Below are 230,686 nucleotides of genomic sequence, written 5' to 3'. Positions count from 1 at the left end.
TGACTATCAAGAAAAATAGTATATAATATTAATTAATAATAATTATTTACTAGTTCGGTTTATTGTTTTTTTGATTTTATTCATGAAGGAGAGTGTATACTATGGATTTAAAAGGAAGTAAAACAGAGCAAAATTTATGGACAGCATTTGCAGGTGAGTCTCAAGCTCGCAATAAATATACTTTTTTTGCATCTAAAGCCAAAAAAGATGGATATGTTCAGATAGCAAAAATTTTTGAAGAAACAGCTGCAAATGAAAAAGAACATGCTAAAATTTGGTTTAAATTAGTAGATAAAATTGGTACTACTGAAGAAAACTTAAAAGCAGCAGCTGCTGGTGAACATGAAGAATGGACTTCTATGTATCCAGAATTCGCAAAAGTAGCACGTGAAGAAGGTTTCACTCGCATTGCTAACCTCTTTGAAATGGTTGCTAAAATTGAACAAGAACATGATGCTCGTTACAATTTATTATTAGCAAATATTCAAGAAGATAAAGTTTTCAAACGCAATGAAAAAATGATTTGGATGTGTTCAAACTGTGGTCATGTATATGAAGGTACAGAAGCTCCAGAAATTTGTCCTGTATGTGCTCATCCAAAAGCATTCTTTGAAATTAAAGCAAATAATTATTAATTCGGTTATAAAAAAGGCTAGTTAGATTATATCTAACTAGCCTTTTTGTTTTATATTTTATTTTAACCGAATATATAAGCAACTACTGTATATAAGAATAAAAGTAAAATAATACCCATAAAGAAAATCTGTGCCTTATAGAGCCATTCTCTAACATTATCAGACACTTTTGCATGACGATTTGCATACATAATTACTAAAGCAATTTCTAAAACTAAGTAAGTAGCAAAGCTTATTGGAGCTAAAATTAAACTTTCCCACATAGTTACTAATAATAAGAAGTTAATGACGATTAATAGGATTAACCAAATATCTTTACCGTACTTTTTCTGTTCTTTAGGTGCATTTTGTTGTTCTTTTGTTTTAGTAATTTTATTACTAATTCGTTTACTCATTCTAGCCATAGAAAAAACCATCCTCAACATTTTAATTTATGAATAAAGTATAACAAATATAATTTTAGCTCACAAGTTAACAAATAAACAATATTTTTTGTACAAATGTTATTATTTTTTTAGAAAATAATTGATAGTTTGTTACACACTTGTTAAAATAGTTAGTATCTTAAAGATTTTAGGCGACAAACTTTACAGAATAGAGGTTTATAAATATTATGATTAGAGAACATCGAAATCGAGAAAAATTAATAAATTATTACAAAATTTTTATAAATAAAGGTATAACTGACCCTAATGTACATCCATGGATAAAAGAATCATGGGAATTATCTAAGCAATATCAAGTTAATCCTAAAAAAATTCTAGCAACTGCTAGATTATCAGCATATGAATTAGCTCAATTACAAAGTAAACACAGTGATGCTATTGAGTATTTAGATAATTTTATTGACAGTATTGTGGACTTTTTACATGAATATAATCTATGTTTAACTATCATGGATTCAGAATGTACTGTACTAAAAAAATATGCCAATCCAACATCAAGACTTATTGATAGATTGGAAGGCGTAAGCTTAACTACGAAAAACGTAGGTACACTTAGTTGCAATATTGTAAAAGAGCATAAAGTACCATTTTGGGTATTTGGCCCAGAAATTTGGCTTGAAGAATTACATGAAATGAATAGTGGTTCTGTGCCAATTATGGTCAATGGGGAATTAACATATATCGTATCTTTAACTGTAATGGAATATGAAAAAATTCCTCAAGATGTAGTTTTAGCATTATTATTTACATTAAAAACTGCTTTAGAATTAAATATTAGACAATCTTTGAATATCAAAGCTCAAAAAGCTATTTTAGATGCAGCGCCATTTGCTGTATATCATATTATGTCTGAAGATAAAATCGTTTATGCAAATCGCATGGGTGAAGAACGTTTATCCGCTATTAATGCTATAAATGAAAATAAAGAAACAGCTCATTTAAAAGATATTGTATTAAATTATACACATACTCCTATTTATGATGGTTTCCAAGGTATTTCTTGCTATAATCGTGAAACTACATGGATTACTAATAATAAAACATATGAAGATATTACTACTGTTGTGCCATTGAAAAATTCTGAAGATGATGAAGATGTACAAAGTGTAGTTACAGTATCTATGCCAATTGAAGATTTACGTACTTTAGTAGCTCATGCTTCTGGTTATACAGCAAAATATAGCTTATCTTCTATGGTGGGAGAAAGCAAAGCTTTTGTACAGATGAAAGAACGCGCTTATCGTGTAGCTCGCAATAAAAATCATATTTTATTACAAGGTGAAGCTGGTATTGGTAAACAGCGTTTAGCTCATGGTATTCATATGGCTAGTATGCGTATGGCAGGTCCATTGATTTCTATAAATTGTGCAGATTCTACACCAGAATTATTGGAACAAGATATCTTTGGTGCAGCTACAGATTCTGATGTTAGTCATCCAGGTAAATTAGAATTAGCAAGTAAAGGTACTTTATTTATTGATGAAATCGAAAAATTACCAAGCTCTATTGCTAAAATGTTAGCTAAAGCTTTATCCGAAAAGAAAACTCATCGTATTGGTGAAAGCTTAGAACGCAGTATTGATGTACGCATTATTGCTGCAAGTGATGCAAATTTAAGACGTTTGACTGAAAAAGGTCAATTCGATGAAAAATTATTTAATATAATTTCTCGCAGTATTATACGTGTGCCATCACTTCGTTCTCGTAGAGATGATATTCCAATGTTAGCTATTAATATAATTGAAGAATTATCTAAACAACATCAAATGGAGCCAAAAGTTTTATTACCAGAGTCTTTAGAAGTGTTGAGAACTTATGATTGGCCAGGAAATATCAAACAATTACAAAGCGTATTAGAATATTCATTCTTCAATACAAGTGGACATGAAATCTATCCTACAGATATTAATTTAATGGGTAGTGTAAAACCAGATAATAAATGGAAAACAGATAAAGAAATATTCCTCAAAGCATGGAAAGCAGCTGGCGGAAATGTAAGCCGTTTATCTAATCTTTTGAGTGTAAGTCGTGTTACTTTATATCGTTATATTAAAAAATATGGATTGGAAAAATAAAAAAAAGCTTGGCTATCGCCAAGCTTTTTTATTATATAAATTTATCAATAACGTATGCTATACCATCTTCATCGCAATCTTTAGTAATGAATTGAGCAATATTTTTCACATCATCAATAGCGTTTTCCATAGCAACACCTAAACCGGCATATTCAATCATAGCTAAATCATTATCACCATCACCACAAGCCATGATTTCGCTTTTGTCTATTTGTAGATATTGAGCTAATTTACTTAGTCCTACTGCCTTATCAATGCCAGGAGGTGTTATATCCATAGTATATCCTGTATTTTGTTGTAGACCAATTCTATCTTTGAATATATCGGCTAATTCGTCTTGAATTTCTTGGATTTTTCCATTTAAGTTACAAACAACTAATTGAGTAACATTTTCTGTATATTTTTCAAAATCCTCGCCGACCTCTACTATATTTAATCCTTTTGTAGTTTTATAAGCAGGGAACATATCCATATCTACATAGCGAACATAAATTGTATCGCCAATATACCAACGAATATACCAATTTTTTTGATAACAAATAGATATTAATTCAGTTATAGTATCTTTAGAAAAATGAGCTTCATAGATGCTTTTTCCTGTATTTAAATCTTTAACAACACCACCATTACAAGATACTACAGGACAGTTCATATTTAATTGTTTAGCAAAATAAGAAGCAGATGCAGGCATACGACCAGTGGCTATAGTTACATAAATACCCTTATCCATAGCTTTTTTTATGGCTAAAGCATTTTTTTCAGGAACAAGTTTTTGTCGATTGAGTAAAGTACCATCCATGTCTAAGGCAATGAGTTTTATAGTCATAAAATATTTTCTCCTTTAACTTTATCATTGAAATCCCAAAATAGTGAACAATTAGCTTTAGCTAATGCTGTAACTATGGCTTTTGGTGGCATTTTTGTAGTCAAAACAATATCTACATCACTTAATTTACCAAATTTATAAGCAGGTTGTAGCAGAAATTTACCAGAATCTGCAAGTACACAAGTAAGTGTAGAATTTTTGGCAATCAAATGTTTGATAGCAGCATCTTCATTTTCAAAGGTGTAAAATCCATCTTCAGTAATGCTAGCAGCACCTAAAAAGGCGATATCAAAACGGATATTATCAAGTGTGGCCAATGTTTCACTGCCATAGAAATAGCGATTTACAGGATTGAGTTTGCCACCTAATAAGTGTAAATCTAAAGCAGCGTTATCTTTTAATTGTTCAATGATGTCAATGGAATTACTATATATAGTAGATTTTTCTTTGATGTATTTGCACATATATTGAACTGTTGTTGATGTATCTAAATAGCAAATAGCATTTTTTTTGATATATGATGAAGCTACTTTGCCTAATAAATCTTTATTGGAGTTTTTTAAATTTGCTCGTTCTTTGAAGCTTTGACGAAGTTGCACTGTAGGTAAGGTGATACCACCATGTGTGCGTAAAGCGATTTTTTGTTCTACTAAACAGATGATATCGCGTCTAGCTGTATCTCGAGATATATTGAATGTAGACATGATTTCTTGTTTAGATAGACTTTTTTTCTTGCGTAATAAATTCATGATTTGATATAAACGTTCTTCTTGATACATATAATCACCACAATTTCTTAGCTCGTTAAGTTAATTTTAAGCAAGTATAAGCATTATGTCAATTTGATATTTAATCCGTAATTTAGGTAAAATAATGAGAAGAAGGCTTTTATAATTTTGAATTTATAAAGGAGTTGATATAGTGAATAGTGTTGTTTGTATTACTAGTGCGGGCATTTTATGGGGAATTATTGCCATTTTCATCAGTTTATTAAAGGATTTAGGTTTTAATTCGTTGCAATGTGTAGCGATAAGAGGATTCTTTTCAGCTTTATGTTTAGTTATTTATTTAAGTATTTTTGATAGAAGTAAATTAAAAATTGAATTTAAGGATATAATTTATTTTTTAGGTACAGGTATTTTGAGTATTATCTTTTTTAATTATTGTTATTTTGAAGCGATTGAAGTCATTGGCGGTGTGGCAATTCCTGCACTTTTATTGTATATGGCACCTATATTTGTGATGATAATGTCTTTTTTCTTTTTTCATGAAAAATTGAATAAGCGAAAAGTATTGGCTTTATTTATAACTATTATTGGTTTATGTTTTATTACAGGAGCATTTTCTCAAGAAGTAACTTTGAGTGGCAAGGCTATATTATTGGGTTTAGGTGCAGGTTTTGGTTATGCGTTATATAGCATTTTTAGCAAGATGATAATAGATAAATATGAAGCAGTAACTATTATTACTCTATACTACAGGGCTAAAAAAATTAGAGGCAGGAAAAGCTTCAATATTAGCTACGATTGAACCTATTGTATCAGCTATAGTGGGATTGATATTTTTTCAAGAAGTATTTGATTTAACGAAGATATTGGGTATGATATGCATTATTTCGGCAATATTAATACTTAATTTAAATTTAGTAAAAGCTAAATCTGTAAATTAAGTTAATTTTAATGGAGTCAAGTTAAACAAAAAGCTTTTTCATTGCAGGCATTTTGTGAATATTGTAGAATGAAAATAATAAAAAGGAGGCTGATTATTTTGTTGAAAAAATGTTTAGAGAATGTGCGTAAAAATTCTCCATTAATACATAATATTACTAATTATGTTACTGTAAATGATTGTGCAAATATTTTATTAGCTTGTGGAGCATCACCTATTATGGCTGATGATATTAATGAAGTAGAAGAAATCACCAGCATTTGTAATGGTTTAAATATAAATATTGGTACGTTGAATTCAAGAACAATTAATTCTATGCATAAAGCAGGTTGGATGGCTAATAGATTAAGTCATGCAGTTTTATTAGACCCTGTAGGTGTAGGAGCGTCAGAACTTCGCACTCGCACTGCTGTTGAATTAGTAAAAAATATAAAATTTGATGTAATCCGCGGTAATATTTCTGAAATAAAAACTTTAGCAAATGGCAGTGGTTCAACTCGTGGTGTAGATGCTGATATAAGAGATAGCATTACTGAAGAGAATTTAACAGAATATGTAAAATTTGCTAAGCAATTATCTAAAAATATGGATGCTATTATTGCTATTAGTGGTGTCATTGATATTGTGGCTGATAGTAAAGATGCTTATGTGATTTACAATGGTCATAAAATCATGAGTAAAATCACAGGTAGTGGTTGTATGTTATCAGCATTTACTACAGCTTATTTAGCAGCGAATAAAGATAATAAATTAATGGCTACAGTAGCAGCTTTTTGTGCTATGGGTGTAGCAGGCGAAATCGCTCAAAAACGTATGAGTGAATTAGATGGCAATGCTAGCTTTAGAAATTATTTAATCGATGCTATTTATAATATGACTGGTGAACAGTTAGAAGCTATGGCTAAATATGAAAAGAGATGATAGAGATGAATGAAATGAAAAAAGTTTTGACAATAGCAGGTTCAGATTGTAGTGGTGGAGCAGGTATTCAAGCAGATATAAAGACAATTACTGCTCATAAAATGTATGCAATGAGTGCAATTACAGCTCTTACAGCTCAAAATACAACTGGTGTGTGCGGCATTTTAGATGCAGGGGCTGACTTTGTTGGCAGACAATTGGATTGTATTTTCCAGGATATTTATCCTGATGCAGTCAAAATCGGTATGGTGGCAAATAAAGAAATCATTGAAATGATTGCCCATAAATTAGTAGAATATAAAGCTAAAAATATCGTTGCTGACCCAGTAATGGTTTCTACAGCTGGTAGTCGTTTGATGGAAGAAGATGCGGCAAATACTTTAATTGAAAAATTATTGCCATTAGCTACAGTGATTACACCAAATTTAGCAGAAGCAGAAGTTTTATGTGGCTTTGCTATCAAGACAAAAGAAGATTGCATAAAAGCAGCACAGACTATTTCGCAAAAGATACCGACTGCTATTTTAATTAAAGGTGGTCATTTGGAAGATACAGCAGATGATTTGCTTTGGGACCATGGAGAAATTCATTGGTTTGAAGGTAAACGCATAGACAATCCAAATACTCATGGTACAGGCTGCACTTTATCATCAGCGATTGCTTCTAATTTAGCTGCTGGTCATGATTTAGTTACAAGTATTAAAAATGCTAAAGATTATATCACAGGAGCATTAAAAGCTAATTTAGATTTAGGAAAAGGCAGTGGCCCTTTAAATCATATGTATAATTTATAAATAAAAAAATCGCCTTAATCTAAGGCGATTTTTATTTTAATTTTAATCCAAAATGAAAGGAGTAAAAAGATTTTTCATGGACAAAAGTAAATTAAATTACCAGAAAAATTTGTTGTTGATAATAGTTGTACTATTTTGGTTTGCTCAATATGTATATGTGCCTTTTCAAACACCATATTTATCAACTATGCAGGTTTCTTCTAGTATGATTGGCATAATCATAGGCATATATGGTTTTTCACAAATGGTATTGAGAATGCCCATTGGCATTATGGCAGATAAAAATGGTCGTCATAAATTATTTATCATTTTAGGCGTTACAGCTTCAGCATTAGCTTCGGTATTTCGTATTATTTTAGAACCGCAAACAGGTTTTTTAGTGGGAAATATATTATCTGGTTTTGCTTCAGCTATGTGGATTTCTTTCATGGTTTTATATGCTAGTTATTTCACTTGTGAAAATCTACAGCGAGCAATGGGTCTTATCATGGCTGCTAATAATATAGGCGTTTTAGGTGGTTTTGTTTTAAGTACCTTGAGCTATAATCATTTAGGTATGAATTTTTTATGTTTATTGAGTATCTGTAGTGGTGTGCCAGCGATATTATTATCTTTTGGTATTAAAGAGCAAAAGACAAAGACAGTAAAAATAGTACCGAAAACATCAGATTTAATAAAAGTTTATGCAGATAAAAGATTGATTTTCTTTTCGATATTGGCATTAGTTCAACAAGGTATCTTAATGGCTACTTGTATGAGTTTTACAACGCAGATTGCTCATGAAATAAATGCGAGTGCATTTCAAATTGGTTTATTATCTATCGTATATATTATTGTAGCAGTGCTGGCTTCTTATTTTTCAGCAAGTAATTTTGCCAGACGATTAGGTTCATCACTTTGGATACCTTTTATTTTATTCGTTTTAGCTATATATTGTTTTGCTGTACCTAATATTTTTTCACCTAATTTATTGATTGCTATTCAAATATTAGCGGGATTATCTACAGGAATTGTTTTTTCTTTTTGTACTTCAGAAGCAATGAAGAATGTTCCTATCGAAAAACGTTCTACAGCTATGGGATATTATCAGGCTATTTATGCAGTGGGAATGACAATAGTTCCAATGATAGCTGGCAATATCGCAGAAATATATAGTCTAAATATAGCTTTTTATCTTGAAGGTATTATAGCTGTAATAGCTACTGTGGCAAGTATGATTTATTTTAAATACGATAATAGAAAAACAATTAAAGGATAATTGCTAAATAATAGAAGATAATTCCAGTATATTATGATATAATTTTATTGAAAATTGTTATCATTTATTTAATGAGGTGCAAAGTGGAATTATCATATAAAATTCTAATACGATATTTTTGGATAAGCTTAGGTTGTATAAGCTTTATATTAGGAACTATAGGGATTATATTGCCATTATTACCAACAGTGCCTTTTTATTTGTTAACTCTATATTGTTTTTCTAAAGGTTCACAGAGATTACATCAATGGTTTAGGCAAACTGATTTATATAAAAAACATTTGGCAGATTTTGTGCAAAAGCGAACAATGAGTATAAAGGCAAAATTCAAAGTGTTTTTTATGGTAACAGTAATAATGAGCATAGGTTATTATTTTATGCCAGCTGAATTCTTTTGGGTACAATATGTGATGATTACCGTTTGGATAATACATATTATTTATTTGTTTTGGGGTATAAAAACAGAAAAATATAGATGAAAATAAAAATAAGAGGCTAAAATTAGCCTCTTATTTTGCTTTAGCTAAGATAATACTGTACTTAAAATCAATACTGCTCCTATAAGTTCGATAGAGGAGAAAGTGACATTTAAGAAGATTAAAGAGAGAATAATAGAACAAAGTGGTTCGCCCACAGTTAAGATACTGGCTTCAGTTGGACTCAAGTAATCAAGGCTTTTTAAGTAAAAGCAAAATGCTAATACAGTGCCAAATAAAATCATGCTTAAAATTGCACTTAATGTATATAAATTTATTTCTCCTGGTATATCTAGCGGATTATTAAAACAAGAAATAAATATTCCACCAAAGAGCATACTCCAACCCATTACATTTGTAGAGGAGTATTTAGATAATACTTTGCGAGGTTGAAGTGTATAAAATACACAACAAAGTGCAGAAGTGATACCAGCCATAAGGGCTATAGGGGAAAGAATAATTGAAGAAAAATCTCCTTTAGTAACTATTAAAGATGTACCTGTTATAGCGAATAAAATAGAAATGAGTTCAAGACCGGAAGGTCGTTTATGTTTTACGTGTGAAATGTTCACTACTTATCAAATATTGAACTAAAATTCCTACAAGACCTCACATCGCAGTAGAAGATAATACCATTAAAATACCTTTTAAATGATTGCTCATTGCATACCTCCGTTGTTTTTCCTATTGTTAATATTTTGGTATAATAAAAATAATGATATTTAAATGAGAAAGAGGTGTAATTTATGGAGATTTTTCATAATGATTGGGCTGAATTTTTAAATCCAGAATTGAAGAAACCATATTATTTAGAACTTCGTAAATTTTTAGTAGATGAGTATAAAACAAGACAGATATTTCCAGACATGTATGATATTTTCAATGCTCTCCATTACACAAGTTATCATGATACAAAAGTCGTGATTTTAGGTCAAGACCCTTATCATGGTGATGGTCAGGCACATGGACTTAGTTTTTCTGTAAAACCTGGAGTAAAAGCTCCACCTTCACTTGTGAATATTTTCAAAGAGTTAAAAGAAGATTTAGGCTGTGAAATACCAAATAATGGTTGTTTAAAACCATGGACACAGCAAGGTGTATTATTACTAAACACTGTACTTACAGTGAGAGCACATCAAGCGAATTCTCATTGCAATATGGGTTGGGAAAAATTCACAGATAGAATTATTGAAATCTTAAATGAACGTGAAAAACCTATAGCTTTTATTTTATGGGGAGCACCTGCTCGCAAAAAGAAAAAAATGATTACTAATCCGAAACATTTCATCGTAGAGTCTGCACATCCAAGTCCATTATCTGCATTTAATGGATTTTTCGGCAGTAGACCATTTTCTAAGGTAAATGCTTTTTTAGAAGCTGTGGGGGAAAAACCTATAAATTGGCAAATCCCTAATCTATGATTAATTTTGCCATATCATCTGGCATGGGACTGGAGATACAAATTTCTTCATGGGTAAAAGGATGATTGAATTTTAATTTATAAGCATGAAGGGCATGGCGAGATATTAAATTTAATTTACCACCATAGAGGTCATCTCCTAATAATGGATGACCAAGATAAGACATATGCACACGTATTTGATGTGTTCGCCCTGTTTCTAGCCATAGCTTGATTAAAGAATAATTTTCAAATTCTTTGATTACGCGATAATTGGTGATGGCATATTTGCCTTCATCATTGACTTCATGCAGAATGATACTATCTTTTTTTCTGCCAATAGGTGCATTTATCTGCCCTTCTTTTTGTGAGAGTTTTCCATGAACTAATGCATAGTAATATCTTTGAAATTTTTGGTGGTTATTGGCTAATTGATGTTGTAATTGTGGCATTTTAGCAAAAACGACGAGGCCAGAAGTATTTCTATCAAGACGATAAAGTGGATGACAGCCTACATTTTGATTAGTTTTAGCAAAATGATACATCACGCCATTAGCTAGAGTTTGAGTATTTTCAAATGTCAATGGGTGAGTGAGCATACCAGCTATTTTATCCACGACTAAGAAATAATCATCTTCAAAGACAATATTTAAGGGTATTTGTATAGCTTCTACTTTGGAAGTTACAGGAAGATTGTATTCAATGATGTCGTTTGGTTTTACTATTGCCTGTGTAGCACGAACTTTTTGACCATTTACGAAAAATTCATCTTGTCGCTTGATTTTTTTCCATAATGTAGAAGATATATTTTCATGGCGTTTTAAGTAATCTTTAGCTAATTGCTCTTTGACATCTGCTTTGACGATATATTTAATCATAGATACTCCTTAAGATTTATTGACATCTTTGATTTTTCTATAAGCAGTGTAAACAGCGGTGATTACACCTAAGATGATGCCAATTAACGTGAAAATAGGTGTAGAGTCAAAGTAGATATCAGCTTTTTGCCCCAAGAAAATACAAACGCCAATAGTGATTACAAAGTGAAAACCAATGCCAGATACAAAGGTAAAAGTTTCCCAAGTTGATTTTGGTGCCATAAAATACCTCTTTTCTAAGTTAATAAATTTAAATAAAAGGTTGTGATTTTTAATGAATAAAACAATAAAAGTAATTTATTTATTGATGATGTTATTGATTGTAAATACTTGTGTAGCTTTCGCTCAAAGTGAAGAAAAGAATACACAAACATATAATTGGCAAGCCTTTGATATTGGACCTGCAGAAGATTATAATTATGCTTTTGATACAAATAGCATAAAATATGCAAGAAACGAAGACGGTTCTATCAATAAGAATATCATTATTTATCAGGAAAAGAAAATAAATAATGTGCCAATGTCTTCAGAATTTAATTATTATACAATCACTCAATGTAAGTTGAATATAGAACAGACTTCTATTTGTTTTGGTGATGAATCTTATTATACGAAAAAAGACAAATTCCGTTGGACTGATACACCAATGTATTTGACATGGATTACAGTTAGCCGTGATTCTATCGGTGGATTGCGCTTTATACAAATTGTGGAATATGCTAGAGCCCATGAGGATATTTTAACAAGTAGAGCATAGTTGTGAATTTATAATTTAATGATTAATAAAAAATAACCCTCAATAGTTGTTTTATTGATAACTGTTGAGGGTTATTTATTTTGAGTTATTTTACTTATTTAAAACAAATTTTTCAATGGCTTTAGCTACACCATCATTATCGTTTGTATCAGTTACATAATCGGCGATAGCTTTTACTTTATCAATGCCGTTTTCCATAGCAACGCCAAGACCGGCAGCTTTAATCATAGTGTAATCATTGCCTTGGTCGCCACATGCCATAGTTTCGGATTGTTTGATATTTAAATAATCAGCAAGATGTAATAATCCAGCACCTTTATCTACATCTTTATGAGTGATTTCTAAGAAGAAAGGAGCGCTTTTAAATACATTGAAATCTTCTTTAATCCATGTAGGAAGTTTAGCGATAGCTTCATCTAAAATTTCTGGTGGATCAATGAACATAACTTTGATGATATCTTCTTCATCTGTGATATCTGTTAAAGGATTGATGATATTGATATCAATTTGATTGATACTAGCTTCATGTTCTGTATATTGGCTAGTTTCGTTAGTGATTAAGCCACGACTAGGAGAGAAGGCTTGGCAATGCACACCTAATTCTTGAGCTAATTTAAATAATTTTTTATAATCTGAGCCTTTTAAAATACATTTAGATACTGCTTCACCAGTTTTTGCATCAACGATTAAAGCACCATTGAAGCTTAAAACATATTCGCCTTCATGAATTAAATCTAATTCTTGAAGTGGTGGTTGAAGTCCAGCAAGTGGTCTACCAGAAGCGAGGACAATTTTTACACCTAAAGCTCTAGCTTGAGCCAAAGTTTCTTTTGTTCTATCAGTGATTTGTTTGTCAGAATTAAATAAAGTGCCGTCCATATCAAGGGCTATTAATTTATACATTAAAAATCTCCTTTTATATGTTTATAGTTATTAGATTTAGTTAATTGTATAACTAAAGCTACATTTTTATCAAGCTAGCATCATGAAAAAGATAGAGATATTTTTCTTTAATCGGTTTTCGCATGATTTCACTGGCTGCTTGAGCATAAAGTTCTATTTGCATGGCATATTTTGCCTTAGCTTCTGTTTGTGTGCAATTATCTGTTTTATAGTCCAATAAAATCAAGCCATCATCTTCTTCTACTAATAAGTCGATAATACCTTGGATAAAGATAGTATCATTATCTTCGGCTTGAGGATAATAAATTTGAGCATTAATCATGCGGTTAAAAGCTAATTCTCTTTGCAGTGATTTTGCTTTTTGAATACGCATGCCTAGCGGTGAAAATAAAAATTCACGGATATTTTTGCGGTAGATTTTATTTATATGCTGTTTATCGATTATTTCTCTATCAGCTAAATTTTGGAGTTGGGCTAATATGCCTTTATCGGATAAATCTCCGTGGAAATCTAAATGTTGCATCACTGTATGCATCAAACTACCGTATTCTGTAGCAGTCATTTTTGTTTGTTTTTGTAAAAATTGTGGTCGTTTAAAACTAGTTTCCTCAAATAGCGTTTGAGCATTATCATCTTGAGGAGCATAATCGGTTGAAGCAAATTGCTGTTTGATTTCAGTAACGGATAACTTTGCTGGAATGGATAATGCCTCTTGATGAGGATAAGACCAATTCAATAATTTATCAATATTGTCTTTTTGCTTTGTAGCTGGCAATGGCTGTAATTTTTTTACTTTATTGATGATATCTTCGTTTACAGTGGAAATTATAGTTTTATCTGTGACATCTAATGAGTTGATTAGGGAAATTTGCCATTGTGAAGGATCATCTAATAAAACAGCACTTTCATTTGTAGCTGATTGACGTAAGACTAAGCCGTCTTTATGGCGAGCAATAGTAGGAGCTAGCCAATCTAAATATGATTTTGCCTGCATGATGAAATAATCAGGTAGAGTTTTTGTCGTTGTTTGCAATTGAGAACAAGCATATTGAGCAAATTTTTCCATATTGCGAACAGTACCAGTGAGTATGAGTTTTTCACGAGCTCTAGTCATAGCTACATATAATATACGCATTTCTTCTGCTTTATACTCTTTGACGATTTGTTGAATGATAGCCTGGCGAGATAAATTTTGATAGCGATAGTGATGTTTGACATCATTTACATAAAGACCTAAGCCGAGTTTTTTATGAAAGAGAACACTTTCTTGAACATCTTTGAGATTGAATTGTTTGCCGATATCAGCAAGAATTACTAAAGGAAATTCAAGACCTTTGCTCTTATGAATACTCATGATACGTACTACATCTTCACTATCACTTAGATTTCTAGCTACGGCTAAATCATTTCCCATATGTTGCATTTTATGGATAAAACGCAAGAAGCGGAAAAGACCGCGGAAAGAAGTTTGCTCATAATTGAAAGCTCGATCATAGAGCGCTCTTAAATTTGCTTGGCGTACAGAGCCTTCAGGTAAGCCACCTACATAATCATAATATCCTGTATCATTGAGCAATAACCAAATTAATTCAGGTACGCTATGACTGCGAGCATAATCTCGCCAATAATGCAATTTAGTTAGAAAATCATTTACTTTAATCTGCAATTTAGCAAATACTTTTTTATCTACAGGGAGTAATTGTTCTTGTAGCTCATTAATAGATGTCATGAATAATAAAGTTTCATACATATTTAATTGTGGATTGATGAGGCGGATATGAGCTAAATCTTCAACGGTGAAATTAAATATAGGTGAGTATAAAATCGCAGTCAGTGGTATATCTTGTTGCGGATTGTCGATTATTTGCAATAATGAAAGCATGATGCGAACTTCTGTTTCTTGGAAATATCCCGTTTCAATAGTGGCATATACAGGAATATTATCTTCGCGAAGTACATCAGCTAATATCTTAGCTTTATCTTGAACAGAACGCAGTAGGATAACGATATCTTTCCATTTTATAGGGCGATAAGTCTTTGTATGTTTATCAAAGACAAGGGGCTGTTTATTCATCAATTCTTTTATGCGAAGAGCAATATATTTAGCTTCAGCTTGAAAGCCTTGTACAGTGTCTTCATTATCACTATCGTCATTATCAGTTAAAGTTAATTTTTGCTGTTTGTCCAATAAAGTTAATTCAATCGGTGATTTTAAAGTCAAAAATTCACTTTGAGGATAATCAAAACCGCAGTATAAGGCTTCATCTTTACCATAAGATAATTCTCCAGCTTTTGTAGTCATGATTTGGGAAAAGATGAAATTGACACCATCAAGGATTTCCTTGCGACTGCGGAAGTTTTGGGCTAAATCAATGCGAAGACAATCTTCTTCATGAGGATATTGATGATATTTAGCTAAGAATAATTCTGGCTCAGCTAAACGGAATTTATAAATGCTTTGTTTTACATCGCCGACAAAAAATAAATTTGGTTTAGTGCGTGAAGCGATTAGATTTAAAATAGCTTCTTGAACTCCGTTTGTATCTTGGTATTCATCGACCATGATTTCTACATATTTTTCTTGTAGTGTCTGGGCGATTGATGAAGGTATCAGTTTTTCAGCAGTAGAATTTTCTTCAGTGAGCAATTTCAAAGTGAAATGTTCAAGGTCGGAAAAATCGACTAAAGAGCGTTCATTTTTAGCTTTACTAAAAGCTTGAGAAAATTCTATGGTTATATTACATAAACTATTGGCTTGTTTATACAATTGAGGCATATCAGAGAGTGTATCTTCAATAGTTTGCGTAAAATAATGCTCTTTTAATTGCTTGATGATTTTCTTAGTTTCATCACGAAGAGCGGAGATGGTAGCTTTATCTTCTTCATTTACAGAGAATTTTTTAGAAATTCGCAGAGCTTTAAATTTAAATTCATTGATTAAATTAAAAAATTCCTGCCATGAAGTGTCGATTAAGTTATTTAAATCATAAAGAAAAGCTAAATCTTCACTGGCGATATCTGCATAAGGTGGTAAGTTTAAGTCTGTAGCTAATTGATACATCTTTTGGCTATTGTCTATGGCTATATTTAAACCATCTTTGACATTGTCTTTGATTATCTGTAGCCATGGGCAATCATTGAGTTCATCAGCATTATTGATTTGAAAATATGAAGGTAGAGCTTTCAGCCATTGTAAAGGAAAAGGCTGACTGCGAGAGTATTCATATAGTTTTAAGATAATATCATAGGTGCTATCATCGCCACGTTCATTGCCATAGGTGTCAGTAAATTCTAGAAAGTCTTCATTATCATCTTTGTCATAATTCGTTTCAAAGAGTTCTTCAAGCACATCGAGTTTTAATAATTCAATTTCTTGAGGATTAGCAAGACGAAATTTAGGATCTAAACCTAATTGATGGAAATATTGGCGAATGATATTTTGACAAAAAGCATGAAGTGTGGAGATTGAAGAAGCGTTTAATAATACGAGTTGACGCTCTTTATCTTTATCGGATAATTTCTCTGTGATGGCACTGGCTATACGTTCACGCATTTCAGCTGCGGCTGCATTAGTGAAAGTAACGACAAGTATTTGATTGATGTCGCATGTTTTATTCACAATGCGTTGAATTACACGCTCTACTAATACAGAAGTTTTCCCTGAGCCAGCAGCTGCGGCTACGAGGATATTTTTATCATAAGTATTTATAGATTGTTGTTGCTGTGCTGACCAAGGCATGAAAATCCTTCTTTCTGTTTTAATTTTTCAATGATTTCTTCGTCATTGAGTTGATTTATCTCTCGATAATTATAGCCGGAGATATATTTATCAAAACGACAGATGGCGATATATGGACAGTATTTGCAAGCCGTTTCATCTTTTAATTTATACGGTGCGATATCAGCATTGCCCTTTAAAATTTCACTGCCAGCTTCTTTTAAAGTATTTTCGATATGTTTCATCAATAAATCGAATTCTTCTGCTGTTTTTACATAGGAACGACTTTGAGCGGAGACATCATCTTGATTTTTATTTAAACGCACTTTGATAAAATTAGAAGAGTCATCAATTTTTTTGATGATTTCTGGATCTGCTAGTACCCAGCCTGGCATACGCATTTTCTTTTCAATTTCTGTTTTAATTTGTTGAACGGATAATTTATTAGTACCTGTGATGACAGGTGTTTTTAAAAAGCAATATAAAATACCAGCAGGAATGGCATTTTCCATATTATATAATTGCAAAGTAGTATTTTGAGCTACTAAAAGATAAGTCAAAAGCTGTAATTTCAAGCCATAATATACTTGTAGTAGATTAATAAAAGCATTGCCTGATTTATAGTCAATGACTAGATAGTAATTATCATTAAAATCAATGCGGTCAATCTGTCCAATGATTTCTATTTTGTGATTATCTTCATCTGTGAATAATAAAGGAGGCATGGAGCTATTAGCACCGAAATCTTGCTCTAAAGCTTTAGGTGAAAATTCACTGTGTTTGGCAAATTCCACTAGACGCATCAAAGAATCAATGGATAATTGCTCAATTCTTTGCAAAAGATGTCTATAGCGATTGGAGCTTAAGAGAATTTCATTTTGCAATTTAGGAGCAATTGTCTTGATGATTTGTTTGCAGATTTGTTGACATTGTTCATGAGTTACATCTTGCCATGATATTTGTCGCTTCACGAGGATTTCTCCGAATTGGTGCATGATGGCATGGAGTAAAATTCCTAAATCTGGAGCGGCAAATTTAAATTCTTTGCGTTCTTGTAGATTTAGAGCATAATGAGCAAAATGTTTGAATGGGCAATTAAAGAATTGTTCAAAGCGTGTTACACTGCCACGAAGTGTTTTGCGTTTCGTATATAATTTACTAGCTAAATCAGATGGCAATACAGGTTTTGGTGCTTGGGCGAAAATACTTTGTAGTGCTGTAGATAAAGGCACATCAGCAGTTAAGAGATAATTATAGACATCTTGCCAAAATGACGCTAAATCTTCACCATCACGAGCTTGGCGAAGAGCGGAAGTCAAATGGCTAAGTGTCTTTCTTGTTGAAGATACTTGCATGGTCTTTATCGCAAATGAGCTATCTAAAGGATTTTCTTCTAGCGTAAAATCACTTGGATAAGAGATTATTTTATCTAGAGGAATGGCTGTGAACTTTGCTTTAGGCAAAATCTTTTGCAATCTAGTTATCAAGATGGATTTATTCAGTCCAGCTCCTTCACCGTCAGCTAGAGCATAGGATACCCAAAGATAATCTGTAGCTAAGGAAAAGCCTTTGTAGAGAAGATATCTTTCGGCAAAATTATCTTCCATTGTACCGCTAGAGATATTCAGCCCTAGACTTGCCATCAATAAACGTTCAGCATCACTTAAGATACCTTCTGTTTTACTATGGCGAGGCATGATTTTTTCATTAGCACCTAAAATATAAATAGCTTTCTTGTTGTTTAAAGTATTATGCTCAAATGGTGCAAGTGTAACATAATCATAGCCAGGTGGTATTAAAGCAATCTGGATACTATCTAAGCCATCATTGATTAATTTTAAATAATTTTCAAGATTGATATAATCTTTGCCACATGTCTGCACTAATTGATCCATCAATTCAATGATATTATCCCAGATTTGATGATGTTCTTTGGCAAGGGCAATATCATTTTGTTCTTGGGCTATTTTTTCCCATAATTGCAATTGAGTCGGTATTTGTAAATCAAGCAGAAAATCATATAGGGCAAGCGTATATTCTTCGATAGTCTGCGAATTTTGGCAAGCAGTGTAGAATTTTTCTAAAGGAGCGACTAAACTGCGTCTAGTTAGATTTATAGCAGTGAAATTAGCTTCTTCTTCCAGATCTGTACCCATAGAGTCAATCTGTTTATGATGAGAAAAACGCCAATCGCTTTCTTCACACCAGCGATTGCGACCGCGAATACCAAAAGCCAAGACGTAATTTTCTAATTTATCAATAGCTTTACGAGCGATAGCTTTTTGTTCTGTCAAATTTAAATTTATTTCATCTGTATTTTCTTCGAGATTTTTAAGCGTTTGCAAATATTTATCATTGAAGAAATCAGTCTTAAAAGCTCGAAATAATGGTTCATATTGCCATGTAGAAATAGATTCTAGACTAGAGCGGATTAATTCAGCTAGAGGATGATGAGCAGTTTGTCGCTTACTATCGCTGAAATAAGGAATATTAAAATCATTCAAGACAGCTTGCAATAATTCGCTATAATCTTCACTACTGCGGATTAAAATACCGATATCATAATGGCGATAATTTTCTTCGTGACATAGACGCAAAATATCACAGGCGACAGCTTCACATTCCAAACGGCGGTTAGGTGCTTCGACTATTTGAAGACCGCCAGTATAATTTCTTTTCGTCAAAGGAAATTTAAATAATTGCTCTTCGATAAAGGCTAAATCTTGTTGTTTATGGCGGTGATTTGCTGTAAGTGTAGTTATCTTTGTAGGTATAGCTAATTTTTTAGTCATATTATTTATCTGTTGAAATACATTGAATTGGCGATGAAATAAAGCAGTAGGTGCTTCATGTTCAATATCATTTAAATTATTGATGCATAACGTTAAATGAATATCACTGGCTAATGCTAATAATTGTTCGACTACGCGAAAATGTTGAGGATTGAAAGCATCAAAACCATCTATCCAGATTTCAGCATCTTGAAGCCATGTACATTCAGGTAATTTTTTGATCGCAAGTTCCATCATATCTTCGCTATCGTGATAACGACCAGCCATCTGTTCATCAAGACCAGCGTAAATAGAAGTCAAATCGCTCAATTTTTGTTTGAGTGAATCATTATCAATAAGCGCTAAAATATCTTGCAAAGTAGTAACGCTGATACCAGAAGTTTTGAATTCTTCAATGATTTGTGATACAGAAGCTGTGAAATGATGTTGGCGAGCAGCCTTGGCTAAGATAGAGAGTTTTGTAGAACTTAAAACTCTAGATAATAATAATTCCTTACCGATTTCATTGAGATGTGGATGGAGTATCCCACCGCAACGCATTAATACTTGATAGGCAAGTCTGCTCATGCCTAAGACATAAGCTCTAGTAAAACCGCCATAATCTTTTAATTCCAAAGCTAATTGACGTTCAATCGCAAAAGTCATATGGTCAGGCAATAATATAACTAGAGGTTTCCCTGTTGGTGAATGGATTAATTTTTCTTTAATGGCATTTAAACAAGCTGTGGTTTTACCACTTCCTGCTCTGCCAATGATGAATTCTAACATAAGATTACCTCACAAATTTATCAAAAATATATTGGCTTAATTATATCATAATCGAATAAAATCACCGCTTCATTTAGCAGTAAAAACGACTTCTTATTGACATGTGAAAAATATTTGTATATATTACTGTCTTGTCAGCTGTTAATAATTGATGTATAATATCAAAAAATATTCTGTGAAGGAGAAATCTTGATGTTGTCTTTAAAAGAAGAAATAGAGCAATTAAAAAAAGAAAAAAATGCTGTGATATTAGCACATTATTATGTTCCTGATGATGTTCAAGAAGTCGCAGATTATATAGGAGATTCTTTTTATTTAAGTAAGATTGCGAAAAATATTGGTGCTGATTTAATTGTATTTGCAGGAGTATCTTTCATGGGTGAAAGTGCAAAAATTTTAAATCCTAAAAAGAAAGTATTATTGCCAGATAGATATGCAGATTGTGCAATGGCACATATGGCAAGTGTTGCTAAAGTAAAAAAAATGCGTGAACAAATCGAAGATTTAGCAGTAGTTTGTTATATAAATTCTACAGCTGAATTAAAAGCAGTCTCTGATGTTTGTGTAACTTCTTCTAACGCAGTTGAGATTGTGAAAAAATTATCAAATAAAAATATTTTCTTCATTCCAGATGGTAACTTAGGAGCATATGTAGCGAGCAAAGTTCCTGAAAAGAATATTATCTGCAATGATGGTTATTGTCCAATACATAGAAAAATAAGTGTAAATTTAGTGATTGAAACGAAAAGAGCACATCCAAATGCGTTGTTTTTAGTTCATCCAGAGTGTAGTGAAGAAGTAACGAATTTAGCTGATTTTGTAGGCAGTACATCAGAAATTATAAAGTTTGCCACTAATTCTGAGGCAAAAGAGTTCATCATTGGTACAGAAAATGGTGTTATGTATGAATTGAAACAAAAAAATCCAGATAAGTTATTTTTGCCAGCAATACCTAGACAATATTGTGATGACATGAAAAAAGTTACTTTAACGAAAGTTAAAGATAGCTTAGTGAATGAAAGATATGTGGTAGAAGTTGATGAAGAGTTAAGTATCAAAGCGATGAAACCACTTGAAAAAATGTTAGAATTAGCAAAATAATGAAGGTGTAAATATGCAAAATTATAAAACAGATATATTGATTGTAGGTACTGGTGCTAGTGGCTTATTTGCAGCACTACATTGTCCTAGTGATAAAAATATATTGATGATAACAAAAGATGCTGTAGAAAATAGTGATTCTTTCTTAGCACAAGGTGGTATTTGTGTCTTAAGGGATGAAAATGATTATAATAGCTTCATGGAAGATACATTGAAAGCTGGTCATTATGAAAATAGAAGAGAGTCTGTAGATATAATGATACGTTCTTCTCGTGAAGTCATAAATGAATTGATTGGCTATGGTGTAGATTTTGCTAGACAAGAAAATGGTGAATTAAATTATACAAGAGAAGGTTGTCATTCTAAAGCTAGAATTTTATTTCATGAAGATATCACAGGTAAAGAAATCACTAGAAATTTATTAAAAGCAGTACAGAAATTACCTAATGTACATATTTTAGAATATGTCACTATGTTAGATTTAATTGAACAAGATAATACTTGTTTTGGTATTTTGGCTAAGGATAAAAATGATGAGTATTTGACCATTGAAGCAGATAATACAATTTTAGCTAGTGGTGGTATAGGTGGATTATATGAACATTCCACAAATTATCCTCATTTGACAGGTGATGCTATAGCGATAGCACTTCGCCATAATATAAAACTTGAAAATCCAGATTATGTGCAAATTCATCCAACTTCATTATATACAAATAAGCCAGGTAGAAGCTTTTTGATATCTGAATCGGTAAGAGGTGAAGGAGCAAAATTATATGGCAAAGATGGAAAACGTTTTGCAAATGAAGTTTTGCCTAGAGATTTAATGACAGCAGAAATCAAAAAACAAATGGCAAAAGACAATATGCCTTATGTTTGGTTAGATATGACAGTTCTTGGTAAAGATGTGATTTTAAATCATTTTCCTCATATCTATGAAAAATGTCTTGAAGAAGGTTTTGATGTAACTAAACAATGGATACCGATTGTACCAGCACAGCATTATTATATGGGTGGTATCCATGTAGATAAATACAGCAAAACTACAATGAACAATCTATATGCCGTTGGTGAAACAAGTTGTAATGGAGTTCATGGAGCAAATAGATTAGCTAGTAATTCATTATTAGAAGGATTGGTCTTTGCTAAAAGAGCAGTTAATAAAATCCATGATGATGAAAATGCACAACATAAAAAATACGATATAGATTTTGCTCAATTAGCAAATAATGTACAACAAAATATAGATAGAGAAAAAATAATCTTAGCTCAAGAATATAAAAAAGCTATTTTCAATGAAATGGATAAAGTGAGAAGTGCAAGATGAATGAAATAACAATGAAAATGAATGCAGATAAATTGATTTTGATGGCGTTGCAAGAAGATATTACTAGCGAGGATGTAACAACTAATGCCATTATGCCAGAAAAAGTTTTAGGTGAAGTGGATTTAATCTGCAAAGGTGAAGGTGTAATAGCAGGTTTAAATGTATTTGCTAGAACCTTTGAATTATTAGATAAAGATATCGAAATCACATTTATGGCTAAAGATGGCGATAAAGTAAACAAAGGCGATTTACTTGCCAAAGTAAAAGGCGATATCAGAGTATTATTGTCAGGAGAACGCGTGGCATTAAACTATTTGCAGAGAATGAGTGGAATTGCCACATATACAAATCAAGTAGTAAATTTATTAGCAGGCAGTAAAACAAAATTATTAGATACGAGAAAGACCACACCGAATATGCGTATTTTTGAAAAATATGCTGTTACAGTAGGTGGAGGAAATAATCATCGTTATAATCTATCTGATGGTATCTTATTAAAAGATAATCATATTGGAGCTGCTGGCAGTGTAAAAAAAGCTATAGAATTAGCTAGAGCATATGCTCCATTTGTACGCAAAATAGAAGTTGAAACAGAAAATTTAGATATGGTAAAAGAAGCTCTAGAAGCCAGAGCAGATATCATCATGCTTGACAATATGAGCATAGATATGATGGAAGAAGCCATAAAACTCATAGACGGAAAAGCTCAAACTGAATGTTCTGGAAATGTAACTAAAGAAAATATACAAGCATTAGCTAAAATCGGTGTGGACTTCATTTCTAGCGGTGCATTGACTCATTCAGCACCAATTTTAGATTTATCGTTAAAACATTTGCATAGAATTTGATTATAAATTAAGGAGTGTAAATAATGTTATTACAAAGATTGGAAGCTTTGCCAGTAGGTAGTTTCCATTATAAATTATTAGTTATCACAGGTCTTGGTTGGTTATTTGATGCTATGGATACAGGGCTTATCGCCTTCGTATTACCTGTACTTGGTAAAGAATGGGGCTTGTCCGCTGGACAGATGGGGGCTATCGGCTCTATCGGTCTTGTTGGTATGGCAATAGGGGCAGTAATCGCAGGCTCTATCGCTGATAAATTCGGTCGTAAAGCTGTATTTTCTGCAACAGTAATTTTATATAGTATAGCCACAGGACTTTGTGCAGTTTCATGGAGTTATGAATCCTTGTTGATTTTCCGCTTCTTCGTTGGTTTTGGTCTAGGCGGTGAACTTCCAGTAGCGGCGACACTTATGTCTGAATATGCACCAACTAATTTACGCGGTAGATTTATCGTCTTATTAGAAAGTTTTTGGGGTGTAGGCTGGATAGCAGCTGCTTGTATCGCTTACTTATTCATTCCTGTTTATGGTTGGCATTATGCTTTTATCATTGGTGCTTTACCTGCTATCTATGTATTTTTCATTCGTTTGCATATGCCTGAATCTGTAAGATATTTATTATCTAAAGGCAAAGTAGAAGAAGCTCAAAAAATCGTAGATGATTTGGAAATGCGTCTTGGTGTTAAATATAAAGGCGATTTAAAAGTAACAACTGATGATACACCTACAGAAAAACCAAAATTAAAAGATTTATGGTCTGGTAAATATTTAACAAGAACAATCATGCTTTGGATTGTATGGTTTGGTATCGTTTATAGTTATTATGGAATTTTCACATGGCTTCCTGCTATCGTTTATCAGCAAGGTTTTGCCTTTGTAAAAACTTTTGAATATGTGCTTTTAATTACCTTTGCTCAGCTTCCTGGATATTTCTGTGCAGCATGGCTCGTGGATAAATTAGGCAGAAAATATACATTATCTTTATTCTTATGTATGAGTGGTGTAGCAAGTTATTTCTTCGGACAAGCTCAAAGTGCAGAATTGATTATCTTCTGGGGCTGTGTGATGTCCTTCTTCAATCTTGGTGCATGGGGTGTTGTTTATACTTATACACCAGAACTTTATCCGACAGCTATCCGTGCTATGGGCAGTGGTTGGGCAGCAGGTGTCGGTCGTATCGGTGGTATGGCTGCTCCATTTGTTGTAGGTATGATGATAGAAGCTGGAAGAGATATGCATACTGTTTTCTATATGTTTGCTAGTGTATTTATCATTATTGCTGTAGCAGTATTTGCTTTAGGTGTAGAAACTAAACAGAAAAACTTGGAAAATATTTAAATATAGTCTAAATAAAAATAGCAAGTACAAATGTATCTACTATTTTTTTATTGGCAAATTAAAGATAATTACTAGATAAATTAGGTGTTGAAGCAGAAAGTGATAAAATTGCTTATGGTATCAGCTATGAATATCAAGATAGTGATTCCACAACAGCTAATAAATGGCTTGCGAATGTAACATTTAAATTCTAAAAAAATAATTTTTATTTAAAACTGCACTTTAAAGGTAAAAAGCCTTTAAAGTGCAGTTTTTTTATCTTAATACAATCTTAATATAGTAGCTATATTTCATAACACTATTTTTATTTTTCCTATAGTAAGATATAAAAATGCAAGGAGGAATAAAAATGGAAATTTGGATTTGGATAAGTGGCGTAGTCGCTATATTGTTGCTTATCTATTATTTTTACATACTTATGAAGGGAGATGAACAATAATGAGTGCAGATATCATCATACAATATCTTGTATTTTTAATTGTACTTGTTATTTTTTCTATTCCATTAGGTACTTATATGGCAAAAGTAATGAATGGAGAGCATGTATTTTTGTCTAAAATATTATCACCGATTGAAAATCTTATTTATAAAATTATAGGTGTAAAAAAAGATGAAGAAATGACTTGGAAAACATATTTATCATCTGTAATATGGTTTTTCTTTATTGGTTTAGGTTTTTTATATATTTTTCAATGTTTTCAGGATAAATTGCCATTTAATCCACAGAATATTGATGCTATGAGTTGGCACTTATCTTTTAATACAGCAGCAAGTTTCGCTACAAATACAAACTGGCAAGCATATAGTGGTGAAGCACAATTAAGTTATTTTTCTCAATTTATGGGACTTACTACGCAAAACTTTGTTTCAGCAGCAACTGGTATAGCAGTTTTATTCGCTTTAATCCGTGCATTTGTTAGAGCAAAATCAAAAACTATTGGTAATTTTTGGGTGGATTTAACACGTTCTATAATTTATATTTTATTACCATTAAGTGTAGTAGTTACTATGGCTTTAGCTTCTCAAGGTGTAGTACAGAATTTATCTCCAGGACAAGAAGTACAATTAGTTGAACCTATTGCTGTAGATAGTGAGGGGAATATTATTGAAAATGCAACGATTGATAGAAATAATAATGTAGTATTTGTTGATGGCGAAAAAGTAGAAGATGCGACAATTGTTACAAAACAATTTGTGCCAATGGGACCTGGTGCAAGTCAGATTGCTATTAAACAGTTAGGTACAAATGGTGGAGGTTTCTTTGGTGTAAATTCTGCGCATCCATTAGAAAACCCTAATTCACTTACAAATATGATAGAATGCACTGCTTTATTATTAATTCCAGCAGGATTATGTTTTACATTTGGTCGTAATATAAGAGATAAAAAACAAGGCATTGCTATTTTTACAGCTATGTATATTATGTTGATAGCATTTTTATCAGTAATAGCGATAAATGAACAGAACGGTACACCACAGCTTGCTCAAAATGGTGCTGTAGATATTGTTAGTACGGATTATCAAGCTGGAGGAAATATGGAAGGTAAAGAAGCTCGTTTTGGTATAGTTCAATCTTCTACTTGGGCAGCTTATACAACAGCTGCATCAAATGGTTCAGTAAACTCTATGCATGATAGTTATACACCTCTTGGCGGTTTAGTTACAATGCTTCAAATGCAATTAGGAGAAGTTATTTTTGGCGGTGTTGGTTGTGGTTTATATGGTATGTTAGCGTTTGCCATATTAACAGTATTCATTGCTGGGTTAATGGTTGGTCGTACACCAGAATATCTCTGTAAAAAAATAGAACCATTTGAAATGAAATGGGCTGTACTTGTATGTTTGGCAACACCAATTGGTATTTTAGTAGCAAGTGGCATTGCAGCTATAGTGCCTAGTGTAGCAGACAGTTTAAATAATGTAGGAGCTCATGGTTTTTCTGAAATGTTATATGCTTATTCTTCTGCTGGTGGCAATAATGGTTCTGCATTTGCTGGCTTTAATGCGAATACACCATTTTTAAATACTAGTATTGGTTTAACTATGATTTTTGCACGTTTATTACCTATTGTTGGTATTTTAGCTATAGCAGGTAGTTTAGTACAGAAGAAAAAAGTGGCAGTTACCGCAGGTACTTTATCTACAAGTAATGCAATGTTTGTGTTCTTGTTGATATTTATTGTAATTTTAGTAGGTGCGCTAAACTTTTTCCCAGCGTTATCTTTGGGACCTATTGCTGAATATTTCAGCATGATTTCATAAGGGGAGTGCTAAAAATAATGATAAAAACTAAATCAGCTCTCAGTGATAATCAAATGGTTGTAAGAGCTATTAAAGATTCATTTGTAAAATTAAGTCCAAAAGTGCAAGCTGAAAACCCTGTAATGTTATTAGTATATATTTCAGCAATTTTGACTTCTTTACTTTGGGTAGCATCACTTAGTGGTGTACAAGATGTTTCATCTGGTTATACTTTAGCAATTGCTATAATTTTATGGTTAACTTGTATTTTTGCTAATTTTGCTGAAGCTATTGCTGAAGGCAGGGGCAAGGCACAAGCTGATGCACTTCGTGCAGCTAAAAAAGATGTAGAAGCGTATAAACTTCATGATGTAAATAATAAAGAAAATTATGAGGTAGTAGTATCTTCTTCATTAAAAAAAGGAGACATTGTTATTGTTAAAGCAGGTCGACAAATTCCTGCTGATGGTGAAGTAATTGAAGGGGCAGCATCTGTTGATGAATCAGCAATAACAGGTGAATCTGCTCCAGTTATTAGAGAAAGTGGTGGCGACCGTAGTGCTGTAACAGGTGGTACGACTGTTACTTCTGATTGGCTTGTAGTTCGTGTTACTTGTGATAGTGGCGAATCTTTCTTGGACAAAATGATTTCTATGGTTGAAGGCGCTGCGAGAAAGAAAACTCCAAATGAAATGGCTTTGCAGATTTTTTTAATAGCTCTTTCTATTATTTTCATTTTAGTAACAATGTCTTTATATACTTACTCTGATTTTTCTGCTAAACAAGTAGGTATGGAAAATCCTTCTTCAATAACAACTTTAGTCGCTTTACTTGTGTGTTTAGCTCCTACGACAATTGGTGCTTTGCTTTCAGCTATTGGTATAGCTGGTATGAGTAGATTAAATCAAGCTAATGTATTAGCAATGAGCGGTCGTGCTATTGAAGCTGCTGGTGATGTTGATATTTTAATGCTTGATAAAACAGGCACAATAACACTTGGAAATCGTCAAGCTTCTGAATTTATTCCTGTAGATGGAATTGATGAAAAAACTTTGGCAAATGCAGCTCAATTATCTTCTTTAGCAGATGAAACACCTGAAGGTCGTAGTATTGTAATTTTGGCTAAAGAAAAATTTGGCATTCGTGGTAGAAATATTGAGGAAAATCATATGGAATTTATACCGTTCACTGCTAAAACTAGAATGAGTGGTGTAAATTATGATGGACATGAAATTAGAAAAGGTGCTGCTGATGCAGTAAAATCTTATGTAATAGAAAATGGTGGTATTTATTCTGCACAGTGTGAGGAAGCTGTGAAACGTGTAGCTCAAATAGGTGGTACACCATTGGTTGTAGCTCAAGATTATAAAATATTAGGTGTTATTAATTTAAAAGATATTGTAAAAGATGGTGTAGCAGAAAAATTTGCTGACCTTCGTAAAATGGGTATTAAAACTATTATGATTACAGGTGATAACCCATTAACAGCAGCAGCTATAGCCGCTGAAGCAGGTGTAGATGACTTTCTAGCAGAAGCTACACCAGAAGGTAAATTAGCCATGATACGTGATTTTCAAGCTAAAGGTCATTTAGTAGCAATGACTGGTGATGGTACAAATGATGCTCCAGCACTTGCTCAAGCAGATGTAGCAGTAGCAATGAATACAGGCACTCAGGCTGCTAAAGAAGCTGGTAACATGGTAGATTTAGATTCTTCACCTACAAAATTAATTGAAGTAGTTCGCATTGGTAAACAATTGTTAATGACTCGTGGTAGTTTAACTACATTTAGTATTGCTAATGATTTAGCAAAATATTTTGCGATAATACCATCATTATTTTTATCTTTATATCCTGGATTATCGGCATTAAATATCATGAATTTACACAGTCCTCAATCTGCAGTTTTATCAGCAATAATTTATAATGCACTTATCATTGTGGCATTAATTCCTTTGGCTTTAAAAGGTGTAAAATATCGTGAAGTACCCGCAGGGGAATTGTTAAAAAGAAATCTTTTGATTTATGGTTTAGGCGGTATTATAGTGCCATTTATATGTATAAAAATTATTGATGTTATATTAGTTGGTCTAGGTCTAGTTTAAGAAAGGTGAGTTTGTAATGGATAATTTCAAAAAAGCATTGCTATCAGTAATTACTTTCACTGTTTTTTGTGGATTTATTTATACAATGGTAATGACAGGTATTTGTCAGGTATTATTTCCAAACTCTGCAAACGGCAAAATTATCGAAGTAAATGGTGTAAAATATGGTAGTGAATTATTAGGTCAACAATATACAAGTGATAGATATATGTGGGGTCGTATAACAAAAATTGATGTTAGTACTTATAAAGATACTGAGGGAAATCAGTTAGCATATGCAGCTCCATCAAATTTAAGTCCTGCAAGTGAAGATTATGAAAAATTAATAGCACAGCGTGTAGAAAAAATTAGAAAAGCTAATCCAGAAAAAGGTAATGAGCCTATTCCTGTAGATTTGGTTACTAATTCTGGTAGCGGTTTAGATCCAGATATATCTGTAGCTGCAGCAAAATACCAAGTAGAAAGATTAGCTCGTGAAAATAATATGACTAAAGAAGAAGTAAATGCTATTATCGATAAATGTACTAATCATAAAGTATTAGGCTTCTTTGGTGAAGAAACAGTAAATGTTTTAAAAGTTAATTTAATGTTAGATAAGATAATTTAATATTTTAAAGGGATAACCTCCACGTCAAATATATATTAAATATATTTTGATGTGGAGGTATATTGGTTTATAACATATATGCAATTGGGAGGGGCTTATATGCCAATTATACGAAAATCGCCAGAGAAAATTTTGGAACAAATTCATATAGAAGAGCATGAATCAAAACGAGGAAAATTAAAAATATTTTTTGGCTATGCAGCAGGTGTTGGTAAAACTTATGCTATGTTAGAAGCTGCACATGAAGCCAAAAAGCAAGGAATTGATGTAGTAGCAGGCTATATAGAACCTCATGCAAGACCAGCAACTGCAGCTTTAGTTAATGGTTTAGAAGTAATTTCACCATTAGTGATTAATCATAAAGATATAACTTTAAATGAATTTAATTTAGATGCAGCTATAAAAAGAAATCCACAATTAATTTTGGTTGATGAATTAGCACATACAAATGCAGATGGTTGTCGTCATATCAAACGTTATCAGGATATTGAAGAATTATTAAAAGCAGGCATTGATGTATATACAACAATTAATGTACAACATATAGAAAGCTTAAATGATATTGTGGCTTCAATTACCAAAATAATTGTGAGAGAACGTATACCAGATAGAATTTTTGATGAAGCTGAGCAAGTGGAATTAGTAGATATAGAACCATCGGATTTAGTAACACGTTTATCAGAAGGAAAAATTTACCAAAAAGAACAAGCTGATAGGGCATTGGGGAATTTTTTTACTGTTGAAAATTTAACAGCGCTTAGAGAAATTGCACTTCGTCGCATGGCTGATAGAGTAAATAAAATATCTTTAAAGGTTAAAAATGAAAATAATAAAGATTATTATACGAATGAACATATTTTAGTATGTTTATCATCATCGCCATCAAATTCTAAGATTATTCGTACAGCGGCAAGAATGGCAAATGCTTTTAAAGCTCAATTTACAGCTTTATTTGTGCAGACATCAAGTTTTGAAAAAACTTCATTAGAAAATAAAAAAAGATTGAAGGAAAATATTCATTTAGCAGAGCAATTAGGAGCAAAAATTGAAATGGTAGTAGGAGAAGACATACCGTTTCAAATAGCAGAATTTGCAAGACTTGCTGGTGTATCAAAATTAGTCATAGGAAGAAGTATTGCTAGAAATGGATTTATGCGTTTAATGCGTAAATCTTTTACCGATAAATTAATTGAACAATTACCGAATTTAGATATACATGTAATTCCAGATAATAAAGCTTTATTTTATAAAAATTTTTGGAAGAAATCCGTAAATGAAAGAGAGATATGTAATACATCAGATATTATAACTATATTAGTTATTTTAATAATAACTAGTATGATTGGTATGTTATTTTATTCAATGAATTTAGGCGAAGCTAATATCATGACAGTATATATCTTAGGTGTATTAATTGCTGCCTTAAAAACATCGAAGAGATTATATAGTGTAGTATTATCTGTTTTGAATGTATTAGCATTTGATTTTTTATTTATTGAACCTAGATATACTTTTACGGCATATGACCCAGTATATATTATTACGTTCTCTGTAATGTTTGTATCAGCTTTTGTTACAGGAGGTCTTACTAATAAAATAAAAAAACAAGCTATACAGTCTGCTAAATTAGCTTATCGAACTAAAATATTATTAGAGACAAATCAATTATTGCAACAAGCAGGCAGTGATGCAGCTATAGCAACAGTTACATCTCATCAACTTTTAAAATTGTTAAACAAAACAATAGTGTATTATAGTGCGGATAAAAAAGGTTTATTGCCACCTGTTGTTTATAATGTAAAAAATGATGTTCATACAGAACAATTGATAAATAGTAATGAAAGAGCTGTAGCACAATGGGTTTATAAAAATAATAAACGAGCAGGTGTAAAAACAGGTACATTAAATAATGCTAAATGTCAGTATTTGGCAATTCGTTCTAAAGATAATGTATATGGTGTCGTAGGTATAGCTATTGATAATGAGGATTTAGATGTATTTGAAAATAATTTGGTCTTATCTATTTTAGGTGAATGTGCATTAGCTTTAGAAAAAGAAATATATAGTAAAAAGCGTCAAGAAATTTATTTACAAGCAAAAAATGAACAGCTTAGGTCAAATTTGTTGCGTTCAATTTCGCATGATTTAAGAACACCACTTACAAGTATTTCTGGTAATGCTGACTTTTTATTAAGTAATAGCGCTAAAATAGATGATGTTAAACGACAGGAATTATATAATAATATTTATGATGATTCAATGTGGTTGATTAATTTAGTAGAGAATATTTTATTTATTACGCGTATAGAAAATAAGACGATGAAGATTAACTTACAAACTGAGTTATTAGACGATATTATAAATGAAGCTTTAAAGCATTTATATCGTCGAGGAAAAAATCATCATATAGTTTTTGAAGAAACAAAAGATATAATGATGGTAAAAGTTGACGCACGTTTATTAGTACAAGTATTTATAAATATAATAGATAATGCCATAAAATATACCCCAAAAGACTCAACTATTACTATTAGTGCAAAAATAAAAAGTGATAAAATTGAAGTTTCTATTGCAGATAATGGTCAAGGCATTAGTGATGAAGCAAAAGATAAGCTTTTTGAAATGTTTTATACAGCAAATTCTACTGTAGCTGATAGTAGAAGAGGAATTGGTATAGGTCTTAGTTTGTGTAAATCTATTATTATGGCACATGGTGGAGAGATAAAGGTAAGAGATAATAAACCACAAGGAACAGTTTTTATATTTACGTTACCAAAAGAGGAGATTAATTTTAATGAATAAGCCAATGATATTAATTGTTGAAGATGATGCAGCAGTTAGAAATTTAATATCTACTACATTAAAAATGCAAAATTATAAATTTCACGTAGCAACTACAGGCTCACAGGCTTTATTAGAAGCAGTATCAAATCAACCAGATATTATGCTATTGGATTTGGGGCTTCCTGATATGGATGGGGTAGAAATTATAACAAAAGTTCGTTCGTGGTCAAATATGCCAATTATTGTAATTAGTGCTAGATGTGAAGATAGAGATAAAATTGAAGCTTTAGATGCTGGGGCAGATGATTATATAACAAAGCCTTTTTCTGTAGAAGAATTTTTAGCTAGACTTAGAGTTACTATTCGCAGGATAAATTGTGTACAAACTCCGCATAAGGAAAATAGTATATTTGTTAATGGCGAGTTAAAGATAGATTATGTATCTGGTTGTGCATATTGTAGAGGTAAAGAATTACATTTAACACCGATTGAATATAAATTATTATGTTTATTGGCTAAAAATATAGGCAAAGTATTAACGCATACTTATATAACACGAGAAGTATGGGGTAATGCTTGGGATAATAATGTAGCTTCTTTGCGTGTATTTATGGCAACATTGCGTAAGAAAATAGAAATAGATACAGCTAATCCAGAATATATTCAAACACATATAGGGATTGGCTATCGTATGTTAAAGCTTGATTGATAATATAATTATTGATAGTAGTTTAAAATTGGTTTTTATTTTTATCGGCAAAATAAAATTGAAAAATAATTGATATTTTTAGTTAATAACTTGCCGATAACGGCAAAAAGTTTAGAATGAAATTGTTTTTAGTATAAAATATGTAAGAAAGGATAGGGCATAAAGTCATATCCTTTTTTATTAATATTTTATATCATTTTAAAGTAATGTATAATAGAATAGTTTAGGTATTTTATATTAAGGAGGGAAAAGAATGTGGTGTAAAACATGTAATATAGAGACTAATGAAGATTATTGTCCAATTTGTAATACTAAGACAATAGAAGATATTCCAGCTAAAATATATTGGTGTCCTGATTGTAGAATACCTATAATACAAGATGAAACACAAGCAAACAAAGGAATATGTCCAGTTTGTAATACTAAAATAAAATATATGTCAGCAGATTTGAGACCTGTTTTTCCAGAAGAACGTTTATTAATAGAAATATTGTTGGAGAAAAAACCAAATCAATTTATAAAATCATCAGTTTGGGCGTCTAATAGTAGATATTATATTGATGGGAAATCATTTATTTTACCAAGTAAGTTATTTAATAAAATAAATGTTGATGATGTAATAAAAAAAATAGATAAATATATGGAACAGAATAATTATATATTTTTTGATAAATACATTGAGCGTTTTATTAAAGCTAATATATTACGATTAAATGCTTTGAAAGAAGAAGCTTTTTTATTTATAAAAAATGTTTCTAGTAAATATAAAATAGAAAATATAGTATTGTCTTTTTCTGGAGGAAAAGATTCAACAGTTACATCAGATATTGTAATAAAAGCTTTGAGTAATCCTAGATTAGTTCATATTTTTGGAGATACTACATTAGAATTTCCATTTACTCAAGATTATGTATCTAGATATAGAAAGGCACATATGATGTCAATCTTTAAAATTGCTAAAAATCGTGAACAAGATTTTTATAATGTATGTTCAGATATTGGTCCACCAGCAAGAATGATGAGATGGTGTTGTTCAATGTTTAAAACAGGACCAATAACTAGAATTATTAATAATCTGTATAGGAATCAACAAATTTTAACGTTTTATGGTGTTAGAAAATCAGAATCTGTTAGTAGAAGTAAATATAATAGAGTAGAAAATAATGCAGAATCAGTTAAAATACAACAACAAACGGTGGCTTCACCAATATTTTTTTGGAAAGATATTGATATTTGGTTGTATATTTTTAGTGAAAAAATTGATTTTAATGATGCCTATAGATTAGGGTATGATCGTGTAGGTTGTTGGTGTTGCCCAAATAATACACAAAGGGCACAATTCTTATCTAAAATATATATGCCAGAACAGTCTAAGAAATGGAGAGATTTTCTTATTGATTTTGCGAGAAAAATAGGAAAACCAGATCCAGAAGTATATGTTGATACAGGAAAATGGAAAGCTAGACAAGGTGGAAATGGTTTAGTATCTGCAAATGATGTAAAGATAAAATTTACAAATTGCACAACAGAAGATAATGCTAAAATATATAAATTAGTAAAACCTTTTGATGATGAATTAATAGGGATGTTTACACCATTAGGAAAAATATCTAGAGATTTAGGTCAAAAAATATTAAATGAAATTTTAATATTAGATGTAAAAACTAATGTACCAATTATATCCATTCAACCTTTTGGAGAAGAAAAATATGAGTATGCTGTAAAAATAAAAACTATGAATGTAGCAGATCATGAAAAATTACAACGTATGATTCAATATCAAGTAAGAAAGTTTAATGCATGCAGAAAATGTTTAAAATGTGAATCTTTATGTAAAGCAGGAGCTATTTCTATTATCGCTGGAACATATAACATAGATTCTAATAAATGTATTAGATGTAAAATGTGTGTTACAGCAAAATACTTAGAAGGTGGATGTATGATGGATAAGTATTTACGTACAAAATAAATTATTTGGGGGTATAATTTATGAAAATGAAGTTTCGAGCTCATGATACTTTTTTTATACGAAAAGGTTGGCTTAATAAGGGAATGAAATATGTTTATAGAAAACCTAATGTTTTTGTAGATAAAAATGAAAATCCTATGGATATATTAGGTATTGGAGCTAATATGGTGAAGTCATTAAGATATTGGTTGCAAGTAGTAGGATTAACAGAAGAAAATAAATCAGGACAACGTATACAGACACTTACAGAGCTAGGAAAAAGTGTTTTTGTTCATGATAGATATATTGAAGAGCTAGGAACATTACATTTGTTACAATATAAATTAGCTACTAATAAAGAAAATGCAACAGCATGGTATTTTTTCTTTAATGAATTTTTTATGTCTGAATTTACTAAAGAAGATTTTGTGAGAAGTTTAGAAAATTTTGTTTTAATGAATGATGAAAATTTTTCTGTTGCATTGAGATCCTTAAATGATGATTTTTTATGTATTGTTAATACGTATTTATCAAGATATAAGACACATACAGGTAAAATATCCCCTGAAAATAATATAGATTGTCCATTAGGTGAATTAGGATTAATTGATATTTTAAATAAAGAGAAAAAGATATATAGAAAAACTACACCAATAATAAAAGATTTTGATCCATGGATTATATTAGCGATAATTATTGAACAATCTAAAGGAAAAAGGGAAATTAATTTGAATGATTTATTGATAGCACCATGTAATATTGGAAGAATTTTTAATTTAGATTCGATTAGTTTATTAGAGTTATTGCATAAAGTAGAGAAAATAGGAGAAATTAAAATTATTAGAACAGCAGGGTTAGATGTTATTCGTATTAATAATGATAGAACTTTTCAAGAATGTATAGAAACATACTATAAAAATATTGAAATATAAACTAGGAGAATTATAGATGAGTAAAATGATATCGGTTGCATCAGGATTTCAGTATTCTGTTAATATTGCATATGATTTAAATGATGATAATAAATTAAGAAATTTTATACCAACAAAAGTTGCATTAGATTTATTAGAAGATATTTTATTAAGTACAAGAAACACTTCAACTGATAGAGCAAGGGTTTTAATAGGAGCTTATGGGAAAGGTAAATCACATATAGTATTGATGATTTTATCAATACTAATGAAGAAAGATATATCTTTATTTGAAAGATTATTACCTGAGATAGAAAGTAATTCTGACAGATATAAATATATAAAAAATTATTATGATACAAATAGTAAAATATTACCTGTCATAATATCTGGCAGTAATACAAGTATACCACAAGCTTTTTTGTTAGCTTTACAGAGAACTTTGTCTGAGTATGATTTATTAGATGCAATGCCAGAAACAAATTATAAAGCTGCTATTAGTGTTATTGACAGATGGAAAAAAGATTTTTCATTTACTTATAATGAATTTATAGAAAAGATAGATATGCCTATTAATAAATATATTGAGGCTCTTGAAAATTTTGATATTAGTATATATGAAAATTTTGAGAAAATATATCCATCTTTAACAGCGGGAAGTACATTTAATCCTTTTTTAGGTTTTGATGTGGTTGAGTTATATGAAAGTGCATTAAAAGGTATTAAGAAAAAAGGTTATACAGGTATTATAGTTGTTTATGATGAATTTAGTAAATTTTTAGAAGCCAATATAATGGAAGCATCTGTAAGTGATACAAAAATGCTACAAGATTTTGCAGAAAAATGTAATAGAAGTGGAGAAGAACAATTACATTTAATATTAATTTCACATAAAGAAATATCTAATTATATAGATAAACTACCCAAACAAAAGATTGATGGTTGGCGAGGTGTTTCTGAACGATTTACACATGTCCATTTAAATAATAATTTTTCACAAACTTATGAAGTTATAGCTAATGTTATAAAAAAAGATCAATTATTATGGAAGATTTTTAAAGATGAACATAAAAAATATTTTAAGAATTTAATAGATCAATATAAATTTCATGCAATTTTTTCTGAAATAGAGAAAAATGATATAAATAAAATAATTTATTCTTCTTATCCTTTACATCCAGTATCAACGTTTATTTTGCCTAGATTATCTGAAAGAATTGCTCAGAATGAACGAACTTTATTTACATTCCTTTCATCAAATGGAATTTCAACATTGCCATCATTTTTAGATAAATATAATGATGAAAGATTTGATGTAATAACTCCAGATGTTATATTTGATTATTTTGAACCATTATTAAAAAAAGAAATATATTCTGAGGTAACATATAATGTATATATTTTAACAGGTATTATTTTAGATAAAATAGGAAATGAATTATCATTAGAAAGTAAAATAATAAAAACGATTTCTTTAATGTATATTTTAGAGCAGTTTGAAAAATTAAAACCAACAAAAGATGAGATAATGAATATTTTTTCAATAAATTATGATCAAAAAGATATAGAATTAGCTATAGATAATTTAATTGAAAAAGAATATGTTATTTATTTAAAAAGAAGTAATAAATATCTACAATTAAAAAAATCTTCAGGAATAGATATAAAAGAACAGATAAAAAACAAAATAGCTTTACAAACTAATAAAAATTTAATAAAAGATACGTTAAATAACATAAATTTTGATAAATACATGTATCCATCTCGATATAATGATGATAAAGAGATGGTAAGATTTTTTTCTTTTGAATTTATCAACTCTAGTGAGATAAGTAATGATACAGATTGGAATATTAAAAGTGAGTTAATAGAGGCAGATGGTGTAATATATGCTATTATACTAAATAATAATGATGATATTAAACAAATTGAAGATAAAATAATTATTACTAGTAAAAATGCTCAACGATGTATATTTATATTATTGAAAAATTTTAATGATATAACGAATGTAGTTAAAGAGTTTAATGCTGTATCTATATTAAAAGATAATGCAATAAATGATAAAGTTTTATTTGAAGAATATGATATTATTTATGAAGATTTAAAGGATGTTTTAATAGATTATATATTAGAATATACACATCCTGAAAGGTTATCTGCTAAGTATATTTATTTGGGTAAAGAACAAAAAATAAATAGAAAAGCAACTTTAACAGAATTATTGTCAAGTATATGCGATAAATTGTATTTTAGAACACCTGTAATAAATAATGAATCTATTAATAGAAATGAATTAACATCTATTGCAAATAATAGTAGGCATAAAGTTATTGCAGCATTACTTCATAATGAATTAGATGAAAATTTAGGTCTAACAGGTAATGGACAAGAAGTATCTATAATGCGTAGTACATTACTTAGAACAAATATCTTAGTAAAAGAAAATAATATTGTTAAAATTAATATGTTTCCTAAAGATAAAAACATAGCTAATTTGTTAAAAGTTATTTCTGATTTTATATTGTTTGTTAAAAATAATGGAAAAACCTCTTTTGAATATTTATATGAACAGTTAATATCATATAAAATGCATATTGGATTAAGAAAAGGATTAATTCCTATTTTTATATCAATAGTTTTTCATGAATATAAAAAGTATTTGATTGTTACAAATCAAAAAGGACAAGTTAATATAAATGCAGATACTTTATTACAAATAAATGCCAAACCAAAAGAATTTTATTTACAATATGCTGATTGGAATGAAGATAAAGAAATATTTATAAAAATTTTGTCTAAAGCATTTTCTTCTTTTATAGTAAAAGAAGAGATAAATAATAATTCTTATGATTATCTTGTATCTGCAATTAAGAGATGGTATGTAAATCTTCCTAAATATTCAAGAGAATTAAAAGAGTTACCTTCTGGTAAAAGACTAGATAAACAATATATTTCTTTTATTAAAATTTTAAAATATAATGTAGGTAGTTATGAATTATTATTTGAAAAGATGCCATTAATATTAGGCTTTGAAAATAAAATTAATAGAGATTTAGCTAATAAAGTTATTAATTTAAAAAACTACTATGATAATCTTTTAGAAGATTTAAAGAATGAATTAATTTATATAGTAAAACAAAAATATATATTAAAAAATAATGAAAAATATATAAAACAAATATCATTAACATCAGTTATAAAAGATTGGTGTGAGACACTTAATCCTAAAATATATGAGCAGTTATTTAAAAATGGGACAGAACGATGTTTGAAATTATTTAAGGAAGTAACAAATGATGAAACAGAATGTATTTCTAAATTAGCTAAAATTGCTACAGATTTAAGAATTGAAGATTGGGATTATCAAACTATTACTCGTTTTAAGGAACAATTAGAGATTTATAAGAAGACCGCTGAAGAATATACATTTAAAGATGAATGTAATTTAGAAAAAAATAGTAGAGATGTGAACTCGTATCAATTAACTTTTATTGATAATGATGGAAATAATATTATAAAAAGATTTGAAAAAGTAGAATATGGTTCTTTAGGAAAATTGTTATATAATTCCATTTGGGGAGAAATAGATTCTATGGGACAATCTATTTCAGAGCAAGAAAAAAGACAAGTTTTAATAGAGGTTTTAAAAGAACTTTGTTAGGAGGTTTTATAATGGCTTATTTTGATAATGCAGCAACAACGTATCCAAAACCAGAAATAGTATATAGTTTTATGAATGATTTTTATCGTAATTATGGATTTAGTGTTGGAAGAGGTCAATATAGTTTATCTCAAAAGGCTAATAATTTAATAATAGATACTAGAAATAAATTAAAAAATTTGTTGCATTGTCCTAATAAGCAAGTAATATTTGAACCTACGGCAACGATATCATTAAATCTAATCATACAAGGAGTTATTTTAAATGGAGCTAAAAATATATACATTAGTCCATTTGAACACAATGCAGTAACTAGAGTATTAAATTATTATGAAAAGAAAAATGTTATAAAAGTTCATACATTAAATGTTTCGAAAGATATGGAATATGATTTAATACGTATAAAATATCAATTTGATAAAATTGCACCAGATTTTGTTATTGTTAGTCATGCTAGTAATTCTTTTGGGCTAATCGCACCTGTGGAAAAAATATTTGAACTTGCTAAATTATATGATGCTATTACTTTAGTAGATATGGCACAAACAGCTGGTTTAATAGATTGTAATGTAGGATTATCTATTTTTGATTTTGCTGTATTTGCAGGGCATAAAACTTTATATGGACCAACAGGTATATCTGGATTTGTTATGAATCCAGATATACAAATACCAACTATTATTTTTGGTGGAACAGGATTTGAATCTGCTAATCAAGATATGCCAAATAATTTACCAGAACATTTTGAAGCTGGAACATTAAATATCCTGGGAATAGCTGGATTAAATGCGGCATTAAGTTGGATAGACGAAAAAGGAATATCTACATTATTTAAAACAGAAACAGAAAAAAGAAAAAGATTAATTGAGATTTTAGAGCAATTCTGGTTTATAAAAATTATAGGAAATAGAGAATCAGCTGGATATGTTGGAATTGTATCTTGTTTAATTGATGGAATTAGTAGTGATAGTGCTAGTAATATTTTTAATAAATTTAATATAGCTGTTAGAACAGGTTTACATTGTGCTCCTTTAGCACATCAATTTATGGATACTTATCCATCTGGAACTATAAGGTTTAGTGTTAATTATTTTACATCAGATAAAGATTTTGAAGAACTGGAAAAAGCTTTAGAAGTTATAGAAGATAACATGTAGAGTGTGGTTAAAATGAGTTTAAAAGATTGTGTAATAAAAACAGAATATAGATCTTTAATTGATAATGTAATCACAGAATTTTATATTCCTTTATTAAGTGAAGCTAAAATATATAGAAGAGCAGTAGGATTTTTTTCATCGACTGCTTTAATAGAAATATCAAAAGGTATATCTAATTTGGTATTAAATGGAGGAAAAATATGTATTGTTGCTTCTCCGCATTTATCAGATGAAGATGTTATGGCTATAAAAAAAGGATATGATGAAAGAGATAAAATAATAGAAAATGCATTATTACGTCAAATAACAACTAAACCGGTAGATTATTATTCATTAGAACGATTAAATTTATTAGCACATTTAATTTCAGATAATATTTTAGATATAAAAATAGCTTATATGGAAAAAGATGGTATTATTGGAATGTATCATGAAAAAATGGGTATTATAGAAGATTTTGAAGGAAATAAAGTAGTTTTTTCTGGTTCTATGAATGAATCTGCAACAGCAATGTCTGCTAATTATGAAACAATAGATGTTTTTTGTAACTGGAAGCAAAGTGAAGTAGAAAGAGTAACTCTAAAAGAAAAAGCTTTTACATCTATTTGGAATAATAATGAACAAAATATTAAAGTAGTAGAGTTTCCTAAGCTTTCTAAATTAATAATTGAAAAATATAAGAAAAAAACAGTAGATTTCAAAATAGATGATAAAGAATATATTAATTTAAAAGATGTAAATAGAGATGAAAAAATAGATATACAAATTCCAAAAGATATTTCGTTATATAGTTATCAAAAAGAAGCTATTAATAATTGGAAGTTGAATAATTACTGTGGTATTTTTGATATGGCAACAGGAACAGGTAAAACATATACTGCTTTAGCAGCTATTGAAAATATATATAATAATCTTAATAGAAATATAGCTGTTATAATAGTTTGTCCTTATCAACATTTAGTTGAGCAATGGGTTGTAGATATAAAAAAATTTGGTGTAAATCCTATTGTTTGTTATTCAGCTTCTCAACAGAAAAATTGGAAAGATAATGTTAAAATTTCTATAAAAAATTATAATTTAAATCTTTTAAACTTTTTTTGTATAGTAACAACAAATGCAACATTTTCTAGCAATTTTTTACAAAAGCAAATAAAATCTTTAAAGGGAAATATTTTATTAGTTATAGATGAAGCTCATAATTTTGGAGCTAAAAATTTAAATAGAGCTTTACTTGATAACATACCATATAGATTAGCTCTGTCTGCCACATTAGAAAGACATGGTGATATAGAAGGAACAGAAAGATTATATGCTTATTTTGGAAAAAAATGTATTGAGTACACTTTAAAAGAAGCTATTAATAATAATATGCTTACACCATATTATTATTATCCTATAGTAATTACTTTAGACGAATCAGAATTATCTAGTTATATTGAGTTAACAAAGAAATTAGTAACATCTATAAATCAACATAGAAGTAAAGATAAAAAATATATTAAGTTAAGTGATTATGAAAAAATGTTATTAATAAAGAGAGCTAGATTGGTTGCAGGAGCTAAGAATAAGTTAATAGAATTAAAGAAAATAATGTTAGATTATAAAAATAATAATCATATATTAGTGTATTGTGGAGCGACAACCATAAATGATTTTGATTATGACGAGAATACTATAGATGCAGAAGAGGTGCGTCAAATTGATGCAGTAACTAATATATTAGGTAATACATTAGATATGAAAGTATGTCAGTTTACATCTAAAGAAACAATAAAAGATAGAGAAAATATAAAAAAAGCTTTTGAAGATGGGGATTTTATTCAGGCTTTAGTAGCTATTAGATGTTTAGATGAAGGCGTAAATATTCCTAGTATTGAAACGGCATTTATATTAGCTAGTAGTACGAATCCTAAAGAATATATACAAAGAAGAGGAAGAGTACTTAGAAAATTTAAAGGAAAAAAATTTGCTAAAATATATGATTTTATTACCTTACCAATATCATTAGAAGAAGTAAATATATACTCTAATGATATTGTTAATAATGTGAAAGGTTTAGTAAAAAGAGAAATTATTCGTATGCAAGATTTTAATAATCTTTCAGAAAATCCATACATTAATGATGAATTAATATATGATATTTTAGCTTCATATGATATTAGGTTAAATGAAGAGGAGGTAGATAAAAATGTCATTTGAAAATAAGGAAGATGTAGATATTAATAAATTAAATCAGTTAAAATTAAAAGTTTTGTTTGAAGAAAAAAGAAATTTGAGAACAAGAAAAAAAACAAAAAATGAAATGATAGAATATATTCGTCGAGCAATTATAGATATAGTAAATGAATGAGGTGATAATATGTTAATAAAGTCTCTTAAATTAAAAAATTTTAGACAATTTAAAGGAGATATAAATATAAATTTTTCATATGATCCGCAAAAAAATGTAACTATTATTTTGGGTGATAATACATACGGAAAAACTACATTATTACAAGCATTTAGTTGGTGTTTTTATAAAACAGTAAATTTTGATCATAATCCTAAATTTTTATTAAATTATGAGCTTAGTGAAGAAATGCTTAATGGATCAACAAACATTGTAAGTGTAGAAATTATTATTATACATGAAAATACTGAATATGGAATTATTAGAAAGCAAGAATATAAAAAGATTAATGGAAAAACTGTATTAGTTAATGAGTTTCCTTTAAAAGTATGGTATAAAAATGAAACAGGTAATCAAGTGTCATTAGATGATTCTCCGGAAACATGGATAAATGATATTTTACCAAAAGATTTATCTACATATTTCTTTTTTGATACAGAACGTGTTAATAGTATTAGCCATAAGGAAAATGTTACAGAAGCAGTAAAAGGATTATTAGGTTTATCGGCATTATCAAAAACAATAGAACACTTAGGAACGAAGAATAGAAGAGATTCTGTTATAGGTAAATTTCAGCAGGAATTAGATACAGATAATGAACAAGATAGTGCTGAAATAGAACAAAAAATTCAAGATAATGAATTAAAGTTACAAAATATTGATGAACAGATAAAAGAAACAAAAAAAAATAAAGAAAAATATGAGAATAGAAAGGAAGAATTAGATAAAATCATTCATGCTAATGCAGATACAAAAAGAATGCAAGAAGATGAAAAAAGATTAGAAAATGAAATTAAAAATAATGAGAAGAATTTAGAAGAAAATAAAACAGAAATATATAATTATTTTCATAGATTAACAAAAGCATACTTTGAAAAACCTTTAATGAAAGAAAGCTTATCTTATATAAATACTTTGAATTTAAAAGATGATAGAATATCTGGTTTATCGGAACATATCTTAAGAAAGATATTAGATAGAGGAATATGCATATGTGGTAATTCTGTAAAAAAAGATTCATCAGAGTATAATTATATTTTAAAAGAGATACAAAAAATTTCAGGAGATAATCTTTATGATGAAATAAAAAAATTTAAATATGAATTAGAAATAAGAGAAAAAAATATTTATGCTAATATTGAAGAATTTGAAAAGAAGTATGAAAATAGATTAAGGTTACAAAAAAATATTGAAGATAAGATATGTAGGATAGAAGAAATACGTAAAACAATAAGAGATAAAGATGATATGCGAAAATATGAATTTGAGAGGGATGAATGTCGTTCAAAAATAAGATATTTGCAAGAAAAGATAGATATATTAAAAGAAAATAAAGGGAAATGTGAAAAAAGTAAAGAAATATTAGAAAAACAACAATCAAAATTAATAAGTAAAACTGATCATAATAGAAAAATATATAGATATATAAATTATGCTGAAGCTTTATTAGAATGGATTGAAGAAAATCAAAAAGAAAAAGCAAAAGAAATAAAAGAAAGATTAGAAAAAAAGGTAAATGATATTTTTAATCAAATTTATTCTGGCGAAAGAATAGTTAAGATTGATGATAAATATAAAGTGAATTTAATAACTAAGGTATTAGATAATGAATATGATACAGGAAAATCAGAGGGACTAGATAGGGTTAAAAATTTTGCATTTATTGGCGGATTAGTATCTTTAGCAAAAGAAAAAATAGTTAGTAAGGCAGGAGATGATTTTATAGATTTATCATCAGAGCCTTATCCGTTAGTAATGGATGCACCTTTTTCAAATGCAGATGAAGGTCATACGGCGAAGATTTCAAAAGTTTTACCAGATGTTGCAGAACAAGTGATTATGTTTGTTATGCAGAAGGATTATAAATATGCAGAAGCTTATTTAGAAAAAAGAATTGGAAGAAAATATAAGCTAGAAAAATATTCAGAAATAAAGACATCATTGATTGAATTAAATAATTTATAGAGGAATAATTATGGAAAGAATATGTTGGTTTAAAGAACAAACTGTTATAAAAGGAAAACATGCACAATATATGAAAGAACTAAAAGAGAAAAAAGTTTTTGGAAGATTATATGATGTATATTTACAATGTGCATTATATGGTGCGTGTTTTGATTTAAAAAGTGAAAAAGATGTTAGTGTAAGGGAAACTCAAAGTATATTTACAGATATGTTCAGTAATAATAGTGAATACTGTTTAAATATTTTAAAAATGGTTCTTTTACTAGATAATAGTTTAAATTTATCTAAAGAAGAGAAAATAAAAAGAGTTTTTTCTTTTAAAAATGGATATTATGCAGAAGAAAAAGCAAATGAAATGAAAGAGAATATAGAAATATTTAATTCATATTTTTATGGTGGAATAGAAGAAATTTATTCTCGATATTTTAAAAATTGTATAAATGATGATGATGTTATTGTGAAAATGAAAGCTTTAATAAAAGATTTTTATTTATTAAAAATAAAATTTGATGAGAAACAACTTTTAAAAGAAATATCTGATTGAATTTTCATACAATAGATTTATATTTTTTGTATACTATAGTGATAAAATTTTCTAATTAATATAATTAATAGGCTCTAGCTACCTACTAGAGCTTTTTCTTTTATTTAATAATTTTAAAATGATAAAATAGTTTTAATATAAAAGCTTATAAGGAGATGAGATATTTTGATAAAGATAATGTTTGTATGTCATGGTAATATCTGTCGTTCAACTATGGCTGAATTTGTGATGAAGGATTTAGTGCGAAAAGCGGGTTTAGCTGATAAATTTATAATCAATTCTTCAGCCACAAGTCGTGAAGAAATTGGCTGTGATACTCACTATGGTACAAAAGCAAAACTTCGTGAAATGAATATTCCATTTAGCAAGCGAAAAGCTGTGCAGATAACAAAACAAGATTATGATATGTATGATTATATTATCGTGATGGATAATAATAATTTACACAATCTAAGCTATATTATCGGTGAAGATACGGAGCATAAAGTATATAAGATGATGTCTTTTGTCGGTGAAAATCGTGATGTAAAAGACCCATGGTATACAGATAATTTTGATGAAACTTATGAAGATGTAGATAAAGCTTGTAGAGCGTTACTTGCTAAATTAATAAAAGAATATAATTTGGCATAAAAAAATAGGAATGATATTTTTGTATCATTCCTATTTTTAAGTTAAAGCTTATTTTTTAGCGATTACTTCTATTTCAATCAAGGCACCTTTTGGTAATTTACTTACTTCTACACAGGAGCGAGCAGGATATGGTTGTGTAAAGTAAGTGGCATAGATTTCATTTACTTTAGCAAAATCATCAATATTTGTAATGAATACAGTTGTTTTGATTACATTTTCCCATTTTGCGCCAGAAGCGTTGATTACTGCTTGAGCATTTTTTAAAGCTTGATGAGCTTGAGCTTCGATACCTTCAGCCATTTCGCCAGTAGCAGGGTCTAAAGCGATTTGACCAGAAGCGAAAACAAGATTGTCGATTTCGATAGCTTGGGAATAAGGTCCTACAGCACCAGGTGCATTAGTTGTTTTAATTACTTTCATAAAACTCACCTCAATAGATTTTAGTAAATGTAAATATGTATACTTATATACAATTAATATTTTATCATTAAATGGATTGTTTGCCTATGAAATAATTTTTTAGATAATTCAAGGTTAGAAATATATCTTTATAGTAAAATTTGATATAATTAGAGTTATGTTTAAGGAAAGTGAGGTATTTTATCGTAGGTCTTTAGGCTAAGAAGATTATGGATAAAAATAGTGGACAAAATAAAAAGATAGTAAAAAAAGTAAATAAAGTGCAAATGCATATAATTTATTTATTCATAGGATTGCTCGTTTTTATTATTGGCGTTATGGCTAGATATGCTTGGGTGCAAATAGTTCGTGGAGATGAAATGTTATCTCGTTTGGAGTCGCAAGTTCAAGAGTCATCTGTGCTTCATGTGCCTCGTGGTACTATCTATGATGCGGAAATGAAAGAGCTAGCGATAAGTACAATGGTTAGCTCTTTATATATTGACCCTAATCATGTAGAAGATCCAGAACAAACGGCAAGAGATGTAGCTCCTTTGATAGGGCTTACAGAAAAAGATATTTTAGATGATATCGCTCAAGGTGGTGGTTTCGTCTGGGTAAAAAGACAGATGGAACCGGAAGAAACGAAGGCTTTGAAAAATTTAATGAAGGAAAAGCCTGAATATGTAGCTTGTCTTGGTTTTATTCAAGAAAGTAAAAGATATTATCCAAATGATATGTTAGCTGCCAATGTAATCGGTTTTGTGGGTACAGATGATAAAGGTTTAGATGGTATTGAGCAACAATTTGATGGTATGATAAAAGGTGAAGAACAAACTTCTTCTATTTTTACAGATGCTTTGGCTAGGCCAATTATGGACTCTGTATTTTTGAAAAATTCACCTGTAGATGCTAATTGTAAAAATATCCAGCTGACTATCAATGCACAGTATCAATTTATCATTGAGAAAGCTTTGGATAAGGCGATGATGGATCATGGTGCTGAATCAGTAACAGCTATAGTAATGAACCCGAAAAATGGCGATATCTTGGCTATGGCATCTCGACCATCATATGACCCAAATAATTTCCATAAATACGATCCTAATGTTTGGAAAAATAGAGCTGTATCAGATATCTATGAACCAGGCTCTACATTTAAATCTATTGTAGCGGCTGCTGGTTTTCAGGAAAAATTAGTATCACCAACAGATATTTTTGTTGATCCAGGAACTATTGAAGTTTCAGGTAGAACTATTCAAAACTGGAGTGGCGATAGCTTTGGTACAGTTACATTCCTTGATGTCGTAAAAAATTCTATCAATACAGGTTTTGCTCAATTAGGTTTGGAATTAGGTGGCGAGCGCTTGATGAATTATGCTCGTAAATTTGGTTTTGGCGAACGTACAGGTATTGAGCTTCCAGGTGAAGAATCTGGGATTTTATTCAATCCAAAAGATATGGTTGCTTCTGACGTAGCGACTTCTTCTATTGGGCAAAGTATCGCGGTAACACCACTTCAGATGATCACTGCTATGTCTGCTATAGCAAATGATGGTGTATTGTTAAAACCTCATATTGTGAAGGCTATTTATAATGCTGATGGCACAGTATATCAGCAAATGGAACGCGAAGAAGTTCGCCGTTGTATTGACTCTGATGTGGATAAGACTTTGAAATCTGTATTAGAACAAGTAGTTTCCACAGGTGGTGGTTCTAAAGCAAGTATTGAAGGTTATCATATTGCTGGTAAAACAGGTACAGCACAAAAAATTGATATGGTAAATGGTGGATATTTGCCAGGACATTATATCGCTTCATTTTGTGGTTTTGGACCAGTGGAAGACCCTCAATTCACAGTGCTTGTAATCATCAATGACCCAGCTGGTGGCGAGTACTATGGTGGTCAAGTAGCAGCACCAATAGCGCATGATATATTTTTACAATTATTTAGATATGCTAATGTAAAACCAATAAATGGCAATCAAAGTTTATTAGATGATATCAAGGGAACAGAAGCTAAAAACTAATAAATATTGATGGATTTTGAAATATATATCCATAGAAAATGAAATAATTATGTGGTAAACTTTTAATTTAATGGATTATGTTGTAAAATTAAGATTACTACATATTTAGTTACAAAAAAAGGTAGGTTAAAATAATGCTCGATATAAAATTTGTCAGAGATAATCCTGAATTAGTATTACAGAATTTAAAAAACAGAAATAATCCAATGAATCTTGACCGTTTCATGGAACTTGAAAAACAACGTCGTGAAATCATTGCTGAAACAGAAAATTTAAAAAGCCAGAAAAATGCTGTTTCTAAAAAAATCAGCGAAATGAAAAAGAATAAAGAAAATGCTGATGCTGTGATTTTAGAAATGCGTCAAGTTGGTGAAAAAATTAGCCAATTAGATAAACAGCTTCGTGAAGTTCAAGATGAATTACATGATATTTTACTTCGTATTCCAAATATGTGCCATGAATCTGTACCAGTAGGTAAAGATGATAGCGATAATCCAGAAGTTCGCCGTTGGGGTACTCCTCGTGAATTCGATTTTGAACCAAAAGCTCATTGGGATATCGGTGCAGACCTTGATATTTTAGATCCTGAAAGAGCTGCAAAAGTTACAGGTACACGTTTTACTTTCTATAAAGGTTTAGGTGCAAGACTTGAACGTGCTTTGATTAACTTCATGATGGATTTACATGTAGATAAACAAGGCTATACAGAAATGCTTGCACCATTTATCGCTAATAAAGATAGCATGACTGGTACAGGTCAGTTGCCTAAGTTCTCTGAAGATATGTTCAAACTTGAAGGCTTAGATTATTATCTCGTACCAACAGGTGAAGTTCCAGCTACTAACTTCCATAGAGATGAAATCTTAGATGGCGATAAATTACCAGAATACTACAGCGTTTATACTGCTTGCTTTAGAGCAGAAGCAGGTAGTGCTGGTCGCGATACTCGTGGTCTTATTCGTCAACATCAGTTCAACAAAGTTGAAATGATTAAATTCGTTAAACCTGAAACATCTTATGATGAATTAGAAAAAATGGTTAATAACGCAGAAGAAGTTTTACAGCTCTTAGAAATCCCTTACCATGTAGTAAAACTTTGCACAGGTGATATTGGTTTCACAGCTGCTATGACTTACGATATCGAAGTATGGCTTCCAAGCTATAATACTTATCGTGAAATTTCTTCTTGCTCTAATGTTTGCGATTATCAGGCTCGCCGTGCAAATATAAAATTCCGTCGCAGTGCAGGTGCAAAACCTGAATTTGTACACACATTGAACGGTTCTGGTCTTGCAGTAGGACGTACTGTAGCTGCTGTATTAGAAAACTATCAGCAAGCAGATGGTTCTGTAGTAATTCCAAAAGTGCTTCGTCCATACATGGGTGGCATTGAAGTAATTAAAAAACCAGAATAATTTTAGTGCTAAAATAATAAGATAAATAAAAGCTCATCAATTTTGATGAGCTTTTGTCATATTAAATATAAGAGGTGATAAAATGAAAAAATTAAAAGTATTTTTAGCAGTAGGTTTATTATGTTGTGGCTTATCTATGTCTATGGCAGAGGCAAAAACTATGACTTTAGATAAGACGAAAGTATTAGTTCCTCAAGGTTTTAGCGTGGCAAATGATGATTTGAAATTCAAAAAAGGTACAGTAGTGGAATTAAATGAGAATAATGAAGTGATAACAGGTGTATTAAATCGTGATATTGCACTTCGTCCTACTGGCTGGAGAAATGTAATCAATGATTATTATGAGGAAAGTAATAATAGTATTTTCTATCCTCGTATTTTCCATCCGTTTACAAGTGTTTCTATTCCTTTCCCAACTTATGCTCATGTACGCTATAAAGGCAATAAGCCTGTAACTTTTGCGACCGATGGTACTGTATTATCTGGTACTATTGATGAAGAAGTAACTGTAAGTGTAAATAAAGATAAATATGGTCTGATTACATTTGAAGACCAATATGAATTAGGTTTTTATCCTGATGGTTCAGTGAAAAATGGTCGCTTGAGAGATAATGCTCTTTTAAGACCATATGGTTTTAAAACAGGTTTAGCTGGCGATGAAATGGCTGGATTTGTAGAATTTGCAGGTGGTAAAGATATAAGCTTTTCTAAGGAAGGATATGTAACTTCTGGAGTATTGAAAAAATCTATTTCTTGGCAACAACCCGATGGTACAATGGTAACTTTGCCAGCTAAAACAATGATTTCTTTTATTAACGGACAAGCTAGATATTGATTAAAATTTCATAAATAAAATACGAAAAAAGCACCTTAAGCTCATAGATTTAAGCCTAAGGTGCTTTATTTAGTTATCTTTAGGAATGATTAAAATAATTGTTGTTCCTTTATTTAATTTGCTAGATAATCTGATTTCGATATCATGGGCATCAGCTATCCATTTGGCAATGGAAAGACCAAGACCTGTACCACCGACGCCGTTTCTTGTTCTAGCACTATCTACGCGATAAAAACGCTCAAAGATTTTATCTTGTTTATCTTTAGCGATACCGATACCAGTATCTGAGATTTTTACAATCATATGTTTGACTTTATTTTCTGAGGAAATGGTGATTTTTCCGCCATCTGGCGTGTATTTTATACTATTATCTAAAAAGATACGAAGCATTTGACGCATCACTAATTCATCAGCAAAGATATATCCATCATCATTATGAGTGCAAGTGATAGTATGTTGAGGTGCGATTAATTGCGTATCTTTGGCAATATCGGCAATTAAAGGTTTTAAATTCAATGACTCTTTATGCAATACTTGACGTTTTTGGTCTGCTCTAGCCAAGAATAAGAGCTTTTCAATTAAACGTTGCATATTGATGGCTTCAGAATGAATAGCTGTGATACATTCATCAGCAGTTTGAGGGTCATCTTTACCCCAACGAGCAAGCATATCTGAATAACCGCAAATTACAGTGGCAGGCGTGCGAAGCTCATGAGAGGCGTCGGATATGAATTGACGCTGTTGCTCAAAACCTTTTTGTAAACGCTCTAACATTAAATTAAAGGTATTAGAAAGTTCTTCTAATTCATCTCTAGTTGGCTGTACTTTGATGCGTTGATTTAAATCTTGGATTTCAATATTTTTTACAGTCGTGGTAATATCTCTTAATGGTTTTAATAATCTTCTACTGAGGAGAAAACCACAGATAATGGAGATTATTACCCCTGCAATTCCAGCATAAAAAATAGTTTCGGATAATTCTTCTAAAAATACTTTTTCTGCTGTAATCGTTCGCAAGAAATGAAGTGTATACGTTTCATCATTTTTGACAATAGTTCTTTGTGTATAGAAAATCCAAAAATGTTTAAAATTGACAAATTTTAAATCTGAAGGTAAAAGAGCGTTGCGAATGTAATCTTCAATTTGAGGATGTTTTTCTTGTCTAGCAAGTGAGTCCTGAACGTGATTGATAGATATATACATTGGCAAACTATCATAAACTATATTATTATTGCTATCTGTTACACGCATGACAACGCCAGGGATAAGGGCAGAACTTTTTACATCTTGTAGTAATTCTGGCACTGTTTCATTATTAGCTTTTTTCTCTACATAATTAGCAGATAAATTGATGGATACTTCAGCTTCATGAAAGAGAACGTAATGTATGCCAATCAAGGTACTGCTTAAAGTTACAATTAAAATTAAGCAGAGCATGATGCTGTAGATAAAAGCTAATTTTAGGGAAATAGGCATATATTTTAAACGAGGGTGAATACACATATTTAAATAAGTTTTAAGTTTTGATAACATAGCCGATGCCTCTTACTGTATGAATGTATTTTTCATTGAAATAATCATCAATTTTGGCGCGTAAATAGCGAATATAAACATCGACTACATTGGTATCACCCATATATTCATAACCCCAGATGGATTGGAGGATTTGCTCTCTAGATAAAACATGGTCATGATTGTGTAATAAATATAAAAGTAAATCATATTCTTTTTTAGTGAGTTCAACTAATTGGTTATGAACTTTTACTTCATGACGGTCAAGATATACATGGATATTTTTAAATTTGAACACTGAAGGTTCTTCTGCAGGTTTAGTAGTAGAATTATTATGCTTGCGAAGGGTAGCACGTATTCTAGCTAGAAGTTCTTGAATAGCAAATGGTTTAGTAATATAGTCATCAGCACCGATATCAAGACCTGTTACTTTATCATTTATTTCATCTTTTGCTGTGAGCATGATGATAGGGATATCGGATAATTTGCGCACATTTTGGCAGATGGTCAATCCGTCCATATCTGGTAGCATAATATCTAGTAAGACTAAATCATAATCTTCCTGAATAATACGCTCGTATGCTCGTAGCCCATTACTCTCACTGGCAGTTGAAAAACCTTCATGCTCTAGTTCCATTTGTAAAAAACGAGCAATGCGGTGTTCATCTTCTACAATTAAAATTTTGCTCATAAAAATTCCTCCTAAAAATACTTCTTACATATATAAAACCATTTTTTTTAGTAAATAAAAAGTCCTAGCGTCTATTTTTAATCTAATTTTAATTTGGATATAATTATTCTTTAATAATAATTGTTTATTATATAAGTGTAAAATGTTGGAGTTTATTTACCTGATAAAAATAATAAATAAGGATTTTATTTTTAATAAATATATAGGAGTGATAATATGAAAAAAATGTTAGCGGTAGTATTGAGTTTAGTAACTGTTTTTGTTTTAGGTACAGCTGTTGTATTCGCAGCTAAGCACCACAATAGTGCTCAAGTAACGACAATTGCAGATATTAAAGCTAACGGTTGGGACGAACAACGTGTATTAGTAGATGGCGAATTCACTGAACATATCTACAAAGATTTATATACATTTACTGATAATGAAGGAAATTCTATGACAGTAGAAGTTGATGATGATATATGGTATCAATTATCCATGGATACACCTGTACGCATTTATGCTGAAGTAGATAAAGATTGGCATGGCGGTATCGAATTAGAAGTTAAAAATATTGAAAAACGTTAAAAATAAAATATAAATTTCACGAAGAAAAGCTATTAGTTCTTATAACTGATGGCTTTTTTTGTTAAAATAATTGTATATTAGTTTGATTTAATGATATAATTAATATAAATAATTTAGTACTAAAACCATAGAGGTGAATTATATGTCAAATACAGCTGATGTAGGATACGAGACAAATGGCTATACGCTTAGAGAAGCTATTGTTGAAGCAAAACGTTGCTTGAACTGTAAAAAGCCAATGTGTCGTACGGGGTGCCCAATTAGTAATAATATTCCAGAATTTATAGATGCATTATCGCATGGTGATTTAGGTAAGGCTAGTATGATTATTGCTCAGCGTAGTAATTTACCAGCAGTTTGTGGTAGAGTTTGCCCGCATGAACGTCAGTGTGAAGGTTCTTGTATTTTGGGACGTAAAGGTCAAGGAATAAAAATTGGTAAATTAGAGCGATTCATTGCCGACATGGACGGAGAACTTGAATTAGTGGCTCCAAATGTGGCGAAATCTCAGCCTGGAAATATTGCAGTAATTGGTTCAGGCCCTGCTGGTCTTACAGTAGCTGGGGATTTAGCTAAAATGGGATTTAAGGTAACAGTATTTGATTCTCAGCCAGAAGCTGGTGGAGTATTGATGTACGGTATTCCTGAATTTCGCTTACCAAAACAAGTAGTTCGTCGTGAAGTAAAACGCATTAAAAAATTAGGCGTAGATTTTAAATTAAATATCATGGTAGGCACAGAAATTACAGTAGATGAATTATTTAATCAGGGCTTTGATGCTATTTTTATTGGTACTGGTAATGCTTTATCTAAATCTTTACCAATAGATGGTGCTAAATTAAAAGGTGTAATTCAAGCAACATATTTCTTGCAGATGGTGGAATTATCCAATAGCAATAGCGTTGACCCTAATGAAGTGCCAATCAAAGAAGGCGATGAAGTAGTGGTAATTGGTGGTGGTAATACTGCTATGGACGCTGCGCGTACAGCTATGCGTTGCGGTGCAAAATCTGTAAAAGTTGTAAATCGTCGTCGTGAAGAAGATATGGCAGCTTTAAAATCTGAAATAGATGCAGCTAAAGAAGAAGGTGTAGAAATACACGCTTTAAGAGGTCCTGTAGAAATCATAGGAGAAGATGCAGTAACAGGTATAAAATGTTCGGTACGTGAATTTGATGAAGCATTAGACAAAGTCGTAGATACAGATGGACGTGAATATTTCTCTGCAAATAAAATAATCATTGCTATAGGACAAAAACCTGCTAGCAGAATTGTAGACTCTACAAGCGGTATTGATGTAGATGAAAATGGGTTTGTGAAAACTCGTGAAAAACCATATGGTATGACTATGCGACATGGAGTTTTCTCTGGTGGAGATGTAGTTAATGGACCAGCTACTGTAGTTGTAGCTATGAAAGATGCTCAAAAAGTAGCTCAAGGTATAGCTCAATATGTAGAAGCCAAGAAACTCATGGAAGAATGTGGCATGAAAATGGTTGATTAATATATTGTAATTTAATCTATTTTGATGAAATAAAAAAAGATGTTTTGAGATATATATTCTCAAAGCATCTTTTTTATTTAAAATTTAGTGTATAAAGCGATAGCTTTTCCTAGTATGCGGAAATTATCGCAATTATTTTTTGAGAAAACCATCGGTTTATATTTAGGATTTTCAGAGCGTAGTTGCACTGTATCATCTACGAAATAAACACGCTTTAGAGTAGCACTATCATTGACTAAGACAGCAGCGATTTCTCCATTTTCTACAGTTGATTGTTGTTTGATAAAAACGATATCACCATCATTGATGCGAGCGTTAATCATGCTATCACCATGGATACGTAGACAAAAATCAGCATCATTATCATCATAAGGCAAATAACCTTCAATATTTTCTTGAGCTAAGATGGGAATACCAGCAGCGATTTTGCCTAAGATAGGAAGTCGTTTAATATTTTCTTCGCTAGAAGTATCTTCCAAGAAAATATTTGGAGATACATTTAAGACTTCAGCTATTTTTAGGATATTTTTATATTTGGGCTGATAATTTCCCGATAAGTATTCGCTGATAGAAGATTTATTAATTTTAGTTAAACGTGCTAGTTCATTTTGTTTCATGTTTTTTTCTTGAAGTAATTTTTTTAAAGTAATCGCAAATGTTGACATAGCTTCACCACCTGTATTATTCAGCCTTTAAAGGTCGCATGAATAAATTTAATAATTCTTCTTTAGGATTTTTATGATTGATTACAATTTCATTGATGACAGCGCAAATTGGTAATTCTATATGATGTTTATCAGCAAGTTTTAAGAGAGCTTGCATAGTGTAAATACCTTCGGCTAATTTGCTGAATGGTTTGTTTAAGACAAAATCTTCACCGAAACAACGATTATTGCTATATGCTGAAAATAAAGTGGCTTCATAATCGCCAAGATGGCTAAGACCATATACTGTCATATTATTTCCGCCTAAAGCTTTGATTAAATTGGATAATTCATAAGTACCACGTGCCATTAGTGCGCCTTTTAAGCTAGTGTAGTGCATACCGTCGAGCATACCGGCAGCAATACCTACTACATTTTTGGCAGCAGCTCCAATCTCTGTACCGATTAAATCTTCGCTATAGTAAAAACGAATTAAATCACTGCTAAAAATATTGATAATATGTTTACTGATATCTGTATTTTTGGCTGAAATGACCATGCAATTAGGAATGCCTTTTAAGAAATCTTGAACATGACCAGGACCTACCCAAACACCTACATTGCAATCTTCGCCAATTTCTTCAGTGAATACTTCAGATAGACGCTTTCCTGTTGAAATTTCAAGACCTTTCATACATAGAATAAATGTTTTTTGCATATATAAATCAGTCTTTTTGATTTCCTTAGCTAGGTTTCGCAATTGTTGAGAGCTGATGGAGATGATGATTGTATCAGCAAAATTTAATGCGAGTTTCAAATCATTTGTATAAGTAATATCAGGAGATAGACTAAGGTATTCATTTTGATGTGTAGTTTGTAGATGTTCTAGATGTTTAGAGCCTTCTCTACCCCAGATTTTTACATTATGACCAATATGATTGGCATACCAAGCATGAAAGCTTGCCCAACGACCACAGCCAAGAACAGATATATTCATAAAAAAGCCTCCTAGAATTTTATTTTTTGTATTAATTAATCTTCTCAAGAATATGTCATTTTTGTGATTTATTTCATAACTATTAATTATATCATAGCAAAAAAAGTAGAAGATATATATTGGAAATAGTGATTTTATTTTATTTTTATGTAGGCAAAGCGTATTTGTTCAACTTTCTAATCTATGCTAAAATAAGATATAAAAAGATCAATAGATATGGGGTGTGGGTATGAATTTCAAATTTTTGCATAGTAATATATATGTTTTAGATTTAGAAAAATCAATTGATTTTTATAATAAAGCCTTAGGCTTGAAAGAAGTAGACTGTTTAGATACACCAGAATTTACTTTAGTTTATATGGGCGATGATGAAACAACTCATCAATTAGAATTATCATGGATAAAAGGTCAAAAAGAAGCTTATAATTTAGGTGATAATACATTCCATATAGCTTTTGAAGTAGACGATTATGAAAAAGCGCATGAACTCCATGAAAAAATGGGCTGCATTTGCTATGAAAATAAAGAAATGGGTATTTATTTTATCAATGACCCAGATGGAAACTGGATGGAAGTAATTCCTAAAGGAAGATTTTAATTTAATGGGCGAAAATCGCCTAATTTATGCAAAATATTGATAAATAAAATGTAAATCATTATATAAATTCAGGTTAGGGACTAGCCGTAGTGCTTGGCAGATATAGTTAGATTGCTAATTATTTCCCAAGAAGCTCTCATTTACAAATGAAGAGTAGTTCACTTTTAGATAAAAAAGGGGCAAAATAATTCGATGGATAACAAAAAATTTCAAGAAATGATTGATGAATTTACACTTGATAGCGATGCCATAAAAGATGTAGCAGCATCTTTTCGCTATGATATAGAACATGGCGTAAAAGAAACAGGAGAATCTTCTTTACGTATGTTACCATCTTATATCGGTTTACCTACTGGTAAAGAAACAGGAGAATACTTAGCACTTGATTTTGGTGGCACAAATCTTCGTGTAGTTTTAATTCGTTTAGATGGTGAAGGCAAATTCGAAGTTATTAAAAAAGTTGCTAAACCATTAGTAGTGCCAGGCGAATATGATTTTATTTGCGCTGATGCAAATGCTGATGAATTATTTGATTTTATTGCTGATATGATAGAAGAAGCTGTTGATGGCAATCGCGATAAAAAATATTTATTAGGACATACTTTCTCTTTCCCTTCTTCTCAGACAAATATTTATAATGCACGTCTTATCATTTGGACTAAAGAATTTGCAACAAAAGGTGTTGAAGGTGAAGTTGTAAATGATTTATTAAAAGCAGCTTTAGCTCGTAAAAATCTTACAAATGTTGAACCAACAGCAGTTATCAATGATACAGTAGCAGTTTTATTAGCAGCTGCATACAAATTAGGTAATGTAAATATTGGTTCTATCTATGCTACAGGTCATAATACATGCTATTATGAAACATTCACTGGTATGGGCAAACCTGCAATGGTTATAAATATGGAATCTGGCGGATTTAATAAACTCGCTATCAATAAATATGATTACAAATTAGATATGGAATCTGAAAAACAATATGAACAACGTTTAGAAAAAATGGTTTCTGGTCGTTATATGGGTGAATTATTATCTTATTGCTTAGATGATGCTTGGAATATTGGCAAAGTAGAATTCACAAGTATTGATATATCCACTATTTTAGCTGATAACAGCGATAGTTTAGATGGAGTATGTGATTTATTAAAAGCAAAAACCAATGCAGATATAACTACAGATGATGCTATTTGGGTAAAAGCTTTAGCTGAAACAATCGCTAGCCGTTCTGCAAGATTAGTAGTTGCTACTTATTGCGGTATTATGTGGCATTTATATCCAAATGGTGGTATTCCAAAACAATTTGTAGCTGTAGATGGTTCTGTATATGAAAAAATGCCTACAATAAAAGACAATATGCAAAAAGCTATTTATGAAATTTTAGGCGAAGAAGCTGACAAATTAGAACTTGTATTAGAAAATGGTGGTTCTGCACTTGGTGCAGCACTCGCTGCAGCTATGGAACCTGTTGAATGCTAATTTAAAGAGGAAAAAACAATGAAGCAGTCATTATCGTTAAATTTAAAACAAAAATTGTTAATGACACCAAAACTTCAGCAATCCATAAATATTTTACAATTATCTGCCCATGAATTAGGCGAACTCATCGAAAAAGAATATATGGAAAATCCGACTTTAGAAATAGACTCAAGCTCAGAACATGAGCTTGAGCCTGCTTCTAACTTTGATAAAACTATGGATTTTTTAGAATACTTAAACAAAGATGATGAAAAGCCTGAACCTGTAGCAAATGACGATGATTTTAAAGTAAAAGAGTTCACGAGAAATAATCAGACATTAGAAGAATATTTATCAGAACAAGTGGATTTTACTTTTAACGATAAACAAGAGATAAAAGTAGCTAGATATATCATTGGATTATTAGATGCAGCAGGATATTTAAGAGTGAGTACAGCTGAAATATCATCATTATTGAAAATAAATGAAAAGATAATAGAAAATGTTTTGGCAAAAATTCAAATATTAGAACCAATAGGAATTGCGGCGAGAGATTTACCAGAGTGTTTAGCTATACAGGCAAAGAAAATTAATGTATATGACGGAATTATGAAAGCTATTATAGATAAATATTTACCAAAAGTAGCTGAGGGAAAAATAAAAGAGATAGCTACATTAGAAAATGTAGAACCTATACAAGTACAAGAAGCGATAGATATAATTCGCACTTTTAACCCAAAACCAGGAGCATCTTTTGGTAAAGAAAATTTAGAATATATTGTACCTGATGTAGTAGTTAGGGATATTAACGGACAGTTAGAAGTAATTATAAATGAAACGAATGTACCTAAATTACGAGTAAACAGTCTTTGCTATAAAAGAGATATATTAGATACGCATAGTAAAAAATATATTGAACAACATGTAAATTCTGCCATTTGGTTGATTAAAAGTATAGAACAAAGACGTATAACTTTATTGAAAGTAGTAAATGAGATTGTAAAACAACAAGAAATGGTATTTTATAAAGGCTTATCCTATATGAAGCCTTTACTTATGAAAACTGTTGCTGAAAATATTGGTGTACATGAATCAACTGTTAGTAGAACAGTTGCTAATAAATATATGGAAATGCCTTATGGTATAGTGGCTTTAAAGAAGTTTTTTGCAGGTAGTGTAAGCAAACAAAACGGAGAAGAAGACATAATCGCTGATAAGGTAAAAGCAAAAATAAAAGAACTCATTGAAAATGAAAATAAAGCAAAACCGCTTAGTGACCAACAATTAACAAATATTTTGAATGAAAATGGTATGAAAATATCACGAAGAACAGTTATGAAATATAGGGAACAATTGGGTTTTGCTTCTTCATCTAAACGCAAAAGATATTAGAACTTAAAAATATTTTAAACAGATAGAAGATTGAAGAATTTTCTATCTGTTTTATTTAGTAGGGAGAATAAAGTGAAATTAAAAAAATTTTTTATAAGAACTGTGTTAGCTGTAAGCATTTTAAATTTTATGAATGTAAATTTAACCTTTGCACAAGTTCCTTCTAAACAAGCTTTAGTGCAAACAAAAGAGGCTAAAATAAAAACAGATAAAATGGATAATACAGGTAATATTGATAAAAATACGGATAAAAAAGAAAAAACTACAATATTAGCTAAAGAAGAAAATATCATACCAAGTAAAACTTTAGATAATGCTACTGAAAATAAAGTCGAAAATGTAGAGTTTAAGTCAGCTATTTTAAATTGGCCAGAAATCCCAAATGCTGTTATGTATGAATTAATTGTAAAAAATATAGATACGCAAGAAGTATTATTTACAAAATACAATATCTATGCATCTGGCTATCAATTAGATAATAGTGAAGTGAATTTATCACAGAATTTAAAATGGCAAGTCAGAGGTTTAGATGAAAATAAAGTGCCAGTATCAGATTATACAAAACCTAGATTATTACACAAGGGGGAAATGTATAAACTCAATTGGCAAAACAAGGGTGATGAATATAAATTAGAAGATTTTACTAGACGTGAATATGCTACATATTTGGTGGCAAAAGATGTAGAAATATCACCGCTAAAAATCACTACTCATTTTGATAAAATGGATTATATGCCAGTTTATCCTGTATATTCATGGGTGCCTGTAAAAAATGCAGACCATTATAAAATAGATGTATTTTATGTGCCTAAATATGATTTTAATAATATAGAAAAAATAGCATCATATACTTGCCCACAAGGCATGGATTATTATGATAATAAAGCTTATACAAAAAAAGGACTTTATTTTTTCAATGTACAGGCATATGACAAGAATAACCATAAATTAGCTGAAGCTAAAAATAGTTATTTCACTGTAAAACAAGATAATGTAAAAGTGGCAGCATTAGGCGATAGTATCACTCATGGAGGGGGAGCTGTAAGCACTCCACCTAGTGCGACTTTATATAATTGGGAAACTTATGCTAATTTACCTGTATTAAATATTGGTTTTAGTGGAAATTTAACCTCAAATATGTTAAATCGTTTTGATAATGATGTATTATCATTTAATCCTAAGATATTGGTTGTTATGGGGGGTGTAAATGATATACGTACAGGGGTGAAAGCGGAAACTGTAATTAATAATTTAACATCGATAAAACAAAAATGTCAGCAACATAATATTATTCCTGTATTTTTAACAGTAACTTCTGTAAATCCACCAAGAATGAAATCTGTTATAAATTTAGATATCAGTGAAGGGTGGGATAAAGAACGTCTAAAAATAAATGAATGGATAGAAAAACAACCGTATCATGTAGATGTGGCATCAGGTTTGATGGACGAGCAAGGTTATTTAGCAGATAATATGACAACTGATGGTCTGCATCCTGATTTTGAAGGTAAAAAACATATCGGAGAATTAGTAGGTGATTATTTACGAGCTAATTTTCCAGATATTGTAAATAATTGATGGAAATTTAATTTAGGAGCAAATATATGGCAACTGTAGAACAAGTAAAAAAAGCTTTAGTAGCTGTAGAAGAATTATGCGGAAAATGTCCAGTTTGTACGCCTGATTGCCCTGTAGCAATAGCGAAAAGAGCTTTGTCTGGTCTAAAATATGATATAGAAGCGTATGAACAATATCAAAGTGAATTGGATAATGAAATGAATAATGAATTAAAATGATGGTGAGGATTTTATGAAGAAAATTTGTTGGTTAGCAACAGGCGGTACTATAGCTTCACGTCCTAGTGAAAATGGACTTGTGCCAGGATTTACAGCTAAAGAAATGTTAGATATGGTACCGAATTTAAAAGATTATGCTCATATAGATTGTTATGATATCATGCAGTTAGATAGCACGAATTTACAACCAGAAGATTGGCAATATATCGCAGGTTATATTGAAAAATTATATGAACAATATGATGGTTTTGTAATAACTCATGGTACAGATACATTGAATTGGACATGTTGTGCACTTCATTATATGTTGGAGAATTTAGCAAAACCTGTAGTAGTAATTGGTTCACAATTAACTATTGAAGAAGAAAATACTGATGCAAAATTTAATTTAAACGCAGCTTTTGCGATGGCAAGTTCAGAAAAAATAGGTGTATTTGCTGTTTGTGGCGGTCAAATAATAGAAGGTTTATGGGCTAAAAAATTATACAGTAAAGATATGCGTTCAATTCAAAGTATAAATAAAATGCCAGTAGCTACTTTTGAAGGAAATAATATAAAATGGAATGAATATGAAAATCCTCAAGTGAATGGAAGTTTTAAAGTTCATAGTGATTTAGAATTAAAAGTAGCACAAATAAAAATCATGCCAGGATTAGATAGTGAACTTTTATTTAATTTAGCTAAAATGGGTTATAAAGGTATAGTTATCGAAGCATATGGTGCAGGTGGAATACCTTTTGCTAAAGAGAAACAAAGAGATATTGTAGGCGCTATTGAAGAACTTAGTAAACAAGGTGTAAAAATTGTTTGTACTACACAATGTTTATTTGATGGAGTGCATATGGATAGATATGAAGTTGGTATAAAAGCTTGTAAGGCAGGCGTAATACCAGCAGGAAAATTATCAGTAGAAGCAGCTACAGTAAAATTAATGGTAGATTTAGCAAAAAAATAAGAGCTATAAAAGACAAATAAAAAAAGGAGAAATTGAATTTAAATTCAATTTCTCCTTTTTTATACGATTATTAAATAAATCGTTTTTCAATGTAACGGAGTCTAAAAAATAATAATACAGCAGAAGTAGCAACACCAAGTACCATACTTTGCCAATAAGCAAATGCTCCTTGAGTCATGAAATAATCAAGAAACATACCTAAAGGTAAGCAAATACCCCAATAAGCAAGCATACTTACATAAAAGGCAGCTTTTACATCTTTGTAACCACGCAAGATACCTTGGATTGGACAAGCAATCGCATCGAATAATTGCCATGCTGCCGTATAAATTAAGAAATGAGCAATATATGTTAATAAAGTAGTATCTGTAGCATATAAAAGTGCTATATAATCACGGAAGTAAAATACTAAGCCGACAATTGATAATACGCAAAGGAAGGATACAATCAAACCTAGATAAGCATATTTTTTAGCCTCTAAGTATCGCTTAGCCCCTACTTCAATACCAATAATGATTGTTAAAGCTAGAGAAAAGCTCAATGGCAACATATATAAAACACTAGAAAAACTCATAGCCGCTTGATGAGCTGCTATATAATTTGTACCGAATTTACTGATGAAGATGATGATGAAACCAAATAAACTAGCTTCCATAAAAATACCCATGCCATTAGGAATACCAATGCCTAAGTATTCTTTGATACTTTTTAAGGAAAATTTAAAATTGAATAAAGCTAGATTTTTAAATTGAGGATTATTGATAATTATAGCGATAAAAATAAATAGTAAAATATAATAAGTGATAGCAGTTGCTACACCTGCACCGATACCACCTAATTTAGGGGCACCAAAATTACCATAGATGAAACAATAGTTTAAAAAGGCATTGATAGGTAATGCTAATAGATAAATTTTCATGGAAACAGCAGTGCCTGCTACAGTATCTGTTAAAGAACGAAGTGGGAAAGTCAATAAGCCACCACTTAAACCAATGATTAAAGCTAACATATAGTATTTAGCTATATAATATACATCAGGTTCAAGTGTTAAGATAGCTAAAATATCATCAATAAAGAAGAAATAAGCTAAAAGTAAAATCAATTCGATAATAATAGATAAAATCAGTCCGGAATGAATAACGGTAGCTATGCTATCTTTTTCATTTTTACCAATCAAATGGGCAATTATAGGCGTAGCAGCCATTAAAATACCTGTAGAACTTGCAATAATAGGCATCATAAGGCTTCCACCGATAGATGAACCAGCAAGTTGTTCTGCACCAGCATGACCAGACATTGTAGCATCAAAAAAGTTCATGCCAATGATTGCTAATTGCGTAGCTAATACAGGTAACATAACATTAATAAGTCGGCGTAATCTATACATTGTACGTAAGTTTAACATAGAAAAAACCTCGGTTTGAAATATTTTTTTCTATTATAAAGTATAGTGTCGCCCTATAGTCAATCTGTTTTTAGAAAAAGATTTTATCTATTTTTGTACAATAAGTTTAATTCTATAATTAATGATTGTATTATATAAATTATTAAATGATAAGAGTCTGTTAAAAAAAGGGGCAAACTTTTTAAAAGCAATAAAAAAAGGAAATACTTCAAACTACTAAAAAGCCTTTAAATACTAGATTTATCAAGACTTTGAAACACTTTGAAATATTTCCCTGTATCATTTAATTTAATGGCGGAGAGGGTGGGATTCGAACCCACGGTCCCTTTCGGAATCACTGGTTTTCAAGACCAGCTCCTTAAACCACTCGGACACCTCTCCATTAGTTGCTATATAAGTATAGCAAGTTTTTTTTATAGTTGTCAACTATTAATTTAAAAAGTTAAGTGAGAGGAAAAACTATAGTTATTGATATGCTTGATAAGTTATATCATATGAATTATACTTAATTATGCAATATCTTAAATTATAAAGGTTGGTGAATAATTATGGACGAGTATCCGGAGAGTAACAAGTTAAATTATCAAGAAAATAAATATAGAGGATACCTACCCGATTATTTATCAAAGATATTACAAAATTTTTAGTTAAATAATAAATTGTGGTAGGTTTTTTAGAGAAGGGAGAAATCTATCGCAATGTTGAAAATCTATAAATCCATGGAAACAGGTCCTTTAAAGGAATTGACATTAAAATCATTGGAAAAAGGAGCATGGATAAATATAGTGGCGCCTACTCCTTATGAATTGAAAGTAGTAGGTAATTTAACTCAAGTAGAACCAGATTTTTTGCGTTCAGCACTAGATAATGAGGAACGTTCACATACAGATATAGAAGATAATTCGATTATGATTTTGACTAATGTGCCAGTGATGAGAACATTTGAATCTTATGATACTTTGCCATTAGCGATTATCTTGACTCCAGATTATATTATCACTGTATGCTTAGAAGATACGCCTGTGATTTCAGATTTTAATGAAAGAACATATCGTTCTTTTCGCACCTTCAAGAAAACACGCTTTTTATTTCAAATTTTGTACAAATCTGTTACATATTATTTGAAATATCTTCGTCAAATAGATAAACTTTCTGATGAAATTGAAGCTAGATTGCGTGAGTCCACTGAAAATAGAGAGATTTTACGTTTATTGGAATTACAAAAAGCACTTACTTATTTTAATGCTTCTTTGCGTTCTAATGGTGCAGTGCTTGAAAAACTCATGCGTTTGCGCTCTAATCATAGTTTGCAAAATATTATAAAGTTATACGAAGAAGATGAAGATTTACTAGAAGATGTAATTATTGAAAATAAACAGGCTCGAGAAATGGTTGAGATGTATAGTACAATTTTGGCTAGGCTTGCTGATACCTTTTCTTCGATAATGTCGAATAACTTGAACTTAGTAATGCGTTTTTTAGCTGCTATGACAATTATTTTAGCTATACCGACTGTAATCTCTAGCTTTTTTGGCATGAATGTGGAAGTGCCTATGTCAGAAAATCCATTGGCATTTTTGGATATTTGTATTTTAGCCGTGCTTTTAGCTGGTATCTGTGCGACAGTATTGTGGCGAAAGAATATGTTTTAGAGTAAAGAGGTTTTTATGAGAACTTTGATTGAAGCTAATTTATGTGATGGTGTTATCTATGGAGATAATGTCAATTTAGAATATGTATATATGCCAGCTTCAGAGATAGGTGTGAAAAATCCTATTTGTGTTTTTGAAGAAAATTCTTCACGAGAAGATATTTCCATGAGTGAGGCTTTAACGATTATTCGTAAACGCAGTTTAAAACCTGTGAAGCACCCTAGATTGGGAATTTCTTCTTGTTAATATAAATTGTGTTATATTTTATTATTTTAGTTGGAAAGGATGTGATATATATGATGGCTATATCATCTTCTGATTTATTAAATGAATTTACTATTTATGCTGATAAAGTTGTTGATGAAAAAGAAACATTGATTGTACAGCGCAGTAGTGGTAAAAACATTGTAGTAATGTCTATGGAACAATTTAACGAATTACAAAAAGAGATTTTTTTGGCAAAGAATGCTCAAGAAAAAAAGTGAGGTTTTTGCTAAATGGAAATAAATGATAATGATAAGGAAATAAATTCAGCTTGGCATGTTCATGAAGACGGAACGGTACATGCTCATCATGGACATACACACACGCATACGCAGACAAAAGCTGTATTAAATCGCTTATCAAGAGCTATTGGTCATTTAAGTGCAGTAAAACGTATGGTGGAGCAAAATAGAGATTGTAGTGATGTATTAATCCAATTATCAGCTGTTAATTCAGCGATAAAAAATGTCTCTAAGATAATTTTGCAAGACCATATAGAACATTGTTTAGTAGAAGCGGTAAAGGAAAATGACCAAGAGGCAATTGATAAATTAAAAGAAGCGATTGATAAATTTGTAAAATAATGAAGGGCAAGTATTTATGAAGGTAAATATTTGCCTTTTGTACTTTTAGTACATTCGTGTACAAGTAGAAAAAAGATTTTTGAATTGATAGAATTAACAATAATATATGAGATAGTAGACTTTTTATTGATAGAATGATAAAATCTTTTAAGAATGAGTAATGTATTTTAAGTACAAGATATTGATAGGATGAATAAGATGGTAACAATAAATGCAAATGCGAAAATAAATCTTACTTTGGATATTTTAGGCAAAAGAACAGATGGTTATCATGAAGTTAGTATGGTTATGCAATCTATTAATTTATTTGATACATTGACTTTTACTAAACTTGATGCAGAAGAAGGTATTATACTTCATGGTGATGTCAAAGGTGTAGCAAAGCCAGAAGATAATTTAATTTATAAAGCAGCAAAATTATTTTTAGATACATATAAGATAAACAGTGGTGTAGAAATTAATTTAATCAAAAGAATACCTGTAGCTGCTGGATTAGCTGGTGGTAGCACAGATGCTGCTGCTGTATTTAGAGGATTAAATGAATTATTTGAAATGAATTTAGGCATTAATGCTTTATGTAAGATGGCAGAACAATTAGGTTCAGATATATCATTTTGCTTGATGGGTGGAACAATGTTAGCGACTGGTAGAGGTGAGATTTTACAAGAAATTTCAGCTATGCCAAAAACAAATATTGTTTTAGTAAAACCAAAAGTAGATGTATCTACAGCATGGGTATATAAAAATTATCATAAAGTGCAAGATAGTGTAATTCATCCTGATAATAAAGCAATGCGCAAATCTTTAATAAAAAAAGATTTACAAGGTATTTGTAAAGCTTTAGGCAATGTCTTAGAATATGTAACTATCCCAGAATATCCTGAGATAGCTAAAATAAAACAAAAACTTTCTGATTATGGAGCAATGGCTGCAATGATGTCTGGCAGTGGTCCAACAGTTTTTGCCATTGTAGAAGATAGTCAAAAAGCAAAAGATATAGTAAGTAAAATACAGTTGGATTTTGATGCAGATGTATTTGCTGTAGAAACAGCAGAAAAAAATTTTTAATGGAGGAATAAACATGAGCAATAAACTTACACCGATAAAGTTAGATAGTTATCAACCTTTACGTGAAGTAGTTTTTGAAACTTTGCGTGATGCTATAAGAAAAGGTATTTTAAAACCAGGCGAACGCTTAATGGAAATTCATTTAGCTGAACAACTAGGTGTTAGTCGTACTCCTGTTAGAGAGGCAATTCGTAAATTGGAATTAGAAGGCTATGTAATTATGATGCCTCGCCGTGGTACATATGTATCCAATTTATCCATTAAAGATATTAATGAAGTTTTTGAAATTAGAACTTCACTAGATTCTTTAGCTAGTGGACTTGCTGCTGAACGTATCACTGATGAAGAACTTGAACATTTACAAAGATTATTAGTTGTCATTGGTGAAGCTATAAAAGAAAAAAATATGGAAAAAATCGTTGAAGCTGATACGAAATTCCATGATATTTTATATCAAGCAAGCAGAAATAATCGTTTAGTAGGTATTATTTATAATTTACGCGAACAATTGACAAGTTTCCGTGCAAAATCCATGGCTTATCCTGGTCGTTTGGAAGAAACTTTAGAAGAACATCGTCGTATTGTAGATACTATTGCTCAAGGTGATGCAGTTGCTGCACAAAAAGCTTCTGAATATCACATGGAACGTTCTGAACATACTTTATTGCTTAGTATGGAAGATAAAGATGGCAATATGTAAAATAAAAAATAAATGCTAAAGATTTTTTTTAGATATGATTTATATATGATATAATAAACTTAGATAAGTTTTTATTTGATATACAGTATAAGATTTTTTGCTAAGATAATAGCAAAATGAATTTTATAGATAATAAACCATGGGATGCATGGGGTTTGCTTGATATGAAAACATCAAGAAGTTTCTATTTTATAATTATAAATGAAATGAGATAGAAATACATCACATATACAATAAAGGAAAGTGAATTTTAAGGTGAAATCAGAAGGATTAATTACCATAATTTTAGCCGCAGGTAAAGGCACTCGCATGAAATCTAAATTACCAAAAGTACTCCATTGTGCAGGTGGAAAGCCAATGGTAGAACATGTACTTGATGCTGCTAAAAGTGCTGGTTCCACACGTAATATAGTCGTAGTAGGCTTTGGTCGTGAACAAGTACAAGCTGTTTTAGGCGATAAAGCTGAAATCGTTTTACAAGAAGAACAATTAGGTACAGGTCATGCTGTAATGCAGGCAGAACCATTAATCAAAGATAAAAATACTGCTATAATGGTTTTATGTGGCGATACTCCACTTGTTACAGGTGCTACATTAAAAAATTTCTATGAAGAACATGTACAATCAGGAGCTAAAGCTTCTGTACTTACAACATTTATGCCAGATCCATTTGGCTATGGACGTGTAATTCGTTTAGTAGATGGTTCTGTAGAAAAAATCGTAGAACAAAAAGATGCTAGCGAACGTGAACTTGCAATCAATGAAATCAATACAGGAATTTATTGTTTTGATGCTGAAGCTTTATTTGCTAGCTTGAAAAAAGTAAATAACAATAACGCTCAAGGCGAATATTATTTACCAGATGTTTTATCTATTTTACGTAAAGAAAAACAGAAAATAAATGCTTCTATTGCTGATAATTATGAAGAAACATTAGGTATAAATTCTCGTGAACAATTAGCAAATGCTGAAAAAATCATTCGTCAGCGTAAAAATAAAGAATTAATGGCTCAAGGGGTAACTTTAATGGACCCTAATAGCACTTATGTAGATGTTGACGTTGAAATTGGACAAGATACTATAATCTATCCATCTACTTGGATTGAAGGAAATAGTAAAATTGGTGAAGGTTGCAAACTTGGACCAAATTCACATTTCAAAAATACAGTTATGGGCGATAATGTAGAAGCTATGTTTAGTTTTACTGAAGACTGTGAAATCGCAGATGATGTAAAAATGGGACCATATGTACACATTCGTCCAAATACAAAACTTGCACATAAAGTAAAAATTGGTAACTTCGTAGAAGTTAAAAATTCTAATATTGGTGAAGGCTCTAAATTACCTCACTTGAGCTATATTGGAGATACTGATATGGGCTCTGGTGTAAATATGGGTTGTGGTACAATCACTGTAAATTATGATGGAAAAAATAAATTCCGTACTATAATAGGTGATGATTGCTTTATTGGTTGCAACTCAAATCTTGTAGCTCCAGTTAAAGTAAATAATGGTGCTTATGTAGGTGCAGGCTCTACAATTACTAAAGAAGTTCCAGAAAACGCACTTGCAATCGCACGTGAAAGACAGAAAAATATTGAAGGCTGGAAAGACAAAAGAAAATAACTAAGAAATTTAGTTAGTATAATAGTTTAATTTATATTTTATTTTGGTAGCAATGTAGCATAACTACATTTCTATATATATTATTATTATTTATTATATTTTTAACAGATTTCAGGAGGAGTAAAATGAACTTCGATACCTCAAAATTATGTATTCTCACTGGTAATGCAAATCCAAAATTAGCAGAAGAAGTAGCACAGTATATCGGTGTGGAATTATGTCATGCTTTTGTAGGTCACTTCAATAATGGTGAAACTCAAGTAATGATTAGTGACAGTATTCGTGGTAAGGATGTATTTATTATTCAGCCAACTAGCCAACCAGTAAATGACAATCTTATGGAATTACTCGTTATGGCTGATGCTTGCCGTCGTGCATCTGCACAGAGTATTAATGCGGTTGTACCATATTATGCTTATTCTCGTCAAGACCGTAAAACTCGTGGTCGCGAACCTATTTCTGCAAAATTAGTAGCTAATCTTATGACTACAGCTGGTATTGACCGTGTAATCACTGTTGATTTACATGCAGGTCAAATCCAAGGTTTCTTTGATATCCCAGTAGACCATCTTGCAGCAGCTCCACTTCTTGCAGCTTATATCCAAGCTAAAAATCTTGAAGATGTAGTAGTTGTTTCTCCTGACCTTGGTGGTGTAACACGCGCTCGTGCTTTAGCAGACCGTTTAAAAGCACCTATTGCTATTATTGAAAAACGCCGTCCAATGCCAGGTTGCGCTAAAGTTATGAATTTAATTGGTGAAGTAAAAGATAAGAATTGCGTTATCATTGATGATATCGTAGATACAGCAGGTTCTTTATGTGAAGGTGCTAAAGCACTTGTTAAACATGGTGCAAAATCTGTTTATGCTTGTTGTACTCATGGTATCTTAAGTGATCCAGCAGTTCAGCGTATTGAAGATTCTCCAATGGAAGAGTTAATTATTACAAATACTATTCCATTACCTGAAGAAAAACATTCTAGCAAAATTGTTTCTGTATCTATGGCTCCACCTATAGGTGAAGTAATTTCCCGTATTTATCAGAAAAAATCTGTAAGTAAACTTTTCGATGCAATTGATATCGTAAAAGGTAAAGGCTGATAATCAAATAAAAATATAAAAGAGGTCTCTACAAAGAGACCTCTTTTGCGAATTAGAATAAATTTTTTTATTAATTGTTTCAGCTTAAATTCAGTTTTAAATTTTATATTGGAAAAATAATAAACAAATAGGAGGGATTTTATAATTTATGTTTACCCTAGAAATTATAAAAGCTATTGTTTTAGGGATTGTTGAAGGTCTAACAGAATGGTTACCTGTAAGTAGTACAGGTCATATGATTTTAGTTGATGAATTTATGTCTTTAAATGTAAGTAAAGCATTTATGGATATGTTCTTAGTAGTTATTCAGTTAGGTGCAATTTTAGCTGTAGTTGCTTTAAATTTTGATAGACTAAATCCATTTTCAAAAAGAAAAACATATTTGAAAAAAAGACAAACCATTTCTTTATGGGGAAAAGTAATCGTTGGCTGTATTCCTGCTGCTGTAATTGGTTTAGCTTTTAATGATTATATGGAAGAGCATTTTATGAATGCACAAGTAGTAGCATTCACTTTGATTTTATATGGGGTATTATTTATTATAGTTGAAAATTATAATAAACATAGAACACCAAGCATCAAAGATATTGACTATTTAGATTATAAAACAGCATTGATAATAGGTTTCTTTCAGGTATTGTCTTTAGTGCCAGGTACATCTCGTTCTGGTTCCACTATTTTAGGTGGTATTTTATTTGGAACTTCTCGTGTGGTAGCCACAGAATATACATTCTTTTTAGCTATTCCTGTTATGTTTGGTGCTAGTGCGTTAAAACTATTTAAATTCGGTTTAAATTATACTTTTGAAGAAGTTATTCTATTATTAGTGGGTATGGTAGTAGCTTTTATAGTTTCTATTATTTCTATTAAATTCTTACTTCGTTATGTGAGAACAAATGACTTTAAAGCGTTTGGCTGGTATCGTATAATTTTAGGTCTAATCGTATTTGTATATTTTTATTTCCAAGGATAAAAGGATAATTTCTTTTTAAGCATAAGAGTGAATATAAATAAAAGGATAAGAGTTGAAATAAATCAATTCTTATCCTTTTTATTTTGTCATTATTTATTATTTAATGGTAAGAGAAGCCTTTACCATTTACTTCAGAAGCATTAGAGATAATAAAGAAGGCTTTTTTATCTATATTTAAAGCTATTTCTTTAATTTTACTTAATTGCGTAAGATTTACTACGATATAAAGTATTTTCTTTTTAGTATGTGTATAGCCACCTTCACCATTGATTAAGGTAACACCACGTCCTAATTCAAGCATGATAAGCCCTGCAATTTGTTCAGACTTATCGGAAATAATCATGATGGATTTTCGTTTATTGAAACCAGTAACAATGCGGTTATCAACTTCACCCATGATGTACATGTAGATTAAAGTGTAAATAGCTACTTCAAAATTGAATAGACAAAGACCACAAAGTACGATGATACAATTTAAAGCGAAAATCATTGTACCGATATTATAAGAATAAAGTTTCTTGATTAAAGCTGCAATTACATCGGCACCACCAGTATTAGCATTTGCACGTAAGATAAGACCAAAGCCAATACCAGAAACTACACCAGCAACGATAGCTGACAACATAGGATTATTATGTAGTGGAGTATATGGTGTTAAGAATGATGTTAAATCAATGAAGAATGAGTATAGACTTGTACCTAATATTGTGTTGAAAAAATATAGTCTTCCAAAAAAATGATAGGCAATATATAAAATTGGAATGTTGAAGATGATATTTTGAATACCGATAGGTAAATCAAATAAATAGTGGAGAATAATGGCAATCCCTGTAAGTCCGCCAGAGAGAAAATGATTAGGAATTAGGAACAAATTACATGATATGGCAGAAATAAGAGCACCAATGACGATCATTGCATACTGGATAATATATTTTTTCATAAAATACCTCTAAAATAATATAAAATCTAAATCAATATTCAACATTATATAGCAAAATAGGTATTTAGCAAGTAGTTTTTTTATTATTTTACATATTTTATAAAATTTTTTAGAAAAAAGTGTAAGTAAATGTACATTATAATCTGCGTTTAGCTATAGCATTACGCATTTTTTTGATATTAGTGAAGTTTTTTGTAACATTTTTTTGATATACACCCATATATAGAATATCTACTATGGCCATGTGTATTAATCGTGAAGCAACAGCTTCAGATTTATAGGCGATTTCGCGACCCATACCATGCAATACAACATCAGATAATTTACAAAGTGGAGAGTTCATATAACTTGTTATGGCAATTATAGGAACATTATTATTGTGAGCTAATTCTATAGCTTGTAGAAGGTCAATATTGGCTCCTGTATGAGATACACAGATGATTAAATCTTTTTCTGTGAGTAGAGAAGAAGCTGTAACTTGCATATGCAAATCATTATAGGCTTTTATAGGAATGCCAAAACGCATAAAACGTGTTTCGATATCTTGGCAGACTGTAAAAGAATTGCCAAAGCCATATACACAGATTTGATGAGCATTTTTTATTAACTGAACAGCTTTTTCTAATTGTTCAAAATCAATTAATTTTAAAGTGTCTTGCAGTCCATCAGTGATGGAAGAAAAAAGTTTTTCAGCAATTAATTTATAGGAATCATTGGGATTTATTTCTTGAGATACTAATTCATCTTGGCTATATACTTCACTAGCTAAGGCTATTTTTAAACTTTGTAGACCGCTAAAACCTAATTTTTTACAAAAACGAGAAATAGTAATTTCCGAACTTTGAGTATTGCTGGCTAAATCGGAGATAGTTTGACTCATGACAGTTTTTAAATTGGCAAGGATATAATCTATGATGCGTTTTTCTGATTTTGTCATATTATTATAATTGCTACGCATTAATGTTAAGATAGATGTATTTGTCTCCATGATATTCACCTCAAAATCTTTCTTAATGTAATTATAACAACAAAATATAGTGATAGTATAGAATAAGATTGATAAAAATGATATAAAAATATCAAAAATAAAAAATAAAATGAAAAATATATTGCATAATAAAGTTTTATTTGTTATAATTTGCTTGTGTTAGTAAATAAAGAAATTACATAAATTAATGATTTTTCAGTTTATTTATAATGATTTAGGGAAAGGGCGGTTTTAATGTTGGATTTTAGTAATACAAGAAGTTGTATTTGGATTGGGGTAGATGTAGGTACTACAGGAGTTAGAGCGATTGCTTATCAAAAAGATGGATTGAGTTTATGTAGTGCAGATGAATTTTATCCGTTAGAAACACCATATCCAGATTGGGCTGAGCAAAATCCTGAGATTATCTATAAAGCAATTGAAAAAGTTGTACGTGAAGTAGCTAATACTTTAATTTATAAAGGTAAAAATGTATCTGGTATAGCTATTAGTACTGTTATGCATAGCTTTGCACCGGCTAATGAAAATCGTGAATTATTGAGCAATATGATAACTTGGGCAGATAGTCGTTCAGTAGGTATTGTTAATGAATTAAAAAAAGATGAAGCCTTAGTAAAAGGTTTTTATGAAAGGACATGTTGTCCAACTCATTCTTGTTATCCATTTTTGAAAATTTTATGGGTGAGAAAAAATTATCCTGATGTATTTGCCAAAATGAGATATATCTATTCTTTAAAAGATTATATTTTTGAAAAAATGACAGGTGAGTGGGTAGTTGATAAATCTTCAGCTTCTGCAAGTGGTTTATATAATGCGCATAAAATGGATTGGGACGAAGAAATTTTAAATTATGCGGGAATAACAAGAGAACAATTACCACCTGTTGTATCTACAACTTATCAGAGTAAATTGACAGATAGTGCAGCGCAAAGATTGAATTTACCAGAAAATTTACCTGTAGTTATTGGTGCTACTGATGGTGTATTGGTAAATGTGGGAATTGGTGCTATTGAAGATGGTCAGTTAAGTGCGACAATCGGTACAAGCGGAGCGATTAGAATGCTCACCAAAACACCAAAGGTGGATAGTTTGGGACGCACATGGTGTTATAACTTGACTGATGATATGTGGGTTGCAGGTGGTGCTATAAATAATGGTGGCATCATCATGAGATGGCTTCGCGATAAAGTTTGCCATTATAGCAATCATCGTTTAGAAGATATTGATATTGATCCATATGATTTAATGACGCTTAAAGCTTCTAAAATTCCAGCTGGAGCAGAAGGATTATTGTTGTTGCCATTTTTTACAGGCGAACGTGCACCATATTGGAATTCTGAACTTCGTGGAATGTTTTTTGGCTTATCTTTAAATCACAGTCGTTCGCATATGATTAGAGCTGGCATGGAAGGTATATGTTTTAGTTTAAACTGTGTATTAAGTGCTTTAAAAGATTTTGGTCAGGTAAAAGATATTCGCGTCAGTGGTAGTTTTACAAAATCACCATTATGGTTACAAATTATGGCTGATATCTTTGGCGAACATATAACTTTACCTCAAAATAGTGAGGGAGCAGCTTTTGGGGCAGCTGTTTTAGGTTTCATAGCTAGTGGTGAGATGAAAGATATATCAGATACTGCAAATTTAATTAAACCGAAGAAAGTATATAAACCACAAGCAGAAAATAAAGAAGTCTATGAAGAACTTTTTGATATCTATAGCAGTTTATATGAAAAATTACAACCTGATTTTGCACGCATAACTACGTATCAAAATAAAATGTATAAATAATAAAAATATATAAAGAGAGAGGGTTTTGATTATGCCATTAGCTATATTGGCTGTGGGGATTATTATTTTATTTATACTTATTGTAAAGTGTAAATTAAATAGTTTTTTATCTTTAATTTTTGTAGCAATTTTTATGGGCTTTGCTTTAGGTTTACCAGTAGATGCTATCGTACCATCTATAACTAAGGGGTTAGGCGGTACATTAGGAGGTCTGGCAATAGTCGTAAGTTTTGGGGCTATGCTTGGTAAATTGATGGCTGATAGTGGGGGAGCACAAAGAATTGCCACTACATTGATTTCTATGTTCGGGGTAAAAAATGTTCGTTGGGCTGTTTGCTTAACAGGTTTTGTCGTAGGTATTGCACTTTTTTATGAAATCGGCTTTGTACTTTTAATTCCATTAGTATTTACGATTGCAGCGGAAGCAAAGGTTAATCTTTTAGAAGTTGGTATTCCGATGGCAGCTTCTTTATCTGTAGCACATGGATTTTTACCACCACATCCAGGGCCAACAGCGATTGCAGTTATTTTTAATGCAGATTTAGGGACTACTTTGATTTATGGCTTTATCATTGCAGTGCCAACAGTTATCTTAGCAGGACCACTTTATTATAATTTTGTTAAAGATTTGAAACCGGAAATTCCAAAAGGTTTATACAATCCTAAAATTTTCAAAGAAGATGAAATGCCTTCTTTTGCAATTAGTATTTTTACTGCATTAGTACCAGTAGTATTGATGGCAGCTTCTGCTATTGTAAAGATGACTTTAGATGATACGTATAATATTTACCATATTTTAGTATTTTTAGGAAATCCAGATATAGCGCTTACTATTTCTGTAATCATTGCCATTTTTACTTTTGGCTTAAATCGTGGAAAATCCATGAAAGAAATAATGACAAGCGTAGAAGATGCAGTAAAAACTATTGCGATGATTTTACTTGTTGTTGCAGGTGGCGGTGTTTTAAAACAGATTTTAATTGATAGTGGATTGGGAACATATATCGGTAGTTTAATTCATGGTTCAGATATGTCTCCATTATTGATGGCATGGTTGATTGCTGCTGTTATCAGAACTTCTGTTGGGTCTGCAACTGTAGCAGCACTCACAGCAGGTGGTATCGTAGCACCTTTAATTCCACTCACTGGTGTAAGTCCAGAACTTATGGTATTGGCAGTTGGTGCAGGTAGTGTAATTTTCAGTCCACCAAATGACCCAGGATTTTGGTTATTTAAAGAGTTCTTTGGTTTAACTATAAAGGGAACAATTCGCACATGGTGTGCTTTAGAAACTATTATTTCCGTTGCAGGTATTATTGGTGTAATGATTTTAAATGCAATCTTATTTTGATAGTTTTTGAAGATTTTATGCAAATAAATTATAAATAAAGAAGATAATTGTATTTTATGAATAATTTAGTAGCTGAATTTTAGACATGCGATAATATATTGTACGAGAAAAATAAAAAAGCTACCTTATTGGTAGCTTTTTTTGATAGACAGTTGTACAATATAGATATATTTTTTTAATTTTTAATGGGGGAAAATAAAATTTATGAAATCAAATATAGCAGTTATTGGTATGGGTGTAATGGGAAGCTGTTTAGCTTTAAATATGGCAAATCATAATTTCAAAGTAGCCGTATATAATTACACTCCAGATTTAACAGAAGCTTTTGTTAAAAATCATCCACATGATAATATAACAGCTTTTTATGATGTAAAATCTTTAGTGGAAGGTATGACTCGTCCTCGTAAATTCTTTATCATGGTAACAGCAGGTAAAGCAGTAGATAGTGTAATTGAAAGTCTTTTACCTTATTTAGATAAAGAAGATATCATCATGGACGGTGGTAATTCCTTCTTTAAAGATACACAAAGAAGATATGAATATGTAACTTCTAAAGGATTTAAATATTTTGGTGTTGGTGTATCTGGCGGTGAAGAGGGAGCACTCAATGGCCCAGCATTAATGCCAGGTGGTAATAAAGAAAGCTATAAAGAAATCAAAGAAGTTTTAGAAGCTATCTCCGCTAAAGCTGAAGATGGTAAACCTTGTTGCACATATATTGGTGAAAATGGTGCAGGTCATTATGTAAAAATGGTGCATAACGGTATTGAATATGCAGATATGCAACTTATTGCTGAAGCTTATTTATTATTAAAACATGTTAGTGGATATGAAAATTTTCAGATTGCAGATATTTTCAATGAATGGAACCAAGGTGAATTAAATAGCTTCTTAATTGGTATTACAGCAGATATCTTTAAAGAAAAAGATGATTTAGGCGAAGGCGAATTAGTAGATAAAATCTTAGATAGTGCAGGGCAAAAAGGTACAGGTCGTTGGACAAGTTTAGCTGCTTTAGAACAAGGTGTGAATACATCTATTATGACAAGTGCTTGCAATGCTAGAAATATCAGTTCTTTCTATGAAAAACGTCAACAATTAGCAGAAAGTGGTTTGAAAAAAGTATTACCTGTAGAAATTGATGCAGATTTTGTAGAAGATGTAAGACGCTCTTTATATACAGCTAAAATTGCAGCATATGCTCAAGGTCTTGCTCTTTATAAAAGTGCTTCTGAAACATATGATTGGAATTTAAACTTAGGTGATATTGCTTCTATTTTCAGAGCTGGTTGTATCATTCAAGCGAGATTTTTAAATAATATAACTAATGCTTATCAGCAAGAACCTAATTTAGATAATTTAATTGAAAATGAATTCTTTGCTGAAAAAGTAAAAAATAATCAGCAATGTTTAAGAAAAATTGTAGCTAAAGCTATTTTAGCAGGTGTACCAGTACCAGCTTTTGCCAATGCAATTTCTTATATTGATGGTTTGAGTACAAAAGTTGTAGGTGCAAATCTTATTCAAGCTCAAAGAGATTATTTTGGTGCTCATACGTATAAACGCATTGATAGAGAAGGTTCTTTCCATCATCAATGGCAAAAACATTTTGATAGATAAAATATAAAAAGAAAAAGCAGACTTTTGTCTGCTTTTTTTTTATAATATAAAGTATTGGAATGAATTAAAAGTGAGGCGTTTTTAGTGAAGATTGCATTTAGTGATTTTGATGGGACATTATATTTTCACCATGAAGATATCATACCGCAAATAAATATAGAAGCTGTAAATGAATGGAGATGCAAAGGCAATATCTTTGTTTTATGTAGTGGTAGAGATGTTCATTCTTTAATGCATGAAGTAAATAATCAAGAGCTTACTTATGATTTTGTAATTTGTAATAATGGTGGAACAATTTTTGATAAGAATTTAAAATTAATAAAATCATTTCCTCTAGATAAAATACAATTAGAAAAACTTGTTCATAGTGATATTGCCAAAGAAAGTTGGCATATTTTATTTTCATCAACAGAAAAAATGAGAACAACGATAAATAGCCCTAAATCACAGTTATTAAAGTATTTTGAGTCTGAAAAATATAAAAATCAAGATATCATTCAAAAAATAACTGTAGAACAAGCTTTATCTGAAATGAATGTAATACAAATTAGTTTAGCCTATGAGACAGAAGAAATTGCTAACAATTATGCTAAACGTATAAATAATGAATTTGAAGGAGCTTTCTTAGCTAATATGAATTTAAATTGTATAGATATATGTGCTAAGGGAATAAATAAAGCTCAAGGAGTCAAAGAATTATTGAATTTACAAAAAGATAAATGCTTTGAACAGGTTTTAACAATAGGCGATGCTCAAAATGATGTGCCTATGATAAAAGAATTTGAAGGATATAGTTTAAATTCAGCAACTATGCATGCTAAAAATGTTGCAACAAAGTTGTATGATAGCGTAGGTGAAATGTTATTAGATAATATGTAGTAATAAAAGTTGTATTTTAGGATATTAGTTGTATTATATAGAGGTTATTTGGTAAACTATATAGATACACATATAAATATAAAAAAAGAAGTTGTTATATTTATAAAAGGAAGGACGGTGTGGAAATGGCAACGGCAGATGCTCCGAAATATATAGATTTAATGAATTGGATAAGAGAGCAAATTTTAAGCGGAGAATTTAGTGTAGGCATGAGATTGCCTTCTGAAAATGAGTTGGGAAAAAAATTCTCAATTAGTCGTCAAACAGTAAGACAGGCAACTAGTGTACTAGAAAGCGAAGGATTGCTAGAGAGAAGACGTGGTAGCGGAACATATGTATGTGCTTCAAAATCAGCAATAAAGAAAAAAACAAGAAATATAGGTGTTGTTCTAACTTATTTAGATGATTATATTTTCCCAAGTATTGTACAAGGAATAGAGAAAGTATTGACTAAAAACGGCTATTTCATGCAGTTAGCTTTTACCTATAATAGAGTGGAAAAAGAAGCATATATTTTAGATACTATGTTGAAAAACAATATTGATGGCTTAATTATTGAGCCATCAAAAAGTGGTATACCATATATCAATACAGATTTTTATCAAAAAATAAAATCAGCAGGAATACCATGTGTGTTTATCCATGCTGATACTAATCCGCCAATGAATATACCAAGTGTGCGTATGGACGATTATCTAGCAGGGCAATCTGCTGGTGAATATCTCATAAAACATGGTCATGAAAAAATTGCTGGTATTTTTAAATCTGATGATATGCAAGGTCAATTGCGTTATTCAGGTGCGATTAATGCTTTGAAAAAACATAATTTATTGCAATCAGAAAAAAATATGTTTTGGTATACAACAGAGGATATCAAACTTATTATGAATGGTGAATTAGACCGTGAAATCTTAAGACGTCTAAATGATGCTACAGCCATTATTTGTTATAATGACCAGATAGCAAGATATTTAGTCGATTTATTTACTAAGATTGATAAAAAAATACCAGATGATATTTCGATCATAAGTTTTGATGATTTGGAATTAGAGTCAGCTATTGGTTTAACAACTTTTGCTCATCCTAAGAAAGAAATGGGAAAAACAGTGGCTATACAACTTTTAAAACTGATGGAAAATCCAAGTTTGAATGTCAGTGTGAAATTCCCACCAAATCTAGTAGAAAGAGAATCTGTAAAAACATTTTAAGCGAGTCATATGACTCGCTTTTTTTATAGAAAAATATTATAGAAAAATAAAAGAAAATAAATAAGATATAGGGAAAATAATGACAAGAGCAGGCAAGATATTAACAATGCTGACAATAGAAATGCCAATCATATTCAAGCTTAAAATAATAGTCAATAATCCACCGATAGAGATAAAATCTAAAATCATAGTATTAGAGATAAATACCATTAAAAATTGCGAACAAAAGAAAAGACCGCCCATGATGATAAATTGAGGTATAGTAATCAAAAGCATAGGATAGCCCAATCTAGTGGCAAATATGATAGAGGCGAAAATATCAATTACAGCTTTGGAAAATAAAATCGTAGCATCACCAGATAGACCTTCATTAAATGCACCAAAGATATTAGTGCCACTAGCGCAAAAAGTAGCAGCGACTAATAAGTAAAAATCCATATATAGATTTTTTTTCTTCATTTTTAAATTTATGCTTAAAATTTAATTTATAGATTATTTTAGCTAGTAAATTTTTTAATTTAGTATCTAAATCGAAAAATTCTCCTAATATAAATCCTAAAATTAAAGCTAAAATAACACAAGGTAAACAATTTACCTTAATAAAAGATACAATACCGATAGCTAAAGCACTTATGCCGAAAATTTTAATTAGAGGTTCTCTATACTTATATGTAATTTTAATATTCAAATTAGGACCGATAATACCTCTAAGAATAATGCAAAAAATATCAGCTAGGACACCATAAGGCATAAAAAACACTCCTTTTATGAAAAAGATATGATACTTTAACATAAAAGGAGTGTTGATGTCAAGCAAGATTATTTAGGATTATTAGCAACGTATTCTTTAATAACTTTTACAGCACCTTCAATGCCTGTACGAGCTATATTGATTATTAAATCATAATCTTTAGGTTCGCCCCAGTTAAGTCCTGTATAGTAATTATAGTAAGAAGCACGTTTTTGGTCTTCTTTTTTTAATTCAGATAAAGATTTATGATAAACAAGTTGACCTCTAGTAGTTCTGAAATCATCGTCAGCAACGATAAAGAAGCTATAAGCATTATAGTCATTTAAGATATAATTAGCACAACGACCTACAAAAATACCAGATTTATAGTAATCAGCTAATTGTTTTATAGCGTTAGATTGAGGTTTAAACATAAACATATCATCATTTTGAACAACATTATCAAAGATATGTTCATATGGAGATTCATCACCATAAAGATTAGTATAAGTGAGATTTAATTCTTCTAATTTACAACCTTTTTCAAGATGTTCAGCAATCAAAGCAACTAATTTTCTATCATAAAGAGGGATTTGAAGTTCTTTAGCTAGAATTTCTGCTACTTCGCGTCCGCCAGCACCATATTGACGACCTATTGTAATTAACATAATATTTTCCTCCTTGAACTTATCTCATTATTAGCAACATTAGCAACCAATATCGCGAAGTTTTTTACCTTCCATAAGATTGCTTTCAATTTTTTCAAGAGAAACACCTTTTGTTTCTGGAACAATGTAGATTGTGCAGAAAATGAAGATTACGTTCAAAATACCATATAACCAGAATGTTTGAGCGGAACCAATACCTTCGAGAAGGGAAAGGAATGTAGCACCGATAATCATATTGGATACCCAGTTTGTAGTAGTAGAGCAAGCTATACCGAAGTCACGGCTCTTAAGAGGTTGAATTTCAGAGCATAAAATCCAGATAACAGGTGCAGCACTCATAGCATAACCAGCAATAGAAAGAATTGTCATACCAACAGCAGTGTAAGAAATCCATTGAGCTGTATTTCCGCCTTCAAACTGCATGAGGCACCAGCCAAGAACGATAAGAGCTAAAGCCATGATACCGAAACCAATTTTAAGTGCGATTTTACGACCAGTTTTATCAATGAACTGCATGGAAATCCAAGTGAAGATAACGAATGTCATACCATCTAAGATAGTAGCGAACATTTGGTCTGTGTGGCTTTCAAAACCAGCAAGACTGAAGATTTTTGGAGCATAATACATGATGATGTTCTGACCAGTGAATTGTTGCATGAACTGTAAGAACATACCAAGGAAAACAACACGACGAACATTTTTATTTGCTCTGAATAAAGAGAAACCAGCTTGTTTAACTTTTAAGCTATCTGTGATATCTTGGAGTTCTTCATGAGCTTTTTCTTTGTTACCACGAAGAACGTTAAGTACTTTTTGAGCTTCAGTTGTAAAACCTTTAGAAGCGAGCCAACGTGGGCTATCTGGTAATTTAGCAACAGCGATTATTAATAAGAATGCAGGGATACTGATGATACCAAGCATAAGTCTCCAGCTTTCTGTTGGAGCAAGAAGTGTATCAGAGATGAATGCGATAACGATACCGAAGTTAATCATGAGCTGATACATAGAAATCAAACGACCACGATGTTCTTTTTCACTCATTTCAGAAAGATAAAGTGGTGCTACATAAGAAGCAACCCCAATGGAGAAACCTAAGATTATACGAGAGATTAATAAAATTTCATAATTAGGAGCGAATGAAGAACCAAAACAACCAATAATAAATAAGAGACCTGCTGTTAAAATAGATTTTTTACGACCTAATTTAGATGAAATCCATAAAGTAATAATAGAACCAATAGCCGCACCAAACATCATAGAACTTACGATCCATTCTTGCATTTGGCTTGTGAGTGATAATTGGTCTGTAATGAATGGCAATGCACCAGCGATTACCCCAATATCAAGACCAAACAACAAACCAGCCATACCGGCTGCAACAGATACTAATTTGCGCATATGTTTACTTTGTTGAAGCGCTTCAGTGTCAATAGCTGTGGACATGAGATAAAACCTACCTTTTCTTTATTATAGAATTAACAGACAATTATAAATATCATACTAATTTAAACAATTTAATGAAGTTGTATGATATGTTGACAAAAAGAATTGTACTATAGTTTTTTTTATTTGACAAGTGCTTATTGCAAATAATTTTAAATTTTTTTGAATTTTTTTATTTAGGAAAAAGATTGGCAAAAAAATAATTTCCTTTATATAGATAAAGATGACTATAAAAATTATTTATATAGTGGAATTGTTGAAAAGATTGAAAAAATTTTTATAAATTTTATGTTTTTGCCTATTGAAATTTGTATAACATACATGCTATAATAAAACCATGTTGTATGACAATTATATATTACAATTTTCAAACAAATGGTAATATTAAATATACAACAGATTATAATAGAATTATTTGCAAGTAATAATATAAGTTATATTTTTAAGGAAAGAAGTTGTTTTTTTATGAAAAAATTACAAGACTACAAATTTTGGTTTATCGTAGGTAGCCAGTTCTTATATGGCCCAGAAGCTTTAAAAGCTGTTGAAGAAGACGCTAAAAAAATGGTAGAAGGCTTAAATGCTTCTGGCAAACTTCCTGCAAAAATTGAATTTAAAGCTGTAGGTACTACTGCTGAAGTAATCGATAGATTTGTAATGGATGCAAACTATGATGATACTTGTGCTGGTATTATCACATGGATGCATACTTTCTCCCCATCCAAAATGTGGATTAGAGGTCTTAAAAAATTACAAAAACCATATCTTCACCTTCATACACAATATAATAGAGAAATTCCAAATGAAGAAATCGATATGGATTTCATGAACTTAAATCAGTCTGCACATGGTGACCGTGAACATGGTTTCATTGGTACTCGTATGCGTCTTGCTCGTAAAATTGTTGTTGGTTATTGGGAAACAGAAGCTGTTCAAAACAAAATCGCAACTTGGATGCGTACTGCAATTGGCGTAATCGCTAGTGCTGATTTAAAAGTTATTCGCTTTGGCGATAACATGAGAAATGTTGCTGTTACTGAAGGCGATAAAGTAGAAGCAGAAATCAAATTTGGTTGGTCTGTAAATACTCATGCAGTAGGAGATTTAGTACAGTACATCAACGCAGTAACTGAAGAACAAATTGATGCTCAAGTTGCTGAATATCAAACTAAATATGAAATGAATACAGATAACATTGCATCTGTACGTTATCAAGCAAAAGTTGAAGTTGCTATCAAAAAATTCTTAGAAGATAACAAAGCAGATGGTTTTGTAAATACATTTGAAGACCTTTATGGTATGGATCAACTTCCAGGTCTTGCAACTCAAGATTTAACAGGTCAAGGATATGGTTTCGGTCCAGAAGGTGATTGGAAAATTGCTTGCCTCACTGCAGTTATGAAAACTATGGCACAGGGCGTTGATAAAGGTACTGCTTTAATGGAAGACTACACTTATCATTTCGGTAAAGATGGCGAAGATAGCTATAACCTTGGTGCACATATGCTCGAAGTTTGCCCTAGCGTTGCAGAAGGAACTCCAAAAATTGAAGTTCATGAACTTGGAATTGGTGGCAAAGATGCTCCAGCTCGTCTTGTATTTGAAGGTAAAGCAGGCGGTGCTATTGTAGCTACTCTTGTAGATATGGGTGGTAGAATGCGTCTTATCGTTAACGATGTAGAATGCGTAAAACCTATTATGCCAATGCCAAATCTTCCTGTAGCTCGTGTAATGTGGAAACCAATGCCAAGCCTTGAAGAAGCTGGTGAAGCTTGGATTTTAGCAGGTGGTGCACATCATAGCGTTATCAGCTACACTGTAACTGCTGAACAACTTCGCGATTGGGCTAATATGATGGGTATTGAATTCGTTCATATCACTAAAGACTTAGATATGGATAAATTTAAAGATCAGCTCATGCTTTCCGACATTATGTGGAAATTAAAATAATTTGTTAACTCTCTCTCTTTCCCCCATAACTTTATATATTTTCCCTTAACTGAGGGGGAAAGAATATTTTTTAAAACAACAGCGTATAACTATTATAGTTATACGCTGTTTTTGCTTATTATGTCAGATATAGTTGTAGCAGAAATAGTTTCGTTAGAGATTAAAGCATGAATTAATACATGATATTTTGGTAATTTATCTAAGCCCCAAAGTAATTTTATATTAAATATATCTTCCATTACTTTTCCTAAATCTACGCCAAAAGAATCAAGAGAATGACGCATTTTATCTGGTTTTTTACAAGGTTGATTAACAGTTCTACTGCATTTGCAACAGTAACTACAGCCACCAGAAGATAAGGAAATTGTATTATCATTTTCTAAATTTAGTAGAGCAGTAGCTATTTCATTTTTTAGTTTGCGCAAAGTTTTGCGAGTAAATGTACTAATTTCTTCTTTAGTAGTTAAGCTATTTATAGTATCTTCACTGTAATTTATTTGTACAGCCACTAAATAAATAGATTTATATTGGCTCAAATAAGTTTTAGGATTAAAGCTAAGTGGTGGACAAGACCATTTATGATTATAATTATTACATTGTTGGCAATAAGTCAAAAATTTGTCTATGTCTTGATAATTAGAAATAAAATCCTGCATATCATGATGGGCGACTTGGACTTTTGTAGTAAACATAAAAGCACTTCCTTAATTGTTAATTTTTTTGATTTTAGGTTTGACAGCTATATTTGATAAGCTTATTATTAGTATGAATAAATTATAATACAAGAAGTGAGATTTTTATAGGAGGTCTTTTCATGGACTTATTGATGCAAGGTGTAGAGTATTTTCATAAGGGCGGATTAGTAATGTACATATTATTAATATGCTCAATTTTTATTATCACTATTGGTATAGAACGTTTATTATATTTTATGAAAGCTGATTCAGGAAGAGCTTTTGCACAGAATTTTTATAAATTGATGATTAATAATAAAATTGAAGAAGCTAGAAATTTAGCACAAAATAGCAAGGGGGATTTAGCTTCTTTAGTCGATTTTGCTTTCAATAAAATGCAAAATAAAAATATTAATTTGATGATGTTGTTGGAAGTTCAATCAGGGATAAGTATTTCTAAATTTAGAGAAAGACTTTATTATTTAAATGTAATTGTCACTATGGCTCCTTTGTTAGGTTTATTGGGGACAATAATTGGTATGATTTCAGCTTTTAGCGTATTTAATTTAGAAGAAGGTCAAGCTATTGCTATCACTGGGGGTGTAGGTGAAGCATTAATCGCAACAGCTACAGGACTTTGTGTAGCTATTGTTTCTTTGGCTATTCATGCATATTTTGTGCAGAGAATAGACCGTATCGTAACTGATATGGAACAGGTTTTTTCACTAATTGAAGGTTATATAACTAGAGGTGAATAACAATGCGTTTAAAAGATAGAAGAGCGTTTTCTAAGCCTGAAGTCATGATTATACCAATGATTGATATTATGTTTTTCTTATTGGTATTTTTTATGCTCAGCACGCTATACATGGTGGATTTAAAAACTATTCCTGTAAATATGCCTAAGGTGCAAAATGCCCAAAGTCAGACAAATGTTAATTATTTAGTCACTATGAAAGCTGATGGCACTTTGTATTTAGAAAATAAATTGATAGATGAAGATACATTACTTCAAGGTGCAAAAGAAAAATATGAAGAAAATAATAATTTTGCTGTAGTAATTCGTGCTGATGAAAATGTAGATTATGGAAAAATTATGGTATTATTAGATAAATTTAAAGCTGCGGGGATAACTAAATTTGGTTTGGCTACAGAGACTATGGTAGATGAACATAAATAATGTCTTGACAGATATATTCTTAAGTGTTATTGTAAAAATGAAATTATTTTTCTAACAATTTTATATTTATTGAGTGGAATAGGTGCCCCTTTTGGGCTTAATAGAGAAAGCAGTAAAAGCTGCTACGGTCCCGCCGCTGTGAAAGTGAGCAACTTCAAATTTATGTCACTGAGATATTTCTTGGGAAGGCTTGAAGAAGCGATGAACTTGAGTCAGAAGAACTGCCTATTTGTCAATCACCGTTATGACCTGCGAGAGATAGGTAGGAGATTTATTATAGTAAACACTATCTCTACAAGAATATTTATTTTGTAGAGATTTTTTTTATCTATAAGCCATAATATTCTCATGGAAATAAGTGATACTCAATAATGACTTTATAATCGAATAGATGAAGTATTTAATATTTATTTAAATATCAAATTTAGGACATTATAAATAAATTAAGAGAGGAACGATATTATGAAATCTAATTGGAAAAAAATGTTAATCGCATCTATGGCATGTGTAGCTTTAACAGGAGTATCTGCAACATCTTTTGCAGCAGGATATAGTTTAAATCCAGAAGTAAAAACAGCAACTCCTGCACTTTTACAAGCTTCTGAAATCGGTGTACGTACATATAATACAACTGATGCAGAACTTCAAAAAGCTCCAAATAAAGATGCTATTGTAGTAATGAGCTTTGGTACAACATACAAAGATACTCGTGCAAAAACAATTGAAGCTACTGTAGAAGAAATTCAAAAAGCACATCCAAATACAAAAGTTGTATTAGCATTTACTTCTCATATTATTATTGACCGTGTAAAAGCAAATGAAGGTATTACTATTCCTACACCAGAAGAAGCATTAGCTCAATTAAAAGCTGAAGGCTATAATCGTATAGCACTTACTTCCTTAGATATCATTCCTGGTATGGAATATGCTTATAAAACAGCTGTATATGATATCTATAAAACACAATTCAAAAAAATGACTATTGGTACACCTCTTATGTATTGGATGGGTCAAGAAGGTCAAAGAGATGACGTTGAAGCAGTAATGCAAGCAATTGGTTCTCAAATGCCAAAATTAGGTAAAAAAGATGCAGTATTAGTGATGGCACATGGTACACCAGATCCATCTAATGCTTATTATTCTGTAATGCAAGATCGTTTAAATAAACTTTATGATGGTAAAGTAATGATTTATACAGTTGAAGGCTGGCCATCTCTTGAAGATATTATTCCTCAATTAAAAGCAAAAGGTATCAATCATGTTACAATGATGCCTCTTATGATGGTTGCAGGTGATCATGCAAATAATGATATGGCTGGTGCAGAAGAAGATTCTCATAAATCCATCTTAGAAAAAGAAGGTATTAAAGTAGACGCATACATTCATGGTCTTGGTGAAAACCAAAACGTTCGTCAATTATTTGTAGATAGAGCAAATGAAGCATGGAACGCTCTTGAAGCAGAAAAATAATAGATTTTGAATAAATCCTGTATGCTTGACGCTTTTATATGCCAAGTGTAAAATAAATAAGAGCATTATTTTATTAAGTAATTTAGTTTCTACTAAAATATGCAAAATGTAATACAGTAAGGTATGTGGCAAATTTTGTCACATACCTTTTTATGCAGGAGGATTTTTAATCATGGCAGGAACTTTTTATGGTATTGGTGTAGGTCCTGGAGACCCAGAATTATTGACAATGAAAGCTATTAAAGCTATTGAAAAAGCTGATGTACTCATTGCACCAAAAACAGAAAAAAAAGATGGTAGCGTAGCTTTAAGCATAGCTAAACCTTATTTAAAAGATGATATTGAAATTGTATATCAAGTTTTTCCAATGGTAGTTAATTTTGAAACTACTGATGCATGGCAGAAAAATAAAGAAGAGATTTTAGCTTTATTACAAGCTGGAAAAAATGTAGTATTTTTAACATTAGGCGATCCAATGTTTTACAGTACATATATTTATGTATATCGTCTTTTAGCAAAAGAAAAAGATATAAATATTGAAACTATCCCAGGTGTGCCAGCATTTTGTGCGATTGGTAGTAAATTAGGTTATCCTTTAGTTGAAGGCAATGATATCATCAGTGTAATTCCAGCAACTGCTGATAAAGAAACTATTGATAAAGCTTTAGCTGTTTCTAATAATGTGGTAATGATGAAAGTTTATAAAAATTATCCTGAAGTAGTAGATGCTTTAGCTGAAAATGATATGGTGGATAATGCTGTACTTGTAAGCCGTTGTGGTCTTCCAGATGAAGAAATTATAAATGACTTACAAGCTCAAAAAGATAAAAAATTAAATTATTTATCAACTATTTTGACTAGAAGGAGTAAAGGTATTTAATTGCCTTAGATAATGTTACTATGAAAAAATTAAATGGTTTGTTTTGTATATTAGCTTTAGTAATATGTTTTTCAGTAATATTAGTTGGTTGTGGTAGTCAAACAGAGGAAAAAAATGCTTCGAGTGGAACTGATAGTTATTTAACTATTACAGATGATGCTGATAGACAAGTAGTTTTGACGAAAAAACCAGAAAGAATAGTACCATTATCAGCATCTTTTTTAGAGCCACTTCATGCTGTTGATGGAAAAATAGTGGCTAGGGTATCAGCAAAAACAGGTATTCCCAAAGAAGATGAAAATCTACCACAAGTAGGAAATGTCTATAATATTAATATTGAGAAAGTAATAGAAGCTCAACCAGATTTAGTAATTGCTTATAAGGGTATGAATGATAAATTTGTATCTACATTTGAAGAAAATGGTATTCCTGTAGTTGTTCTTGAAATGCGTACGTATGACCAAGTAAAACATACTGTAGATGTTTTAGGACAGATTGCAGGAAATACCGATAAAGCCAAAACTTTGATACAAGATATGGATAATAAAATAGCAGAAATAAAAGCCAAATTGCCAAATGAACATAAACGTATAGCGATACTACATAGTACAGCTCAAAATGTAACTGTACAATTAGAAGGTAGTATTGCAGGTTCAACGGCAGAGATTTTGGAATTTGAAAATATTGCTAAGGGATTGACTCCACTGGAAAGCAATCCAACTTCTGCGCCATATAGTTTGGAAACATTAGTATCAGCAAATCCAGATGTTATCTTTGTTACAAGTATGGGAAAACTAGAAACTATAAAGAAATCTATGATGGAGAATGTAGAAAATAATCCAGCATGGCAGACTCTTCCAGCAGTAAAAGAAAAGAAAGTATATTTCTTGCCACAGGAATTATTTTTACTAAGTCCAGGCATTCATTATCCAGAAGCGGTTGAAGCTATGGCTAAGCTTGTTTATCCAGATAAATTTAATTGATGGTGAATTGATATGACTATGCAAAAACAAGAAGTTTTACAAACCACAAAATTTGGCATAGCGATTAATAAATGGCGAATACTAATGATGATAGTATTCGCCATTTTAGCTTGCTCGGGCATTATATGCAGTATAATAAGTGGAGCAGTAGCTATTCCAATAAGTGAATTGAAAAATATTTTTATCGATGGTGTAAATAGTCCTCATCAGCAGATTTTATATAATATTAGATTGCCAAGAACGATAGTAGCAGGATTAGTAGGCATGAATTTGGCTATGGCAGGAGCTATTTTACAAGCTGTGATGAAAAATCCTTTAGCTGATCCACATATCATAGGGATTTCTTCTGGGGCAGGGCTTACAGGTATTTTAGTGATTGTATTATTTCCTGCTATGGAATATCTAATAACGCCTATAGCTTTTGTTGGTGCTATGATTGCAGCTATTTGCATTTATTTATTGGCATGGAAAAATGGTATAAGACCGTTGCGTATTATTTTAGCAGGGGTGGCAGTATCAGCATTTTTAGGTGCAGGTATTTCCGCTATTTTAGTTTTATATAGTGATAGAATACATGGTGCTTTGATGTGGATGGTAGGGGGCTTATCGGCTCGTTCATGGCCACATGTAGATATTATTTGGCCTTATGCTTTAATTGGATTTATTTTAGCAATGTTGGGTTCACGCCATTTAAATATTTTGCAATTGGGTGATGATATAGCAAAGGCTCTAGGGGTTAATGTAGAATTAACACGCATTTATTTGACTGCTATAGGAGCATTATTGGCAGCAAGTGCTGTATCTGTAGCAGGTTTATTAGGTTTTGTAGGACTTATAGTGCCACATACAGCTCGTTTGCTTGTAGGTTCAGATTATCGCTATTTGATACCTTCGTCGGCACTTTTGGGAATAGCTGTAGTTACTTATAGTGATACTTTCGCCCGTGTAGCATTTGCTCCACTGGAATTGCCTGTGGGAATTTTCATGGCGATATTAGGAGCTCCATTCTTTTTATTTTTACTTAGAAAGGAGCTTTGATATGGTTAATTTAAAAGTATCTGATTTAATGATAAAAATATATGATAAATTGATTTTAGATGGAATTAATATTGATTTTAAAGCTGAAAAAAAGACAGCTATCATAGGGCCAAACGGTTGTGGTAAATCGACTTTATTAAAAGCTATCTCAGGATTAAATCGTCAATATAAAGGCGAAATCTTGATTGATGGAGAAAATATTTTGCATTTATCCAGAAAAAATCTAGCGAAGAAAATGGCAATATTACCACAGGGAGCGACAACACCAACAGATTTGACGGTAAAAGAGCTTGTGAGTTATGGCAGATTTCCTTATCGCTCCATGTTTAAATCATTGAATAGTAGAAAAGAGCAAGCGGTTATTGAAGAAGCAATGGAAAAAACGCATATTACATCTTTTTCTCATCGCTTAGTCAGCACTTTATCTGGCGGTGAAAGACAGCGTACATGGATTGCAATGGCACTTGCTCAACAGCCAAAGATTTTATTATTAGATGAGCCAACTACTTATTTAGATATTGCTCATCAAATAGAAGTCATGCAGATAGTAGATGAATTGAATAAACGCGAAAAAATGACAGTGATTATGGTCTTACACGATATAAATCATGCTCGTATGTATGCTGATGATATAGTTATCTTGAAAGATAAACATGTATTTGAGCAAGGTGAGCCAAATACTGTACTTGATGTAGAAAATTTAGCTAAAGTATTTGGTGTGAATGCTAAGATGTATCAAAACTGTCAAAATCCAGAAGATAAAATAATTTTTCCAGTATCTTTAGTTAAAAATTAATATAATAAGGGGAATAAATATGCTTGAAATAAAATCCCTAAAGAAAAATTTTGTTTCTAAAAATAAACAAGGTAAAAATATAGAAAAAACGGCTGTAAGAGATTTAAATTTGACGATTGATGAAGGTGAAATCTTTGGGCTTTTAGGGCCAAATGGAGCAGGTAAGACGACAACTATTCGCATGCTTACCATGCTTACAAAGCCTACAGCTGGAGAAATTTTATATAAGGGAAAAGATATATTCAGCGATGAATTAAATGTAAAAAAATATATAGGAGTAGTACCGCAACATATAAATTTCGATCAGGATTTGACTGTTTGGGAAAATATGGAATTGCATGGAAGATTGCATCACATTCCCAAAAGTGAGCGCCATGCTCGCATTGAAGAATTATTAAATTATGTAGAGCTTCAAGATAGAGTTAATGATAAAGTAAAAAGTTTATCTGGTGGTATGAAAAGACGTTTATTGATTGTGCGAGCTTTGATGCATAATCCTAAAATCTTATTTTTAGATGAGCCAACGGTGGCTTTAGACCCACAGGTGCGCCGACGTATTTGGGATTTAATACGTCGATTGCCAAAAGATGGTGTTACTGTAGTTTTGACTACACATTACATTGAAGAAGCAGAAAATCTATGTAATAGAGTGGCTATTTTAAATAAAGGTAGTTTAATAAAATTGGATACGCCAAAGGCTCTTTGTGAGCAAATTGGCAAATATGTTGTAGAATGGGATAGCGAAGAGTCTAGAGAGTATAAATTCTTTAATTCTCGTAAAGAATGCGCAGATTTTGCTGGAACTTTAGATGTAGCGACAACTATACGTCATTCTAATTTAGAAGATGTCTTCGTAGAATTGACAGGAAGGACGGTGAGCTGATTATGCTATATGATATTTGGACTGTTTTTTGGCGAGACTGGGTAGTCTTGAAACATCGTATGATAAAATTCATCTTAAGCCGTATGGTAGCACCTATTTTATATATGGTGGCTTTTGGCTGGGGCTTAGGTAGAAGTATTAATACAGGGACTGGTTCGTATTTAGATTTTTTAGTTCCAGGGATTTTGGCTTTGAATTCCATGAATATAGCTTTTAATAGTTTAACTCCTGTACATGCAGAGCGCATATATCATAAATCTTTAGAGGAATATTTAGTATCACCTATTCGACCAATAGCTTTTGTAGCAGGAAAGATTTTGGCTGCTGTGCTTCGTGGCATGATTTCTTCGGCTATTATCGTTGTTTTAGCTTATTTATTTGGTGCAAAATTTGCGATTACGCCATTATTTATAATCATATTGATTATAAATTGTATCATCTTTGCTGAAATTGGTTTTTCAGCAGCAATGACAGTACAGACTTTTGAAGATATGGCAAGATTTAATACGTATATTTTATTGCCGATGTCATTTTTATGTGGCACATTTTTCTCTACGGATAAATTGCCATTATTACTGCATTATTTTATTGAAGCTTTGCCATTGACGCATACATCGACTTTGTTGCGTGCTATCACACATAATCAAGAGATTTCCATATTATCTATTGGTATTTTATGCTTATATATGATTGTATTATTTATTATTTGCAATCGCATTTTAGGTAAGATAAAAAATTAAAAAATGCACTCCAATGGGAAAATTTTTCCTTGGAGTGCATTTTTATTTAAATTTAAAATTCAATACCTTTTTGGGCTTTGATGCCTTCTTTATAAGGGTGTTTGATTTCTTTCATTTCCGTTACTAAATTAGCCTTTTGAATGATTTCTTCTTTAGCGTTTCGTCCAGTCATAACGAGATGTAAATCAGCAGGTTTTTCGGCGATTAAATCTAAGACATCTTTTAAATCGACTAAATTAAAATCAATAGCATAATTTATTTCATCTAAGATAATCATATCCCATTTATTACTTATCATTTCCATTTTGGCTTCTTGAAGTGCTTTTTTAGCAGCTTCTTGATGGATTTTTATATCTGTATTGCCTCGGCGAGTAAAACCTTCACCGCATTGTTTCACTGTGATATCTGGAGCAAATTTGGCTAAGGCTTTTAATTCGCCATATTTCCAACTGCCTTTGATGAATTGGAGAATTAAAACTTTTAAGCCTTCGCCCCATGCACGGATTGCAAGCCCTAAAGCTGCTGTAGTTTTTCCTTTTCCGTTTCCAGTGTGAACGATTACTAATCCTTTTTTATATTGAGTATCTTGCATTATCTATTATTCACCTACTTATGATTTAGAGACTAAGTTCTTGATATTTTGTGATTATGATATAACCAATGCACATAATGATTAAAAATAAAGTAGAAACATTGTACATTAATTTTATGGTTTGTTGAATATGTTGAGCATTTAACTCATTGATAGCTTCGCCCATATAAGCTCGGAAAGATTGACGACCAAAATAATAGTTTATACCGCCTAGGCGAATATCTAGTGCGCCAGCTACTGTAGCTTCTGTATAACCACCATTAGGGCTAGGATGTTTTTTAGCATCACGCATCATCATTTTTAAAGCGCCTTTGGCATTTAATTTTGAATAAAAAGCTACAATGATTAATAAAAGTCCTGTTATGCGCGCAGGAATGAAATTCAAAACATCATCAATGCGGGCAGCTGTTCTGCCAAAATAAAGATATTTATCATTTTTATAGCCAATCATAGCGTCCATGGTATTGCTCATGCGGTAAAGTACAGCGAGTGGTAGTCCACCGATAAAGAAATAAAATAAAGGTGAGATAATACCATCTACAATATTTTCCGCTACCGTTTCTACAGTGGCACGAGTGATATCTTGTTCATTCATGCGATTGGCATCGCGACTTACGATATAATTTACTTTTTTGCGAGCTTCATCAAGATTGTGATTGATTAATTCATCATAAATATCTTTGCCTGCTTTAGCTAGAGATTTTGGTGAAATCATAAAGCTTAAGATTACAGCCTGGATAAAGATATTGAGCCAACTAGGACAATTAAATATATCAAGAAGTGTGATTATGCCATAAGTTATGCCATAGCTGAAGCACAATAATATAGCCACCAAAATAAAGCCACAGACTAATTTTGTAGGTTCAGTAGCATTATCTTTACGCAATAATTTATCGAGGATATCAATTAATTTTCCCATCAAAGCTACAGGATGATATTTAGAATTAGGGTCGCCAATTATGCAATCAATGACGAAGGCTAAAAAAGCAATTAAAGCTATTTCCATTACATTCAACTCACATTTTTAAAATTTTTCTATGCATATTAATTATAGAAGCTAGATATTTTAAAATCAATAAATTACTACAAAAAAATAAAGTGCTATGGTATGATAAAATATAATCTAAAGATTTTATTATTGAGGTGAGAAAATGAGTGTAGAATTATTACATTACACAAGAGGAAAATATGTAGAAAATATTCATCGAGGCGATGCTGTTTGTGTTGGCGTTGATGGCAATATTATTGATAAAGTAGGCAATGCTCACCTACCAATGTTTTGGCGCAGTGCAGCGAAACCTTTTCAATTATTACAGTTCGTAAAATTAGGTGGCGTTGAACAATATAATTTAACACAACAAGAATTAGCAATACTTGCTTCTTCTCATAGCGGTGAAGATATTCATGTAGAAACAGTAAAATCTATTTTGCATAAATTAGGTTTAACTGAAGAAGTATTAAACTGTGGTTCTGCTCGTCCTATGAGTGGAAAAGCTTTCAAAGAATTAGTAAAAAATAATTTAAAACCATCAGCATTGCATAATCCTTGTTCTGGTAAACATTCAGCAATCATAGCTCTTTGTCAGTTGTTGAATATACCGGTGGAAGATTATATAAAACCAGACCATGAAGCTCAAAAAATCATTCATCAAATAGTAGCTATGTCAGCTGGTATTCCTGAAGATGAATTGGATATTGGTATTGATGGTTGTGGTGTGCCTGTATTTTATTTACCACTTGATAAAATGGCATATGCTTATGCTCGTTTGATGAATGCAGAGGAAGGAAATTGGGGCGAATACACAGAAGCTGCAATAAAAATTCGTGATGCTATGTGTGCATATCCGCAGATGGTTTCTGGAACAGGTAGAATTGATAAAGCAGTAGCAGAAGTAACAAATGGACGAGTATTGGCTAAAATTGGTGCAGATGCAGTATATTGCTTAGCTTCTCGTGAATTAAAATCTGGTATGGCTTTTAAAATCGAAGATGGAAGCTATGCAGCAGTAACTCCAATGGTAATTGCAATGCTCAAACATTTTAATTATATTAATGAAGAAGAATATAATAAATTATTGTCAATGTATCCACCTGTATTGAAAAATCATCGTGGTGATATCATTGGTGAAATTAAAGCTGTTTTTTAAATAGTATTTTAAGTTAATTTGAAATCACTATTATTGTATATTCAATCGATAATAGTGATTTCTTTATTTTATGTAAAAGGAATGTTGAAATGGAAAAGGCAGAGAATTTTTATTGGAAATTATTTAAATCCACATTTATTATCAGTGCTTTTACTGTGGGTGGCGGTTTTGTAATCATACCGCTATTGAAGGCAAAATATGTCGATGAATATAAATGGATAAAAGAAAAAGATGCCTTAGACTTAGTAGCTATAGCTCAATCTATGCCAGGGGTAGTGGCGATTAATTCTGCTGTAATTTTAGGATATAAAATGCGTGGCGTAAAAGGAACTTTGACAGCTTTACTAGCTACTGTATTGCCACCGCTTATCACTTTATCTTTAATTTGTATTTTTTATAATTTATTTGCTACAAATCCATATGTGAAATTGCTATTAAAAGGTATGCAATGTGGTGCTACAGCATTGATTATCAATGTAGCCTACGATTTATTGAAAAAAGAATTAAAGAAAAAATATATATTATCCTTATTTATTATTTGTTTTACCTTTGGCATGAGTTTTTTTACGGATATAAATGTAATGTATTTAATCGTTATTGATGGAATTATTGGTTTAATTTTAATGAGGGATAAAAAATATAATTAAAATAATTAATTTAGTGATAGAAAAATAGCAAAGGATTTTTACCATGATTTATTTAGAATTATTTTGGAGCTTTGTTCAAGTAGGTTTATTTTGTGTTGGTGGTGGATATGCTTCCATGCCATTAATCCAAGCACAAGTAATAGATGTACATGGCTGGCTTAGCATGAGTGAATTTATAGATATTTTTACAATTTCTCAGATGACTCCTGGCCCTATTGGTATTAATGCAGCGACTTTTGTCGGCATGAAAGTAGCAGGGTTTTTAGGTGCTATTGTGGCAACATTGGGATTTGTAACGCCATCGTTTATTTTAGGTATTATTTTAGCAAAATTATTTTTTAAATATGGAAATATTGGGGTGATTAAAGGTATATTAAATGGCTTAAGACCAGCTGTAGTAGCATTAATTTGTTCTGCTGGTATGAGTTTTATATTTTTAGCTTTGTTCAATACAGAAAAAATGCCAATAAATGTAGCAGATATTGATTATTTAGGTTTATTTGTATTAATTGTAGCTTTTATTGCTGTTAGAAAAAAAGTGGGAATTATAAAAATTTTGGCTGGTTCTGGTGTATTAGGACTTATTTTAGGACTAATTGGAAAATTTTAGGGGGATTTTTTAGCATAATATATTGAATTTATCAATGGTATATATTATGATTATAAATAAGATATATACATATGAAAGAGGCGAAATGAATTGGCAGCAAAAGTATTTACCGAAGAACAAAGAAAAATTCTCAGTAAAAACCCTAATGTAGAGTCAGTAGAAAAAACAAGAATTATTTATACAGAAGCATTTAAATCTTATTATGTAAAAAATTATTTAGCAGGGAAAAAACCTACAGAAATTTTTATTGAAGCAGGTTTTGACCCATCAATTTTAGGCAATAAACGCATAGAAAGAGCTTCAGCAAGATGGAGAAAATTATATGCTGATGGTCAATTAATCATAGATACTAAAGAAAATATATCAGTAGAAACAAAGGAAGAAAAAATAATGAATAGTGAACCAACAAAAAAAAGAAGAGGTCGTCCTCGTAAAAATCCTGTGGTAGAAACAGTAGTAGAAACAAAAAAAGAAGAATATACAGTGGATATGCCAAAGAAAAAAAGCGGTCGTCCTCGTAAAAATCCAGAAGTTGTATCACAAGTAGAAGCTACAGAAAATAAAGCAAAAACAGTTAAAAAACGTGTAAATAAAATTGCTGCTATGGCGCAAAATATAAAATTAGCTGAACCTGTGGTTAAAAAAGAAGTAAAAGAAGAAGAAGCACCACAGAAAAAAAGAAGAGGCCGTCCACCAAAAAATGCACAAAAAGCAGTAGAAACAAAAGTGGAAACTAAGGTAGAAAAAGTAGAAACACAAGTAAAAACAAATGAACAAGTAGCAAAGAAAAGAAGAGGTCGTCCTCGTAAAATTGTACAAAATGTAGATGAAACACCAGTACAGAAAAAAGAAAATATCGAAGTAAAACCAGTAGTTAAAGCAAAAGAAGAAAGCATTTCTAAAGTAGAAAAAGTGGAAAAAGTAGAAACTGTAGAACAAGCAAATCCAGTAGCTGCTTTAGTAAAAGCTATCAATAGACTTACACGTGAAGTAAATTCTTTAAAACGTTTAGTCGCTGGTAAAAAAAGAATAAATTATTAAGATGTAAATATCTTTTTATCTCTGTAGAATATATGGGGATAAAAAGATATTTTTTTGGTCAAAATAGAAAAATTATTATAAAAGCTTTTTATTGACCTTTAACCTTTATATTGTTATTATAAATATATTGTAAATGTGAATGTCGTTCATAATTACTTATACATATATTGAATATATAAATATTTGCTTGTATAAACTAGAATTAAAATAAGGAATAGGTGAAATAACTTGATAAGCGTAACGAAATTATTATTTGCAACAGAATATTTTGGAGACTCTCTTCGTTATACAGATAATGCTCATAAAGCAAGAAATGGCGTAAGAGAAGGCATGGGACCAGTAGTAGTTTGGAACTCTACACGTACATGTAATTTAAAATGTCGCCATTGTTATATGAGTTCTGATGCTAAAAAATATCAAAATGAATTGACTACAGCAGAAGCAAAACAATTCATTGATGATTTAGCAGATTTCAATGTGCCAGTATTATTATTTTCTGGTGGAGAACCATTAATTCGTCCAGATTTCTTTGAACTTGCAGACTATGCAGCGAAAAAAGGTGTACGTCCTACATTATCTACTAATGGTACTTTGATTACACCAGAAGTAGCTCGCAAAATCAAAGATATTGGTGTAGGTTATGTGGGCATTTCCTTAGATGGTCTTCGTGAAGTAAATGATAAATTTCGCGGAAAAGCTGGAGCTTTTGAAGCTGCTATGAATGGTATTAAAAACTGTGTAGCAGTTGACCAACGCGTAGGGCTTCGCTTCACTATCAATCATCATAATATCCAAGAATTAGAAAATATCTTTGATTTCATTGAAGAAGAAAATATCAATCGTGTGTGCTTCTATCATTTAGTATATTCTGGTCGTGGCAATCAAATGATGGATGAAGATGTAACAGCTGAAGAATCTCGCCGTGCTATGGATATAATCATTCGTCGCACTCGTGATTTTGAAGAACGTGGTTTGAAAAAAGAAATCTTGACTGTAGATAATCATTGCGATGGTGTATATATGTATTTAAAAGCACTTCAAGAAGGCAAAGATGAACTTGCTCAGCAGATTAAAAAATATATCGCAATGAATGGTGGTAACCGTTCTGGTATGGCTTTTGCCGAAGTTGACCCACTTGGATATGTACATCCTGACCAATTTACACAACACCATACTTTTGGCAATGTTCGTGAACGTAAATTTGGTGATATTTGGCAAGATACAACAAATCCTATTATGGCAGGATTGAAAGATAGAAAACCATTATTAAAAGGTCGTTGCAGTAAATGCAAATTCTTAGATAATTGTAATGGTAATTTTAGAACACGTGCTGAAGCTCGCACTGGAGATTTTTGGGAATCAGACCCTTCTTGTTATTTAACTGATGAAGAAATTGGTATTACAGGAGCTGAAAAATAATGATTATTTCATGGAATACAACAAATGCTTGTAATATGTTTTGCGACCATTGTTATCGTGATGCTGGTTGTAAAGCAGATGAAGAATTAAATACGCAAGAAGCGAAAACGCTTTTAGAGCAGATTGCAAAAGCTGGCTTTAAAATCATGATTTTTTCTGGTGGAGAGCCACTTATGCGTCCAGATATCGTAGAACTTGTGGAATACGCTACAAAATTAGGTCTTCGCTCTGTATTTGGTACAAATGGCACGCTTATCACAGAAGAAATGGCTTTAAAATTAAAAAATGCTGGCGCTATGGGCATGGGAATTTCTCTTGACTCCATGGACGCAGAAAAACATAATAATTTCCGTAAATTTCCTAATGCTTGGGAAGGCGCTGTTCGTGGTATGAGAAATTGTCGTAAAGTAGGATTGCCATTTCAAATTCATACAACAGTGATGGATTGGAACCAACATGAATTGGAAGCTTTAACAGATTTTGCCGTTAAAGAAGGCGCTGTGGCTCACCATATTTTCTTTTTAGTGCCAACAGGTAGAGGAAAAAATATCGAAGCAGAAACACTTCGCGCTAAAGAATATGAAGATGTTATCACAAGAATTATGAAAAAACAGCAAGAAGTGGATATCGAATTAAAACCTACTTGTGCACCTCAATTTATGCGTATAGCTGATCAGATGGGTATGAAACTTCGTTTCCGTCGTGGTTGCTTGGCTGGCACATCTTATTGCATTATCAGCCCTCGCGGAAAAGTACAGCCATGTGCTTATTTAAATATGGAACTTGGCGATGTTCGCAAAACTCCATTTGATGAAATCTGGAAAAACAGCGAAGTATTGAATAAATTGCGTACTTTTGAATTTGAAGGTAATTGTGGTAAATGTAAATATAAATTCAGCTGTGGTGGCTGTAGAGCTAGAGCTGCTTATTATAATGATGGCAATTATATGGCAGAAGAACCATGGTGTTTATATAGTCATAAATAATAAAAGTGTTGTATATGGTCTAGGCTATATACAACACTTTTTTAGTTGATTTTAATTTAAAATTGTATGCTCATCATTGAATTTTATAATGCGACTATGAGGTAGGGATAATAATTCTTGTTCATGCGTAGAAATCAAAATAGTCTTATTAGCTTTGATAAAATCTATGAGAAAATCTTTAAACCATTGTCTAGTTTTATTATCAAGCCCATTTAAAGGCTCATCAATCATAAGTATATCTGGATTTAGAGCTAAGATTGCAGCAAGAGCCACTTTTTTCTGTTCGCCACCACTTAGATGATAAGATGGTCTATTTTGTAAATGTTGTATATTTAAATAAATTAAAAGCTCATTTACACGTTGATGAATGATGTCTTCATCTAAATTCATTTGCCTTGGGGCAAAGGCGATTTCATCATATACTGTAGCATTGAATAATTGCACATCTGGATTTTGAAAAATATAGCCAATGCGTTTATGAAAGTTTTTAGCAAATATATTATCTTGCAAAGTATTTTTATCGATTTTCTTATTATCAAAGTAATATTCACCTTTAGTGGGAAAGATTAGACCATTTAAAAGTTTAAATAAAGTGGATTTACCACAACCATTAGGACCCGTAAAAAAGATTAATTCTCCAGCATAAATTTCAAGAGAGATATCATTTAAAGCAGAAACTTCTTCATAGTTATAGCTTATATGAGATAGATTTATAATTGGTGTCATAGAAAATATCCTTCACTGAAAAAATAAAATAATAGATAGATGATAATTACGATAATATGCCAAATATATTTTAATTTAAATTTATGTTTAATAACTGGCGTGTAATTTTCATCAAAACAACGACATATCATAGCATGATAAGTTTCTTTAGTATAAATCTGTGATTTTAGAAATGTAGTGCCTGATATAGAGGCTAGACTTTGATACTTAAAATTATTTTTACCTACAGAGCGCAATTTTAGAGAAATTAATAAATTGGTAATGGTATCTCCTAAAATCACGATATATTTTAGTGTTAAATCTAAGGTTAAAATAAATATCGCAGGAATATGAAATAGGCGAAGAATTTTACTTAGTCTATAAAAAGGGATAGTTTGAGCGATATAAGCTAAAAGAAGAACAGTTATAAAAATTTTAAAAGGCAGATAGAAAAGGCGAGTATTATTTAGTAATAGAGAAGGTAAAATTATTATCAAAGAGAATAAAGTTGATATCAAAGTCGGTTTTAATATAGAAATGATGAGTTTAGTATTTAAAGTCGATAAATAAATTAGACTAAAAGCTAAGAGAATTAAAGGAAAAAATATTTTTTGTGCAGAATTTATTAAAATTATGGTGAGAAAAATGAGTAATAATTTTTCACTGGGATTTAGCCAACTGTTTTTATGGGGATAATTATGATGGCGAAGAAAAATTAATTTAGTAGTAATGGAAAATAAAGTTTTTTGCCAAAATTTATCTTTATCCTTTGGGGGTGTGTACTCATCTGTAGTTAAAAGCCATTTAGGAATTTTAGCAGAATTATCAAAGTGATTGTTTTTTTGCATAAATAATACTTCCAAGTATTTTAAAGATAATGATTAAAAGAGCGACACCAATAATAGCTGAAGCTATATAAGCTAAAATATCAGTTGTCCCACTCATAGTATAATCAGGGAAAAAAGCTTCATAATTAAATCCATTTAATAATTTTTCTGGAATAAATCCAAGAGAAACCCCTGAAGAAGTATCATTTAAAATTTCTTCTGGAGCCCATTCACCCCATGCAGTACCTTCAGCTATGAGTCCAATTGGAGAAATGATAATTAAAAATGCTAATAAAGAAAAAATAGAATTTAATTTTATTTGTTGGCTGTCATAAATTATATTTGGAGATGTCTTGAGGATAAAAAGATATAAAGATAAAGTAAATAAACCTTCTGCTATGCCGGCAATTGTCAAATGAGATAAAGCCATGGCAGGTATGGATATCCAAAGAGGATACGGACAATAAAGCGGTTGAGCTAAATTATCTACAAATAATAATGGCTGAATACCAAGTTCTAAAGCTGTGAAAAAAGCAGCTAAATTTATACTGATATAGGCAGATAGAAAAATAGTGCATTTATGATAAAACGGAGATAAATGAATTTTATTTAAAATTTTATAAATAAAAAAGCCTGTGAAAGGTAAAATAAATGCTATATTAAAACAATTAGCCCCAAAAGATAAAATACCACCATCACCAAAGATTATAGCTTGAATGAAAAGTGCTACACTGATAGCTATACAGGCAGCATAGGGTCCTAGCAGTAAAGCAATGAGTGTTCCACCGACAGCGTGGGCTGTAGTGCCATCAGGAATGGGCAGATTAAACATCATTAAAATAAAAGCAAATGCGCCACCTATACCAATTAAAGGGATTTTATCAGCAGATAAAGTTTTATTTATCTTGCGGATAGAATAGTACCAGATAGGTGTCATAGCTACAAATAAAGTAGCACAAGTGGAAGGGCTTAAATAATTATCAGGAATATGCATGATGAAATCCTCCTTATAAATAATATTATTTGCCATCATTATATTATTTATAAATGATAAATATAAGCCTATGTATAGGATAGAAATAAAAATTAAAATAAAATCATGGATATCAAAGCATTAAGCTATAATTTAGGAAAGTAAAAATATTTTTATATGGGGGTATGGGGGAATATGATAATTAAAAATGAAAGAGGTGTATTTTATGAAATACGATTTAGAAAATATTAATGCTCGCTTTGGCATTGGCAGTCAAAAATGGCAGGAAATGAAAAATAATCCTTTAGTAGATGAAAAAGTAATTCCTTTTTCTGTAGCTGATATGGAATTTAAACTTGCCCCAGAAATCACAGAAGGATTAAAGAAATTTATAGATGATAATATCTTAGGCTATGCAGGCACGAATAAAAAATATCGTGAAAACGTTTGTAAATGGCAACAAAAACATCATGATTTTACAGTTGATGAAAAATGGCTTGTAGAAACACATAGTGTAGTAAATGCTTTTTTCACTGCTGTAAAAGCATTTACGCAAAAAGGCGATGGTGTGATGTTATTTACACCTGTTTATTATCCTATGTATAAAGCTATAGAAATCAATCAAAGAAAATTAGTGGAAATACCTTTGATTAATAATGGTATGACATATGATATTGATTGGGACTTATTTACAAAAAAAGCTAAAGCAATAGATACAAAAATGTTGATACTTTGTAGTCCACATAATCCTTGCGGTCGTATTTGGACAAGAGAAGAATTAACTAAAATCAGTGAAATTTGTTTAGCAAATGATATTTTAGTAGTAGCAGATGAAATTCATGCAGATTTAATCATGCCGGGATTTAAACATGTTTCCTATGGTACGATTTCTAAAGAAGCATTAGAACATTCAATTATTTGCACAGCACCAAGTAAAACATTTAATTTAGCAGGTATGCAACTTTCTAATGTATTTATAGCTAATGAAAATTATCGCAATTTATTTAAAGCAGAACAAGCAACTGATGCAGATTTTGCTTGTAGTATTTTGAGTTATGAAGCTTGTCGCCTAGCTTATGAATATGGTGAAGAATGGTTGACAGAGGTCATAAATATCATTGATACAAATAAAAAAACAATTATGGATTTTATGCAAGAGTATTTTCCACAAGTGAAAATAACACAGCTTCAAGCGACATATTTATTATGGCTTGATTTTAGAGCATTTAATTTAACTAATGAAGAATTAGAAATGCGTAATCGCCAAAAAGCGTGCCTTTATTTTGATGAAGGTTATATATTTGGTAAAGCAGGTAGTGGGTTTGAGCGTTGGAATTTGGCTTGTCCAACAAAATATATTTATTGGGCATTAGAGCGTTTATATCAGGCTTATAAAGAGTTTGCTGTGAAATAAATTTATAGATAAAAAAAGAAAAACCTTCTATGTTAGGGCTATACATAGAAGGTTTTTCTTATGCAGTTTGAAGAGTTGTTATCATCAGTTTATCCAAATTAGGAATAATTTTGTTGATAACATGAAAAAGAAGGTGTTCATCACAGCTTACGCCGATGATGTCTGCTACTTGTTTAAGGTTTTGCGTAGCATTTTGAGCAGCAATGCCGTAGTCGGCAAAGAGAAGCATTTCTATATCATTGTCAAAATCACCAACAGCGATAAATATTTTATCCTTGTACATAGGCATTTTGCGTAAATTATCCAACATAATACCTTTAGAAGCATTTTTAGGAATTAATTCAAAATAACTATACCAAGAAGTAAAATATTTGGCAATTTTATCCATCTCCATAGATTTGGCGAAATTATGGAGCCATGATATCGTATGAGTATTTGTTGTATAGAATTGGACTTTTAAGATATCTAAATCATAAAGGTCATCTAGATTACTTCTGATATAAGATAAATTTTCACGTTTGATAACAGGGTCATCAAATTCTTCTTTAGTGATGATGTAAAAAGTATCTTTAGTATGAAGTTCTATACAAGTGTTAGGACAATGAATTAAACATTGTTTGAGAAAATTGAAAAGAATTTTTGTTTGCAGTGATAATGTTTTTAAGACTACATTATTATTCGTATCTTGCAAGATTGTGCCATTATAAAATATGCTAGGTGCATTTATAGGAAGCTCTGGAATATATTGTTTACAACTGTGGAGGGTTCTTCCAGTAGCTACTGCAAATGTACCACCGGCTTTAGTGAATTCATTTAAAGCATATTTGTTAATAGTGGAAATTTGCGATTTAGAATTAATTAATGTGCCATCCATATCACTGATTAAGAAAACATTACTAAAATCTGTCATAATTATTACCTCAAAATGGAGTTAATTTTGTAGAAGATAGAAGCTACCACGCATAGCAAGTCTTCTTCTTCTATAAATGTATCTAATAACCAGAGGTGCTATTTCCTAACTGATATGCTTTTATTATAAATGGTATATTTTAAAGGATAATGAAGTAAATGTAAAAAAATAATAAAAATTTCTAAAAAATATTGATATTTTATAGAAGTGTTGATGCAGTATTAATGGATAAAGATTATTGATTAATAAAAATTACAAAGAAAGTGTTATTTATGAGAAGTATTACAAAACTTGATTTACAGTATGCACATCGTTTTTATGGTTTCAAGGGCGAAGCTCAATATCTTCATGGGCATACAGGTGTTCTTACTATTGAAGTAGAAGGTTCTATTAATTCTGGCGTAAATATGGTATTCCCTTGTAATGAAATTCAAAAAACTGCATGGGAAGTTTTTTGAATTTTGATCATGCTTTAATTTTGCGTGAAGATGATCCATTACTTATAGCCAAAAAGTAGTCAATCTAAAAATATATTAAATTTCCCCTTTCCGTTTAATATATTTTAGTTGACTACTTTTTCTTTTTATCTACATAATTATTTTAAATTTTATATCTAAGACATTATATTAATTCTTGTAAACAATTCATTATTTTAACATGAGGAAATTTTGCAAAATCTGCTTTAATATTATTTCCTGTTAATACCCCTGCAAAATCCACCTGCGCATTTTGAGCAGCTTGAGCATCTACAATATTATCACCAATGTAAATTACATCTTTTTTATCTACATTTAAACGCTTAACAGCTTCTAAAATTCCATCTGGAGCAGGTTTATACGCATATTTATCCTCACTACCGATAATAAACTCTACCAAATCATCTATTTTATCCCTAGTCAAAGTCTGCATAATACGACGACGTGTTTTACTAGAGATAATTGCTATTTTAGCCCCACGTTCTTTTAAAGTCTTCAATACCATTTTTGTATCATTATATAAATATGTATTCTCTGTCATATATAAATCAGCAAAAACAGTATATTTATCTTTTAATTCCTGTATTTTTGCTTCATCAACCTCTCCAGTCAATATAGACAAAGCCTCACTCATAGGCAGACCAATAGTTCTTTTTATCTCATCTTTAGGACGAAGTGGATACCCCTCCTGCTCCATAAGCAACTCAAAACACTTCACAATACCAACTTCTGAATTTGCCAAAGTGTAATCAAAATCAAATAAATAAACCTTATAGGACATAAAAATTTCTCCTCAATATGTGCAATGTTTGTCTTCTTTTAAATAAAAATGTAAAAAAAGAAAATCGCCCTATGATACTGATTTTACTCTGATAAAAACAATTTTTTATTGCTGTAAAATCCACTAATAGGTACAACATTTCACATAATTTTTCTTATTCATAAACTAATATAAACATTAATTACAATTAAATAATACGTATTTTTATTTCCCGCATTATAAAATTTTAAAGGTAACCGCAAGGTTATTGAAAATAATTATCGCTGAATACGGTTTTAGTCTGAATGTTTGAGCGTAGCGAGTTTCTAAGCGTTGTATGAAGCGATAATTATTTTCAAAATTAAAATTTTATCTGCGGTGATTTCTTTGGTTCGTTTCTTTGTCATCAAAGAAATGAACAAAAACTTACGATAATAATACCATATATATTGGAATTGTAATTATAGATAATAATGTAGTCGCAGAAACTACTAATGTTGCATATTCTGTATCTGTATTATAAAGACTAGATAATACTACTGTTTGAATCATCGCAGGTAATGACGCCATGATTACAAATACTTTAAACATCAATTCTGGTATAGGGAAGATAAAAGACAATAAGTACATGCTAAGCGGTGCAATTATAAATCTACCTAAACATATACCTATTAAACCTAAATCAAAACGAATTTTTTTCAAACCCATGGAATAAAGTGTTACACCTATAAAAATCAAAGCAAGTGGTGTTGTTAAATTCCCCATATATTGAGCTGTATCCATAAAAAATTTAGGTAAAGGAATGTCTAAAATTAAAATAATCAATGAAGCTAAAAACCCTAAAATCGGTGGAGAAAAAATTCTTCTCAATGTTTTTAAAGTAAACATTTGCTGATAAGAAAATTCTTTTGAATCAGCCTGAATACAAGCATTTCCTAAAGTCCAAAAGAATGTAGTATTAGCAAAAAAATACAATAAAGTATAAGGTATTGCTTCCTCACCAAATAATGCCATAGTTACTGGTAAACCTACAAAAATAGTATTTGAAGTTGTAAATGTAGATTGAAAAATTCCTCTATGACCTTTTTTAGACATAAATCTTGCCAAAAACACACTTAAAATAAAACATACACCAATAGAAATAAATGGCACGATAGAACCAGTTATTAAATGCAATAATTGGTCATGACTAAAAGCATGTGTAATATTATAGATAAAAAACAAAGGCAATGATATATTTGTTACCAATTTCGGCAATAGAGCTTTATTATCTTTGTTTATCCAACCAATCTTAGCTAGATAGCAACCTATCAGCCCCATAAAAATCAAAGTCAAAACACCACTGATAGCGTGTAGTAATGCTTGCATATTATCATTCCCTTCATTTATTAAGTTTTCTCTTTATTAACTAAAAAATAATTTGTGTAAAAAACCTAAAAGATTAAATCCTTCTGTTACTTCTTCTGTCGTTACCATATCTACACTACCAACAACATTTCCCTGATATAATAAATCAACTGTTCCCACTTTAGCACCTTGTTTTAATGGAGCATCTATATATGCTGGTAAATTCATTTTCCAGGAAAAATCATCTACATTATCTGTATCCATGACTAAATAAGTAAAAGGCTGTATAGGTTTTACTGTAGTCTTATAATTAGTGCTATTATGCGTATATATACTAGAAATTAATTTCTGTTCATCAACAGTTTTCATTTCTTTTATATGTTTAAATCCATAATCCAATAAAGCTCTGCCTTCAACAAAACGAGCTCTACTATCTGATGTTTTCAATACTACGGCAATAAGTGTAACACCATTTTTTTGTGCAGAAGCTACTAAACAGCCACCAGCAGCATCAGTATACCCTGTTTTTATACCAGTTACATCATCATAATTCCACAATAAACGATTTGTACTACCATAGATATCTTTTCGTTCCGCTGGATTTACCCACTGTATCTCTTGTTCTTTTGTTGATACTATCTTACGGAATTTTTCATTTTGATATGTATATCTTGCAATCTTAGCTAAATCTCTAGCTGTTGTATAATGATTTGGGTCTGTCAATCCATGAGGATTATTAAAATGTGTATTAGTAGCGCCAATTTCTTTTGCTTTATCATTCATCATTTGCACAAAAGTTTCTAGGGAACCTTTTCCTACATAATAAGCAATAGCAGCAGCACCATCATTACCAGAGGCTAGCATTGTAGCTTGCAACAGTTCTGACATTTTTATTTTATCGCCTTCATTTATATAAATGGCAGAACCTTCTACACCTACAGCACGTTTATCAACTTCAACAATGTCATCATCATTTGCATTTTCCAGTCCAAGTATGCAAGTCATCATCTTAGTCGTACTTGCAGGCATTGCCTTAGCGTCTGGATTTTTTTCATAAAGAACTCTACCTGTAGTTGCATCTATCAAAATTGCAGCTTGAGCAGTCATATCTTGTAGATTATCTGCTGTAACAGGAATATATGGTTTTGATTCATCTACTGGTGGAGCATCATCTACTATGCTATCCATAGCCCTTGCTGGGTTAAATGCTATAAAAATTTGTACAAAAACTATACTAAAAATTATAAGTCGTTTAAAAATCATCTCATTCACTAGCTAATCGTCCTATCACAAAAAATGTACCACGAGCTTTGGCACATAATTTATTATCTTTATTAAAAACTTCACATTCAGCAACTACTGTACTTCTTCCATTATGAATAATCATTCCTTTTACAATAGCCACATCTTCCATATCAATAGATTTTAAAATATTAATATTAAAATCCAAAGTTACTACTTTTTTTCCCACACTAAGACAGGCTGCGCCCATAGCCATATCGCAAAGGGACATAATCACACCACCATGAGCTATGCCATAAACATTTGTATGTTCATGTTTAATTGTCAGACTAACACATACATTACCCTTATCAATCGAAACAATATCCACACCTAAATGTTTTGTAAAGGGATTATCTTCATAAAAATTGTTGATATAATCACTTATACTTTTCATATTATCTTGATTAAATTGTTTCACACTTTTTCACCTGCCTTTATAGATAAATTTTATTATAATTTACGTTTTTTTTGATTTCAAGAAAAAGCTAACTTTTTTATTTATTTCTTAATATAAAAATAAACCAACCAAAAATTTTTCTATGAATAAAATTCTATAAGTTAAAATAAACAGCATTTAACATTATATATTGAGAGATTTTCAGATATAATTTACTTTAACAAATAAAAATTTATCCATTATTATAAGACTTTCACTTCGTAATAAAACCGATATTTAAAAATAACATTTCTTTTGATTTATTATGTTTTAGTTATGGAAATGACAGAAATGATGTTCAATTAAAGTTTTTTTAGAAAATTTCTTATTTTTTTCCAAAATGCACTAGTCATTTTTGCAATTTTTAGTTATAATTAACAAAGACATAATTTTCAAACGATAATGTTAAATATACAATTATGTTCTATGATGTATTAAGAGAGGGGTTTATTTATAATGGAAACTACACTTATTATTGAAAACAAAACTGGCTTACATGCACGTCCTGCATCTATGTTTGTACAGGAAGCTAACAAATTCAGCTCCAAAATCAAACTTACTGCTAAAGGTAAAACTGTTGATGCTAAAAGCATTCTTATGATCATGAGCCTTGGTCTTACTCAGGGTACTGAACTCACTATCAATGCTGAAGGTGACGACGCTCAAGCAGCTCTTGATGCTCTTACTGGTCTCATCAAAAACAAATTCGGTGAAGAATAATTTCTAAACTGAGAGTTAATGAGAGAGGGGGATTTGTACTTTGCCGTACGAATTAAGAGGAAAAGGAGTTATTACTGGTATTTCTATTGCCAAAGTAATGAAACTCGGAGAAGATTTACAATCTTATATTGATGCTTACACTCCAGGAACTGCTGAAGAAGAAGTATCAAAAATTAAAGAAGCTTTAGCTTATGCAGCTGAAGTACTTCAAACAAATATTAAAACACTTCGTGATAAAGGCATGCTTGAACAAGCAGGCATTATGGAAGCACATCGTATGATGGTACAAGACCCTATGCTCGAAGAAAATGCTATGTTAAAACTCGGCGCTTGTGGAAGTGCACCAAAAGCTGTACTTGAAGCGTCTGAAGAAAATGCATCTATCTTTGAACAAATGGACGACACTTATTTCCGTGAACGTGCTGTAGATATCCGCGATGTTGGTAAACGCGTAACAAGACGTATTTTAGGTCTTAAAGAAAAAACAGTTGATGGTGGTGCTGTAATTCTCTGCGGAGAAGAAATTGAACCATCTGTTATCGCTAACATTCCTACTGAAAAAATTGCTGGTGTAATTTTAGGTAATGGTAGTACTACTTGCCATGCTGTAATCATTGCTAAAGCAAGAGCTATCCCTACTGTTGCAGGTCTTGGCGATAAAATTAAAGATATTCCTGATAATGCTGAAGTTATCTTAAATGGTGAAACTGGTGAAATCTTTGTTGAACCAACTGAAGATTTAATCGCTTCCTATCAGGTAAAATTAGAAGAACAACGCCGCTTAAAAGAACATTATGCTCAGCTTTCCAAACTTCCTACAGTAACTAAAGATGGTGTAGAAGTTGACCTTATGGCTAACATCAGCACTCATTTAGATGTTGAAGCTGCTATGAAATTTGGTGCTAAAGGCGTTGGTTTATTCCGTTCTGAATTCTTATTCATGGGTAGAGATACTATTCCTGATGAAGAAACTCAATTTAAAGCATATAAAGAAGCTATTGAAAAATGCAATGGTCATTTATGTGTAATTCGCACAATGGATATCGGTGGCGATAAACCACTCCCTTACTTAAATATCCCAGAAGAAGAAAATCCTTTCTTAGGTTACCGTGCAATTCGTATTTGTTTAAACCGTCGTGAAGTATTTATGCCACAGGTTAAAGCTATTTTACGTGCTGGTCTTTATGGTAAAGCAGCAATGATGCTCCCAATGGTTATCAACGTAGAAGAAGTAAAACAAGTACGTGCAATTATCGAAGAAGCTAAATCACAGCTTGCTCATGAAGAAAAACCATTCTCCAATAATGTTCAACTTGGTATCATGGTTGAAACTCCAGCAGCTGCTGTAATGACTCCTGTACTTGCTAAATACCTTGATTTCTTTAGCATTGGTACTAATGACCTTGTTCAATATACACTTGCTGTTGACCGTGTTAACACTAATGTAAGTTATCTTTATAATCACTTTAATCCAGCTGTTCTTCGCCTCATTAAACTCACTATTGAGTCTGCTCGTAATAATAATATTTGGGTAGGTATGTGCGGTGAAATGGCTAGTGACCCTAATGCTGCTGCTATTTTAATGGCAATGGGTATCAACGAACTTTCCATGAGTGCTCCATCTATTCCACGCGTAAAAGAAAAAATCCGTTCCATAACATCTGCTCAAGCTAAAGCAGCTTTAGACACTGTTATGACTATGGAAGATGGAAACGCTATTAAAGAATATCTTCAAACAGCATTATAATAATGACAGATAATATTAATTCTGCTCATGGTAAAGAGCAAAATATCAAGATGAATTTGTTAAAATGGCTAAATGAAGGAAAAGATCCTTATAGTATCATTTATGAATTAGCAAAATATCTTGAAACTGTATCATCTGAACCAGGTTATGCTGATATTATATTGAATGATATCAGAACTGTTTATGGCATTGGTTTAAATGAAAAAACCATATTAAGTGATGAACTTCTTGAAGTTAGGACTCGCCTAGCTAAACTAGAAGAAGCTTTTAAACAGGCTACTAGCGATGAAGTTCAAAGTCATTTAAAATTTGCCATTGAACATCATAAAAAGAAAATACAAGAACTTGAACATAAATTAATGTAGTTTAAGCTACTTATAGAAAAGGACTTAGTTTTATAAAACTAAGTCCTTTTTATTTTAAATAAAAGTAAAAATAAGAGCGACATTAAAAGCAATTAAAGCTTAAAATGTCGCCTATTATCATTTATAAATTATTATCAAGCTCTATTTTGTGGAACCATATCTTTTACATCAAGAGTTCCTTCTTTAGAACGAGCAGCAAATTCTGCTGTTGCTGTGAATAATACATCACTAGAACTATTTAAAGCTGTTTCACAAGAGTCTTGGAGCACACCAATAATAAAGCCTACACCTACAACTTGCATTGCGATATCATTACTAATACCAAAAGATGCACATGCTACTGGAATGAGTAACAATGAACCACCAGCTACACCTGAAGCACCACAAGCGCCAACTGTAGCGATTATAGATAATAATAATGCCATCAAAATATCAACTTCAATACCAAGTGTATGAGCAGCTGCCAGGGAAAGAATAGCAATTGTAATAGCAGCACCAGACATATTGATTGTTGCACCAAGTGGAATAGAGATAGAATAAGTATCTTCATTTAACCCAAGACGTTTACATAAAGAAAGGTTTACTGGAATATTAGCAGCAGAACTACGAGTGAAAAATGCATATAAACCACTTTCACGAAGAGTAGCAAATACTAATGGATAAGGATTACGACGAATGTGTAAGAATACGATTAATGGATTCATAACAAGCGCAACGATGAAGAATGCTCCAAGCAATACAACAAGTAAATGAGCATAACCTAAAAGAGCACCAATACCACTTGTTCCTACTGCATTTGCTACTAAGCCCATAATACCAAATGGAGCAAAACGAATAATCCATTTTACAATTTTTGTAACAGCACTAGCTAAATCAGCAATCATAGTTTTAGTTTTATCGGAAGAAGCATGTAAAGCTACACCTGCTAAAATAGCCCAAGCTAAAATACCAATATAATTTGCATTAACTAAAGCATTAACAGGATTATCAACGATACTCATAAGTAAATTATGTAAAACTTCTACGATACCACTTGGTGGTGCTATTGTAGCATCTGCAACTTGTAATTGTAATGTTGTAGGGAATAAAAATGACATAGATACGCCTACTAAAGAAGCAAAAAATGTTCCGAGTACATACAATTTAACAATAGGTTTCATAGATGCACTAGCTTCTGCATTTTTTTGTGCCATAGCGTTCATTACTAAAATAAATACCAAAATAGGTGCAATACCTTTTAAAGCTTTAACGAATAAATCCCCTAAGATAGCTACGGCAGGTACAGCTGTCGGCACAGCCACTGCAATGAAAATACCAATTATAAGCCCTAAAACTATTAGTTTTAATAAAGCCATTTCTTGATATTTTTTTCCAATACGACTTAACAAAATAATACATCTCCTTTAAAATTGCACAATATAAAGACAAATATTTTCTCATAGTATACATCATTTTTACCAAAATGACAAGTATTATGCACTCTTGAAACTCAGATAAATATTTTTTCTTCTATATAATATAGACATAATAAAAAAAGGATTAAGAATTTTGTCATTCCTAATCCTTGTGATGTACTCCCACCACTTTCGCTATCGCTTAGAAGTGGGGCTTCTTGTTCGATACAACTTTTGTTGTAAGCATAAGCAAGCTATCCCCGTGCATCCCACGGTTCTTTATTTTTTATTTTATCCTAAGACTATTCTCATGCCTTCATTTCTTATATTTATCGCTGCATTTATGTCTCTATCATGCACTACTTTACAATTTGGGCATTTCCATTGTCTTATAGACAAATCTTTTACTTCTTTATTTTTATATCCACAATTACTACAAATTTGCGAACTTGCAAAATATTTCCCTACTTTTACTAATTTCTTTCCTACTTCTTTACTCTTATAATCTAAAAAATTTACAAACATTCCCCAACCATTATCCATTACTGATTTTCCAAAATTTAATACTTGACTTAATGCCTTCATATTTAAGTCTTCTATACAAACACAATCAAATTTTTCTATAAGTTTTTTGGATAATTTATGTAGAAAATCTTTTCTTTGGTTTGCTACTTTTTCATGAACTATCGCTAGTTTTATTCGTTGTTTTTCTCTATTCTTACTTCCTTTTTCCATTTTAGAAAATTTTCTTTGTTCTCTTGCTAGTTTTAGCTGTTCTTGTCTGTAGTATTTAGGATAATTTGCATATATTCCTTCTGAATCAACATATAATTCGTGCATGGAAAAATCTAATCCTACAAAAGTTTTTGACTTCTTTTCGATTACTTGGTTTTCATATTCGAAAAGAATACTTGCAAAATACTTTCCACTTGCGGATTGACTTATTGTTACAGATTTTAATTTGTAATTATCTGGAATATTACGATGTATTTTTATTTTAATTAGTGATTTTATCTTAGGTATTTTTAGATAATTATTCACTATTTTTATATTATTATTTACATTATTAGTGGTATATGCTTTTTTTGTTTTTCTTTTTGCTTTGAATTTTGGAAATCCTATTTTAGTATTTTTGAAAAAATTATCATACGCAGTCTCTAAATTTTTCTGTGCATTAGTTAATGCTAAACTATCTACTTCTTTAAGCCAAAGATATTTTTTTTTATATTGAGCAGGAGTATTATGGAGCATTCCTTTCGTTTTTTCATAATAAGATATTTTATCTGCAAGCATTTGATTATAAATAAAACGAGTACAACCAAATGTTTTAGCAAAGAAAATCTTTTGTTCTTCACTAGGATATATTCTAAATTTGTATGCTTTTTTAGATAAACTATCTGACTTAGCTTTTCTTACCATTTTTTATACCCTGACTTTCAATATATTTCTTAAGAATATTTATTGGCGCACCGCCTGTAGTGAGCAAACAAAAACTTTGACTCCAAAAATATTCTTTCCATAATTTTTTACGAATACTTGGAAACTCTTTTTTTATAAGTCTACTACTAGCACTTTTATAAGCATTTATAAATTTACTTATTTCACTTTTAGGATGAGCTCTAAATAATATATGAACATGATCTTCATCATGGTTCCATTCTTGCAAAGTTATATTATATTTAGGAGATATATACTCAAATATTTCTTTAGCTCGTGAAGAAATGTTGTCATCAAAAACTTTTCTTCTATATTTTATGACTAATACTAAATGATAATTTAGCAAAAATACTGAATGAGCATTGTTGTCTAAATTCATTATAATCACCACATTTTTTTATATTCGACCAATAAGATTATCTCATAAAACATATATCCAGTCAATCTCCTAAGGAGCAATTCATCTCACTACCTTAGAGGTAGGAGACTTCTTGCTCAGTATGGTTAAATTTTATTATACTAAATATCACTGTTTTTATCTCTAATTTACTTTTTAATTAAATTTTAATTTGATTTTAATAAATCACATATTCCGATATTTTATTTCTTAATATTGATTTATTTGCACCAAAAACCATTCATATTTATTAAATTTTATTTCATTTATTTTAAAATTTTACTATTTTTCATAAATAAAATAACCTCTTTCGTCAATATTATTTAATAATTTAAAATAATCTTTCTGTTACAAAGTTGCATTTTTTTTATCTTTATGCTATCATTTTAGTAGTTCAAGAAAAGATATATTGAGCAGAGGAAAAAAAGTTGAGGAAACGTGGATACTCATACACAATCATTTCTCCTAACAATATATTTTCTATTGAACAAAAAATATATTTTATAGGAGGAGTTTTATTATGTCTAAAAAAACTCTTGTTTCTGCAATTACTGCTGCTCTCGTAGTTGGCGCTGCTAGCACAACTTTTGCTGCTGCAAATCCTTTCAGCGATGTTCCTGCTGATAGCTGGGCTTATGATGCTGTTACTACTCTTGCTGCTGATGGTGTTATCGATGGTTACCCAGATGGCACTTACAAAGGCCAAAACACTATGACTCGTTATGAAATGGCTCAGATCGTAGCTCGCGCTATGGCTAAAACAGATCTTGAAAAAGCTGATAAAGCTCTCGTTGACAAATTAGCTGCTGAATTCGCTGAAGAACTTGATAACCTTGGCGTTCGCGTTGCTGACCTTGAAAAGAAATCCGACAACGTTAAATGGGGCGGAGAACTCCGTTATCGTTATTATGACATTGATCGTGATTCTAAAGCTGGTGATGAAACTCATAACAAAGTTTTATTCCGTCTTGAACCAAAAGCTTATATCGGTAACTCCGGTTGGACAGCTAATGCTCGTTTAGACTATGAAATGAATCTTTCTACAGATGAAAATAATGATGGTGTTGTTGTTGACCGTGCTTATGTTGAAGGTCCTCTCTTCGGTGCTACAGTTACTGCTGGTCGTACTCCAGTATTCACTGCTCAAGGTTTACTCTTTGATGATCGTATCTCTGGTGGTACAGTTGCATTTGGTAGCGATGAATTCAAAACTACTTTAGCTGCTGGTCGTTATAGTGAAGATGATCATTCTGTAGACTATAAAGGCAATGCTAAAGATATTACTGCTGAATATTATGGTGTACAATTTGACTACACTCCAAATGATAATTTAGCTCTTAACGCTGGTTATACTGCATTAACTGGTATTGATGCTAAATATAAGGCAGACTATGTATTAAATGCTGATGATAATACTGCTAACTTCTGGTATGCTGGCGGTAAATATGCATTTGATAAAAATGTAGCATTTGTTGGTGAATACGCTCAAAATACTGAAGCTAATACTGAAGACCAAGCATGGACTGCTGAACTTCAATACAAAGGTGCTAATCCTGCAGACGCTGGTTCTTGGGGTATGTATGCTGGTTACCGTCAAATTGAAACATTTGCTTCTATCGCTCCAACTTATGATGATATCATCGGTACTGGTTACAAAGGTGCAGTAGTAGGTGCTTCTTATGTTCCTGCTGAAAACATCCTTGCTACTATTCAGTACTTCGATGGTGAAGAAACTGTATCTGGTCAAGATGCAAGCAAATTCTTCGCTAATGTTGACTTCTTCTTCTGATAAACACTCAGTAAGACTGAAATTTAATAGTAATATACAAAGAGCAGACTTAATGTCTGCTCTTTTTTATATTTACTTTTGCTTTTAATTTTACTTATAAGTTTTTATTTATTTATAAAAAAATTTTTTATATTATTTTTTCTATAAAACGAAATATATCATCATAAAAATGAAATATTATTGATTAAATTAATAAGTAATGTCATTTTTACGAAATAAATTAAATAATATTTCTTTATATTTAATTTTATAAAAATTTTTATTTATATAAAATATTGAAATTTATTTCATATTATGATAAAATTCAAACAGATAAAGAAATTGACTTTCATATTTATAGCATTGAACCTTAGAGGAAACTTGGACACTCTATATTTTCTTTAATTTATATTATGAAAGTTAATTATTTATAATATAATTTATCGCGTTTGGAGGAAAATATTAATGTCTAAAAAAACTCTTGTCTCTGCAATTACTGCTGCTTTAGTTGTTGGTGCAGCTAGTACTACTTTTGCTGCTAATAATCCATTTAGTGATGTTCCTGCTGATAGCTGGGCTTATGATGCTGTTTCTACTCTTGCTGCTGATGGTGTTATTGATGGTTATCCAGATGGTACATATCAAGGTCAAAATACTATGACTCGCTATGAAATGGCTCAAATTGTAGCTCGTGCTATGGCAAAAACAGATCTTGAAAAAGCTGATAAAGCTCTCGTTGATAAATTAGCTGCTGAATTTGCAGATGAACTTGATAACCTTGGCGTTCGTGTTGCTGATCTTGAAAAGAAATCCGATAATGTTGTTTGGAAAGGTGAATTGCGTTACCGTTATGTTGATGCTTCAAGTGATGCCACAGATAGAATGAGCGGACATACTAAAAAATATAATGATAATGACACTAGCCAAGTAATGTTCCGTCTTGAACCAAAAGCTTATATTGGCGATACAGGATGGACTGCTAATGTTCGTGTCGATTATGAAATGAAAGCTGATGAAGATGCTAATGGTAAAACAGTAGTAGCTCGTGCTTATGCTAAAGGACCTATTGGACATAATACTACCGTTACTGCTGGTAGAATTCCTCTTCTTGATACTTATGGTATGCTTCTTGATGAACATATGTCTGGTGCTCAAATTGATATTGCAAGTGGTAGCGATAAAAACTTCACTACTTCTCTTTTAGCAGGTCGTTACAATCCTGGTCATGATAATCCAGATATTTTACCTGGTCAAACATTAAAAGATTTCACTGCTGATTTCTATGCAACTCAATTTAATTATAAAAGCGAAAAATTCGATGCTAATGCTATGTATGCTGTAATGACTAATATTGAACCAGGCTCTACAAATTGGGGTACATGGGCAGGTCAAACAGTATATGATTATGACAAAATGAATATCTGGTCTGTAGGTGGTTTATATCGCTTCGATAATAATTGGGGCTTACTCGGTCAATATGCTGTAAATACTGAATCTGATAATTCCGATGACAAACAAGCTTATATGGCAGAACTTCAATACAAAAATGCTAATATTGCTGACCCTGGTTCTTGGGGAGCTTATGTTGCTTATCGTCATTTCGGTAAAGATGTTACTATTGCTACAACATATAAAGATGTATTTAACAATCAAAAAGGTTTTGCTATAGGTGCTAGCTACGTTCCTGTAGAAAATCTCTTAGCAAGTGTTAAATATTTCGATGGTAAAGATATCGATTCCGATACAGATGCAGATAGATTCTACCTCAACCTTGATTTCTTCTATTAATAAATTATAAATTAAATGATAAATATTTCTCTCTTAATAAAATAAAAATTAACCCCTAAAAGACAGGTTTTTTACCTGTCTTTTTTTTTATAAATTAATAAAATATCACTTAATTACTATCCATAAAATTTTTATATATTATATATGTAAAACTTTTATGTCAATGGAAAAATATTATTTATTTGTATAAAAATTCATAGGTAATTAAATATAGTACATTTTTTATTTAGTCAATACAAACTCAAACTACTGTCAATACCTATTTTAAAATTGTATATAAATTTATTTTACTACACATACTATATATTGTGGTTAGTTTGACACTCATACGTGTATATAGTATAATCGTTGTCAGCGATAAAAAGAAAATGAATTAAAACCATGGCATAGTATATTTTGCTCATGGTCAAATATACTAGGAGTGTCAGCTTACAATGATAAAAACAATCAAGAAACGCACTGGAGATATTGTGAAATTTAATGCACAAAAAATCACAGATGCTATAAAAAAAGCTAATATGGAATCTATAGATGAGACATTTTCCCAAGAGCAATTATCTACTATTACTAATAATGTTATTAAAGCATTAAAAAATTTAAAAACACCTGGTGTTGAACAAATACAAGATGCTGTAGAAAAAGTTCTCATCGCTGGTAATTTTGCTAGCACAGCTAAAGCTTATATTTTATATCGTGCAGAACATACAAAACTTCGTCAAGCTAAAGCTGATTTAATGGATATCTATGATGAACTTACTTTTACCAAAGCAAAAGATGCTGATATCAAACGTGAAAATGCTAATATTGATGCTGATACAGCTATGGGTACTATGTTAAAATATGGCTCTGAAGGTTCTAAATACTTTATTACTAGTCATATTTTGCCAAAAGATATTGCAGTAGCACATATGGACGGCGATATTCATATTCATGATATGGATTTTTATATGCTCACTGAAACTTGTTGCCAAATAGATTTATTAAAATTATTTAAAAATGGTTTTTCAACAGGTCATGGTTATTTACGTGAACCAAATGATATTCGTTCCTATGCTGCATTAGCTTGTATTGCTATTCAGGCTAACCAAAATGAAATGCATGGTGGTCAAGCTGTACCAATGTTTGATTATTGCATGGCTCCAGGCGTTGCTAAGACTTATCGTAAACAATACTACAAAGCTCTCGGCTATTATTTCAATGCTATGCTTGATATGAAACTTGAAGATGCTAGCCTACTTTGTAAAAAAATCGAACAAAGTCTTCCTATAAAAATCAGTATGAGCACTGCTGATAAATTTGGTAAACTTCTTGTAGATTTCTTACCAAAACATCAACATGAACATAACTATCAAGAAATAAATGAACAAACAACTCAAATGGCTCATAAATTTGCTATAAATACTGCATGGAATGAAACTAATGCAGCTACTTATCAGGCAATGGAAGCATTTATCCATAACTTGAACACTATGAATTCTCGTGCTGGTGCTCAGGTGCCATTTAGTTCTATCAACTATGGTACAGATACATCTCCTGAAGGTCGCATGGCTATGAGAAACCTCTTATTAGCTACAGATGCTGGTCTTGGCGATGGAGAAACTCCTATTTTCCCTGTACAAATTTTCAAAGTAAAAGAAGGGGTTAACTATGAAAAAGATGACCCTAACTACGATTTATTCCGTTTAGCAATGAAAACATCTGCGAAACGCTTATTCCCTAACTTTAGTTTCTTAGATGCTCCATTCAATAAAAAATACTATAAACCTAACGATTACAACAGTGAAGTAGCTTATATGGGTTGTCGTACTCGTGTAATGGGTAATGTTTATGATCCTACTCGTGAAGTTACATGTGGTCGTGGAAATTTAAGTTTCACAAGTATTAACTTACCACGCTTAGCAATTGAAGCTAAAGGTGATATAAATAAATTCTATAAATCCTTAGATGATATGATTGATTTAGTCATTCGTCAATTATTACACCGTTTCAAAATTCAATGTGCTAAAATCGGTAAAAACTACCCATTCTTAATGGGACAAAATATCTGGCTTGACTCTGATAATATTGGTGAATATGACACTGTAAGTGAAGTACTTCGTCATGGTACTTTAACTGTTGGTTTTATCGGTCTTGCTGAAACATTAAAAGCTTTAATTGATAAGCATCATGGTGAATCTGCTGAAGCTCAAAAATTAGGGCTTGCTATCATTGGTCATATGCGTAAACGTATGGACGATGAAGCTCAAAAAACAAAATTAAACTTCTCTTTGATTGCTACACCAGCAGAAGGTTTAAGTGGTCGTTTTGTAAAAATTGACCGCAAAATCTATGGTTCAATTCCTGGTGTTACTGATAGAGAATACTATACAAATTCCTTCCATATTCCAGTATATTATCCAATTAGTGCTTACAAAAAAATACAACTTGAAGCACCTTACCATAATTTAACAAATGGTGGTCATATAAGTTATATTGAAATGGATGGAGACCCTACAAAGAATTTAACAGCTTTTGAAGCTATTATCCGTTGCATGCATGATAACGGTATTGGTTACGGTTCTGTAAATCACCCTGTAGACCGTGATCCAGTTTGCGGATATACAGGTATTATCAATGGAGTATGTCCAAAATGTGGTAGAAGTGAAGCTGCTCATAAACGCCATGTTATTTTAAAACGTATGCGTGATAATTGTTGCAGTGCAACTTCCATTTAATTTAAATTTATAAATCAACAAAAATATTCGATAGAAAGAGTGATACAAATGTTAGTTAATGGTGTAGAAGTAAAAGTTAATGGTTTAACAGATATTACAGAAAAAGAAATCGTAAATTATATCAATTATATTAAAGAAAATTCTAGTGAAACTCTCGCTAGCCTCACTATTTCCGATGCTGGTGATGGAGAAGTCGCTCTTGACTATCGCACTCAACCTGCTCAATTTGAACGTATTCGCCGTATTACAGGTTATTTAGTAGGTACTGTAGACCGCTTCAACAATGCAAAACGTGCTGAAGAACATGACCGCGTAAAACATGGCCTTAATTAAGATTGCAGGAGTTGTCAATGATTCTATTGTAGATGGTGAAGGTTTTCGCTTCACCATCTTCACTCAAGGTTGCTATCACAATTGTCCTCAGTGTCATAATCCTCAAACTCATGATGTAAATGGCGGCCATGAAGTCGATACTGATGATTTACTTTCACAAATCTGTGAAAACCCATTATTAAATGGTGTTACCTTTAGTGGAGGAGAACCTTTTCTCCAAGCAAAACCATTGGCACAATTAGCCAAAGAAGTTCATAAACGTGGTCTTAATATCACCACATTTACAGGTTATACATTAGAACAATTACAAAATATGCACAATCCTGATATCGATGAGTTACTCAATCAAACAGATGTACTCATTGATGGACCTTTCCTCATAGAAAAAAAAGACCTAACTTTACAATTTCGTGGCAGTAGCAATCAACGTATTATTGATATGCAAAAAACACGCGAAAGTGGTCAAATTGTTTTAATTGAATATTAATTTTTCAGCAATAATCTAGATATATACTTAGATTATTGCTTTTTTATATCATAATAACCTCTTAAATAAAATAAATATTTTTATCGAGAAAACTTGTATGACATATTGTTATTTTAAAGCAAAATATGTATAATAAATATTAAAGATGCTGAACGGCATTAAATCAAAAAGAGGTGTATATAAATGTTAGAAGATTTGAAAAAAATTGTTTTTGAAGCTAACTTAATGTTGCCAAAATATCATATGGTAACTTTTACTTGGGGTAATGTATCTGGTATTGACCGTGAAAAAGGCTTAATGGTTATCAAACCATCTGGTGTAGAATACGATACTATGAAAGCTGAAGATATGGTAGTTGTTGACATCAATACTGGAAAAGTAGTTGAAGGTAATTATAATCCATCTTCCGATACAGATACTCATATCAAAATTTATCAAGCTTGCCCTGAAATTGGTGGCGTTGTACATACACATTCCCGTTATGCTACGTCTTGGGCACAAGCTCGCTGTGATATCCCTGCACTAGGTACAACTCACGCCGATGATTTCTATGGACCTATTCCTTGCACACGTCCTATGACTGCTGAAGAAATCGCAGGCTCTTATGAAGCTGAAACTGGTAATGTTATCGTTGAAACATTCAAAGAACGCGGTATCAAAATGATGGACGTTCCTGGCGTTATCGTATATTCTCATGGTCCTTTCACTTGGGAAAAAGACCCTATCAAAGCTGTAAAAAAAGCTGTTGTTCTTGAAGAAGTAGCTATGATGGCTTATCATGCTGTAACTATTGGCAATAATTTTGAACCAATGCAACAAGAATTATTAGATAAACATTATCTCCGCAAACATGGTGCTAATGCTTATTATGGTCAAAAAAAGAAATAGTATATAATAAATAATAATATATAAAGTAAAAACCACTTGTTAAATAATACGATTTATCAAGTGGTTTTTATTTTGTCATTTTTTCCAAAACTATATTCAAATTAAATGTTATAATATATTTATTTCTAAAAAAAATTATTTTTCAAGGAAGTGTTTTTGTGATTGGTCTTGGAACAATTGCCAACACTATCGCTGTTATTATCGGTGGTGGTATTGGTTTATTTTTGAAAAAAGGCATAAAAAAATCTCTACAAGATTCGCTATTACAGGCTATGGGAATAGCTGTTTTATTCATTGGCATAGGTGGCACACTTTCTCAAATGTTTGTATTTAAAGATGGTCATTTAGAAACTACAGGTACTATGCTGATGATATTTTCTTTATTAATCGGTACTTTCATTAATAGTAATTTGTATTGGCGCTATGGCTATTATTGGAGCACTCCAAGATGGTTTATCTGGTGATTATAGTTTACTTTTGACTAAAGCCATTTTAGATGGTGTCATTTGTATGGTTTTTGCTTCAACTATGGGAGCTGGCGTTTTACTTGCGGTTTTACCTTTATTTATCTATCAAGGGTTGATTACTTTATGTGCTAGTTTTATATCACCTTATCTTGCGACTGCTATAATTAATGATATCTGCTATATTGGCAATATTTTAATCACTATTATTGGTATAAATTTAACATTTAATAATATAATTCATATTCGTGTTGGTAATATGCTTCTTGCTCTTATAGTGCCAGTAGTTTATCATATATTTAGTTAATAATTTATATTGGAGGAAAATTTGTGGAAAAAATAAATAAAATTAAAGGGGCTTTATATGGTGCAATTATTGGTGATGCTCTCGGTGCACCACTTGAATTCATGCCTCAAGAACAAATCAAATCTCAATTCGGCAAGATTACAGAAATGATTGGTGGCGGTTGGTTACAAGTTCAACCAGGCGAAGGAACTGATGAAACAGCTCTACTTCTTGCTACTGCTTATGGAATTATGAAAAATCCTGAAAATCCATTTGCTGAAATCGGCAAGAATTTCATAAAATGGGCTATCAGCAGACCAAAAGATATCAGTGATACAACTCTTCGCAGTATTGATAAAACAATGTCTAAAGGTCATGGTAAACATCTTATTCCTAAAGCTCGTTGGCAAGAGTCCGCTGGACAAGTGGATTTATTCAGCAATCGCGGTAGTGTAGATAATGGTGCTATATTAAATACTTTATATCCTGCACTTTATTATACTGATGAATTCAATGCTGTTACTACTGCTCTTGATATCACTAATATGACTCATGTAAATACCCAGTCTGATAATGCTTGCCGTATTTACGCTCAATTGATTTTCCGTATTTTGAATAACAATATCACTAAAGATGATATGGATAAAATGATTGATAATACTATGTATTATGATTATAAAAATGAAGAAATTCAACCAACAGCTTCTGCTTACGATAGCATTATAGCTATGCTTCATGCTTTTATGCCTACAGATAATTTTGAAGACGCTGTACTGACTGCTATTAACTTTGGCGGTGATAGTGATACTATTGGTGCTATTACAGGTGGATTAGCAGGCTGTTACTATGGTTATGATAATATCCCAACTCGTTTTGTTGAAGCTATTCCTTCTGATATCAAAAAAATGCTCGATACTATTATTGAAGCTATTCCAAACTAAAAAAAATATCCTTATAGATAGAAATTCTATTTATAAGGATATTTTTTATTTTATTTCTTAACTTTATAAACTCTTACTTCATAAGAACGCAATAATGTTGCTTCACGATTTCCATAAGTAGATGCTAGTAATGTTGCACCTTTTAATTCTGGTATTTTATAACCGCGAATTTTTGCTGTTGTATTAGCGATAACAATAATGCGTTCTGATTTATCTTTAGTTGTACGTGCATAAGCATATATACCTGGACTATATGATAATAATTCTTCATAATCGCCTTCAATTAATGCTGGATATTGCTTACGTAATTTTATTAAATTTTTATAATAATTAAGTACAGAATTTTCATCTTCTGTTTCTGTTTCCACATTCAATTTAGGATATTCATCATTGAGTGGTAACCATGGTCTACCAGTAGTAAAACCTGCTTTAGAGCCACTATTCCATGTCATTGGACTGCGTGCATTATCTCTACTGTATTTCCAAACACCTTTCATAGCTTCTTTTGGTGTCAATTTATCTTTTAGTGCCAATTCATATTGACCAATAGATGAAATATCATTATACATTTTAATTGATGGCCATTTTATATTTGTCACACCTAATTCTTGACCTTCATAGATAAATGGTGTTCCTCTCATAGTCAATAAAATTGTAGCAATAAATTTAGCTGCTAATTTTGTATCTGTTCCCTGTGGGAAGAAATAATTTGTGCAACGTGGTAAATCATGATTTTCAAAATAAACAGGTACCCAGCCATTATCTTTTGTAGCTTCTTCATCTTCTGTGAAACATTTTCTAATATCGATTAATTTCCATGATTTGCGTTTATGCCATGTGCAATCTTCATCAAAACCTAAGCGAATATGGCTAAAATCAAAGGACATATCAAATGCACCATTTTCGCCAATCCATTTATCAAAATCACTTGGATAAACACCATCTGCTTCTGCTACTGTAAATATATCTGCTCTATCAAAAACTTTTTCTCTAAATTCATGTAGAAAATCTAATATACCATCTTGATAAGTTGTAGCTTTAGCGATACTAGCTAAATTATCTGCTCCATCTACTGGTAAATCTTTAAATTCACTAGGTTTTTTAATATATACAATCGCATCAATTCTAAAACCACGAACACCTTTATCTAACCAGAAATTAGCTGCATCAAATAAAGCTTGTCTAACTTCTTTATTTTCCCAGTTTAAATCTGGCTGAGCACTAGCAAAAGTATGCAAATAATATTGATTTGTTTTTTCATCAAGAGTCCATGCTGAACCGCCAAAAATACTACGCCAATTTGTAGGAGCAGAGCCATCTTCTTTACCATCACGCCAAATATACCAATCACGTTTAGGATTATCTTTGGAGCTTCTAGACTCTTCAAACCATTTATGTTTATCTGATGTATGGTTAAATACTAAATCCATTACGATTTTTATATTGCGTTTATCTGCTTCCGAAATGAGTCTTTCCATATCTTCCATAGTCCCATATTCTTTAGCTACACTACAATAATCAGAAATATCATATCCATTATCAACAAGTGGTGAAGGATAAATCGGACAAAGCCAAATAGCACCCACACCTAAATCTTGCAAATAATCTAATTTACTAATAATACCTGGAATATCTCCAATACCATCGCCGTTACTATCACAGAAAGATTTAGGATAAATCTGATATACAACTGTTTTTTGCCACCATTTTAATTCACCCATCATTTCCACCTCTATTTTTAATTAATCTAAGAAAAGCAGGTACTATTTGTACCTGCTTATTTTTATAAAATATCAATTATTTTGCAGCATTTAAAACTTCTTCTGTAATATCAACAGCAGTAAATAAAGCTACATCAGAAGTAATAACTACGCTATATCCATGTTCTTGAGCTACTTGTTTAATTGCATTATTAATTTTTTCCTGTACTGGTTTTACTAAATTAATCTGTTTTTGTCTTAAATCAGTAGCTACTCTTGCACGAACTTTTTGAATATCTGCAGGACTCATTTTTTCGTTAACAGATTTCTCAAATTCTTTTTGTGCTTCTTCAGTAAGTTTATTCATATTTTCCTGAATGGATTTACTTTCTGGAATATTAGCTAATACGTACTGATAATTAATAGTAGCAACACTTGCTGTTGTAGCTGGCTGATATACTTCAGCAGCAGAAGCAGTTCCTCCTATTCCTAGCATAAATAATGCCGAACAAATCATTGCTAAAAGTTGCTTTTTCATTTAAATGCCTCCTAATATGAACATTAAGTCATTAGTGTTATTATAGCATAAATATATCTAAATCGTTATATATTATTTATTATAAATTAATTAAAAATATTACTAAAAATTTCATTAGCTTTTTACAATTGTACGATTTACAGCAAAACATTTCTTATGATATCTTATACCAAATATCAAACATTAAGAAAGGATTTATTATGTATAACTTTATCCGAAGATAAAATCAAAGCAAATCAAGGTAAAAAATCGTCAAACAAAAGAAAAAGCTACTATTGAAGCTGAAAAAGTTTTATATTTATGTCTAGAACAAGGATTGAGCTTTAAAATATCTCAAGGTTGTGTACTCACCTTAGCACCACCATTAATTATTTCTCCTGAGGAGTTAAACCTTGCTATGGATAAATTAGAATATGCTCTAACACAAGTTTTTAGACATAATATTTAAATAAAAAAACTACTATAGAATTTAGAAATTAAATCTATAGTAGTTTTTATTTTATTAAATTGTTGTATTCTCACCGATTAAGCCAATAAAGCCGCCATCTTTATCTACGCCACTTTCACTATGTCCAATAAGCCATTTATTAGCAGCAAAAAGTAATTGATTTTCACCTTTATTTTCAACTGGTTTTACCTGCAATGGAAGATTAGTTCCTTTTGGTAAAACTACACCACAACGAAATTCTTCATTATTTTCTTTGCATGGTGCATAGTGAAGAGTTGTCGCATAAAGTTCTACTGCTGTACCTGCTGGTACAAAGAAGCACTCTATATTTTTAGTTTCATAAGTATTATTTGTGTAATCGATATCTTGCTGACGACCAAGCATCAAAATTAAATCTGTAGCTGCAATATCGATTTCAGAAGAACGATGATATTCTACTGCATTTAATTTATTGTTATAGCCACTGCAAAAACCAAATTCCACTTCTAATCCGCCATAAACTTCATCTTGCATCTGTTTAAATAAAGGCAATGCTTCTAAATCCGCATCAGAAGGTTCATATACTACACCTTCTTTAATAGCTTCTTTTGCTTTCATTGTTGCTACAAATTCAGCAGTATCAACGTCTAAAACTCTACCATATTGCTTGAATTCAATATCATGTACACTTTTCATTATCTTTACCGTTGCCAAAAATCTATAAAAATATAAAAATTTGTTTATTTCCTTCTTCATTGAATCCGATTTTGCCGTAGCTACTTTCGTTTGATATGATTCTCCAAAGGCTTAAATTCGGATACAACGAATCCTACATATTAGCATTTTCTTGCTTGTGAAACTATGCTAATTTATACATAGATAAATTTAGTGAAGCATTTAAATCCCTATCAATTACTGCTCCACAATGTGGACATCTATAAACTCTATCTTTTAGTTTTAAATCTTTCTTTATAAATCCACACTTGCTACAAGTTTTTGATGATGGATAAAATCTATCCGCTACTACTAATTCAATTCCATTTAATTCAGATTTATATGTTATATACTGTCTAAATTTATGAAAACATTGTTTTTTTACTGAATCAGATAAATGTTTATTTTTCATCATTCCAGAAACATTCAAATCTTCTATTACAATTCTATATGGTTTGGTTTTCACTATACTTGTTGTAACTTGATGAATATAATTGTTTCTAATATTAGCTAATTTTCTATATATTAGTTTTGTTGTATTCTCTAATTTTTTTATATTTTTAGTTTTGATAAATTGGCAACGTTCACCTCCTTCTTTTTTGATTTTATTTATTTCATATTTTCTACTTATTTGTCTTTGCTTTTGTTTTAATCTTTTTTCTAATTTTTTTACTTTTTTAGTCTTATTAATGTTTTTAAATATTTTTCCATCGGAACAAATAGCCAACTCTTTCAATCCTAAATCTATACCTAATGAAATATTTGTTAATTCTTCTTGTTTTTTATCTACCTCTATTCCAACAGATAGATACCAATATTTATTATCATAAGTTATTCTAGGATTATTATATTTAACATTAATTGGTATTTGTTCATTTATTTTTATCCAACCTACTTTTTCTATTAAAACTTTTTTCTCTTTAATTTTTAATTTAATCGGGTCGTTATAAAAACTAGGTTTACTTTTTTTCCTACTTTTAAATTTGGGTTTGTTAGCTAAGCTTTTAAAAAATCTTTTATAAGCCTTACAAGCATCTTTTACAGATTGTTTAGTGATATTATTTGATACTTCATTTAACCAAGTTAGTTCAGACTTTTTAAGTTGAGTTAATTCTTTTCTGATAACTCCGTCGTTAATAAATTTACCACCATTTTTATAATTTTCTTCCTGTTTTGCGAGAGTATAATTATAGATGAATCTAGCAGTTCCTACAGATTGCCACAGTTTTTGTTCTTGCTCTTTTGTTGGATAAATTCTAACTTTTTTCGCAAGTATCATCTTCTATTAACTCCTTAATCATTTTTTTAGCTTTATTAGCTCTTTTTCCTTGAAGTCTACAACTAAATACAGTAACTATTTGAATTAAATCTTCTACTAACTCTTGTTCTTCAGTTCTCTCTGTATTATCAATAATTTCAATTGTTGTTCCATATTTTTCACAAAGATTTTCTATCAATTCATATCCAAATCTAATTAATCTATCTTTATAAAGAATTACTACTTTCTCAATCTCTGAATTAGTAATCATATCAATTAATTGATTCAGTCCTTTTTTATTATAGTTAATTCCGCTTCCAATATCCGTTATTATCTCAAATTGATAACCTTTTGCAATCATATATGTCCTTACATTTTCAATTTGCCTTTCAAGGTCATCTTTTTGCTTAGTTGAACTAACTCTGCAATAACCAACAATTTTTTTATTTATTTTAGTTTTTATCTTCAAACCTAAAAAATTATTAAGTTGTTCTTGAGAATAATATCTTGTACCACCAGTAGTTACATAAGCAGGTTTAAAAGTATTATTTTTATCCCAATTTCTAAGAGTTTGAATTGTTTTCCCTATTTTGTCTGCAAATTCTCCTATTGAGTAATATTTCATATTATCACCTCAATAGTATTATATCATAATCTTTAAATAATTTATAGATTTTTATATAAAATTATATATTATTTATAACAGCTTTAAGCCTCATAAATTTTCTAATATTTTTATTTCATTTTTCATTATATGTCTACTTTTATCAGGGCTAATACCATTTACTAGATATTCAAAAACAATTTGCATAGCTCTTTGACCTTGTCTATAAGGGTGTTGATAAATCACTGCTTTAATTACATTTTTCTTCATCATTTCCACTGTAGTTGGCACTGTATCAAAAGCAATTATCGTTAAATCATTCTGTTTTTTTAATGATAATACCGCTCTACAAGCACCATATACACCAGCTGCTACAATAAATATTGCATTTATTTCTTTATGTTTTGTCAACATCATCTTAGTCTTATCATATGAAGATATATCATCATCATCATTTTCTTGAATATCTACTATTTTAAATTTAGGATTTTTATTTATATTTTCTTCAAATCCAGCTAAACGTTGCTTATGACCTAATACCTTTGATGAACCCATGACTATACCTATATTAGCCCCATTTGGTATAATCATCTGCAATAATGCACCTGCTGTTTCACCGCCATTAGTATAATCACTACCTACATAACATTGACGTTTGGAATTATCTACATCATTATTTATTGTTACTACAAAAATTCCAGCATCTACAAATTCATTGATTTCATTTATAATTACAGGGTCATTTACTGGATTAATAATCAAGGCATTTACTTTATCTTTAAGCTCTTCCATGATTTCATGTTGAGACTTTACATCATAGCCTCTCATATTTTTCCAAATGACTTTCAATCCATAAATTTCATATTTTTCCGTAGCTAATTTTATACCTCTGATAACATCATCAAAGAAAGGATTACCTTCTGATGAAATCACAACTCCCACCACTGGATTTTTCTTTCTAGCAGATAGTGCTTTTCCTGCTGGATTTGGCTTATAACCTAATTCTTTTGCCATAGATAACACAAGTTCTTTCGTCTCTGGCTTTACATTGCCACGTTCGTTTATAACTCTATCCACTGTTCCTCGTGAGACACCACAAAGGTCCGCAATTTGTTTTATCGTAACCACCAAAAGTACCTCCTATAATGCTGTTAAAATCTCTTAGTAAAGTTACACTATTATATACATATAATAACACAGCATTATAGGATAACTCATCAAAATTTAATTAACAACCGATATCTTTTAATTTTTTACCTTCCATAAGGTTCTGTTCAATTTTTTCTAATGTTACACCTTTTGTTTCAGGTACATAACGCATTGTTAAATATACAAATAAAGCATTCAATGCTGCATAGAGCCAGAAAGTCATTGTAGAACCTAATGTATCAAGTAAAGTTAAGAATGTAGCACCGATTAAAGTACAAGATAACCAGTTAGTCATTGTAGAGCAAGCAATACCAAAATCACGGCTCTTAAGTGGTTGAATTTCAGAACATAAAATCCATACAACAGGACCTGCACCAAAACCAAAGCCAATAATTGCTAAAATTACCATACCAGCAGATAAGTAAGGAATCCATGTAGATGTATTTCCACTTTCTAAACCAAAGAAGCAAAGACCTAAAACAAATAAGGAAACAGCCATTATAGCAAAACATCTAGATAATGCTGGTTTACGACCAGATTTATCAACAGTACCTACAGCAATAAATGTTGCTAAAACGAATACAAGACCATTGACTACAGTACCTATCATCTGTTCTTCTGTAGAAGAGAAACCTGCAATACTTAAAATTTTTGGAGAATAATACATAATGATATTGAAGCCTGTGAGCTGTTGCATAAATTGAAGTAATACACCTAAAAATACTGCACGACGAACATTTTTATTAGCTTTGAATAATTCCCAACCAGCTTGTTTTACTTTTAAATTTTCTTTAATATCATGTAATTCAGTTTTTGCAATTTCAACATTAGTATGCATGGAACTTAATACATTAGCAGATTCTTGGAAACGACCTTTAGAAGCAAGCCAACGAGGACTTTCGGGCAATGCTAATACACATAAAATAAGTGCTACTGCTGGAATAGCAATGACCATGAGCATAGCTCTCCAATCACCAGTATAACTAAAATAAGTATCAGATAAGAAAGCTACTAAAATACCTACTGTAACCATTAATTGATAGCCAGAAATAATACTTCCACGAGCATCTTTGTCTGACATTTCAGCTAAATATAATGGAGCTGTATAAGATGCTATACCTACAGAAAGACCTAAAATCAAACGAGCACCAATGAGCATTTCTACACTTGTTGCCATACCAGAACCAAGACAACCTACAATAAATAATGCAGCACCAATCATCAAAGATTTTTTACGGCCAATTCCAGAAGATAATTTTGAAGCAATAATTGCCCCAATAGCTGCACCTACCATCATAGAACTTACTACCCATTCTTGTAGACGACTTGTAAGTTCCCATTCTTTGGCAATAAATGGTAAAGCTCCAGAAATAACCCCTTGGTCAAGACCAAATAATAAACCTGCCATACCAGCAACCACAAATACGAAAATTCTCACAAATTTTACACGACTTGCTGATGTCGTTTGAAATGCTACTTCAGATTTTATTGTTCCCATTATTTACTCTCCTCTTAAATATATAAAATTTATAACTTAGCTAAATCCTGATAACAATCCTTTAATTGCGCATATACTTTCTTGTATAAAGCATGTCCTTGTTTATAATATTCACTTTCTTCTTTTATTGGACTGCAATTTGTTCCTGTTTTGATAAATTCATCACAAGCAGATACTACATCTTTGAAAATTCCAGCTCCTACACCAGCTAAAATAGCTACCCCTAATGCTGGACCTTCTTCAGAAGTCAATGTTTTTACTTCACATTCAAACATATCTGCAAGCATCTGGCGCCATACTGGGCTTTTGCCACCACCACCACATGCCATCATTTCATCTACTGTTACACCCATTTCTTTCAAAATGTCATAACAATCGCTAAGTGAATATGCTACACCTTCCATGACTGCTCTCATCATATTTTCTTTTGTATGAATTGCAGATAAACCAAAGAATACACCTCTGCAATTTGGATCAAGATGTGGTGTTCTTTCGCCCATCAAATATGGTAAATACATCAATCTATCACTGCCACATGGAATTTTTGCTACTGCTTCATTCATGAGTACATATGGATCTTTTCCCAATTCTTCTGCTTTTACTTTATAATTATCAGCTATATTATCGCGGAACCATTTAAGTGATAAACCTGCTGCAAGTGTTACCCCCATTACATGCCAGCAACCTGGTACTGCACAACAAAAAGTATGAACTCTACCTTTTGGATCAATACTTAATTTATCTGTATGTGCAAATACTACACCACTTGTACCAATTGTAGTGAATGCTTTACCGTCTTTTACAATACCAGTACCAATAGCTGCTGCCGCATTATCTCCTGCACCACCTACAACTACTGTATCAGTGCTAAGTCCTGATAATTTAGCAAATTCATCATTAATATGTCCTGTTACTTCTGGAGATTCATATACTTTTGCCAATAAATTTTTGTCTATATCAAGTTTTTCTAAAATCTCATCTGACCATTGACGTTTTGGAATATCTAATAATTGCATTCCACTTGCATCAGATACTTCTGTTGCATACTCACCTGTCATGCAAAAACGTACATAATCTTTTGGCAATAAAATATGTTTACATCTTGCATAATTTTCTGGTTCATTATTTCTAACCCATAAAATTTTTGATGCTGTAAATCCTGTCAATGCTGGATTTGCTGTAATTTCTATCAATCTTTCAGCTCCAACCTTAGCAGTGATTTCTTCACATTCTTTTACTGTTCTTTGGTCACACCAAATAATTGAAGGACGAATTACTTCATTATTTTCATCAAGCATTACTAGCCCATGCATTTGACCAGATAAACCTACGCCTTTTACATCTTCAGGATTAATTTTAGATTTTGCCAAAACTTCTTGAATTGTATGTAAGGAAGCATTATACCAATCTTTTGGATTTTGTTCTGCCCAACCATTTTGTGGTTGATACATTGGATATTCTTCTGAAACTGAAGCTATAACTTTCATAGTTTCATCAAATAATACTGTCTTTGTCGCTGAAGTTCCTATATCTAAACCTAATAAATATTTCATCATTTACCGCCTCTCCTTTGTGCTTAAGCACATTTGTTGTTTTTAATATATCATCTTTGAATTTATCCGTCAATATTTATTTTTATAATTTTTCAGATTTTTTTAATATGTTTTTCTATTTTATTATAAATAAGTAAAAATATTATTTTTTCAATATTTTACACAGAAACATTTCTTTTATAAAAAGACGATTTTTTTATTAAACTATTATTATAAATTTTCTAAAAAATTTTTATTGACAAAAACATCACTACATGGTATTCTTTAATTGTTCTTGATTGTGCCTAAGCACAAAAACAAAATAATAAAATAGTAAATATATTAGTGTATATATAAAAGGAGAGTATATTCATGTTTAATAATATTCCTGATGTAAAACTTGGTATCATTGCTGTAAGTCGTGATTGCTTTATCGTTTCTCTTTCTGAAAATCGTAGAAAAGCAATTGTTGAAACTTACACTAAACAATATGGTGAAATTTTCGAAGCTCAAACTGTAGTAGAAAATGAAATCGATATGCTCAAAGCAGTTGAAGAAGTTAAAACTGCTGGCTGTAATGCTTTAGTTGTTTTCTTAGGTAACTTTGGTCCAGAAACTCCTGAAACTTTAATTGCTCAAAAATTCGATGGCCCTGTAATGTATGTAGCTGCTGCTGAAGAAACAGGCAAAGACCTCATCAATGGTCGTGGCGATGCTTATTGCGGTATGCTCAACTGCTCTTACAATCTCGGTCTTAGAAAAATCAAAGCATTCATTCCAGAATATCCTGTAGGTACTGCTGATGAAATCGCTGAAATGATCAACGAATTTAATCCTGTTGCACGTGCTTTAATCGGTGTAGCAAATCTAAAAATCATCACTTTTGGCCCTCGTCCACAAGATTTCTTTGCTTGCAATGCTCCAATCAAACCACTTTATGATTTAGGCGTAGAAATCGAAGAAAACTCCGAACTTGATTTACTTGTTTCTTATAAAGAACATGCTGATGACCCACGTATTGATGATATCGTTAAAGATATGGCTGAAGAAATGGGCACATCTAATCCATATCCAGATCTTTTAAAACGCATGGCTCAATATGAATTAACATTACTTGATTGGGCTGAAAAACATAAAGGTTCTAGAAAATATGTAGTATTTGCTAATAAATGCTGGCCTGCATTCCCATCTCAATTCGGTTTTGAACCATGCTATGTAAATAGCCGTCTTGTATCTCGTGGTATTCCTGTTGCTTGTGAAGTAGATATCTATGGCGCACTCAGCGAATATATTGGTACTTGCGTAAGTGGCGATGCTGTAACTCTTCTCGATATCAACAACTCTGTACCAAAAGATTTATTCGAAGAAGATATTGCTCCAAAATATAAAAACTACACCCTCAAAGATACATTCATGGGCTTCCATTGCGGTAATACTCCTATGTGCAAACTCGCTAAAGGTGCTATCAAATATCAGCTTATCCAAAATCGTTTACTTGAAAATGGTGGCACTCCAGATATCACTCGTGGTACTTTGGAAGGCGATATTGCTCCAGGTAAAATCACATTCTATCGTCTCCAAAGCAATGCAGCTGGACAATTACGCTCTTATATAGCTCAAGGTGAAGTATTACCTGTTGCTACTCGTTCCTTCGGTGGTATCGGTATCTTCGCTATTCCTGAAATGGGTCGTTTCTATCGTCATGTACTCATTGAAAAACAATATCCACATCATGGTGCTGTAGCATTCGGTCATTATGGTAAAGCTTTATTCAGTATCTTCAAATTCTTAGGTGTTGAAGATGTAGCTTTCAATCAGCCAAAAACTATGATGTACCCAACAGAAAATCCTTTTGCTTAATTAAAGATAAATATAATAAATAATAATAAAGAGCATCTACTTTTGTAGGTGCTCTCTTATAAATAGGAGGATTATTTCATGAGTAATTGTATTATTACTATTGGTCGTCAATATGGTGCTGGTGGTCGTGAAATCGCTGAAAAATTAGCTAAACAATTACAAATACCTTTATATGACCGCAAACTTGTAGCATTTATTTCTGCTCATCTTGAAAAAGGTGTTTCTCTTAATGAATTAGATTTAACATATGACAATCTCTATGGCAGTGTTTCTCCATATGAAACTATGTTTGCTGATTTGAATGTAGAAGACGATAATTATTTATTCACTCCACAATCAAAAGCTATCAAAGCACTCGCTGAAAAAAATTCTGGTATTTTTATCGGTCGCTGTGCTAATTTCATTTTGAAAGATGTAAAAAATGCTCATCACTTCTTTATTTGTGCAGATGATGAATTCCGCAAAATACGAGGCACTAATGTTTATCATAAAGATTTAGCTACATTAAAAAAAGAAGATGCTAAACGTGCTTCTTACTATAATTATTATACAGGTTCTACATGGGGTGATTGTGCAGATTATGATATGATAATCAATGTAGGTCGCTGTGGCATAGATAAAGCTGTAGAATTAATCGCTAATTACATTAAATAATTAAATAACCAACAACTTTCTTTAAAAATATAACTTATCTTAAGAAAAGGCATAAGAAAAAATTCTTATGCCTTTTCTATTTATAAAATTAAAATACTCAAATATTAAATTCTACTTTGCCACTTATTCTAGCTTGTTCTAATACTTTCATTACATTTAAACTATGTTCTAATGTTTTATAACAAGTAATTAAATCTTGTTGTTTAAAGATTTCTATGAAGGCTACAAATTCATTGACCATGCGATGATTATATTTTTCTTTATTTATCAAGATTTCTTCTTCACCTTTTTTATGAACTTTGACTAACGCACAAGCATTTGGCGCACCTACTAATTCCATATAGCCTTTTTCACCTTGAAATACAATTCCGCTGATACTTTCGGAGTCTTTAGCTGCACTACATACTACTGTATAATCATCATAATCTAATAATGCTGTACCTGAAATATCTATGCCATTAAAACCGAGGTTTGGTCGATAAATAACTTCTTTTGGTATACCTAATACGCCCATGACAAAATGTAAATTATAAATATTTAAATCATATAAAGCACCCCCTGCATGTTCAGGGCTAAATGCTGGTGCTACATCTTTGTTTAAATATCTATCATAACGGCTAGAATATTGTGCATAATTAGCATGAACATAACGCAATTGACCGATTTGATTTAAATTTTCTTTTATATATTGATAATTTGGCGCATATAAAATAGTGATAGCTTCAAATAAAAATAGATTTTTAGCTTTAGCTAAATCTATTAATTCTTGTGTCTGTTTTGCTGTGATGGTAAAAGGTTTTTCACAAATGACGTTTTTCCCTGCCTCTAGTGCTTTTTTTGTATATTCATAATGCACACTGTTGGCTACAGCTACATAAATAAAATCTATTTCGCCATCTTCTAGCATTTGATTATAATCTGTATATATTTTAGCGATATTAAATTTATCTGCTATTTCTTCTGCTTTTTGTCTGCTCTGTGGTCGACTACATATAGCTACAATTTCTAAATCTTGAATATTTTTTGTAGCTCCTATCATTTCATGTACAATTTTGCCGTTTCCAGCAATACCTATTTTCATAAGTATTCCCCCTTTAAGATTTAGTTATATTTTGAATTATTTTTATCCCTGTATTTATTTCTGCCAAAGACAAAGTGGCAAAACTCAAACGTATCTGTTTATTAGGGGCATTGCGCACAAAAAATGGTGCACCATCGCAAATTATTACCCCTTCATTTCTAGCTTTTTCAATTATCTCACTTGCATTCAATCTATCCGGCAAATTCAACCACAAAGACAATCCCCCTTGTGGTTTTAAATAATCTATATCTTTAGGCAAATATTTTTTTGCCATTCTAAGAGCAAATTCAAATTGTGTTTTATACACACTGCGAATAGAATTTAAATGTTCTTGCCATAATCCTTCACGCAAATAATAATCAAAAACTCTCTGTGTAAGTCCAGAAGTCGCTATATCTGAAATATGTTTTACATTTAATAAAGTCTGTGCCAATACTTGGGGCATGATTAAATAAGCAAGTCTTAATCCTGGCATAAAAATCTTTGATAAACTGCGAATATAAATCACTCGATCATCTGTATCATACGCTTTTAAAGGTATAGGCGATTTTTCTTGATAACAAAGACCACTTATATAATCATCTTCCAAAATATAAGCATTATAAAAACGAGCCAATCCCATTAAACGACGACAATTAGCTTTTGTATAAGATATGCCTGTAGGATTTTGAATATTAGGCATCACATATATCAATTTAGGTCTAAATTTCCTTAATTTATTTTCGAGGTCAACTAAGTCAATACCTTCTTTTGTCAATTTAATATCTATAATTTTTGCCCCACAAGAACGAAAAGCCGCTATCGCACCTGGATAAGTTGGATTTTCTACAAATACAATATCTCCATGTTTTAAAATAGCACGTGCCACTATATCTATGCCTTGTTGTGCACCTGAAATAATCTGAATGTATTCTGGCGTTGTATTTATCCTTTTTTTCGCTAATTCTTGAGTAATCGATTGGCGAAGTGACAAATAGCCTTGACTGTCTTGATATGTAAATGCATATCCTTTGTCTCTTTCCAAAATTTTATTTACCACTTGCTTAAAAGTCTCTATGGAAATCATATCCGGATTTAAGGATATCGTACTCATATTTATCACATTTTTTTGACCCTGCAAAATTTTTAAATCATCAGTTAAATCAATGGGAATGTGATTATTCTCTTCTAATTCATCAATAGTATTAATCACTTGTTCAGCCACATAACTTCCGCTACCACGCTTACTAAAAATAAAACCATTTTTTTCTAATTCTTTGTAAGCATTAACTACTGTACTTGGATTTACTTGCAAATTTTGAGCTAGACTTCGTACAGCTGGTAACTTATACCCTGGTGATAATAAATGCTGTTTTATCATTAATTTTATTTGCTCATATAATTGTACATATAAAGGCTCTTTTAAATCTTTGTCTAATTGTATCGATACAAATTCAATTAATTTATCCTTCATTCTTGCTATTTTTTTCTCCTTTATCTATAATTTATAAAATTTAATTTGCAAATTTAAATATTGTATTGATACAATTTTATCATTTTAATTAATATACTACAATCAAAGGAGCCTATCATGAATAATCGTTACAATTTAAATAAAAATCTTGCACAAATGCTCAAAGGCGGAGTTATTATGGATGTTACCAACGTAGAGCAAGCAAAAATAGCTCAAGAAGCTGGTGCTGTTGCAGTTATGGCACTTGAACGCGTACCTGCTGATATACGTCGTGAAGGTGGAGTTGCTCGCATGTCAGATCCTAAAATGATACGAGAAATTAAAGAAGCTGTTTCTATCCCTGTTATGGCAAAAGCTCGCATTGGTCACTTTGTTGAAGCTCAAATATTACAAGCTATCGGCATTGATTATATTGATGAATCAGAAGTTTTAACACCAGCTGATGACGAAAATCATATCTATAAACAAGATTTTGATATTCCTTTTGTTTGTGGTGCTAGAAATTTAGGTGAAGCACTTCGTCGAATTGGTGAAGGTGCTAGTATGATTAGAACAAAAGGTGAAGCAGGTACTGGAAATGTCATTGAAGCTGTTCGTCATTTTAGAACTATGCAAAAAGATATCAATAGAGTAAAATCTGCCACATCTAGTGAGTTAATGCATATCGCTAAAGAAATAGGTGCTCCTTTTGATTTAGTTTGTTATGTACATGAATATGGAAAACTTCCTGTTGTTAATTTTGCAGCTGGTGGTATTGCCACTCCTGCTGATGCTGCCTTAATGATGCAATTAGGTGTTGATGGTGTATTTGTAGGCTCTGGCATCTTCAAATCCGGTGATCCACAAAAACGAGCAAAAGCTATTGTCGAAGCTACTACTTTTTACAATGATCCTGAAAAACTAGCTAAAATATCAGAAAATCTCGGTGAAGCTATGGTCGGTATAGAAATAGATACTATTCCTCAAGAACAACAAATGGCAAAACGTGGCTGGTAATGTGATATGAATAAAATAATTGGTATTTTAGGTATGCAAGGGGCTATTGCTGAACATCAAGAAATCTTATTGCAAATACCACATACAAAAATTCGTATAGTAAAAACAGCCAAAGATTTAGATTGTATTGATGGGCTTATTTTACCTGGTGGCGAGTCTACAGCTATAGGAAAACTTCTTGATTATTTTAGCTTAAAAGAAATTTTACGGCAAAAAATCATTTCAGGTTTACCTGTATTTGGCACTTGTGCTGGCTTAATCTTGCTTGCTAAAAATATTGAAAATCAAACAAATACGCATCTTGCAACTATGGATATAACAGTTAAACGCAATGGCTATGGCTCTCAATTAGATAGTTTTTCTACTAATTTATTAATTCCTACCATAGATAAAAATATGCCTATTCCTTTAGTATTTATTCGTGCTCCCTACATCACTAAAACAGATAAAGATGTACAAATTTTAGCTACTTTAGATAATAAAATCATAGCTGCACGACAAAAAAATATGCTTGTAAGCTCTTTTCACCCGGAATTAACTTGTGATTTAAGATTTCATCAATATTTCCTATCAATGATTTAAATCTATAATAAAAAATTCAATGAAATTTTCTAATAAAAAAGCAGGATATCTCCTGCTTTTTATTTATTATAAACTTGCCCTAAATAATGTGTTACAAACTGTTGTGCTATTCTGCCGGAGCGTCCAGAATGTTCTTTTTCCCATGCCCCTGCTTTTACGCGCAATTCTTCTTTAGATAATTCTATGCCATGCTGTTTTAATAAACCATCTACAATATCTAAATATTCTTGTTGGTTTGGTGCCATATAATAGATGATTAAACCAAATCTATCAGAAAGTGAAATAGTTTCATTCAATGTATCACTGCGGTGCATATCATCATCATTTGCCCCTCTATCTTTATAACTTTCTTTAATCAAATGACGACGATTTGATGTAGCATAAATAAGTACATTTTCAGGTTTTGCCGAAGCACCACCTTCAATTGCTGATTTTAAATATTTATATTCCACTTCAAATTCTTCAAAAGATAAATCATCTAAGAAAATGATGAATTTCTTACTGCTAAAATCTCGCAAACGCTCCATAATAACAGGTAAATCTATTAATTGCTCTTTAGTTAATTGAACTAAACGCAAACCCTTATCAAAGAAAGAATTAACCACTGCTTTTACACCTGAAGATTTTCCTGTACCTCTTGCCCCTACAAGTAAAACATTATTTGCTGGCTTATCTTCTACAAAGGCTTTCGTATTGGCTAATAATTCTTGTTTTTGATATTCATAGCCGATTAAATCTTGAAGTTTCATAGTTTCAAAATGTTTAATACCAACTAAACTATCCTCATCTCTATCCCAACGGAAAGCTCGATAATCTGCCATATCTCCACTGCCAAATATTCTATAATAATTGATAAAAACATCTGCCTTATCCTTGCTAGTTTGTGCTTTATCTAGATTTTCTACTAATAAATTGAACGCTGTAGATTGATTAATATTTGTCGGTTCATAATCATCTAATAAATCGCAATCTAAAAGTAAACTAGGTTTTAGAAGCAATAATTTTTCTATTAATTCAATATCATGACAAAAAGCTTGATACAAACTTTTACCGATTTTACCACCAGATTTTTCTACTGCATAAGACACACAATTACTTTGATGAGCCACAGTATAAATCATATATGAACGTATAATATTTCCAGATAAACCCAACTGCTCCGCCTTATTAATCAACTTAGCAGCAACAGCCCCTTTATTTAAATTTTCTCGAGAAATAGTTTTTTCGATATCTCTAAAAACATCATCATTGAATAAATCTTGAAATACCAATAAATTATGTAAATCCATAAAAATACTCCTTTCAAATGCGTTTCCTTATAGTTTACAACATTTCAACCAAAAAATAAAATACACCCTAAAAGATTATTTTATAAACTATGTAAAAGTATCTATAGAGAAAACAAATACAAAACAAAAACCTCGAGAAACATAAAACTACCCTTCTCGAGGTTTTTATTATTGATAATATAAACTTCTGCTATTTTCCGCTATATTATTATTTATCAAATACAGAGATATCTAATTGGTCAAAACCACTTAATAATTCTTTCATCATAGCTGTGATTTTTGCACAATCGCCTTCGCCATTACCTTCTACATTAAGTGGCATATTAGGATCATGTAAAGATTGACGAAGCAATGCCCAACCATTTGCTTCACCTTTAAAGCTAATGCGTACACCTTCATAATTTGGTGTTACAATATGATATCCTTTTTCTTTTGCACGAGCAGTAAATATTTCTAAAACTTTTGCCCCATAAGCTTTGAAATCTTCACCTTTTAATTTTAAGCGATATTCTGCTGTTTCAAATTGTGGTTCAAGTTTTTCAATCAAGCTATTTAAAGTTTTACCTTCTGCTTTAGTTTTAGCTGCAGCAATTAAGAGTTTAACTGCCATATATGCACCATCATCAAGATAATAATTTTCTTTAAGTGCACCATGACCACTTGTTTCAATAGCGAGTGGAGATACTACGCCTTCTTCATTTAAGCGTTTGCATTCATTGATTACATTTTTATAACCACGTTGGAAACGATGATGTTTTAACTGTAATTCACCTTCCAAAAATGCAGTCAATTTATCAGAAGTTACAGAGTCAGTAACAATAGTGGAATTTGGATAATCTTTCACTAAGATAGCAGCCATCATAGCAATGAGTGCATCACGATTTACTTCTTGACCATCGCTAAATACAGCAGACATTCTATCTACGTCAGTGTCAAAAATCAAACCTAAATCAGCTTTATTATTAAGCACTGCACCGCGAATAGCGTCCATAGCTTCTTTATTTTCTGGATTTGGAATATGATTTGGGAAATGTCCATCTGGATCTAAGTATAAACTACCTGTAGTATCTGCACCTAACTGAGCTAAAACTTTTTGTGCAAAAAATCCTCCAGCACCATTACCTGCATCTACTACGATATGATTGCCTGTAAGTGGTTTATCATAATTGTCTTTGCTGTTGATACCTTCACGGATTTTTGTGCAAAGATTTTCAGCATAAAGAGAAACTAAATCAAATTTTTCTACACTGCTGATATCTGCTATCTGTTCAGTCAATTCGCAAGCAATTTTGAGCATATCAGTGAGGTCTTTCTTTTCCATACCGCCATTTTCTGGTTCAAAGAATTTAATACCATTGCGATTAAATGGAAGATGGCTTGCAGTAATCATCATAGAACCATCATATTTTGTTTCTTCATATACTAAAGACATAAACATAGCTGGAGTTGTAGCCATGGAACAATCAACAGCTGTTGCTCCTTGAGCTACAATTGCCATTAAAGCTTGTTGTTTTAACATTGGTGCAGAAATACGAGAATCATGACCTACAGCGATTTTTAATTCACTTGCTTTTTTGCCACTTTTTTTGCTGAGCCATAAAACGAAAGCTTGCACAATGCGATTAGCATATTCTGGTGTCAAAGTAACAGGTTCATCAGCTACACCTTCAACTGCTACACCTCTGACATCACTGCCATTTTGTAATTTTAAAATTGGATCCATAAAATCTACCCCTTTTTCTCTTAATCTATACTAAATATCTTTACGATATGTAGCTCTTTATCACTGTTAAAAATTCCTCACCATATTTTTGTAATTTAAATTCACCTACACCGCGAATATTTTTCATCAATTCTAAATCAGTCGGTTTATCTGTTGCCATCTGTGTAAGTGTAGCATCAGAAAAAATCATATATGGTGGTAATTTTTCTTTTGTCGCTAATTCTTTACGCAAACTGCGCAAAGCTTCAAATAATTCACCTTTAGCCTTGGCTTTTTTAACAATTACCATCTTTTGCCAAACCTTTTTTTGACCGCGAAGCACTTGCCATGACAATTCATTTAAAGTAACCACTGGATATTGGCTTTCTGTGATATCTAAGTATTGCATAGCACTAAGTCTTAAAATTAAATCACTGATATCTTTTAGCTTTCGCTCTTTCATCAAGCCATACGTAGATAAACGCTCAAAATTAAATTGTTTTATCTTCGCACTTTTTGAACCTTTTAAGACTTCAGCTATCATTTTCACGCCGAAGCGTTCATGCATACGATAGACACACGATAAAACCTTTTGTGCATCAATTGTAATATCTATTAATTCGCCTTCTAATTTGCAATTACTACAATTATCACAATGTTCTTCTACATCAAATTCACCAAAATAATGCAAGATAAATGCTCTTAGACATTGCGGTGTATGACAATAATCCACCATTGACTGCAATCTTTTATATTCTAATTGTTGACGAATTTCACTTTCTGTAGATTTACTTATCAAAAACTTTTGAAGCTGTGTATCTTGCGGACTATACAATAAAATACAATTTCCTGAAAGTCCATCACGACCTGCTCTACCTGCTTCTTGATAATACGCTTCCATATTTTTGGGCATATTATAATGAATAACATAGCGAACATTTGGCTTATCTATGCCCATACCAAAAGCATTTGTCGCCACCATAACAGAAAGATTATCATAGAGAAAATCTTCTTGCATTTGATTTCTTTCCTCATCTGTCATACCGGCATGGTATCTACCTGCTTTAATGCCCTTTATTTCCAATAAAACTTGCAAAGCATCTACATCTTTTCTAGTGCCCACATAGATAATTCCAGCTTCATCTTGATGTTTTTTTACATAATCTATGACAAATTTATCTTTTACTTCTCCTCTTAATACGGAAAAATATAAATTTGGTCTATCAAAACCAGTTACAAATACATTAGGTTGTTTAAGTCCCAATAAATTTATAATATCTGTTTTTACCTCTGGTGTAGCTGTTGCTGTAAAAGCACTGATAATCGGCTTAATGCGCAATGAATTAGTAAAATTTAAGATATTGCGATAACTAGGACGAAAATCATGTCCCCATTGCGATAAACAATGCGCTTCATCAACTGCTACCATACTAATATTTAAATTTTTAAAACTATCTGGTAAATATTCAGATGTCAATCGCTCTGGTGCTATATAAATAATTTTATAAAAACCAGCAGATATATCTTGTAAATCCTTATATAATTGAGCCTTACTGACAGAACTATTAATATATACTGCCGCTATCCCTAGCTGACGTAAACTATCAACTTGGTCTTTCATCAAAGAAATAAGTGGCGATATAACAAGTGTTACCCCTTCAAATAATAATGCAGGGATTTGAAAACAAATAGATTTTCCCGCACCTGTAGGCATAATCGCCACTGTATCATTTTTATTTAATAAACTTTCAACTACTTTTTTCTGCCCTGGTCGAAAGTCTTCATATCCATAAAATTTTTGTAGTATTTGTCTTGCTTTATTCAGCATCATAATATTTCAATAAGGCTTGAGTGCCATTATTTTCATAACCTTCTTTGGCTAATTTTTCATATAGAGATTTTGCCAATTTCAATCCTGGTAAATCTAAATTCATTTCATCAGCTGACTCTATAGCTATTTTCATATCTTTAATAAAATGTTTAATGAAAAATCCTGGTGCAAAATCACCTTTTAACATTCTTGGTGCTAAATTGCTAATCGACCATGAACCTGCTGCTCCTGTAGAGATTACATCTAATAAATCCTGAGGATTTAATCCACATTTTTTCGCATAAGCAACAGCTTCACAAACACCCATCATATTAGAAGCAATAGCTATTTGATTGCTCATTTTTGCATATTGACCAGAACCTGCTTTGCCAAAATAGCAAATAGTTTTTCCCATAGCTTCAAAAATCGGCAAAACTTCTTCATAAACTTCTTTATCGCCACCAACCATAATGGCAAGTGTACCATTTTTTGCTCCTACATCTCCACCAGATACAGGTGCATCTAAAGATTTTATTTCATATTTTTGAGCTTCTTGATAAATCTCTTGAGCCAGTTTTGGACTAGAAGTAGTCATATCTATAATTATGCTTTGTGGTTTCAAATTTTTAATTACACCATTTTCACCTAAATAGATTTCTGCTACATCTTGAGGATAACCCACCATAGAGATGATTACATCTACATTTTGGGCTAAAGCTTTGGCACTATCAAACCATTTTGCACCTTTAGTTAATAAACTTTCAGCTTTTTGCTTTGTACGCGTATAAACCATGACTTCATATCCAGCTTTTAAGAGATTATTTGCCATGGATTTTCCCATTACACCAATGCCAATAAAACCAATTTTTAGTTTTTGCATATATTTCACCACTTTCTTTTACCTGAAACTTATTACAACATAAATTTATAATATAAAGCAGCTACACAAATCGTATAACTTATAAAATATTCCCATGAACTGCCCACGCGAAATAATTTTATACCTATTTTTCGCTTTCGCCAGATAAGTGGCACCTTGCCACAAATTCCATCTTCAATAATATGAAGTAAAGCACCTACACAGACAAATATCGGAATTTGTGCTATTTCCCAAAATAAATCTTTTAATACACCAACTTCATGTAAATAAAATAAAATAGCGATTATCGCTAAATAAGGCACTGTCCAATGTGTATTTTGGCGATGTTTTGAACGCCATTTCCAATAAGCTTTACTTTCTTTTGGTGGTTTACCTTCCAATCTATCTGGCAATACACTGCCAAAAAAACTATATGCTGCATATAAAAAATTTCCTGTTCCTGCAAATACAACTACAGTCGTTACTAATTTATGATTAGCCCACTTCACAAAAATTCTCCTTAAAATTATTATCTATGCCATAAAGGATAATCTCTATGTAAAATAAATCTATTATAGACTATAGCAATAAAAACTAATAAACAAATTCCTGGTATTACATCAAATAAAAAATAATTGATAATACCTTGTTCATTCGCTTTTAATAATATAATCGGCATAGCAGCAGATGGTGGGTGAATTGCTTTAAACCACGATTTCACTAACATGGCTATAGCTACACCTAAAGCATAAACAATCCAATCATGCCCTAAAATATAAGCCATTAAAATACCTACAATACTTGTAATAATATAGCCTAAGATAATATTTCTCGGCTGAGCATATTCACTGTCATATAACAAAAAAGCGATTATACTTGTCGCTCCAAATGGTGCTAATAATAAATTGTTATCAATAGATTTAGATACTAAAGCTACAATACCAATGCCGAAAAAAATACCAATAGCTGATAGTATTTCATCTTTTTTCATAAAATTGAAATCCTTTATATTTTTTCCTTAAATCTAATTGCAATTATATCAAAAAATAACATTAATTTATAGCATACTATTGAAAAACTATTACGGTTTGAGAAAAAAGATAAATGCCATTATAATATATTTTAAAGAAAACGAACCGCATTCATTTTTATAAAATATAAATAAACAGGTGATTATTTTGGAACATACACTTAGTAAACGTGAAGCAAAAAAAATAAAATCAAAAAAAAACATCATTCAATCCGCTATCGTATTATTTGCTCAAAAAGGTTTGAAAGATACTTCTATTGCTGATATCATGCAAAAAGCTAATTTAGGTATTGGCACATTTTATAATTATTTTCAATCTAAAGATGATTTACTCCGTAGTCTACTCATTCAATTAGCTATGGATATTCGTCAACATTATCTTGAATCTATAAATAAAGAAAAAACTCAAGCTCAAGTATTAGAAGGACTCGTTTTATATACTGCTAATCTACTAGACCAAAATCGTTTTATTTTGCCATTATTCATGCGCGCTGTAGATAGAAGTGCATTGACCATACAGCCACATGTTTCGATAAAAAAACCACTTCCATTCAAAGATATTTTTGATGAAATCATTAAAACTGGTCAAGATAATGGCGAATTTCGCAGTGATATTCCAGCTGAAATTATCACAGAAATGTTTCATTCTCTATTTCAATCTGCTTCTTTTAGTAGCCTACCACTTAAATATCAAGAAAACATTCGCTATAAATTAAATTTAGTGCTTTCAGGTATTATTTTAAAATAAAATTTGTACGTATACAAAAAACAAATAAACATTTTAAAAGATATTTTGTGCGTATTTTTTCTAAAAGCTACAGTATAGTTGTAAATTCACTCCAAAAAGAGTATAATTTCGTTATGTTATTTTTATATAATATACAAATATATCTTTAGGAGGTCTTTTATAATGACAGCAAAAATGATCATTAATAAGCTCGGTACGCTTATTCTCATTGCCATGATTTTAGGCATTGCTGTTGGTTTGGCTTTAGGTGAAACAGCACAAATCTTTGCGCCAATCGGCGACTTATTTATGCAATTAATCAAAATGGTCGTAGTACCTATGGTTTTATTCTCACTAATTGGTGGTGCGGCTTCACTAGGAAATTCTAGTTCTGCTGGGAAAATCGGTCTTTTAACATTTATTTATTATACAATTACTACTATCATTGCTACTGTTATAGGTCTTATTTTCAGTGTAGTATTTAAACCAGGTGAAGGAATTAGTTTAGCTAGTTTAGGAGTTCAAGCTTCTAGTGAATATGCTGATAAAGGTGGTATTCCTGGATTTTGGGAAACTTTAATCGGTTTTGTTCCTGCAAATCCTTTTGAAGCTCTCGTTTCTGGTAATATTTTACAAATCATTGTATTTAGCTTATTTATCGGTTTTGCTATCGCTAACTTAAGCGGTGAAAAGAAAGAATTCTTACTTAAATTTTTCAATTATATGACTGAAGTTACTGTAAATATTATGACTGCTATTATGTGTATTGCACCTCTTGGTGTATTCGGCTTAATGGCAGGTTCTATTGGTAAATTCGGTTCAGAAATTTTAGTAAAACTAGCTTATCTTGTAGTATTATATATTATCGTTCTCCTCATCGTTAATTATGGTGTTATTGGCGGTAGTGTTGCTATGTTCTCTAAATGTACTACATTTAAACAATTCTTTAAATCTATGTACAAAGTTCAATTATTCGCTTTCACTACTGCATCTTCCATGGCTACATTACCTCTCAATATGAAAACAACTATTGAAGAATTGCATGTTTCTAAAGAAACTACTTCTTTTGCACTTCCTCTCGGTGCCACTATCAATATGAATGGTAATGCTGCTTATTATGCTATGGCTGCTATCTTCTTTGCTCAAATGTTTGGTATTGAACTCACTATTACACAATATATAGCCATTATATTTACTTCTACAGTTGGTGCTGTAGGTCAAGCAGGTGTTCCTGGCCCTACACTTTTAGTAGTAGCCGTTCTCATGTCTGCTAATATTCCAATCGAAGCACTTCCAATTTTATTCGGTGTTGACCGTATTTTCGATATGCTTCGTACTGCTGTAAATATCACAGGCGATGCTGCTTGTGCAACTATCGTTGATAGATTTAGAGAATAATAATTAAACTGTTCATTTCTTTGATGACAAAGAAACGAACCAAAGAAATCACCGCAGATAAAATTTTAGTTTTGAAAATAATTATCGCTTCATACAACGCTTAGAAACTCGCTTCGCTCAAACATTCAGACTAAAACCGTATTCAACGATAATTATTTTCAATAACCTCACGGTTACCACTAAAATTTTATAATGCGGAAAAATAAATATTACCAAATATTATTAAGGTAGATTATAGAATTACTCTTATTTATTATTCGTTTTTATAATCTCCACATTTTAGCATCTTTTTACAGTATCCACGAACTATTAATAAAAAAGGAACAATATTTTGATGTATATCAAAATATTGTTCCTTTTTATTTATATTTCATTTTCTTCCATTAATTTTAGTTTTTTTCGCCAATAACGTGAATAAACTACACCAAGTGGATTGTGAGCAAGTACTCTATCTTTTGCAACTAATGTAGTTACAGGACCATTACAATTTTTGTTAAATATAGCATCATGACCTACACATAAACCACAGGAAATAAATAAATCGCAACCTGCTTGATTTAAAAATTCAGCTTGATATTTAGGATTACACATACTTTCTGTTGCACTTTGGGGATTTATTTTTTTCAAACCTAATTTATCCTTTGCTATCGCACAATTTTTACAGCAAATAGATACTACTTCAAATTCACGTGCTAAAAATTTATTAATTAAATAAGCTTCTTTATTTAAACCGATACAAAAAGCTAAACCTAATTTTTTATAGCCCATTTGTTTGGCAAATTCTACAGTTTCCTCCAAACGTGTAAGCTCACTATAATATGTGGCTTCCACAAAAGCTGCTGCTTTCATAATTTTTTTCTCTTCATCTGTATATAAATCAAGCACTTCATCTTGATTTATTTTCTTGCAACTAATACCTCTGCCTGCACAAATATGACTTTTACAATTCGCACAATCACCAATCATATTAACACCTCCAAATAAGTATATATTTATTTTATTATACAACAAAACCCTAAAAGTATTAAAACTCTTAGGGTCTTAATCAAGATAATCCCAAAATTTAATTATATGTAAATAAATCTAAACAAAACATATATAATAAATTTAATCCATATAAAAACAAAATGATAGCACAAATAAGATTAATATATTTAACAAATCTATATAATTTATTTATAAATTTATGTGCTATAAAAGCTAATGAAGAAAACCATAAACAAGAAGCGATACAAACTCCTATAATAAAATATATAGAACTATCTCCTGCTAAAGATGTTCTAAAGCTACCTAAAATCAACGAACCATCAATAATAGCTTGAGGATTTAACCATGCGACAGAAAAAGCCGAAACAATTATTTTTGACAATCTATAATCATGAGTTGATTTTATTTCTAATTTGCTATTCGTTCTCCATAAATCAAAAGCAATATAGAAAATAACCATAGCTCCAATAAACATCACGAAATCACGTAAAAATTGATATTTATCTAATAAAATTCCAATACCTAAATAACAACTAATAGCTAACGAAATATCAAATATAATTACAAATATCGTAGTCAGATAAATTATTTTTACATTTCTTTGCATAGCAGAATTAATAACATACATATTTTGTATGCCAATAGGCATAACATAAGCCAATCCAAATAATAAGCCCTGCATAAAATATATCATTTTTATATCCTTAATAGTTAATAATTTATTTTCAATTTAAATAAAAAGCTATAGCAAAATAAATTCTTTGCTATAGCTTTTATGTTATATTTTATTGTTCACCAATCATTTTTACTTCTGGATAAAGTTTCACGCCATGAGCTTTATAAACTCTATCTTGTACTTCTTTGATTAAATCAAGTACATCTTGAGCTGTTGCTCCGCCGATATTAACTACAAAACCAGCATGTTTTTTAGAAACTTGCGCACCACCAACAGTGAGTCCTTTTAAACCTGTTTGGTCAATTAAAGTCCCTGCAAAATATCCAGGTGGGCGTTTAAAAGTACTACCTGCACTTGGATATTCAAGTGGTTGTTTTGTTTCTCTACGATTAGTCAAATCTGCCATTTTAGCTAAAATCTCATCTTGATTTCCTTCTTGTAATTCTAATTCAACTTCTAAAATCAAATTATCATTATCTTGGAAAATACTATGACGATAAGAAAATTGAGCTTCTTCATTTGTATAGTATACGAGGTTTCCTTCTTTATCAATAGCACTAACACGATGAACTACATTTTTTATTTCACCATCATAAGCACCAGCATTCATAAAGATACAACCACCGATACTACCTGGAATACCCACTGCAAATTCAAGACCTGTAAGTGAAGCTTCACCTGCAAATTTAGAAACATCAACCATTAAAGCACCACATTGAGCTTTAATGAAATTACCATCTCTTGTAATTTTAGCAAAACGTTCATTTAAATTTACAACAATACCACGAATACCTTTATCCATGACTAACAAATTAGAGCCATTGCCAAGCATTGTTAGTGGTACATCATATTCTTTTACTATTTTTATAACAGCGATAGCTTCTTCAACTGTTGAAGGCATTACAAAGCAATCAGCTGGACCGCCAATTTGAAATGTAGTATGTTTAGACATTGGCTCATCTATTAACACACTATCTTCTGGCAAAATTTGTTTTAATTTAGCTATACATTCATTTAATTTTTGCATTATTTATGCTCCTATCAATCTAAATGATCAAAACCAACTTGTTTTAAATTTGCATAATCAAGTTGTCGCATAGCCTCATAGGCAATTACAGCCACAGAATTAGATAAATTTAAAGAACGTGATTCACTTATCATCGGTATACGAATGCAATCGTCCCAATGTTCTTTTAAAATACTTTCAGGAATACCTGCTGTTTCTTTACCAAAAACAAGCATATCATCCATGCCATAAGTTACATCACTGTGTACATGATTGGCTTTTGTTGTAGCATAATGAAATTTATGACCTTTATATTTTTCTAAAACTTCATCAAAGTTTTCATGATAATGCACTTTTACTAAATGCCAATAATCAAGACCTGCTCTTTTTAAATATTTATCATCAGTAGAAAAACCAAGTGGTTTTACTAAATGAAGTTCAATACCTGTATTTGCACAAAGACGTGCAATATTACCAGTATTTGCTGGAATTTCAGGTTCAATCAAAACAATATGCACTTATTTTCACCAGCCTTATTAAAGAAGCACTTTATGAGAAAGATTTACTCTACCTTGACGGTCAATTTCTGTAACTTTTACTTCTAATTCATCGCCAATGTTTACAACATCTTCTACTTTTCCTACGCGTTCTTTTGCTAATTGAGAAATATGGCACAAGCCTTCTTTACCTGGTAAGATTTCTACAAATGCACCGAAATTCATAATGCGTGTAACTTTACCTTTATAAACTGCACCAACTTCAACTTCAGCAGTTAAAGCATTGATCATATCTTGAGCTTTCTGTGCAGATTCAGCACCTACTGCTGTGATAAATACATTACCATCATCATGAATATCGATTTGTACACCAGTTTCATCAATTATTTTTTTAATTGTTTTTCCGCCTGGTCCAATTACATCGCGAATTTTATCAGTAGGGATTTTCATGCTATTTACGCGTGGAGCGTATGGAGATAATTCTTTATTTGGTTCACTGATACATTCAAGCATTTTGCTTAAGATAAATTCACGGCCACGTTTTGCTTGAGCAAGAGCAGCTGCTAAAATTTCTCTGCTAAGACCATCTACTTTGATATCCATTTGAATAGCTGTGATACCATCTGGAGTACCTGCTACTTTGAAGTCCATATCACCAAGAGCATCTTCCATACCTTGGATATCTGTTAAAATTGTATAAGCATCGCCATCTTTTACTAAGCCCATTGCACAACCAGATACTGGTTTTTTAATAGGTACACCAGCATGCATTAAGGAAAGTGTACTACCGCATACGCTACCCATGGAGCTAGAACCATTGGATTCTAAAACTTCAGATACAAGGCGAAGTGTATAAGGGAATTCTTCTACAGAAGGAATAACTGGCACTAATGCACGTTCTGCAAGCGCACCATGACCGATTTCACGACGACCTGGGCTACGCATTGGACGAGCTTCACCAACGGAATAACCAGGGAAATTATAATGATGAATATAACGTTTAGATGTATCATCACCGATACCATCAATTACTTGTTCATCACCTAAAGCGCCAAGTGTAGTAACATTTAAAATCTGAGTCTGTCCACGAGTGAAAAGTGCACTACCATGTGTACGAGGTAAAATACCTACTTCACAGCTAATAGGACGAACTTCTTCTAAGCCACGACCATCTGGACGAATTTTTTCATGAGTGATCATATGACGTACAATACCTTTTAAAGTTTTGTAGAGCACATAATCTATTTCCATATCCATTTCTGGGTAAAGTTCTAAGAAATGTTCTTTTGCTTCTGCTTTTACTTCTGCTACATGTTCATCACGGCGAAGTTTATCAGCATCACGAACAGCAGCATCAAATTTATCATAAGTGTATTCATGAATAGCATTTACAAGTTCTTCTGGAACAGTAAATAATTTTGGCTGATGTTTTTCTTTACCGCATTTTTCCATCATTTCTTGCTGGAATTTTACTAAGCGTTTGATTTCTTCATGACCAAATAAAATAGCATCAAGAACTACTTCTTCGGATAATTCATTTGCACCAGCTTCAACCATCATTACAGCATCATAAGAACCTGCTACAGTCAAGTTTAAATCAGATTTTTCACGCTGTTCAACTGTTGGATTGATAACAAATTCGCCATCAATACGACCAACACGAACACCAGCGATTGGTCCTAAAAATGGAATATCAGAAATAGAAAGTGCACAAGATGCACCAATCATACCAGCGATTTCTGGAGCATTATCTTGTTCTACAGATAAAACTGTAGCTACAATCTGAACATCATTTCTATAACCTTCTGGGAATAATGGGCGAATAGGTCTGTCGATTAAACGGCTATTTAAGATAGCAGATTCAGCAGGACGACCTTCTCTTTTTATAAAACCGCCAGGTATTTTACCAACAGCGTACATTTTTTCTTCATAATCAACTGTTAAAGGGAAAAAATCTACTCCCTCACGTGGCTCAGCAGAAGCTGTTGCTGTTACTAAAACTACAGTTTCACCATATCTAACTAATACAGCGCCATTTGCTTGTTTCGCCATTTTGCCTGTTTCTACAACAAAACTGCGACCGCCAAGTGTTGTTTCAAAAGTATACATAACTTACCTCCTATTTATGTATTTATCAATATTTTAATCTTTGTGTCTATATCTATTTTAACTTAAAATCAAGCAAACTAAAAGAAAAAGCGGGAAAGGCTCCCGCTTTTTCAATTAATTATTTACGTAAATTTAATTTTGCAATAAGAGCACGATAACGTTCTACATCGATATCATATAAATAGCTTAAAAGTCTTCTACGATGACCAACCATTTTTAATAAGCCACGACGGGAATGATGGTCTTTTTTATTGTTTTTAAGATGTTCAGTAAGATATGCGATACGTGCAGTTAATAAAGCAACCTGTACTTCTGGGGATCCAGTGTCACCTTCATGAGTAGCGTTATCTTGAATGATTTGTAATTTTTGTTCTTGAGTTAACATTAAAATATCCTCCTAAATTTTATTTCTCCCGAATCCACGACAGCGTTGGAGTTTCGCTTACCCTAGAATGGGAATGTCTTTTGCATACAAAAATTAATATATCATAAATAAATATCACTGTAAAGAAAAAGATTAGTGCTTTTATTTTAATGATAAATATATATTCCAACTTTTTTAGATAATTGCTACAATATACCTAAACCATTTTATTGTCAGAAAGGAATTTTGTCATGCTAAAAAATAAAAAATTTGCTTTTTTTGATATGGACGGCACTTTAATTGACTCTGTTGGCATCTGGAACCAAATTGACCAAAAACTCATTGAAAAATTAGCCAATAAAACAATTGATGAAACAACTGTGCAAAACGACCGTGATACACAATTAAAAAAATTCAATGCACAACCAAATCCTTATTTATGTTATTGCCAATATATCAAGGATAAATATTCAGCTCAAATTTCAGCTGAGGAAATCATCAAATTGCGTTATGAAATAGCTCAAGATTTTCTCCAAAATATAATCGATTATAAACCACAAGCTGACTTAGTCATCAAAAAATTAAAAGCAAAGAATTTTACACTTGCTATAACAACAACTACAAAACGCACAAATATGGATATATATCGCACTTTAAATAAAAATATCAACGCCAAAGCTCCACTTGATGAATATTTTGATTTAATCTACACACGTGAAGATGTCAGCAAAATCAAACCAGACCCTGAGGTTTATCAAAAAGCTATGCAAAAATTTAATGCCAAACCAGAAGAATGTATCATCTTTGAAGATTCATTAATCGGTATTGAAGCTGCTAAAAAAGCTGGTATTGAAACCATTGCTATTTATGACAAATATTCTGATGCTGATACAGAGGCAATAAAAGCACAAGCTGATTTTTATCTCCACAATTATACAGAGCTTCTATCCTCTATTGATGAATTATAAACAAAAAAGGTTATGCAAAAGCATAACCTTTTTTATTAATCGATTTCTATACCTTTTGTTTCTGGAACAGTGAACCACATAAAAATAAGTGCTATTGGATAAATAACAAATACAAGACTCATTGCTCCTATCAAACTTCCGCCTGTTGCCAAATAACCAATTATAGCAGGGCCAAAACCAGATAAACCACGACCTGTACCAAAAATTATATTTTCTGCAGTAGAACGTGCTTCAGATGGATAATTTTCAGCAATAACTGCACCATAACCACCCATCATACCATTTACAGTAAAACCTAATAAGAAACTTCCCCATAATAAACTTGCTTGACTTGTAAAGAAAAAGAAATAAATTACACAGTAAATTGTTCCACCAATATACCAAAGTGCAAAAGTCTTTTTACGTCCAATTTTATCTGCCAAGATACCAAATAAGATTATACCTAAAACCATACCAGCAATAGATATTACCATCCAACCACTTGTCTGCGCTAAACTATAGCCATATTTTTGAGATAAAATTGTTGGCATCCAGCTAAATATCGCATAATAGCCAAAGTTTTGCACTAAACACATAACTGTAAGCCCTATTGTTGTTGCTGTTATTCTCTTTGTAGTGAATAATTTTTTAAGTGGCATACCTGCCAAATAATAATATTCTTTTTGTTCTTTTTCAGTGATAGTTCCATTTTCTTTTTTAGCAATCAATTCTTGCTGACGCTGTTTTTTACGTTGCCACAAAATCGGTTCTTTAAGATGCATACGTACATAAATTGCGATGAGTGCAGGAACTAAGCCTACAAGAAATACTGCACGCCAGCCAAACATTGGCACAATTATAGCTGGTATAACTGCTGCTAATAATACACCGCCTTGCCAACCAAGTGCTACCCATGAAGTAGCTCTTGCTCGCATATCAGGTGCCCATGTTTCAGTAACAATCGCCATACCAATACCAAATTCACCACCGATACCAAGACCAATGATAAAACGTAAAACAAGCAATACTGTATAATTATCAACAAAATACATCAAGAATGTGGCTACCGCAAATAAAATTATCGAAAAAGATAATATCTTTGTACGTCCATATTTATCTGCTAGCAATCCAAAAATATATGAACCAATCCACATACCAATCGTTGTTGCTAAAGTTAAATTCCCAGCTTCTGCTGTAGTAAGTCCAAAATCTTTAATAATAAAAACTAAAATAAATGATAATAAAAACATATCCAGACCATCAGCTGCATATCCTAATACAGCACCTATTAATGTCTTAATATAATGGTCTGCTTCTCCTTCTACATGTTTTTCCTTCGCCATAAAAATTCTCCTCTTATTATCTATACTATCTTTGTCCAAATATATATATGTACAAAAATACATATATAACTAATACTTAATGTCATATATGTATTTTTTGCAAACTTAAATATCCCAATGAATTTTTTCTGGTGAAGGGCAAGCATGGTCAATCGTATTTAAAATCCATGCGACATTATTATGAGTAGCACTAAAAGCTTTTTCTATAGCAGGCTTATATTTTTCAGGAATATCCATAAAAGATAAAGCCTTTCTCATATAATTTAAAGCTTCCTCTTTCATCAGACCGGTAGCCATTAATTGAGCTTTAAAACGATAACCATAATATAAATAACTATTATGTTTCACGTCTAAATTCTCAAATACGCGAATTTTTTCATCAATTTCATTTTCAGCTGTTTCAATATCTTGCTTATTATATAATAAATTCCAGCGGTCAGCCCAAACTTCTCCACGTAGAATATATTTATATAAATAATCTGTAGACTCTACTAATTGCACAGCTAAATTTATATAGTGAAGAGCATCATCATATTTTTTATCTTCACGAAGGCAAGAAGATAATCTTTGCAAAGCATAAACTTTTTCTTCTACCTGTTCAGGATTTTCTTCATCTATTTCTACTTCAACAACAGAACGAAACAACTCTATTGCTTCATCATGTTTTTTTAATTCTGGCATTGCCAAAAAATGAGCTAAACGTGCTCTACTTCTCCAATCATCAAAACCGCCAGCAAATAAACTAGCAGGTGGACTCGCAGGTGAATCCATTACATAATGTGTAAGTTCATGAAACTCATGACTGTTCATGTAAAAACCTCCTAATATTCATCCTATTTCTCAATATTGACTTTATATATAATCTAATATATGTTGAATATATTAGATATATTTTATCATATATTACTTATAAGGCAAAAGAGAGGTTTTTTTCATGAAAATAGGTTTTATTGGTATTGGTTTAATGGGTGGTCCTTTAGCTCGAAATCTTATTCGTGCCGGCAAAGAAGTTTATATTTATGGCAGAAATCAACAACATATAAATAAAGTATTAAGTGCTGGCACTACAGGAAAAACTGTAAAAAATATTAACGATTTAGCTATTTGCGATATTATTTTTACATGTTTGCCACTTCCACAAACAGTAAAATCAATCATGATAGAAAATAATGGCTTACTCAATCAATTAAAATCTGGCTCTATCTATATTGATACTAGTACTATCGACCCTAGTACTGCTATAGAAATAGAACAATATGCTATTCATCATAATGTCCATTATATAGCTTGTACTTTAGGATTAGGTCCTGCACAAGCTGAAACAGCTTCTGAACCATTATTTGTTGGTGGCAATAAAGAAATATTTACAAAAATAATGCCTATTTTAAACTTAATTGGTTCTCCTGTTCATTACTTAGGTGGTGTAGTTCAGGCTTATGCTTTCAAAATAATCAGTAACATGATTGGTATGACTAATCTTGCAATACTTGCTGAAGGTATTCATTTAGCACAAAAAGCTAATATAGATATTGAACAATTTTTAACATTATTAGCACAAACAGGAGGAGATTCTAATCAATTAAGTCGCAGAGGTCCAGCCATAGCTAATAATGATTTTAGCAATCGCTTTGCTGTTGATTTAACTTTAAAAGATTTAACTCTTGGTTGTAATATGGCTAAAGATTTTAATTATCCTCCTATATTTAGTCAAAAATCCCGTGAACTTTATCAAAAAGCTTCTGAACAAGGTTATGGTGCAGAAGATTGTTGTGCTATTTATAAAGTCCTTGAATAAAATAATTCTAAAAACTAAAAGAGATTATGGTTTATTATCCAAACCATAATCTCTTTTTTATTCTCAAAACAATATACATTCTTATTTTTTGTTTTCTAAATAATGAGGAAGCCATGCAGAAAATAATGCTACTATTGGCACTGTTAAAATAACGCCAAAGCTACCAGATATCCCTTGCATGATTTCTATACCAATAGAATTTGAATTTATTAATTGCAAATATGGTAAATCATATACATAATCTAATACCCATACACCAAGAGAGCCACCAAAGAAAGCTAAAATAAGTGTTGTTGACATTGTACCCATAATATCTCGTCCAACATTCATACCGCTTTTAAATAATTCTTTAGGTGTTAATGCTGGATTTTTAACATGCAATTCTTGCACTGCTGAAGATACATCCATTGCTATATCCATTACAGCACCTAAACTTGCAAATAAAACACCAGCAAAAAGTAATTGACCTACATCAATTAAAGTATTCTGTCCAATAAATAATAATGCTTCAATATTGGATACATTATAACCTGAAAGTGATGTGAAATAGCCAAAAATATCTGCTGTCAAACCTGCAATCAATAAACCAAAAAAAGTTGCCAAAATAGCAGATAAAGCTTTTATCGTAAAACCATTAATCAAGCAAATGGTCATTGCTGTAACAATTGTCGCTGTAAAAATAGCAGCTAAAGATGGAGAAGTTCCCTTCATTATCATAGGGAAAAATACAAATACAAAACAAATGAAACTAAAAATAAGTGCAATTGCCGATTTTACACCTTTTTTCCCACCAATAATACAAAGTGAAATCAAGAAAATAGCTATAAAAATATATATTGGCATAGAACGGTCTACATTATATACAGTAGTAACATGTAATTGCCCCACTACACTAGAAATAGTGATTACTTCTAATCCTGGCTTACATGCTGTTCCAAATAATAATCCATTAGGACTATTTGCCTCCAAAATCTGCCCTTTTTGTGGTCCAGTTTCCATCTGTAATAATACAACTTGGTCGCCCACACGAGAACCATCTTCTTGTATATTATCTTTTAAAACTTCCACTACTGTTGCTTTTTCAAAAGCGCGCCCTTGTGTATTTACTAAAGTTGGTTTTTCTACCTGATTATATGATTGTAAAAAGAAAAATCCACCTATTAATATGCAAATAATTATAATCCCACGAACCCAAATATTTTTTAACAAATTCATAAAAAATTCCTCTCTTATTATCATTATATTAATTTCTTTAATGTAAAAACTGCGGTAAAGCATATACTTTACCGCAGTTAGAGAAAAATTAAATCTTACTTATTATCTCTTAATAATGCTATAAGCTTCATCGATTGGTGTGCCTGTTTGAGCATCATATGTGTTAATAGTAAATTTATCATCAGTAATATTGATTACAGAATATGTTGGTCTCCAAGTCTGGCTACGAGCAGCTACATAATCTTGTTGCTGTTCAATTAAATTATAGAATTTAGAACCAGTTGCAGAGTTAGAAGTCATGTAGAATACACCTTCTGGATTTACTAAAGTGCCTTGTTTCATATCAGCAATAGTGTAGCAACGATTTTGAGAAGTATAGTATTCTTTGAAAGCACTGTCAGATTTTAATTTATTATCAAGTACTTTATGGTCTTGTCCATGTTGACCTACTTTATATTCTGCAAAATCATCATATTGTTTACCATCACTTGTAAGCTGATAAGTACGAGCATAAGTATGGTCATGACCTTGTAATACTACGTCGATATCATTTGCATCAAAGATAGGTGTTAATTGGTTACGTAAAATAATACCATCAGAGTCAGAGTGGTCTAAACCTGAACCGTAGATATCTTGATGCATTACAACAATACGCCATTTTGCATTTGGATTTTCTTTTACTGCTTTTTCTACTAAAGCTTTATGGTCAGCTGCATTATAGTTATTAGCATTGATGACAATGAATAAAGCACTGCCATAAGTATAATAATATCCATGACCTGCAACTGTAGAATTAGTTTCTGCTGTAAATGGATTTGGCACATTGAAGTGATTTTGATAGCTAGTAGTCAAGCAATCATGGTTACCAATAGCTACTGCTTGTGGTAAATTGCGGAAAGCTGTTGCAGATAAATATCCGGAGTATTCATATTCCTGTAATAAATGTTTTTCAGCGTTATTACCAGCTGGTTCATTAATTTGGTCACCAGGAGATACTAAGAAATTAATTTCTGGATGTTGTGCTAAAGCACTATTTAATGTTTTATTCCAGTTATAAGCATCATTTCTAGCTGCAACATCTTCACTTTGTTCTACAGCACTTTCATTTGGAACTTGACCTTTAGAAGCACCAATCTGTGGGTCACCTACATACATAAATGAGAAATTATGTGGATCGCCTGTTTTATATTCATGAGCTTGTTGCCATTTACCATTTAATTTTACCTGATAATAATATGTAGTATTTGGTTCAAAGCCATCAGCTGTTACTTTATTGCTATAATACTGCACACCATTGATTACAGTACCTTCTGTACAAGTACCTTTAAATTCTTTAGCGTTTTTCATATCTTTATTATCAGCAATACGCACTACAGCTTCATTTGCTTTTTCTTTAGAATACCAACCAAAATTTAATTTAGAAAAATCGGAGCCTGGAATTAAAGCAACTTGTTCATAATTTGTTTTAATTTTATCCCAGTTAGCTTTCCAATCTGCCCAATCTGTATGTTCTGATACAGCTGTTTTAGTAGTAAAAGCTGGTGTTAAAGAAGCATCATTCCATTGTTCTGTTGCCGCATAAACAGTTAAAGAGCCTACACTAAGTGCTGCACTTAAGCATAAAGCTAACATTCTTTTTTTATTTTTTTTCAAATAAAACACAAAAGTCACTCTCCTTAGTTCTAATCAAAAATAAGATAATTTCTATATCTTTTGTAGATATATTTATTCTATATTTTATTTTTAAAAATACTGTAAACGTAACGTAAAATTTAAATAAATATATACAAAAATAACTGTAAAATAGCTGAAAGTGATAAGAAAAATTCTTATCACTTTTATATCAAATCATCATTTATTTTTTTACAATTGTATAGGAGCTATCTATTGCTTCGCCTGTTTCTACATCATAAGTATTAACAGTGAAACTATCTTTTGTAATGTTGATTACAGAATAAGACGGTCTCCAATTTTGACTACGAGCTGCTACATAATCTTGTTGTTCTGGAATTAAATTATAGAATTTAGAACCAGTTGCAGAGTTAGAAGTCAAATAAAATACACCTTCTGGGTTTACAACTGTACCTTGTGATTTATCGGCTATATTGTAGCAAAGATTTTGAGATTTATAATATGCTCTAAATACGCCATCTTTTTCAAAGCGTTCATCAAAATTATCGTGGTTAAATCCACCTTGATCTTGTTTGTATTCTAAGAATTCATCATGTGCCTGTCCATCACTTGTAAGCTGATAAGTACGTGCATAGCTATGATCATGACCTTGTAATACTACATCAATATCATTTGCATCAAAAATTGGTGTCAATTGTGTACGCAAGATAATGCCATCAGAATCTGAATGGTCTAAACCTGAACCATAAATATCTTGGTGCATTACAACAATACGCCATTTTGCATTTGGATTTTCTTTGATAGCTTTTTCAATCAAAGCTTTATGGTCTGCTGCATTATAGTTATTAGCATTAATAACAATGAATAAAGCATTACCATAACTATAAAAATATCCGTTACCAGCAGGTGTTGGTGTAGATTCTTCAAGGAATGGATTTGGATTATTGAAGTGATTTTGATAGCTTGCAGAGCTACAATCATGGTTACCAATAGCTACTGCCTGTGGTAAATTGCGAAGTACAGAGGCGGAAAGATATCCAGAATATTGGTCTTCTTGTTCTTTTAAATCTTTTGCGTCTTCATTACCTTTTACACTTACCTGGTCACCAGGGGATACTAAAAAGTCAATTTCTGGATGTTGTTCCATTGCTTTATTTAAAGTTACATTCCAGTTATAAGAGTCATTTCTAGCAGCTAAATCGTTACCTAATTTTTTACCATTAGATTCTGCATTTTTTTGTTTATATGAAGAACCAATCTGTGGGTCACCTACAAACATAAAGCTGAAATTATCTGGATCACCTGTTTTATATTCTTGAGCTTGTTGCCATTCACCATTTAATTTTACTTGATAATAATATGTGCTATTTGGTTTAAAACCATCAGCTGTTACTTTATTGCTATAATACTGCACACCATTGATTACAGTACCTTCTGTACAAGTACCTTTAAATTCTTTGGCATTTTTCATTTCTTTATTATCAGCAATACGTACCATTGCTTTATCTGTTTTTTCTTTAGAATACCAACCAAAATTTAATTTAGAAAAATCAGCGCCTGGTGTAAGTGCTACCTGTTCATAATTTGTTTTTAAATTATCCCAGCCAGCTTTCCACTGTTCCCAATTAGTATTATCAGAAATAGGTGTTTTAGTTTCTACCATTGGTTTTGTAGAAGCATCATTCCAATATTCTGTTGCCGCATAAGCTGTTAAAGAGCCTACACTTAAAGCTGCACTTAAACAAAGTGCAATCATTTGCTTTCTTCTTTTTTTTAAATAAAACATTCTCATTGCTCCAAATCTCTAATAAATAATATTCTCTTTAAGTGATATACTTCCACCACTTTCGCTAATAACTACAAGTGAAAGTTTCTTGCTCTATAAGGTTAAAATTTAAATTTTAAGCTAGTATATACAGTATTAGCATCTGTATCTGTCTTTAAATCCTTACCGTCAAAATATAAAAGTGAACCTATTACATTTTGAGTAAATACATATTCTACACCAGCTACAAGTCCTTTTTGACCTTCTGCAGCCTCATCATAACCTGTTTCAATAGTTACATTTTCACCGAGATGACGATATCCTATATATGCTCCCCAAGAACCTGCATCTTTTGCATTTGCGCCTTTATACTGTACTTCTACACTACCTGCTTTATCATAGCTATTAGCATCAGCATTTTGTAAATATTGACCAACTAATGCTACATTTTTATCAAAATTATATTTGCCACCTGCATACCATAAATTAGCTTTATTATCATCAACGTCTAAATCTAATTCAACATCTTTATCTAATCCACTCAATAAAATATAACCTGCATTGAGTGCTAAATTATCGTTTGGTGTGTAATCAAATTGTACACCATAGTAATCAGCAGTGATATCTTTTGCTGTTTTACCATCAGGGATTTCACCATCATGATCATTTTCACTGTAGCGACCAATAGCTATATTTGTATTAAATACATTACTACCAAAATTTGCTGTCATACCAGAAATTTCATCATCAAAAATCATACCCTGACAAATATCTAAAGAAGTTCTACCAGCTGTTACTGTTGCACCAAATAAAGGTCCTTCTACATATGCCTTACTTACTTTTACACCATCTGCATTGCTATCTGTTTCTGGATACATTGTATATTCAATTTTAGCATTAGCAGTCCAATCACTATCACCAATATAAGCTTTTGGTTCAAGTTTAAATTCTAATTTATTAGAGCGTTTATCTTTTCCTTCATCATGATTTTCCTGCGAATATTTATATTTTAATTCGCCTTTCCATTTTATATTGTCGGATTTTTTCTCTAAATCTGCAACGCGCACACCTAAATTATCCAATTCATCAGCAAATTCAACAGCCAATTTATCAACAATTGCTTTGTCTGCTTTTTCAAGATCAGTTCTTGCCATAGCTCGTGCTACAATCTGTGCCATTTCATAACGAGTCATAGTATTTTGACCTTGATATGTACCATCTGGATAGCCATCAATCACGCCATCATTAGCAAGTGTAGTAACTGCATCATATGCCCAACTATCAGCTGGCACATCACTAAATGGATTAGTTGCTGCAAAAGATGTACTTGCTATTCCCATCATTAAACTTGCGGTGATTGCACTTGTAATAAGCTTTTTCTTAAACATTAAATATTCCTCCAAAAATGATTAATATACTTTACCTAAAAAAAGTAAAAACAAATTTGCTCAAAATAACTCCGATTAATTTTTCAGAGAAATATTTCAAAACGGTTACTATTATAAAAAGATTTTTTTAAATCAAAATTAATAGTTTGTAAAAACCATATTAAAGATATGTAAAAAATATGTAACAAAATATATTTAAATAAAATAAAAGTAAAATTTCACGCTATATTTATTTTTATATGCCAATACTATAAAATATTAAATATCATATACTTCATAATATTAAATTAGAAAAGTAGGTGTTTCTATGCGAATATTATTTGCTGAAGATGATAAAAGACTATCTAAAATGATTGATTTTCTTCTAAAAAAAGAAAATTACATTGTAGATTGTGTATATAATGGACAAGATGCTATTGATTATGCTAATTTATCCGACTATGATATCATCATTTTAGATTGGATGATGCCTTTAAAATCCGGTATCGAAGTATGTAGATATCTGCGAGCCAAAAATAATCAAACTGCTATTTTAATGCTGACAGCTAGGGATTCTCTTGAAGATAAAATCGATGGTCTAGATAGTGGAGCCGATGACTATTTAGCCAAACCATTTGAATTTCCAGAGTTACTAGCTAGAATAAGAGCTCTATCTCGTCGCATCAACAAAACATTTTATAATGATATCATTGAATATAAAAATCTAAAATTAAATTGTTGTAATGCTATTTTGACTTATAAACAAATAGAAGTATCTTTAAGCCCTAGAGAAAATCAACTCATGGAACTATTAATTAGAAATATACATCAAATTCTACCTCGTGAACAAATTATTGATAAAATCTGGGGATACGATACTAATATAAATTCCAATACTTTAGATGTAACAATAAAATCTCTACGTCAAAAATTAACTAAATTATCATTAAGTGATTGTATCCATACCATTCGTGGTATCGGTTATAAATTTGAAATGGATATATAATATGTTTACAAAATTCAAAGAAAAAATCGTTAAAGATTATTGCTATCTTACTATATTACTATTATTATTTGTATCATTTTCTTTATATATTGTAGGTTTTTCTATATCGTATAAAAGCCAATTATCTCATATAAAAATGCTCGCTATTGAAGAAAGTGAAGACTTATTTTATAAAATCAATACTAAGGATTTAAAAAATTTTCCTAAAGATGATGATAACTCACCTGAAGAAGATAATTATTTCAATAAAATTTTCATCTATGGATATACTAAAGACCATCAATTAGTATTTGAACATAATAATATGGAATGGTCTGAAAAATCTATCACTAAAATTATTAATGATAATTCACTTTCTTTTCATAAGGTATATTTTGATTTTAATTTAGTTGATAATCGCCATTTGAAATATTTAATTTATATGCGCTATCCACTCTTAGAAAATAATATATTTTTAGGTGAAGTCTATGTTGGCATAGAAATAACTCATTGGGTGCGTGAACAAATTCGCATATTCTTCATTTTATTAATAATTATTTCTCTATCCTTATTTTTTGTGCGCTATGTCGCTTATAAAATGGCAAATAAAGCTATGCAACCTGTCGTTCAATCATTTGAACAACAAAAACAGTTTATTGCCAATGCCTCTCATGAATTACGAACACCTTTAAGCATTATAATGTCTGGACTAACTGTATTAAAAACAGATGATGAAAATAATCTCTCTAAATTTTCCATAGATACTATTGATGATATTAATGATGAAAGCTTAAAGATGAAAAAGCTCATTGACAATTTATTATTATCTGCAAGAAATACTAATAATACATTAACTGTGCATAGCACTAAATTTAACCTCAATAATCTCATCAATAAAATCTACACTAAATTTTCTTTATTAGCTAAAAATAAACAAATAACCCTCAAAATTTCTAACCCTCCAGATATTTTTATAACAGCTGATATGTCTCATATTGAACAAATATTAGCCATCTTAGTGGATAATGCTATTAAATACAGTGATGAAAATAGTTCTATTTTTATCACTATAACAGAAGATAAACAATGCATAAAAATTGCCATCAAAGATAGTGGTCCTGGCATATCCATTGAAGACTTACCGCATATATTTAAGCCATTTTATCGTGCTAATAATACTCGCACTTATTATGGTAATGGTCTTGGTTTATCAATAGCCCAAATACTCGCTCAAAAAAATCACAGTAATATTCTCGTTGAAAATAATAAAGAAAAAGGTTCTTGTTTTACTTTAATAATCTCTAAAAATTAATATTGTACTTTTTATTTTCACTTCAGCTTTTTTTCAGAATGCTCCTTTATGATTTTCTTAAATTAATCATAAAGGAGTTATTTTTATGAAATCGCAGCAAACTTCATCTCAATTATTCGACTTTAAAAATCTCGACAAAACTTCTATTTTTACTATAGCTATAATCTTCATAATTTTATACCTCTGGCATCTTGGTCTATACCCCTTGATAAACCCTGACGAAGGCAGATATGCTGAAATTCCTCGCGAAATGCTTGTTAATAAAAATTTCATTACTCCATATTTAAATGGCGTAGAGTATTTTGAAAAGCCAGCTCTTCAATACTGGATTACAGCTTTTTTTATGTATATATTTGGCGAAAATGAATTTGCCATGCGTTTATTTCCTGCTCTATGTGCTTTAGGGGGTATATATTTAACAGGATATTTAGCTACTAAGATGTTTAATCGCCAAACAGGTTTTCTAGCTAGTATTATAATTGGCAGTTCCTTTCTTTATTTAATTATAGGCTCTTTAAATATCTTAGATATGGCAATATCTTTTTTCATCACCCTATCTATGGTGAGTTATTATCAATTTAGTACTACATTAAAATCAAAATATCTATATATATTTTACGCTTCTATGGCTTTTGGTACTTTAACAAAAGGTCTAATCGCTATTGTTTTAACCTTTGCCATTATATTTTGTTATTGTTTGCTTACTAAAAATTTAAAACTACTATTGAAAAGTATTTCTCTTATCGGTATATTAATTTTTCTCGTGATTTGTGTGCCATGGTTTTATTTAGTTTGCAAAGATAATCCAGACTTCTTCTATTTCTTTTTTATCCATGAACATTTCTTACGCTATTTAACCAAAGTTCATGACCGTTATCAACCTTTTTATTTCTTCATACCTTGTATCATTTTAGGAATTTTTCCATGGACTGGATTTTTTATCTCCTCTTTATTATCCAAATCACCAAAAAGAACATGGTATAAATTTATAACTAATCCTCATAGACATAAATATATTTATTTATGTCTATGGTTTAGTATAATTTTTGTTTTTTACTCCATGTCTGACTCTAAACTCGTACCTTATATAGTTCCTTGTTTGATGCCTATTGCTATATTGATTAGTCGTCATTTAAATCACATTTCTTATCAGACAACTAAAATAAAAATCGCTCTATTCATTAACGCTTTTATTTCCCTGCTCATCATTGTTGCTTTAATCGTAACAGCTATTAAAAGCGATTTTATCAGTTTAGAGGAATTTATTTTTTCTGGCAGTTTCATCATTTTAGTACTATTTATCTCTAATCTAATAATATTTATATCTTGGTATAAATATAAAAATTTCTCACAAATAATCGCAATTTATGCTATATCTGCTATTTTATTTAGCTTTTCTTTACAACCTGTAATCACACAAGTAGCTCAACATCGCACAGGAAAAGAAATTGCTCAAGTAGTAAATATTTTAAAAACAAAAGATACGCTAATAATCTCCTATAAAGATTATCTTCAAGATTTACCATTTTATACAAAATCACGCATTGCCATTTATGATTATCTAGGTGAATTAGAATTTGGCTCTAAGCACGATAGCGGACAGGGCTGGTTCTTTAACAAAGAAGAATTTTTATCCACATGGCAACAAAATCCTCATGCGATATTAGTCGTTCCTCAAAAATATAAACAAGAATGTTTAACTGAATTAAATGATGAAAATGCTGTTATTTACTTTGAAACTAATAAATATTTAATTATCACTCATAACTAAATAAAAAAGCATGTTAAAGATTACGAAATTCAACATAACCTTTAACATGCTATTTTTTATTTAAAACTCAAATTTTTCTACTGCACCATCATGAGTTAAGATAAATTTTTCCTGTTGAGGAATATTTCCTCTTTTATCCTTAGGTGGAATAATTTCATATTTTTCTAAAGCTTGTATACATGCTGTATTTAAATCTTGATATTCTTCTTCACTTAAACCTAAATCAGATTTTTCAGCAGGTAACACAGGATAAGCCTGTATTATTTTGCCCTGTTCGTCCATGATATATTCCACTACTATGATAATAGCTTCGCCTTCTGGTACTAAATTATAATCATAAACAGGTTTTTCTTTATGTTTATAAGTTGGCATTAAATCCTTAGAATCTTTTACATCGCTAAAATTCAATACAAGATTTTCTTTTGATATCTCTTTAACTACGATTTTTGTATCTTTATATGTGCGAAATTTGTGTCTAGGTTCTTTTTTTACTACAGGTTCTGGCTTTTTTTCTTCTGGTGGATTAATTGTTTCTATTGGTGGTTTTTGTTTTTCTAATTCTTCTTCATCAACAACTATTTCCGATTGAGCATTGATGTCTTCTGCCTCTTCAACTACTATATCATTTGACTCGTCCTCTTGAGTTATTCCAATATCTACATACGTAATATCTTCATCAGCAGAGGATTGTAGCATTGATTTTTCGTTTAATTCTTTTGTTATATTATTCATAACATATCCACCTAGAGCAAAAATCGCTACATGCAAAACGATAGATATTACTAATCCTACTTTTACATAATTTTTAGCTTTCATCATAAAATCCTTCTATGTTCAAATTAATAATATAATTTTATCAAGAACGATATAATAAAAATACTCCCAAGCAAATGATGATGATACCACCTATTTTATTCAAAGTCATTGACTCGCCAAAATAAAAATAACCCACAAAAGCAGCTATGATATAACCTATGCTTAAAAATGGATAAGCATAACTTACTTCTACTCGCGAAAGTACCATAAGCCAAACAACAAAACTTATCACATAGAAAATAAGCCCAGACCATACATAAATATTTGTGCTAGCTTTTAAAACCATGGTCAATATAGAATTAATATCTACTTGTATGCTTCCTATCTGCGACATTCCTTTTTTTAAAACCAATTGAGCAGCTGCATTTAACAATACACCTGTTAATATCAATAATAAATTTGTCAAAATTTCATCTCCCTTTATTTATCAATTATTAATCTTAACACATCTAGTACAATCTTACAGCAAAAATCAAAAAAATCTTCGCTATCTTATATTATTCTTTCAGGAAAAAATCTTCGCTATCTTATATTATTCTTTCAGGAAAAAATCATTTTAGATATCTATACTATATCTTGATTGTAGAGAAATATAAAAAATAGTATAATTATATAGTTTAAACATATTTTTAAAATCATTTATCTAGGAGGTTTTTTCTTGCGTGATTTTTGTCTAAAAAATAAAAAATTACTGTTGGGAATATTTGTTTTAGCTATTTTTTATCTCTATTTAGCCCATTTAGGCTCTTATCATTTAATGGACCCTGATGAAGGTCGTTACAATCAAATACCTCGTGAAATGTTACTTAGTGGCGATTTTATCACTCCACATTTAAACGGTGTAGAATACTTTGAAAAACCTGCTTTTCAATATTGGTTTACTGCCATCATGATGAAAATTTTCGGTGTTACAGAATTTGCCGGACGTATCTTGCCTGCATTATCAGCTATCGGTTGCGTTGGTCTTGCTGGATTTTTAGGCACAATGATGTATTCTCGCAAAGTAGGTCTACTCGCTAGTGCTATTCTAGCCACATCTTGTTTAAATTTAATCGTTGCCTCTATTAATATTTTAGATATGGCTCTGACTTTATTTATGACAGCCTGCATGGTATTTTTCTATGCTTTTGAACGCTCAGAAAAGAAAAAATGGCTTGTTGCCTTTTATATCGCCATGGGCTTTGGTGTTTTAACTAAGGGCTTAGTTGCCATAATCTTACCATTTGGTATTTTATTTTGGTACACAATTTTAACAAAAAGACCTCGTTTATTCTTAAAATTATTTTATCTACCTGGAATTTTAGCTTTTCTCATCGTTACTATTCCATGGTTTTATCTTGTTTGCCAAGCAAACCATGATTTCTTTTATTTCTTCTTTGTTCGTGAGCATTTCTTGCGTTTTACAACTAAAATGCACGATAGATTCCAGCCTTGGTGGTTCTTCATTCCATTTGTAATCATCGGCATGTTACCTTGGACTGGATTTTTATTATCTTTATTTAGTAAAAAAGGTGTTATTCGTAAAACAACATCTCAGCGCAATCGCTTTGATATCATCTTCTTATTATTATGGTTCTTTATCATTTTCATTTTTTACTCTATTTCTGATTCTAAATTAGTACCATATATTATGCCTTGCTGGATGCCACTTGCTATTTTAATTGCAGCTTCCATCAAACGTTTTGAAGATGAAAATTCTTGGCTTAGTCATAGCTTTTTAATCAATAGCATCTTATGCTTAGCTTTTGTCGGAGCTTTAGTCGGCTATGTCTTAAGTTCTAATTATTTGACAATTGATGAATTCATTGCCGAAGGTGGTTTACTCACAGCAGCATTATTCATCGGTACTATTGCCTCTATTTTTGTTTGGATAAAAACAAAAAGATTTCGTTGCACTGTAAGTGTTCTTTGTGTCATGGGATTTTTCTTTGGTTTAGGTCTTCATGATGTTCAACAACAAGTACACAATAATCAATCTGCATATTATGTAAGCCAAAAAATCAATGAATTAAATCCACAAGACGCTTTAATTGTAAATTATGGCGATTTTTATCACGGCATACCATATTACACTAATCAACGAGTTGCCCTTGCTGATTTCAAAGGTGAACTTGAGTTTGGCTCTGAACATCCAAGTGGTGCAGGTTGGTTTTTCAATGGCAAAGAGTTAAATGATTTGTGGAACAGTCAAAAGCGTATTATAATTGTGGTTAAAGAACGTTATAAAGATAAATGTCTCAATGTATTGACTTCTCCAGCGAAACAAGTATTAACTGAAGGGTCATATACTATTTTGATTAATAAATAATTAATAGTTAAATGATTTGGAGGAATATTTCAATGCGTAAAGAATTTTTACCTTTTGCTAAACCTATGGTTAGCGAAGAAGCTATTGCTGATGTAGCAGACTCTATTCGTAAAGGTTGGCTCGCTATGGGCCCTAAAACAGTAGATTTTGAACAAAAATTTGCTGATTATGTAGGTTGCAAATTTGGTATCTCCGTAAACTCTGCTACTGCCGGTTTACACCTCGCTGTAATGGCACTTATCGAGCCTGGTGATGAAGTCATTACTACACCTATGACATTTGCTAGCACTGTAAATGCAATCGTATTTGCTGGTGGTAAACCTGTCTTAGTAGATATTGACCCTCATACATTCAATATTGATATAAATAAAATTGAAGAAGCTATCACACCAAAAACAAAAGCTATCATTCCTGTTCATTTTGCAGGTCGCCCTTGCGATATGGATGCACTTGAAGCTCTTGCACAAAAATATAATCTTGGCATTATCGAAGACTCCGCTCATGCTCTTGGTGCAGAATATAAAGGTAAAAAAATCGGCTTTGGTCGTGGTGCTCGTCATATTGCTGTATTTAGCTTCCACCCAACAAAAAATATCACAACTGGTGAAGGTGGCATGATTTGCACAAATGATGAAGAAGCAGCTGAACTCATGTCTATGCAACGTCAAAATGGTATGAGTAAAGGGGCTTGGAACCGTTATCAAGCAAATGGTAAAGCTCATTATGATATTTTCCGTCCAGGTTTAAAATATCAAATGATGGATATTCAAGCTGCTATCGGTCGCGACCAGCTCACTCATCTTGAAGAATTCAATAATCGTCGTCGTGAAATCGTAGCTCGCTATCAAAGAGAATTAAAAGACATACGTGGTTTAATCCTTCCTCCAAAAATCGAAGAAGGCAATGTTCATTCTTGGCATATATACACACCTCTAATTGATATTGATGAACTCGGTTTTAGTCGTGATGATTTCATGGCAAAAATGAGTGCTAAAAATATCGGTACAGCTTACCATTATCAAGCACTTCATTTATTTACTTGCTTTGGCGAACTCACTGGTCTTAAAGCTGGCGATTTACCAAACTCTGAATATGTATCTGAACGTATTGTTTCTTTACCACTCTTCCCTGCAATGACTGATGAAGATGTAACAGATGTTATCGAAGCAATCAAAGAAATCTGTGGTATGAAAGGCTGATAACTAAAAAATGCTAGGAAGTCCTGAAATTTCCATTGTAATTCCAGTTTACAATGAAGAAGAATCTCTCCCTCAATTATTTAAAGAACTCTATCCTGTAATGGAAAATTTACAGCGTAGTTTTGAAATAATCTTTATCAATGATGGCAGTCGTGATAAATCATTTGCCATGCTCTATGACTTTCAAAAAGAGCATGAAAAAACTGTTCGCGTCATTGATTTAAATGGTAATTTTGGTCAGCATATGGCAATCACTTCTGGTTTTGCTAATGTTCGTGGAAAATACATCATTACTTTAGATGCTGACCTTCAAAATCCGCCAGAAGAAATCCCTAAAATCATTGCCAAAATGGATGAAGGCTATGATGTAGTCGGCACATGTCGTCAAAATCGTCATGACCCTTTATTTAGAAAAGTAGCCTCTCGCTTTGTAAACAGAATGACTAATCGCATCAGTGGTTTGCATATCAGCGATTATGGCTGTATGCTCCGCGGATATAGTCGTCGCATTGTCGATATCATCGTTCAAAGTCGTGAAAGCACTACTTTCATTCCTGCTTTAGGTCAAAAATTTGCAGTAAATCCTATAGAAATCCCAGTCAGTCATCGCGAACGCGAATTTGGCGAATCTAAATATAGCTTTTTCCGTTTGCTTCGCCTAAATTTTGACTTAATGACAAGCTTTTCTATAGCTCCACTACAAATGGTTACAATGAGCGGTATGGGTATCTCCCTTTTAAGTATTATCTTTTTCTTATATTTGATTTTACGCCGTATTATTGTCGGACCAGAAGCTGATGGTGTCTTCACTTTAATGGCTATAAACTTCTTCTTGATCGGTGCAACTATTATGGCACTTGGTATCATTGGCGAATATACTGGTAGAATTTATAAACAAATTCAGCAACGACCACATTATATAATCAGAAAAATATATGAGGACGGTGCTAAAGAAGATGAATAGACCTTCTATTGTAGTATTTGCCTATAGTGAACCTGGATATACTTGTCTTAAAGCTTTAATAGAAGCTAAAGCTAATATTTTAGCTGTATATACCCATCAAGATGACCCTGATGAAGAAATATGGTTTCATTCTGTATATGATTTAGCTAAGGCTAATAATATCCCTGTATTTAGACCAAAAAAAATAGATGAAGAAGCTACTAATTATATCTTAAATTTAAATCCAGATATCATCTTCTCTTTCTATTTTCGCCGTTTAATTCCTAATGAAATCATTTTAAAACCACGTTTAGGTGCTTATAATCTTCATGGTGCTCTATTGCCTAAATATCGCGGTCAAACATGTATCAATTGGGCTGTAGTAAATGGTGAAACACACACTGGTGCCACACTTCATCTTATGACAGAAAAAGCTGATGAAGGAGATATTGTAGACCAACGTGGATTTGATATAGCATTTACAGATACATCTTTAGATGTTTTCATCAAAGTTAGTAAAATCGCTAGTGAAATCATCAAAGATTGTTTGCCAAAAATAGAGGCAGGTACTATTACTTTGACACCACAAGATGATACACAAGCCACAAAATTTGGCAGACGTCGCCCTAAAGATGGTTTATTGGATTTTTCTAAAGACGCCATTAGTTTATATAATCTCATTCGTGGCGTTACACATCCTTTTCCTGGAGCTTTCACCTATGTGAATAATAAAAAATTATTCATCTGGTGGGCAAAACCAATCGAAGGAACAGGAAATATCGGTGAAATTGTAAGCACTAATCCACTTTGCATTGGCACTGGAAAAGGTCTACTTCAACTAGAAAAATTACAATTTGAAAATGAAGCTGAATTAGATGCTAAAGCATTTACTGATTTATTGCCAATCGGTACTAAATTCGAACTTGAATAAACTATTATAAATAAAGATAGAAAGAAGTATTTATCATATGAAAATTTTTGTTACTGGTGTAAACGGTTTTATTGGCTCTCATTTCCTTGAAATGGCACTTGCTCAAACAGACTGGGAAATTCAGGGTTTTGACTTAGCAGATAATAATATCACTCAATTCTTGGATAATCCTCGCTTTTCTATGAAAAAAGGCGATATCTTCAAAGAAGAAGCTTGGCTCAATGAGCAAATTAAAGAATGTGATGTTCTTTTACCATTAATCGGTATCGCTCGCCCAGCTTATTATATAACTCGTCCACTTTGGACATTCGAACTTGATTTTGAACAAAACTTAAAAATGGTTCGTAAATGTGCTGAATATGGTAAACGCGTTATCTTCCCTTCAACTTCTGAAGTATATGGTATGCCTGATCCTAACAATAAAGTCATGGATGAAGATAATAGTAATTTAATCTTAGGTCCTGTATCTAAGAGTCGTTGGATTTATAGTTGCAGTAAACAAATGATGGATAGAGTAATCTTCGCTTTTGGTCAAGAAATGGGGCTTAAATTCACTTTATTCCGTCCATTTAACTGGGTAGGACCTCGTCTTGATAGCTTCAAAGATGCAAGTGAACATAAAGGTCGTTCCATCACTCAATTCATCTATGATGTTTTGTACACTGGCAAAATAACACTTGTAAATGGTGGTGCTCAACGTCGTAGCTTTACTTGGGTAGGCGATGGTGTACAAGGTTTAATCGATATCATCACTAATAAAGATGACCAAGCAGAAGGACAAATCTTCAATATTGGTAATCCAGAAAACAATTATTCCATCAAAGAAATGGCTGAAATCGTTGTTGATGAAATGAAAAAATTCCCTAAATTCAAAGATAAAGCCGATAAAGTAGAATTTATCGTTATGGACTCCGATAAATATTACGGTAAAAATTATGATGATATGCAAGATAGATTGCCATCTGTGAAAAAAATGGAAACACGCCTCGGTTGGAAACCAAAAGCTACACTTCGCGAAGCAATCCACTATACACTTGAATGGTATGCTAAAAATTTAGATAAAGCTTAATTATTATTTATAAAAATCAAAGCCATTGCCTCAGCATTTGCTAGTGGCGATGGCTTTTTAACTAAAATATAAAATTTGGAGGATATTATGGCTAAAAAAATTGCTATAAAAATTGATGTAGATACAAAACGTGGCTATGATGAAGGTGTACCTCGCATGCTTGATGTTTTTAAACAAGAAAATATCAAAGCTACTTTCTTTTTCTCCATGGGTACTGACAATTCTGGTAAAGCTATTCGCCGTATCTTTCGCAAAGGTTTTTTAACTAAAATGCTACGCACTAAAGCGCCTAGCACCTATGGTTTTAAAACTATGATGTACGGTACAATTTTGCCTGCACCTCATATCGTCGAACCAAATCCTATGCCATTTCTTCGTGCTATCAAAGAAAATCACGAATGTGGTATTCATTGTTGGGACCATGTTTATTGGCAAGATAAATTGCCTTTCTTATCTGAAGATACTATAAAAGACGAATTGACCAAAGCCATCAATCTCTTTGAAAAAATCGCTGGCTTTAAAGCTAAAGCTTGTGCTGCTCCTGGCTGGCAAGTAACACCTCGCAGCTTAAAAGTTCAACAAGAATTAGGTTTTGATTATTGCAGTGATGTTCGCGGATATTACCCATTTTATCCTGTCATGAATGATAAAAAATATTTGCCATTACAAATTCCAGGAACATTGCTCACCATGGATGAATGTTTAGGTAGCACTTTAGATAATAAATTAATCACTGAAGAAAATATCAATGATTATTGGTTAAGTCATTGCGATCAAGAATTTAATGTTTTAACTATCCATTCAGAAATGGAAGGCTTAAAACAATTACCTATTCTTCACGATTTCATCAAAAAAGCCAAAAAACTTGGTTATGAATTTGTAAAACTAGAAGAAGGTAAACATGTTCCTAATATTAAAGAATGTGAAATTTATCATGGATATTTACCAGGTAGAGCAGGAACAGTTGCTTGTCAACGATAATTAAATAAAAAAGCCACAGCAATATGAACTGCACCCCAAAAGTTGGACACAAAACAACTTTTGGAGGTGCAGTTTTTTTATGACTAAATACTCAAATGAATTTAAAGTTAAAGCAATTAAAATGGTTTTAAAAGGAAATTCTATTTCTCATGTAGCTAAAATTCTAAACATGCCAGATATAGCTCCTCTTTGCAGATGGATATCTCATTATGAACATGGTGGTATTCCACAACTTCTTCATAAAAATCGTAAATATACTCCTATCTTTAAGCAAAAAGTTATTGAATATAAATGGCTACATCATTTATCATTAAATCAAACAGCAGCCAAATTTTCCATTCCTAATACTGGTACAATTTCTACATGGGAAAAGTTGTATCATTCTTATGGCTTTTCTGGCTTACTTGCTAAGAAACGAGGTAGACCATCTATGAAAAAATCTAAATCTACATACAAAGTTAACAAACCTAAAAAAGAACTTTCTTATGTTGAAAAATTGGAACAAGAAGTTTATCAATTAAGGATGGAAAATGACCTATTAAAAAAGTGGCATGCCTTAATGAAGCAATGGGAAAAGGAAGGAAGACACTAGTTTTAGTAATTGCTAAATTAAGGAAAAAATATATTCTAAAAGCCCTATTAAACTATACAAAATTAGCTAAAAGCACATATTATGATGCATTAAAAAAATTATCTAGAGAAGATAAATATAAAGGATTAAAAACATTAATTCATAATATTTGTAATAAAAATCATGGAAGATATGGATATAGAAGAGTAACTATGCAGCTGCATAAACAAAGGATAAAAATCAATCATAAAGTTGTTATAAGATTGATGAAAGAAGAAAATTTAACATGCAAAGTAAGAGCAAAGAAATACAAATCGTATAGAGGACAAGAAGGAAAAATAGCTAAAAATATATTAAATAGAAATTTCAAAGCAGAAAAACCAAACGAAAAATGGGCAACAGATGTAACAGAATTTGCATTATGTAATGAAAAAATATACTTATCACCAATAATAGATTTATATAACGGAGAAATAATAAGTTATAAAATATCGAAAAGACCAGTACTAAAGCAAGTATTAGATATGGTAGAAGATGCAACAAGAAAGATAAAAGAAACAAAAGGGATAATTCTACATTCAGACCAAGGATGGCAATATCAAAATAAGAGGTATCAGAAGTTATTAAAAGAAAAAGGCATTATCCAAAGCATGAGCCGAAAAGGCAATTGCTTAGATAATGCCGTAATAGAAAATTTCTTTGGTTTGCTAAAAAGCGAAGTATTCTATTTAAAAAAATTCAAATCCGTTGAAGATTTTATAAAAGAGTTAAAATCTTATATAAAATATTATAATACAAAACGGATAAAGATAAAACTAAAAGGACTTAGTCCTGTAGAATACAGAATTAAGTTTCAATTAGTAGCCTAATTAATATGTCCAATATTTTGGGTGCACATCATCAATATGCTGTGGCTTTTTTATTTATAAATATTTAATTATGGTTTTTTATAACCGCATTTTGGACAAACGCCATCTTCATTCAATGCAATACCACATAATGGACAACGATCAACTTCAAGATGTGGTTCATATTCTTCAGATGCCAAATTAACTCCACTAGAGAAAGTGAGTTTTACAATATTTAATTTATCTTTTAAAAGCTCATAAACTATTTTTATCATACCTTCAACTGTCATTGTTTCTTTTTTGACATACTCCCCATGCCTAAAGGCAGGGGATTCTTGAATAGCAGGTCTTACTATATCTCTCCAAAGAAGGTTGATGTCCCAACCTTCCATATATTTATAGCAGCATTTCTATCTCTATCGTGGCTGGTTTTGCACTTTGCGCAAATCCACTCACGAACTGCCAAATTTTTAGTTTCAGGATTTTTTGTACCACAAACATGGCAAATTTGCGAACTTGGATAGTATCTATCTATCTTTTGCACTATTGAGCCAATTTCTCTCGCTTTATATTCAAGAATTTTTATAAATTCACTAAATCCATAGTCAGATATTTTTCTACCCCAACGTTTTTGCATTCCTTTTATATTCAAATCTTCTATGCAGATTAAAGCATATTCACTACAAATTTTATTTGCTAATTTAAAATGAAAATCTTTACGTTGATTAGATATTTTCTTATACAATCTAGCAAGAGCTATTTTTGCTAATCTACGATGATTTGAACCTTTCTTTTTTCTAGATAAAATTCTATTAGCTTTTTTTATATCATTAGCATTTTGCTTAAAAAATAAAGGTGCTTTTATATCTTCATTATCTGAAGCTGTTAAAAACTGTTTTAGTCCAAAGTCATAGCCGACGCTTTTACCTGTTCTTGCTAAAACTTTATTCTCGTTAGTTTCACAAACAAAATAAAGATATATATCACCTAAAGTATCACGTTTAATTGTTATTGTTTTAACTATTCCTTCAATATCTCTACTTTTAAAATATTTGTATTTTTGTTTATTAATTTCTATAATATTACCCTTTAAAAGCTTCCAACCAGCTTGTTTGAGCGTGAATGATTTATATTTTCGTATCTTTTTAAAAGATGGTGGTGCTGTACGAATTTTATGTTTTAAATTTCTAAAAAACAATTTACAAGCACGGTCTATTCTTTGAGTTATGTCTTGAATAGCTTGCGAACCTACTTCTTTAAAATAGCTAAATTTACCTATTTTCTTAAGTTTAGTTAAATGTTTTTGAAGCTTATAGATATTAAGAGATTTTTTAAATAAACGATAATATCTTTTATGCAAAGCAATACAGTGATTGTAGATAATTCCAGCTATATTAATAACTTTATGAAGTTTTCTATTTCTTTTTGCCTTATACAGTTTAAAACAATATGTTTTCACTACAATCATCTGCCTTTTTATCATTTATTTATTCTGAACGCTTTTGACTTTTATCTTGATGATAACAAAGACCATTAGGGTCATTAACTAATCCCTTAGGCATTTCCAAATGAAATTTGTTATGCCATTGCATAAATGAAAGTCCTCCTTCATTAAATATTATTTTATATTTTTGCTAAGCGTGTGCTTTCACGTATGATTAAATTCATATTGTGGTCGTATTCAGAAGTTACAGGTTGATTTTGAAGCATAGATAATAATTTTTCTGCTGTTTTTATGCCTAGATGTTTATAATCAAAGGCTAGGCTAGTCAATGATGGATAAGATATACTGCCTACAGGATAACCACCAAAGCCAGCAAGTGAAATATCTTGGGGAACATGGATTTTCTTTTCATGAAAATAACGCAATAATCCTAAAGCGATATTATCTGTAGCACAGACGACTGCGCTAGGTTCAAAAGATACTACAGTATCGCCTGAATTATAGGCTTGTTCAAGACTACAATCAGTTTGGACAAAAGATATTTTACCTTGCGGATTATTAGCAAGGAAACCTTGTCTAAAGCCTTTATAGCGGTCTACGCCTACAGCGTTATCTTGAGGGGATACTCCTAAAAATACCACTTGTTGATGATTTAAAGAGGCGATATATTCACCCATCAATTTGCCTGCATTGATATCATCTACTTTGATAAAATTTACTTTATCGTGGCTTTGCCCTGTAAAAATAATGGGGATATTAGCTTGATTGATTAGTTTTAAATGATTGTCATTGATATTGATGGAGTCGACGATAATTCCATCTACACCTTGTTGAATTAATTGAGAGATATTATCTAGTTCTTTTTGCGAATTTAATTCACTGATTAAAATCAAAGCTTGATATCCCATTTGTTGTAAAATTATATTAAAACCTGTCAATAATTTGCCCGCAGAAAAAGAGTCTAAACGAGGCATGACAATGCCGATTAATTTACTTTGTTTAGTTTTTAAACGCTTGGCGAAAAAATTGGATTTATAACCTGTTTCACGTATGACTTTATCAATTAACATAGCTTTTTCCTTGCTTACGTAACCATTATTTAGATAGCGAGAAACTGTACTTTTAGCTACTCCAGCTAGATTAGCAATATCTTGTATAGTGAGTTTTTGAGTCATGATAAAGTCATCCTTTGCAATAATTATTCTTCTGGTTTAAAGCATACCATAGTTAGAGCAAAAGCGACAGCTAAACCAATAAAATTGACGAGTAAATAAGCTGGTAATCTATCCATATATAAAAGCATACCAGGGATAACAGTAATACCCATACCTGTTCCGGCTAATTGCATGATACTAGCTGTAGCACCAGCACAAGCACCACCGATTAATCCGCAGATAAAAGGTTTAACAAAACGAAGATTGATACCAAAAATAACAGGTTCAGTAATACCTAAAAATGCAGGAATAATTGAAGAAATATACATTGCACGTTTTTTTTTATTTTGAGTGCGTAAAGCAACAGCGATAGCTGCTTCACCTTGAGCTACTATAGCACCAGTGATGATATCATTAAACATATCTCTACTTTGTCCAAGGCAATTAATTTTTCAGGAATAGGACTTGTTAGAATAAGATTTTTCATTTATGTACACTCCCTTAATTATGGAATTGGTTCCATTAATATGGTATCAGTTCCATAATTCTAAGTCAAGATTTAAATTTTGTATTGTGTTTTGAAAAAGAGTATATATAATAAAAATAGAGCAAGAATGGTATAAATTTTATTTGGGTGGGATTTTTTATGGAAATAAGAAAAATTTATAGTGAATTTAATACACCTGTTTATTTAAGTAAAGCATTAAATTTATATTATGGAGGCTGGGAAATTTGTTGTCCTATGCATACATTTGGGCCAGCAATACGACAGCATTACTTAGTTCATTATGTAACGAGAGGCAAAGGAAGATTTTGGATGAATGATACTTGTTATGTAATAGAAAAAGATACTATGTTTCTTATTCGTCCAGGAATAACATGTGTTTATCAAGCAGATAAAGATGATCCATGGGAATATTGTTGGATTTGTATCGATGGCTATGATGTAGAAAATATGTTAAATAATAGCGGTTTTGACAAGGTAAATCTATTATTTTTTGATAAGAGTAATGGTGAAGTCAGAGATGCTATGTTGAATTTTATATTTTATTTTTCTAAGTATAAAAATAATGAATATATGTTGCTTAGTCGTTTATATAATATTTTTGGACATATGAAAATTCAAATGAAAAAACAGCAAGCAAAATCTATTCATGTAGAGAGAGCTATTGATTATATATATGAAAATTACAGTAAAAATATCAGTGTTACCGATATAGCAGAATATTTAGGAATAGATAGAACGTATTTATATCGTTTATTTAAAGAAGAATATAATATGTCGCCACAAAAATATCTTTTAAATTTCCGCTTGAAGACAGCTATGAATAAATTAGAAGGTGGAAATATGTCTATAGCTGATATAGCTTATAATTGTGGGTTTAATGATGCATCAGCATTTTGTCATCAGTTTAAAAAAGTATATAAAGATACTCCACTTAATTATCGAAGATATCCTCAATTAGCTATTCGCGAATGAGTAAATTTTATAAAAAAGTATAAAGAAAAACCCCCTAGTTATGCACTAGGGGGTGAGTAAAGAATGTATATAAGTCCTAACACAAGAATTATATTAAAAGATAAGTTAATTGTCAATAAAATTTTTTAATAAGTTTATAGATAAAATATATATTAAATATTGTTTAATACAGCTTCAGTCATAGTTTTTGTATCTGCTTTGATGAAGCCTTCTTTATATAAATCAGGTGTGCGATATCCTTGAGCTAAAGCTTTATCTACAGCTTGTTCAATGCAAGTAGCAGCTTCTTGTTCATCAAGAGAATAACGAAGAAGCATAGCAGCAGAAAGTATAGTAGCTAATGGATTAGCAATGCCTTTGCCTGCGATATCAGGAGCAGAGCCATGAATTGGTTCATAAAGGCTAGTGGATTCACCGATACTAGCAGATGGAAGCATACCTATAGAACCACTTAAAACTGCAGCTTCATCACTTAAAATATCGCCAAAGAGATTGCCTGTTACAATGACATCAAATTGGCTTGGGTTGATGGCAAGTTGCATAGCACAGTTATCTACATAGAGATTTTCTAAAGTGATTTCAGGATATTTTTCCGCTACTTTAGCAGTTGTTCTACGCCATAATCTAGAAGTTGCTAAAACGTTGGATTTATCTACGGAAGTCACTTTATTTTTGCGTTTTTTAGAAGCTTGCATAGCGAATTCTACAATGCGATTGACTTCAGGAACGGAATAATTTTCTAAATCCCAAGCACGTTCATTGCCTTCATAGATTTCACTTTCACATTTATCGCCGAAATAGATACCACCGATTAATTCACGTACGATTAATACATCAGTACCTTTTACGATTTCTTCTTTGAGTGGAGAATATTCAACAAGAGCATCTGCTACTTTGATAGGACGAAGATTAGCATATAATCCGAGTCCTTTTCTAAGCCCTAAAACTGCTTTTTCAGGGCGAAGTGTAGGTTCTACATTATCCCATTTTGGACCACCAACAGCACCGAAAAGTACAGCATCAGCATTTTGTGCTGCTTCAAGTGTTGTTTGTGGAAGTGGGGTGCCACATAAATCATAAGCAGTACCACCAGCAGGATGACTTTCAAATTCAAGATTTAAATTATATTTATCAGAAACTTTTTTTAAAACGGCAACAGCACTATCAGTTATTTCTTGACCGATACCATCGCCAGGAATGACTACAATTTTTTTACTCATAGATAATCTTAACCCTTCTGTTTAATGTAGTTAATGAGTCCGCCAGCTTTGGCAATATCTTGGATAAATCCAGGAAGTGGCACAGCATGGAATGTATCACCAGTTGTGAGATTTTCAATAGTACCAGTGGATAAATCAACGCGTAATTTATCATTAGCATGGATTTTTTCTACATCATCACCAATTTCAAGTAATGGTAAACCAGTATTGATAGCATTGCGATAGAAAATACGAGCAAAACTGCTAGCGATTACAACAGGGACACCAGAAGCTTTGATGGCGATTGGAGCATGTTCACGAGAAGAACCACAGCCGAAGTTTTTACCGCCGACCATGATATCACCTTCTACTACATTTTGAGCAAAAGTTTCGTCGATGTCTACCATACAATGACTAGCTAATTCTTTTGGGTCAAAAGAATTTAAATAACGAGCAGGGATAATTACATCTGTATCAATATTGTCGCCATAGCGCCAAACTTTTCCTTCTAATTTTTCAGCCATATTATTCTACCTCCTCAGGAGTTGCGATTTTTCCAAGAATTGCACTAGCTGCAGCTACATAAGGGCTAGCGAGATATACTTCACTATCTACATGTCCCATACGACCACGGAAGTTACGATTTGTAGTAGAAACGCAACGTTCACCAGCAGTCATAATACCCATATGAGCACCAAGACAAGGTCCACAAGTTGGTGTACTTACAGCAGCACCAGCTTCAATAAATGTATCTACATAACCATTATGAATAGCATCAAGATATACTTGTTGGCTACCAGGAATGATGATACAACGAACATTAGGATGTACTTTATGACCTTTTAAGATAGAAGCAGCAATTGCTAAATCTTCTAAACGTCCATTAGTACAAGAGCCGATAACTACCTGATCAATAGTGATAGGTTCTTTGATGGATTCAACAGTATGAGTATTTTCAGGAAGATGAGGGAATGCTACTACAGGTTTTAATTCAGAGAGATTGATTTCTACAGTTTGACAATAAGTAGCATCACTGTCTGCTTCAACGATTTCATATGGTTTAGTTACACGGTCTTTAATATAATTGAGAGTTTCATCATCTACAGGGAAGATACCATTTTTAGCGCCAGCTTCGATAGCCATATTGGCAATTGTTAAACGGTCAGTCATGTTGAGTTCTTTGACACCTTCGCCAGCAAATTCTAATGCTTTATATAAAGCTCCGTCTACACCGATCATGCCGATTAAAGTGAGCATAACATCTTTACCACAGATATATTTAGGTTTTTTACCAGTGATATTGACTTTGATAGTTTCAGGAACTTTGAACCATGCTTCACCAGTAGCAAGGGCAACGCCTAAATCTGTAGAACCAACACCTGTGGAAAATCCACCTAAGGCACCATATGTACAAGTATGAGAATCTGCACCAATAGTTACCATACCAGGAGCTACAATACCTTTTTCTGGTAAAATTACATGTTCAATACCTACACGACCAATTTCAAAGTAGTTTACAATATTATGTTTATGTGCAAAATCACGAACAATTTTAGCAAGTCCAGCGGATTTGATATCTTTATTTGGTGTAAAATGGTCAGGCACAAGAGCTATTTTTGTATTATCAAAAACAGGTTTGCCAATTTTTTCAAATTCTTTAATCGCAGGTGGAGCAGTTACATCATTTGCAAGTACCATATCAAGTTTGCAATTGATGAGCTGTCCAGGTTTTACCACATCAATTCCAGCATGTTTAGCCAAAATTTTTTCGGTCATAGTCATACCCATGAAAATCACTCCAATATCGTTTATTTTAAGTTAACAAATTAACAATGTCATTAAAAGATATGATATTACAAGTGGAAAAATTTTGTCAAGAGTAATATTTTAGCGAGAAAAACGGTAAAATTTTGGGTAAAAGTATATTACTAGGGAGATTTTTTCTTTTTCTAGGAAAGTAAAAACGGACTTTTGATTTTTAGTATAGGAAATTTGTTTTTGCTAAAAGTATAAAAAGGTTTTATTTTCATTGATATTAATATTTGATTTTAATAATAATTATGATAAAATTTACCTATCAATAAAATAAATTTCTATAAAGGAGATGGAATAATGAAAAAGTATTTGAGTTCAGTTTTGATTATGTTATGTATTTTATTATCAGCAGTAGTGGCAAGTGCTGAAAAAGCTGAATGGAAAGCAGACAATTATGATTTAAGTAAAGTACAAAAAATTTACGTTGAAGATGATGTAGAAAAAGACGAAAGTGTTTCTTTTTCTGATTTAGAAGCTTTGAAAGTACGTCAATCTTTGGACGAAAATGAAAAATATATAAAAAAATATAGAATTGTAAATAATAAAAATATAGCAGATGCTGTTTTATCTGTGAAAATGTTGACATGGGGAACTAAGAAATATTGGGTAGATGAACAAACTGTTACAGAAAACCAAACTATTACGCATACAGGCAAAGATGGGAAGACTTCTTCAGTAACAATTCCTGTAACAGTAACAAAACCAGGTTATTATTATTATACTCAGTATTTTTCCGCTAAATTTGTCTTAACTGATAAAGACGGCAAGACAATATTTGAAAGAATTGATAAAAGAGAAGATGAGAAAAAAGCCTATGATATGTTTAATAGAGCAGTAAAAGATTTCTATAAAGACGTCAATTCTTTAAAATAAAATGTAAATTTGTATACAAAACACTTGCAAAAAATTATGCTATATGATAAGGTATTAAACAGCAATATTAAACAATTATAAATATAAAAATATGAAGAAAAGGAATAGTAAAATTATTTTCTTTTACAGAGAGCTGTTGATTGGTGCAAAACAGTAAGGAAGATTTTTTGAACTCGCCTTGGAATAGCTGGCTGAACATCTTAGATTATAGATAATTAGGTTAAGTCGGAACTCGACCGTTATATTGAGTTTAAAAATGAGTGCATGTAGATATTTTTACATGAATAAGAGTGGTAACGCGTAAGTACAGCTTTCGTCTCTAGTTTTAGAGATGAAAGCTTTTTTTATAAATTGTTATTGGAGGAATACATAATGATGAATGTTAATAAATATACTAAAGGTTATTTTATGCCACCAACAGTAGACATGAGTTGGACTCAAAAAGAATATGTGGATAAAGCTCCTACATGGTGTAGCGTAGACCTTCGTGATGGTAATCAATCTTTGATTATTCCTATGAGCTTAGAGGAAAAAATCGAATTTTATAAACGCCTTGTAGAAATCGGATTTAAAGAAATTGAAGTAGGTTTTCCAGCAGCTTCCGAAACTGAATTTGAATTTTTGCGTACATTGGTAGAACAAGATTTAATTCCTGATGATGTAACGGTACAGGTATTGACTCAAGCTCGTGAACATATTATCAAAAGAACTTTTGAAGCTTTAAAAGGTGTAAAAAATGCTATAGTTCATGTGTATAATTCCACTTCTGTAGCACAGCGCCAACAAGTATTTAGAAAATCAAAAGAAGAAATCAAACAAATCGCTATTGATGGTGCAAAATTACTTAAAGATTTAACTGAACAAGCAGGAGCAAATTATCGTTTTGAATATTCTCCAGAAAGTTTCACAGGAACAGAACCAGAATTTGCTTTAGAAGTATGTAATGCTGTTTTAGATGTATGGCAACCAACAAGCGATCGAAAAGCTATCATTAATTTACCTGCAACAGTGCAGATGTCCATGCCTCATGTATATGCAAGTCAGATAGCATATATTTCTCAAAATCTTAAATATCGTGAAAATGTAGTATTATCACTTCACCCACATAATGACCGTGGCACAGGCGTTGCAGATTCTGAAATGGGCTTACTCGCTGGTGCTGACCGTATTGAAGGTACACTCTTTGGTAATGGTGAACGTACAGGTAATGCCGATATTATCACTATCGCTATGAATATGTTTGCCTTAGGCGTTGACCCTAAACTTGATTTTTCCAATATGCCAGAAATCATTGAAATGTATGAACGCGTAACTCGTATGCATGTATATGAACGTCAACCATATGCTGGTAAACTCGTATTTGCAGCATTCTCTGGTTCTCACCAAGATGCTATCGCTAAAGGTATGAAATGGCGTGAAGAAAATGATGAACCACATTGGACTGTTCCATATCTTTTAATTGACCCACAAGATGTTGGTCGTCAATATGATGCAGATGTTATTCGCATCAATAGCCAATCTGGTAAGGGTGGTGTAGCTTATGTTATGGAACAAAAATATGGTCTTAACATGCCTAAGAAAATGCGTGAAGACTTCGGTTATTGCGTAAAAGGTGTATCTGACCATAAACATAAAGAACTTATGCCAGAAGAAATTTATCAGATTTTCCAAGACAATTATGTAAATGTTGAAGAACCATATAAATTGATTGATTTTGTCTTGAATAAACAAGCAGATGGCACATTTAAAGGTAATGTACATTTGATGGAACATGGTTATGAAGTTGTAGTAGAAACACAGGGTAATGGTCGCTTTGATGCTGCAAGTAATGCTATACAAAAAGAATTTGGCATCAAATATGATAATTTGATTTATAGTGAACATGCTATGGAAATCGGTGCTACTTCAAGAGCTATGGCATACGTAGGTATTACAGCAGAAAATGGTAAAACATACTGGGGTGCTGGTATGGATACAGATATCATCACTGCTTCCATAAAAGCTTTAATCAGTGCAGTTAATCGCATGGATTAAAAGAAATTTATTTGTATATATGATTAATATGTTAGTATAATAAATTTATTGTTTATATATTATATGTAGATAGAAAAGGTGGTTTGTTCATGAGAAGTGATTTAGTAAAAAAAGGTGCAACTCGTTCAGCACATCGTGCTTTATTTAATGCTATGGGATATGGCCCAGAAGATTTGAAAAAACCATTAGTTGGTATTGTAAATGCATTTAATGAAATAATTCCAGGTCATATTCATTTACGTACAATCGCTGATGCAGCAAAACTCGGCGTAGCTGCTGCTGGCGGTACACCTATTGAATTCCCAGCTATTGGTGTATGCGATGGTATTGCTATGGGACACCCTGGTATGAAATTCTCCTTGGCTAGTCGTGAATTAATTGCTGATTCTATCGAAGCTGTAGCAACAGCTCATGCTTTTGATGGTTTGGTACTTATTCCAAACTGCGATAAAATCGTTCCAGGTATGCTCATGGCGGCTGCTCGTTTGAATATTCCTTGCGTAGTAGTAAGTGGTGGTCCTATGCTTGCTGGTCGTTATCAAGGTAAAGATGTCAGTGTAAGCACAACTTTTGAAGCTGCTGGTAAATTTACAGCTGGCAAAATCACAGAAGATGAAATGTATGATTTAGAAGCAAAAGCTTGCCCAGGTTGCGGTTCTTGCTCTGGATTATTTACAGCTAATACAATGAATACTTTAACAGAAGTATTAGGTATGGGACTTCCTGGCAATGGTACAATTCCAGCTGCTTATACTGGTGCTAGAATTTCACTTGCAAAACAAGCTGGTCATGTAATCATGGATTTAATTGCAAAAGATATTAAACCTCGTGATATTTTAACTCAAAAAGCATTTGAAAATGCAATCACTGTAGATATGGGTATTGGTGGTTCTTCTAATACTGTACTTCATCTTACAGCAATTGCACATGAAGCAGGTATTAAACTTCCAGCTCCATTATTTGATGAAATCAGTGCAAAAACACCTTATATCACAAAATTAAGTCCAGCTGGTACTCATCATATGCAAGATTTAAATGAAGCTGGCGGTGTTTGTGCAGTAATGCATGAACTCAGCAAAAAAGGTCTTATTCATTTAGACGCACTCACAGTAACAGGAACTGTTGAAGATAGAATAAAAAATAGCGAAATTCAGCGTGCTGATGTAATCAAAACAGTAGAAGCACCATATCGTCCAACAGGTGGTATCGCTATATTACAAGGTAATTTAGCTCCAGATTATGCAGTAGTAAAAGCTAGTGCAGTAACAGAAGATATGCTTTGCTATAAAGGTACAGCAAAATGCTTTAATTCTGAAGAAGAAGCTATCGAAGCTATTACTGGTGGCAAAATCAAAGATGGCGATGTAGTAGTAATCCGCTATGAAGGTCCAAAAGGTGGCCCTGGTATGCGTGAAATGCTCAATCCAACTGCTGTTATCGCAGGTATGGGCTTAAAAGTAGCTCTTATCACAGATGGTCGTTTCTCTGGTGCTACTCGTGGTGCTTGTATCGGTCACGTATCTCCAGAAGCTATGGCTGGCGGTCCAATCGCATATCTTGAAGATGGTGATATCATTGATATCGATATTCCAAATCGTAAATTAAATGTATTAATCAGCGATGAAGAAATGGCTAAACGTAAAGCTAACTGGGTAAAACCTGAACCAAAGGTAAAAACAGGATATCTTTCCCGTTATGCAAAACTTACAACATCTGCTAGCACAGGAGCTGTTTTAGAGTAAGTGAATAAACAAAAAAGAATTGCTTTAATAAATGATATAACAGGTTTTGGTCGCTGTTCTGTAACAGTACAATTGCCGTTGATTTCAGCTTTAAAGATACAAGCTTGTCCGCTTCCTACTGCAATTTTAGCAGCGCATACTGGTTTTCCTGTACATTATATGGACGATTATACTCGTCATATGAAAGCTCATATGGATAATTGGCAAGCTTTGAATTTAGAATTTGATGGTATTTTGACAGGTTTTTTAGGTTCTAAAGACCAGATTGAACTTGTATTAGAATTTGCAAGACGCTTTAAAAAAGAAAATACTTTGTTTGTCGTTGACCCAGTGATGGGCGATGGCGGAAAATTGTATTCTTCTTATAATGAAGAACTTTGTTTAAAGATGCGACAATTATTGAATGTGGCTGATGTTTTAACGCCGAATTTAACGGAGGTTTGTCAATTATTGGATATAGAATATCCAGATAAAATGCCAACTGAAGCTGAGTTATTAAAAATGGCACAAGCTATAGCTACTAAAGGCGTAAAGCAAATTGTAATCACAGGTCTTGTCAATGAAACAGCTGACAAAGTTTATAATTATATTTATGAGCAAGGTAAAAATCCATGTATGCAAGAGAATAATCGCATACCAGAAGAACATTCAGGTACAGGAGATGCTTTTGTGGCTATCTTGACAGCTTGTTTAGTTCGTGAAGAAGCTTTACCGAAAGCAGTGCAAAAAGCAGCTGATTTTGTAGGAAAAGCAATGGCATATACTAATTCTTTAAATGTGCCATGGAATTATGGCCTATGTTTTGAAGAATATTTAACTGATTTAAAATAATAGCGTACAAAAATAAGCTTTAATTTTACTAAACAATGTAGTTGGTAGAATTAAAGCTTATTTATTACCAAATGCGAGCGTAAAGCCCCTAAATTTATTTATGGGGATATAAGCTCGCTAAAAAACAATGATTCGATATCATTGTTTTTTATTGTATTATATTTTTAATAGTTATATAATACTTTTATGAAATATAAATCAAATAATAATATAGTATATTTTTGTAAATATCATGTAGTATTTTGTCCTAAATATCGTAGAAAAGTGTTGAACAATGGTGTTGATGAACGATTAAAGGAGTTGATTAATAATATTTGTCAGGAGCTTCACGTCGATTTAATCGAGATGGAAGTAATGCCAGACCATGTTCATTTGCTTTTAGAAGTTGCTCCACAATTTGGTATACATAAAGTTGTTAAACGAATAAAAGGAATATCTTCAAGAATACTTCGAGAAGAATTTTCATGGTTAAAATCAAGGCTACCAACATTGTGGACAAATTCATATTTTGTATCTACAGTTGGTGGAGCACCAATATCAATTATTAAACAGTATATAGAAAGTCAAAAGCGTTCAGAATAAATAAATGATAAAAAGGCAGGTGATTGTAGTGAAGACATATTGTTTTAAATTGTATAAGGCAAAAAGGAATAAAAAACTTCATAAAGTTATTAATATAGCTGGAATTATCTACAATCACTGTATTGCTTTGCATAAAAGATATTATCGTTTATTTAAAAAATCTCTTAATATCTATAAGCTTCAAAAACATTTAACTAAACTTAAGAAAATAGGTAAATTTAGCTATTTTAAAGAAGTAGGTTCGCAAGCTATTCAAGATATAACTCAAAGAATAGACCGTGCTTATAAATCGTTTTTTAGAAATTTAAAACATAAAATTCGTACAGCACCACCATCTTTTAAAAAGATACGAAAATATAAATCATTCACGCTCAAGCAAGCTGGTTGGAAGCTTTTAAAGGGTAATATTATAGAAATTAATAAACAAAAATACAAATATTTTAAAAGTAGAGATATTGAAGGAATAGTTAAAACAATAACAATTAAACGTGATACTTTAGGTGATATATATCTTTATTTTGTTTGTGAAACTAACGAGAATAAAGTTTTAGCAAGAACAGGTAAAAGCGTCGGCTATGACTTTGGACTTAAACAGTTTTTAACTGCATCGGATAATGAAGATATAAAAGCACCTTTATTTTTTAAACAAAATGCTAATGATATAAAAAAAGCTAATAGAATATTATCTAGAAAAAAGAAGACTTCTAATCATCGTAGATTAGCAAAAATAGCTCTTGCCAGATTGCATAAGAAAATATCTAATCAACGTAAAGATTTTCATTTTAAATTAGCAAATAAAATTTGTAGTGAATATGCTTTAATCTGCATAGAAGATTTGAATATAAAAGGAATGCAAAAACGTTGGGGTAGAAAAATATCTGACTATGGATTTAGTGAATTTATAAAAATTCTTGAATATAAAGCGAGAGAAATTGGCTCAATAGTGCAAAAGATAGATAGATACTATCCAAGTTCGCAAATTTGCCATGTTTGTGGTACAAAAAATCCTGAAACTAAAAATTGGGCAGTTCGTGAGTGGATTTGCGCAAAGTGCAAAACCAGCCACGATAGAGATAGAAATGCTGCTATAAATATATGGAAGGTTGGGGCATCAACCTTCTTTGGAGAGATATAGTAAGACCTGCTATTTTAGTAGGCAAGTATCGTTTGTATCCAAGAATCCCCTGCATTTAGGCATGGGGAGTATGTCAATTATAAATATGATTTTATATTGAAGTTTAGAAGCTAAAAGGCTATAATTTTTATGTTATATTGTAACAAGGAAAAGGTGATTAAATGATATTATATACATTACATAATAATGGATATATTGATTTTAGTGAAAAAGTTAAATTATTTCCTAAAGAAAAATTCAATATGTATGTAAATTTTACCAATAGATGTAATTGTAATTGCACATTTTGTTTGCGTCATTTAAAGAATGACCATAAGTTATGGTTAAAAGATGGCGAACCTTCTTTAGAAGAGATTAAACAAGCATTTTTGAATGCACCTATGGAAAATGTAGCAGATATCGTCATCTGTGGTTTTGGTGAGCCAACTATGCGTTTAGATGACTTGGTAAAATTATTGACTTTTATCCATCAAACATATCCTAAATTTAAAGTTAGAATGAATACAAATGGTTTAAGCGATTTAGAATATGGTAAAAAAACAGCTATGTTATTTAAAGGCTTATTAAATACCATTTCTATTAGTTTGAATGAATCTACGTCAGAAAAATATTTAGAAGTTACACGCAGTCGTTTTGGCATAAAATCTTATAAAGCTATGCTTGATTTTGCAGTGGATTGCAAAAATTATATTCCAAATGTAGTAGTAACTATAGTGGATATTATCGGCGAAGATGAAATCAATGCTTGTAAAAAGGTTTGTGAAGAATATAGCTTGAATTTGCGTATTCGTCGTTATGAAGCAAATTAAAAAATAGTATTTGTAAATTGAAATGTACTAGAATGATTAAGAATGGAAGCGAATAGATTGTGGAGTCCGAAATGATAAGATTATTGTGGACAGAAATTGATTTAGATGTAATTGCACAGAATATGCAAATTATACGAAAGATGGCAAAATCAAAAGAAGTGGCAGCTGTAATCAAAGCAGATGCTTATGGTCATGGTTCTGTAACTTTAGCTAAAACTTTATTGGAAAATGGTGCTGATAGATTGGCTGTAGCACGTTTAGATGAAGGGCTAGAACTTCGTCATCAAGGTATTATAGCTCCTATTTTTATCTTGGGTTATACAAATCCAGTGAGAGCTAGTGAAGCTATTGCTTATGGAATTGATGTATGTATCTTTGATTATGAACAGGCAAGACTTTTTTCTGAGGAAGCTGTAAAACAACAAAGTGAAGTGGTATTTCATATAGCTATAGATAGCGGTATGCAACGCATTGGCTATCAACCAACAAAAGAAGCTGTAGAAGAAATTGTAAAAATAAGTAAGTTACCTAATGTAAAAATAGAAGGTATGTTCACTCATTTTTGTTTAGCTGATTGTGCAGATAAAACTTTTACACATACTCAATATAAACGTTTTAAATGGGTTTGTGATGAAGTGGCCAAAGCTGGAGTGAAGGCCAATGTATATCATTGTGCTAATAGTGCTACTATTATTGATTTACCAGAATATCATTATGATATGGTACGTGCTGGAGTGATATTATATGGCATGGCACCATCAGATGAAGTTGATATCAGCAATACTGGCTTAAAACCAGCTATGAGTTTTAAATGTGAAGTAACACATGTAAAAACTATACATGCTGGCGAAGGTGTAAGTTATGGTCATAAATTTATAGCTAAAGATACTCGCGTGATTGCCACTATACCTGTAGGTTATGCTGATGGCTATACTAGATTATTATCTGGAAAAGCAGAAGTATTGATACATGGTAAGCGTGCAAAAGTAGTAGGTAATATCTGCATGGACCAGTGCATGGTTGATGTTACAGATATCGAAAATGTACAAGTAGGCGATGAAGTAGTTCTCTTTGGTAAACAAGGTGATGAATGTATTTTAGCTGATGAATTGGCTGAAAAATTGGGAACTATAAATTATGAAATAACTTGCATGATTTCTCGTCGTGTACCTAGATTTTATATACAAAATAATAAGATGAAATTTTATAAATCATATTTAAGTGATTTAGCTATTAGTATGTATAATATTTAAAATTTATTTAAATAGATTTTAAATGATTATAAATATCTTTTAGGAAAGAAAGTGATTATTGATGGATAGTAGTGCTTATATAGCTATAGCTGTATTTGTCATTGCCTATATGTTGATTATTTCAGAGAAAATACATCGTACTATAGTGGCTTTGACAGGTGCTATGGTTATGATTATTATGGGCATATTATCACAAGACCAAGCAATCCATCACATTGATTTTAATACGATTGGTTTGCTTACTGGTATGATGATTATGGTTAATATTACCAGTGAAACAGGATTGTTTAATTATTTGGCTATTTGGGCAGCAAAAAAAGTAAAAGCCAACCCAGTGAAATTATTAGTAGCATTATCTGCACTTACAGCTGTTTGTTCTGCTTTTTTAGACAATGTAACTACTGTTCTATTGACAGTACCTGTAACTTTTAGTATTACAGCACAGCTAAAAATACCAGTACAGCCATTTTTGATTGCACAGATTATGTCTTCTAATATCGGTGGTACAGCAACACTTATCGGTGACCCACCAAATATTATGATCGGTAGTGCTGTTCCTGAAATGGATTTTATGGCATTTTTGACTAATTTAGGTGATATTTGTATAGTTATTTTTGCTATCACTATAGCCATAATAATTGCTATATATCATAAAAAATTGCATACTACAACTGCATTACAAGAACAAGTAATGGGAATGAATGAAAAAGAAGAATTAAAAGATACATTGTTATTGAAAAAATGTTTAACAGTGTTATTCTTGACTATCATTACTTTTATGTTCCATTCTCAACTTGGTTTAGAATCAGCAACAGTAGCTCTGGCAGGCGCATCTTTATTGATGTTAATCACTGTAAGTAGACGTGAAAAAAGAATTGCCAATATCTTAAGTCGTTTGGAATGGCTTGCTATTTTCTTCTTTGTTGGTTTGTTTATTTTAGTTGGCGGTTTAGTAGAAACTGGCGTTATCAAGGCTATGGCAGCAGAAGCTATAAAAATAACATCTGGAAATGTTACAGCTTCCACAATGCTTATCTTATGGCTCAGTGCTATTGCTTCAGCATTTATTGATAACATTCCTTTTGTAGCTACGCTTATTCCTATGATTAAGGAAATGGGCGCTATGGGTATGACTAATCTTGAACCACTTTGGTGGGCATTGTCTTTAGGTGCTTGTCTTGGTGGTAATGGTACACTTATTGGTGCAAGTGCCAATGTAGTAGTAGCAGGTATGGCAAGTGCTCATGGTGAAAAATTATCCTTTATCAGCTATTTGAAAATAGCTTTTCCACTCATGATTTTATCTATTATTGTAGCAAGTATATATGTGTATATTAGATATCTATAATAGTTATATAATTTTAATGAAAAAGCCTAGAGATTAGAATTCTCTAGGCTTTTTTATTTAATCTTGAATTTTATGTTGTAATTTATTTTTTACAGCATCTTTGAAAGTAGAAAAGATTTCTTGTAGTCTTTCTGTGGAGATACCTGTTCCTTCAGAAATTTTAGCTAAACGCTGTTCATCAGTTAATTGACGATAATCGTCTAAATATTCATGACGTTCCTCTTTAGTCATATTAGCTAATTTATCTCTACCGGATTGCATATATTCATCGAGAATATCTACTTCTTGTTGAGTGATTTTGCCTTCAACTACTAATTGATTAGTGAATTTAGCGAGTCTTTCGGATAAATCATCACGATCTTTAGGTGCTTTAGGGTTTGGTTTAAATAAAATGCGTTTTAATGTATCTACAGGGATAGTAGTGCTTTCGGAGATATCTGCTATATTAGCACGTAAGGAGAAATGTTCACGATTTTCTTGACGATATTCTCTAGCATCTCTGCGGTCTAATTTACGAGCTTTATCTTCATATTTTTGTCTGTCTTTATAAAAACTGATGATTTCTTTTTTCAATTTAGTAGCTTGATTAGTGGAAATAGTATTGCGTTCTAAGGCTTTATCTACAGACACAAAATCTTTTGCAGCATCTTTACGAGTAGATAGATACATCCAAGAATAATCACTTTCAAATTGTGTGCAATAATTTTGTACTTCTTCGTTGTGTACAAATGGTCTAGATGGAGGCGGTGGTAGTTGCGGAGGATTAGCTAAAGCTACACCACTTAATATAAATGTACTACAGCCAGCTAAAATAGCAGCTGTAAGTTTTTTCTTTAAAGTAGCTTTCATGAGATACACACCCTTTCGGCTATTGATTTATATAAATATCGCATGTTTTTTATTTGTACATTTAGTATATCATTGAAAAAAAATAATCATATTAAAATTTAATTAACTTTAGATTAAAAAAAAGAGCCTATATATAGGCTCTTTTCATATTTATATTTTATTTTACAACTAAAGCAGGACATGGAGCATGTTCTACTACATATTGGCTTACAGAGCCTAAAAGTACACCTTTTACAAGACCAAGTCCACGACTGCCAATTACTACTAAGTCAGCTTTGATTTCATCAGCAAAATCTGTGATAGTAACAGATGGAGAACCAGTTTCTGAAGTTGTAATTACATTGATTTTTTCAGGAACTTTATTAGCAGCTTTTTCTAGTATTTCATTACCAGCTTTTGTTACTGCTTCTAAGATTGCATCAGAGAGGCAAGCATTGATTGCTAGTTGGTTGATATTTGCTACATAAAGAATGTGAATATCTGAATTATATACTTCGGCAATTTTAATAGCTTCTTCAATAGCTCTATCAGAAGTTTCAGAGCCATCTACTGGTACTAAAATACGTTTAATATCTGTCATAAGGAATCCCTCCAAAGATTATTTTACAATGATTACAGGACAAGTTGATTTTTCAAGAATTTGGCGACTTGTACTACCATTTAAAATACTGCTAAATAAATTCAATTTACGGCAACCCATGATGATTAAATCTGTATTATGAGCTTTGGTAAATTCTAAAATTTTTGAAGCAGGTTGTCCACTTAAATGATGTGTGCTGATATCAATATTTGCAGGCAATAAATCTTTTGCCCTAAGAAAAACACTTTCAGCATAACGAGAAACTGAACCAGTCAACGGAGTGGCTAACCAAGAAGAATATGTTGATTTATCATCAGTTTCTGTGGAAAAGTATGTAACTAATAATAAACAAATCTGTGCTTGGTATATTTTTGCTAAATCTGAAGCTAAAGATAAAGCTTTGAATGATTCTGCTGTGCCATTTATAGGAACGACAATTTGTTGTATATTTGGCATATATTACCACCTAATTCTTGAACTATTTGTATGTATATTTTATTTCGCTAAAAAAAGTGAAAATCCCTTTAATTTTGTAAAATTTTTCTAAAAATAAAATTTTGTTTGCTAGAGAAACCTCAATTGTGATTTTGACGTCTAGTTTGAAAGAATTTTTTTACTAGTAAAGAGCATTCATCTTCGAGTACGCCAGCTCGTATTTGCGTTTGATGATTTAGCCAATGATTATTTACGATATTAAATACAGATTCACAACCACCAGCGCGCCAATCAGTAGCACCGTAGACTAAGCGCTTTAATCTACTAGAGAAGATAGCGCCAGCACACATAGGGCATGGCTCAATTGTTACATATAAAGTTAAATCAGAAAGTCGCCAATTTTGAAGTTTAGTGCAAGCTTTGCGAATAGCTACAATTTCTGCATGAGCTGTCGCATCAAATGTTTTTTCGCGAAGATTATGACCGCGAGCGATGATATTGCCCTTATCATCACAGATTATAGCTCCTATAGGAATTTCACCGATAGCAAAAGCTTTTTTAGCTTCAATTAGTGCTTCTTGCATACCTTCAATATCATTTTTTATCTGTAAACGTTCCATGATATCACCACATTTATATTTGTATTTTAATATTGTCTATACTATAATAAATAAGCTATAGTCTTGGCAAGAACAACTGACAATTAATTTGCAGTTGATTTTTGAGGAATGTTTTTGTCTGCAAATAGCAATAAACCTTGATTTTTAGGTTATTGACTTAGGCGAAAGAGTGGAGGCTTATAATGAACTGGTATCTTATGGTAATTGCCCTTTATGCTGTGTTATTAATCGCTGTTGGTGTGATAATATCACGAAAAGTAAAAGGAGCAGATGATTTCTTTGTTGGTGGACGTAAAATGGCACCATTTTTATTATTCATCACTTTGGTAGCACCAAATATTGGTGCAGGCTCAACCGTTGGCGTAGCAGGTATGGGCTTTACATCAGGTATCTCTGCTGCATGGTGGATTATCGCTTCAGCTGTGGGTACATTTATTTTGGCATTTGTCATTGGCCCTAAAATTTGGGAAATAGCCAAAAATCATGGTTTTTATACTTTAGGTGATTATTTAGAATATCGCTATAATCGTTATTTTAGAGGTCTTATATCATTGATGATGGCAATTGGCACTTTAGCTATTTTTGCTGGTCAATTGATGGGTATTGCTTGGATATTATCTGTAGTAGCAGAAATTGATAAAACTACAGGTGTTTTAATCGCTTCTGTTGTAGTCGTTTTATATTTTTGTGCAGGTGGATTTTTATCAGCTGTTTACGCAAATTTAATTGAAGCTGGAGTAAAATTAGTCGGCTTTATCGTAGCTGTACCACTTGTATTATCTTTTGTTGGTGGTCTTGATGGTTTACAGGCAAAAGTAGTAGCTAATATGGCTGATGTAGCAAAATCAACAGCTTATTTTAGTTTTGATGGTTTAGGTAATACTGTAATCATGGGCTTTTTCTTGATGTTAATGCCATCATTTTTCTTATCTCCAGCGCTTATTGGTAAAGTGTATAGTGCAAGAGATAAAAATACAGTACGCATTAGTACATTTGCTTGTGGTTTAGTCATGTTATTATTTTCCATCATTCCTGTTACTTTAGGTATGGCAGCTTATGCTATTGCCCCAGATTTACCACAGCAGGATTTAGCACTTCCTTATGTAATGAAAGAATGTATGCCATTTTGGGCTTCAGCTTTAGCTTTGGCAGCTATTTTCTCGGCGGAAATCAGTGCAGCAGATGCAGTTTTATATATGATAACAACATCTTTTACGAAAGACTTATATAAATCCTTTATCAATCCTAATGTTTCTGATGAAAGCTTGATCAAAGGCAGTAGATTTGTAACTGTAATGGCAGGTATTATCGGTATTGGTCTTGCGATTGTTTTACCGAATGTAATTTCGGCATTATCTATTTTCTATTCCTTGATGTCTGTATCCATTACAGCACCATTATTATTCGGTTTATTTACAAAACGCAGTAGTGCTTCAGCTGCTATAATTTCTACAATAGTGGGGATTATAGTTACTGTAGGATTAGATTTATTTAATGGCAATAAAGGCATTTGGATTTTAAATGCTCAATCAACAGCCATTATGTTGACATTAATAATTATGTTCATCATGATGTTTGTAAGTCCAAATAAAAAAGTAATAAATAAATAATAAAAAGAGCGACTTTAATTTTTTAATTAAAGTCGCTTTTTTGTTAGAGAAAATTATCGGTAGATTTTACGAGATTGATTTTATATTTGTTGGCTAAAATATTATATCTAGTTTCACTGTATTGTTCGAAGCCTTGAATATCACTCATGCAATCAGTGAGTACATATATTTTGCGTGTTATCTCTAATTTGTCGAAATAATATTCGCAGATTTGGCGGACGCTTTCAAGTACGCAGTGAGATTTTGCTTCACCTGCGATAATAATTTTATCAAAAGAAGCAATCTCAGTGAGTAAATCTGTATTTGTATCATCATGCATGGAATATTCAGGTTTGATAATGCCGTACATTTCAGAAAGTGGATATTGCCCTTTATTGATTTTTGTTAAAGGAATATTTCGAGCCAAAGAAATAAAGTGAATAATATTATTAAATTGACTCTCTAAAGTAGCACCTACAGTACCGTTGATACAATGGTAAGGCCAAATACATAATTGTTTATCGGCTTTTTCTAAATGACGAACATAATTTTTGCTAAGTGCAGGGTCAACAGTAGCTCTCCACTTACCTTCTGTTAAATCAGAAGCTTTGATAATGGTATAAGGAGCAGGGTGATTGCCTTCAATATCTACCCACCAGCAAGGGTGAAAGATTTGTTTTACTTCATGAGTATCTAGTGAAACAATGATTTTAGATAATTTATCCATATGTTTATAGAGAAATTGACTTAGGCGAATTACATCTTGCTTCGCTCCTGCAACACCTAAAGCTCCATTATCCATAAAATCTGTTTGGATATCTATTCCCAAAAAGAGAATTTTCGGTTTGTTTTCTTCTGTTTGGGCTGTTGTTGCTTGCCCAGCCCATTTGAGAATTTGATTTAAAGGCAAAGGATTGATTAATTGACCGACCGAGTCTTTATCAAAGATATGGTAAAATGGTACTGACAAAAAAATCACCTCTTTTATATTTTATAAAGCAAAAGCTCAGGAAATCCTGAGCTTTTATTTTGTCTATACTTCTTATGATTTACCAGTGATATTTTTCACCACGGCTGATTTTGAAAGCACGATAGATTTGTTCTACGAGTAGAAGTCTTATCATTTGATGTGTAAATGTCATTCGTGAAAAAGAAATACGTTCATCAGCACGTTTGCGGACTTCTTCAGATAAACCAAAAGCTCCTCCGATTAAAAAGGTTATATGGCTTTGTCCAGATAAAGTGAGTTTATCAATTTTGGCAGATAATTCTTCTGAGGAAATATCTTTACCAAAAACATCAAGTACAATTAAATAACTATTTGCTGGAACTTTCTTTAAGAGTCTTTCACCTTCAGCTATTAATGTAGCTTTTTTCTCAGCTGGTGAAGGATTATCTTTCATTTTTTCTTCATTGATTTCAATGAATTCTAATTGTGTAAAAGGTTTTAAGCGTTTTACAAATTCATTGATACCATCGCGTAAATATTTTTCTTTAATTTTACCTGAAGCTACAATTGATATTTTCATGATTAATTATTTGTTGGCATTTCAGCTAGAGTAGCTGTAACATCGCCAACTTGTCCATTTCTTGAGATTGTGATTGTGATATTATCGCCGACTTTATGTTCAGCTATGATACTGCGTAAATCAGCTACAGTATTAGTGTCTTTACCGTCGATTTTTAAGATTAAATCACGTTGTCTAATACCAGCTTGGTCAGCAGGACTGCCGAGTTCAAGTTGCATTACAATGACGCCAGCATCGACATTTAATTTATAACCAGCTTGAGCTGCAGTTTGTTTATCAAGAACACCCACGCCAAGATATGGGTAAGTTACATGACCTTTATTGATTAATTCATCAATGATTGGTTTAGCAGTATTGATAGGAATAGCAAAACCGATACCTTCAACGCCAGTAGCAGCAAGTTTTGCACTATTGATACCGATTACTTGACCATCAGCATTTACAAGTGCACCGCCAGAGTTACCAGGGTTGATAGCTGCATCAGTTTGTAAAAGTTTTAGACGATTATCACCGATAGTTAAAGTACGGTTTAATGCACTGATTACACCAGCAGTTACACTGCCCTGAAATTCTAGACCTAAAGGATTGCCGATAGCAATGGCAGGTTCACCGACCATGATATCATCGGAATTACCGAATTCAGCAGTTGGTAAATCAGTAGCATCTACTTTGATTACTGCTAAATCTGAATATGGGTCAGTGCCAACGAGCGTAGCAGGAAGTGTTCTGCCATCAGCGAGAGCTACAGTGATATCTTTAGCACCTTCAATTACATGGTTATTAGTTACGATATAACCATCACTTCTGAAAATAACACCAGAACCAGTACCTTTATCAATTTCAACTTGACGATTGAACCAATCGCGAGCGACTGCTTTATTAGTGATACCAACAACAGCAGGACCTACTTTTTTAGCTGCTTGCACTATTGGTGTATTGCGCGCATCGGAAATAGGTGCAGTGGATTTTTCACTAGAAGCGGAAGACGCTGCTACAGAAGATGAAGATGTAGCACTTTGTTCATCGCTACCACAACCGCCAAGAAAAATACTCATAGTGATAAGGCAAATGCCTAAGATGGAAAGTGGAGAACGCATAGAAAAACCTCCTTAAAATAATTATCTATTTAAAATATGGATAGAATATTAAATTTAATTTTTAATATTTAACACTCTATCAGGTGATGCCACATGTAAAGAAATATCCATTAAATTATTTTCTTGAAAAATTTGCTTGATTGTATTTAAAGCGATATCAGGAGAATTATTTTGTTCGCTGAGATGAGCCAAAATTATCTGTTGAGGTTTAGCTTGAAGTCTGTTGATAGCAAAACCTGCATCAACATTAGATAAATGACCTTTAGTGCTTAAAATACGTTTTTTCAATGACCATGGATATTGACCATTTTGCAATAATTTTAAATCATGATTGGCTTCCAATACTAAAATATCAGAGTCCTCTAAAGCAGATTGCACTGTTTCACTGACAAAACCTAAATCAGTAGCTAGAGTTATTTTTTCAGTGAATTTCTTTGTTTTAGCATTATCCTTATACTTAGATATAGTGTAACCTACAGGGTCGATTGCATCATGAGAAATATTGAATATTTTTATAGCTAGATTACCGATATCAATATTATTAGTTGTAAGTGCTTGGCAATTTTTTAAATTTATATCTGTAAATTTTTGAGTAATAGCTATTTGTTTTAATGTAGCAGTTTTGCTATAAATGGGCACATTATAATTTTTAGTCAATGTCTTTAAACCACGGATATGGTCGATATGCTCATGCGTTATAAAAATAGCATCTAAATCTTCAATATTTAAATGTAGTTGTGCTAAAGCTTGTTTTAATTTACGGGTGCTGATACCCATATCAATCAAGACAGCATTATTATCATCATGAATTAAAGTACAATTGCCACGGCTACCACTAGCTAAGACAGATATGTTCATAAAATAAAAAACCTCATTTCTGATTTTTATTGATTATATGTGTATATAGCCTTAGCCGTCAAGTAATATGATTAGTATATTACTAGGATAAGAAAAATACAATATAAAAAGCCACAGAAAACTGTGGCTTTAGATTAAATTTTAATTAAAATTAATTGAATTAATGAATTAACTAACTTTAGCTTTGCTATTTAATTTAGCTTTACATTCTGCGCAAGTGCCATAGAAGTAAAATTGATGACGATGAACATCATAAGAAGATTGACTAGCAACTTCTTCTACACATTTAGCAAAATCGATCATGATATCATCAACTCTGCCACATTCAGTACAGCAGATATGAGCATGAGAGCTAGTGTTTGCGTCATAACGGAAAGAATCTTCACCGACATTTAAGATATTGATTAATCCGATTTCGTGTAAAATATCAACAGTTTTGTAAATAGTAGCCAAACTCATTGTAGGGTAATAAGGTTGCAATTTATTAAATATCATTTCAGCATTAGGATGTGCTTTAGTGTTGCATAATGCGTTATAGATTGCCAAACGTTGTGGCGTTACTTTGAAACCTTTTTTTCTTAAGAGCTCAGTCACTTTTTTATTATCTAACATGGCTGTATCGCCCCTTCCAAAAATAGTTATTAATAATAATTGTTATTAAAATAGAAAAATTATCCAAAAACTATAATTTTATTCTAAAAGAAAAATAAATCCTTGTCAATAGTAAAGGGTGCTATATATAAGCTTTAAGAAGATTTTTTATAAAAATTATTAAATAGTTAAATAAAATTATAGGGTAGAAATAATTATATAATATATGAAAACTGTCTCTTTTAAAATTTTTGGTATATATGATATAATTTAGAAATAATGTAGATTTGTAATAAATTTGATTAATAAAATTTATTGATTAGATAATATTTTAATTTAGAGATTGTTAGGAGAGTGATATATTGCACATGAGTTTTACTATAATGATGGCTTTAGTAATGGCTGTTATCGCTTGTAGTAGTATTTTATTAGCAAAGGAATATATTTCCGCTAATGTTTATAAATCTGCGAGAAAAAAATTAATAATTATTAATTTAGTAGTTATTGTGGGTTTTGCAGTATTATATCCTAAAATATTAGATTTTGAATATGCTTCAATTCTCATAAAATTAGTTGTAATGTGGTATGTATTGCAAGTCTTTTTATCTATTATAGCTTTATTGGTGAAGATTTTCCGCTTAATTTATGAAAAAACAAGTGGCACTAAAGTTGATGAGAGCAGACGTAGATTTTTACATGGCGTTATTTGGGTGCCTGCTATCTCAGCTACTTTATATGGTGGTTTATATGAAAGCCGTAATATAGAGTTTGTAGAACAAGATATAGATTGTAGTGCATTTCCTAAATTAAATGGCTTGAAAATAGCTCATTTAACTGATGTACATTTGGGAAATTTCTTCTCAGTTAGACAATTTTATGAGATTTTAAATGAAATAGCACATAAAGCTCCAGATATGCTCGTTATCACAGGTGATATTTTTGATAGCGGAAAAATAAATGATGAAGCTATCAAGATATTAAATGCTTTTACACCATATTTTCCTTTTGGCGTTTATTTTTGCTGGGGTAATCATGAACATATACGTGGTATAAAACATCTACAAGAAGCTTTAAGTAAGACAAATATCAAAGTCTTAAATAATCAGTCTATAAAGATTTTAAGTGGAGATAAACCTTTATATCTTTTAGGTGTGGATTATGTAGATGAAAGAGGCGGACAAGAGTCTGCTAATATGCGAGAACAGTATTTACAAAAAGCTTTAAAAGATGTACCAGAAGATGCTTATAAGATATTGCTTGCTCATCATTCTATTTTTATAGATGAAGCTTTTAAACATAATATAAATTTGACTTTAACAGGTCATACACATGGAGGACAATTTGCTTTTTTAGGTATACCTATCATTCCTATGTTTAAATACATGCGTGGAAGATTTGAGCAGAATAACTCCATTGGTTATGTAAGCAATGGTGCAGGCAGTTGGTTCCCTTATCGCATTGGTTGCCCACCAGAAGTTACTTTCTTTAATTTTAAAGCTTAAAAAATATCATATTGTATTTTGAAATTTTGAAGATTTTGGGGTGATATGATGAACGATATAGCAAAAATGCAAGAGCTTTGGCAAGAAATGAGTTCATGGATGACAACATACATGAAATCTTTTTATTCGCCAGAAGCAGCAAAGACAGCAAAATCTCATTTGGAGATAAAATCAGCCAAAACGATATTTTTTGACGATGCTCAAATCGTAGATGGCATAATATTAAAAGAAAAACATACATGGAAAGTAGTAAAAAACTGCGAAAATTTGGCTAAGCATTTGAATTTAAATGAACATGATAGTTTATTAGCTAAAATGATAGGTTTATTCCATGATGTAGGTCGCTTTTATCAGTTCACAGTATATCGCACCTTTAATGATGCCTTATCTGAAAATCATGCTAAATTAGGTCTAAAAGTTATAAAGGATTTACCTTTTATGGCTAAATTAGATGAAGAAGATTTAGCGACTTTAAAATTTGCCATAGGTAATCATAATGCTAAAGAAATAGCGCCTACAGAAAATCAAAGGCATTTAGCTTTTGCTAAATTAATTCGTGATGCTGATAAAATAGATATTTATCGTGTATTAAAACCATTTTTAGGGCCTACAGATGGTACAGGTTGTAGCCCTGATTTTGTGGATTTATTTGTAGCAGGCAAGCAATGTGATTACACAAAAATGAGAACACAAGATGATAGAAAACTTGTGCGTTTGATGTGGGTATATGATGTATATTTTGCATGGTCATTACAGCAGATTGTTGAACAAAATTATATTGAAGATATAATCAATAATCTAGTTCAAGATGAAAAAATGATGCAAGGTATTACTCGTTTGCGCAATTATATCCAAGAAAAACTACAAACGAAAGATATTTGGCAAGGTTAAAGCTGACAAATTATAGTTTATCATGATATCATATAAGATAAACTATAATTTGATAAAAGAAGGGGAAAAAATAATGGCAGAATTAATGGCTTCTAATTTTGTGCATAATGCTATTGATGAAGATTTAAAAGAAGGTAAATATACTGAAGGAATACATACACGTTTTCCTCCAGAACCAAATGGATATTTACATATTGGACATGCAAAATCCATATGCTTAAATTTCGGTACAGCTCAAAAATATAATGGTCTTTGTAACCTTCGTTTTGATGATACTAATCCAGTAAAAGAAGATGTAGAATATGTAGATTCTATTCAAGAAGATGTAAAATGGTTAGGTTTTACATGGAAAGATAGAAAATATTACGCTTCCGATTATTTTGAAAAACTTTATGATTATGCAGTAGAGTTAATCAAAAGAGGTAAAGCTTATGTAGATGATTTAACAGCTGATGAAATCCGCGAATATCGTGGTAATTTGACTGAAGCTGGTAAAGAATCTCCATATCGCAATCGTAGTGTAGAAGAAAACTTAGATTTATTTACACGCATGAAAAATGGTGAATTCGCTGATGGCGAAAAAGTTTTACGTGCAAAAATCGATATGGCTTCACCTAATATTACTATGCGTGACCCAGTTATCTATCGTATAGCGCATATTTCTCATCATCGTACAGGTGATGCATGGTGCATTTATCCAATGTATGACTTTGCTCATCCATTATCTGATGCTATCGAAGGTATTACACATTCCATCTGTACTTTAGAATTTGAAGATCATCGTCCACTTTACGATTGGCTTTTAGACAGCCTTGGTTTTGACGTAAATACACGTCCACGTCAGATTGAGTTTGCTCGTTTGAATATCACAAAAATGGTTATGAGTAAACGTAAACTTCGCCAATTAGTAGAAGGTGGTTATGTATCTGGCTGGGACGACCCACGTATGCCGACTATCTCTGGTCTTCGTCGTCGTGGTTATACAGCAGCAGCAATTCGCGATTTTTGTGAACGCATTGGCGTAGCTAAGGCAAATAGCTTAGTAGATGTAGCAATGCTTGAACATTGTGTGCGTGAAGATTTAAATGCTCATGCAAACCGTATCATGGCAGTGCTTGACCCTATCAAAGTTGTAATCACAAATTATCCAGAAGATAAAACAGAAATGCTTGCCTGTGAAAACTTACCAAACACAGATGCTAAACATTATATGCCATTTAGCCGTGAAATTTATATTGAACGTGAAGACTTCATGGAAGAGGCACCAAAGAAATTCTTCCGCTTAAAACCAGAAGGCGAAGTTCGTTTGAAAAATGCTTATATCATTAAATGTGAAGAAGTTATAAAAGACGAACAAGGAAATATCGTAGAACTTCATTGTTCATATGACCCAGATTCCAAAACTGGTGGTAAAACAGCAGGACGTAAAATCAAAGGTACTATTCATTGGGTAAATGCTTCTACAGCTTTAGATGCACAAGTTCGCCTTTATGATTATTTATTAAATGATGAAGAAGGAGCAGTAAATGGAGATTTCATCGCTTCTTTAAATCCAAACTCTTTAGTAGTATTAGATAATTGTAAAGTAGAACCAAGTGTAAAATGGGCAGCACCTGGTACAAAATTCCAGTTCTTACGTCAAGGTTATTTCTGCGTAGACAAAGATAGCACAATGGATAATTTAGTATTCAATCGTGTAGTAGGTCTTCGTGATACATGGTCCAAAGTTGCTAAAAAAGGATAATTATAATTAATTATAGATAGAGATAATAAAAAAGGGGAAAATAAAAAAATAAAGTGAGGTTTATTCATGGATTCAACAGCTTGGATTGCACTTGCCATTTTCATGGTAGTGTATGTGTTCATCGTTTCGGAGAAAATTCATCGAACTGTAATTGCCCTAACTGGTGCAATGCTCATGATTGTATGTGGTATTTTAACTCAGGAGATGGCTATTCACCATATCGACTTTAATACTATCGGTCTTTTGGCTGGTATGATGGTAGTTGTAAATATCACAGGTGAAACTGGTCTATTTAATTATCTAGCAGTTTGGGCAGCTAAAAAAGTAAAAGCAGAACCACTAAAATTATTAGTAGCGTTGTCTTTTTTAACTGCAATCTGTTCTGCATTCTTAGATAACGTAACAACAGTATTATTGACAGTGCCACTTACTTTCAGTATTACAAGACAGTTAAATGTACCAGTGAAACCATTCTTAGTAGCACAAATTTTAGCTTCTAATATTGGTGGTACATCAACACTTATCGGTGATCCACCAAATATCATGATTGGTAGTGCCGTACCAGAAATGGACTTTATGGCATTTCTTACAAATTTATCTGGTGTATGTATAGTTACTTTTATCGTTACAATTGCAATATTATTATTCCTCTATCGTAAACAATTAGTTACAACAGATGAATTAAGAGCAAAAGTAATGGCTATGGATGAACGCCAAGAAATCAAAGATTCTACATTGCTTAAAAAATGTTTAGTAGTATTAGCTATGATCATCGTTACATTCACAATGCATGCTCAATTGCATTTAGAGTCTGCAACAGTAGCACTCACAGGTGCATGTATTTTGATGCTCATCAGTATGGCTAGATATGAAAAGAAAATTGCCAATGTATTAAGTCATATAGAATGGCTAGCAATCTTCTTCTTTGCAGGCTTGTTCATCTTAGTAGGTGGATTGGTAGAAACAGGCGTAATCAAATTATTAGCAGAAAAAGTATTAGAAATAACAGCAGGAGACTTAACAAGTACAACAATGCTTATCTTATGGTTAAGTGCAATAGCTTCTGCATTTATTGATAATATACCATTCGTAGCAACTCTCATACCGATGATCAAAGATATGGGAGCAATGGGAATGACAAATCTAGAACCATTATGGTGGGCATTATCATTAGGCGCATGTCTTGGTGGAAATGGAACACTAATAGGTGCAAGTGCCAACGTAGTAGTAGCAAGTATGGCAGCAATCCATGGAGAAAAAATCTCCTTTGCTAAATACTTTATGGTAGCTTTCCCAATTATGATTTTATCTATTATTATAAGTAGCATTTACTTATATTTATTCTATCTATAATTTAACAAAAATATTAAAATAAAAAGCCCTTTACTATGTTATTATCATTTAACATAGTAAAGGGCTTTTTATGTTCATAAATCTTTATTTACTTTTCTTTGGTGGGCAAAGAAAAGAAACAAAAGAATATCCACCGCAGATAAAATTTTAGTTTTGAAAATAATTATCGCTTCATACAACGCTTAGAAACTCGCTTCGCTCAAACATTCAGACTAAAAACGTATTCAGCGATAATTTTTTTCAATAACCTTAGGTTACCACTAAAATTTTATAATGCGGAAAAATATAATACCAAATATTTCCCGCATTTTAGTATTTTTTACGGTAGCCATAGGCTATTGGTAAAGATAAAAATAGGACTACGGTGTTAGTTCTACTGTTTGAGCGAAGCGAGTTTAGAACGTTGTTGACATATTTTTATCTTTGCCAAAGTAAAAAGTGCGTGAGCGGGTGGTTTCTTTGGTTCGTTTCTTTGCCATCAAAGAAATGAACATCTCTATGACATTAAAGAAATGAACAAATAATTAAATATTGCTGTGTTTTACAGAGTCAAAGATATCTGTGATTTCTTTAGATGGTGCTTTATCAAGTTTACTACCGATAATGATAGCTAAAGAGGATAGGATAAAGCCTGGAACGATTTCATAGAGTTGTAAGATTGGATATACAGTTGCGATATCTAATAAGGTGATTTGTTTCCAAACAAGAACAGTGATACCGCCGACAATCATACCTGCTAAGATACCATTTCTTGTAGTGCGACGCCAGAAGAGAGAGAATAATAAAGCAGGGCCGAAAGTAGCACCAAATCCTGCCCAAGCGTAAGCAACGATATTTAAAATGGAGTTATTAGGGTCAAGACCAAGAGCGATAGCTATTAAGGCGATACCGATTACAGATAAGCGAGTAACAAGTACTAATTCACGAGGATTGATATCTTTATGAATGAATTGTTTATATAAGTCTTGAGCTACAGCGGAAGCACCTACTAATAATTGAGCGGAAGCTGTACTCATGATAGCTGCAAGTACAGCAGAAAGCACGATACCAGCCCAGAAAGGACTAAATAAATGGTCAGTCATAACGAGGAATACTGTTTCAGAATTAGTGCCGTTGAGTGGAGTTGTTAAGTATACGCTACCAACCATACCTACACATACAGCAGCAGTAAGAGAGATTACTACCCAAGTCATAGCAATGCGAGTGGCTTTTTTCAATTCACTAGAAGAAGTGATAGCCATGAAACGCACTAAGATATGAGGTTGACCAAAATAACCAAGACCCCAAGCAAGTAGAGAAATCAATTCTAATACTGTAGTATAAGAACCATCTGATTTAGTGAATGGATTGAAAAATTCTGGATTAGTGATGCTGATAGCAGTATATGTATCACCAAATCCCCCTAATGTGAAAGCAGCAGCAATAGGGACGATTAAGATAGCGAAGAACATCATTACGCCTTGGATAAAGTCAGTCCAACAAACGGCTAAAAATCCCCCTACAAAAGTATAAAAGACGATAACGAAAGCACCAAGACAAAGAGCATATTCATAAGGAATGCCAAAAATGGTGTTGAATAATTTACCGCCAGCTACAAATCCAGAAGAAGTGTAGATGATGAAGAAGATTAAAATAAAAATTGCCATGACAACACGAATTAAAGGGCTTTTATCGTGATAGCGATTTTGCAAGAAATCTGGCAAAGTAAGAGAGTTATTGGCAAGTTCTGTATATTTGCGTAATCGACGAGCGATAAACTGCCAATTTGCCCATGTACCAAGTGCAAGACCTACGGCAATCCAGCCAGCATTTAGACCAGCCAGATAAGCAAATCCAGGAAGTCCCATGAGCATCCAACCACTCATATCGGAAGCTTCGGCACTCATGGAAGTTACCCAAGCACCAAGTTTTCTGCCACCTAAGATGTAATCGGACATATTATGAGTGCGATAATAAAAATAAACACCGATTGCCATCATGAATAGCAAATAAAGTAAAAAAGCGACGATAATAGATATATTATCAGACATAAGATACCTCCTATTTAATTTTGATGTTTAATTATATGGTTAATATTGTATCATGATAAGTAAAATATGTACATATGTAAATGTGTATACTACAAATAATACAAATATACTATAAATAAGAAAAATATTGCAATAAATATAAGGGAGATTTACTTTATGGATTGTATACAAAATTTTTTTATATTTTTAATTGACAAATATAATGTCCAGTCATATAATAAAAAACATCAACAGTGATGTACATCGGAATTAAATAAAAAATTGTTGATATTATCTTGTAATTTAATAGCAAAATAAGACAAAGACGTCTTGTTAAAAGATATACAAAGCAGTATATCCTTTGACAAGGCGTTTTTTATTTTAGCAATTATTATATATTTTTGGCTTATTTTGTGATGAAGAAAGGGTGTAATTTATGAAAAAATTAGCGTCTATATTATCTATGACTGCTATGTTCATAGCGATGATGGCATCTGTGGCTTTCGCCGCTGACGATACTACAGCAGCAATAGATACAGGTGATACAGCATGGGTTTTAATCAGTGCAGCACTTGTATTTATCATGACACCAGGTCTTGCATTTTTCTATGGTGGTATGGTAAGAAGTAAAAACGTATTGAGTACCATAATGCACAGTTTCTTCATTGTAGCGATGATTTCTGTGGAATGGGTTCTTATTGGTTATGCAATGACTTTTGGCAGTGATATTGGTGGTTTTATTGGTAGCTTAGACAAAGTTGGTTTGACTGGTGTAGGCATGCAGGTAATGGCAAATGGCACAATTCCTGAACTTGCTTTCGTAGCCTTTCAGTGTATGTTTGCTATTATTACACCTGCACTTATTACTGGTGCTTTCGCAGAAAGAATGAAATTTGGCGCTTTTGTAGTATTCATCTTATTATGGGCAATTTTAATCTATAACCCTATGGCTCATTGGGTATGGGGTGGTGGCTTCTTAGCTAAACTCGGTGCCTTAGATTTTGCAGGGGGATTAGTAATTCATATTTTATCTGGTGTATCTGGTCTTACAGTATGTATTTTACTTGGCAAACGCCATGGTTATGGCAAAGTTCCAATGCTTCCACATCATTTACCAATGACTGTACTTGGTGCAGCACTTTTATGGTTTGGTTGGTTCGGATTCAATGCAGGTTCTGCTCTCGGTGCTAATGCACTTGCTGCAAATGCTTTTGTTACTACACAGGCGGCAGCAGCTATGGCGACTGTATCTTGGGTAGCATGTGAATGGATGCATCATGGCAAACCTACTATCTTAGGTGCAGCTTCTGGTTGTGTTGCAGGTCTTGTAGCCATCACTCCAGCAGCAGGCTTTGTTGCTCCACTTCCAGCTGTAATTATCGGTTTAATCGGTGGTATTGTTTGTTACTTTGCAGTAGCAGTTGTTAAAGAAAAATTTGGTTATGATGATTCCTTAGATGCTTTCGGTGTTCATGGTATCGGTGGTACATGGGGGGCTGTAGCTACAGGTTTATGGTGCTCTACAGAAATAAATCCAGCTGGTGCAGATGGTTTATTCTATGGCAGTGCAGACACTTTAATCGCTCAGTTGATTTCTATAGTAGTAGCTTATGTACTTGCTATTGTAGGTTCTTATATCTTATTTAAAGTTGTTAGTTGCTTTATGCAGGTTCGTGCAAGTGAAAATGAAGAAGTTTCTGGTATTGATATCTGCGAACATGGTGAACGTGCATACAATCAATCTATCATGAGTGCCAATACATTGCTTTCCAGTAATGCAGAAGCTTTTGCTAGTGAAAATTTTACAAAACCTGTTGATTTAAAATAATAAAATTAAAATTTAAAAGTTTTAGTGGTATTATTATAAGAAAAAGAATTTATAGATTTTCATTAGTAAGGGGTAGATTTTATGCGCAAAATAACGAAAATAGAAATTATAACTCGTGCTAGTAAATTAGAAGAATTAAAAGAAGCTTTGAATAAAATCGGTGTTCAGGGTATGACTGTAAGTCAAGTATACGGCTGTGGCTTACAAAAAGGTCATACTGAAGTATATCGTGGCAAACAATACAGCGTAAATCTTGTACCAAAAGTAAAGATTGAGACAATTGTTTGTGCAGTTCCTGTAGAATTAGTTTTAGAAACAGCACGCAAAGCTTTGCAGACAGGTCATATTGGTGATGGTAAAATCTTTGTTTATGATGTAGAGAATGCTATGCGTATTCGCACAGGAACAATGGGTGATAAAGCTATCACAGATGATGAAGCATGATTAATTTCCTTCATTATAATAAGTGTAGTCAATTTGACTATATAGTATAATGAAAGAAATATCTTTATACACAAACAAGAAATATCTCTATAGATAAATAGAGATATTTCTTGGATATTTTTTAGCTTATTAAATAACTTATAAATGAATATACGAAAGAGAAGTTAGGTATTGCCTAACTTCTTTTTTTTATCTTGTATAAAGTTAAAATAAATATATTTTATGCTATAATATAATATATTATCAAAATCGAGGTGTAGCTTATGTCTTTAACTGATAAAGAAATTATGGATGGCGTATTAGCTGAATTTAGCAATTTAGCAGCTATTCCACGTAAATCAAATCATGAAGAAGCAGTAAGTAATTTTTTGAAAGAACGTGCTTTATCTTTTGGTTGCAAAGTAGTTCAAGATGAAAAATTTAATTTAATCATTGATAAAGATGCAGCAAAAGGTTGTGAAACTTGGCCACGTGTAATTATTCAAGGTCATATGGATATGGTATGCGTAGCAGCTAAAGGCGTGCAATATGATCCACTGACAAGCCCTATTAAAATTATCAATGATGGTGAATTTTTACGTGCTGATGGTACTAGTCTTGGTGCTGATGATGGTATTGGCGTAGCAGTAGCTATGTATTTATTACAACAAGATTTCAATCATGGTCCTATTCGTGCTATTTTCACTGTAGATGAAGAACAGGGCATGACTGGGGCAAAAGCTTTAGATGAAAAGTATTTATTAGATGCAAAATATCTTATAAACTGTGATTCTGAAGCTTTTGATGTGCTCACTTTGTCTAGTGCAGGCAGTGTAAATGTTGATGCAGAACGTCGTATTACATGGCATAAACCAGAACATCGTTCTGCTTATAAATTTGTAGTCAAAGATTTACATGGTGGTCATTCTGGTGAAGCTATCAATTGTGGTTATGCTAATGCTGTAAAAATCATTGCTCAAGCAATCAATAGTATCATGAAAAAAACAGAAATTGAACTTGCAAGTATCAGCAGTTTAAAAGCAAGAAATGTGATTCCATCTGAAGCTGAATTTGTATTCACTTCCCCACTTTCCAATGTGAAAGTATTTGATGTAGTAGTAGCTAAAATCACAGATTATTTAAAAGCTGCTTATGGCAATGTAGAGAAGAATTTCACAGTTACTTGTGTTCCTTGTGAACTTCCAGAACGTGTAATGTCTGAAGAAGATGCAAGCAGTATTGTGGACTTCATCAATTTGAGCATGACTGGCGTACTCAAGATGTCTCAAGTTGAAGAAGGCTTAGTAGAATTATCTGCAAATATCGGTCCTGTTGTTACTAAAGAAAATGCAGTGGAAATATCTGTATTCCCAAGAAGTGCTGTAGATGCATTGACTAGAGAAATTGCAAATATTTATATTCAATTGGGTAAACGCTGTGGTATTCGTGTTGTAAGCGGAGAACCTGCTCCTGGTTGGCCTGCAAATTCAGATAGCCAATTAAAACATGTAGTATTAGAAACTTTCAAAGAACAAAATGGTTTTGATATGAAAGCAAAATCCATTCATGCAGGTCTTGAATGTAGCTATTTCTATGCTAAAAATCCAAACTTAGATATAATTTCTATTGGACCAAACAACATAGATATTCATAGCCCAAATGAAAGATTGGAATTAAAAACATTAGTTCCTCATGTAAAATTAATTAAAGGTGTTATCGAAAAATTAGATAAATAATGGTTAATGTTCGTTTTTCTTTTGTGCAAAAGAAAAATGAACCAAAAAGAAAACCACCCGCTCACGCACTTTTTACTTTGTCAAAGATAAAAATATGTCAACAACGTTCTAAACTCGCAAGGCTCAAACAGTAGAACTAAAAACGTAGCCATATTTTTATCTTTGCCAATAGCCTTATGGCTACCATAAAAAGATGCTAAAATGCGGGAAAAAATTGGTATTATTAGAAGATTTTCCTCATAGTGTAGATTTTATATTTATAATATAAAATTTATATTATGAGGATTTTTTATTATTAGTTTTTTAATAAAAAATAATAAGCAAATATTCCTCACGTTAGCGAATTTTTCGGTAGCTGAAAGCTATTGGGAATTATAAAACCATATCTATGAATTTAGCTCTACTGTTTGAGCGAAGTGAGTTTAGAGCGTTATAGATATGGTTTTATAATGGACAAAGAAAAATTGGTATCGAGAGGTAGAGTTCTTTTGTTACTTTTCTTGCTCATGAAAGAAAAGTAAGTATAAAAATGTAGGTGTTCATTTATTTGGTGGCAAAGAAACAAACCAAAGAAAGCTATCGTAGATAAAATTTAAGCTTTGAAAAAATATAGGTATTCATTTTCTTTAGTGGTAAAGAAAACGAAGCAAAAGAAACCACCCGCTCACGCACTTTTTATGATAGCCTTAAGGCTACCGTAAAAAGATGCTAAAATGCGGGAAAAAATTGGTATTATTAGAAGATGTTCCTCATAAGATGTAAATGTTCATTTCTTTAATGGTAAAAAAACGAACCAAAGAAACCGCCTCGCGATATTGATTTTATTAACCTATGGCTACCGTAAAAGTCTGCTAACGCGAGGAAAGTTACAGATTATAATTTCCCTGTAATATAGATTTTATAATAGTAATATAAGATTTATATTATAGGGAATTTTTTATTATTAGTTTTTAAATAAAAAATAATAAGCAAATGTTCCTCACGTTAGCGAATTTTTCAGTAGATATAGGTGTTCATTTCTTTGGTGGCAAAGAAACGAACCAAAGAAAGCCACCGCAGATAAAATTTTAGCTTTGAAAAAAATTATCATTTCATACAAAGCTTAAAACTCGCTACGCTCAAACAGTTAAGCAAAAGGCGTATTCAATGATAATATTTTTCAATAATCTTACGATTACCACTAAATTTTATAATGCGGAAAAATAACAAATTATTTATTGATAAGTTTGATGGTTAGCGTAAAAAGATGCTAAAATAGGGGAAAAATTTGGTGTTATTAAAGATTTTCCTCATAGTATAGATTTTATATTTATAATATAAGATTTATATTATGGTGATTTTTCTATTTTTATAAATAGGTATTTACATATTGTTTTAAAGTAAATAATATATTTTACTTATGGATGAATATATGATAATATAAGGTCAAGGTTGAACGAGATATTAATTAAGAAATTATAAATAAGATAATTTATGAAAGAAGGCTTTATATTATGATTAGAAAAGTTCCTGTACCTACTGCTGGGGTGATGCTTGGACTAGCAGCTCTTGGCAATTTGCTTGCACCATATTCCATGATTTTGAAATATGCTTGCGGTATTAGTTCTGCGTTTTTAGGGGTGTTGTTATTTAGTAAAATTATTTTACATCCGCAGATGATGAAAAATGATTTGAATGGAAGTTCTATTTTTGCCAGTGTGTTTGCTACTTTCTTTATGGCGATTATGCAGCTTTGCACTTATACTTTTCCGTTTGCACCTATAGCTAGTGAAGTAGTTTGGTATGGGGCGATTTGTGGTCATTTTATGTTGATGGCATGGTTCACTTATCGCTATATCATCAATTTTGAATTAAGAGATGTTTTCCCAACATATTTTATAGCATATGTAGGTATTGTGGTAGCGTCTGTTACAGCACCTACTTTTAATCACCACAATTTAGGTGAATATATTTTCTGGTTTGGTTTCACTATGTATATGATATTATTCGCTCTTGTTACTATCCGTTATTGCAGTAAACATGCAATCGCTGAACCAGCAAAACCTTTATTTTGTATCTATACTGCACCAATGAGTTTAAGTTTAGCAGGATATCTTGCTTGTGTTGCTGATAAATCTTTAATCATGATTGTGATTATGCAGATATTAGCTCAAGGATTATTTGTGGCAGTGCTTACACAGATGCCAAAACTTTTAAAATTAAAATTCTATCCAAGCTATGCAGCATTTACTTTCCCATTTGTTATTACTGCGATTGCACTTCGTCAGACTGTTAGTTATTTAAATGAAATCAATATAGCAGTACCTGGTATTTTAAATTATGTAGTAGGAGTAGAAACTATCTTAGCTACAGCGATTGTAACTTATGTGTTCATCAGATATTTGAAATTCTTACATGAACAAATGATTGTAAATATGGGGGATAGAGCAAAAACTGTTTTTGGTACTATAACTAATATTGTTAAATAATGAAGCCTTCAAAATTATAAGAATATACCTTAATACTATTTAGGTTTAGATTTTATATCTAAACCTATTTTTTTATTTTTATGATAAAAATAAAAAGACAAGTAAAATACTTGTCTTTATGATATAATTCTTGGCATAGGGAATAAATTGATGTGTCATGCCTCTCTTTTAGGGAGGTGGTAAATATGACGAATTATGAAGTATTGTCTTTGATAATATCTTTATTAACGCTTGTATTTACTATACTTTCTTATTTTAATTGATTTTAAAATAAAAAAGAAGCCATCTTGATGGACAGCCTCTTCTTCAACAATAACACTATAAGAAGAGGGCTGACATCGGCAAACATCAGTTTATTCTCTTCTTTGTTTATTATACTACAATGAATATGGCAAAACAAGTTGAATTAATTTAGATATTATATTAGGTATTATAATTGATTTGTTTTACTAAGGACAGGATATTGTTATCAAAAAGCATTTTGCCAAATAGTCTATAGATGGTATAATATAGCTATTGTTTTTAACTATTTATAATTTGTATATATAAGAAAGGATGGAAATGAATGGTTGAATCAGCATGGTCGCTATTGCCTCCGATAATTACCATAGTATTGGCTTTGGCGACAAAAGAAGTATACATGTCGTTGATTGTGGGTATCTTTGTAGGGGCTTTAATGTTCACAGGCTTTGATTTATTAGCTGCTATTGATACATTTTTTGCAATTATGTCCGATAAAGTTGGCGGAAATGTATATATTTTAGTATTTTTGGTCTTATTAGGTATTATTGTAGCAGCTATTGCTCGCTCTGGTGCTTCTCGTGCTTATGGTGAATGGGCAGCAAGTGTAATCAGAGGAAAACGCAGTTCCTTACTCGTTACTTCTATCTTAGGGGTAGTTATCTTTATCGATGACTATTTTAACTGTTTGACTGTAGGTACAGTTATGCGACCTGTTACTGATAAATTTAATGTAACTCGTGCAAAACTCGCTTATATCATCGATGCTACAGCAGCACCAATTTGTATTATCGCTCCAGTATCTAGCTGGGCAGCAGCAGTTAGTTCTTCACTTCCAGAAGACAGTGCTATTGATGGTTTCTCCTTATTCTTGCAGACAATTCCTTTTAATATGTATGCATGGTTTACTATTATCTTTATGTTGTTCTTGATTTGGACAGGTAAAGATTTTGCCGCTATGAAGACTTTAGAACAAAGAAGCAATGGTAAATTAATTATTCCTGAAGAATATAAAGAAGAACAGATGGAAATAGTAGGTAATGGTAAAATCTTAGATTTATTATTGCCACTTATCGTTTTAATCGGTGGCTGTATCTTCGGTATGCTTTATACTGGCGGTATTTTAGATGGTGCTAGTGTATCTGATGCTTTTGCAAATTGTGAATCTGCCAGAGGTCTAGTAATTGGTTCCTTTATCGCTTTAGTATTCACATTTTTACTCTATGTACCACGTGGGGTGCTTCGCTTTGGTAAATTCTGTGAATGTTTTAATCAAGGTTTTAGAGCTATGACTCCAGCTATCTTTATCTTATGTCTTGCTTGGAGCTTATCTGGTGTTTGTGGTGAAGATTATTTAAATATCGGTGGTTATGTTGGCGGTATCGTATCCAATAATGCTACTGTAGGTATGTTCATGCCAGCAGTATTCTTCCTTGTAGCTATCGGTCTTGCTTTTGCTACTGGTACTTCTTGGGGTACATTCGGTATCTTGATTCCTATCGCACTTGCTGTAGTATCTACTGATGCTCATCTCTTAGTGGTTACAGTAGCAGCAGTATTAGCTGGTGCTGTAGGTGGTGACCATGTATCACCAATATCTGATACAACTATCTTAGCTTCTGCGGGGGCTCAATGTAGCCATATCGACCATGTAAGTACACAGGTTCCATATGTAATCGTAGTAGCTAGTTGTGCATTTGTAGGTTATTTAGTAGCTGGTATTGCTGGTAATGGTTGGATTGGTGTAGTATCTGGTTTTGTTTTATTAGCTATAGCTATGATTTATATTTATAAAGTTTTAATGAAAGATTAATAAAGATTAATTAAGAAAACTCTAGGATTTATATTCTAGAGTTTTTTATATCTAAGTTTATATTTGATATTATTAGGAAAATTATATCTTTTGAAAAATATAAATATAAAATAAGGAAATAATATAGTAGTGGATTTTTACATATATATGATATAATATAGAATTAGTTAAGAATGGATTTATAAATTAATAATAAAATTTGTGGAGGATTTTATGGGAAGATTTTATAAAAAAGCGATAGTTACAGCTTTATTAGTATCAGCATTATCAACTACTGCTTTTGCAGCGCCAGAAGATGTATATACAAATATTGCTGATAGTGCAGTGATTATGGATGCAACAGATACTTCAGTGTTTAAACCAGCATCAATAAAATCATTGGATGATTATGATGAACATTATCGTTTATATAAATATGATACGATATCAATTAGAATTATAGGCTACAAAGATGCTCAAGGCTTGGATAGCATTATGATCGGTACAGATGGCTATGTAAATTTACCTTATGCAGGTAGCGTGAAATTAGCAGGTCTAACTATTGAAGAAGCAAAACAAGTATTGACTGCGAAATTTGGCAGATATATTAAAATACCAGATATGTCAATAATCGTCACTAACTATGGACCTAGAAAAGTACAGGTATTGGGAGAAGTGAATGCTCCAGGAACAGTGGAATTAGCTTCTGATGATATGAATGTATTAGCAGCTATCTCTAAAGCTGAATGGGTGACTACATATGGTCGTATCAAAAAAGTACAAGTTATTCGTATAGATGATGGCGTTATGTATGTGAAAGAAGCCAATATTAAAGATTATATAGAAAAACATGATATCAGTCAGAATTTTGCCTTAGAAGATGGAGATATCTTATATATTCCTAAATCCAATAAAATTGACTTCCATAAAGACGTATTACCACTTATCAATGTATATAGTACGTATAGAGCATTGACTGATTAATTAGGAGTGAAATAATGGATATAAATAATGCAAATGATAATGATACAATTGATTTAAAAAAATTGTTTTCTTTAATGATAGAAAAGAAAATGATAGTTATAGCGATAATAGTAATTTGTACTATTATTGCCACTATAGTAGCTTTTGTTTTACCAAAATCTTATCAATCTACTACACTTGTGCGTGTAAAATCTGGTAGTAGTTCTTCTATGGCTGGTTATGCAGCTATGGCAGCTGGCTTTGGTATAGATATAGGGGGAGGAAGTTCCGGTTCACCTGAATCTTATATAGAACTTATGAAATCTCGTGAAGTTTTAGAGCCTATTATTGCTGAATTGGATTTACCTGATGAAGATAAAGAAAAATTAACAGCAGAAGGTTTTGCAAAGAAAAATTTAGAAGTTACTAATATTAAAAAGACAGATTTAATAACTATATCAGCTTATGGTAAAACTCCAGAAGAAGCACAGAGGATCTCTCAAGGGGTAGCAGATAATTTCTTAGCATTGATGACTAAATTAAACAAAGAAGATAATTCTACTACTTTGAAATTCCTTGATGAACGTATAAAAATTGCAAAAGAAGAGATGGAAACAGCAGAAAATAAATTAGCTGCTTATCAGCAAGAACATAAAATCTATGCACCGGATGAACAAGCAAAAGCTATTATTGCTAATTTAAATAATTATGATACAACCATTGCTCAGCTTCAAGCGCAGAGTGAAGGTGATAGTGCGAAACTTGCTGGTGTGACGAGTCAATTGGAACAGCAGAATGCTTCTTTATTAGAATATAATGTATCTGATAATACAAATATCGGCAATATCCGTGAGTCTATAGTCAATAAACGTGTAGAACTTGTAGGACTTCAGCAACAATTTACTGATGAACATCCAGATGTGATTAAAGCGAAAGAAGAATTAAATAGCCTAGAAAAATCATTATCTGATGAGATAGCAAAGGCTGTAAATTCTCAATCTGTGACTTTAAGTCCAGTGCAATCTAATCTTTTAAAAGATAAAATCAGTACAGAAGTACAGATATCTGTAAATAATGCTTCTCTAGAAGCTTTGAAAGCAAAACAAGCAGAAGCACAAGAAAGTATAGCTACATTATCTGCTGATAGTGTAGAATATATGCGTTTAGAACGTAATGCTAAAATCGCAGGTCAAGTATATACTTCGCTTGTACAGAATTATGAACAGACTAGAATTCAAGAAGCAAAAGATTCCATGGATATTCAGATCATCGATGCAGCAGATCTGCCAAAAGAAGATATGCCAGCTAAGCCAAATAAAAAATTAGTTGTAGCTATCGGTTTTATCTTAGGTATAATGATCAGCTTTGGTTATACTTTATATAATTATAGTAGAAGATATGGTTTATAATAGGAAATAAAGGTAAAAGGAGAAGTATAGATTTAAAGATAAATATAGCTTCTCCTTTTATACTATAAATGAAAATAAATGCAATGTAGGTGAATTTATTGGTACAAAATTATAAAACTAATCTAAAACAGAATATCCGCATAATTTGGTCCGGTATATCACTGATGGCAGATTATCTAGCAGTATTATTAGCAGAGATGATAGCTATATATTTTAGTGAGGAAAATCTTCGTCATATAGATTTATTTATCGTTATACCGTTTATCTATATAGCTTTTATTGCCGCCGCAAGAACTTATCGTCGCATTATTCCTTTTTGGCAGAGGGTCGAGTCGCTTTTTTATAGTAGTATATATAGTATTATTGCGGTCTTATTATTCTTTTTTGTGCGAGCAAGTTCTACTGAACATAGTATAGCTTTTTTAGCTTTATTATGGCTAGCTAGTTTTATTTGTCTAGTAATAATGCGTTATTTATTAAAGCGTATTTTAGATGAAAGGAATATATTTCAAATTCCTTTACTTATTATTGGGGCTCAAGAAGAAGCATTAGCTTTTGTTAAAGCTATCAATAGTGATATAGGAATGAGTTCTTATAAAATAGTAGGTTTAATCAGTGATAAAATTCCTGTAAAAGGATTAGAAAATTATCCTTTATTAGGTGATTTTAAGGATATAGAAGAAATAATTAAAACTACAGGGATAAATAATGTATTGATAGCTATTCCTTATTTAGAGCAGACCAAAAAACAAGAAATCATTCATCGGGTGCAACCTTTAGTCAGAAATATCTGTATCATACCTAGTTTGTCAGCTATTCCTATGGGGGGCGCTGATTTAGAAACTTTTTTTGATGAAAAGTTTATGCTTATACGCATTCGCAATAATTTAGCACGTGATATCAATAAATTGATTAAATTGATTTTTGATTTAATCGTAGGTTTGTTGATTTGTATACCAGTGATTCCGATAATAATAGCTTGTGCTATATGGGTAAAAATGGATTCCAAAGGACCTATTTTTTATAATGCTAAGCGCATTGGCAAAAATGGTAAAGAATTTACTTGTTATAAATTTCGCTCCATGTATACAAATAGTGATGAATTATTAGAGCAATATTTAGCAGAAAATCCAGTAGCTAAAAAAGAATGGGATGAGTTTCAAAAGCTTCATGATTATGATCCTCGTGTTACAAAAGCTGGCAAGATCATGCGAAAAACTAGCCTTGATGAATTGCCACAAATTCTCAATGTATTAAAAGGTGAAATGAGTTTTGTAGGTCCGAGACCATATCTTCCCCGTGAAAAAGAGATGATGGGACATTTTTATAATATTATTATCTCTACGGTACCAGGAATAACAGGATATTGGCAAGTAAATGGCCGTTCTGATGTAACTTTTGAAGGTCGATTGAGGATGGATGATTGGTATATACGCAATTGGTCTGTATGGATAGACATTATATTATTAATTAAAACTATTAAAGCAGTATTTTGTAGTAAAGGAGCAGTCTAATAAATGAAAATTATTATTTTAGCAGGTGGTGGCGGTACTAGATTATTCCCTTTATCTAGAGATTGTTATCCTAAACAATTTCTTCATGTAATAGGAGATAAATCTTTGCTTGCACAAACTATAGAGAGATTTTTAGGTTTAGTAGAAGCAAGAGATATTATTATAGTGACTAATGAGCGTTATATTTTTCATGTGCAAGCAGAATTAAAAACTATAAATGCACAAGAAGCACATATTATTACTGAGCCAATGGGAAAAAATACAGCTCCTGCTATTGCCTTAGCACAATGTTATTGTCAAAATGTATTGCAATGTGGAGATGATGAGATATTATTTGTTAGTCCATCAGATCATTTAATTAAACCAATAGAGGTTTTTCAAGATTTAATCAGAAATGCTCAAGATATAGCTAAAGATAATGTAGTAACTTTGGGAATTAAACCTACAAAACCAGAGATTGGTTATGGCTATATTGAAGTAGAGAAAAATAGTAATTTAGCTAAAAAAGTTATTTCTTTTAAAGAAAAACCAGGTTTAGCTACAGCTCAAGAATATATATCTTCTGGCAATTATTATTGGAATGGTGGTATGTTTATGTTTAGCATAGCTACTATGCAGGCTGAACTTACTAAATATATGCCAGCAATAATAGATATTACCCAGAATGGTTATAAATATACAGTGGATAATTTTGTAAATATGCCAGATATATCCATTGACTATGCAGTAGCAGAAAAATCACAAAAGATGATGATGATACCAATGGAAAATATTTATTGGAATGATATTGGCAGTTTTGATGCTATTGCAGAAGTACTTTCTGATAAGGATAAAAATGTATTTAAAGGTGATATTTTAGCGGAAAATTGTATAGATACGATGATTATTGGTGATAGTCGTCTAATAGCTGGTATTGATTTAGAAAATTTAATGATTATAGATACACCGGATGTATTGCTTATAGCAAAAAAAGGTGAGAGTCAAAAAGTAAAAAATATAGTGAATAAGCTTAAGCAGAATAAAAGAAAAGAAGCAAAAGAAAATGTCACTATGTATCGCTCATGGGGAAAATATACTTTACTCACAGAATCTGAAGGTTATAGAGTGCGTAAGATAGAGATGGATCCGGGGGCTTCGCTTACTATGCAGATGCATTATCATCGTAGTGAGCATTGGACAGTTATTTCTGGTACAGGTAAGATAATTATTAATGATAGAGAAAGTATTTTTACTGAAAATCAAAGTACTTATATTCCTATGGGAGTAAAACATAAATTATCTAATCCAGGAAAAATACCTTTGATTATTATAGAGGTGCAATCTGGTAAATATATTAATGATAATGATATTGTTATTGATAATGAATGATTAGGAGAAAGAAATGAAAAATATATTTATAATTGGATCTAAGGGAATACCAAGTTCATATGGAGGATATGAAACTTTTGTAGATAAGTTAACAGAGTATCATCAAGATGAAAAAAATATAAAATATCATATAGCTTGTAAGGGTAATGAAAATGAAGAGTTTGAATATCATAATGCTAGATGTTTTAAAGTAAAAGTTCCTAACATAGGTCCAGCACAGGCTATTTATTATGATATAGTAGCATTAAGTAGATGTTGCAAATATATAGAGAATAATAATATAAAAAATCCAATAATTTATGTACTGGCTTGTAGAATAGGGCCTTTTGCGGCATATTTTCAAAGAAAAATACATAAATTAAATGGACAATTGTATGTAAACCCTGATGGGCATGAATTTTTAAGAAAAAAATGGTCTAAGCCTGTTCGAAAATATTGGAAAATATCAGAACAATTAATGGTAAAGTATGCAGATCTTTTAATTTGCGATAGTAAGAATATAGAAAAATATATTCAAAAAGAATATAAAGAATATAAACCTAATACTATATTTATTGCATATGGAGCAGAAACAAGAAAAAGTTTATTAGAAGATAATAATGAAAAATTATTAAAGTGGTATAAAGAAAAAAAATTAGATAAAAAAAGTTATTATTTAGTAGTTGGACGTTTTGTACCTGAAAATAACTATGAAACAATGATTAGAGAATTTATGAAGAGTAAATCTAAAAAAGATTTTGCAATTATTACGAATGTGAGTACAAAATTTCTTAAAGAATTAAAGAAAAAAACAAAATTTGATGAGGATTCTAGAATAAAATTTGTGGGAACAGTATATAACCAAGAATTGTTGATGAAAATTAGAGAAAATGCATATGGATATTTTCATGGACATGAGGTGGGCGGAACAAATCCATCATTATTAGAGGCTTTAGGTTCTACTAATTTAAATTTACTTTTGGATGTAGGATTTAATAGAGAAGTTGCTGAGGATGGAGCTCTTTATTGGACAAAAGAAGATAATAATTTAGCTAATTTAATAAATTATGCGGACATATTATCTGATGAAAAAATAAAAGAGATAGGAAATAAAGCAAAAAAAAGAATTAAAGCTGAATATAGTTGGATATATATTTCAAATGAATATAAAAATTTATTTTTGGAGAGATAAATATGAATAAAAAAGCTGTTATTGTAGGTGGAAGTAATGGAATTGGTCTTGCTATAGCTAAGAATTTAATAGAAAAAAATTATTATGTATATATACTAGATATTTGTAAACCGGATAGAAATATATTAAAAGATAGTGAAACTTATAAATATTGTTATTGTAATTTATTAGACTTTAATGAAGATATATTTTTATCATTGAAAGAAGACAAAAATATATCTTCATTAATGCTTACAGCTGGTTTTGGAAGAGTTGCTGATTTTGAATATTTACATACTGCTGAAATACAAAATTTATTAACAGTAAATACAGTATCTATAATAAAAATTATACGATTATTTTATGATAGAATAAAATCAAATGAAGATTTTTATTGTGGTGTTATGGGAAGTATTGCAGGTTGGTGTAGTTCACCAATGTTTTCAGTATATGCTGCATCTAAAGCCGCTATTTGTCGTTTAGTTGAAAGTGTAAATATAGAATTAAAAGTAGAAGGATATAAAAATAGAATACTAAATGTTTCTCCAGGTTCAATAAAAGGAACTAGATTTAATGGGGAAGATAATAATATAAGTCTAACAATTAAATTAGCCGAAAAAATTGTAAATAAATTGTTTGATAAACAAGAAATATATATTCCAGAATATAAAAAAATATATAAAAATGTGATAGATAGATATCATAAAAATCCTAATAAATATGGAATTGATTCTTATAATTATAAATTATTATCTGGTAGAGTTATAAATGAGAACAAAGTAAAAATTGGATATTTATCAGGAACGTTTGATTTATTTCATATTGGACATTTAAACTTATTAAAGAAAGCGAAAGAACAATGTGATTATCTTATAGTAGGTGTTCATCCT

General features: G+C 31.5%; 207 protein-coding genes, 1 tRNA gene, 2 pseudogenes, 1 riboswitch and 1 other annotated feature (1 of these 212 only partly in view). Of the genes and pseudogenes, 127 read left to right on the top strand and 83 right to left on the bottom strand.

From position 1 onward, the window contains the following. Window positions 1-101: 101 nt before the first annotated feature. A complete protein-coding gene (gene rbr, locus GXM21_RS12320) occupies window positions 102-635 on the top strand; it encodes a rubrerythrin (protein ID WP_008539289.1) in 534 nt (177 codons plus the stop codon). Window positions 636-697: 62 nt separating this feature from the next. On the opposite strand, the gene GXM21_RS12315 is transcribed toward rbr, so the two are convergent. Beyond that, on the bottom strand, window positions 698-1,039 hold the full coding sequence (locus tag GXM21_RS12315; RefSeq protein ID WP_008539292.1) for a hypothetical protein: 342 nt from the start codon (window positions 1,037-1,039) through the stop codon (window positions 698-700). 209 nt (window positions 1,040-1,248) lie between these two features. Between GXM21_RS12315 and GXM21_RS12310 the strand changes: the two genes are divergently transcribed. Next, window positions 1,249-3,156, top strand: a complete 1,908-nt coding sequence (locus GXM21_RS12310; RefSeq protein WP_008539294.1) for a sigma 54-interacting transcriptional regulator — start codon at window positions 1,249-1,251, stop codon at window positions 3,154-3,156. A 31-nt stretch (window positions 3,157-3,187) separates the two neighbouring features. Here GXM21_RS12310 and GXM21_RS12305 read toward each other — a convergent pair whose 3' ends face one another. Continuing rightward, the gene (locus tag GXM21_RS12305) at window positions 3,188-3,982 is read right to left on the bottom strand and encodes a Cof-type HAD-IIB family hydrolase (protein WP_008539296.1); all 795 of its coding nucleotides are present in this window, start codon (window positions 3,980-3,982) and stop codon (window positions 3,188-3,190) included. Next, window positions 3,979-4,761, bottom strand: a complete 783-nt coding sequence (locus tag GXM21_RS12300) for a DeoR/GlpR family DNA-binding transcription regulator (RefSeq protein ID WP_008539297.1) — start codon at window positions 4,759-4,761, stop codon at window positions 3,979-3,981. Before GXM21_RS12300 ends, GXM21_RS12305 begins: the two co-directional genes overlap by 4 nt. Window positions 4,762-4,903: 142 nt before the next feature. Between GXM21_RS12300 and GXM21_RS12295 the strand changes: the two genes are divergently transcribed. From GXM21_RS12295 to GXM21_RS12270, 6 genes are all read left to right on the top strand, one after another. Beyond that, window positions 4,904-5,512 (top strand): DMT family transporter, encoded by a 609-nt coding sequence (locus GXM21_RS12295; RefSeq protein WP_008539298.1) that lies wholly within the window; start codon window positions 4,904-4,906, stop codon window positions 5,510-5,512. Then, the gene (locus GXM21_RS13260) at window positions 5,496-5,651 is read left to right on the top strand and encodes a hypothetical protein (protein ID WP_353737411.1); all 156 of its coding nucleotides are present in this window, start codon (window positions 5,496-5,498) and stop codon (window positions 5,649-5,651) included. Before GXM21_RS12295 ends, GXM21_RS13260 begins: the two co-directional genes overlap by 17 nt. 98 nt (window positions 5,652-5,749) lie before the next feature. Continuing rightward, entirely contained in the window at window positions 5,750-6,571 is an 822-nt protein-coding gene (thiM, locus tag GXM21_RS12285; RefSeq protein ID WP_008539299.1) for a hydroxyethylthiazole kinase, read from the top strand. Between the two features lie 5 nt (window positions 6,572-6,576). Beyond that, a complete protein-coding gene (gene thiD, locus GXM21_RS12280; protein WP_008539300.1) occupies window positions 6,577-7,365 on the top strand; it encodes a bifunctional hydroxymethylpyrimidine kinase/phosphomethylpyrimidine kinase in 789 nt (262 codons plus the stop codon). 76 nt (window positions 7,366-7,441) lie between these two features. After that, window positions 7,442-8,623 (top strand): MFS transporter, encoded by a 1,182-nt coding sequence (locus GXM21_RS12275; RefSeq protein ID WP_008539301.1) that lies wholly within the window; start codon window positions 7,442-7,444, stop codon window positions 8,621-8,623. An 83-nt stretch (window positions 8,624-8,706) separates the two neighbouring features. After that, complete coding sequence (locus GXM21_RS12270; RefSeq protein ID WP_008539302.1) at window positions 8,707-9,102, top strand: YbaN family protein; 396 nt, start codon at window positions 8,707-8,709, stop codon at window positions 9,100-9,102. 44 nt (window positions 9,103-9,146) lie between these two features. On the opposite strand, the gene GXM21_RS12265 is transcribed toward GXM21_RS12270, so the two are convergent. Next, window positions 9,147-9,671, bottom strand: a complete 525-nt coding sequence (locus tag GXM21_RS12265; protein WP_008539303.1) for a DMT family transporter — start codon at window positions 9,669-9,671, stop codon at window positions 9,147-9,149. A 174-nt stretch (window positions 9,672-9,845) separates the two neighbouring features. On the opposite strand from GXM21_RS12265, the gene GXM21_RS12260 reads away from it, so the two are divergent. Further along, the gene (locus tag GXM21_RS12260; protein ID WP_008539305.1) at window positions 9,846-10,520 is read left to right on the top strand and encodes a uracil-DNA glycosylase; all 675 of its coding nucleotides are present in this window, start codon (window positions 9,846-9,848) and stop codon (window positions 10,518-10,520) included. Here GXM21_RS12260 and GXM21_RS12255 read toward each other — a convergent pair. Beyond that, window positions 10,510-11,376: an RluA family pseudouridine synthase gene (locus tag GXM21_RS12255; protein ID WP_008539307.1), complete on the bottom strand. Its 867-nt coding sequence runs from the start codon at window positions 11,374-11,376 to the stop codon at window positions 10,510-10,512. The two genes, GXM21_RS12260 and GXM21_RS12255, sit on opposite strands and share 11 nt — an antisense overlap. A gap of 9 nt (window positions 11,377-11,385) precedes the next feature. Continuing rightward, window positions 11,386-11,598: an AtpZ/AtpI family protein gene (locus GXM21_RS12250; RefSeq protein ID WP_008539308.1), complete on the bottom strand. Its 213-nt coding sequence runs from the start codon at window positions 11,596-11,598 to the stop codon at window positions 11,386-11,388. Between the two features lie 52 nt (window positions 11,599-11,650). On the opposite strand from GXM21_RS12250, the gene GXM21_RS12245 reads away from it, so the two are divergent. Beyond that, on the top strand, window positions 11,651-12,133 hold the full coding sequence (locus GXM21_RS12245; protein ID WP_008539309.1) for a hypothetical protein: 483 nt from the start codon (window positions 11,651-11,653) through the stop codon (window positions 12,131-12,133). 90 nt (window positions 12,134-12,223) lie between these two features. On the opposite strand, the gene yidA is transcribed toward GXM21_RS12245, so the two are convergent. From yidA to addB, 3 genes are read right to left on the bottom strand one after another with little or no spacing between them, the layout of a single operon-like run. Then, window positions 12,224-13,036 (bottom strand): sugar-phosphatase, encoded by an 813-nt coding sequence (yidA, locus tag GXM21_RS12240; RefSeq protein WP_008539311.1) that lies wholly within the window; start codon window positions 13,034-13,036, stop codon window positions 12,224-12,226. Between the two features lie 58 nt (window positions 13,037-13,094). Continuing rightward, entirely contained in the window at window positions 13,095-16,775 is a 3,681-nt protein-coding gene (gene addA, locus GXM21_RS12235) for a helicase-exonuclease AddAB subunit AddA (RefSeq protein ID WP_008539312.1), read from the bottom strand. Next, window positions 16,742-20,314, bottom strand: a complete 3,573-nt coding sequence (gene addB, locus GXM21_RS12230) for a helicase-exonuclease AddAB subunit AddB (protein ID WP_008539314.1) — start codon at window positions 20,312-20,314, stop codon at window positions 16,742-16,744. Before addB ends, addA begins: the two co-directional genes overlap by 34 nt. A 192-nt stretch (window positions 20,315-20,506) precedes the next feature. Here addB and nadA point away from each other — a divergent pair, with 192 nt between their 5' ends. The 18 genes from nadA to GXM21_RS12140 all read left to right on the top strand — a co-directional run bounded on the left by nadA (window position 20,507) and on the right by GXM21_RS12140 (window position 46,584). After that, window positions 20,507-21,415 (top strand): quinolinate synthase NadA, encoded by a 909-nt coding sequence (gene nadA, locus GXM21_RS12225; protein ID WP_008539316.1) that lies wholly within the window; start codon window positions 20,507-20,509, stop codon window positions 21,413-21,415. Window positions 21,416-21,428: 13 nt separating this feature from the next. Continuing rightward, window positions 21,429-22,742: an L-aspartate oxidase gene (locus tag GXM21_RS12220; RefSeq protein WP_008539318.1), complete on the top strand. Its 1,314-nt coding sequence runs from the start codon at window positions 21,429-21,431 to the stop codon at window positions 22,740-22,742. After that, window positions 22,739-23,590, top strand: a complete 852-nt coding sequence (gene nadC, locus GXM21_RS12215; RefSeq protein WP_008539320.1) for a carboxylating nicotinate-nucleotide diphosphorylase — start codon at window positions 22,739-22,741, stop codon at window positions 23,588-23,590. The genes GXM21_RS12220 and nadC overlap by 4 nt, the downstream gene beginning before the upstream one ends. 23 nt (window positions 23,591-23,613) lie before the next feature. Then, entirely contained in the window at window positions 23,614-24,927 is a 1,314-nt protein-coding gene (locus tag GXM21_RS12210; protein WP_008539323.1) for an MFS transporter, read from the top strand. Between the two features lie 438 nt (window positions 24,928-25,365). Then, window positions 25,366-27,189: a potassium-transporting ATPase subunit KdpA gene (kdpA, locus tag GXM21_RS12205; RefSeq protein WP_008539325.1), complete on the top strand. Its 1,824-nt coding sequence runs from the start codon at window positions 25,366-25,368 to the stop codon at window positions 27,187-27,189. A gap of 17 nt (window positions 27,190-27,206) precedes the next feature. Continuing rightward, window positions 27,207-29,273 carry a potassium-transporting ATPase subunit KdpB gene (kdpB, locus tag GXM21_RS12200; protein ID WP_008539328.1) on the top strand — a complete coding sequence of 689 codons (2,067 nt, stop codon included), beginning with the start codon at window positions 27,207-27,209 and terminating at the stop codon, window positions 29,271-29,273. 16 nt (window positions 29,274-29,289) lie between these two features. Then, entirely contained in the window at window positions 29,290-29,880 is a 591-nt protein-coding gene (kdpC, locus tag GXM21_RS12195; RefSeq protein WP_008539329.1) for a potassium-transporting ATPase subunit KdpC, read from the top strand. A 99-nt stretch (window positions 29,881-29,979) separates the two neighbouring features. Next, window positions 29,980-32,682: an ATP-binding protein gene (locus GXM21_RS12190; protein ID WP_008539330.1), complete on the top strand. Its 2,703-nt coding sequence runs from the start codon at window positions 29,980-29,982 to the stop codon at window positions 32,680-32,682. Further along, window positions 32,675-33,373 carry a response regulator gene (locus tag GXM21_RS12185; protein ID WP_008539331.1) on the top strand — a complete coding sequence of 233 codons (699 nt, stop codon included), beginning with the start codon at window positions 32,675-32,677 and terminating at the stop codon, window positions 33,371-33,373. The genes GXM21_RS12190 and GXM21_RS12185 overlap by 8 nt, the downstream gene beginning before the upstream one ends. 253 nt (window positions 33,374-33,626) lie before the next feature. After that, window positions 33,627-35,342 carry a phosphoadenosine phosphosulfate reductase domain-containing protein gene (locus GXM21_RS12180; protein WP_008539332.1) on the top strand — a complete coding sequence of 572 codons (1,716 nt, stop codon included), beginning with the start codon at window positions 33,627-33,629 and terminating at the stop codon, window positions 35,340-35,342. A gap of 20 nt (window positions 35,343-35,362) precedes the next feature. Continuing rightward, window positions 35,363-36,253, top strand: coding sequence for a DUF4007 family protein (locus tag GXM21_RS12175; RefSeq protein WP_008539333.1), 891 nt, complete (start codon window positions 35,363-35,365; stop codon window positions 36,251-36,253). A 16-nt stretch (window positions 36,254-36,269) separates the two neighbouring features. After that, window positions 36,270-39,896 (top strand): DUF6079 family protein, encoded by a 3,627-nt coding sequence (locus tag GXM21_RS12170; protein ID WP_008539334.1) that lies wholly within the window; start codon window positions 36,270-36,272, stop codon window positions 39,894-39,896. Between the two features lie 11 nt (window positions 39,897-39,907). Then, window positions 39,908-41,053, top strand: coding sequence for an aminotransferase class V-fold PLP-dependent enzyme (locus GXM21_RS12165; protein WP_008539335.1), 1,146 nt, complete (start codon window positions 39,908-39,910; stop codon window positions 41,051-41,053). A gap of 12 nt (window positions 41,054-41,065) precedes the next feature. After that, the gene (locus tag GXM21_RS12160; RefSeq protein ID WP_008539336.1) at window positions 41,066-43,252 is read left to right on the top strand and encodes a DEAD/DEAH box helicase family protein; all 2,187 of its coding nucleotides are present in this window, start codon (window positions 41,066-41,068) and stop codon (window positions 43,250-43,252) included. Further along, entirely contained in the window at window positions 43,242-43,403 is a 162-nt protein-coding gene (locus tag GXM21_RS12155; RefSeq protein WP_008539338.1) for a hypothetical protein, read from the top strand. The genes GXM21_RS12160 and GXM21_RS12155 overlap by 11 nt, the downstream gene beginning before the upstream one ends. 9 nt (window positions 43,404-43,412) lie before the next feature. Beyond that, complete coding sequence (locus GXM21_RS12150) at window positions 43,413-45,407, top strand: AAA family ATPase (RefSeq protein ID WP_008539340.1); 1,995 nt, start codon at window positions 43,413-43,415, stop codon at window positions 45,405-45,407. Window positions 45,408-45,417: 10 nt separating this feature from the next. Continuing rightward, on the top strand, window positions 45,418-45,951 hold the full coding sequence (locus tag GXM21_RS12145) for a hypothetical protein (protein ID WP_008539341.1): 534 nt from the start codon (window positions 45,418-45,420) through the stop codon (window positions 45,949-45,951). A 165-nt stretch (window positions 45,952-46,116) separates the two neighbouring features. Next, window positions 46,117-46,584, top strand: a complete 468-nt coding sequence (locus GXM21_RS12140; RefSeq protein WP_008539342.1) for a low molecular weight protein-tyrosine-phosphatase — start codon at window positions 46,117-46,119, stop codon at window positions 46,582-46,584. Window positions 46,585-46,632: 48 nt separating this feature from the next. Here the strand turns inward: GXM21_RS12140 and GXM21_RS12135 are convergent, their stop codons facing one another. After that, window positions 46,633-47,004, bottom strand: a complete 372-nt coding sequence (locus GXM21_RS12135; RefSeq protein WP_008539343.1) for a RidA family protein — start codon at window positions 47,002-47,004, stop codon at window positions 46,633-46,635. A gap of 209 nt (window positions 47,005-47,213) precedes the next feature. Between GXM21_RS12135 and GXM21_RS12130 the strand changes: the two genes are divergently transcribed. The 3 genes from GXM21_RS12130 to GXM21_RS12120 all read left to right on the top strand — a co-directional run bounded on the left by GXM21_RS12130 (window position 47,214) and on the right by GXM21_RS12120 (window position 51,263). Then, a complete protein-coding gene (locus GXM21_RS12130; protein WP_008539344.1) occupies window positions 47,214-49,013 on the top strand; it encodes a peptidoglycan D,D-transpeptidase FtsI family protein in 1,800 nt (599 codons plus the stop codon). A gap of 134 nt (window positions 49,014-49,147) precedes the next feature. Then, window positions 49,148-50,428: a serine--tRNA ligase gene (gene serS, locus GXM21_RS12125; protein WP_008539345.1), complete on the top strand. Its 1,281-nt coding sequence runs from the start codon at window positions 49,148-49,150 to the stop codon at window positions 50,426-50,428. 82 nt (window positions 50,429-50,510) lie between these two features. Continuing rightward, on the top strand, window positions 50,511-51,263 hold the full coding sequence (locus GXM21_RS12120; RefSeq protein ID WP_008539346.1) for a hypothetical protein: 753 nt from the start codon (window positions 50,511-50,513) through the stop codon (window positions 51,261-51,263). 69 nt (window positions 51,264-51,332) lie between these two features. Here GXM21_RS12120 and GXM21_RS12115 read toward each other — a convergent pair whose 3' ends face one another. Beyond that, window positions 51,333-52,796, bottom strand: a complete 1,464-nt coding sequence (locus GXM21_RS12115) for a sensor histidine kinase (RefSeq protein WP_008539348.1) — start codon at window positions 52,794-52,796, stop codon at window positions 51,333-51,335. Next, window positions 52,780-53,466 (bottom strand): response regulator transcription factor, encoded by a 687-nt coding sequence (locus tag GXM21_RS12110; RefSeq protein ID WP_008539350.1) that lies wholly within the window; start codon window positions 53,464-53,466, stop codon window positions 52,780-52,782. Before GXM21_RS12110 ends, GXM21_RS12115 begins: the two co-directional genes overlap by 17 nt. Before the next feature lie 216 nt (window positions 53,467-53,682). On the opposite strand from GXM21_RS12110, the gene GXM21_RS12105 reads away from it, so the two are divergent. Together GXM21_RS12105 and GXM21_RS12100 are read left to right on the top strand one after the other, a co-directional pair. Then, window positions 53,683-54,033: a NirD/YgiW/YdeI family stress tolerance protein gene (locus tag GXM21_RS12105; RefSeq protein WP_008539351.1), complete on the top strand. Its 351-nt coding sequence runs from the start codon at window positions 53,683-53,685 to the stop codon at window positions 54,031-54,033. 142 nt (window positions 54,034-54,175) lie between these two features. Next, complete coding sequence (locus GXM21_RS12100) at window positions 54,176-55,537, top strand: NAD(P)-dependent oxidoreductase (RefSeq protein ID WP_008539355.1); 1,362 nt, start codon at window positions 54,176-54,178, stop codon at window positions 55,535-55,537. A 77-nt stretch (window positions 55,538-55,614) separates the two neighbouring features. Here GXM21_RS12100 and GXM21_RS12095 read toward each other — a convergent pair whose 3' ends face one another. Together GXM21_RS12095 and GXM21_RS12090 are read right to left on the bottom strand one after the other, a co-directional pair. After that, window positions 55,615-56,202, bottom strand: a complete 588-nt coding sequence (locus GXM21_RS12095) for a LexA family protein (RefSeq protein WP_008539356.1) — start codon at window positions 56,200-56,202, stop codon at window positions 55,615-55,617. A 16-nt stretch (window positions 56,203-56,218) separates the two neighbouring features. Next, entirely contained in the window at window positions 56,219-57,178 is a 960-nt protein-coding gene (locus GXM21_RS12090; RefSeq protein WP_008539357.1) for an NAD(P)H-dependent glycerol-3-phosphate dehydrogenase, read from the bottom strand. A gap of 229 nt (window positions 57,179-57,407) precedes the next feature. Between GXM21_RS12090 and GXM21_RS12085 the strand changes: the two genes are divergently transcribed. From GXM21_RS12085 to GXM21_RS12060, 6 genes are all read left to right on the top strand, one after another. Continuing rightward, window positions 57,408-57,776 (top strand): VOC family protein, encoded by a 369-nt coding sequence (locus tag GXM21_RS12085; protein WP_008539358.1) that lies wholly within the window; start codon window positions 57,408-57,410, stop codon window positions 57,774-57,776. Between the two features lie 192 nt (window positions 57,777-57,968). After that, complete coding sequence (locus GXM21_RS12080; protein WP_008539359.1) at window positions 57,969-59,252, top strand: hexokinase family protein; 1,284 nt, start codon at window positions 57,969-57,971, stop codon at window positions 59,250-59,252. An 18-nt stretch (window positions 59,253-59,270) separates the two neighbouring features. Next, window positions 59,271-60,623 carry an RNA polymerase factor sigma-54 gene (gene rpoN, locus GXM21_RS12075; protein WP_008539360.1) on the top strand — a complete coding sequence of 451 codons (1,353 nt, stop codon included), beginning with the start codon at window positions 59,271-59,273 and terminating at the stop codon, window positions 60,621-60,623. Between the two features lie 72 nt (window positions 60,624-60,695). Next, window positions 60,696-62,201: an SGNH/GDSL hydrolase family protein gene (locus GXM21_RS12070; RefSeq protein WP_008539361.1), complete on the top strand. Its 1,506-nt coding sequence runs from the start codon at window positions 60,696-60,698 to the stop codon at window positions 62,199-62,201. Between the two features lie 26 nt (window positions 62,202-62,227). Beyond that, the gene (locus tag GXM21_RS12065; RefSeq protein ID WP_008539362.1) at window positions 62,228-62,419 is read left to right on the top strand and encodes a hypothetical protein; all 192 of its coding nucleotides are present in this window, start codon (window positions 62,228-62,230) and stop codon (window positions 62,417-62,419) included. Between the two features lie 13 nt (window positions 62,420-62,432). Next, window positions 62,433-63,374, top strand: a complete 942-nt coding sequence (locus GXM21_RS12060) for an asparaginase (protein WP_008539363.1) — start codon at window positions 62,433-62,435, stop codon at window positions 63,372-63,374. 70 nt (window positions 63,375-63,444) lie between these two features. Here GXM21_RS12060 and GXM21_RS12055 read toward each other — a convergent pair whose 3' ends face one another. Further along, window positions 63,445-64,779 carry an MATE family efflux transporter gene (locus GXM21_RS12055; RefSeq protein WP_008539364.1) on the bottom strand — a complete coding sequence of 445 codons (1,335 nt, stop codon included), beginning with the start codon at window positions 64,777-64,779 and terminating at the stop codon, window positions 63,445-63,447. Between the two features lie 292 nt (window positions 64,780-65,071). Then, a tRNA-Ser gene (locus GXM21_RS12050) sits at window positions 65,072-65,160 on the bottom strand. A 317-nt stretch (window positions 65,161-65,477) separates the two neighbouring features. On the opposite strand from GXM21_RS12050, the gene GXM21_RS12045 reads away from it, so the two are divergent. From GXM21_RS12045 to GXM21_RS12005, 9 genes are all read left to right on the top strand, one after another. Continuing rightward, entirely contained in the window at window positions 65,478-66,431 is a 954-nt protein-coding gene (locus GXM21_RS12045) for a magnesium transporter CorA family protein (RefSeq protein ID WP_008539365.1), read from the top strand. Between the two features lie 15 nt (window positions 66,432-66,446). Then, window positions 66,447-66,677, top strand: a complete 231-nt coding sequence (locus GXM21_RS12040) for a hypothetical protein (protein WP_008539367.1) — start codon at window positions 66,447-66,449, stop codon at window positions 66,675-66,677. A gap of 50 nt (window positions 66,678-66,727) precedes the next feature. After that, window positions 66,728-66,916 carry a type II toxin-antitoxin system prevent-host-death family antitoxin gene (locus GXM21_RS12035; RefSeq protein ID WP_008539369.1) on the top strand — a complete coding sequence of 63 codons (189 nt, stop codon included), beginning with the start codon at window positions 66,728-66,730 and terminating at the stop codon, window positions 66,914-66,916. Between the two features lie 12 nt (window positions 66,917-66,928). Next, window positions 66,929-67,279 carry a metal-sensing transcriptional repressor gene (locus tag GXM21_RS12030; RefSeq protein WP_008539371.1) on the top strand — a complete coding sequence of 117 codons (351 nt, stop codon included), beginning with the start codon at window positions 66,929-66,931 and terminating at the stop codon, window positions 67,277-67,279. 198 nt (window positions 67,280-67,477) lie between these two features. Continuing rightward, entirely contained in the window at window positions 67,478-68,347 is an 870-nt protein-coding gene (ispE, locus tag GXM21_RS12025; RefSeq protein ID WP_008539372.1) for a 4-(cytidine 5'-diphospho)-2-C-methyl-D-erythritol kinase, read from the top strand. A gap of 13 nt (window positions 68,348-68,360) precedes the next feature. Continuing rightward, a complete protein-coding gene (locus GXM21_RS12020) occupies window positions 68,361-69,047 on the top strand; it encodes a GntR family transcriptional regulator (protein ID WP_008539373.1) in 687 nt (228 codons plus the stop codon). Window positions 69,048-69,302: 255 nt separating this feature from the next. Continuing rightward, window positions 69,303-70,673 (top strand): bifunctional UDP-N-acetylglucosamine diphosphorylase/glucosamine-1-phosphate N-acetyltransferase GlmU, encoded by a 1,371-nt coding sequence (gene glmU / locus GXM21_RS12015; protein WP_008539374.1) that lies wholly within the window; start codon window positions 69,303-69,305, stop codon window positions 70,671-70,673. A 125-nt stretch (window positions 70,674-70,798) separates the two neighbouring features. Continuing rightward, the gene (locus GXM21_RS12010; RefSeq protein ID WP_008539375.1) at window positions 70,799-71,773 is read left to right on the top strand and encodes a ribose-phosphate diphosphokinase; all 975 of its coding nucleotides are present in this window, start codon (window positions 70,799-70,801) and stop codon (window positions 71,771-71,773) included. Between the two features lie 148 nt (window positions 71,774-71,921). After that, complete coding sequence (locus GXM21_RS12005) at window positions 71,922-72,746, top strand: undecaprenyl-diphosphate phosphatase (protein ID WP_008539376.1); 825 nt, start codon at window positions 71,922-71,924, stop codon at window positions 72,744-72,746. A 100-nt stretch (window positions 72,747-72,846) separates the two neighbouring features. Here GXM21_RS12005 and GXM21_RS12000 read toward each other — a convergent pair whose 3' ends face one another. Both GXM21_RS12000 and GXM21_RS11995 read right to left on the bottom strand, forming a co-directional pair. Continuing rightward, a complete protein-coding gene (locus GXM21_RS12000; protein WP_008539378.1) occupies window positions 72,847-73,686 on the bottom strand; it encodes a YitT family protein in 840 nt (279 codons plus the stop codon). Between the two features lie 136 nt (window positions 73,687-73,822). Next, complete coding sequence (locus GXM21_RS11995) at window positions 73,823-74,674, bottom strand: MurR/RpiR family transcriptional regulator (protein WP_008539380.1); 852 nt, start codon at window positions 74,672-74,674, stop codon at window positions 73,823-73,825. Window positions 74,675-74,908: 234 nt separating this feature from the next. Here GXM21_RS11995 and GXM21_RS11990 point away from each other — a divergent pair, with 234 nt between their 5' ends. From GXM21_RS11990 to GXM21_RS11970, 5 genes are all read left to right on the top strand, one after another. Further along, a complete protein-coding gene (locus GXM21_RS11990; protein ID WP_008539381.1) occupies window positions 74,909-76,465 on the top strand; it encodes a gluconokinase in 1,557 nt (518 codons plus the stop codon). Between the two features lie 31 nt (window positions 76,466-76,496). After that, window positions 76,497-77,816, top strand: coding sequence for a gluconate:H+ symporter (locus GXM21_RS11985; RefSeq protein WP_008539382.1), 1,320 nt, complete (start codon window positions 76,497-76,499; stop codon window positions 77,814-77,816). A gap of 204 nt (window positions 77,817-78,020) precedes the next feature. Further along, the gene (gene gndA, locus GXM21_RS11980) at window positions 78,021-79,436 is read left to right on the top strand and encodes an NADP-dependent phosphogluconate dehydrogenase (RefSeq protein ID WP_008539383.1); all 1,416 of its coding nucleotides are present in this window, start codon (window positions 78,021-78,023) and stop codon (window positions 79,434-79,436) included. An 84-nt stretch (window positions 79,437-79,520) separates the two neighbouring features. Beyond that, on the top strand, window positions 79,521-80,315 hold the full coding sequence (locus tag GXM21_RS11975; RefSeq protein WP_008539384.1) for an HAD-IIB family hydrolase: 795 nt from the start codon (window positions 79,521-79,523) through the stop codon (window positions 80,313-80,315). A gap of 125 nt (window positions 80,316-80,440) precedes the next feature. Continuing rightward, complete coding sequence (locus tag GXM21_RS11970) at window positions 80,441-81,523, top strand: GntR family transcriptional regulator (RefSeq protein ID WP_008539385.1); 1,083 nt, start codon at window positions 80,441-80,443, stop codon at window positions 81,521-81,523. A gap of 36 nt (window positions 81,524-81,559) precedes the next feature. Here GXM21_RS11970 and GXM21_RS13160 read toward each other — a convergent pair whose 3' ends face one another. The 4 genes from GXM21_RS13160 to GXM21_RS11955 all read right to left on the bottom strand — a co-directional run bounded on the left by GXM21_RS13160 (window position 81,560) and on the right by GXM21_RS11955 (window position 84,364). Continuing rightward, window positions 81,560-81,961, bottom strand: a complete 402-nt coding sequence (locus tag GXM21_RS13160) for a DUF554 family protein (protein WP_208854430.1) — start codon at window positions 81,959-81,961, stop codon at window positions 81,560-81,562. Continuing rightward, the gene (locus GXM21_RS13155; protein ID WP_008539387.1) at window positions 81,921-82,274 is read right to left on the bottom strand and encodes a DUF554 family protein; all 354 of its coding nucleotides are present in this window, start codon (window positions 82,272-82,274) and stop codon (window positions 81,921-81,923) included. The genes GXM21_RS13160 and GXM21_RS13155 overlap by 41 nt, the downstream gene beginning before the upstream one ends. A 68-nt stretch (window positions 82,275-82,342) precedes the next feature. Beyond that, on the bottom strand, window positions 82,343-82,921 hold the full coding sequence (locus GXM21_RS11960) for a cytidylate kinase-like family protein (protein ID WP_008539388.1): 579 nt from the start codon (window positions 82,919-82,921) through the stop codon (window positions 82,343-82,345). A 39-nt stretch (window positions 82,922-82,960) separates the two neighbouring features. Further along, a complete protein-coding gene (locus GXM21_RS11955; RefSeq protein ID WP_008539389.1) occupies window positions 82,961-84,364 on the bottom strand; it encodes a sugar porter family MFS transporter in 1,404 nt (467 codons plus the stop codon). Window positions 84,365-84,829: 465 nt separating this feature from the next. Here GXM21_RS11955 and araA point away from each other — a divergent pair, with 465 nt between their 5' ends. Further along, window positions 84,830-86,314 carry an L-arabinose isomerase gene (gene araA, locus GXM21_RS11950; RefSeq protein WP_008539391.1) on the top strand — a complete coding sequence of 495 codons (1,485 nt, stop codon included), beginning with the start codon at window positions 84,830-84,832 and terminating at the stop codon, window positions 86,312-86,314. Between the two features lie 98 nt (window positions 86,315-86,412). Here araA and GXM21_RS11945 read toward each other — a convergent pair whose 3' ends face one another. Then, on the bottom strand, window positions 86,413-87,006 hold the full coding sequence (locus GXM21_RS11945; protein ID WP_008539393.1) for a DUF2284 domain-containing protein: 594 nt from the start codon (window positions 87,004-87,006) through the stop codon (window positions 86,413-86,415). Window positions 87,007-87,128: 122 nt separating this feature from the next. Between GXM21_RS11945 and GXM21_RS11940 the strand changes: the two genes are divergently transcribed. The 9 genes from GXM21_RS11940 (at window position 87,129) to GXM21_RS11900 (ending at window position 94,958) form a co-directional block, all read left to right on the top strand. Next, window positions 87,129-87,746, top strand: coding sequence for a MotA/TolQ/ExbB proton channel family protein (locus GXM21_RS11940; protein ID WP_008539395.1), 618 nt, complete (start codon window positions 87,129-87,131; stop codon window positions 87,744-87,746). Between the two features lie 2 nt (window positions 87,747-87,748). Further along, entirely contained in the window at window positions 87,749-88,168 is a 420-nt protein-coding gene (locus GXM21_RS11935; protein WP_008539396.1) for an ExbD/TolR family protein, read from the top strand. Between the two features lie 63 nt (window positions 88,169-88,231). After that, window positions 88,232-88,411: riboswitch (cobalamin riboswitch) on the top strand. Between the two features lie 219 nt (window positions 88,412-88,630). Then, window positions 88,631-89,638, top strand: a complete 1,008-nt coding sequence (locus tag GXM21_RS11930; protein WP_008539398.1) for a sirohydrochlorin cobaltochelatase — start codon at window positions 88,631-88,633, stop codon at window positions 89,636-89,638. Between the two features lie 172 nt (window positions 89,639-89,810). Then, window positions 89,811-90,518 (top strand): precorrin-2 C(20)-methyltransferase, encoded by a 708-nt coding sequence (gene cobI, locus GXM21_RS11925; RefSeq protein WP_008539399.1) that lies wholly within the window; start codon window positions 89,811-89,813, stop codon window positions 90,516-90,518. A gap of 20 nt (window positions 90,519-90,538) precedes the next feature. Beyond that, window positions 90,539-91,501, top strand: a complete 963-nt coding sequence (locus GXM21_RS11920) for an ABC transporter substrate-binding protein (protein WP_008539400.1) — start codon at window positions 90,539-90,541, stop codon at window positions 91,499-91,501. A 12-nt stretch (window positions 91,502-91,513) separates the two neighbouring features. Further along, on the top strand, window positions 91,514-92,539 hold the full coding sequence (locus GXM21_RS11915; protein WP_008539401.1) for a FecCD family ABC transporter permease: 1,026 nt from the start codon (window positions 91,514-91,516) through the stop codon (window positions 92,537-92,539). Window position 92,540: 1 nt separating this feature from the next. Continuing rightward, window positions 92,541-93,335: an ABC transporter ATP-binding protein gene (locus GXM21_RS11910; protein ID WP_008539402.1), complete on the top strand. Its 795-nt coding sequence runs from the start codon at window positions 92,541-92,543 to the stop codon at window positions 93,333-93,335. 19 nt (window positions 93,336-93,354) lie between these two features. Continuing rightward, window positions 93,355-94,218, top strand: coding sequence for an ABC transporter ATP-binding protein (locus GXM21_RS11905; RefSeq protein WP_008539403.1), 864 nt, complete (start codon window positions 93,355-93,357; stop codon window positions 94,216-94,218). Between the two features lie 2 nt (window positions 94,219-94,220). Then, window positions 94,221-94,958 carry an ABC transporter permease gene (locus tag GXM21_RS11900; protein ID WP_008539404.1) on the top strand — a complete coding sequence of 246 codons (738 nt, stop codon included), beginning with the start codon at window positions 94,221-94,223 and terminating at the stop codon, window positions 94,956-94,958. Window positions 94,959-95,010: 52 nt separating this feature from the next. Here GXM21_RS11900 and cobO read toward each other — a convergent pair whose 3' ends face one another. Next, window positions 95,011-95,550, bottom strand: coding sequence for a cob(I)yrinic acid a,c-diamide adenosyltransferase (gene cobO / locus GXM21_RS11895; RefSeq protein WP_008539405.1), 540 nt, complete (start codon window positions 95,548-95,550; stop codon window positions 95,011-95,013). Window positions 95,551-95,575: 25 nt separating this feature from the next. Continuing rightward, a complete protein-coding gene (locus tag GXM21_RS11890; RefSeq protein WP_008539406.1) occupies window positions 95,576-96,556 on the bottom strand; it encodes a cobalamin biosynthesis protein in 981 nt (326 codons plus the stop codon). Window positions 96,557-96,701: 145 nt separating this feature from the next. On the opposite strand from GXM21_RS11890, the gene GXM21_RS11885 reads away from it, so the two are divergent. The 6 genes from GXM21_RS11885 to nirJ2 all read left to right on the top strand — a co-directional run bounded on the left by GXM21_RS11885 (window position 96,702) and on the right by nirJ2 (window position 102,400). Further along, complete coding sequence (locus tag GXM21_RS11885) at window positions 96,702-97,697, top strand: asparaginase (RefSeq protein ID WP_008539407.1); 996 nt, start codon at window positions 96,702-96,704, stop codon at window positions 97,695-97,697. An 89-nt stretch (window positions 97,698-97,786) separates the two neighbouring features. Continuing rightward, window positions 97,787-98,344 (top strand): chromate transporter, encoded by a 558-nt coding sequence (locus tag GXM21_RS11880; RefSeq protein ID WP_008539408.1) that lies wholly within the window; start codon window positions 97,787-97,789, stop codon window positions 98,342-98,344. A 43-nt stretch (window positions 98,345-98,387) separates the two neighbouring features. Then, the gene (locus tag GXM21_RS11875) at window positions 98,388-98,954 is read left to right on the top strand and encodes a chromate transporter (protein WP_008539410.1); all 567 of its coding nucleotides are present in this window, start codon (window positions 98,388-98,390) and stop codon (window positions 98,952-98,954) included. 90 nt (window positions 98,955-99,044) lie between these two features. Then, entirely contained in the window at window positions 99,045-99,995 is a 951-nt protein-coding gene (locus tag GXM21_RS11870; protein WP_008539411.1) for an HTH domain-containing protein, read from the top strand. A gap of 228 nt (window positions 99,996-100,223) precedes the next feature. Beyond that, window positions 100,224-101,414 carry a putative heme d1 biosynthesis radical SAM protein NirJ1 gene (nirJ1, locus tag GXM21_RS11865; RefSeq protein ID WP_008539412.1) on the top strand — a complete coding sequence of 397 codons (1,191 nt, stop codon included), beginning with the start codon at window positions 100,224-100,226 and terminating at the stop codon, window positions 101,412-101,414. Further along, on the top strand, window positions 101,414-102,400 hold the full coding sequence (nirJ2, locus tag GXM21_RS11860; RefSeq protein ID WP_008539413.1) for a putative heme d1 biosynthesis radical SAM protein NirJ2: 987 nt from the start codon (window positions 101,414-101,416) through the stop codon (window positions 102,398-102,400). Before nirJ1 ends, nirJ2 begins: the two co-directional genes overlap by 1 nt. A gap of 51 nt (window positions 102,401-102,451) precedes the next feature. Here the strand turns inward: nirJ2 and GXM21_RS11855 are convergent, their stop codons facing one another. From GXM21_RS11855 to cbiM, 3 genes are read right to left on the bottom strand one after another with little or no spacing between them, the layout of a single operon-like run. Then, the gene (locus GXM21_RS11855) at window positions 102,452-103,126 is read right to left on the bottom strand and encodes an energy-coupling factor ABC transporter ATP-binding protein (RefSeq protein ID WP_008539414.1); all 675 of its coding nucleotides are present in this window, start codon (window positions 103,124-103,126) and stop codon (window positions 102,452-102,454) included. After that, complete coding sequence (locus GXM21_RS11850) at window positions 103,123-103,953, bottom strand: energy-coupling factor transporter transmembrane component T (RefSeq protein WP_008539415.1); 831 nt, start codon at window positions 103,951-103,953, stop codon at window positions 103,123-103,125. Before GXM21_RS11850 ends, GXM21_RS11855 begins: the two co-directional genes overlap by 4 nt. Continuing rightward, the gene (gene cbiM / locus GXM21_RS11845) at window positions 103,931-104,926 is read right to left on the bottom strand and encodes a cobalt transporter CbiM (protein ID WP_008539416.1); all 996 of its coding nucleotides are present in this window, start codon (window positions 104,924-104,926) and stop codon (window positions 103,931-103,933) included. Before cbiM ends, GXM21_RS11850 begins: the two co-directional genes overlap by 23 nt. Before the next feature lie 205 nt (window positions 104,927-105,131). Here cbiM and GXM21_RS11840 point away from each other — a divergent pair, with 205 nt between their 5' ends. Next, a complete protein-coding gene (locus tag GXM21_RS11840; protein ID WP_008539417.1) occupies window positions 105,132-106,319 on the top strand; it encodes a MalY/PatB family protein in 1,188 nt (395 codons plus the stop codon). A 58-nt stretch (window positions 106,320-106,377) separates the two neighbouring features. Here GXM21_RS11840 and GXM21_RS11835 read toward each other — a convergent pair whose 3' ends face one another. Continuing rightward, entirely contained in the window at window positions 106,378-107,229 is an 852-nt protein-coding gene (locus GXM21_RS11835; protein WP_008539419.1) for an HAD-IIB family hydrolase, read from the bottom strand. 272 nt (window positions 107,230-107,501) lie between these two features. On the opposite strand from GXM21_RS11835, the gene GXM21_RS11830 reads away from it, so the two are divergent. Next, entirely contained in the window at window positions 107,502-107,687 is a 186-nt protein-coding gene (locus GXM21_RS11830; RefSeq protein WP_008539420.1) for a 6-carboxytetrahydropterin synthase, read from the top strand. 163 nt (window positions 107,688-107,850) lie between these two features. Here the strand turns inward: GXM21_RS11830 and GXM21_RS11825 are convergent, their stop codons facing one another. The 4 genes from GXM21_RS11825 to GXM21_RS11810 form a co-directional block, all read right to left on the bottom strand. Further along, entirely contained in the window at window positions 107,851-108,486 is a 636-nt protein-coding gene (locus GXM21_RS11825) for an HAD family hydrolase (RefSeq protein WP_008539422.1), read from the bottom strand. A 405-nt stretch (window positions 108,487-108,891) separates the two neighbouring features. Then, window positions 108,892-109,833 (bottom strand): AEC family transporter, encoded by a 942-nt coding sequence (locus GXM21_RS11820; RefSeq protein ID WP_008539423.1) that lies wholly within the window; start codon window positions 109,831-109,833, stop codon window positions 108,892-108,894. A gap of 36 nt (window positions 109,834-109,869) precedes the next feature. Next, window positions 109,870-111,075: a D-alanyl-D-alanine carboxypeptidase family protein gene (locus GXM21_RS11815; RefSeq protein ID WP_227152773.1), complete on the bottom strand. Its 1,206-nt coding sequence runs from the start codon at window positions 111,073-111,075 to the stop codon at window positions 109,870-109,872. A gap of 1 nt (window position 111,076) precedes the next feature. Continuing rightward, window positions 111,077-111,514, bottom strand: a complete 438-nt coding sequence (locus tag GXM21_RS11810; RefSeq protein WP_008539426.1) for a PaaI family thioesterase — start codon at window positions 111,512-111,514, stop codon at window positions 111,077-111,079. Window positions 111,515-111,988: 474 nt separating this feature from the next. Between GXM21_RS11810 and GXM21_RS11805 the strand changes: the two genes are divergently transcribed. From GXM21_RS11805 to GXM21_RS11795, 3 genes are read left to right on the top strand one after another with little or no spacing between them, the layout of a single operon-like run. Then, the gene (locus GXM21_RS11805) at window positions 111,989-112,252 is read left to right on the top strand and encodes an HPr family phosphocarrier protein (RefSeq protein ID WP_008539427.1); all 264 of its coding nucleotides are present in this window, start codon (window positions 111,989-111,991) and stop codon (window positions 112,250-112,252) included. Between the two features lie 40 nt (window positions 112,253-112,292). Further along, window positions 112,293-113,999 (top strand): phosphoenolpyruvate--protein phosphotransferase, encoded by a 1,707-nt coding sequence (gene ptsP / locus GXM21_RS11800; protein ID WP_008539428.1) that lies wholly within the window; start codon window positions 112,293-112,295, stop codon window positions 113,997-113,999. 2 nt (window positions 114,000-114,001) lie between these two features. Further along, the gene (locus tag GXM21_RS11795) at window positions 114,002-114,364 is read left to right on the top strand and encodes a hypothetical protein (protein WP_008539429.1); all 363 of its coding nucleotides are present in this window, start codon (window positions 114,002-114,004) and stop codon (window positions 114,362-114,364) included. 134 nt (window positions 114,365-114,498) lie between these two features. Here GXM21_RS11795 and sstT read toward each other — a convergent pair whose 3' ends face one another. The 3 genes from sstT to tnpA (GXM21_RS11780) form a co-directional block, all read right to left on the bottom strand. Next, window positions 114,499-115,752: a serine/threonine transporter SstT gene (gene sstT, locus GXM21_RS11790; protein ID WP_008539430.1), complete on the bottom strand. Its 1,254-nt coding sequence runs from the start codon at window positions 115,750-115,752 to the stop codon at window positions 114,499-114,501. A gap of 297 nt (window positions 115,753-116,049) precedes the next feature. Continuing rightward, a complete protein-coding gene (locus GXM21_RS11785) occupies window positions 116,050-117,177 on the bottom strand; it encodes an RNA-guided endonuclease TnpB family protein (RefSeq protein ID WP_008539431.1) in 1,128 nt (375 codons plus the stop codon). Continuing rightward, window positions 117,161-117,574 (bottom strand): IS200/IS605 family transposase, encoded by a 414-nt coding sequence (tnpA, locus tag GXM21_RS11780; protein WP_008539432.1) that lies wholly within the window; start codon window positions 117,572-117,574, stop codon window positions 117,161-117,163. The genes GXM21_RS11785 and tnpA (GXM21_RS11780) overlap by 17 nt, the downstream gene beginning before the upstream one ends. Window positions 117,575-118,112: 538 nt before the next feature. On the opposite strand from tnpA (GXM21_RS11780), the gene GXM21_RS11775 reads away from it, so the two are divergent. The 8 genes and pseudogenes from GXM21_RS11775 to GXM21_RS11735 all read left to right on the top strand — a co-directional run bounded on the left by GXM21_RS11775 (window position 118,113) and on the right by GXM21_RS11735 (window position 127,261). Next, entirely contained in the window at window positions 118,113-119,381 is a 1,269-nt protein-coding gene (locus GXM21_RS11775) for an S-layer homology domain-containing protein (protein ID WP_008539433.1), read from the top strand. Between the two features lie 444 nt (window positions 119,382-119,825). Continuing rightward, window positions 119,826-121,148: a putative porin gene (locus GXM21_RS11770; RefSeq protein ID WP_008539435.1), complete on the top strand. Its 1,323-nt coding sequence runs from the start codon at window positions 119,826-119,828 to the stop codon at window positions 121,146-121,148. Between the two features lie 434 nt (window positions 121,149-121,582). Next, window positions 121,583-123,862 carry an anaerobic ribonucleoside triphosphate reductase gene (locus tag GXM21_RS11765; RefSeq protein WP_008539436.1) on the top strand — a complete coding sequence of 760 codons (2,280 nt, stop codon included), beginning with the start codon at window positions 121,583-121,585 and terminating at the stop codon, window positions 123,860-123,862. 48 nt (window positions 123,863-123,910) lie between these two features. Beyond that, window positions 123,911-124,195, top strand: a complete 285-nt coding sequence (gene nrdD / locus GXM21_RS11760; protein WP_008539437.1) for an anaerobic ribonucleoside-triphosphate reductase — start codon at window positions 123,911-123,913, stop codon at window positions 124,193-124,195. Beyond that, a complete protein-coding gene (nrdG, locus tag GXM21_RS11755; protein WP_008539438.1) occupies window positions 124,182-124,682 on the top strand; it encodes an anaerobic ribonucleoside-triphosphate reductase activating protein in 501 nt (166 codons plus the stop codon). Before nrdD ends, nrdG begins: the two co-directional genes overlap by 14 nt. A gap of 183 nt (window positions 124,683-124,865) precedes the next feature. Next, complete coding sequence (locus tag GXM21_RS11750) at window positions 124,866-125,570, top strand: L-ribulose-5-phosphate 4-epimerase (RefSeq protein ID WP_008539439.1); 705 nt, start codon at window positions 124,866-124,868, stop codon at window positions 125,568-125,570. A 158-nt stretch (window positions 125,571-125,728) separates the two neighbouring features. Beyond that, a pseudogene (locus GXM21_RS13090) lies at window positions 125,729-126,341 on the top strand (DUF554 family protein). A 23-nt stretch (window positions 126,342-126,364) separates the two neighbouring features. Next, a complete protein-coding gene (locus GXM21_RS11735) occupies window positions 126,365-127,261 on the top strand; it encodes an ADP-ribosylglycohydrolase family protein (protein WP_008539444.1) in 897 nt (298 codons plus the stop codon). A gap of 50 nt (window positions 127,262-127,311) precedes the next feature. Here the strand turns inward: GXM21_RS11735 and GXM21_RS11730 are convergent, their stop codons facing one another. The 8 genes from GXM21_RS11730 to xylB form a co-directional block, all read right to left on the bottom strand. Continuing rightward, the gene (locus GXM21_RS11730) at window positions 127,312-128,982 is read right to left on the bottom strand and encodes an alpha-glucosidase (RefSeq protein WP_008539445.1); all 1,671 of its coding nucleotides are present in this window, start codon (window positions 128,980-128,982) and stop codon (window positions 127,312-127,314) included. A gap of 76 nt (window positions 128,983-129,058) precedes the next feature. Next, window positions 129,059-129,499, bottom strand: a complete 441-nt coding sequence (locus tag GXM21_RS11725; RefSeq protein ID WP_008539446.1) for an OmpH/Skp family outer membrane protein — start codon at window positions 129,497-129,499, stop codon at window positions 129,059-129,061. Window positions 129,500-130,001: 502 nt separating this feature from the next. Next, window positions 130,002-130,622, bottom strand: a complete 621-nt coding sequence (locus GXM21_RS11720; RefSeq protein WP_008539447.1) for a DUF4867 family protein — start codon at window positions 130,620-130,622, stop codon at window positions 130,002-130,004. Between the two features lie 163 nt (window positions 130,623-130,785). Further along, entirely contained in the window at window positions 130,786-131,919 is a 1,134-nt protein-coding gene (locus tag GXM21_RS11715) for an RNA-guided endonuclease InsQ/TnpB family protein (protein WP_163604723.1), read from the bottom strand. Then, complete coding sequence (locus GXM21_RS11710) at window positions 131,897-132,523, bottom strand: IS607 family transposase (RefSeq protein WP_075554812.1); 627 nt, start codon at window positions 132,521-132,523, stop codon at window positions 131,897-131,899. The genes GXM21_RS11715 and GXM21_RS11710 overlap by 23 nt, the downstream gene beginning before the upstream one ends. Window positions 132,524-132,613: 90 nt before the next feature. Continuing rightward, window positions 132,614-133,630 carry a LacI family DNA-binding transcriptional regulator gene (locus GXM21_RS11705; RefSeq protein WP_008539450.1) on the bottom strand — a complete coding sequence of 339 codons (1,017 nt, stop codon included), beginning with the start codon at window positions 133,628-133,630 and terminating at the stop codon, window positions 132,614-132,616. 100 nt (window positions 133,631-133,730) lie between these two features. Next, window positions 133,731-135,149, bottom strand: a complete 1,419-nt coding sequence (locus GXM21_RS11700; RefSeq protein WP_008539452.1) for a sugar porter family MFS transporter — start codon at window positions 135,147-135,149, stop codon at window positions 133,731-133,733. Window positions 135,150-135,178: 29 nt separating this feature from the next. Next, window positions 135,179-136,705, bottom strand: a complete 1,527-nt coding sequence (gene xylB, locus GXM21_RS11695; RefSeq protein WP_008539453.1) for a xylulokinase — start codon at window positions 136,703-136,705, stop codon at window positions 135,179-135,181. A 348-nt stretch (window positions 136,706-137,053) separates the two neighbouring features. On the opposite strand from xylB, the gene GXM21_RS11690 reads away from it, so the two are divergent. Both GXM21_RS11690 and GXM21_RS11685 read left to right on the top strand, forming a co-directional pair. Beyond that, window positions 137,054-138,541 (top strand): L-fucose/L-arabinose isomerase family protein, encoded by a 1,488-nt coding sequence (locus GXM21_RS11690; RefSeq protein WP_008539455.1) that lies wholly within the window; start codon window positions 137,054-137,056, stop codon window positions 138,539-138,541. 78 nt (window positions 138,542-138,619) lie between these two features. Further along, window positions 138,620-139,195, top strand: a complete 576-nt coding sequence (locus GXM21_RS11685; RefSeq protein ID WP_008539456.1) for a cytidylate kinase-like family protein — start codon at window positions 138,620-138,622, stop codon at window positions 139,193-139,195. 97 nt (window positions 139,196-139,292) lie between these two features. Here the strand turns inward: GXM21_RS11685 and GXM21_RS11680 are convergent, their stop codons facing one another. Both GXM21_RS11680 and pdxR read right to left on the bottom strand, forming a co-directional pair. Beyond that, window positions 139,293-140,276, bottom strand: a complete 984-nt coding sequence (locus GXM21_RS11680; RefSeq protein ID WP_008539457.1) for a Gfo/Idh/MocA family protein — start codon at window positions 140,274-140,276, stop codon at window positions 139,293-139,295. A gap of 13 nt (window positions 140,277-140,289) precedes the next feature. Then, a complete protein-coding gene (gene pdxR, locus GXM21_RS11675; RefSeq protein ID WP_008539458.1) occupies window positions 140,290-141,729 on the bottom strand; it encodes a MocR-like pyridoxine biosynthesis transcription factor PdxR in 1,440 nt (479 codons plus the stop codon). A gap of 117 nt (window positions 141,730-141,846) precedes the next feature. Here pdxR and pdxS point away from each other — a divergent pair, with 117 nt between their 5' ends. Next, window positions 141,847-142,725 carry a pyridoxal 5'-phosphate synthase lyase subunit PdxS gene (pdxS, locus tag GXM21_RS11670; RefSeq protein WP_008539459.1) on the top strand — a complete coding sequence of 293 codons (879 nt, stop codon included), beginning with the start codon at window positions 141,847-141,849 and terminating at the stop codon, window positions 142,723-142,725. A gap of 6 nt (window positions 142,726-142,731) precedes the next feature. After that, entirely contained in the window at window positions 142,732-143,307 is a 576-nt protein-coding gene (pdxT, locus tag GXM21_RS11665; RefSeq protein ID WP_008539460.1) for a pyridoxal 5'-phosphate synthase glutaminase subunit PdxT, read from the top strand. Between the two features lie 59 nt (window positions 143,308-143,366). Here the strand turns inward: pdxT and GXM21_RS11660 are convergent, their stop codons facing one another. The 6 genes from GXM21_RS11660 to GXM21_RS11635 all read right to left on the bottom strand — a co-directional run bounded on the left by GXM21_RS11660 (window position 143,367) and on the right by GXM21_RS11635 (window position 149,958). Beyond that, window positions 143,367-144,596: an ATP-binding protein gene (locus GXM21_RS11660; protein WP_008539461.1), complete on the bottom strand. Its 1,230-nt coding sequence runs from the start codon at window positions 144,594-144,596 to the stop codon at window positions 143,367-143,369. 208 nt (window positions 144,597-144,804) lie between these two features. Next, the gene (locus GXM21_RS11655) at window positions 144,805-146,319 is read right to left on the bottom strand and encodes a phosphohexomutase domain-containing protein (RefSeq protein ID WP_008539462.1); all 1,515 of its coding nucleotides are present in this window, start codon (window positions 146,317-146,319) and stop codon (window positions 144,805-144,807) included. A gap of 40 nt (window positions 146,320-146,359) precedes the next feature. Beyond that, window positions 146,360-148,126: a DNA helicase RecQ gene (gene recQ / locus GXM21_RS11650; protein ID WP_039881466.1), complete on the bottom strand. Its 1,767-nt coding sequence runs from the start codon at window positions 148,124-148,126 to the stop codon at window positions 146,360-146,362. Further along, window positions 148,116-149,000, bottom strand: coding sequence for an NAD(P)-dependent oxidoreductase (locus tag GXM21_RS11645; protein WP_008539464.1), 885 nt, complete (start codon window positions 148,998-149,000; stop codon window positions 148,116-148,118). Before GXM21_RS11645 ends, recQ begins: the two co-directional genes overlap by 11 nt. A 20-nt stretch (window positions 149,001-149,020) precedes the next feature. Beyond that, window positions 149,021-149,476: a metal-dependent hydrolase gene (locus tag GXM21_RS11640; RefSeq protein WP_008539465.1), complete on the bottom strand. Its 456-nt coding sequence runs from the start codon at window positions 149,474-149,476 to the stop codon at window positions 149,021-149,023. Between the two features lie 20 nt (window positions 149,477-149,496). Beyond that, a complete protein-coding gene (locus tag GXM21_RS11635; protein ID WP_008539467.1) occupies window positions 149,497-149,958 on the bottom strand; it encodes an HPP family protein in 462 nt (153 codons plus the stop codon). A 187-nt stretch (window positions 149,959-150,145) separates the two neighbouring features. Here GXM21_RS11635 and GXM21_RS11630 point away from each other — a divergent pair, with 187 nt between their 5' ends. Both GXM21_RS11630 and GXM21_RS11625 read left to right on the top strand, forming a co-directional pair. Next, a complete protein-coding gene (locus GXM21_RS11630) occupies window positions 150,146-150,745 on the top strand; it encodes a TetR/AcrR family transcriptional regulator (RefSeq protein ID WP_008539468.1) in 600 nt (199 codons plus the stop codon). 162 nt (window positions 150,746-150,907) lie between these two features. Beyond that, the gene (locus GXM21_RS11625; protein WP_008539469.1) at window positions 150,908-152,122 is read left to right on the top strand and encodes a dicarboxylate/amino acid:cation symporter; all 1,215 of its coding nucleotides are present in this window, start codon (window positions 150,908-150,910) and stop codon (window positions 152,120-152,122) included. A 363-nt stretch (window positions 152,123-152,485) separates the two neighbouring features. Here GXM21_RS11625 and GXM21_RS11620 read toward each other — a convergent pair whose 3' ends face one another. From GXM21_RS11620 to rpsO, 6 genes are all read right to left on the bottom strand, one after another. Beyond that, the gene (locus GXM21_RS11620; RefSeq protein ID WP_008539470.1) at window positions 152,486-153,088 is read right to left on the bottom strand and encodes a DUF1847 domain-containing protein; all 603 of its coding nucleotides are present in this window, start codon (window positions 153,086-153,088) and stop codon (window positions 152,486-152,488) included. 97 nt (window positions 153,089-153,185) lie between these two features. Then, window positions 153,186-153,803, bottom strand: coding sequence for a LysE/ArgO family amino acid transporter (locus GXM21_RS11615; RefSeq protein WP_008539471.1), 618 nt, complete (start codon window positions 153,801-153,803; stop codon window positions 153,186-153,188). Window positions 153,804-153,894: 91 nt separating this feature from the next. Then, window positions 153,895-154,812, bottom strand: a complete 918-nt coding sequence (gene murB / locus GXM21_RS11610; RefSeq protein ID WP_008539472.1) for a UDP-N-acetylmuramate dehydrogenase — start codon at window positions 154,810-154,812, stop codon at window positions 153,895-153,897. Window positions 154,813-154,826: 14 nt separating this feature from the next. Continuing rightward, the gene (gene trmL, locus GXM21_RS11605) at window positions 154,827-155,309 is read right to left on the bottom strand and encodes a tRNA (uridine(34)/cytosine(34)/5-carboxymethylaminomethyluridine(34)-2'-O)-methyltransferase TrmL (protein WP_008539473.1); all 483 of its coding nucleotides are present in this window, start codon (window positions 155,307-155,309) and stop codon (window positions 154,827-154,829) included. Window positions 155,310-155,327: 18 nt separating this feature from the next. Next, window positions 155,328-157,397: a polyribonucleotide nucleotidyltransferase gene (locus GXM21_RS11600; protein ID WP_008539474.1), complete on the bottom strand. Its 2,070-nt coding sequence runs from the start codon at window positions 157,395-157,397 to the stop codon at window positions 155,328-155,330. 118 nt (window positions 157,398-157,515) lie between these two features. After that, the gene (rpsO, locus tag GXM21_RS11595; RefSeq protein ID WP_008539476.1) at window positions 157,516-157,782 is read right to left on the bottom strand and encodes a 30S ribosomal protein S15; all 267 of its coding nucleotides are present in this window, start codon (window positions 157,780-157,782) and stop codon (window positions 157,516-157,518) included. Window positions 157,783-158,012: 230 nt separating this feature from the next. Here rpsO and GXM21_RS11590 point away from each other — a divergent pair, with 230 nt between their 5' ends. Continuing rightward, window positions 158,013-158,729, top strand: a complete 717-nt coding sequence (locus tag GXM21_RS11590; protein WP_008539477.1) for an HAD family hydrolase — start codon at window positions 158,013-158,015, stop codon at window positions 158,727-158,729. A 35-nt stretch (window positions 158,730-158,764) separates the two neighbouring features. Here the strand turns inward: GXM21_RS11590 and GXM21_RS11585 are convergent, their stop codons facing one another. Together GXM21_RS11585 and GXM21_RS11580 are read right to left on the bottom strand one after the other, a co-directional pair. Continuing rightward, the gene (locus tag GXM21_RS11585) at window positions 158,765-160,051 is read right to left on the bottom strand and encodes an MFS transporter (protein WP_008539479.1); all 1,287 of its coding nucleotides are present in this window, start codon (window positions 160,049-160,051) and stop codon (window positions 158,765-158,767) included. A gap of 105 nt (window positions 160,052-160,156) precedes the next feature. Beyond that, a complete protein-coding gene (locus GXM21_RS11580) occupies window positions 160,157-160,861 on the bottom strand; it encodes a tetratricopeptide repeat protein (protein ID WP_008539481.1) in 705 nt (234 codons plus the stop codon). A 124-nt stretch (window positions 160,862-160,985) separates the two neighbouring features. On the opposite strand from GXM21_RS11580, the gene GXM21_RS11575 reads away from it, so the two are divergent. Then, entirely contained in the window at window positions 160,986-161,846 is an 861-nt protein-coding gene (locus GXM21_RS11575) for an NAD(P)-dependent oxidoreductase (protein ID WP_008539483.1), read from the top strand. Between the two features lie 81 nt (window positions 161,847-161,927). On the opposite strand, the gene GXM21_RS11570 is transcribed toward GXM21_RS11575, so the two are convergent. The 4 genes from GXM21_RS11570 to GXM21_RS11555 form a co-directional block, all read right to left on the bottom strand. Beyond that, window positions 161,928-163,061, bottom strand: a complete 1,134-nt coding sequence (locus GXM21_RS11570; protein ID WP_008539486.1) for a YibE/F family protein — start codon at window positions 163,059-163,061, stop codon at window positions 161,928-161,930. Window positions 163,062-163,163: 102 nt separating this feature from the next. Beyond that, window positions 163,164-164,693, bottom strand: a complete 1,530-nt coding sequence (locus GXM21_RS11565) for a purple acid phosphatase family protein (RefSeq protein ID WP_015561829.1) — start codon at window positions 164,691-164,693, stop codon at window positions 163,164-163,166. Between the two features lie 223 nt (window positions 164,694-164,916). Then, window positions 164,917-166,479 carry a purple acid phosphatase family protein gene (locus tag GXM21_RS11560; RefSeq protein ID WP_008539489.1) on the bottom strand — a complete coding sequence of 521 codons (1,563 nt, stop codon included), beginning with the start codon at window positions 166,477-166,479 and terminating at the stop codon, window positions 164,917-164,919. A gap of 101 nt (window positions 166,480-166,580) precedes the next feature. Beyond that, on the bottom strand, window positions 166,581-167,846 hold the full coding sequence (locus GXM21_RS11555) for an S-layer homology domain-containing protein (RefSeq protein WP_008539491.1): 1,266 nt from the start codon (window positions 167,844-167,846) through the stop codon (window positions 166,581-166,583). A 307-nt stretch (window positions 167,847-168,153) separates the two neighbouring features. On the opposite strand from GXM21_RS11555, the gene GXM21_RS11550 reads away from it, so the two are divergent. The 3 genes from GXM21_RS11550 (at window position 168,154) to GXM21_RS11540 (ending at window position 171,893) form a co-directional block, all read left to right on the top strand. Beyond that, window positions 168,154-168,831 carry a response regulator transcription factor gene (locus tag GXM21_RS11550; RefSeq protein WP_008539492.1) on the top strand — a complete coding sequence of 226 codons (678 nt, stop codon included), beginning with the start codon at window positions 168,154-168,156 and terminating at the stop codon, window positions 168,829-168,831. Between the two features lies 1 nt (window position 168,832). Next, the gene (locus tag GXM21_RS11545) at window positions 168,833-170,122 is read left to right on the top strand and encodes a sensor histidine kinase (protein WP_008539493.1); all 1,290 of its coding nucleotides are present in this window, start codon (window positions 168,833-168,835) and stop codon (window positions 170,120-170,122) included. Window positions 170,123-170,207: 85 nt separating this feature from the next. Then, window positions 170,208-171,893, top strand: coding sequence for a phospholipid carrier-dependent glycosyltransferase (locus GXM21_RS11540; protein ID WP_008539494.1), 1,686 nt, complete (start codon window positions 170,208-170,210; stop codon window positions 171,891-171,893). A gap of 60 nt (window positions 171,894-171,953) precedes the next feature. Here the strand turns inward: GXM21_RS11540 and GXM21_RS11535 are convergent, their stop codons facing one another. After that, on the bottom strand, window positions 171,954-172,712 hold the full coding sequence (locus tag GXM21_RS11535) for a hypothetical protein (protein ID WP_008539495.1): 759 nt from the start codon (window positions 172,710-172,712) through the stop codon (window positions 171,954-171,956). Between the two features lie 37 nt (window positions 172,713-172,749). Then, window positions 172,750-173,115: an EamA family transporter gene (locus tag GXM21_RS11530; protein WP_008539496.1), complete on the bottom strand. Its 366-nt coding sequence runs from the start codon at window positions 173,113-173,115 to the stop codon at window positions 172,750-172,752. Window positions 173,116-173,367: 252 nt separating this feature from the next. Between GXM21_RS11530 and GXM21_RS11525 the strand changes: the two genes are divergently transcribed. The 8 genes from GXM21_RS11525 (at window position 173,368) to GXM21_RS11490 (ending at window position 181,580) form a co-directional block, all read left to right on the top strand. Next, entirely contained in the window at window positions 173,368-175,017 is a 1,650-nt protein-coding gene (locus tag GXM21_RS11525) for a phospholipid carrier-dependent glycosyltransferase (protein WP_008539497.1), read from the top strand. 32 nt (window positions 175,018-175,049) lie between these two features. Then, a complete protein-coding gene (locus tag GXM21_RS11520) occupies window positions 175,050-176,216 on the top strand; it encodes a DegT/DnrJ/EryC1/StrS family aminotransferase (protein ID WP_008539498.1) in 1,167 nt (388 codons plus the stop codon). Between the two features lie 10 nt (window positions 176,217-176,226). Further along, complete coding sequence (locus GXM21_RS11515) at window positions 176,227-177,180, top strand: glycosyltransferase (RefSeq protein WP_008539499.1); 954 nt, start codon at window positions 176,227-176,229, stop codon at window positions 177,178-177,180. After that, entirely contained in the window at window positions 177,173-178,090 is a 918-nt protein-coding gene (locus tag GXM21_RS11510) for a formyltransferase (RefSeq protein ID WP_008539501.1), read from the top strand. The genes GXM21_RS11515 and GXM21_RS11510 overlap by 8 nt, the downstream gene beginning before the upstream one ends. 37 nt (window positions 178,091-178,127) lie before the next feature. Beyond that, complete coding sequence (locus tag GXM21_RS11505; RefSeq protein ID WP_008539503.1) at window positions 178,128-179,159, top strand: bifunctional UDP-4-keto-pentose/UDP-xylose synthase; 1,032 nt, start codon at window positions 178,128-178,130, stop codon at window positions 179,157-179,159. A gap of 87 nt (window positions 179,160-179,246) precedes the next feature. After that, window positions 179,247-180,140, top strand: a complete 894-nt coding sequence (locus GXM21_RS11500) for a 4-deoxy-4-formamido-L-arabinose-phosphoundecaprenol deformylase (protein WP_008539505.1) — start codon at window positions 179,247-179,249, stop codon at window positions 180,138-180,140. A 79-nt stretch (window positions 180,141-180,219) separates the two neighbouring features. Then, the gene (locus tag GXM21_RS11495) at window positions 180,220-180,732 is read left to right on the top strand and encodes a helix-turn-helix domain-containing protein (RefSeq protein WP_163604721.1); all 513 of its coding nucleotides are present in this window, start codon (window positions 180,220-180,222) and stop codon (window positions 180,730-180,732) included. Then, window positions 180,708-181,580: an IS3 family transposase gene (locus GXM21_RS11490; protein ID WP_083826943.1), complete on the top strand. Its 873-nt coding sequence runs from the start codon at window positions 180,708-180,710 to the stop codon at window positions 181,578-181,580. The genes GXM21_RS11495 and GXM21_RS11490 overlap by 25 nt, the downstream gene beginning before the upstream one ends. 68 nt (window positions 181,581-181,648) lie before the next feature. Here the strand turns inward: GXM21_RS11490 and GXM21_RS11485 are convergent, their stop codons facing one another. The 4 genes and pseudogenes from GXM21_RS11485 to GXM21_RS11470 all read right to left on the bottom strand — a co-directional run. After that, entirely contained in the window at window positions 181,649-181,834 is a 186-nt protein-coding gene (locus tag GXM21_RS11485; RefSeq protein ID WP_211373392.1) for a hypothetical protein, read from the bottom strand. Window positions 181,835-181,911: 77 nt separating this feature from the next. Continuing rightward, window positions 181,912-183,027 carry an RNA-guided endonuclease InsQ/TnpB family protein gene (locus GXM21_RS11480; protein ID WP_249068215.1) on the bottom strand — a complete coding sequence of 372 codons (1,116 nt, stop codon included), beginning with the start codon at window positions 183,025-183,027 and terminating at the stop codon, window positions 181,912-181,914. A 155-nt stretch (window positions 183,028-183,182) separates the two neighbouring features. Continuing rightward, window positions 183,183-184,178, bottom strand: coding sequence for a LacI family DNA-binding transcriptional regulator (locus tag GXM21_RS11475; protein WP_008539531.1), 996 nt, complete (start codon window positions 184,176-184,178; stop codon window positions 183,183-183,185). Window positions 184,179-184,201: 23 nt separating this feature from the next. Beyond that, window positions 184,202-184,582: pseudogene (locus GXM21_RS11470) on the bottom strand (PTS transporter subunit EIIC); the annotation flags it as partial. 221 nt (window positions 184,583-184,803) lie between these two features. Between GXM21_RS11470 and GXM21_RS11465 the strand changes: the two are divergent. Next, complete coding sequence (locus GXM21_RS11465) at window positions 184,804-185,637, top strand: AraC family transcriptional regulator (protein WP_008539528.1); 834 nt, start codon at window positions 184,804-184,806, stop codon at window positions 185,635-185,637. Window positions 185,638-185,789: 152 nt separating this feature from the next. Here the strand turns inward: GXM21_RS11465 and leuB are convergent, their stop codons facing one another. The 3 genes from leuB to leuC are packed head-to-tail and all read right to left on the bottom strand — an operon-like array spanning window position 185,790 to window position 188,624. Next, window positions 185,790-186,857, bottom strand: coding sequence for a 3-isopropylmalate dehydrogenase (gene leuB, locus GXM21_RS11460; RefSeq protein WP_008539527.1), 1,068 nt, complete (start codon window positions 186,855-186,857; stop codon window positions 185,790-185,792). An 8-nt stretch (window positions 186,858-186,865) separates the two neighbouring features. Next, on the bottom strand, window positions 186,866-187,360 hold the full coding sequence (locus GXM21_RS11455; RefSeq protein WP_008539526.1) for a 3-isopropylmalate dehydratase small subunit: 495 nt from the start codon (window positions 187,358-187,360) through the stop codon (window positions 186,866-186,868). A gap of 1 nt (window position 187,361) precedes the next feature. Then, window positions 187,362-188,624 (bottom strand): 3-isopropylmalate dehydratase large subunit, encoded by a 1,263-nt coding sequence (gene leuC, locus GXM21_RS11450; protein ID WP_008539525.1) that lies wholly within the window; start codon window positions 188,622-188,624, stop codon window positions 187,362-187,364. A gap of 324 nt (window positions 188,625-188,948) precedes the next feature. On the opposite strand from leuC, the gene GXM21_RS11445 reads away from it, so the two are divergent. The 9 genes from GXM21_RS11445 (at window position 188,949) to GXM21_RS11405 (ending at window position 199,258) form a co-directional block, all read left to right on the top strand. Continuing rightward, entirely contained in the window at window positions 188,949-189,524 is a 576-nt protein-coding gene (locus GXM21_RS11445; RefSeq protein WP_008539524.1) for a hypothetical protein, read from the top strand. A gap of 85 nt (window positions 189,525-189,609) precedes the next feature. Continuing rightward, window positions 189,610-189,848 (top strand) — a binding site (T-box leader). A gap of 48 nt (window positions 189,849-189,896) precedes the next feature. Continuing rightward, window positions 189,897-191,558: a 2-isopropylmalate synthase gene (locus tag GXM21_RS11440; protein ID WP_008539523.1), complete on the top strand. Its 1,662-nt coding sequence runs from the start codon at window positions 189,897-189,899 to the stop codon at window positions 191,556-191,558. An 89-nt stretch (window positions 191,559-191,647) separates the two neighbouring features. Then, the gene (gene ilvD / locus GXM21_RS11435) at window positions 191,648-193,300 is read left to right on the top strand and encodes a dihydroxy-acid dehydratase (protein ID WP_008539522.1); all 1,653 of its coding nucleotides are present in this window, start codon (window positions 191,648-191,650) and stop codon (window positions 193,298-193,300) included. Further along, entirely contained in the window at window positions 193,301-194,131 is an 831-nt protein-coding gene (locus GXM21_RS11430; RefSeq protein WP_008539521.1) for a pyridoxamine kinase, read from the top strand. It abuts the gene before it with no gap. A 186-nt stretch (window positions 194,132-194,317) separates the two neighbouring features. Continuing rightward, the gene (gene tnpA / locus GXM21_RS11425; protein WP_163604718.1) at window positions 194,318-194,713 is read left to right on the top strand and encodes an IS200/IS605 family transposase; all 396 of its coding nucleotides are present in this window, start codon (window positions 194,318-194,320) and stop codon (window positions 194,711-194,713) included. Window positions 194,714-194,741: 28 nt separating this feature from the next. Further along, on the top strand, window positions 194,742-195,848 hold the full coding sequence (locus tag GXM21_RS11420) for an RNA-guided endonuclease InsQ/TnpB family protein (RefSeq protein ID WP_163604716.1): 1,107 nt from the start codon (window positions 194,742-194,744) through the stop codon (window positions 195,846-195,848). 161 nt (window positions 195,849-196,009) lie between these two features. After that, a complete protein-coding gene (locus GXM21_RS11415; RefSeq protein ID WP_008539535.1) occupies window positions 196,010-196,657 on the top strand; it encodes a TatD family nuclease-associated radical SAM protein in 648 nt (215 codons plus the stop codon). Window positions 196,658-196,728: 71 nt separating this feature from the next. Further along, the gene (gene alr / locus GXM21_RS11410; protein WP_008539536.1) at window positions 196,729-197,910 is read left to right on the top strand and encodes an alanine racemase; all 1,182 of its coding nucleotides are present in this window, start codon (window positions 196,729-196,731) and stop codon (window positions 197,908-197,910) included. Between the two features lie 61 nt (window positions 197,911-197,971). Next, complete coding sequence (locus tag GXM21_RS11405) at window positions 197,972-199,258, top strand: ArsB/NhaD family transporter (protein ID WP_039881479.1); 1,287 nt, start codon at window positions 197,972-197,974, stop codon at window positions 199,256-199,258. Window positions 199,259-199,315: 57 nt separating this feature from the next. Here GXM21_RS11405 and GXM21_RS11400 read toward each other — a convergent pair whose 3' ends face one another. The 4 genes from GXM21_RS11400 to tadA form a co-directional block, all read right to left on the bottom strand. After that, window positions 199,316-200,107, bottom strand: a complete 792-nt coding sequence (locus GXM21_RS11400; RefSeq protein WP_008539538.1) for a hypothetical protein — start codon at window positions 200,105-200,107, stop codon at window positions 199,316-199,318. 157 nt (window positions 200,108-200,264) lie between these two features. After that, window positions 200,265-200,687 (bottom strand): universal stress protein, encoded by a 423-nt coding sequence (locus GXM21_RS11395; RefSeq protein WP_008539539.1) that lies wholly within the window; start codon window positions 200,685-200,687, stop codon window positions 200,265-200,267. Between the two features lie 18 nt (window positions 200,688-200,705). Next, window positions 200,706-201,143, bottom strand: a complete 438-nt coding sequence (locus GXM21_RS11390) for a universal stress protein (protein ID WP_008539540.1) — start codon at window positions 201,141-201,143, stop codon at window positions 200,706-200,708. A gap of 119 nt (window positions 201,144-201,262) precedes the next feature. Next, window positions 201,263-201,742, bottom strand: coding sequence for a tRNA adenosine(34) deaminase TadA (gene tadA, locus GXM21_RS11385; RefSeq protein ID WP_008539541.1), 480 nt, complete (start codon window positions 201,740-201,742; stop codon window positions 201,263-201,265). Between the two features lie 182 nt (window positions 201,743-201,924). On the opposite strand from tadA, the gene GXM21_RS11380 reads away from it, so the two are divergent. Beyond that, window positions 201,925-203,352, top strand: a complete 1,428-nt coding sequence (locus GXM21_RS11380; RefSeq protein ID WP_008539543.1) for a sodium:solute symporter family protein — start codon at window positions 201,925-201,927, stop codon at window positions 203,350-203,352. Window positions 203,353-203,395: 43 nt separating this feature from the next. On the opposite strand, the gene GXM21_RS11375 is transcribed toward GXM21_RS11380, so the two are convergent. The 5 genes from GXM21_RS11375 to perR all read right to left on the bottom strand — a co-directional run bounded on the left by GXM21_RS11375 (window position 203,396) and on the right by perR (window position 207,427). After that, the gene (locus GXM21_RS11375) at window positions 203,396-204,310 is read right to left on the bottom strand and encodes a cysteine hydrolase family protein (RefSeq protein ID WP_249068214.1); all 915 of its coding nucleotides are present in this window, start codon (window positions 204,308-204,310) and stop codon (window positions 203,396-203,398) included. Between the two features lie 70 nt (window positions 204,311-204,380). After that, entirely contained in the window at window positions 204,381-204,860 is a 480-nt protein-coding gene (gene rlmH, locus GXM21_RS11370; protein ID WP_008539547.1) for a 23S rRNA (pseudouridine(1915)-N(3))-methyltransferase RlmH, read from the bottom strand. Window positions 204,861-204,862: 2 nt separating this feature from the next. Beyond that, window positions 204,863-205,957 carry a S1C family serine protease gene (locus GXM21_RS11365; protein WP_008539548.1) on the bottom strand — a complete coding sequence of 365 codons (1,095 nt, stop codon included), beginning with the start codon at window positions 205,955-205,957 and terminating at the stop codon, window positions 204,863-204,865. Window positions 205,958-206,011: 54 nt separating this feature from the next. Further along, the gene (locus GXM21_RS11360; RefSeq protein ID WP_008539550.1) at window positions 206,012-206,815 is read right to left on the bottom strand and encodes an MBL fold metallo-hydrolase; all 804 of its coding nucleotides are present in this window, start codon (window positions 206,813-206,815) and stop codon (window positions 206,012-206,014) included. 168 nt (window positions 206,816-206,983) lie between these two features. Continuing rightward, entirely contained in the window at window positions 206,984-207,427 is a 444-nt protein-coding gene (perR, locus tag GXM21_RS11355; RefSeq protein ID WP_008539551.1) for a transcriptional regulator PerR, read from the bottom strand. A 347-nt stretch (window positions 207,428-207,774) separates the two neighbouring features. Between perR and GXM21_RS11350 the strand changes: the two genes are divergently transcribed. The 4 genes from GXM21_RS11350 to GXM21_RS11335 all read left to right on the top strand — a co-directional run bounded on the left by GXM21_RS11350 (window position 207,775) and on the right by GXM21_RS11335 (window position 212,896). Next, window positions 207,775-208,908, top strand: a complete 1,134-nt coding sequence (locus tag GXM21_RS11350; protein WP_008539552.1) for a metallophosphoesterase — start codon at window positions 207,775-207,777, stop codon at window positions 208,906-208,908. Between the two features lie 48 nt (window positions 208,909-208,956). After that, the gene (locus GXM21_RS11345; protein ID WP_117585622.1) at window positions 208,957-209,799 is read left to right on the top strand and encodes an HD domain-containing protein; all 843 of its coding nucleotides are present in this window, start codon (window positions 208,957-208,959) and stop codon (window positions 209,797-209,799) included. A 73-nt stretch (window positions 209,800-209,872) separates the two neighbouring features. Continuing rightward, complete coding sequence (locus GXM21_RS11340) at window positions 209,873-211,543, top strand: glutamine--tRNA ligase/YqeY domain fusion protein (protein WP_008539554.1); 1,671 nt, start codon at window positions 209,873-209,875, stop codon at window positions 211,541-211,543. 66 nt (window positions 211,544-211,609) lie between these two features. Further along, the gene (locus GXM21_RS11335) at window positions 211,610-212,896 is read left to right on the top strand and encodes an ArsB/NhaD family transporter (protein ID WP_008539555.1); all 1,287 of its coding nucleotides are present in this window, start codon (window positions 211,610-211,612) and stop codon (window positions 212,894-212,896) included. Between the two features lie 524 nt (window positions 212,897-213,420). Here GXM21_RS11335 and putP read toward each other — a convergent pair. Further along, the gene (putP, locus tag GXM21_RS11330; protein WP_008539556.1) at window positions 213,421-214,926 is read right to left on the bottom strand and encodes a sodium/proline symporter PutP; all 1,506 of its coding nucleotides are present in this window, start codon (window positions 214,924-214,926) and stop codon (window positions 213,421-213,423) included. 415 nt (window positions 214,927-215,341) lie between these two features. On the opposite strand from putP, the gene GXM21_RS11325 reads away from it, so the two are divergent. From GXM21_RS11325 to GXM21_RS11275, 11 genes are all read left to right on the top strand, one after another. Beyond that, entirely contained in the window at window positions 215,342-216,733 is a 1,392-nt protein-coding gene (locus tag GXM21_RS11325; protein ID WP_008539557.1) for an ammonium transporter, read from the top strand. Between the two features lie 81 nt (window positions 216,734-216,814). Further along, on the top strand, window positions 216,815-217,177 hold the full coding sequence (locus GXM21_RS11320) for a P-II family nitrogen regulator (protein ID WP_008539559.1): 363 nt from the start codon (window positions 216,815-216,817) through the stop codon (window positions 217,175-217,177). Between the two features lie 263 nt (window positions 217,178-217,440). Next, window positions 217,441-218,892, top strand: coding sequence for a beta-Ala-His dipeptidase (gene pepD, locus GXM21_RS11315; protein ID WP_008539562.1), 1,452 nt, complete (start codon window positions 217,441-217,443; stop codon window positions 218,890-218,892). 1,493 nt (window positions 218,893-220,385) lie between these two features. After that, entirely contained in the window at window positions 220,386-221,360 is a 975-nt protein-coding gene (locus tag GXM21_RS11310; RefSeq protein WP_008539563.1) for a TDT family transporter, read from the top strand. Window positions 221,361-221,925: 565 nt separating this feature from the next. Beyond that, entirely contained in the window at window positions 221,926-223,413 is a 1,488-nt protein-coding gene (locus tag GXM21_RS11305) for a Na+/H+ antiporter NhaC family protein (protein ID WP_008539565.1), read from the top strand. A 213-nt stretch (window positions 223,414-223,626) separates the two neighbouring features. Continuing rightward, window positions 223,627-224,376: a polysaccharide biosynthesis/export family protein gene (locus GXM21_RS11300; protein WP_008539567.1), complete on the top strand. Its 750-nt coding sequence runs from the start codon at window positions 223,627-223,629 to the stop codon at window positions 224,374-224,376. Between the two features lie 14 nt (window positions 224,377-224,390). Beyond that, window positions 224,391-225,764 carry a GumC family protein gene (locus tag GXM21_RS11295; protein WP_008539568.1) on the top strand — a complete coding sequence of 458 codons (1,374 nt, stop codon included), beginning with the start codon at window positions 224,391-224,393 and terminating at the stop codon, window positions 225,762-225,764. A gap of 98 nt (window positions 225,765-225,862) precedes the next feature. Next, on the top strand, window positions 225,863-227,278 hold the full coding sequence (gene wbaP, locus GXM21_RS11290; protein WP_008539569.1) for an undecaprenyl-phosphate galactose phosphotransferase WbaP: 1,416 nt from the start codon (window positions 225,863-225,865) through the stop codon (window positions 227,276-227,278). Between the two features lie 3 nt (window positions 227,279-227,281). Beyond that, complete coding sequence (locus tag GXM21_RS11285) at window positions 227,282-228,646, top strand: mannose-1-phosphate guanylyltransferase/mannose-6-phosphate isomerase (RefSeq protein WP_008539570.1); 1,365 nt, start codon at window positions 227,282-227,284, stop codon at window positions 228,644-228,646. Between the two features lie 13 nt (window positions 228,647-228,659). Beyond that, window positions 228,660-229,817 (top strand): beta 1-4 rhamnosyltransferase Cps2T, encoded by a 1,158-nt coding sequence (gene cps2T / locus GXM21_RS11280; RefSeq protein WP_008539571.1) that lies wholly within the window; start codon window positions 228,660-228,662, stop codon window positions 229,815-229,817. 2 nt (window positions 229,818-229,819) lie between these two features. Further along, window positions 229,820-230,686: the 5' portion of an SDR family NAD(P)-dependent oxidoreductase gene (locus GXM21_RS11275; protein ID WP_163604715.1), read on the top strand. It continues 315 nt past the right edge of the window; 867 of the gene's 1,182 nt are visible here — the first part of the coding sequence; the start codon lies at window positions 229,820-229,822; its stop codon lies beyond the right edge, outside the window.

This window comes from Megamonas funiformis (genome assembly GCF_010669225.1).
GTDB lineage: Bacteria > Bacillota > Negativicutes > Selenomonadales > Selenomonadaceae > Megamonas > Megamonas funiformis.
The sequence above is the reverse complement of the archived record's forward strand: the minus strand, read 5'-3'. Positions and strand labels throughout refer to the sequence as shown.

What these genes read in the sequence shown, in the direction of transcription:
- GXM21_RS12185 (WP_008539331.1), top strand. Translation starts at nt 32,675, where the DNA reads ATGAATAAGCCAATGATATTAATTGTTGAAGATGATGCAGCAGTTAGA.
- GXM21_RS11725 (WP_008539446.1), bottom strand. Translation starts at nt 129,499, where the DNA reads ATGAAAAAGCAACTTTTAGCAATGATTTGTTCGGCATTATTTATGCTA.
- GXM21_RS12160 (WP_008539336.1), top strand. Translation starts at nt 41,066, where the DNA reads ATGAGTTTAAAAGATTGTGTAATAAAAACAGAATATAGATCTTTAATT.
- GXM21_RS11505 (WP_008539503.1), top strand. Translation starts at nt 178,128, where the DNA reads ATGAAAATTTTTGTTACTGGTGTAAACGGTTTTATTGGCTCTCATTTC.
- GXM21_RS11400 (WP_008539538.1), bottom strand. Translation starts at nt 200,107, where the DNA reads ATGAAAGCTACTTTAAAGAAAAAACTTACAGCTGCTATTTTAGCTGGC.
- GXM21_RS11345 (WP_117585622.1), top strand. Translation starts at nt 208,957, where the DNA reads ATGAACGATATAGCAAAAATGCAAGAGCTTTGGCAAGAAATGAGTTCA.
- GXM21_RS12255 (WP_008539307.1), bottom strand. Translation starts at nt 11,376, where the DNA reads ATGATTAAATATATCGTCAAAGCAGATGTCAAAGAGCAATTAGCTAAA.
- rbr (WP_008539289.1), top strand. Translation starts at nt 102, where the DNA reads ATGGATTTAAAAGGAAGTAAAACAGAGCAAAATTTATGGACAGCATTT.
- ilvD (WP_008539522.1), top strand. Translation starts at nt 191,648, where the DNA reads ATGAGAAGTGATTTAGTAAAAAAAGGTGCAACTCGTTCAGCACATCGT.
- GXM21_RS11600 (WP_008539474.1), bottom strand. Translation starts at nt 157,397, where the DNA reads ATGTATACTTTTGAAACAACACTTGGCGGTCGCAGTTTTGTTGTAGAA.
- gndA (WP_008539383.1), top strand. Translation starts at nt 78,021, where the DNA reads ATGAAATCAAATATAGCAGTTATTGGTATGGGTGTAATGGGAAGCTGT.
- GXM21_RS11625 (WP_008539469.1), top strand. Translation starts at nt 150,908, where the DNA reads ATGACAGCAAAAATGATCATTAATAAGCTCGGTACGCTTATTCTCATT.
- GXM21_RS11565 (WP_015561829.1), bottom strand. Translation starts at nt 164,693, where the DNA reads ATGTTAGCTTTATGCTTAAGTGCAGCACTTAGTGTAGGCTCTTTAACT.
- xylB (WP_008539453.1), bottom strand. Translation starts at nt 136,705, where the DNA reads ATGATGAAATATTTATTAGGTTTAGATATAGGAACTTCAGCGACAAAG.
- yidA (WP_008539311.1), bottom strand. Translation starts at nt 13,036, where the DNA reads ATGTATAAATTAATAGCCCTTGATATGGACGGCACTTTATTTAATTCT.
- GXM21_RS12000 (WP_008539378.1), bottom strand. Translation starts at nt 73,686, where the DNA reads ATGAAAAAATATATTATCCAGTATGCAATGATCGTCATTGGTGCTCTT.
- GXM21_RS11335 (WP_008539555.1), top strand. Translation starts at nt 211,610, where the DNA reads ATGGATTCAACAGCTTGGATTGCACTTGCCATTTTCATGGTAGTGTAT.
- GXM21_RS11960 (WP_008539388.1), bottom strand. Translation starts at nt 82,921, where the DNA reads ATGTTAATTACAATAGGTCGTCAATATGGTGCTGGCGGACGCGAAGTA.
- GXM21_RS11710 (WP_075554812.1), bottom strand. Translation starts at nt 132,523, where the DNA reads ATGAAATATTACTCAATAGGAGAATTTGCAGACAAAATAGGGAAAACA.
- cps2T (WP_008539571.1), top strand. Translation starts at nt 228,660, where the DNA reads ATGAAAAATATATTTATAATTGGATCTAAGGGAATACCAAGTTCATAT.
- GXM21_RS11890 (WP_008539406.1), bottom strand. Translation starts at nt 96,556, where the DNA reads ATGGAAATAGCTTTAATTGCTTTTTTAGCCTTCGTCATTGATTGCATA.
- GXM21_RS11305 (WP_008539565.1), top strand. Translation starts at nt 221,926, where the DNA reads ATGGTTGAATCAGCATGGTCGCTATTGCCTCCGATAATTACCATAGTA.
- GXM21_RS12115 (WP_008539348.1), bottom strand. Translation starts at nt 52,796, where the DNA reads ATGTTATCAAAACTTAAAACTTATTTAAATATGTGTATTCACCCTCGT.
- GXM21_RS11750 (WP_008539439.1), top strand. Translation starts at nt 124,866, where the DNA reads ATGTTAGAAGATTTGAAAAAAATTGTTTTTGAAGCTAACTTAATGTTG.
- GXM21_RS11550 (WP_008539492.1), top strand. Translation starts at nt 168,154, where the DNA reads ATGCGAATATTATTTGCTGAAGATGATAAAAGACTATCTAAAATGATT.
- GXM21_RS11465 (WP_008539528.1), top strand. Translation starts at nt 184,804, where the DNA reads ATGGAAATAAGAAAAATTTATAGTGAATTTAATACACCTGTTTATTTA.
- GXM21_RS11440 (WP_008539523.1), top strand. Translation starts at nt 189,897, where the DNA reads ATGATGAATGTTAATAAATATACTAAAGGTTATTTTATGCCACCAACA.
- GXM21_RS11490 (WP_083826943.1), top strand. Translation starts at nt 180,708, where the DNA reads ATGGGAAAAGGAAGGAAGACACTAGTTTTAGTAATTGCTAAATTAAGG.
- GXM21_RS11365 (WP_008539548.1), bottom strand. Translation starts at nt 205,957, where the DNA reads ATGCGTTCTCCACTTTCCATCTTAGGCATTTGCCTTATCACTATGAGT.
- GXM21_RS11955 (WP_008539389.1), bottom strand. Translation starts at nt 84,364, where the DNA reads ATGTCCACAGCTATTGACACTGAAGCGCTTCAACAAAGTAAACATATG.
- GXM21_RS12175 (WP_008539333.1), top strand. Translation starts at nt 35,363, where the DNA reads ATGAAAATGAAGTTTCGAGCTCATGATACTTTTTTTATACGAAAAGGT.
- GXM21_RS11690 (WP_008539455.1), top strand. Translation starts at nt 137,054, where the DNA reads ATGTTTAATAATATTCCTGATGTAAAACTTGGTATCATTGCTGTAAGT.
- rpsO (WP_008539476.1), bottom strand. Translation starts at nt 157,782, where the DNA reads ATGTTAACTCAAGAACAAAAATTACAAATCATTCAAGATAACGCTACT.
- GXM21_RS12180 (WP_008539332.1), top strand. Translation starts at nt 33,627, where the DNA reads ATGTGGTGTAAAACATGTAATATAGAGACTAATGAAGATTATTGTCCA.
- GXM21_RS11805 (WP_008539427.1), top strand. Translation starts at nt 111,989, where the DNA reads ATGGAAACTACACTTATTATTGAAAACAAAACTGGCTTACATGCACGT.
- GXM21_RS12085 (WP_008539358.1), top strand. Translation starts at nt 57,408, where the DNA reads ATGAATTTCAAATTTTTGCATAGTAATATATATGTTTTAGATTTAGAA.
- recQ (WP_039881466.1), bottom strand. Translation starts at nt 148,126, where the DNA reads ATGCTGAATAAAGCAAGACAAATACTACAAAAATTTTATGGATATGAA.
- kdpA (WP_008539325.1), top strand. Translation starts at nt 25,366, where the DNA reads ATGAGTGCAGATATCATCATACAATATCTTGTATTTTTAATTGTACTT.
- pepD (WP_008539562.1), top strand. Translation starts at nt 217,441, where the DNA reads ATGTCTTTAACTGATAAAGAAATTATGGATGGCGTATTAGCTGAATTT.
- cbiM (WP_008539416.1), bottom strand. Translation starts at nt 104,926, where the DNA reads ATGCATATTCCTGATAATTATTTAAGCCCTTCCACTTGTGCTACTTTA.
- GXM21_RS11765 (WP_008539436.1), top strand. Translation starts at nt 121,583, where the DNA reads ATGATAAAAACAATCAAGAAACGCACTGGAGATATTGTGAAATTTAAT.
- GXM21_RS12315 (WP_008539292.1), bottom strand. Translation starts at nt 1,039, where the DNA reads ATGGCTAGAATGAGTAAACGAATTAGTAATAAAATTACTAAAACAAAA.
- GXM21_RS11770 (WP_008539435.1), top strand. Translation starts at nt 119,826, where the DNA reads ATGTCTAAAAAAACTCTTGTCTCTGCAATTACTGCTGCTTTAGTTGTT.
- GXM21_RS12170 (WP_008539334.1), top strand. Translation starts at nt 36,270, where the DNA reads ATGAGTAAAATGATATCGGTTGCATCAGGATTTCAGTATTCTGTTAAT.
- kdpB (WP_008539328.1), top strand. Translation starts at nt 27,207, where the DNA reads ATGATAAAAACTAAATCAGCTCTCAGTGATAATCAAATGGTTGTAAGA.
- GXM21_RS11510 (WP_008539501.1), top strand. Translation starts at nt 177,173, where the DNA reads ATGAATAGACCTTCTATTGTAGTATTTGCCTATAGTGAACCTGGATAT.
- GXM21_RS12220 (WP_008539318.1), top strand. Translation starts at nt 21,429, where the DNA reads ATGCAAAATTATAAAACAGATATATTGATTGTAGGTACTGGTGCTAGT.
- kdpC (WP_008539329.1), top strand. Translation starts at nt 29,290, where the DNA reads ATGGATAATTTCAAAAAAGCATTGCTATCAGTAATTACTTTCACTGTT.
- GXM21_RS11920 (WP_008539400.1), top strand. Translation starts at nt 90,539, where the DNA reads ATGAAAAAATTAAATGGTTTGTTTTGTATATTAGCTTTAGTAATATGT.
- GXM21_RS11320 (WP_008539559.1), top strand. Translation starts at nt 216,815, where the DNA reads ATGCGCAAAATAACGAAAATAGAAATTATAACTCGTGCTAGTAAATTA.
- GXM21_RS11480 (WP_249068215.1), bottom strand. Translation starts at nt 183,027, where the DNA reads ATGATTGTAGTGAAAACATATTGTTTTAAACTGTATAAGGCAAAAAGA.
- GXM21_RS11825 (WP_008539422.1), bottom strand. Translation starts at nt 108,486, where the DNA reads ATGTCCTATAAGGTTTATTTATTTGATTTTGATTACACTTTGGCAAAT.
- nadA (WP_008539316.1), top strand. Translation starts at nt 20,507, where the DNA reads ATGTTGTCTTTAAAAGAAGAAATAGAGCAATTAAAAAAAGAAAAAAAT.
- GXM21_RS11795 (WP_008539429.1), top strand. Translation starts at nt 114,002, where the DNA reads ATGACAGATAATATTAATTCTGCTCATGGTAAAGAGCAAAATATCAAG.
- GXM21_RS11820 (WP_008539423.1), bottom strand. Translation starts at nt 109,833, where the DNA reads ATGCAAGCATTACTACACGCTATCAGTGGTGTTTTGACTTTGATTTTT.
- putP (WP_008539556.1), bottom strand. Translation starts at nt 214,926, where the DNA reads ATGTCTGATAATATATCTATTATCGTCGCTTTTTTACTTTATTTGCTA.
- nirJ2 (WP_008539413.1), top strand. Translation starts at nt 101,414, where the DNA reads ATGATTATTTCATGGAATACAACAAATGCTTGTAATATGTTTTGCGAC.
- GXM21_RS12155 (WP_008539338.1), top strand. Translation starts at nt 43,242, where the DNA reads ATGTCATTTGAAAATAAGGAAGATGTAGATATTAATAAATTAAATCAG.
- pdxR (WP_008539458.1), bottom strand. Translation starts at nt 141,729, where the DNA reads ATGAAGGATAAATTAATTGAATTTGTATCGATACAATTAGACAAAGAT.
- leuC (WP_008539525.1), bottom strand. Translation starts at nt 188,624, where the DNA reads ATGGGTATGACTATGACCGAAAAAATTTTGGCTAAACATGCTGGAATT.
- pdxS (WP_008539459.1), top strand. Translation starts at nt 141,847, where the DNA reads ATGAATAATCGTTACAATTTAAATAAAAATCTTGCACAAATGCTCAAA.
- GXM21_RS11520 (WP_008539498.1), top strand. Translation starts at nt 175,050, where the DNA reads ATGCGTAAAGAATTTTTACCTTTTGCTAAACCTATGGTTAGCGAAGAA.
- GXM21_RS11455 (WP_008539526.1), bottom strand. Translation starts at nt 187,360, where the DNA reads ATGGCTGAAAAATTAGAAGGAAAAGTTTGGCGCTATGGCGACAATATT.
- GXM21_RS11945 (WP_008539393.1), bottom strand. Translation starts at nt 87,006, where the DNA reads ATGTTTACTACAAAAGTCCAAGTCGCCCATCATGATATGCAGGATTTT.
- rlmH (WP_008539547.1), bottom strand. Translation starts at nt 204,860, where the DNA reads ATGAAAATATCAATTGTAGCTTCAGGTAAAATTAAAGAAAAATATTTA.
- GXM21_RS12105 (WP_008539351.1), top strand. Translation starts at nt 53,683, where the DNA reads ATGAAAAAAATGTTAGCGGTAGTATTGAGTTTAGTAACTGTTTTTGTT.
- GXM21_RS11575 (WP_008539483.1), top strand. Translation starts at nt 160,986, where the DNA reads ATGAAAATAGGTTTTATTGGTATTGGTTTAATGGGTGGTCCTTTAGCT.
- GXM21_RS13160 (WP_208854430.1), bottom strand. Translation starts at nt 81,961, where the DNA reads ATGGATTTTTACTTATTAGTCGCTGCTACTTTTTGCGCTAGTGGCACT.
- GXM21_RS12130 (WP_008539344.1), top strand. Translation starts at nt 47,214, where the DNA reads ATGGATAAAAATAGTGGACAAAATAAAAAGATAGTAAAAAAAGTAAAT.
- GXM21_RS12190 (WP_008539330.1), top strand. Translation starts at nt 29,980, where the DNA reads ATGCCAATTATACGAAAATCGCCAGAGAAAATTTTGGAACAAATTCAT.
- GXM21_RS11875 (WP_008539410.1), top strand. Translation starts at nt 98,388, where the DNA reads ATGATTTATTTAGAATTATTTTGGAGCTTTGTTCAAGTAGGTTTATTT.
- GXM21_RS11635 (WP_008539467.1), bottom strand. Translation starts at nt 149,958, where the DNA reads ATGAAAAAAGATGAAATACTATCAGCTATTGGTATTTTTTTCGGCATT.
- thiD (WP_008539300.1), top strand. Translation starts at nt 6,577, where the DNA reads ATGAATGAAATGAAAAAAGTTTTGACAATAGCAGGTTCAGATTGTAGT.
- GXM21_RS11580 (WP_008539481.1), bottom strand. Translation starts at nt 160,861, where the DNA reads ATGAACAGTCATGAGTTTCATGAACTTACACATTATGTAATGGATTCA.
- GXM21_RS11910 (WP_008539402.1), top strand. Translation starts at nt 92,541, where the DNA reads ATGGTTAATTTAAAAGTATCTGATTTAATGATAAAAATATATGATAAA.
- GXM21_RS11560 (WP_008539489.1), bottom strand. Translation starts at nt 166,479, where the DNA reads ATGTTTTATTTAAAAAAAAGAAGAAAGCAAATGATTGCACTTTGTTTA.
- GXM21_RS11390 (WP_008539540.1), bottom strand. Translation starts at nt 201,143, where the DNA reads ATGCCAAATATACAACAAATTGTCGTTCCTATAAATGGCACAGCAGAA.
- GXM21_RS11985 (WP_008539382.1), top strand. Translation starts at nt 76,497, where the DNA reads ATGCCATTAGCTATATTGGCTGTGGGGATTATTATTTTATTTATACTT.
- tnpA (WP_008539432.1), bottom strand. Translation starts at nt 117,574, where the DNA reads ATGAATTTAGACAACAATGCTCATTCAGTATTTTTGCTAAATTATCAT.
- pdxT (WP_008539460.1), top strand. Translation starts at nt 142,732, where the DNA reads ATGAATAAAATAATTGGTATTTTAGGTATGCAAGGGGCTATTGCTGAA.
- GXM21_RS12150 (WP_008539340.1), top strand. Translation starts at nt 43,413, where the DNA reads ATGTTAATAAAGTCTCTTAAATTAAAAAATTTTAGACAATTTAAAGGA.
- GXM21_RS11585 (WP_008539479.1), bottom strand. Translation starts at nt 160,051, where the DNA reads ATGGCGAAGGAAAAACATGTAGAAGGAGAAGCAGACCATTATATTAAG.
- araA (WP_008539391.1), top strand. Translation starts at nt 84,830, where the DNA reads ATGAAAAAATTACAAGACTACAAATTTTGGTTTATCGTAGGTAGCCAG.
- GXM21_RS11885 (WP_008539407.1), top strand. Translation starts at nt 96,702, where the DNA reads ATGAGTGTAGAATTATTACATTACACAAGAGGAAAATATGTAGAAAAT.
- GXM21_RS11415 (WP_008539535.1), top strand. Translation starts at nt 196,010, where the DNA reads ATGATATTATATACATTACATAATAATGGATATATTGATTTTAGTGAA.
- GXM21_RS11360 (WP_008539550.1), bottom strand. Translation starts at nt 206,815, where the DNA reads ATGAACATATCTGTCTTAGCTAGTGGTAGCCGTGGCAATTGTACTTTA.
- GXM21_RS11485 (WP_211373392.1), bottom strand. Translation starts at nt 181,834, where the DNA reads ATGATAAAAATAGTTTATGAGCTTTTAAAAGATAAATTAAATATTGTA.
- GXM21_RS11995 (WP_008539380.1), bottom strand. Translation starts at nt 74,674, where the DNA reads ATGGAGACAAATACATCTATCTTAACATTAATGCGTAGCAATTATAAT.
- GXM21_RS12045 (WP_008539365.1), top strand. Translation starts at nt 65,478, where the DNA reads ATGTTGAAAATCTATAAATCCATGGAAACAGGTCCTTTAAAGGAATTG.
- GXM21_RS12010 (WP_008539375.1), top strand. Translation starts at nt 70,799, where the DNA reads ATGAACTTCGATACCTCAAAATTATGTATTCTCACTGGTAATGCAAAT.
- GXM21_RS12100 (WP_008539355.1), top strand. Translation starts at nt 54,176, where the DNA reads ATGTCAAATACAGCTGATGTAGGATACGAGACAAATGGCTATACGCTT.
- GXM21_RS11285 (WP_008539570.1), top strand. Translation starts at nt 227,282, where the DNA reads ATGAAAATTATTATTTTAGCAGGTGGTGGCGGTACTAGATTATTCCCT.
- GXM21_RS11880 (WP_008539408.1), top strand. Translation starts at nt 97,787, where the DNA reads ATGGAAAAGGCAGAGAATTTTTATTGGAAATTATTTAAATCCACATTT.
- GXM21_RS12110 (WP_008539350.1), bottom strand. Translation starts at nt 53,466, where the DNA reads ATGAGCAAAATTTTAATTGTAGAAGATGAACACCGCATTGCTCGTTTT.
- GXM21_RS11620 (WP_008539470.1), bottom strand. Translation starts at nt 153,088, where the DNA reads ATGATTGGTGATTGTGCGAATTGTAAAAGTCATATTTGTGCAGGCAGA.
- GXM21_RS11850 (WP_008539415.1), bottom strand. Translation starts at nt 103,953, where the DNA reads ATGCAAAAAAACAATCACTTTGATAATTCTGCTAAAATTCCTAAATGG.
- GXM21_RS11815 (WP_227152773.1), bottom strand. Translation starts at nt 111,075, where the DNA reads ATGATTTTTAAACGACTTATAATTTTTAGTATAGTTTTTGTACAAATT.
- GXM21_RS12305 (WP_008539296.1), bottom strand. Translation starts at nt 3,982, where the DNA reads ATGACTATAAAACTCATTGCCTTAGACATGGATGGTACTTTACTCAAT.
- GXM21_RS11395 (WP_008539539.1), bottom strand. Translation starts at nt 200,687, where the DNA reads ATGACAGATATTAAACGTATTTTAGTACCAGTAGATGGCTCTGAAACT.
- rpoN (WP_008539360.1), top strand. Translation starts at nt 59,271, where the DNA reads ATGAAGCAGTCATTATCGTTAAATTTAAAACAAAAATTGTTAATGACA.
- GXM21_RS12090 (WP_008539357.1), bottom strand. Translation starts at nt 57,178, where the DNA reads ATGAATATATCTGTTCTTGGCTGTGGTCGTTGGGCAAGCTTTCATGCT.
- GXM21_RS12310 (WP_008539294.1), top strand. Translation starts at nt 1,249, where the DNA reads ATGATTAGAGAACATCGAAATCGAGAAAAATTAATAAATTATTACAAA.
- tadA (WP_008539541.1), bottom strand. Translation starts at nt 201,742, where the DNA reads ATGGAACGTTTACAGATAAAAAATGATATTGAAGGTATGCAAGAAGCA.
- GXM21_RS11715 (WP_163604723.1), bottom strand. Translation starts at nt 131,919, where the DNA reads ATGATACTTGCGAAAAAAGTTAGAATTTATCCAACAAAAGAGCAAGAA.
- GXM21_RS11775 (WP_008539433.1), top strand. Translation starts at nt 118,113, where the DNA reads ATGTCTAAAAAAACTCTTGTTTCTGCAATTACTGCTGCTCTCGTAGTT.
- GXM21_RS11685 (WP_008539456.1), top strand. Translation starts at nt 138,620, where the DNA reads ATGAGTAATTGTATTATTACTATTGGTCGTCAATATGGTGCTGGTGGT.
- GXM21_RS11930 (WP_008539398.1), top strand. Translation starts at nt 88,631, where the DNA reads ATGAAATCTAATTGGAAAAAAATGTTAATCGCATCTATGGCATGTGTA.
- GXM21_RS12040 (WP_008539367.1), top strand. Translation starts at nt 66,447, where the DNA reads ATGAGAACTTTGATTGAAGCTAATTTATGTGATGGTGTTATCTATGGA.
- GXM21_RS11900 (WP_008539404.1), top strand. Translation starts at nt 94,221, where the DNA reads ATGCTATATGATATTTGGACTGTTTTTTGGCGAGACTGGGTAGTCTTG.
- GXM21_RS11730 (WP_008539445.1), bottom strand. Translation starts at nt 128,982, where the DNA reads ATGGGTGAATTAAAATGGTGGCAAAAAACAGTTGTATATCAGATTTAT.
- GXM21_RS11970 (WP_008539385.1), top strand. Translation starts at nt 80,441, where the DNA reads ATGGCAACGGCAGATGCTCCGAAATATATAGATTTAATGAATTGGATA.
- GXM21_RS11700 (WP_008539452.1), bottom strand. Translation starts at nt 135,149, where the DNA reads ATGGGAACAATAAAATCTGAAGTAGCATTTCAAACGACATCAGCAAGT.
- GXM21_RS12030 (WP_008539371.1), top strand. Translation starts at nt 66,929, where the DNA reads ATGGAAATAAATGATAATGATAAGGAAATAAATTCAGCTTGGCATGTT.
- GXM21_RS12080 (WP_008539359.1), top strand. Translation starts at nt 57,969, where the DNA reads ATGGATAACAAAAAATTTCAAGAAATGATTGATGAATTTACACTTGAT.
- addA (WP_008539312.1), bottom strand. Translation starts at nt 16,775, where the DNA reads ATGCCTTGGTCAGCACAGCAACAACAATCTATAAATACTTATGATAAA.
- GXM21_RS11590 (WP_008539477.1), top strand. Translation starts at nt 158,013, where the DNA reads ATGCTAAAAAATAAAAAATTTGCTTTTTTTGATATGGACGGCACTTTA.
- GXM21_RS12245 (WP_008539309.1), top strand. Translation starts at nt 11,651, where the DNA reads ATGAATAAAACAATAAAAGTAATTTATTTATTGATGATGTTATTGATT.
- GXM21_RS11990 (WP_008539381.1), top strand. Translation starts at nt 74,909, where the DNA reads ATGTTGGATTTTAGTAATACAAGAAGTTGTATTTGGATTGGGGTAGAT.
- GXM21_RS11720 (WP_008539447.1), bottom strand. Translation starts at nt 130,622, where the DNA reads ATGAAAAGTGTACATGATATTGAATTCAAGCAATATGGTAGAGTTTTA.
- GXM21_RS11680 (WP_008539457.1), bottom strand. Translation starts at nt 140,276, where the DNA reads ATGAAAATAGGTATTGCTGGAAACGGCAAAATTGTACATGAAATGATA.
- GXM21_RS11380 (WP_008539543.1), top strand. Translation starts at nt 201,925, where the DNA reads ATGAACTGGTATCTTATGGTAATTGCCCTTTATGCTGTGTTATTAATC.
- addB (WP_008539314.1), bottom strand. Translation starts at nt 20,314, where the DNA reads ATGTTAGAATTCATCATTGGCAGAGCAGGAAGTGGTAAAACCACAGCT.
- GXM21_RS11405 (WP_039881479.1), top strand. Translation starts at nt 197,972, where the DNA reads ATGGATAGTAGTGCTTATATAGCTATAGCTGTATTTGTCATTGCCTAT.
- GXM21_RS12275 (WP_008539301.1), top strand. Translation starts at nt 7,442, where the DNA reads ATGGACAAAAGTAAATTAAATTACCAGAAAAATTTGTTGTTGATAATA.
- cobI (WP_008539399.1), top strand. Translation starts at nt 89,811, where the DNA reads ATGGCAGGAACTTTTTATGGTATTGGTGTAGGTCCTGGAGACCCAGAA.
- GXM21_RS11915 (WP_008539401.1), top strand. Translation starts at nt 91,514, where the DNA reads ATGACTATGCAAAAACAAGAAGTTTTACAAACCACAAAATTTGGCATA.
- GXM21_RS11295 (WP_008539568.1), top strand. Translation starts at nt 224,391, where the DNA reads ATGGATATAAATAATGCAAATGATAATGATACAATTGATTTAAAAAAA.
- GXM21_RS12260 (WP_008539305.1), top strand. Translation starts at nt 9,846, where the DNA reads ATGGAGATTTTTCATAATGATTGGGCTGAATTTTTAAATCCAGAATTG.
- GXM21_RS11555 (WP_008539491.1), bottom strand. Translation starts at nt 167,846, where the DNA reads ATGTTTAAGAAAAAGCTTATTACAAGTGCAATCACCGCAAGTTTAATG.
- GXM21_RS11615 (WP_008539471.1), bottom strand. Translation starts at nt 153,803, where the DNA reads ATGATATATTTTATGCAGGGCTTATTATTTGGATTGGCTTATGTTATG.
- nadC (WP_008539320.1), top strand. Translation starts at nt 22,739, where the DNA reads ATGAATGAAATAACAATGAAAATGAATGCAGATAAATTGATTTTGATG.
- GXM21_RS13155 (WP_008539387.1), bottom strand. Translation starts at nt 82,274, where the DNA reads ATGCCTTATGGTGTCCTAGCTGATATTTTTTGCATTATTCTTAGAGGT.
- GXM21_RS11445 (WP_008539524.1), top strand. Translation starts at nt 188,949, where the DNA reads ATGAAAAAGTATTTGAGTTCAGTTTTGATTATGTTATGTATTTTATTA.
- GXM21_RS12055 (WP_008539364.1), bottom strand. Translation starts at nt 64,779, where the DNA reads ATGTTAAACTTACGTACAATGTATAGATTACGCCGACTTATTAATGTT.
- GXM21_RS11325 (WP_008539557.1), top strand. Translation starts at nt 215,342, where the DNA reads ATGAAAAAATTAGCGTCTATATTATCTATGACTGCTATGTTCATAGCG.
- GXM21_RS11835 (WP_008539419.1), bottom strand. Translation starts at nt 107,229, where the DNA reads ATGACAGATTTTAGTAATGTTTTCTTAATCAGTGATATGGATGGCACA.
- GXM21_RS12035 (WP_008539369.1), top strand. Translation starts at nt 66,728, where the DNA reads ATGATGGCTATATCATCTTCTGATTTATTAAATGAATTTACTATTTAT.
- GXM21_RS12020 (WP_008539373.1), top strand. Translation starts at nt 68,361, where the DNA reads ATGAGCAATAAACTTACACCGATAAAGTTAGATAGTTATCAACCTTTA.
- GXM21_RS11655 (WP_008539462.1), bottom strand. Translation starts at nt 146,319, where the DNA reads ATGGATCCAATTTTAAAATTACAAAATGGCAGTGATGTCAGAGGTGTA.
- GXM21_RS11300 (WP_008539567.1), top strand. Translation starts at nt 223,627, where the DNA reads ATGGGAAGATTTTATAAAAAAGCGATAGTTACAGCTTTATTAGTATCA.
- GXM21_RS12060 (WP_008539363.1), top strand. Translation starts at nt 62,433, where the DNA reads ATGAAGAAAATTTGTTGGTTAGCAACAGGCGGTACTATAGCTTCACGT.
- GXM21_RS11495 (WP_163604721.1), top strand. Translation starts at nt 180,220, where the DNA reads ATGACTAAATACTCAAATGAATTTAAAGTTAAAGCAATTAAAATGGTT.
- GXM21_RS11785 (WP_008539431.1), bottom strand. Translation starts at nt 117,177, where the DNA reads ATGGTAAGAAAAGCTAAGTCAGATAGTTTATCTAAAAAAGCATACAAA.
- tnpA (WP_163604718.1), top strand. Translation starts at nt 194,318, where the DNA reads ATGAAATATAAATCAAATAATAATATAGTATATTTTTGTAAATATCAT.
- nrdG (WP_008539438.1), top strand. Translation starts at nt 124,182, where the DNA reads ATGGCCTTAATTAAGATTGCAGGAGTTGTCAATGATTCTATTGTAGAT.
- GXM21_RS11475 (WP_008539531.1), bottom strand. Translation starts at nt 184,178, where the DNA reads ATGACTCAAAAACTCACTATACAAGATATTGCTAATCTAGCTGGAGTA.
- GXM21_RS11515 (WP_008539499.1), top strand. Translation starts at nt 176,227, where the DNA reads ATGCTAGGAAGTCCTGAAATTTCCATTGTAATTCCAGTTTACAATGAA.
- GXM21_RS11535 (WP_008539495.1), bottom strand. Translation starts at nt 172,712, where the DNA reads ATGATGAAAGCTAAAAATTATGTAAAAGTAGGATTAGTAATATCTATC.
- GXM21_RS11935 (WP_008539396.1), top strand. Translation starts at nt 87,749, where the DNA reads ATGCGTTTAAAAGATAGAAGAGCGTTTTCTAAGCCTGAAGTCATGATT.
- GXM21_RS11830 (WP_008539420.1), top strand. Translation starts at nt 107,502, where the DNA reads ATGAGAAGTATTACAAAACTTGATTTACAGTATGCACATCGTTTTTAT.
- GXM21_RS11310 (WP_008539563.1), top strand. Translation starts at nt 220,386, where the DNA reads ATGATTAGAAAAGTTCCTGTACCTACTGCTGGGGTGATGCTTGGACTA.
- GXM21_RS11340 (WP_008539554.1), top strand. Translation starts at nt 209,873, where the DNA reads ATGGCAGAATTAATGGCTTCTAATTTTGTGCATAATGCTATTGATGAA.
- GXM21_RS11545 (WP_008539493.1), top strand. Translation starts at nt 168,833, where the DNA reads ATGTTTACAAAATTCAAAGAAAAAATCGTTAAAGATTATTGCTATCTT.
- GXM21_RS12165 (WP_008539335.1), top strand. Translation starts at nt 39,908, where the DNA reads ATGGCTTATTTTGATAATGCAGCAACAACGTATCCAAAACCAGAAATA.
- GXM21_RS11940 (WP_008539395.1), top strand. Translation starts at nt 87,129, where the DNA reads ATGGACTTATTGATGCAAGGTGTAGAGTATTTTCATAAGGGCGGATTA.
- GXM21_RS11570 (WP_008539486.1), bottom strand. Translation starts at nt 163,061, where the DNA reads ATGAATTTGTTAAAAAATATTTGGGTTCGTGGGATTATAATTATTTGC.
- GXM21_RS11660 (WP_008539461.1), bottom strand. Translation starts at nt 144,596, where the DNA reads ATGGATTTACATAATTTATTGGTATTTCAAGATTTATTCAATGATGAT.
- GXM21_RS12135 (WP_008539343.1), bottom strand. Translation starts at nt 47,004, where the DNA reads ATGAAAGTAATTAAAACAACTAATGCACCTGGTGCTGTAGGACCTTAT.
- GXM21_RS12005 (WP_008539376.1), top strand. Translation starts at nt 71,922, where the DNA reads ATGTTTACCCTAGAAATTATAAAAGCTATTGTTTTAGGGATTGTTGAA.
- perR (WP_008539551.1), bottom strand. Translation starts at nt 207,427, where the DNA reads ATGTTAGATAATAAAAAAGTGACTGAGCTCTTAAGAAAAAAAGGTTTC.
- serS (WP_008539345.1), top strand. Translation starts at nt 49,148, where the DNA reads ATGCTCGATATAAAATTTGTCAGAGATAATCCTGAATTAGTATTACAG.
- GXM21_RS12065 (WP_008539362.1), top strand. Translation starts at nt 62,228, where the DNA reads ATGGCAACTGTAGAACAAGTAAAAAAAGCTTTAGTAGCTGTAGAAGAA.
- nrdD (WP_008539437.1), top strand. Translation starts at nt 123,911, where the DNA reads ATGTTAGTTAATGGTGTAGAAGTAAAAGTTAATGGTTTAACAGATATT.
- GXM21_RS11855 (WP_008539414.1), bottom strand. Translation starts at nt 103,126, where the DNA reads ATGACACCAATTATAAATCTATCTCATATAAGCTATAACTATGAAGAA.
- murB (WP_008539472.1), bottom strand. Translation starts at nt 154,812, where the DNA reads ATGCAAAAATTAAATGAATGTATAGCTAAATTAAAACAAATTTTGCCA.
- GXM21_RS11350 (WP_008539552.1), top strand. Translation starts at nt 207,775, where the DNA reads ATGAGTTTTACTATAATGATGGCTTTAGTAATGGCTGTTATCGCTTGT.
- GXM21_RS11905 (WP_008539403.1), top strand. Translation starts at nt 93,355, where the DNA reads ATGCTTGAAATAAAATCCCTAAAGAAAAATTTTGTTTCTAAAAATAAA.
- GXM21_RS12300 (WP_008539297.1), bottom strand. Translation starts at nt 4,761, where the DNA reads ATGTATCAAGAAGAACGTTTATATCAAATCATGAATTTATTACGCAAG.
- GXM21_RS12145 (WP_008539341.1), top strand. Translation starts at nt 45,418, where the DNA reads ATGGAAAGAATATGTTGGTTTAAAGAACAAACTGTTATAAAAGGAAAA.
- GXM21_RS11840 (WP_008539417.1), top strand. Translation starts at nt 105,132, where the DNA reads ATGAAATACGATTTAGAAAATATTAATGCTCGCTTTGGCATTGGCAGT.
- GXM21_RS12120 (WP_008539346.1), top strand. Translation starts at nt 50,511, where the DNA reads ATGAAAAAATTAAAAGTATTTTTAGCAGTAGGTTTATTATGTTGTGGC.
- alr (WP_008539536.1), top strand. Translation starts at nt 196,729, where the DNA reads ATGATAAGATTATTGTGGACAGAAATTGATTTAGATGTAATTGCACAG.
- cobO (WP_008539405.1), bottom strand. Translation starts at nt 95,550, where the DNA reads ATGCAAGATACTCAATATAAAAAAGGATTAGTAATCGTTCACACTGGA.
- GXM21_RS11500 (WP_008539505.1), top strand. Translation starts at nt 179,247, where the DNA reads ATGGCTAAAAAAATTGCTATAAAAATTGATGTAGATACAAAACGTGGC.
- ispE (WP_008539372.1), top strand. Translation starts at nt 67,478, where the DNA reads ATGGTAACAATAAATGCAAATGCGAAAATAAATCTTACTTTGGATATT.
- leuB (WP_008539527.1), bottom strand. Translation starts at nt 186,857, where the DNA reads ATGAGTAAAAAAATTGTAGTCATTCCTGGCGATGGTATCGGTCAAGAA.
- GXM21_RS12210 (WP_008539323.1), top strand. Translation starts at nt 23,614, where the DNA reads ATGTTATTACAAAGATTGGAAGCTTTGCCAGTAGGTAGTTTCCATTAT.
- GXM21_RS11540 (WP_008539494.1), top strand. Translation starts at nt 170,208, where the DNA reads ATGAAATCGCAGCAAACTTCATCTCAATTATTCGACTTTAAAAATCTC.
- GXM21_RS12250 (WP_008539308.1), bottom strand. Translation starts at nt 11,598, where the DNA reads ATGGCACCAAAATCAACTTGGGAAACTTTTACCTTTGTATCTGGCATT.
- GXM21_RS12095 (WP_008539356.1), bottom strand. Translation starts at nt 56,202, where the DNA reads ATGTCAACATTTGCGATTACTTTAAAAAAATTACTTCAAGAAAAAAAC.